Source organism: Cognatundibacterium rivi (assembly GCF_018139565.1).
Classification (GTDB): domain Bacteria; phylum Pseudomonadota; class Gammaproteobacteria; order Burkholderiales; family Burkholderiaceae_D; genus Undibacterium; species Undibacterium rivi.
In genome coordinates this window covers 345,900-576,585 of sequence record NZ_JAGSPK010000003.1, presented here as the reverse complement: position 1 = coordinate 576,585, position 230,686 = coordinate 345,900, and the positions used below count along the sequence as shown (strand labels likewise).

Annotated in this window: 208 protein-coding genes (2 of these 208 only partly in view); 113 read left to right on the top strand and 95 right to left on the bottom strand. The window is 50.7% G+C overall.

The annotated features are described in order from the left end of the window. A protein-coding gene (locus KDM87_RS17740; RefSeq protein WP_230407713.1) for an Hpt domain-containing protein crosses the window boundary here: on the top strand, positions 1-92 show its 3' end. The gene continues 6,235 nt to the left of window position 1, outside the view; 92 of the gene's 6,327 nt are visible here — the last part of the coding sequence; its start codon lies beyond the left edge, outside the window; it ends in the stop codon at positions 90-92. Between the two features lie 156 nt (positions 93-248). Here KDM87_RS17740 and KDM87_RS11205 read toward each other — a convergent pair whose 3' ends face one another. Continuing rightward, complete coding sequence (locus tag KDM87_RS11205) at positions 249-1,736, bottom strand: cryptochrome/photolyase family protein (protein ID WP_212679139.1); 1,488 nt, start codon at positions 1,734-1,736, stop codon at positions 249-251. An 85-nt stretch (positions 1,737-1,821) separates the two neighbouring features. Between KDM87_RS11205 and KDM87_RS11200 the strand changes: the two genes are divergently transcribed. The 6 genes from KDM87_RS11200 to KDM87_RS11175 all read left to right on the top strand — a co-directional run bounded on the left by KDM87_RS11200 (position 1,822) and on the right by KDM87_RS11175 (position 6,667). After that, positions 1,822-2,502, top strand: coding sequence for a YqgE/AlgH family protein (locus KDM87_RS11200; protein WP_212679137.1), 681 nt, complete (start codon positions 1,822-1,824; stop codon positions 2,500-2,502). Beyond that, positions 2,502-2,909, top strand: coding sequence for a Holliday junction resolvase RuvX (ruvX, locus tag KDM87_RS11195; RefSeq protein WP_230407712.1), 408 nt, complete (start codon positions 2,502-2,504; stop codon positions 2,907-2,909). Before KDM87_RS11200 ends, ruvX begins: the two co-directional genes overlap by 1 nt. Next, the gene (pyrR, locus tag KDM87_RS11190; protein WP_212679136.1) at positions 2,906-3,418 is read left to right on the top strand and encodes a bifunctional pyr operon transcriptional regulator/uracil phosphoribosyltransferase PyrR; all 513 of its coding nucleotides are present in this window, start codon (positions 2,906-2,908) and stop codon (positions 3,416-3,418) included. The genes ruvX and pyrR overlap by 4 nt, the downstream gene beginning before the upstream one ends. Beyond that, positions 3,411-4,385, top strand: a complete 975-nt coding sequence (locus tag KDM87_RS11185) for an aspartate carbamoyltransferase catalytic subunit (protein WP_186897167.1) — start codon at positions 3,411-3,413, stop codon at positions 4,383-4,385. Before pyrR ends, KDM87_RS11185 begins: the two co-directional genes overlap by 8 nt. Positions 4,386-4,467: 82 nt before the next feature. Beyond that, positions 4,468-5,751, top strand: coding sequence for a dihydroorotase (locus KDM87_RS11180; protein WP_212679134.1), 1,284 nt, complete (start codon positions 4,468-4,470; stop codon positions 5,749-5,751). Between the two features lie 181 nt (positions 5,752-5,932). Next, positions 5,933-6,667, top strand: coding sequence for a lysophospholipid acyltransferase family protein (locus tag KDM87_RS11175; protein WP_212679132.1), 735 nt, complete (start codon positions 5,933-5,935; stop codon positions 6,665-6,667). A gap of 154 nt (positions 6,668-6,821) precedes the next feature. Here KDM87_RS11175 and KDM87_RS11170 read toward each other — a convergent pair whose 3' ends face one another. The 8 genes from KDM87_RS11170 to KDM87_RS11135 form a co-directional block, all read right to left on the bottom strand. Next, on the bottom strand, positions 6,822-8,888 hold the full coding sequence (locus tag KDM87_RS11170) for a TonB-dependent receptor (RefSeq protein WP_212679130.1): 2,067 nt from the start codon (positions 8,886-8,888) through the stop codon (positions 6,822-6,824). A 32-nt stretch (positions 8,889-8,920) separates the two neighbouring features. Next, positions 8,921-9,262, bottom strand: a complete 342-nt coding sequence (locus KDM87_RS11165; RefSeq protein ID WP_212679128.1) for a ferric iron reductase — start codon at positions 9,260-9,262, stop codon at positions 8,921-8,923. A gap of 864 nt (positions 9,263-10,126) precedes the next feature. After that, positions 10,127-10,774 (bottom strand): hypothetical protein, encoded by a 648-nt coding sequence (locus KDM87_RS11160; RefSeq protein ID WP_212679127.1) that lies wholly within the window; start codon positions 10,772-10,774, stop codon positions 10,127-10,129. A 57-nt stretch (positions 10,775-10,831) separates the two neighbouring features. Next, a complete protein-coding gene (locus tag KDM87_RS11155; protein ID WP_212679125.1) occupies positions 10,832-13,651 on the bottom strand; it encodes a DUF1631 family protein in 2,820 nt (939 codons plus the stop codon). Between the two features lie 232 nt (positions 13,652-13,883). After that, positions 13,884-14,711 carry a symmetrical bis(5'-nucleosyl)-tetraphosphatase gene (locus tag KDM87_RS11150; RefSeq protein ID WP_212679124.1) on the bottom strand — a complete coding sequence of 276 codons (828 nt, stop codon included), beginning with the start codon at positions 14,709-14,711 and terminating at the stop codon, positions 13,884-13,886. Between the two features lie 11 nt (positions 14,712-14,722). Further along, positions 14,723-15,829, bottom strand: coding sequence for a ferrochelatase (gene hemH, locus KDM87_RS11145; RefSeq protein ID WP_212679123.1), 1,107 nt, complete (start codon positions 15,827-15,829; stop codon positions 14,723-14,725). Positions 15,830-15,842: 13 nt separating this feature from the next. Then, entirely contained in the window at positions 15,843-17,489 is a 1,647-nt protein-coding gene (gene recN, locus KDM87_RS11140; protein WP_212679122.1) for a DNA repair protein RecN, read from the bottom strand. A 153-nt stretch (positions 17,490-17,642) separates the two neighbouring features. Further along, on the bottom strand, positions 17,643-18,536 hold the full coding sequence (locus KDM87_RS11135) for an NAD kinase (protein WP_212679121.1): 894 nt from the start codon (positions 18,534-18,536) through the stop codon (positions 17,643-17,645). Between the two features lie 74 nt (positions 18,537-18,610). Between KDM87_RS11135 and KDM87_RS11130 the strand changes: the two genes are divergently transcribed. The 3 genes from KDM87_RS11130 to KDM87_RS11120 are packed head-to-tail and all read left to right on the top strand — an operon-like array spanning position 18,611 to position 20,779. Next, the gene (locus tag KDM87_RS11130) at positions 18,611-19,297 is read left to right on the top strand and encodes an HAD family hydrolase (RefSeq protein WP_212679120.1); all 687 of its coding nucleotides are present in this window, start codon (positions 18,611-18,613) and stop codon (positions 19,295-19,297) included. Between the two features lie 44 nt (positions 19,298-19,341). Then, positions 19,342-20,361, top strand: coding sequence for a heat-inducible transcriptional repressor HrcA (gene hrcA, locus KDM87_RS11125; RefSeq protein ID WP_212679119.1), 1,020 nt, complete (start codon positions 19,342-19,344; stop codon positions 20,359-20,361). A gap of 34 nt (positions 20,362-20,395) precedes the next feature. Next, a complete protein-coding gene (locus tag KDM87_RS11120) occupies positions 20,396-20,779 on the top strand; it encodes a response regulator (protein ID WP_212679118.1) in 384 nt (127 codons plus the stop codon). A gap of 77 nt (positions 20,780-20,856) precedes the next feature. Here KDM87_RS11120 and fur read toward each other — a convergent pair whose 3' ends face one another. Next, positions 20,857-21,285: a ferric iron uptake transcriptional regulator gene (fur, locus tag KDM87_RS11115; RefSeq protein WP_212679117.1), complete on the bottom strand. Its 429-nt coding sequence runs from the start codon at positions 21,283-21,285 to the stop codon at positions 20,857-20,859. Positions 21,286-21,415: 130 nt separating this feature from the next. On the opposite strand from fur, the gene KDM87_RS11110 reads away from it, so the two are divergent. The 16 genes from KDM87_RS11110 to KDM87_RS11035 all read left to right on the top strand — a co-directional run bounded on the left by KDM87_RS11110 (position 21,416) and on the right by KDM87_RS11035 (position 38,106). Beyond that, positions 21,416-21,901, top strand: coding sequence for an outer membrane protein assembly factor BamE (locus KDM87_RS11110; protein ID WP_212679116.1), 486 nt, complete (start codon positions 21,416-21,418; stop codon positions 21,899-21,901). Positions 21,902-21,912: 11 nt separating this feature from the next. Next, positions 21,913-22,725 (top strand): 4-hydroxy-tetrahydrodipicolinate reductase, encoded by an 813-nt coding sequence (dapB, locus tag KDM87_RS11105; RefSeq protein WP_212679115.1) that lies wholly within the window; start codon positions 21,913-21,915, stop codon positions 22,723-22,725. Between the two features lie 7 nt (positions 22,726-22,732). After that, positions 22,733-23,425 carry a MotA/TolQ/ExbB proton channel family protein gene (locus tag KDM87_RS11100; RefSeq protein WP_408058731.1) on the top strand — a complete coding sequence of 231 codons (693 nt, stop codon included), beginning with the start codon at positions 22,733-22,735 and terminating at the stop codon, positions 23,423-23,425. A 2-nt stretch (positions 23,426-23,427) separates the two neighbouring features. Then, positions 23,428-23,874 carry an ExbD/TolR family protein gene (locus tag KDM87_RS11095; RefSeq protein ID WP_212679113.1) on the top strand — a complete coding sequence of 149 codons (447 nt, stop codon included), beginning with the start codon at positions 23,428-23,430 and terminating at the stop codon, positions 23,872-23,874. Between the two features lie 86 nt (positions 23,875-23,960). Next, on the top strand, positions 23,961-26,588 hold the full coding sequence (gene leuS, locus KDM87_RS11090) for a leucine--tRNA ligase (RefSeq protein WP_212679112.1): 2,628 nt from the start codon (positions 23,961-23,963) through the stop codon (positions 26,586-26,588). Positions 26,589-26,611: 23 nt separating this feature from the next. After that, positions 26,612-27,121 carry an LPS-assembly lipoprotein LptE gene (locus KDM87_RS11085; protein ID WP_212679111.1) on the top strand — a complete coding sequence of 170 codons (510 nt, stop codon included), beginning with the start codon at positions 26,612-26,614 and terminating at the stop codon, positions 27,119-27,121. Further along, the gene (gene holA / locus KDM87_RS11080) at positions 27,122-28,141 is read left to right on the top strand and encodes a DNA polymerase III subunit delta (RefSeq protein WP_212679110.1); all 1,020 of its coding nucleotides are present in this window, start codon (positions 27,122-27,124) and stop codon (positions 28,139-28,141) included. It abuts the gene before it with no gap. Between the two features lie 147 nt (positions 28,142-28,288). Continuing rightward, positions 28,289-29,557, top strand: coding sequence for a glutamate-5-semialdehyde dehydrogenase (locus KDM87_RS11075; RefSeq protein ID WP_212679109.1), 1,269 nt, complete (start codon positions 28,289-28,291; stop codon positions 29,555-29,557). Between the two features lie 37 nt (positions 29,558-29,594). Further along, complete coding sequence (locus KDM87_RS11070) at positions 29,595-30,017, top strand: CopD family protein (protein ID WP_212679108.1); 423 nt, start codon at positions 29,595-29,597, stop codon at positions 30,015-30,017. A 114-nt stretch (positions 30,018-30,131) separates the two neighbouring features. Further along, complete coding sequence (locus tag KDM87_RS11065) at positions 30,132-31,334, top strand: THUMP domain-containing class I SAM-dependent RNA methyltransferase (protein ID WP_230407711.1); 1,203 nt, start codon at positions 30,132-30,134, stop codon at positions 31,332-31,334. A 242-nt stretch (positions 31,335-31,576) separates the two neighbouring features. Continuing rightward, positions 31,577-33,058, top strand: coding sequence for an NAD-dependent succinate-semialdehyde dehydrogenase (locus KDM87_RS11060; RefSeq protein WP_212679107.1), 1,482 nt, complete (start codon positions 31,577-31,579; stop codon positions 33,056-33,058). A 103-nt stretch (positions 33,059-33,161) separates the two neighbouring features. After that, on the top strand, positions 33,162-34,397 hold the full coding sequence (locus KDM87_RS11055) for a multidrug effflux MFS transporter (protein ID WP_212679106.1): 1,236 nt from the start codon (positions 33,162-33,164) through the stop codon (positions 34,395-34,397). Between the two features lie 347 nt (positions 34,398-34,744). Then, positions 34,745-35,746: a porin gene (locus KDM87_RS11050; RefSeq protein ID WP_212679105.1), complete on the top strand. Its 1,002-nt coding sequence runs from the start codon at positions 34,745-34,747 to the stop codon at positions 35,744-35,746. Positions 35,747-35,978: 232 nt separating this feature from the next. Then, positions 35,979-36,341 carry a hypothetical protein gene (locus KDM87_RS11045; RefSeq protein ID WP_230407710.1) on the top strand — a complete coding sequence of 121 codons (363 nt, stop codon included), beginning with the start codon at positions 35,979-35,981 and terminating at the stop codon, positions 36,339-36,341. A gap of 29 nt (positions 36,342-36,370) precedes the next feature. Continuing rightward, on the top strand, positions 36,371-37,336 hold the full coding sequence (locus KDM87_RS11040) for a homoserine kinase (protein WP_212679103.1): 966 nt from the start codon (positions 36,371-36,373) through the stop codon (positions 37,334-37,336). Further along, entirely contained in the window at positions 37,333-38,106 is a 774-nt protein-coding gene (locus tag KDM87_RS11035; RefSeq protein WP_212679102.1) for a BPSS1780 family membrane protein, read from the top strand. Before KDM87_RS11040 ends, KDM87_RS11035 begins: the two co-directional genes overlap by 4 nt. On the opposite strand, the gene KDM87_RS11030 is transcribed toward KDM87_RS11035, so the two are convergent. Beyond that, the gene (locus tag KDM87_RS11030) at positions 38,097-38,552 is read right to left on the bottom strand and encodes an OsmC family protein (protein WP_212679101.1); all 456 of its coding nucleotides are present in this window, start codon (positions 38,550-38,552) and stop codon (positions 38,097-38,099) included. The genes KDM87_RS11035 and KDM87_RS11030 overlap by 10 nt on opposite strands. Before the next feature lie 290 nt (positions 38,553-38,842). On the opposite strand from KDM87_RS11030, the gene rplM reads away from it, so the two are divergent. The 11 genes from rplM (at position 38,843) to KDM87_RS10975 (ending at position 47,489) form a co-directional block, all read left to right on the top strand. Beyond that, the gene (gene rplM / locus KDM87_RS11025) at positions 38,843-39,271 is read left to right on the top strand and encodes a 50S ribosomal protein L13 (RefSeq protein ID WP_186882875.1); all 429 of its coding nucleotides are present in this window, start codon (positions 38,843-38,845) and stop codon (positions 39,269-39,271) included. Positions 39,272-39,280: 9 nt separating this feature from the next. After that, positions 39,281-39,673 (top strand): 30S ribosomal protein S9, encoded by a 393-nt coding sequence (rpsI, locus tag KDM87_RS11020; RefSeq protein ID WP_162039944.1) that lies wholly within the window; start codon positions 39,281-39,283, stop codon positions 39,671-39,673. A gap of 150 nt (positions 39,674-39,823) precedes the next feature. Next, positions 39,824-40,861 (top strand): N-acetyl-gamma-glutamyl-phosphate reductase, encoded by a 1,038-nt coding sequence (gene argC, locus KDM87_RS11015; protein ID WP_212679100.1) that lies wholly within the window; start codon positions 39,824-39,826, stop codon positions 40,859-40,861. Positions 40,862-40,868: 7 nt separating this feature from the next. Beyond that, positions 40,869-41,594 (top strand): DUF6776 family protein, encoded by a 726-nt coding sequence (locus tag KDM87_RS11010; RefSeq protein ID WP_212679099.1) that lies wholly within the window; start codon positions 40,869-40,871, stop codon positions 41,592-41,594. A gap of 78 nt (positions 41,595-41,672) precedes the next feature. Continuing rightward, the gene (locus tag KDM87_RS11005; RefSeq protein WP_186882878.1) at positions 41,673-42,065 is read left to right on the top strand and encodes a bactofilin family protein; all 393 of its coding nucleotides are present in this window, start codon (positions 41,673-41,675) and stop codon (positions 42,063-42,065) included. A gap of 50 nt (positions 42,066-42,115) precedes the next feature. After that, positions 42,116-42,466 (top strand): iron-sulfur cluster insertion protein ErpA, encoded by a 351-nt coding sequence (erpA, locus tag KDM87_RS11000; RefSeq protein ID WP_186882879.1) that lies wholly within the window; start codon positions 42,116-42,118, stop codon positions 42,464-42,466. 139 nt (positions 42,467-42,605) lie between these two features. Continuing rightward, positions 42,606-44,093, top strand: coding sequence for an FAD-linked oxidase C-terminal domain-containing protein (locus KDM87_RS10995; protein WP_212679098.1), 1,488 nt, complete (start codon positions 42,606-42,608; stop codon positions 44,091-44,093). Between the two features lie 31 nt (positions 44,094-44,124). Continuing rightward, on the top strand, positions 44,125-45,189 hold the full coding sequence (gene glcE, locus KDM87_RS10990; protein WP_212679097.1) for a glycolate oxidase subunit GlcE: 1,065 nt from the start codon (positions 44,125-44,127) through the stop codon (positions 45,187-45,189). Between the two features lie 6 nt (positions 45,190-45,195). Continuing rightward, a complete protein-coding gene (gene glcF, locus KDM87_RS10985; protein WP_212679096.1) occupies positions 45,196-46,425 on the top strand; it encodes a glycolate oxidase subunit GlcF in 1,230 nt (409 codons plus the stop codon). Positions 46,426-46,434: 9 nt separating this feature from the next. Further along, the gene (locus KDM87_RS10980; protein WP_212679095.1) at positions 46,435-46,767 is read left to right on the top strand and encodes a CidA/LrgA family protein; all 333 of its coding nucleotides are present in this window, start codon (positions 46,435-46,437) and stop codon (positions 46,765-46,767) included. Then, positions 46,764-47,489: an LrgB family protein gene (locus KDM87_RS10975; protein WP_212679094.1), complete on the top strand. Its 726-nt coding sequence runs from the start codon at positions 46,764-46,766 to the stop codon at positions 47,487-47,489. The genes KDM87_RS10980 and KDM87_RS10975 overlap by 4 nt, the downstream gene beginning before the upstream one ends. 36 nt (positions 47,490-47,525) lie before the next feature. Here the strand turns inward: KDM87_RS10975 and KDM87_RS10970 are convergent, their stop codons facing one another. Genes KDM87_RS10970 through KDM87_RS10960 form a run of 3 tightly spaced genes read right to left on the bottom strand, consistent with a single transcriptional unit; the run spans position 47,526 to position 50,218 of the window. Beyond that, positions 47,526-48,011, bottom strand: a complete 486-nt coding sequence (locus KDM87_RS10970; RefSeq protein WP_212679093.1) for a glutathione peroxidase — start codon at positions 48,009-48,011, stop codon at positions 47,526-47,528. Positions 48,012-48,013: 2 nt separating this feature from the next. Beyond that, on the bottom strand, positions 48,014-49,150 hold the full coding sequence (locus KDM87_RS10965) for a PilT/PilU family type 4a pilus ATPase (RefSeq protein ID WP_186882886.1): 1,137 nt from the start codon (positions 49,148-49,150) through the stop codon (positions 48,014-48,016). A gap of 24 nt (positions 49,151-49,174) precedes the next feature. Beyond that, complete coding sequence (locus KDM87_RS10960) at positions 49,175-50,218, bottom strand: type IV pilus twitching motility protein PilT (RefSeq protein WP_186882887.1); 1,044 nt, start codon at positions 50,216-50,218, stop codon at positions 49,175-49,177. Between the two features lie 143 nt (positions 50,219-50,361). Here KDM87_RS10960 and KDM87_RS10955 point away from each other — a divergent pair, with 143 nt between their 5' ends. Together KDM87_RS10955 and proC are read left to right on the top strand one after the other, a co-directional pair. Further along, positions 50,362-51,066 carry a YggS family pyridoxal phosphate-dependent enzyme gene (locus KDM87_RS10955; RefSeq protein WP_212679092.1) on the top strand — a complete coding sequence of 235 codons (705 nt, stop codon included), beginning with the start codon at positions 50,362-50,364 and terminating at the stop codon, positions 51,064-51,066. Beyond that, positions 51,056-51,883 (top strand): pyrroline-5-carboxylate reductase, encoded by an 828-nt coding sequence (gene proC, locus KDM87_RS10950; RefSeq protein WP_212679091.1) that lies wholly within the window; start codon positions 51,056-51,058, stop codon positions 51,881-51,883. Before KDM87_RS10955 ends, proC begins: the two co-directional genes overlap by 11 nt. A 6-nt stretch (positions 51,884-51,889) precedes the next feature. Here the strand turns inward: proC and KDM87_RS10945 are convergent, their stop codons facing one another. The 4 genes from KDM87_RS10945 to ubiA all read right to left on the bottom strand — a co-directional run bounded on the left by KDM87_RS10945 (position 51,890) and on the right by ubiA (position 53,921). Next, a complete protein-coding gene (locus KDM87_RS10945; protein WP_212679090.1) occupies positions 51,890-52,201 on the bottom strand; it encodes a YqjK family protein in 312 nt (103 codons plus the stop codon). A gap of 8 nt (positions 52,202-52,209) precedes the next feature. Further along, a complete protein-coding gene (locus KDM87_RS10940; RefSeq protein ID WP_212679089.1) occupies positions 52,210-52,593 on the bottom strand; it encodes a phage holin family protein in 384 nt (127 codons plus the stop codon). Between the two features lie 3 nt (positions 52,594-52,596). Continuing rightward, a complete protein-coding gene (locus KDM87_RS10935) occupies positions 52,597-52,908 on the bottom strand; it encodes an ElaB/YgaM/YqjD family protein (protein WP_186882892.1) in 312 nt (103 codons plus the stop codon). Positions 52,909-53,054: 146 nt separating this feature from the next. Beyond that, complete coding sequence (gene ubiA, locus KDM87_RS10930) at positions 53,055-53,921, bottom strand: 4-hydroxybenzoate octaprenyltransferase (RefSeq protein ID WP_212679088.1); 867 nt, start codon at positions 53,919-53,921, stop codon at positions 53,055-53,057. A gap of 514 nt (positions 53,922-54,435) precedes the next feature. On the opposite strand from ubiA, the gene KDM87_RS10925 reads away from it, so the two are divergent. After that, complete coding sequence (locus KDM87_RS10925; protein ID WP_230407709.1) at positions 54,436-55,221, top strand: helix-turn-helix domain-containing protein; 786 nt, start codon at positions 54,436-54,438, stop codon at positions 55,219-55,221. A 52-nt stretch (positions 55,222-55,273) separates the two neighbouring features. Here the strand turns inward: KDM87_RS10925 and KDM87_RS10920 are convergent, their stop codons facing one another. The 4 genes from KDM87_RS10920 to recG all read right to left on the bottom strand — a co-directional run bounded on the left by KDM87_RS10920 (position 55,274) and on the right by recG (position 60,136). Next, positions 55,274-56,218, bottom strand: a complete 945-nt coding sequence (locus KDM87_RS10920) for a hydrogen peroxide-inducible genes activator (protein WP_212679087.1) — start codon at positions 56,216-56,218, stop codon at positions 55,274-55,276. 224 nt (positions 56,219-56,442) lie between these two features. Next, a complete protein-coding gene (locus KDM87_RS10915; protein ID WP_212679086.1) occupies positions 56,443-57,357 on the bottom strand; it encodes an SDR family oxidoreductase in 915 nt (304 codons plus the stop codon). 114 nt (positions 57,358-57,471) lie between these two features. Further along, the gene (locus KDM87_RS10910) at positions 57,472-57,966 is read right to left on the bottom strand and encodes a GNAT family N-acetyltransferase (RefSeq protein ID WP_212679085.1); all 495 of its coding nucleotides are present in this window, start codon (positions 57,964-57,966) and stop codon (positions 57,472-57,474) included. A 4-nt stretch (positions 57,967-57,970) separates the two neighbouring features. Further along, entirely contained in the window at positions 57,971-60,136 is a 2,166-nt protein-coding gene (recG, locus tag KDM87_RS10905; protein ID WP_408058730.1) for an ATP-dependent DNA helicase RecG, read from the bottom strand. Positions 60,137-60,216: 80 nt separating this feature from the next. Here recG and queA point away from each other — a divergent pair, with 80 nt between their 5' ends. From queA to KDM87_RS10870, 7 genes are all read left to right on the top strand, one after another. Further along, complete coding sequence (queA, locus tag KDM87_RS10900; RefSeq protein ID WP_212679083.1) at positions 60,217-61,260, top strand: tRNA preQ1(34) S-adenosylmethionine ribosyltransferase-isomerase QueA; 1,044 nt, start codon at positions 60,217-60,219, stop codon at positions 61,258-61,260. A gap of 72 nt (positions 61,261-61,332) precedes the next feature. Then, positions 61,333-62,466 (top strand): tRNA guanosine(34) transglycosylase Tgt, encoded by a 1,134-nt coding sequence (gene tgt / locus KDM87_RS10895; protein WP_212679082.1) that lies wholly within the window; start codon positions 61,333-61,335, stop codon positions 62,464-62,466. Positions 62,467-62,638: 172 nt separating this feature from the next. Beyond that, positions 62,639-62,962: a preprotein translocase subunit YajC gene (gene yajC / locus KDM87_RS10890; RefSeq protein WP_200178929.1), complete on the top strand. Its 324-nt coding sequence runs from the start codon at positions 62,639-62,641 to the stop codon at positions 62,960-62,962. Positions 62,963-63,039: 77 nt separating this feature from the next. After that, positions 63,040-64,917 (top strand): protein translocase subunit SecD, encoded by a 1,878-nt coding sequence (gene secD, locus KDM87_RS10885; protein ID WP_212679081.1) that lies wholly within the window; start codon positions 63,040-63,042, stop codon positions 64,915-64,917. Between the two features lie 33 nt (positions 64,918-64,950). Then, entirely contained in the window at positions 64,951-65,889 is a 939-nt protein-coding gene (secF, locus tag KDM87_RS10880; RefSeq protein WP_212679080.1) for a protein translocase subunit SecF, read from the top strand. 302 nt (positions 65,890-66,191) lie between these two features. Then, the gene (locus KDM87_RS10875) at positions 66,192-67,469 is read left to right on the top strand and encodes an efflux RND transporter periplasmic adaptor subunit (RefSeq protein ID WP_212679079.1); all 1,278 of its coding nucleotides are present in this window, start codon (positions 66,192-66,194) and stop codon (positions 67,467-67,469) included. After that, positions 67,466-70,552 carry an efflux RND transporter permease subunit gene (locus tag KDM87_RS10870; RefSeq protein ID WP_212679078.1) on the top strand — a complete coding sequence of 1,029 codons (3,087 nt, stop codon included), beginning with the start codon at positions 67,466-67,468 and terminating at the stop codon, positions 70,550-70,552. Before KDM87_RS10875 ends, KDM87_RS10870 begins: the two co-directional genes overlap by 4 nt. A gap of 100 nt (positions 70,553-70,652) precedes the next feature. Here the strand turns inward: KDM87_RS10870 and KDM87_RS10865 are convergent, their stop codons facing one another. From KDM87_RS10865 to purB, 5 genes are all read right to left on the bottom strand, one after another. Further along, positions 70,653-71,084 carry a MarR family winged helix-turn-helix transcriptional regulator gene (locus tag KDM87_RS10865; RefSeq protein WP_212679077.1) on the bottom strand — a complete coding sequence of 144 codons (432 nt, stop codon included), beginning with the start codon at positions 71,082-71,084 and terminating at the stop codon, positions 70,653-70,655. A gap of 104 nt (positions 71,085-71,188) precedes the next feature. Continuing rightward, positions 71,189-71,758 carry a YceI family protein gene (locus KDM87_RS10860; protein WP_186882906.1) on the bottom strand — a complete coding sequence of 190 codons (570 nt, stop codon included), beginning with the start codon at positions 71,756-71,758 and terminating at the stop codon, positions 71,189-71,191. Positions 71,759-71,835: 77 nt separating this feature from the next. After that, positions 71,836-72,402 carry a YceI family protein gene (locus KDM87_RS10855; protein WP_212679076.1) on the bottom strand — a complete coding sequence of 189 codons (567 nt, stop codon included), beginning with the start codon at positions 72,400-72,402 and terminating at the stop codon, positions 71,836-71,838. A 20-nt stretch (positions 72,403-72,422) separates the two neighbouring features. After that, positions 72,423-72,959: a cytochrome b gene (locus tag KDM87_RS10850; protein ID WP_212679075.1), complete on the bottom strand. Its 537-nt coding sequence runs from the start codon at positions 72,957-72,959 to the stop codon at positions 72,423-72,425. Positions 72,960-73,205: 246 nt separating this feature from the next. Then, positions 73,206-74,573: an adenylosuccinate lyase gene (purB, locus tag KDM87_RS10845; RefSeq protein WP_212679074.1), complete on the bottom strand. Its 1,368-nt coding sequence runs from the start codon at positions 74,571-74,573 to the stop codon at positions 73,206-73,208. 266 nt (positions 74,574-74,839) lie between these two features. Here purB and KDM87_RS10840 point away from each other — a divergent pair, with 266 nt between their 5' ends. After that, positions 74,840-75,448, top strand: coding sequence for a glutathione S-transferase N-terminal domain-containing protein (locus tag KDM87_RS10840; RefSeq protein WP_212679073.1), 609 nt, complete (start codon positions 74,840-74,842; stop codon positions 75,446-75,448). Between the two features lie 53 nt (positions 75,449-75,501). Here KDM87_RS10840 and bfr read toward each other — a convergent pair whose 3' ends face one another. The 6 genes from bfr to asd all read right to left on the bottom strand — a co-directional run bounded on the left by bfr (position 75,502) and on the right by asd (position 78,655). Beyond that, complete coding sequence (gene bfr / locus KDM87_RS10835) at positions 75,502-75,978, bottom strand: bacterioferritin (RefSeq protein ID WP_186897165.1); 477 nt, start codon at positions 75,976-75,978, stop codon at positions 75,502-75,504. A gap of 93 nt (positions 75,979-76,071) precedes the next feature. Then, positions 76,072-76,758: an energy transducer TonB gene (locus KDM87_RS10830; protein ID WP_212679072.1), complete on the bottom strand. Its 687-nt coding sequence runs from the start codon at positions 76,756-76,758 to the stop codon at positions 76,072-76,074. Continuing rightward, complete coding sequence (locus KDM87_RS10825) at positions 76,755-76,994, bottom strand: (2Fe-2S)-binding protein (RefSeq protein WP_186882911.1); 240 nt, start codon at positions 76,992-76,994, stop codon at positions 76,755-76,757. Before KDM87_RS10825 ends, KDM87_RS10830 begins: the two co-directional genes overlap by 4 nt. Before the next feature lie 42 nt (positions 76,995-77,036). Continuing rightward, entirely contained in the window at positions 77,037-77,351 is a 315-nt protein-coding gene (locus tag KDM87_RS10820; protein WP_329604922.1) for a hypothetical protein, read from the bottom strand. Positions 77,352-77,428: 77 nt separating this feature from the next. Further along, positions 77,429-77,629, bottom strand: a complete 201-nt coding sequence (gene hemP / locus KDM87_RS10815) for a hemin uptake protein HemP (protein WP_230407708.1) — start codon at positions 77,627-77,629, stop codon at positions 77,429-77,431. Between the two features lie 174 nt (positions 77,630-77,803). Further along, positions 77,804-78,655, bottom strand: coding sequence for an archaetidylserine decarboxylase (asd, locus tag KDM87_RS10810; RefSeq protein WP_212679071.1), 852 nt, complete (start codon positions 78,653-78,655; stop codon positions 77,804-77,806). Positions 78,656-79,046: 391 nt separating this feature from the next. Between asd and ahpC the strand changes: the two genes are divergently transcribed. Both ahpC and ahpF read left to right on the top strand, forming a co-directional pair. Continuing rightward, positions 79,047-79,610, top strand: coding sequence for an alkyl hydroperoxide reductase subunit C (gene ahpC / locus KDM87_RS10805; RefSeq protein WP_186882913.1), 564 nt, complete (start codon positions 79,047-79,049; stop codon positions 79,608-79,610). A 77-nt stretch (positions 79,611-79,687) separates the two neighbouring features. Beyond that, the gene (gene ahpF, locus KDM87_RS10800; RefSeq protein WP_212679070.1) at positions 79,688-81,235 is read left to right on the top strand and encodes an alkyl hydroperoxide reductase subunit F; all 1,548 of its coding nucleotides are present in this window, start codon (positions 79,688-79,690) and stop codon (positions 81,233-81,235) included. A gap of 92 nt (positions 81,236-81,327) precedes the next feature. On the opposite strand, the gene KDM87_RS10795 is transcribed toward ahpF, so the two are convergent. From KDM87_RS10795 to KDM87_RS10785, 3 genes are all read right to left on the bottom strand, one after another. Next, positions 81,328-82,269, bottom strand: coding sequence for a MurR/RpiR family transcriptional regulator (locus tag KDM87_RS10795; protein WP_186882915.1), 942 nt, complete (start codon positions 82,267-82,269; stop codon positions 81,328-81,330). Between the two features lie 191 nt (positions 82,270-82,460). Continuing rightward, positions 82,461-83,564 carry a tRNA 2-thiouridine(34) synthase MnmA gene (gene mnmA, locus KDM87_RS10790; protein WP_212679069.1) on the bottom strand — a complete coding sequence of 368 codons (1,104 nt, stop codon included), beginning with the start codon at positions 83,562-83,564 and terminating at the stop codon, positions 82,461-82,463. Further along, the gene (locus KDM87_RS10785; RefSeq protein ID WP_212679068.1) at positions 83,561-84,031 is read right to left on the bottom strand and encodes an NUDIX hydrolase; all 471 of its coding nucleotides are present in this window, start codon (positions 84,029-84,031) and stop codon (positions 83,561-83,563) included. The genes mnmA and KDM87_RS10785 overlap by 4 nt, the downstream gene beginning before the upstream one ends. A gap of 484 nt (positions 84,032-84,515) precedes the next feature. On the opposite strand from KDM87_RS10785, the gene KDM87_RS10780 reads away from it, so the two are divergent. The 4 genes from KDM87_RS10780 to KDM87_RS10765 all read left to right on the top strand — a co-directional run bounded on the left by KDM87_RS10780 (position 84,516) and on the right by KDM87_RS10765 (position 87,929). Further along, positions 84,516-85,631, top strand: a complete 1,116-nt coding sequence (locus tag KDM87_RS10780) for a Re/Si-specific NAD(P)(+) transhydrogenase subunit alpha (protein WP_212679067.1) — start codon at positions 84,516-84,518, stop codon at positions 85,629-85,631. 47 nt (positions 85,632-85,678) lie between these two features. Beyond that, positions 85,679-86,041, top strand: a complete 363-nt coding sequence (gene panD / locus KDM87_RS10775; RefSeq protein WP_186882919.1) for an aspartate 1-decarboxylase — start codon at positions 85,679-85,681, stop codon at positions 86,039-86,041. Between the two features lie 116 nt (positions 86,042-86,157). Further along, positions 86,158-86,484, top strand: a complete 327-nt coding sequence (locus tag KDM87_RS10770) for an NAD(P) transhydrogenase subunit alpha part 2 (RefSeq protein WP_212679066.1) — start codon at positions 86,158-86,160, stop codon at positions 86,482-86,484. Continuing rightward, positions 86,484-87,929, top strand: coding sequence for an NAD(P)(+) transhydrogenase (Re/Si-specific) subunit beta (locus KDM87_RS10765; RefSeq protein ID WP_212679065.1), 1,446 nt, complete (start codon positions 86,484-86,486; stop codon positions 87,927-87,929). Before KDM87_RS10770 ends, KDM87_RS10765 begins: the two co-directional genes overlap by 1 nt. 104 nt (positions 87,930-88,033) lie before the next feature. Here the strand turns inward: KDM87_RS10765 and rocF are convergent, their stop codons facing one another. Next, positions 88,034-88,945 (bottom strand): arginase, encoded by a 912-nt coding sequence (gene rocF, locus KDM87_RS10760; RefSeq protein ID WP_212679064.1) that lies wholly within the window; start codon positions 88,943-88,945, stop codon positions 88,034-88,036. A gap of 35 nt (positions 88,946-88,980) precedes the next feature. Beyond that, the gene (locus KDM87_RS10755) at positions 88,981-90,072 is read right to left on the bottom strand and encodes an ornithine cyclodeaminase (protein WP_212679063.1); all 1,092 of its coding nucleotides are present in this window, start codon (positions 90,070-90,072) and stop codon (positions 88,981-88,983) included. Between the two features lie 298 nt (positions 90,073-90,370). Here KDM87_RS10755 and KDM87_RS10750 point away from each other — a divergent pair, with 298 nt between their 5' ends. Further along, positions 90,371-90,826 (top strand): Lrp/AsnC family transcriptional regulator, encoded by a 456-nt coding sequence (locus tag KDM87_RS10750; protein ID WP_212679062.1) that lies wholly within the window; start codon positions 90,371-90,373, stop codon positions 90,824-90,826. 192 nt (positions 90,827-91,018) lie between these two features. On the opposite strand, the gene KDM87_RS10745 is transcribed toward KDM87_RS10750, so the two are convergent. From KDM87_RS10745 to KDM87_RS10725, 5 genes are all read right to left on the bottom strand, one after another. Next, on the bottom strand, positions 91,019-91,231 hold the full coding sequence (locus KDM87_RS10745) for a hypothetical protein (RefSeq protein ID WP_186882930.1): 213 nt from the start codon (positions 91,229-91,231) through the stop codon (positions 91,019-91,021). A 119-nt stretch (positions 91,232-91,350) separates the two neighbouring features. Next, positions 91,351-92,541 (bottom strand): FAD-dependent monooxygenase, encoded by a 1,191-nt coding sequence (locus tag KDM87_RS10740; RefSeq protein ID WP_212679061.1) that lies wholly within the window; start codon positions 92,539-92,541, stop codon positions 91,351-91,353. Between the two features lie 3 nt (positions 92,542-92,544). Continuing rightward, positions 92,545-93,897, bottom strand: coding sequence for an aminopeptidase P N-terminal domain-containing protein (locus KDM87_RS10735; RefSeq protein ID WP_212679060.1), 1,353 nt, complete (start codon positions 93,895-93,897; stop codon positions 92,545-92,547). 5 nt (positions 93,898-93,902) lie between these two features. Next, entirely contained in the window at positions 93,903-94,616 is a 714-nt protein-coding gene (gene murU, locus KDM87_RS10730) for an N-acetylmuramate alpha-1-phosphate uridylyltransferase MurU (protein ID WP_212679059.1), read from the bottom strand. A gap of 10 nt (positions 94,617-94,626) precedes the next feature. After that, positions 94,627-95,694: an aminoglycoside phosphotransferase family protein gene (locus tag KDM87_RS10725; RefSeq protein WP_212679058.1), complete on the bottom strand. Its 1,068-nt coding sequence runs from the start codon at positions 95,692-95,694 to the stop codon at positions 94,627-94,629. A gap of 98 nt (positions 95,695-95,792) precedes the next feature. On the opposite strand from KDM87_RS10725, the gene KDM87_RS10720 reads away from it, so the two are divergent. From KDM87_RS10720 to pgi, 5 genes are all read left to right on the top strand, one after another. Continuing rightward, positions 95,793-98,081 carry an LPS-assembly protein LptD gene (locus tag KDM87_RS10720; protein ID WP_230407707.1) on the top strand — a complete coding sequence of 763 codons (2,289 nt, stop codon included), beginning with the start codon at positions 95,793-95,795 and terminating at the stop codon, positions 98,079-98,081. 179 nt (positions 98,082-98,260) lie between these two features. Next, positions 98,261-99,592: a peptidylprolyl isomerase gene (locus KDM87_RS10715; RefSeq protein WP_230407706.1), complete on the top strand. Its 1,332-nt coding sequence runs from the start codon at positions 98,261-98,263 to the stop codon at positions 99,590-99,592. Further along, positions 99,592-100,635: a 4-hydroxythreonine-4-phosphate dehydrogenase PdxA gene (pdxA, locus tag KDM87_RS10710; RefSeq protein WP_212679056.1), complete on the top strand. Its 1,044-nt coding sequence runs from the start codon at positions 99,592-99,594 to the stop codon at positions 100,633-100,635. Before KDM87_RS10715 ends, pdxA begins: the two co-directional genes overlap by 1 nt. Continuing rightward, a complete protein-coding gene (rsmA, locus tag KDM87_RS10705) occupies positions 100,632-101,408 on the top strand; it encodes a 16S rRNA (adenine(1518)-N(6)/adenine(1519)-N(6))-dimethyltransferase RsmA (RefSeq protein ID WP_212679055.1) in 777 nt (258 codons plus the stop codon). Before pdxA ends, rsmA begins: the two co-directional genes overlap by 4 nt. A 56-nt stretch (positions 101,409-101,464) precedes the next feature. After that, on the top strand, positions 101,465-103,111 hold the full coding sequence (gene pgi, locus KDM87_RS10700; protein WP_212679054.1) for a glucose-6-phosphate isomerase: 1,647 nt from the start codon (positions 101,465-101,467) through the stop codon (positions 103,109-103,111). Positions 103,112-103,565: 454 nt separating this feature from the next. Here the strand turns inward: pgi and gloA are convergent, their stop codons facing one another. The 6 genes from gloA to glyQ form a co-directional block, all read right to left on the bottom strand. Further along, positions 103,566-103,964 carry a lactoylglutathione lyase gene (gloA, locus tag KDM87_RS10695; RefSeq protein WP_212679053.1) on the bottom strand — a complete coding sequence of 133 codons (399 nt, stop codon included), beginning with the start codon at positions 103,962-103,964 and terminating at the stop codon, positions 103,566-103,568. A 102-nt stretch (positions 103,965-104,066) separates the two neighbouring features. After that, on the bottom strand, positions 104,067-104,987 hold the full coding sequence (locus KDM87_RS10690) for a M48 family metallopeptidase (protein WP_212679052.1): 921 nt from the start codon (positions 104,985-104,987) through the stop codon (positions 104,067-104,069). Positions 104,988-105,187: 200 nt separating this feature from the next. After that, positions 105,188-105,934 (bottom strand): lysophospholipid acyltransferase family protein, encoded by a 747-nt coding sequence (locus tag KDM87_RS10685; RefSeq protein WP_212679051.1) that lies wholly within the window; start codon positions 105,932-105,934, stop codon positions 105,188-105,190. Positions 105,935-105,966: 32 nt separating this feature from the next. Next, positions 105,967-106,542 carry a D-glycero-beta-D-manno-heptose 1,7-bisphosphate 7-phosphatase gene (gene gmhB, locus KDM87_RS10680; RefSeq protein ID WP_212679050.1) on the bottom strand — a complete coding sequence of 192 codons (576 nt, stop codon included), beginning with the start codon at positions 106,540-106,542 and terminating at the stop codon, positions 105,967-105,969. Positions 106,543-106,565: 23 nt separating this feature from the next. After that, complete coding sequence (gene glyS, locus KDM87_RS10675; protein WP_212679049.1) at positions 106,566-108,650, bottom strand: glycine--tRNA ligase subunit beta; 2,085 nt, start codon at positions 108,648-108,650, stop codon at positions 106,566-106,568. A gap of 70 nt (positions 108,651-108,720) precedes the next feature. Continuing rightward, positions 108,721-109,653: a glycine--tRNA ligase subunit alpha gene (gene glyQ / locus KDM87_RS10670; protein ID WP_186882943.1), complete on the bottom strand. Its 933-nt coding sequence runs from the start codon at positions 109,651-109,653 to the stop codon at positions 108,721-108,723. Positions 109,654-109,901: 248 nt separating this feature from the next. Here glyQ and KDM87_RS10665 point away from each other — a divergent pair, with 248 nt between their 5' ends. From KDM87_RS10665 to KDM87_RS10650, 4 genes are all read left to right on the top strand, one after another. Further along, a complete protein-coding gene (locus KDM87_RS10665; protein ID WP_212679048.1) occupies positions 109,902-112,436 on the top strand; it encodes a bifunctional diguanylate cyclase/phosphodiesterase in 2,535 nt (844 codons plus the stop codon). A 3-nt stretch (positions 112,437-112,439) separates the two neighbouring features. Further along, positions 112,440-112,709 (top strand): hypothetical protein, encoded by a 270-nt coding sequence (locus KDM87_RS10660; protein WP_212679047.1) that lies wholly within the window; start codon positions 112,440-112,442, stop codon positions 112,707-112,709. A 54-nt stretch (positions 112,710-112,763) separates the two neighbouring features. Continuing rightward, the gene (locus tag KDM87_RS10655; RefSeq protein ID WP_230407705.1) at positions 112,764-113,414 is read left to right on the top strand and encodes a 3'-5' exonuclease; all 651 of its coding nucleotides are present in this window, start codon (positions 112,764-112,766) and stop codon (positions 113,412-113,414) included. Between the two features lie 192 nt (positions 113,415-113,606). Beyond that, positions 113,607-113,813, top strand: a complete 207-nt coding sequence (locus tag KDM87_RS10650; RefSeq protein ID WP_212679046.1) for a hypothetical protein — start codon at positions 113,607-113,609, stop codon at positions 113,811-113,813. A 122-nt stretch (positions 113,814-113,935) separates the two neighbouring features. Here KDM87_RS10650 and KDM87_RS10645 read toward each other — a convergent pair whose 3' ends face one another. From KDM87_RS10645 to KDM87_RS10635, 3 genes are all read right to left on the bottom strand, one after another. Then, the gene (locus KDM87_RS10645; RefSeq protein WP_230407704.1) at positions 113,936-114,424 is read right to left on the bottom strand and encodes a DUF805 domain-containing protein; all 489 of its coding nucleotides are present in this window, start codon (positions 114,422-114,424) and stop codon (positions 113,936-113,938) included. Positions 114,425-114,527: 103 nt separating this feature from the next. Then, the gene (locus KDM87_RS10640) at positions 114,528-114,842 is read right to left on the bottom strand and encodes a TM2 domain-containing protein (protein WP_212679045.1); all 315 of its coding nucleotides are present in this window, start codon (positions 114,840-114,842) and stop codon (positions 114,528-114,530) included. Positions 114,843-115,302: 460 nt separating this feature from the next. Then, positions 115,303-115,848 (bottom strand): GNAT family N-acetyltransferase, encoded by a 546-nt coding sequence (locus KDM87_RS10635; protein WP_212679044.1) that lies wholly within the window; start codon positions 115,846-115,848, stop codon positions 115,303-115,305. Between the two features lie 260 nt (positions 115,849-116,108). Here KDM87_RS10635 and KDM87_RS10630 point away from each other — a divergent pair, with 260 nt between their 5' ends. Together KDM87_RS10630 and KDM87_RS10625 are read left to right on the top strand one after the other, a co-directional pair. Then, positions 116,109-117,542, top strand: a complete 1,434-nt coding sequence (locus KDM87_RS10630) for an L-cystine transporter (RefSeq protein WP_212679043.1) — start codon at positions 116,109-116,111, stop codon at positions 117,540-117,542. 175 nt (positions 117,543-117,717) lie between these two features. Next, on the top strand, positions 117,718-118,908 hold the full coding sequence (locus tag KDM87_RS10625) for a serine hydrolase domain-containing protein (protein WP_212679042.1): 1,191 nt from the start codon (positions 117,718-117,720) through the stop codon (positions 118,906-118,908). A gap of 145 nt (positions 118,909-119,053) precedes the next feature. On the opposite strand, the gene KDM87_RS10620 is transcribed toward KDM87_RS10625, so the two are convergent. Next, complete coding sequence (locus KDM87_RS10620; RefSeq protein WP_212679041.1) at positions 119,054-120,085, bottom strand: Leu/Phe/Val dehydrogenase; 1,032 nt, start codon at positions 120,083-120,085, stop codon at positions 119,054-119,056. Positions 120,086-120,379: 294 nt separating this feature from the next. Further along, positions 120,380-121,030 (bottom strand): dienelactone hydrolase family protein, encoded by a 651-nt coding sequence (locus tag KDM87_RS10615; protein WP_212679040.1) that lies wholly within the window; start codon positions 121,028-121,030, stop codon positions 120,380-120,382. Between the two features lie 447 nt (positions 121,031-121,477). Here KDM87_RS10615 and KDM87_RS10610 point away from each other — a divergent pair, with 447 nt between their 5' ends. From KDM87_RS10610 to KDM87_RS10600, 3 genes are all read left to right on the top strand, one after another. Further along, positions 121,478-122,671, top strand: a complete 1,194-nt coding sequence (locus tag KDM87_RS10610; protein WP_212679039.1) for an efflux RND transporter periplasmic adaptor subunit — start codon at positions 121,478-121,480, stop codon at positions 122,669-122,671. Positions 122,672-122,674: 3 nt separating this feature from the next. Continuing rightward, positions 122,675-125,863 (top strand): efflux RND transporter permease subunit, encoded by a 3,189-nt coding sequence (locus KDM87_RS10605; RefSeq protein WP_212679038.1) that lies wholly within the window; start codon positions 122,675-122,677, stop codon positions 125,861-125,863. A gap of 179 nt (positions 125,864-126,042) precedes the next feature. Beyond that, the gene (locus tag KDM87_RS10600; protein WP_230407702.1) at positions 126,043-127,599 is read left to right on the top strand and encodes a POT-type proton-dependent oligopeptide transporter; all 1,557 of its coding nucleotides are present in this window, start codon (positions 126,043-126,045) and stop codon (positions 127,597-127,599) included. A gap of 76 nt (positions 127,600-127,675) precedes the next feature. On the opposite strand, the gene KDM87_RS10595 is transcribed toward KDM87_RS10600, so the two are convergent. Next, on the bottom strand, positions 127,676-129,349 hold the full coding sequence (locus KDM87_RS10595) for an alkaline phosphatase family protein (protein WP_212679037.1): 1,674 nt from the start codon (positions 129,347-129,349) through the stop codon (positions 127,676-127,678). A gap of 359 nt (positions 129,350-129,708) precedes the next feature. Between KDM87_RS10595 and KDM87_RS10590 the strand changes: the two genes are divergently transcribed. After that, entirely contained in the window at positions 129,709-130,086 is a 378-nt protein-coding gene (locus tag KDM87_RS10590; protein ID WP_212679036.1) for a TraR/DksA family transcriptional regulator, read from the top strand. 118 nt (positions 130,087-130,204) lie between these two features. On the opposite strand, the gene KDM87_RS10585 is transcribed toward KDM87_RS10590, so the two are convergent. The 5 genes from KDM87_RS10585 to KDM87_RS10565 form a co-directional block, all read right to left on the bottom strand. Further along, entirely contained in the window at positions 130,205-131,356 is a 1,152-nt protein-coding gene (locus tag KDM87_RS10585) for a DUF3667 domain-containing protein (protein WP_212679035.1), read from the bottom strand. Positions 131,357-131,544: 188 nt separating this feature from the next. Further along, the gene (locus tag KDM87_RS10580; RefSeq protein WP_212679034.1) at positions 131,545-134,373 is read right to left on the bottom strand and encodes an ATP-binding protein; all 2,829 of its coding nucleotides are present in this window, start codon (positions 134,371-134,373) and stop codon (positions 131,545-131,547) included. Between the two features lie 5 nt (positions 134,374-134,378). Beyond that, positions 134,379-135,128 (bottom strand): hypothetical protein, encoded by a 750-nt coding sequence (locus KDM87_RS10575; protein ID WP_212679033.1) that lies wholly within the window; start codon positions 135,126-135,128, stop codon positions 134,379-134,381. Further along, entirely contained in the window at positions 135,125-136,492 is a 1,368-nt protein-coding gene (locus KDM87_RS10570) for a hypothetical protein (protein WP_230407701.1), read from the bottom strand. The genes KDM87_RS10575 and KDM87_RS10570 overlap by 4 nt, the downstream gene beginning before the upstream one ends. Before the next feature lie 376 nt (positions 136,493-136,868). Further along, positions 136,869-137,210 carry a hypothetical protein gene (locus KDM87_RS10565; protein WP_186882959.1) on the bottom strand — a complete coding sequence of 114 codons (342 nt, stop codon included), beginning with the start codon at positions 137,208-137,210 and terminating at the stop codon, positions 136,869-136,871. Positions 137,211-137,531: 321 nt separating this feature from the next. Between KDM87_RS10565 and msrA the strand changes: the two genes are divergently transcribed. The 3 genes from msrA to KDM87_RS10550 all read left to right on the top strand — a co-directional run bounded on the left by msrA (position 137,532) and on the right by KDM87_RS10550 (position 139,837). Beyond that, positions 137,532-138,071 carry a peptide-methionine (S)-S-oxide reductase MsrA gene (msrA, locus tag KDM87_RS10560; protein ID WP_212679032.1) on the top strand — a complete coding sequence of 180 codons (540 nt, stop codon included), beginning with the start codon at positions 137,532-137,534 and terminating at the stop codon, positions 138,069-138,071. Between the two features lie 133 nt (positions 138,072-138,204). After that, positions 138,205-138,768 (top strand): lysozyme, encoded by a 564-nt coding sequence (locus tag KDM87_RS10555; protein ID WP_230407700.1) that lies wholly within the window; start codon positions 138,205-138,207, stop codon positions 138,766-138,768. Between the two features lie 10 nt (positions 138,769-138,778). Further along, positions 138,779-139,837: a hypothetical protein gene (locus KDM87_RS10550; RefSeq protein ID WP_212679031.1), complete on the top strand. Its 1,059-nt coding sequence runs from the start codon at positions 138,779-138,781 to the stop codon at positions 139,835-139,837. Positions 139,838-139,876: 39 nt separating this feature from the next. Here the strand turns inward: KDM87_RS10550 and KDM87_RS10545 are convergent, their stop codons facing one another. The 4 genes from KDM87_RS10545 to KDM87_RS10530 all read right to left on the bottom strand — a co-directional run bounded on the left by KDM87_RS10545 (position 139,877) and on the right by KDM87_RS10530 (position 143,005). Beyond that, the gene (locus KDM87_RS10545) at positions 139,877-140,356 is read right to left on the bottom strand and encodes a hypothetical protein (RefSeq protein WP_212679030.1); all 480 of its coding nucleotides are present in this window, start codon (positions 140,354-140,356) and stop codon (positions 139,877-139,879) included. A 60-nt stretch (positions 140,357-140,416) separates the two neighbouring features. Further along, positions 140,417-141,568, bottom strand: coding sequence for an MGDG synthase family glycosyltransferase (locus KDM87_RS10540; RefSeq protein WP_212679029.1), 1,152 nt, complete (start codon positions 141,566-141,568; stop codon positions 140,417-140,419). Positions 141,569-141,760: 192 nt separating this feature from the next. Next, complete coding sequence (pdxH, locus tag KDM87_RS10535) at positions 141,761-142,396, bottom strand: pyridoxamine 5'-phosphate oxidase (protein WP_212679028.1); 636 nt, start codon at positions 142,394-142,396, stop codon at positions 141,761-141,763. Between the two features lie 75 nt (positions 142,397-142,471). Further along, on the bottom strand, positions 142,472-143,005 hold the full coding sequence (locus tag KDM87_RS10530; protein WP_212679027.1) for a hemerythrin domain-containing protein: 534 nt from the start codon (positions 143,003-143,005) through the stop codon (positions 142,472-142,474). 115 nt (positions 143,006-143,120) lie between these two features. Between KDM87_RS10530 and tcdA the strand changes: the two genes are divergently transcribed. Together tcdA and KDM87_RS10520 are read left to right on the top strand one after the other, a co-directional pair. Further along, positions 143,121-143,936, top strand: coding sequence for a tRNA cyclic N6-threonylcarbamoyladenosine(37) synthase TcdA (gene tcdA, locus KDM87_RS10525; protein WP_212679026.1), 816 nt, complete (start codon positions 143,121-143,123; stop codon positions 143,934-143,936). Between the two features lie 182 nt (positions 143,937-144,118). After that, positions 144,119-144,628 carry a chemotaxis protein CheW gene (locus KDM87_RS10520; protein WP_408058729.1) on the top strand — a complete coding sequence of 170 codons (510 nt, stop codon included), beginning with the start codon at positions 144,119-144,121 and terminating at the stop codon, positions 144,626-144,628. Positions 144,629-144,739: 111 nt separating this feature from the next. Here KDM87_RS10520 and KDM87_RS10515 read toward each other — a convergent pair whose 3' ends face one another. The 6 genes from KDM87_RS10515 to KDM87_RS10490 form a co-directional block, all read right to left on the bottom strand. Then, a complete protein-coding gene (locus KDM87_RS10515) occupies positions 144,740-145,492 on the bottom strand; it encodes an energy transducer TonB (protein WP_212679024.1) in 753 nt (250 codons plus the stop codon). Between the two features lie 424 nt (positions 145,493-145,916). Further along, positions 145,917-146,957, bottom strand: a complete 1,041-nt coding sequence (locus KDM87_RS10510; protein ID WP_212679023.1) for a GMP reductase — start codon at positions 146,955-146,957, stop codon at positions 145,917-145,919. Between the two features lie 278 nt (positions 146,958-147,235). Continuing rightward, positions 147,236-148,162, bottom strand: a complete 927-nt coding sequence (locus tag KDM87_RS10505; protein ID WP_212679022.1) for a metallophosphoesterase family protein — start codon at positions 148,160-148,162, stop codon at positions 147,236-147,238. A 173-nt stretch (positions 148,163-148,335) separates the two neighbouring features. Further along, on the bottom strand, positions 148,336-150,540 hold the full coding sequence (locus KDM87_RS10500; RefSeq protein ID WP_212679021.1) for a TonB-dependent receptor: 2,205 nt from the start codon (positions 150,538-150,540) through the stop codon (positions 148,336-148,338). Positions 150,541-150,952: 412 nt separating this feature from the next. Then, entirely contained in the window at positions 150,953-152,671 is a 1,719-nt protein-coding gene (locus KDM87_RS10495; RefSeq protein ID WP_230407699.1) for an alkaline phosphatase family protein, read from the bottom strand. A 294-nt stretch (positions 152,672-152,965) separates the two neighbouring features. Continuing rightward, on the bottom strand, positions 152,966-155,680 hold the full coding sequence (locus tag KDM87_RS10490) for a heavy metal translocating P-type ATPase (RefSeq protein ID WP_212679020.1): 2,715 nt from the start codon (positions 155,678-155,680) through the stop codon (positions 152,966-152,968). A 75-nt stretch (positions 155,681-155,755) separates the two neighbouring features. On the opposite strand from KDM87_RS10490, the gene KDM87_RS10485 reads away from it, so the two are divergent. From KDM87_RS10485 to KDM87_RS10450, 8 genes are all read left to right on the top strand, one after another. After that, positions 155,756-156,184: a MerR family transcriptional regulator gene (locus KDM87_RS10485; protein WP_212679019.1), complete on the top strand. Its 429-nt coding sequence runs from the start codon at positions 155,756-155,758 to the stop codon at positions 156,182-156,184. A 168-nt stretch (positions 156,185-156,352) separates the two neighbouring features. Next, a complete protein-coding gene (locus KDM87_RS10480) occupies positions 156,353-156,850 on the top strand; it encodes a hypothetical protein (protein ID WP_212679018.1) in 498 nt (165 codons plus the stop codon). Positions 156,851-156,922: 72 nt separating this feature from the next. Then, complete coding sequence (locus KDM87_RS10475) at positions 156,923-158,194, top strand: efflux RND transporter periplasmic adaptor subunit (protein ID WP_230407698.1); 1,272 nt, start codon at positions 156,923-156,925, stop codon at positions 158,192-158,194. Positions 158,195-158,203: 9 nt separating this feature from the next. Then, positions 158,204-158,914, top strand: coding sequence for an ABC transporter ATP-binding protein (locus KDM87_RS10470; RefSeq protein ID WP_212679017.1), 711 nt, complete (start codon positions 158,204-158,206; stop codon positions 158,912-158,914). Between the two features lie 12 nt (positions 158,915-158,926). Next, positions 158,927-160,240, top strand: a complete 1,314-nt coding sequence (locus tag KDM87_RS10465) for an ABC transporter permease (protein ID WP_212679016.1) — start codon at positions 158,927-158,929, stop codon at positions 160,238-160,240. A 6-nt stretch (positions 160,241-160,246) separates the two neighbouring features. Beyond that, on the top strand, positions 160,247-161,494 hold the full coding sequence (locus KDM87_RS10460; protein ID WP_212679015.1) for an ABC transporter permease: 1,248 nt from the start codon (positions 160,247-160,249) through the stop codon (positions 161,492-161,494). A 151-nt stretch (positions 161,495-161,645) separates the two neighbouring features. Beyond that, a complete protein-coding gene (locus KDM87_RS10455; RefSeq protein ID WP_212679014.1) occupies positions 161,646-162,992 on the top strand; it encodes a sigma-54-dependent transcriptional regulator in 1,347 nt (448 codons plus the stop codon). Between the two features lie 2 nt (positions 162,993-162,994). Next, positions 162,995-164,407: a sensor histidine kinase gene (locus tag KDM87_RS10450; RefSeq protein WP_329604921.1), complete on the top strand. Its 1,413-nt coding sequence runs from the start codon at positions 162,995-162,997 to the stop codon at positions 164,405-164,407. Positions 164,408-164,582: 175 nt separating this feature from the next. On the opposite strand, the gene KDM87_RS10445 is transcribed toward KDM87_RS10450, so the two are convergent. Both KDM87_RS10445 and KDM87_RS10440 read right to left on the bottom strand, forming a co-directional pair. Next, a complete protein-coding gene (locus KDM87_RS10445; RefSeq protein ID WP_212679013.1) occupies positions 164,583-165,677 on the bottom strand; it encodes an alkene reductase in 1,095 nt (364 codons plus the stop codon). A gap of 85 nt (positions 165,678-165,762) precedes the next feature. Further along, a complete protein-coding gene (locus tag KDM87_RS10440; protein WP_212679012.1) occupies positions 165,763-166,374 on the bottom strand; it encodes a TetR/AcrR family transcriptional regulator in 612 nt (203 codons plus the stop codon). A gap of 200 nt (positions 166,375-166,574) precedes the next feature. Between KDM87_RS10440 and KDM87_RS10435 the strand changes: the two genes are divergently transcribed. Together KDM87_RS10435 and KDM87_RS10430 are read left to right on the top strand one after the other, a co-directional pair. Then, positions 166,575-168,860, top strand: a complete 2,286-nt coding sequence (locus KDM87_RS10435) for a putative bifunctional diguanylate cyclase/phosphodiesterase (protein ID WP_212679011.1) — start codon at positions 166,575-166,577, stop codon at positions 168,858-168,860. Between the two features lie 144 nt (positions 168,861-169,004). Continuing rightward, positions 169,005-169,328: a hypothetical protein gene (locus KDM87_RS10430; RefSeq protein WP_212679010.1), complete on the top strand. Its 324-nt coding sequence runs from the start codon at positions 169,005-169,007 to the stop codon at positions 169,326-169,328. Here KDM87_RS10430 and KDM87_RS10425 read toward each other — a convergent pair. Continuing rightward, positions 169,307-171,619, bottom strand: a complete 2,313-nt coding sequence (locus KDM87_RS10425) for a heavy metal translocating P-type ATPase (protein ID WP_212679009.1) — start codon at positions 171,617-171,619, stop codon at positions 169,307-169,309. The two genes, KDM87_RS10430 and KDM87_RS10425, sit on opposite strands and share 22 nt — an antisense overlap. Before the next feature lie 312 nt (positions 171,620-171,931). Here KDM87_RS10425 and cadR point away from each other — a divergent pair, with 312 nt between their 5' ends. After that, positions 171,932-172,363 (top strand): Cd(II)/Pb(II)-responsive transcriptional regulator, encoded by a 432-nt coding sequence (cadR, locus tag KDM87_RS10420; protein WP_212679008.1) that lies wholly within the window; start codon positions 171,932-171,934, stop codon positions 172,361-172,363. A 20-nt stretch (positions 172,364-172,383) separates the two neighbouring features. Here cadR and KDM87_RS10415 read toward each other — a convergent pair whose 3' ends face one another. Beyond that, on the bottom strand, positions 172,384-173,067 hold the full coding sequence (locus tag KDM87_RS10415) for a MarC family protein (RefSeq protein ID WP_230407697.1): 684 nt from the start codon (positions 173,065-173,067) through the stop codon (positions 172,384-172,386). 123 nt (positions 173,068-173,190) lie between these two features. Between KDM87_RS10415 and KDM87_RS10410 the strand changes: the two genes are divergently transcribed. The 7 genes from KDM87_RS10410 (at position 173,191) to KDM87_RS10380 (ending at position 181,722) form a co-directional block, all read left to right on the top strand. After that, a complete protein-coding gene (locus KDM87_RS10410) occupies positions 173,191-173,790 on the top strand; it encodes a GNAT family N-acetyltransferase (RefSeq protein ID WP_212679007.1) in 600 nt (199 codons plus the stop codon). A 78-nt stretch (positions 173,791-173,868) separates the two neighbouring features. Then, the gene (locus KDM87_RS10405) at positions 173,869-175,515 is read left to right on the top strand and encodes a M28 family peptidase (RefSeq protein ID WP_212679006.1); all 1,647 of its coding nucleotides are present in this window, start codon (positions 173,869-173,871) and stop codon (positions 175,513-175,515) included. Between the two features lie 195 nt (positions 175,516-175,710). Beyond that, positions 175,711-177,201 (top strand): efflux transporter outer membrane subunit, encoded by a 1,491-nt coding sequence (locus KDM87_RS10400; protein WP_212679005.1) that lies wholly within the window; start codon positions 175,711-175,713, stop codon positions 177,199-177,201. A 12-nt stretch (positions 177,202-177,213) separates the two neighbouring features. Beyond that, positions 177,214-178,527 carry an efflux RND transporter periplasmic adaptor subunit gene (locus tag KDM87_RS10395; protein ID WP_408058719.1) on the top strand — a complete coding sequence of 438 codons (1,314 nt, stop codon included), beginning with the start codon at positions 177,214-177,216 and terminating at the stop codon, positions 178,525-178,527. Positions 178,528-178,574: 47 nt separating this feature from the next. Further along, positions 178,575-179,390, top strand: coding sequence for an ABC transporter ATP-binding protein (locus KDM87_RS10390; RefSeq protein WP_212679261.1), 816 nt, complete (start codon positions 178,575-178,577; stop codon positions 179,388-179,390). Beyond that, complete coding sequence (locus KDM87_RS10385) at positions 179,381-180,592, top strand: ABC transporter permease (RefSeq protein WP_212679004.1); 1,212 nt, start codon at positions 179,381-179,383, stop codon at positions 180,590-180,592. The genes KDM87_RS10390 and KDM87_RS10385 overlap by 10 nt, the downstream gene beginning before the upstream one ends. A 392-nt stretch (positions 180,593-180,984) precedes the next feature. Next, the gene (locus KDM87_RS10380) at positions 180,985-181,722 is read left to right on the top strand and encodes a hypothetical protein (protein WP_212679003.1); all 738 of its coding nucleotides are present in this window, start codon (positions 180,985-180,987) and stop codon (positions 181,720-181,722) included. A 105-nt stretch (positions 181,723-181,827) separates the two neighbouring features. Here the strand turns inward: KDM87_RS10380 and KDM87_RS10375 are convergent, their stop codons facing one another. Next, the gene (locus KDM87_RS10375) at positions 181,828-184,041 is read right to left on the bottom strand and encodes a TonB-dependent receptor plug domain-containing protein (protein ID WP_212679002.1); all 2,214 of its coding nucleotides are present in this window, start codon (positions 184,039-184,041) and stop codon (positions 181,828-181,830) included. Positions 184,042-184,328: 287 nt separating this feature from the next. Beyond that, the gene (locus KDM87_RS10370; RefSeq protein WP_212679001.1) at positions 184,329-184,703 is read right to left on the bottom strand and encodes a DUF2946 family protein; all 375 of its coding nucleotides are present in this window, start codon (positions 184,701-184,703) and stop codon (positions 184,329-184,331) included. A 317-nt stretch (positions 184,704-185,020) separates the two neighbouring features. Here KDM87_RS10370 and KDM87_RS10365 point away from each other — a divergent pair, with 317 nt between their 5' ends. The 3 genes from KDM87_RS10365 (at position 185,021) to KDM87_RS10355 (ending at position 187,988) form a co-directional block, all read left to right on the top strand. After that, positions 185,021-186,487 (top strand): APC family permease, encoded by a 1,467-nt coding sequence (locus tag KDM87_RS10365; RefSeq protein ID WP_230407696.1) that lies wholly within the window; start codon positions 185,021-185,023, stop codon positions 186,485-186,487. A 53-nt stretch (positions 186,488-186,540) separates the two neighbouring features. Continuing rightward, the gene (locus KDM87_RS10360) at positions 186,541-187,014 is read left to right on the top strand and encodes a CreA family protein (protein ID WP_212678999.1); all 474 of its coding nucleotides are present in this window, start codon (positions 186,541-186,543) and stop codon (positions 187,012-187,014) included. Positions 187,015-187,124: 110 nt separating this feature from the next. Next, the gene (locus tag KDM87_RS10355; protein WP_212678998.1) at positions 187,125-187,988 is read left to right on the top strand and encodes an HDOD domain-containing protein; all 864 of its coding nucleotides are present in this window, start codon (positions 187,125-187,127) and stop codon (positions 187,986-187,988) included. Between the two features lie 30 nt (positions 187,989-188,018). Here KDM87_RS10355 and KDM87_RS10350 read toward each other — a convergent pair whose 3' ends face one another. The 4 genes from KDM87_RS10350 to KDM87_RS10335 all read right to left on the bottom strand — a co-directional run bounded on the left by KDM87_RS10350 (position 188,019) and on the right by KDM87_RS10335 (position 190,691). Further along, positions 188,019-188,210: a hypothetical protein gene (locus KDM87_RS10350; RefSeq protein WP_186883000.1), complete on the bottom strand. Its 192-nt coding sequence runs from the start codon at positions 188,208-188,210 to the stop codon at positions 188,019-188,021. Positions 188,211-188,457: 247 nt separating this feature from the next. Next, the gene (locus KDM87_RS10345) at positions 188,458-188,952 is read right to left on the bottom strand and encodes a M15 family metallopeptidase (protein ID WP_212678997.1); all 495 of its coding nucleotides are present in this window, start codon (positions 188,950-188,952) and stop codon (positions 188,458-188,460) included. Next, the gene (locus KDM87_RS10340) at positions 188,953-189,741 is read right to left on the bottom strand and encodes an N-acetylmuramoyl-L-alanine amidase (protein WP_212678996.1); all 789 of its coding nucleotides are present in this window, start codon (positions 189,739-189,741) and stop codon (positions 188,953-188,955) included. Next, on the bottom strand, positions 189,738-190,691 hold the full coding sequence (locus KDM87_RS10335; protein ID WP_212678995.1) for an N-acetylglucosamine kinase: 954 nt from the start codon (positions 190,689-190,691) through the stop codon (positions 189,738-189,740). Before KDM87_RS10335 ends, KDM87_RS10340 begins: the two co-directional genes overlap by 4 nt. Positions 190,692-190,973: 282 nt before the next feature. Between KDM87_RS10335 and KDM87_RS10330 the strand changes: the two genes are divergently transcribed. The 5 genes from KDM87_RS10330 to KDM87_RS10310 all read left to right on the top strand — a co-directional run bounded on the left by KDM87_RS10330 (position 190,974) and on the right by KDM87_RS10310 (position 197,404). Next, complete coding sequence (locus tag KDM87_RS10330; protein WP_212678994.1) at positions 190,974-192,269, top strand: AmpG family muropeptide MFS transporter; 1,296 nt, start codon at positions 190,974-190,976, stop codon at positions 192,267-192,269. Between the two features lie 169 nt (positions 192,270-192,438). Then, a complete protein-coding gene (locus KDM87_RS10325; RefSeq protein ID WP_212678993.1) occupies positions 192,439-193,425 on the top strand; it encodes a M14 family metallopeptidase in 987 nt (328 codons plus the stop codon). Then, positions 193,422-195,230, top strand: a complete 1,809-nt coding sequence (locus KDM87_RS10320; protein ID WP_212678992.1) for an ABC transporter substrate-binding protein — start codon at positions 193,422-193,424, stop codon at positions 195,228-195,230. The genes KDM87_RS10325 and KDM87_RS10320 overlap by 4 nt, the downstream gene beginning before the upstream one ends. A 159-nt stretch (positions 195,231-195,389) precedes the next feature. Further along, positions 195,390-195,989: a M15 family metallopeptidase gene (locus tag KDM87_RS10315; protein WP_212678991.1), complete on the top strand. Its 600-nt coding sequence runs from the start codon at positions 195,390-195,392 to the stop codon at positions 195,987-195,989. A 2-nt stretch (positions 195,990-195,991) separates the two neighbouring features. Further along, on the top strand, positions 195,992-197,404 hold the full coding sequence (locus KDM87_RS10310) for a serine hydrolase domain-containing protein (protein ID WP_230407695.1): 1,413 nt from the start codon (positions 195,992-195,994) through the stop codon (positions 197,402-197,404). A 1-nt stretch (position 197,405) separates the two neighbouring features. Here KDM87_RS10310 and KDM87_RS10305 read toward each other — a convergent pair whose 3' ends face one another. Together KDM87_RS10305 and murQ are read right to left on the bottom strand one after the other, a co-directional pair. Next, entirely contained in the window at positions 197,406-198,314 is a 909-nt protein-coding gene (locus KDM87_RS10305) for a LysR family transcriptional regulator (RefSeq protein ID WP_212678990.1), read from the bottom strand. A 76-nt stretch (positions 198,315-198,390) separates the two neighbouring features. Further along, positions 198,391-199,278: an N-acetylmuramic acid 6-phosphate etherase gene (gene murQ, locus KDM87_RS10300; RefSeq protein ID WP_212678989.1), complete on the bottom strand. Its 888-nt coding sequence runs from the start codon at positions 199,276-199,278 to the stop codon at positions 198,391-198,393. A gap of 246 nt (positions 199,279-199,524) precedes the next feature. On the opposite strand from murQ, the gene KDM87_RS10295 reads away from it, so the two are divergent. From KDM87_RS10295 to arsA, 6 genes are all read left to right on the top strand, one after another. After that, positions 199,525-200,103, top strand: coding sequence for a L,D-transpeptidase (locus KDM87_RS10295; protein ID WP_212678988.1), 579 nt, complete (start codon positions 199,525-199,527; stop codon positions 200,101-200,103). A 366-nt stretch (positions 200,104-200,469) separates the two neighbouring features. Further along, the gene (locus KDM87_RS10290; protein ID WP_212678987.1) at positions 200,470-200,832 is read left to right on the top strand and encodes an ArsR/SmtB family transcription factor; all 363 of its coding nucleotides are present in this window, start codon (positions 200,470-200,472) and stop codon (positions 200,830-200,832) included. 78 nt (positions 200,833-200,910) lie between these two features. After that, positions 200,911-201,411, top strand: coding sequence for an arsenate reductase ArsC (locus KDM87_RS10285; protein WP_212678986.1), 501 nt, complete (start codon positions 200,911-200,913; stop codon positions 201,409-201,411). A 59-nt stretch (positions 201,412-201,470) separates the two neighbouring features. Then, the gene (locus KDM87_RS10280; protein WP_212678985.1) at positions 201,471-202,751 is read left to right on the top strand and encodes an arsenic transporter; all 1,281 of its coding nucleotides are present in this window, start codon (positions 201,471-201,473) and stop codon (positions 202,749-202,751) included. Between the two features lie 103 nt (positions 202,752-202,854). Then, positions 202,855-203,538 (top strand): arsenical resistance protein ArsH, encoded by a 684-nt coding sequence (gene arsH / locus KDM87_RS10275; RefSeq protein ID WP_212679259.1) that lies wholly within the window; start codon positions 202,855-202,857, stop codon positions 203,536-203,538. Between the two features lie 59 nt (positions 203,539-203,597). Next, positions 203,598-205,376, top strand: coding sequence for an arsenical pump-driving ATPase (gene arsA / locus KDM87_RS10270; protein WP_212678984.1), 1,779 nt, complete (start codon positions 203,598-203,600; stop codon positions 205,374-205,376). Between the two features lie 150 nt (positions 205,377-205,526). Here the strand turns inward: arsA and KDM87_RS10265 are convergent, their stop codons facing one another. The 4 genes from KDM87_RS10265 to KDM87_RS10250 form a co-directional block, all read right to left on the bottom strand. Beyond that, on the bottom strand, positions 205,527-209,138 hold the full coding sequence (locus tag KDM87_RS10265) for a glycosyltransferase (RefSeq protein ID WP_230407694.1): 3,612 nt from the start codon (positions 209,136-209,138) through the stop codon (positions 205,527-205,529). 344 nt (positions 209,139-209,482) lie between these two features. Then, positions 209,483-212,323 (bottom strand): TonB-dependent receptor domain-containing protein, encoded by a 2,841-nt coding sequence (locus KDM87_RS10260; RefSeq protein WP_212678982.1) that lies wholly within the window; start codon positions 212,321-212,323, stop codon positions 209,483-209,485. A gap of 389 nt (positions 212,324-212,712) precedes the next feature. Next, positions 212,713-214,320 (bottom strand): glycoside hydrolase family 10-like protein, encoded by a 1,608-nt coding sequence (locus KDM87_RS10255; protein WP_212678981.1) that lies wholly within the window; start codon positions 214,318-214,320, stop codon positions 212,713-212,715. Between the two features lie 282 nt (positions 214,321-214,602). After that, positions 214,603-214,992, bottom strand: a complete 390-nt coding sequence (locus KDM87_RS10250; protein ID WP_212678980.1) for a hypothetical protein — start codon at positions 214,990-214,992, stop codon at positions 214,603-214,605. A 299-nt stretch (positions 214,993-215,291) separates the two neighbouring features. Here KDM87_RS10250 and KDM87_RS10245 point away from each other — a divergent pair, with 299 nt between their 5' ends. Both KDM87_RS10245 and KDM87_RS10240 read left to right on the top strand, forming a co-directional pair. After that, complete coding sequence (locus KDM87_RS10245) at positions 215,292-216,131, top strand: phytanoyl-CoA dioxygenase family protein (RefSeq protein ID WP_230407693.1); 840 nt, start codon at positions 215,292-215,294, stop codon at positions 216,129-216,131. Positions 216,132-216,198: 67 nt separating this feature from the next. Beyond that, positions 216,199-217,017, top strand: coding sequence for an acyl-CoA thioesterase (locus KDM87_RS10240; protein ID WP_212678979.1), 819 nt, complete (start codon positions 216,199-216,201; stop codon positions 217,015-217,017). Between the two features lie 94 nt (positions 217,018-217,111). Here KDM87_RS10240 and dacB read toward each other — a convergent pair whose 3' ends face one another. Continuing rightward, positions 217,112-218,557, bottom strand: coding sequence for a D-alanyl-D-alanine carboxypeptidase/D-alanyl-D-alanine endopeptidase (gene dacB, locus KDM87_RS10235; RefSeq protein WP_212678978.1), 1,446 nt, complete (start codon positions 218,555-218,557; stop codon positions 217,112-217,114). Between the two features lie 197 nt (positions 218,558-218,754). Here dacB and KDM87_RS10230 point away from each other — a divergent pair, with 197 nt between their 5' ends. After that, positions 218,755-220,728, top strand: a complete 1,974-nt coding sequence (locus KDM87_RS10230) for a peptidase U32 family protein (RefSeq protein ID WP_212678977.1) — start codon at positions 218,755-218,757, stop codon at positions 220,726-220,728. Between the two features lie 77 nt (positions 220,729-220,805). Here the strand turns inward: KDM87_RS10230 and KDM87_RS10225 are convergent, their stop codons facing one another. From KDM87_RS10225 to KDM87_RS10210, 4 genes are all read right to left on the bottom strand, one after another. After that, positions 220,806-222,134 (bottom strand): ferredoxin reductase family protein, encoded by a 1,329-nt coding sequence (locus KDM87_RS10225; RefSeq protein ID WP_212678976.1) that lies wholly within the window; start codon positions 222,132-222,134, stop codon positions 220,806-220,808. 15 nt (positions 222,135-222,149) lie between these two features. Continuing rightward, entirely contained in the window at positions 222,150-222,461 is a 312-nt protein-coding gene (locus KDM87_RS10220) for a hypothetical protein (RefSeq protein WP_212678975.1), read from the bottom strand. 295 nt (positions 222,462-222,756) lie between these two features. Further along, positions 222,757-223,290, bottom strand: a complete 534-nt coding sequence (locus KDM87_RS10215) for a cytochrome b (protein WP_212678974.1) — start codon at positions 223,288-223,290, stop codon at positions 222,757-222,759. A gap of 163 nt (positions 223,291-223,453) precedes the next feature. Then, positions 223,454-224,257 carry a YdcF family protein gene (locus tag KDM87_RS10210; RefSeq protein ID WP_212678973.1) on the bottom strand — a complete coding sequence of 268 codons (804 nt, stop codon included), beginning with the start codon at positions 224,255-224,257 and terminating at the stop codon, positions 223,454-223,456. 286 nt (positions 224,258-224,543) lie between these two features. On the opposite strand from KDM87_RS10210, the gene KDM87_RS10205 reads away from it, so the two are divergent. Then, the gene (locus KDM87_RS10205) at positions 224,544-225,650 is read left to right on the top strand and encodes an Acg family FMN-binding oxidoreductase (RefSeq protein ID WP_212678972.1); all 1,107 of its coding nucleotides are present in this window, start codon (positions 224,544-224,546) and stop codon (positions 225,648-225,650) included. 134 nt (positions 225,651-225,784) lie between these two features. Here the strand turns inward: KDM87_RS10205 and KDM87_RS10200 are convergent, their stop codons facing one another. The 4 genes from KDM87_RS10200 to KDM87_RS10185 all read right to left on the bottom strand — a co-directional run bounded on the left by KDM87_RS10200 (position 225,785) and on the right by KDM87_RS10185 (position 229,182). After that, positions 225,785-226,456 carry a purine nucleoside phosphorylase YfiH/LACC1 family protein gene (locus KDM87_RS10200; RefSeq protein WP_212678971.1) on the bottom strand — a complete coding sequence of 224 codons (672 nt, stop codon included), beginning with the start codon at positions 226,454-226,456 and terminating at the stop codon, positions 225,785-225,787. A gap of 206 nt (positions 226,457-226,662) precedes the next feature. Continuing rightward, complete coding sequence (locus tag KDM87_RS10195) at positions 226,663-227,436, bottom strand: LytR/AlgR family response regulator transcription factor (RefSeq protein WP_212678970.1); 774 nt, start codon at positions 227,434-227,436, stop codon at positions 226,663-226,665. Between the two features lie 61 nt (positions 227,437-227,497). Next, positions 227,498-228,454, bottom strand: a complete 957-nt coding sequence (locus tag KDM87_RS10190; protein WP_212678969.1) for a sensor histidine kinase — start codon at positions 228,452-228,454, stop codon at positions 227,498-227,500. 155 nt (positions 228,455-228,609) lie between these two features. Next, positions 228,610-229,182 (bottom strand): transcriptional regulator, encoded by a 573-nt coding sequence (locus tag KDM87_RS10185; protein ID WP_212678968.1) that lies wholly within the window; start codon positions 229,180-229,182, stop codon positions 228,610-228,612. A 249-nt stretch (positions 229,183-229,431) separates the two neighbouring features. On the opposite strand from KDM87_RS10185, the gene KDM87_RS10180 reads away from it, so the two are divergent. Together KDM87_RS10180 and KDM87_RS10175 are read left to right on the top strand one after the other, a co-directional pair. Next, entirely contained in the window at positions 229,432-230,106 is a 675-nt protein-coding gene (locus KDM87_RS10180) for an ANTAR domain-containing response regulator (protein ID WP_212678967.1), read from the top strand. Between the two features lie 435 nt (positions 230,107-230,541). After that, a protein-coding gene (locus KDM87_RS10175; RefSeq protein ID WP_212678966.1) for a CmpA/NrtA family ABC transporter substrate-binding protein crosses the window boundary here: on the top strand, positions 230,542-230,686 show its 5' end (the start). 1,139 nt of this gene lie beyond the right edge of the window; only the first 145 of its 1,284 coding nucleotides appear in the window; it begins with the start codon at positions 230,542-230,544; its stop codon lies beyond the right edge, outside the window.

Here is a 230,686-nt window from a genome sequence, read left to right as displayed (position 1 = left end):
TGAATGAATATTTCGGTAAGCCTTACCGTGAAGACGATTTACTTGAAGCGATTGTCGGTTTTGTTGGTAAAGAGCAGGCAGTTGTAGTGTAAGTAATTCCTGATTTGGAAAATAAAAAAAGCAGAGATTCGTCTCTGCTTTTTTATGTTAATTGCGTGCTGTTTTAGGCTCGATGTTGAGTTGACTATGGGTGCGTGCTACACCGTCCTCATCAATATTATCAAATGCCTGTTGCTGCTTGATGCACTTTAATCCGCAGATAGCGTCCCTGGCTTTTTGACTACGGCATAACGCTCCAGGGTTTTCTTTCGCGCGACGTCATGTTCGACGATGGGATAAGGATAATCTTTTCCCAGACTGACGCCCGCTTGTTGTAATAGCAGGGGCGCCGCTTTCCATGGTGCGTGTATTGTGCGCTTATCCAGTTTGGCTAGTTGCGGTAAATAGCGCGCAATGAATTTGCCATCGGCATCAAATTTTTCGGATTGTGTTATCGGATTAAAAATTCTGAAATATGGTTGCGCGTCGCAGCCGGATGACGAGGCCCATTGCCAGCCGCCGTTGTTGGCCGATAAATCAAAGTCATTCAGTTTTTCGGCAAAATAAGCTTCACCGCGCCGCCAGTCTATGCCCAGATCCTTAATCAGAAAGCAGGCGGTCACCATGCGCAAGCGGTTATGCATGTAACCAGTCTGATTCAATTGCCGCATCGCTGCATCAACCAGCGGATAGCCGGTGTTACCTTCGCACCAGGCGGCAAAATGCGCATCTGCCTGAGTGCCTGTTTCCCATTGAATCGCATCATAGTCCGGCTTGAATGCACGTTCGGTCACATGCGGATGGTGGTGCAGAATCATAAAATAGAAATCGCGCCAAATCAGTTCGGCCAGCCAGATTTCTGCACCGTGATTACTGCTGGTTCTGATTTGTTGCATTGCTTCGCGTACCAGATGCCGCACAGATACCGTGCCGAAACGCAGATGCACTGACAAATATGACGGCCCTTTGAGCGCCGGGAAATCGCGGGCAACATCATAATGTTTCATCCGCGCCAGAAAGTCCTGGATCAGCTGTGTACCGCCGGACATGCCTGTTCGTATAGGAAGTGCCTGAGTCTGGTCGTCGCTGAAGCCCATCTCTGATAAAGCCGGTATGCCGGCCAAATCGATACGACAAAAATGTGCAGCATATTTTTCTACCAGATAGGATTTTGCGTAAAAATCACTACCTTCCGCATAGAATTTTTTCAGCCATGCGTTCTTGTAGGGTGTGAAGACGGAAAAGGGCGTACCGGCTAGCGATAAAACTTCGTTTTTCTCAAAAATCACCTGGTCTTTATAGCTTAAAAATTCGCACTGTTGCTTACCGAGTGCGGTTTTCACCGCGGCATCGCGTTGCAATGCCGCTGGCTCATAGTCGTGATTAGTGAAGACCGCGTTGACTTGCAGTTGTTCTGCAACGCGTGGAATTTCGGTGGCAGGATCGCCGTGTATTACCAACAGGCTACCGCCAAGTTTGCCGATTTCCTGTTGCAGCTCAATGATGCTGTCGTGAATGAAACGCACGCGCCTGTCATTGGCTGGCAGATGTTTTAAGATGGTCTGATCAAAAATAAAAACACAGATGACTTCTTTGCTATGGCGTAAAGCCTGATATAACGCGGCATGATCAAAGCAGCGTAAATCACGCCGGAACCAGACCAGAGTGCGCTGAAAAGAAACAGATTTTTCTTGCATAAGTATCAGAATAGGAAAGTCGGAATCATGGTGCGGAACCTTAGCACACATCGAAAATACACGTTAAAAATGCTAAAATGGCGGTATGGCGAAGCAAACAAAATCCCCACATTCTGAACTGCCCGACGGTGTTCCCGCTCCGGCTGGCTCCATTTCTGACATTGTTGCAACAGCAGGCGGTGATGCCGCTCCTGCATTTGATTTAAATTTAACAAATCATTTCCTGATTGCAATGCCTTCTATGCATGACCCCGTGTTTGGCGGCAGCGTGGTGTATCTGTGTGAACATAATCCGCGTGGCGCGATGGGCATGGTGATTAATCGCCCGACCGATATGACCGTGGCTGAATTATTTGACCGTATCGATCTGCGCCTGGAAGTGATCCCTGATTCGCATCCTATGGGTAAGCATCTGGTGATGTTTGGCGGCCCGGTGCAGGACGATCGTGGCTTTGTGCTGCATTCTCCGGTCGGCGAATATACCTCGTCTCTGAAAGTAACTGATGATATTGCTTTCACGACCTCGCGCGATGTGCTCGAAGCGATTGCCGCTGGTGACGGCCCTGAACGTACTGTGATGAGTGTCGGTTATGCCGGTTGGGGCGCGGGGCAACTTGAAAAAGAAATTCTCGCCAATGGCTGGCTGACTGTTGCCGCCGATCCGCAGATTATTTTTTCGCTGCCGGTCGAAGAGCGTTTTAATGCGGCCATCAAATTACTCGGTATTGATCCGATTATGCTTTCATCCGAAGCGGGGCACGCCTGATGACTATGCTCGAAGCCAAGGCTGATGGTACGGTGCTTGCCTTTGATTTCGGATTGAAACGTATTGGTGTGGCGGTCGGCAATACCTTCTTGCGTCAGGCTGAGCCACTCAACATCATTCATGCACCGACCAACGATGGCAAATTTGCCGAAGTCGCTGCGCTGATCAGCAATTGGCAGCCAGTGTTATGCGTAGTCGGATTACCGCTGCATCCGGATGGCGAGTCGCATGAAATGACGCAGCGTTGCCGCCGCTTTGCGAATCAGCTGCAAGGCCGCTTCAAGCTCCCGACGAAACTGGTTGATGAACGTTATTCCTCCGCCGTTCTGAACGGCAAGCGCGGTGCACATATTGATGACGATGCCGCAGCCCTGATTCTGCAACAATATTTTGACGAGAACCCATGAGCAATGTTTCCTCCACACTGAATGCGGAAGCGCTGTATCAGCAGCTTCTGAAGCAGATCAAACCACAAGCCGTGGCAAATGATAATCTGGCGATCATCGGTATTTACTCTGGCGGTGCCTGGATTGCCGAACGCCTGGTGAATGATCTCGGCCTGAAAAATAAGCCTGGTCTGATTGATGTGTCATTTTATCGCGATGACTATGCGGCGAAAGGTCTGCATGCTGATGTCAAGCCGACACATATTCCATTCGAAGTCGATGGCGCACACATCATACTGGTGGACGACGTGCTGTACACAGGACGAACGACGCGCGCAGCCATCAACGAGTTGTTCGACTACGGCAGACCTGCCCGTGTGATGCTGGCGGCGCTGGTGGATCGCGGTGGGCGTGAATTACCGATTGCTGCCGATTTTGTTGTGCATGTTGCCTCATTTGAACCCGCTGTCTCTGTGAATCTGCAACGCGCAGACGATGGCACACTTAGTTTTTCTATCGATCATGCATAATCCTCAGCTCAATAAACACGGTGAACTTCAGCATCTGCTGACGATAGACGGTCTGCCTAAATCCATCGTCAATCATATTCTCGACACCGCCTCGTCATTTGTCAGCGTCAGCGACCGCGAAGTCAAAAAAGTGCCGCTGATGCGCGGTAAAAGTGTGTTTAATCTGTTCTTTGAAAACTCCACCCGCACCCGCACTACATTTGAGATCGCCTCGAAACGTCTGTCGGCCGACGTGATCAACCTCAATATTGCGGCATCGAGTACCAGCAAAGGTGAATCCTTGCTCGACACCATCGACAATCTGGCGGCAATGCACGCCGATATGTTTGTGGTTCGTCACGCGACTTCCGGCGCCCCTTTTTTGATTGCCAAACATCTCAATGATACGAAACAGCATCATGTGCATGTAGTCAATGCGGGTGATGGTCGCCACGCACATCCGACCCAGGGTCTGCTCGACATGTACACCATCCGCCACTATAAGAAAGATTTTACGAATCTTACCGTGGCTATCGTCGGCGACGTCTTGCACAGCCGCGTTGCACGTTCTGACATCCATGCGCTGACGACGCTGGGCGTGCCGGAAGTGCGCGTGATCGGTCCGCGCACTTTGCTGCCGGGCGGCCTGGAACAGATGGGTGTGCGCGTTTTCACCGATATGAACGAAGGCCTGAAAGGCGTGGACGTCATCATCATGTTGCGCCTGCAAAATGAACGTATGAGTGGTGCCTTGCTGCCTTCTGCTCAGGAATATTTCAAGAGCTACGGCTTAACGCCGGAACGGCTGGCGCTGGCGCATCCTGATGCGATCGTCATGCATCCGGGTCCAATGAACCGTGGCGTAGAAATTGATTCTGCTGTCGCGGACGGCCCGCAGGCCGTGATTTTGTCGCAGGTCACATTCGGTATTGCCGTGCGCATGGCAGTGATGAGCATTGTCGCCGGCAACAGCGGCAGTGACGCCTGATATCTGTGAGATTGAGCCCGGCGCAGGCCCGGCGATAACTGATCGTGCGTTATCCGTTACGTGAGACGTACAGGGAAGCAACATGAAAATTCAAATTAAAAATGGCCGCGTGATTGATCCGGCGAGCGGCATTGATGCGGTACAGGATGTGTTTATCGCTGCCGGAAAAATTCTTGCTGTCGGTGCGGCGCCGGCAGATTTTGTCGCCAACAAAGTCGTGGATGCCAGCGGTCTGGTTGTGGCTCCGGGGCTGGTCGATTTAAGTGCCCGTTTGCGCGAACCCGGCTTTGAATACAAAGCCACACTGGAATCGGAATTGCAGGCCGCCATGCGCGGTGGCGTAACGAGTCTGGTGTGTCCACCGGATACGGATCCGGTACTGGATGAATCTGGTCTGGTCGAAATGCTGCGGCAACGTGCGCGCACACAAAATAAAGCCCATGTTTATCCACTCGGCGCGCTGACGGTGGGACTGAAAGGCGAGTCTCTGACAGAAATGTCCGCACTGACAGAGGCCGGTTGTATCGGTTTTTCGCAAGCCGAAGTAACGATTGCTGATACCAATACTTTGCAACGTGCTTTGCAATACGCGAGCACGTTTGGCTACACGGTCTGGTTACGTCCGCAAGATGCTTATATAGGCAAAGGTGGTGTTGCGCACAGCGGCTCGCTGGCATCACGGCTGGGCTTATCCGGCGTGCCAGTGATGGCAGAAACAATCGCCTTGCATACCTTGTTTGAGCTGATGCGGGCGACGGGGGCGAAAGTGCATCTGTGCCGGATTTCCTCCGCTGCCGGTCTGGATCTGGTGCGTCAGGCGAAAGCCGAAGGCTTGTCGCTGACTTGCGATGTCGGCGCCCATCATGTGCATCTGACCGATAACGATATCGGCTACTTTGATTCGAATGCACGCATGACACCACCATTGCGCAGCCAGCGCGACCGTGATGCGATTAAAACGGCATTGAGCGATGGCACCATTGATGCGATCTGCTCGGATCACACACCAGTCGATGATGATGAAAAACTGTTGCCGTTTGCTGAAGCGTCTCCGGGCGCAACCGGGCTGGAGTTGTTATTGTCGCTTGCGCTGAAATGGGCAGAAGACAGCCGTGGCGCCGTGACTTTGTCGCAAGCGTTGACGAAAATCAGTAACGGTGCGGCACAGGTGGCAGGTATCGCTGCAGGCAAACTGGCTGTAGGTAGTGCGGCCGATCTGTGTGTATTTGATCCTGCTGCACACTGGAAAGTGGAAGCCGCTGCGTTGGCGAGTCAGGGCAAGCATACGCCGTTTCTTGGCTACGAATTGCCGGGCGTCGTTAAGCTGACGATGGTGGATGGGCATATTGCCTTTGACAATCTGTAATCTGCATTCAACACCGTCACCTGCATCGCCTGCTATCGCCGGGTGATGCGGTGACTGCTGGCAATAACCGCTATATACAAAGCGAACAGGGCGTATGAATGCCATCTGCGACGCCTCTTGGCTTTGTACCGAAGAACAAAAATTTTAATGAATGCTCCGTTGGAGTATCTGGCGAGTCCGTATGATTTTCTGGCATTTTTTCCGCATTTTCCTCCATCTGCTTGCAGGCTTGCTGACCAGTGCCTTGCTCTTTCCCATCGTGGGGGCTGTCCGGAGAGAAGCGCTGGTGCAGCGCTGGTCGCGCCAACTGATGGCGATCTGCACAGTGGATGTGGTGTTTAAGGATGCCAGCCAGGGACACTTCGCAGAACGAGCGCTGATCGTCTCGAATCACGTGTCCTGGCTCGATATTTTTGTTATTAACACGGTGCATCCATGTCATTTCGTTGCGAAAGCGGATATCCGTTCCTGGCCCGTACTGGGCTGGCTATGCGAAAAAGCAGGAACCATATTTTTAGCGCGTGGTAAACAGCGTGAAGTGCGGCGGATTTACGAAGGGCTGGTACACCAGATTCATGATGGCAAACGTATCGCTTTTTTCCCTGAGGGCACTACCGCAGCGCAGGGCACGGTGTTGCCATTTCATGCCAATTTATTTGAAGCGGCGATAGAAGCCAAAGTACCGGTGCAGCCTTTTGTGCTGCGGTATGTCGATGCACAAGGAAAATTTCATGCGGCGGCAGATTTCATTGGCGACATGACGTTTGCCGAAAGCATGAGCACTATCCTCAAAGCGCCGCGCATGACTGCCGAAGTGATACGCTTACCGGCGATTGCGACCGAAGGTGCGCATCGTCGTGACATCGCTTTGCAGGCGCGTGAACTGGTGATGCGTGAATTAGGTTTGTCGCAATAGCTGCCTGCTCCATCGGGTGCTGAATAATGAACGACGAAAGACTATTCACATCACTAAAAATAAAATGCCCAATAAAATTTATTGGGCATGATCGCAACGCTTTTGATGAGTAGTGTATTTCAGAACAGATCCGTCAGATACGCAAGCCGGCTGACTACAATCGTGTGTTCAATACTAAGCGGATGTTGAAAGGTGCGCCGGGTTGTAGCTGCACATTGTTTTGTGCAGATTCTATATAGCGAGTATTGTTGACATTATTGAGTTTTAAGCTGATGTCATATTTCGGTTGCAAGTAACTTAATGCTAAATCGAGACGGGCATAACCGGGGAGTCGCACAGCGTTGTCGGTCAGTGCGAATTGCTCGCTATGTGCAAGAAGACCTGCACCCAATGTCCAATTTCTGGCGAGTCGTTGATTAACCCACAGGCTGGCATTGTGTGCCGGGGTCATTTCAGCGCGATTACCTACACGTACGTCGTTCGATGCGATGATTTTTGCATCGTTATAGGTGTAGCTGGCATTAAATTGTGTTCCGCTAAAAAGTTCCCCCTTAAGTTCGACTTCTAAGCCTTGATTTCGCTGACGACCAACTTGCAACTGACGCAAGCCTGTAAGGTCGGTCGGGTCTGCCGTTAATTGATTGCTTTGTTCAATTCTGAATATCGCGATGCTGCTGTATAAGCGCTTATCCAGCCATTCCTGTTTTAAACCTATTTCTTGTAAGTCAGTTTTTAATGGATCCACTTGTGTGAGTGGTGTACTGCCGGTGTATAGCAAATCTCCACCAGCTGGTTGATATGCACGGCTGAGGGTAAGGTAAGCGGACTGCTCTGGGGTAATTTTATATGTCAGTCCCAAACGTGGAGAGAATAAATGATCACTGCGTTCGCTGATGGCGTTATTGAGTAAACGATTAGTTTGCTTTTGCTTGAAATGATCAAAGCGTCCACCTAGCAGCATATTCCAATCATTTGTCAGCATGATTTGATCTTGCACGTAGATTGCCGTTGTGTCGGCATTAAAGTCATTGTTCAGTGCAACCGGTAAAGTCTTGAAATCTGGAGCAGTAAGTAATTGTTGAGGCTGATAAAGATCGACCGGTAAAGCAATGCCGGTTTGTCTGACCAATGAATCACGTTTTTGTTGAGACAATTCCACACCCGCCAGCAGCACATGATTTGCGACGCTGTAAGTTAATTCGGTTTGATTGATCAGGTTTTTTTGTTTTATCGGGAAGTAAGTAATCTGACGTGAAACGGTGTTGTTGGGGTTGACACGTCGGCTGCGTGTATTCGCACCGATCAGATCGGTTTGACTGTATTGCGTGTTATTGACGAGCTGGAGCTGTGGGGTGAATGTGTGTTCCAAACGCGCTTTCACGAGATCACTATCGGTGCTGGTAAAGTCAAATTTTTCCCCATAAAAACGACTTGCATCGACGTTCACGGCTCGCCCATTTAAGGATGGAATGCCGCGATCTGGTATATGGTCTTCGCGCTGTATTTCAGCTTGCAACAACAGGCTGGTTTTCGGTGAGAAGCTCCATGACAGCGATGGTGCCAGCAGCGTACGGCGATGCTCAACCACATCCCGATAGCTATCGCCGGAGTCGTAGGCGGCAATCAAACGCGCGTTGACTTCCGTATTTAAGGAGCCACCGACATCGACACTGACTCTTCGTTGTTTGTTGGAGCCTAAAGCTAAAGAGATTTCCTGGTCTTGTTTTGCTTGTGGTTTTTTTGTAATACGGTTAATCAGGCCGCCGGCGGCACCACGACCATACAAGGCCGCGGTAGCACCTTTAATGACTTCTAAGCGATCTGTCGTGGCAATATCTCGAAAATACAGGCTGTCGTCGCGCATGCCATCTAACAGTGTTTCGCGTGGGGAATAGAACCCGCGAATGTAGAATTCATCCCGCCGTCCTTCTCCTTGTCCAGCGACGATGCCGGGTGTAAATTCCAATGCTTCTTTACTGCTATTGGCGACGCGATCCCGTAAATCTTCTGAGCTCACAACAGAGATTGATTGCGCTGTTTCGAGTATGCTGGATGGCGTTTTGCTGGCACCGCTCACAGCGGTGGTACCGGGTTGAGATGTAGCCTTCACTTCAATTTGAGGTAGTTCGTTTGTGTTCTTTGTTTGTGCTTGAACAGAGTAACTGCAAAGAGGATAAAACAGGGTGCTGATGATGAGTGAGATGGGTCTTACAGATGTCATTTGTGTTTCCTTATAGTAGTAAAACTGCCGATTTAAAATTGAGTATTTGTTCCATTGACCACGCCCAAAGGATGGTATAAAGGGAGGTAGGCGGCTTTGCGGTCGGCCTGTTTTAAAAAACGGGTCAATAAATTTCCTTTGACCGGCAAAGGCTCGCCCGACAGCAAGCCTTGTATCCGACGCGTAGCTTTGGCATCAGGAAATTGCGCAAGATAACTTTGCAGGGTATTGCGGAGGCAAGCCCATAGATCGAGATAGAGTGCGTGATTGCCGTTGGCGAGGATGGCAATCACTTCGCAAATATTGTTCACCAGCATGCAATAAGCGATGCGTGTCCAACCAGCTTCGTCGCTACAACAAATTTCTTTGAGCATCGTTTCACATGCCCGCGTAAAGTGCCTTCGAACCAAAATGCAGAAATGAATTGACGCAATCTGCGCCCGGCCGCTTCTGAATAGTGAGACGGAGAGTGATCTTCCGGGTGAGAGATATTGCGGATCATAGATGGGGCTTCAAAAATAAATCGGTTGAGATTTTTAGCTTGACGTTGAGCATAGCTTCGACGAATACCGGACTGTGATTTGTTTCATCTGTATGTGTCCGGAATGTCTTTTACTTAAGCCCCAAGTTGGCGGGCTGTCATCGGCATGAAAATGCGACTGGTTTAATTATAAATAATAATGATTATCATTTGCAATAAATAAATGAGTCACTTATTCTTAATACGAAAGTAATTTATTTGCATCATGAGGTAGTTGCATCGCTGTCAAACAGCGCGTAATACTTTGCAGATCAGGGATATGTATCCAAATTTTCACTCCGGTGTGTCACGCATCCGTGTTTGAGTAGTAGGTATCCGGAGTGTTGTATATGGACATCATTGACAAAGTTTGCAGGCACCATTGAGTACAAAGGCCTTCCAGCTCCGCCATCGGTCTCGATCTGGCGCTCCCGGCCAACAGTGCGCAAGCATCTCAATAATGTGACTGAGCTCAAGGATGGACGAGAGCAGCCTGCCTCTCGCAAACCTGTCCAGATTGAAGGGCAAGCACGATTTGGCTGAACGATGGGAAGAAACTTATCCGATAACGCCGTCGTTCGGCACATCGATGATGGAAGTGGCTCGGTTATCCCATTCCGTATGAGGTTTTCATAACCTGGAAATACTCGCCGGGAGTATGTTTCGGCAAACAGCAGTTATTGCAAGAGTGATGACGCACTCTTCTATTGCAGCAGCATCAGCGACATTTGCCCGACATCGCTGCCTGTGCCCAGAATGGTGCTGCGAGTAATCCAATAAAGGCGACGCCACTGATTTTTGCCGGACGATGTTTTAAGGCATCGTCATCCGTGCATCCCGGAATCGTCGCCTGCTTTAAATCTTTCTGCAAACGTTCATATTTACTCAGTGCCGCATTTTCCAGGGGATTGCCACTGGCTTCGGCACCTTGCTGTAATTCACTCTTGCTTGCCTGATAGGCTCTGGCGATACTTTGCGAGCTGATATCGAGCGGCACTGAATCGGTTGCCGTGTTACCGCTGGCAGAGACAGGCACATTGACGTTTTCAGGAGTGTCGGCCACGCTTGTCGATACGGTAGTCGAGGCTGATTTGTTGTGTGCTTTACGCATAGCACCGGAAGTTGGTACCGAAGCCGCAGTAGCCGCAGACTTATCTGGCACAGTATCGACAGTCGGGCGGATATTCAGTTGAAATTGCAACAGCATGGCCGGACGGGAGATCGCATCCAGCGTATTGATCCTGCTGATTGGCTGCGACAGCGACAATATCAATAGCAGTGTGACTCCCGCCGCCAGCAGTGCAGAACACAGTCGCATGCTTGTGCGCTGTGCATTCCATTTATCGTGGCGGTAGATCACGGTCATGACAGGCGATGGTCTGGTTGGCGGTATCGCCTCTGACAACCGATGTCGTTACAAAGTTCAAGCGAATGCAGGATGGTCAATCGCATCTGCCGAAGTCAGCAGGGCTTGCACCGCGCGTTCAAACAGCGGCTCATTTTCGAGAAAACGTACACGACCGTGAGCAATCATGCGGCGGAACATGCGCACACTGACGAGCGAAGGTTTTTCGTTGCCTGCCAGCGTCAGCACCAGATTATGATGTGATGGATCAACCCAGTTCAGTGTTGCGATACTGGGTTTGATTCCCAGTTTCACTTCCAGGCTGATACCGCTGCGCAGGCGCTCTTGTATGACTTCTTGCGTAAATTCCACAGTGTCGACGGGCTTTTCACCAATGTCACTGTCTGTCGCTAACTCGCTATCAAAAAACTCATCCAGCATCTGCACCTGAATGTCGAGGTCGCGTATTGCTTTGTCCAGTCTTTGCTGGGTTTCCGGCGCACGCAACTGTTCATGCAAGGCTTCCTGCGAGGCTTCGTTGTGATAGATGAAGTCGGCAAAATGCTCATGAATTGCCGGTAAGCTTAATGAGCGTGTCTGCGGGTTAAGCGGCGGCTGCACGGTGCGTAAAGCATTTGTATGGGCATCCACCAGCCAGTCGAGTAAATGTTTCTGCTTAGCGTTATTCCACTGAATCGCAGTCAGTGCTTCGCGCAAAGTATTCAGTATGATGGGCAGCAAAGCGAACAGTTGAGTGCGGTCTTCTTCATTCAGTTTGGCGACGATACTCCACAGCAGGTCGGGAATCAGCAGACGATAACGGATACCGCGTTTGGCATCTTCACGTTCGGCATATTCGATCGCATGTACCCAGGTATTTTCTAAAAAATCACGCAGATAGGGATCAATCTGCAGTTTTTGCAAGACCTCGCGTAACTGCGCCGAGATATGCACCAGTCGCAAAGTGCGGTTCTCTGCGGTCTCAATGGCTTCTACCGTATGTGCAATCGTTTGCTCACTCGAGCGCAATTCACGAGCGATAAACGCATCAAACTCATCCAGCATGCGGATGAATAATTGCGAGCTTTCGCTGTCATCTTCCAGCAAGGTTTCGACGATGCGGCAAATTTCCTGTGTGATGTGCGCACCTGTCGGATCGATCTGTTTCAGCCCCAGTGAAATGGAGCCGACACGATTGATCAGCATGCGTGCCGGATGCCCTTTCTGGGTCAGTAAAGTCTGATCGCGGAGGGCGATTTTCAGCACCAGAAATTGCAATCGCCCCAGCTGCGCACGTATTTCTGCCGGTACTTGCGGATCGCTCAAAATAAATTCAAACAGCATTGCGACGACATCAATCGTCATCTGCTCATCGACATTGTCTGTCATGTCATTGAGCGTGGTTCTTTGCTCCAGTATCAGGTTGCGGATGCCGCCCAGATGATTGAACATCTGTTCGCCGGTAATGATGTTATTTTTTTGTAGCTCATGCACCGACTGTACGATGCCTGTACTGCTATCTGAGTGATTGCTGTCAGCGATGCTGTAAGCGTGATCAGAATGCTTGCGATGGTCGCTATTTGCCGTTGGTGTGGCGCTGGTTTGTGCAGATCCGTATGCTGTGTGTGGCAGGTGGTGAGCGCTGTTCAGCGTTTGGCCTGGGGCATGCCCTTCCGCATTGCCAGTTGCTACGCCATTGCTGGCGCTATTGGGGATACGATTCGTGGCGTCGTCGTTCGTGCGGTTTATTTCTCCGTGCCCACCAAATAACTGTCGTAAGGTCGAGCCGACGGATTGATTTTTTTCCAGCCATTGAAATGCGCTGGCGCGTGTCTGACCTGGATCTGCGATCGGCGCGGCGTATCCTTCCAATCCCGGATATGGCGCAACGACGGTCGGCTGTGACGTAAAAGCAGAGGCGGCTTGTTGCACCAGCTGCTGTGTGAATTGCTGTGTTGCAGAACCGATTTTACTGGTGCTTATTCCAGCCGCGATATCTCTCACGCTATTGAATAATTGTTCAACTTTACTGACTGTTGTCGTCGCCGGAGTCGCTTGCAACTGTTGCGCTGGATATGCTGGCGACGGAGGTCCTTCGTTGCCTGAGAATGAGTGTTGATGCATCGCACCCGGTATTACACCTTCATTATGCATTTCCGCGCAGGGCATGCTGTCGTTGACCTGCGGAGATGTGTCCGGTGCGGCGGCAACTGTCGCCGCTGTCGCAGCTGCTGTAGTTGTAGTAGCGGGCGGTGTTTTCTTGATTTTTAATTGTAGTTCTGCTGCCACTCCTTTGGCAGCGAAGTAATTATTCACTGCATCATAAATTTTACCAATATGCGGCGTCAGATCTTCTGCAATCTGTGCGATAACGGCCGCAGAAATATCGTCGTCCAGTTCAAATTTTTCTATGCCGCTGGCAATGCTGCGGGTGATTAAATATGGGCGGAACGGGTTCTCTCGTTCGCTGATTTTTTCCTGACTGAACAATAGTGCGATACGTATATTCAAATCGCGTATCTGCTCTTCTGCTTCGGCACGGAAACGTGCCGTAATTTCATTGAGCAGCAGTTCGTTTTCCAGCGCATGCGAATCGACCAGTGACAAACTGTCGCTTTGCATTTTCAAGACAGATGTCGGGCGAAACGTATTGTAGGTGGTCTGGAAGCTCCGGTTCAGCAAGCCATCCATCGCGTCGCTCATGGCATCCAGCATTTGCCTGCCTTGCCGCAGGCGCATGCTGGCATGCAGATAATCTCTTTGTTCCGTTGAGCTGCGGGCGGCCTCAGCTTTTTTAAATAAGGCTTCCAGTGTGTGTGGTGTTGCGGCTTCTACACTGTTCAGAAAAGTCCGGTGAAACTCTGTTCGGGTAGCGGGCAGAAATTCATTCGGATCCATATATTTTTCCCAGATTTGGCACGCAGGCACATGTTTAAAAACGTAATAAATGTAACAAATTTGTTATCTGGAAGTATAGATCAGAAGATTGCTAAATTATTATTTGAATGTAATGTTTTAAACATTGTTCACAACTGTTTTGCGTCGTCACGATCATGAATACAACAACGGCAAGTGGGCTGAGCGCGCACTTGCCGTTAGATTGTTTCTAGCGGGAAAAATATTGCTTATTTCAGCCCGGTTTTTGCTGTTGTGGACAGTCTATCTGTACCAGCGTTCTGTCATGCAGCGCAACTGCAGTCAGTTTGCCGCCCCAGACGCAGCCAGTATCAAGGCTGATCAGATTGTGACGTAATACCAGTCCTAAAGTGGACCAGTGACCGAATACCACCGTGCTATTCTCGGACGCGCGTGGCAGATCGAACCAGGGCGCATATCCTTGCGGTGCGGCGCCGATGCCGTCTTTGCTGGCAAAATCCATCTGTCCATCGATACTGCAAAAACGCATCCGTGTCAGGGCATTGACGATGCAGCGCAAGCGATCTGCACCTTGTAAACTGTCATCCCAATACGCAGGTGTATTGCCATACATTTGCCGTAAAAAATCCAGCCAGTCCGGACTGCGCAGCACGGTTTCGACTTCTCCCGCGAGCGCCATCGTTTTTTCGGCTGACCACGACGGAAAAAGTCCGGCATGAATCAGTAAGTGCTGCTGCTCTGTGATTGCCATTGGCCGTTGGCGCAACCACTCCAGTAATTCAGCGCAATCCGGCGCATCCAATATGTCTGTAAGCGTATCGCTGCGATGTGCGGGACGGATGCCATGAGCAACCGCCAACAGGTGCAGATCGTGATTCCCAAGCACACTCTCTGCTCGCCCGGCCTGCTGCAAAGCACGGACGCGACGCAAGGTTTGCAAGGATTTCGGCCCGCGATTCACCAGATCACCGGCAAACAGATAGCGGGCGGACGGTGACTGTTGTTCTATGCGCTGCAGCAGTTCACCCAACTGGTCGTCGCAACCTTGAATGTCGCCGATAAAATATGTTGCTGTCGTCATGTCTCTGGCGTTTATTGATTCGCACCCATACGTTTGGCTTCGGCGCGGCTGAGTAGTGCCTGTTGCTTCTGTTCTTCGCGCATGCTGACAGTCAGCATGGTCGGCCAGCCGATCAGATGTTGTTCCGCAATTTCCGCCAGAGCGCGTAACCACGATGGCGATTCGTTCAGACAAGGAATGTAATTAAATTCCTTACCACCGGCCTGCAGAAAGTCAGACCGTACTTCCATCGCAATTTCTTCTAAGGTTTCCAGGCAGTCGGCGATGAAACCGGGGCAGATCACATCAATGCGCCGCACCCCGTCTTTGGCGAGCTGCGTTACCGTCGGTGCGGTGTAAGGTTGCAGCCATTCGGCCTTGCCTAGACGTGACTGAAATGTCACGATGTACTGATCTTTCGATAAACCGAGCTTTTCAGCAAGCAGACGTGCGGTTTTGTAGCATTCACAATGATAGACGTCACCGCGTAACAGAAATGCTTTTGGTAGGCCGTGAAAACTCATGACCAGTTTTTCTGGTCTGCCGTTCGTTTGCCAGCTCGCCAGTACCGATAGCCGCAGCGCTTCTATGTAAGCCTCGTGGTCATGATAATTTTTAACCAGACGCAGTTCAGGAATATTTCTGACCTGTTGATAATGGCTGAACACCGCATCGAAATTCGATCCGGTCGTTGTCGCCGAATATTGCGGATAAGCCGACAAAATTAATAAACGGTCATAACCATCTGCTTTCAGCTTTTGCAGTACATCGGGGATGGATGGAGTGCCATAGCGCATCGCATAAGTGACGTGTACCTCATGACCACGCTCGCCAAGATAGCCCTTCAACAGCACAGCCTGTTTTTCCGTATGTACTTTCAACGGCGAGCCGTCATTCGTCCAGATGGAGGCATATTTTTTTGCTGACTGACCGGAACGGAAAGGCAGGATAATCCCATGCAGGATCAGCCACCAGATTGCACGGGGCACTTCAACGATACGTCTGTCCCACAAGAACTGTTTCAGGTAGCGACGCACTGCCGGTCTGGTCGGTGCATCCGGTGTACCGAGATTAATCAGTACGACTGCCGTTTTTCCGATTTTTCCGTGGGAGTAATCAGGTTCTTTCAGAAAGCGCATGGTATTTATTTTTTTAAGAGGCCAGTAATTCTCTGGCGTGTTTACGAGTGGTTGCGGTGATTTCTATGCCACCCAGCATACGGGCGATTTCTTCGACACGCTGTTTGTTATCGAGCATGTCGATATGAGAAATGGTTTTGCCGTTGTGATTTGTTTTGCTGACCTGAAAATGCTGATTTGCCTGACTTGCGACTTGCGGCAAATGGGTGACGCACAATACCTGACGATCTTGCCCCAGTCGTTTCAGTAAGCGTCCGACGACCTCGGCAACACCGCCGCCGATGCCGCTGTCGACTTCGTCGAAAATCAAGGTTGGTGTTGCTGTTGCACCAGAAGTGATGACAGAAATAGCTAAGGAGATGCGCGCCAGCTCGCCGCCGGACGCTACTTTTGCCAACGGACGGGCTTGCACTCCGGCATGACCGGCGACTAAAAATTCAATCTGCTCGAGTCCGTACGCAGCAGGTTCACATGCATTCAGACTGACGGCAAAACTGCCGCCGGCCATGCTTAATTCCTGCATCGCCGCCGTCACTGCAACGCTGAGTGTTTTTGCGGTTTTTTCGCGCGCCTTGCTTAGTTGTTGCGCGGCCTGCAGATAATGCTGATACGCTTTTTCTTCCTGCAAGCGGAGTGCATCCATATCGCTGGCGTCGGACAACTGTTTTAATTGCTCAGATAAAGTTGCAAATTCCTGATGCAGATATTCCGGCGCAACGTGGAAGCGACGCGCAGTTGTATGGATGGTTTCGACGCGTTGTTCAACTTCACGTAGGCGCGCCGGATCGAGCTCGGTCCGATTCAGATAATCGTTCAGCGCATACGTGGTTTCCTGCAAATTGATGCAGGCAGATTCCAGTGCTTCGGTGACGGGTTTCAGCGCGGCATCGTAATCCAGCAGCTTGAGTAATTTCTGTTGTACAGCAGTCAGTTGCGACAGCACTGGATGTTCTGAATCCGAAATCAGGGCAGCGGCCTCTTGCGCACCATCGAGCAGGCTTGCCGCATGCGCGAGGCGGCTATGTTCCTGACTGATGTTTTCCCATTCGCCTGCTTTGATTTGCAATTTGTCTAGTTCACCCACCTGCCATTCGAGGCGCTCGCGTTCTTGCAAAACATTCTTGGCGTTGGTCTCGAATTCTTCGCGCTGCCGGCTCAGATTGCGCCACGCTTTATAACGTGTTGCGACCTCTGCGGCGTTCTCTTGCAAACCGCCTTGCATGTCCAGCAGCGTGCGTTGTGCTTCCGCTTTGAGTAAAGACTGATGCGCGTGTTGCCCGTGGATGTCGACCAGCAGATCACCCAGTTCACGTAATTGCGTTGCGGTGGCGGTGATGCCGTTGATCCAGGCTTTCGAGCGCCCAGCGTTATCGATCGTTCGGCGCAGAATCAACTGTTGCTCAGGATCGCTGAATTCATTTTCCAGTAACCATTGCTGAACATTATCCGAGACCGAAAACTCAGCAGAGATATCTGCTTTGGCGGCAGATTCGCGCACCATGCTGGCATCGCCACGGCCACCGAGTGCCAGTGTCAGTGCATCGATCAGTATCGATTTGCCTGCGCCGGTTTCACCCGTCAGGACACTGAATCCGGATGAAAATTCCAGTTCAAGAACATCAACAATGACAAAATCACGAATGGCAAGCGTGCGCAGCATAGGAGCAGGAGTAGTTAAAAATGAAAAAACGAAATGAAAAAAGGAAAAAAATTCAGACTGGATTAGTAAAGCTATTTTAGCAATAAGTAACTCTGTGAGCAGCGGCTATGAGCAGCATCTCGTATACCCCGGTTCAGCGGGAGCCGTTTGCCATTAATTCAGTGCACCTTCTACGGTAGGGTATTCGTTCCAGTGTAGTTTTTCCCGCAGCGTATGGTAATAATTCCAGTCCTGAGGATGCAGAAAAGTGACCGTGTGGTTGGAACGTTTGACGACGATACGATCCTGTCGCAGCAGGCTGGCAAAGGTTTGCATGTCAAAATTGACGCTGATATCGCGTCCGGCAACGATTTCGATCACGATTTCACTGCTTTCCGGCAGGACGATGGGGCGATTCGACAAAGCATGCGGCGCAATCGGCACCATGACAATACCATTCAGGCTGGGGTGCAGCAGCGGTCCACCTGCTGATAGAGAGTAGGCAGTAGAGCCAGTCGGGGTGGACACGATCAATCCGTCCGAGCGCTGGTTGTACATAAAATGAGAATCGACTTCGACACTGAGCTCGACCATGCCGGAACCAGTCCCGCGTGACACCACAATGTCGTTAAAGGCCAGGCCGCTGAAGATCTGATGTCCCTCACGAACAACGATCGCCTGCAGCAGGCTGCGCCGTTCAGAGACGTATTTGCCTTCCAGCATCTCAGCAATCACCGGAATCATGCGGTCTAGCGGTATATCTGTAATGAAACCAAGCCGCCCCTGATTAATGCCGATCAGCGGGATATGGTATTGCGCCAGTTGCCGGGCGATACCGAGCATCGTGCCGTCGCCGCCGACCACAATTGCAGCGTTTGCATGTTTGCCTATGTCCGCGACCGACATAGCCTGAAACCCCGGTAATTCTATGTATTGCGCCGTTTCAGCTTCGACCACAACCGTATTGCCCGCACGGTCAAGAAAGCTGGCGAGTTCACTCATTGATTCTGCTATACCGGGAGCATTAAATTTACCAACAAGTGCAATCGTTTTTGAAGGGGCAGTCATAAAAAAAGAGTGGTGACGTGATTCGTCAGATTAGACCATAATTAGCGTAGAAATGAATCAACTGACTGCTATTTATGACAATTAAAGCTGTATTACTGGATTTAGACGATACCTTGTGGCCGGTTGCGCCAGTGATTCAACATGCGGAAGCGAGCTTGTATCAGTGGATGCAGGAACATGTACCTGCGGTCGCCGCGAACTACTCGGTAGAATCGATGCGGCAAAGGCGCAATAAACTGGTGCCGACGGATCCTCGTTTTGAATACGACCTGTGGGCGTTGCGACATACTCTGCTTAGCCAGATATTCGCAGAACATGATGTACCTGTCACAAAGGCCGATCAGGCCATGGCGGTATTTGCCGACGCCCGCAATCAGGTCAGTTTGTATGATGATGTCGTACCGGCGCTGGAGATGTTGTCGCAGCGGGTTTTGTTGGGGTCAGTTTCAAATGGCTTCGCTGATCTGCGTGAAATTGGTCTTGCGTCCCATTTTCGGACTTCGATTGCTGCCCGCGATTTTGGCTGCGCCAAACCTGATCCGCGCATATTTCTCACGGCTTGCGAAGCCTTGGGCGTTGCGCCTCATGAAACTTTGTATGTTGGCGATGATCTGTTGCTGGACGTGCAAGGCGCTCAACAGGCCGGATTGCGCGGGGCATGGATGAATAGGCATCGTCTGGAGATCAAAGATGATCGTCATCGACATATTCAGCCTGACGCGGAATTTAAAAATTTACATGATTTGACAAAATGGTTATGAAGTTTTCTATGTTCATGTTTGCTTGACTCGCATAAAATGAACAGATGCTACTAGATACTCGCGCTCAAACTCTGTTAAAAGCCCTCGTAGAACGCTACATCGCCGACGGTCAGCCTGTAGGTTCGCGTGCTCTCTCAAAAATTTCTGGTCTTGATCTGTCACCGGCAACGATCCGTAATGTGATGGCTGATCTGGAGGAGATGGGTTTGGTCGCCAGCCCGCATACGTCGGCTGGCCGCGTTCCCACCCCCAAAGGTTATCGCGTATTTGTTGATAAATTACTGACGGTGCAGGAAATCAGTGAACTGGCTCTGGAATCCCGGCTGCAAACTGGCTTGGTATCTCAGCCGCCGCAAAAAATCATTGCCAACGCCGCCCAGATATTATCTTCGTTGTCGCAGTTTGCCGGTGTTGTCATGACGCCGAAAACCGAATCCATTTTTCAGCAGGTCGAGTTTTTGAGGCTGTCGGAAAAACGCATTTTGCTGGTGGTGGTGGCACCGACCGGAGAAGTGCATAACCGCTTGCTTCTGACGGATATTGATTACACGCCAGCGCAGTTGTCGCAGGCAGCCAACTATCTGAATCAGAATTTCAGTGGACATGCTTTTGAAGATGCTCGTCTCGGTATCAACAGCGAATTACGGCAGTTGCAAACAGATATGACCAGCCTGATGCAAGCCGCTGTCGAAGCGGGCAGCGATGCCTTGTCTGAGCAAAGTGATGAAATGGTTATTTCAGGAAAAACCAATTTGCTGAATGTGCAGGATTTATCGTCCAACATGACATCACTGCGTAAGCTGTTCGACATGTTCGAGCAAAAGAGCAGTCTGATGCAGTTGCTGGACGTATCGTGTAAAGCGACAGGCGTGCAGATTTTTATCGGTGGGGAGTCGCAGTTGTTGCCTATGGATGAGATGAGCGTCGTCACTGCGCCGTATGAGGTCAATGGTAAGATCGTTGGCACCCTGGGTGTGATCGGTCCGACGCGAATGGCGTATGAAAGAGTGATTCCTATCGTCGACATTACGGCAAAATTACTCTCCAATGCCTTGAGTCAGTAAGATAAAGGCAAAAAGACGTGCAAAGAGACATGCGATGTTAAATAAAAATATTTCCATATTACTCATCGACGACAACGACATTACCCGCGAGGTGTTACGTGTCGTATTGCGCAACGAGGGATACACGGTTGCAGGAGAGGCGACGGATGGCGGCTCCGGGCTGGATCTGGCGCTCAAACTGAGGCCAGATGTAATCATGCTGGATGTGGTGATGCCCAAAGTCAGCGGTCTTGATGTGCTGCCGAAAATCAAGGATATGCTGCCTGATACCAGAATATTGCTGGTGACCGGGAGTCACGATAAGGAAATTCTGTCCGAAGCGGTGAAATCAGGCATACATGGCATTATTCTGAAACCATTTAATGCGCAGAAAATTATTGATACCGTCGCCGGTGTCGCTGCAAAAATAAAGAAATAATCCCAAAAAATAATCCACAACGCCCAAGCATCCTGTTGCAAGCGCTTCTATGCTCATTGGCATGAGCAAGTAGATGCTTAATTTTTGTGTTCGCAATTCTCTTTCGTGCAGCTGCCGTAGATCGCCAGTGAATGCTCTGCGATTTTAAAGCCACGCTCCAGAGCGATGGTATGCTGACGCTGCTCAATTTCCGCATCAAAAAACTCTTCAACGCGACCGCAATCAAGGCAGACCAGATGATCATGGTGTGAGCCTTCGTTTAATTCAAAAATGGCTTTGCCAGTTTCAAAATGATTCCGGTGCAGCAGGCCAGCCTGTTCAAATTGTGTCAGGACACGGTAGACAGTTGCCAGGCCGACATCCATATTTTCAGTCAACAGTATTTTATAGACGTCTTCCGCAGTCAGATGTCTAACCTTGCTGCTTTGAAAAATTTCGAGGATTTTCAGGCGTGGCAAGGTCGCTTTAAGTCCGCTGGCTTTCAGATTTGGAGTGCTGTTTGTCATGTTTTCGGTCAAAAGAGTGCTATCTGCTTTATGATATCGGGTTTTAGGGCATGTTGCTCAATTACTGAGGGTACCTATGCGATTGTTGTTTTCAAAATCTGTTCAAGGTAAAGCCATCCGGCTTGCAGGCATGACATTATTACTGGGCGTATCTGCTTGCGCATCGAAACCGCCAGTGGCGGACAAAACGGTGTCAGCGACGGCCGGTACGCAAATATACGCGCCGACAGGGGTGAGTAAGTTCCTTGGCTATATTTCGCCGTATCGTATTACTGTTCAGCAAGGTAACTTCGTTTCTCAGGAAATGATGGCGCAGATCAAAGAGGGCATGACGCGCGAGCAAGTCCGTTTCGTGCTTGGCACCGCTTTGCTGACCGATATGTTTCACGAAGATCGTTGGGATTATCCTTTCCGCCTGACTAAGCCGAATGGTGAGCAGGTCGTCAGTCAGGTCACTATTCATTTTAAAAACAATACGGTTTCTAAATTTGAAGGCGGTAGCCTGCCGACGGAAAAAGAATATCTGGCAAGGATTACCGAGTCGGCACTGGGCTTAGATAAAGTTGAGTCGCTGAATGATCTCGATGGCACGCCAAAGAAAAAAGATAAAAAATAAAGAAAGCTAGTATGACTGCATTAAAAGTAGCAGTGGCGGGCGCTTCCGGCCGCATGGGAAAGATGCTGATTGAAGCGATCAGCAACGCAGACGACATGGTACTGGCTGGCGCACTGGATGTGGCCGGTTCTACAGCGATCGGTACCGACGCCGGTGCATTTCTCGGAAAACCTGCCGGTGTGTTGATTGAATCCGATCTGGCCAAGGCTTTGGCGGACGCGGACTTTCTGATCGATTTCACACGTCCTGAAGGAACGTTGAAGCATCTCGACTATTGCGCTGCGCATGGCATCAAAATGATTATCGGCACGACCGGTTTTGATGATGCGGGTAAAGCAGCCATTGCGGCGGCAGGCCAACAGACCGCGATTGTCTTTGCACCGAACATGAGTGTTGGTGTCAATGTGACGCTCAAGCTGCTTGAAATGGCAGCCAAGAGTTTCGCCGAAGGCTACGACATCGAAATTATTGAAGCGCATCACCGACATAAAGTCGATGCGCCTTCCGGTACCGCGCTCAAAATGGGCGAGGTGATTGCCGATGCGCTCGGTCACGATCTGAAAGAGGTCGGCGTTTTTGCGCGCGAAGGCGTAACCGGTGAACGCGATCCGTCTTCGATAGGTTTCGCCACCATCCGTGGCGGCGATATTGTCGGTGATCACACTGTGCTGTTTGCTGGTATCGGCGAGCGCGTTGAGATTTCGCATAAATCTTCCAGTCGCGTCACCTATGCGCATGGCAGTTTGCGGGCAGCGCGTTTCCTGAACGACAAGGCAACTGGCCTGTTCGATATGTACGACGTGCTTGGGCTGAATAACCACTAACTCATCCATCGCAATGAACGCCGCAATTGCACATTACTGGGAGCAGGCAGATCAGTTCGGGCATGCCATTGCCTATCTTTTACTGCTGATGTCATTGTTGAGCTGGGCGCTGATTTTTGCCAAAGCCTGGTCATTTTGGCGGGTGCGTCAGGCAGCACCGTTCTTGCAGAAATTCTGGCTGGCTCCGAGCATGGACGATGCGCAGGCACTGTTACAACAACGCGATAAAGAGCAGGTATATCTGTTGCTGGCGGTAGCGGCGATGTCGGCAATGGATGCTGCTCAGCGTGCTTCCACCCTGAGTGCTGACAGTAGTCTGAATGATGCGCTGACGCGCGCTTTGCGCCAACAGCTGCAACTGACCACTAGCCGTCTCGAAAATGGTCTGACGGTGCTGGCCTCCGTTGGTTCTACCGCGCCGTTTGTTGGTTTGCTCGGTACGGTATGGGGGATTTATCACGCGCTGACGGCGATATCGTCCGCAGGCACGATACAGATAGATCAGCTTGCCGGGCCGGTCGGCGAAGCGCTCATTATGACGGCTTTTGGTCTGATTGTCGCCATTCCTGCGGTGCTGGCATACAATGTTTTCAACCGTTTTAACCGCATTACATTTGCAGAGCTGGATGGCTTTGCGCATGATCTGCATGCACATTGCAGTCGCAATAGCGATCCGCAACATTCTGACAAACAGGTGTGAACATGGCGTTTGGTTCGTTTAATGACAAAGCCGGACGATCACAGATGCACAACATGGCAGACATCAATGTCACTCCTATGGTGGATGTGATGCTGGTGTTGCTGGTGATTTTCATCATCGCCGCACCATTGATGACGCCAGCAATCAAACTGGATTTGCCACAAGCTGCCGCGAAGCCTGGTCAGCAACAGCCAGAATCTCTGCAAATTGCGATTGATGCCGCTGGCATCATTTATTTGCAGGGCGTTGCGACCGATCTGGCGGCGTTGGAGCCACGCTTCCGGCAGGCAGCTTTACAACAGCCGCAACCCGATCTGCAATTACGCGCCGACAAATCCACCCGTTACGACGTGCTTGCGCAATTGATGGCGGCGGCGCAGGCGCAGGGGCTGAACAAAATTGCGTTTGTGATGCAACCGGTAACGGAAGCTGACACCGCCAAACCCTGATGCTCGCAAGCATTGCTCAATATCCCCCCTGAACCAGTTATAATCTAAGGTTCTGAGTCATTTCCGCATCTACTTCTGGTCACGCCATGCAAGAAAAATACACGCCCTCCGACGTCGAGCAATCGGCGCAATCCCATTGGAAAAAAATCGACGCCTATAAGGCAGTAGAAAACAATCCACGTTTCCCTAAAGGTAAATATTACGCCTGCTCTATGCTGCCTTACCCTTCCGGTAAGCTGCACATGGGTCATGTGCGTAATTACACCATCAACGATATGCTGGCGCGCCAGCTGCGTATGAAGGGTTACAACGTGTTGATGCCTATGGGCTGGGATGCGTTTGGTTTGCCCGCCGAAAATGCGGCGATTGCGTATAAAAAATCACCCGCAGAATGGACTTACGCGAATATCGAAGACATGAAGTCGCAGATGGAGCCGCTGGGCCTGGCGTTCGACTGGTCGCGTGAAGTGGCGACCTGCGATCCGGATTACTACCGCTGGAACCAGTGGCTGTTTCTGAAGATGCTGGAAAAAGGCATTGCTTACAAAAAAACGCAGGTCGTGAACTGGGACCCGATTGATCAGACCGTGCTGGCGAATGAGCAGGTGATTGATGGTCGCGGCTGGCGCTCTGGCGCTTTGGTGGAAAAGCGTGAAATTCCCGGCTACTACTTCGGCATCACTCAATACGCAGAGGAATTGCTGAGCAGTATCGATACGCTCGATGGCTGGCCAGAACAAGTACGCACCATGCAGCGCAACTGGATAGGCAAGAGTGAAGGCGTGCGTTTTGCGTTCAACCATGAAATCAAAGATGAGACTGGCGCCCTGGTGCAAGACGGCAGAATGTACGTCTTCACGACTCGTCCTGACACCATTATGGGCGTGACGTTTTGCGCCGTGGCGGCGGAACATCCGCTGGCGACTGTCGCTGCAAAAAATAACGCGAAACTGGCAGCATTCATCGAAGAATGCAAAGCCGGTGGTACGACTGAAGCCGAAATGGCGACCAAGGAAAAAGAAGGTCTGCCAACGGGCTTATTCGTCACGCATCCACTGACTGGTGAGCAGGTCGAAGTCTGGGTCGGTAATTATGTGCTGATGACTTACGGTGACGGCGCTGTGATGGGCGTACCAGCACATGACGAACGCGATTTTGCTTTTGCCAAAAAATACGCTATTGCGATCAAACAAGTGGTGGCTGTTGAAGGTGAAAGCTTTACCACTGAAACATGGGCTGACTGGTATGGCGACAAACAGAAATGTGTGACCGTTAATTCCGGCAAATACGATGGTCTGAGTTATAAGGCAGCGGTGGACGCTGTCGCCACTGATCTCGCTGCCAAAGGCGTCGGCGAGAAAAAAACCACCTGGCGTCTGCGCGACTGGGGTATTTCGCGTCAGCGTTACTGGGGCACGCCGATTCCTATCATTCACTGCGAATGCTGTGGTGATGTGCCTGTGCCTTACGAAGATTTGCCGGTGGTATTGCCAACCGAATGTATCCCTGACGGTTCCGGCAATCCATTAAAGACGCATGCAGAATTCTTGAACGTGCCTTGCCCTAAATGCGGTAAGCCAGCGCAGCGTGAAACCGACACCATGGATACTTTCGTCGATTCCAGCTGGTATTTCATGCGCTATACCTGCCCGGATGCGACGACGATGGTCGATGAACGCAACGACTACTGGATGGCGATGGATCAGTACATCGGCGGTGTTGAACATGCGGTATTGCATTTGCTGTATGCCCGTTTCTGGACCAAAGCGATGCGCGATATGGGTCTGGTCAAGATTGATGAACCATTCAAAAATCTGTTCACGCAAGGCATGTTGCTGAATGAATCGTTCTATCGTGAAGATGCCAGCGGCAAGAAGACCTGGTTCTATCCGAATGAAATCGAAGTCCAGCACGACGATAAAGGCCGTCCGGTATCGGCGAGTCTGAAGTCTGACGGTCAGCCAGTGCAAATGGGCGGCATAGAAAAAATGTCGAAGTCCAAAAACAACGTGGTCGAGCCGAAAGACATCATCACGCAGTTCGGTGCAGATACGGCGCGTCTGTTCACGATGTTTGCGGGTCCGCCAGATCAAAGTGCCGCCTGGAGCAGCAGCGGTGTTGAAGGTGCCTCGCGTTACCTGCGCCGCTTGTGGGCATCGGCATTGAAATTGTCTGAAACGATTGCGGCTGGCGCTGCTGCACCAGCCAGTTATGCCGCAGATGTCAAAGTATTGCGCCGTGAAGTGCATCTGACACTGAAGCAAATCGATGCCGATTACGATCGTCTGCAATACAACACCGTGGTATCCGGTGCGATGAAATTGCTCAACACGATAGAGTCTTTCAAATCGGATGCCGAAGGCTCGGCAGCCGCATTGCGTGAAGCGTTCAGCGTACTGCTGCGCGGCCTGTATCCGGTCTGCCCACACATCACGCATGCGTTGTGGCAGGAACTCGGTTTTGCTGCCGAACTCGGCGAGCTGATCGATGCACCATGGCCGCAAGTCGATGAAGCTGCACTGGTGCAGGATGAAATCGAACTGATGGTGCAGGTGAACGGCAAACTGCGCGGCAGCATCAAGGTTAGTAAAGATGCAGATAAAGCCACGATAGAAGCGACCGCGCTGGCTAGTGAAAGCGTGCAGCGTTTCATCGAAGGTGCGCCGAAGAAGATCATTGTTGTACCGGGTAAACTGGTCAATATCGTCGCTTAATTTTTGTTAGAGGAGTCCTCCGCATGCGTTCTGTTTTTTCACGTCAACTGACATGGCTGCTCGCTGTTGCCATGCTGGTGAGTTTGTCCGCATGCGGTTTTACCTTGCGCGGACCGGTCAGTTTTCCATTTAAAAGTATTTACATCGGTCTGTCTGATGCATCACCGCTGGGTGGCGAATTAAAGCGTCAGATACGCGCGAACGGGCAGACGCTGATCACTGCTGAAGCGAAAGATGCGGAAGTGATACTGGATGTGTTGAGCGAAACCCGCGAAAAGCAGATTCTGTCCTTGAATAGTCAGGGCCGGGTACGTGAATACAATCTGCTGTATAACTTCCGTTTCCGCCTGCGTGATGCGGTTGGTAAAGAATATCTGGAGCCAGTGACGGTGCAACTGAAACGCACGATCACGTTTAATGAAGCGCAGGTGTTGGCGAAAGAATCCGAAGAAGCCTTGCTGTACCGCGATATGCAAAGCGATCTGGTGCAGCAGATTATGCGCCGCCTGTCGGTCGTGAAGATGGATCAATAAATGCAATTGCGCTTTGATGCCCTCGATGGCCATCTGGCGAAAACGCTGGCGCCACTGTATGTGATTACCAGCGATGAGCATTTACTCGCGCTCGAAGCCGCGGACAAAGTCCGTCGTGCGGCCAAAGCGCAGGGCTTTTATGAGCGTGAAATTTTAACGGTCGAGCGTAGTTTTAAATGGGGTGCGCTGCTGGCAGCGAATCAGTCGCAGTCGCTGTTTGGTGATAAAAAGCTGATCGATCTGCGTATTCCTACGGGCAAGCCCGGCAAGGATGGCGGACAAGCGCTGCAGGATTATGTCGCGCATTTATCGCCGGATAATCTGACGCTGATTACTCTGCCTAAGCTCGATTGGGCAACGCAAAAAGCGGCCTGGGTCAGCAGTCTGCAACAAGCTGCGGTGTATATCGATATTCCACTGGTGGAGCGCAATCATTTGCCGAACTGGATCAGCCAGCGTCTCGCCTTGCAACAACAAAGCGCGGATCGGCAAAGTCTGGATTTCATCGCTGATCGCGTCGAAGGCAATCTACTTGCTGCGCATCAGGAAATACAAAAACTCGCTTTGCTGCATCCGGTAGGCAAGCTCAGCTTTGAACAAATTCATGACGCGGTGCTGAATGTTGCCCGTTACGATGTCTTTAAACTCAATGAAGCGATGCTCGCCGGTGATGTCGCCCGCTTATCGCGGATGTTGAATGGACTCAAAGGCGAGGGCGAAGCATTGCCGCTGGTGTTGTGGGCGATGGCGGAAGAAATCCGCACTTTGCTGAAACTGAAATCCGGCATGCAACAAGGGCGGCCATTATCCGCCCTGCTGAAAGAGTACAGAATTTGGGGACCCAGAGAAAAACTCATGGACCCGGCATTACGCAGAGTCAGTTTGCAGACCTTGCAAACAGCGCTGCAAGAAGCCTCGCAAGTCGATAAGATGGTCAAAGGTTTACGTGCCAAAGCATTTGCCGGTGACGCCTGGGATGCGCTGCTGCAGTTGGGATTAAAAGTCGCAAGCGCAGCCTGAACTGCCGCCGCCATGCCGCAGCAATGCCTCCGGAAATGCCAATAACCCCTGAAATTGGGGGAGTATCCTTAAAAAAACACCTAATGTCCTTGTAAATAAAGGGCTTTAAAAAATACTGGGGGGAGTATATAAAGCTCCCAAAATGACATGATGGACATCAAACACTACATGAACGACCTTGGCGCCCGCGCCCGCGCGGCATCGCGGGCGATGGCGAAGGCCGATACGGCGGCGAAAAACCGCGCCTTGAGTCTGATTGCTGCCGCGATCCGGCGCGACGCCGCCGCATTGCGCGCCGCGAATGAACTCGATCTCGCTGCTGCCAAAGCATCAGGCATGGAAGCCGCGATGTTAGATCGCCTCACGTTGTCAGATAAAGCGATTGCGACGATGGCGGAAGGCTTAGAGCAGATCGTCAGCCTGGCTGATCCTATCGGTGAAATATCCAATATGAAGTATCGTCCGACCGGCATTCAGGTCGGCCAGATGCGTGTGCCGCTCGGTGTGATCGGCATCATTTACGAAGCACGCCCGAATGTCACCGTCGATGCCGCAGGCCTGTGCATCAAGAGTGGCAATGCGACGATACTGCGCGGCGGCTCGGAAGCGATTCACTGCAATCAGGCATTGGCAAAACTGGTCAAAGAAGGTCTGGCTGGCGCTGGCTTGCCCGCTGATGCGGTGCAGATCGTGGAAACGACAGACCGCGCAGCGGTCGGTGAACTGATCACCATGCCGCAGTATGTTGACGTAATCGTACCGCGTGGCGGCAAAGGTCTGATCGCGCGACTGATGCAGGAAGCGACCGTGCCGATGATCAAGCATCTCGACGGTATCTGCCATGTGTATATCGACGATAAAGCCGATCTGCAAAAAGCGCTGGACGTTGCATTCAACGCCAAATGCCATCGTTACGGCACTTGCAACACCATGGAAACTTTACTGGTCGCCGAAGGAATTGCAGCGCGGGTATTGCCGCCGCTGGCAAAACTGTATGAGGCCAAACAAGTCGAATTACGTTGCGACTCCGCAGCAGCGGTGATTCTGGCTGATTATCCTTATCTTGCGCAAGCCACCGAAGAAGACTGGAGCACAGAATATCTGGCACCGGTGCTGGCGGTCAAAGTGGTGGCGGATATCGATGCGGCGATGGCGCACATCAATGATTATTCGTCCAAGCATACCGAAGCGATCATCACCGAAGATTACAGCCGTGCACTGCGTTTCCTGCGCGAGGTGGATTCGGCTTCGGTGATGGTGAATGCTTCCACCCGTTTTGCCGATGGCTTTGAATACGGTCTTGGTGCAGAAATCGGTATTTCGAATGACAAATTGCATGCGCGTGGCCCGGTCGGACTGGAAGGTTTAACTTCGTTAAAATACGTCGTGTTTGGTCACGGCGAAGTTCGCCAATAAGTTCTTGTATGCCACTTTGAAATGTTGAAAGTCAATTATGCTCTGGATTAAAGCGCTACACATTCTGTTTGTCACCTCCTGGTTTGCCGGTTTGTTTTACCTGCCGCGCATACTGGTGAATCTGGCGATGGAAACCGATACCACCAGCACCGGACGTTTGTTGCTGATGGCACGCAAACTGTATCGCTTTTCCACGATGCTGATGGTGCCAGCGGTATTGCTGGGCGGGTATTTGTGGCTGGGTTACGGCATCGGTAAAGGCCCCGGTAATGGCTGGATGCATGCAAAATTATTGTGTGTGATTCTGTTGATCGGTTATCACCATGCCTGCGGCAGTTTGCTGAAAAAATTTGAGAAAGGTCAGAATAAGCGCAGCCACGTCTGGTACCGCTGGTTTAACGAAGTACCGGTGATTTTGTTGCTGATCGTCGTGATATTAGTTGTCGTCAAGCCTTTCTGATTGGCGACAAAAACAGTGCACGTTGCTGAAGTAAAACAGTAGCTTGTAAGTGTAGTGAGGGGTGAGGATTGCTCACCCTGTATTTTTTGAATTACAACGGATAAAAGGTTCCCCATGACACGTCATTCCTATTTTTGTCCATGTCCGCGCGGCATGGAAATCGCTCTCGCTGAAGAGTTGAACGAAATCGCTGCAATGGATAAAACCATGGCGGTCCACAATCAAGTGCCGGGCGGCGTCCATTGTTCCGGCAGTCTGCAAGACGGCTGGCGCATCAATCTGCATTCCCGTATCGCTTCGCGTGTGCTGATGCGCATGGCGCATGCGAGCTACTCGAATGAAAATGATATTTACGATCTGGTGTTAGCGCAGGCGTGGGAAGACTGGTTCGGTTATCACCACACGATACGCGTCGATGTCACGGCAGTGAAGTCACCAGTCAAAAGTCTGGAATTTGTCACGCTGAAAATCAAAGATGCGATTTGCGATCGTTTCCGCGATCAGTTTACCCAGCGTCCTTCGGTCGATACGAAGACGCCGGACATGCGTATCGTCGGTTTTCTCGATGCGCACAATTTCACGATTTATCTCGATACTTCCGGCGAACCTTTATTCAAGCGCGGCTGGCGCATGGAAACGGGTGACGCACCTTTGCGCGAAAATCTGGCGGCAGGTTTGTTGCGCACTGCGGGCTGGAAACCGGGCGTGCCTTTGTTTGATCCTATGTGCGGTTCCGGCACGATACTGATTGAGGCGGCACAAATTCTGGCAGGGATTCCGCCGGGATTAAAACGCGAATTCGGTTTTGAAAAATTTCATCAGTTTGATGCGGATGCGTGGGCTGCTATTAAAGCCGCCGCGAAACCAAAACCTTTGCCCGCTGAACCAACGATTTTCGGCAGCGATATTTCCGGCGATATGGTGGTCATGACGCGCAATAATCTGAATAAAGCAGGTATCCGTTTTGAAGTGCCGCTGAAACAGATTGAAGCGCAGGAAATCAAGGCCCCGACGACGCAGCCAGGCATATTGCTGACTAATCCGCCGTATGGCGAACGTATCGGCGTGCGCGGTGACAGCTCGCTGGAAACCGATGATCTGGCAAAAGAGTTTTTCAGCGCCTTCAGCACCACGTTGAAGCAACGCTTTGCCGGTTGGAGCGTCTTTTTGTTTACTGCCGATCTGACGGTACCGAAGATGCTGCGTTTAAAAGAATCGCGCAAAACGCCTTTCTTTAATGGTGCGCTGGAATGCCGCTTATTCCGCTTTGATATGGTTGCCGGTTTCAACCGTCGCGAGGAAGCCAAACCAAAATAACAAAGATGAAATCAAAATAATTCATCTGAATAAAACAGCCGGGTCAAGCAGACCTGGCTGTTTTGCTTTAGGCTTGCCTTTTTATTGCGGACTTACGGCAATTTTGTTGCGACAAGGGATGCCAACTGAGGCTGACATATTTATATGATCAGTAGTGGTCACTGCCGAGTGCGGTGTTGCGTAAGTCCGGTATTTGCTATTCATTCATTCATTAATCAGTCAAACATGATGGAGACGGAGCGATGTCATCAGAACAAACTGCAAAATTATTAGGATTAAAAGACGCATCGTTACTGCGTGACGCGGCGTATATCAATGGCGCATGGGTGCCGGCGCAGACGAAGTTTGATGTGGTGAATCCATCAACTCAAGCTGTGTTGGCGACAGTACCTAATTTAGCCGAACCAGATGCGCATGCCGCCATTGCTGCCGCGCAAGCTGCTTTTCCTCTGTGGGCGGCGAAAACAGGAAAAGAGCGCGCCAATATCATGCGTCGCTGGTTTGATCTGATTATCAGCCATGCCGATGATCTGGCCGCGATTATGACTGCGGAGCAGGGCAAACCACTTGCCGAGGCAAAGGGCGAAGTCATCTACGGTGCCAGTTTCGTTGAATGGTTTGCCGAAGAAGCGAAGCGTGTCGCTGGCGATGTGATGGCCTCAACCTGGAGCGATAAGCGCATGGTGGTGCTGCGTCAGCCGATTGGTGTGTGCGCTGCAATTACGCCCTGGAATTTTCCGATTGCGATGATTACCCGCAAGGTTGCTCCGGCGGTTGCTGCGGGCTGTTCGATTGTAATTAAGCCCGCTGAACAGACGCCTTTGTCGGCACTGGCGATTGCCGAGCTGGCACACCGCGCAGGTATTCCTGCCGGGATCATAAATATTATTACTGCCGATGCGGAGCAGTCTGTCGCTGTCGGTAAAGTTTTATGCGATAGCTCTGTCGTCCGGCATTTGTCGTTTACTGGTTCGACGCCGGTTGGCCGCATTCTGATGCGTCAGTCCGCGCCAACGGTGAAGAAGCTGGCGCTGGAGCTGGGCGGTCACGCACCGTTTATCGTTTTCGAGGATGCTGATATTGATGCTGCAGTCGAAGGCGCCTTGTTGTCGAAATTCCGCAATTCAGGTCAGACCTGCGTTTGTACCAACCGCTTTTATGCGCACGCATCGGTCTACGATGAATTCGTCAGTAAATTAGCTGCCGGGGCACAAAAAATCAGAGTTGGTGACGGTTTCGATGCCGGTGTGAATCAAGGCCCGATGATCGACGCGCAAGCGGTGGCGAAAGTAGAAGAACATGTGGCCGACGCGATGGCACAGGGCGCCCGCCTGCTTGCGGGTGGTAAGCCGCACAGCGCTGGGGAATTATTCTATGAACCAACAGTGTTGGCGGATGTCACAGCTTCCATGCTGGTAATGAATGAGGAAACCTTCGGGCCAGTTGCAGCTGTTGTGAAATTCACATCGGAAGAAGAAGTTATTGCAGCTGCAAATAATACCGATTTTGGGTTGGCGTCATATTTCTATTCGCGCGATATCGGCCGTGTCTGGCGTGTCGCCGAAAAGCTGGAATATGGCATGGTGGGTATTAATACAGGCTTAATTTCCAATGAGGTTGCACCGTTCGGTGGCGTCAAGCAATCCGGACTCGGACGTGAAGGTTCTAAGTACGGTATGGATGAATATCTGGAAATGAAATACCTCTGTATGGGGGGGATTTAATCCTGCTGTGTCTCGCATTAGCAACAAAAAGGCGAAATATTTCGCCTTTTTTCTTTTTTTTTGTAACAGCTTTTATTTATTTTTTTGAATGATAGGGTAACAAATGCACTCCCGCCAACAGCTCAGCAACGCCGGACTTGCCACTTTATTAGCGGCATTGGCGATGTTGGGACCCTTTTCTATTGATACTTATTTACCGGCGTTCCCTAATATACAGAGCAGCCTGGCGGCAACTTCACTGGAGGTTCAGCAGACGCTGACCGCTTACATGTTGTCGTTTGCGTTTATGACCTTGTGGCATGGCGCACTGTCTGATGCGTTCGGGCGGCGTAATGTCATTCTGGCTGCCTTAGCGATTTTTGCTGTCGCCAGCTTTGGTTGTGCGTCGGTACACAGCATTCATTACCTGTGGGGGTTTCGCATTCTGCAAGGCGTCTCGGCAGGTGCCGGAATGGTGGTTGGGCGGGCAATGATCCGCGATCTTTATGCCGGTGCTCCGGCGGAACGCTTGTTGTCGATGGTGACAATGATCTTCTCGATCGCCCCTGCAATTGCACCGATACTTGGCGGCTGGATCGTGGGTTTTATGAGCTGGCGGGCAATTTTTTTATTGCTTTTTTTGTACACAATTTTACTGTGGCTGGCCTGCTTTAAATTTTTGCCTGAATCTTTACCGAAAGAAAAGAGGCAGGAATTCAGTATGGAATTTCTCTGGCTTAGTTACCGAAAAGTATTTAAGTCTCCCTTATTCCATCTAAAAGCCGGTACCGTTGCCTTTAATTTTGCCGGGATGTTTCTCTATGTTTCTGCTGCACCAGTGTTTATTACACAACATCTGAAGCTGGCTGCGGATCAGTTCGGCTGGCAATTTATTCCCTCTGTTGCCGGCATTTTTTTAGGTGCTCTTGCCGCTAACAGGCTGGCGGGCAAACTCTCGGTATGGAAGCAGGTGAGTATCGGTTTCTGCTTCCTTATTGGCGCGTCCGTATTCAACGTGACATTTCATTTTTTCTCCGCGCCAGTCCTGCTCTGGTCCGTCACTCCGTTGTTTTTTTACACGTTTGGCATGTCACTGGTTGCACCTGGCGCGACCTTGCTGGTTCTGGACTTGTTTCCTACAATCAGAGGTATCGTTGCGTCGTGCCAGTCGGCAACGTTGACTTTACTGGGGGCTGTGATTGCCGGTGTTGTTGCTCCTGCGTTAGATCATTCGGCTCTCTCGTTAGCCCTTGGTCAGCTGGTTTGCGCATTGATTGCGGCAGCGCTCTGGTACAGCGGTCGTGCCTATTGGCGGTCGAAAACAGCGCAAAAACAAAATGCATGGGAAACCGTCGGATAAATATGTTTTTTTCTACCTATTGAAAAATACGGGATATCCCTTATCTGACTGGTGCTGTGCAGCAAAGGTAAAAAATGCCTATAATGCGAGCCTGGATATCGCTAGCTTTGTTAAATACCTGATTAAATTTTTCAAAATTAGCAATGTCTTTATATTGCAACGCTCTGTAAGTCCTTGTTTATTAAGTAGTCTGATTTCATCAAAATGTCATTTTTCGCAGGTATCGTGACATTTGTCATTGGATCAATAACTGGTTCAAGGCTGTAAATTGACCTGCAATTCAGTTTTTTGCCGCGTTTTGTTTGTGGTGCAGCAAAAATTTAACATTCATTTTTGGATACTAGACAATGAAAAAATCATTCCTCGCACTCGCTCTGATGAGTGCATTCTCCGGTGCAGCTTTCGCGCAATCTTCCGTAACGATCTACGGTATCGTTGACATGGGCGTGGTTCGTGATGACAACGGCGCTGGCGCAAGAACAGCTTTGGATAGTGGTGTTCAAAACGGTTCACGTCTGGGTTTCAAAGGCGTTGAAGATCTGGGTAGCGGTCTGAAAGCAAACTTCGTTTTGGAAATGGGTTTGAAAACTGATACTGGCGCGTCTGATCAAAACGGTCTGGCTTTCGGTCGTCAAGCTTATGTTGGTTTGTCCGGTGATTTCGGTTCTGTGAACCTGGGTCGTCAAAAATCCGTAACTTATGACATCGGCGATAACGTTGATCCATTCCACATCGGTCTGGCAGGTGACATCGGTCGTTTGTTCAAAACATCGACACGTACTGACAATGCAATCACTTACTCTACAAACAACCTGAGTGGTTTTGTAGGTTCCGTGCAATATGGCTTCGGCGAAGCAGCAGGCAATAATTCAGCAAATCGTAAAGTTGGTGTTTCCGGTGTTTACTCTGAAGGCCCAGTCTACGCAGCAATCGCTTATGAAAAACTGAACGACGCAGCTGGTAATGATGCAAATGCTGGTAAGAAAACATTCGTTGGTGGCACTTATGACTTCACGGTTGTAAAAGCTCACGCTGCATACGAAACTATCAAAGGCGGCACTAACGATGAACGCGTTTGGATGATCGGTGCGACAGTACCGTTTGGCCCAGGTGCATTCCTTGCTGACTTCACACAAGTAAAAAACAAAGCAGTTTCTAACGCAGACGGCAAACAATTCGCTATCGGTTACACATACGACTTGTCCAAGCGTACAGATGTCTACACATCGTTCGCACGCACAACTAACGACAGCAATGCTTCATACAACTTAGCAAATGCTGGTATGTTGAAAGCAGTGAACGGCTCTACAGACAAAATGTTCAGCGTAGGTATTCGTCACAAGTTCTAATTGAATTCGGGTTTATACCCGAATTAATTTAGAAAATTCAAAAAGGAGTCGTCGTCAGACGACTCCTTTTTTTTATCAGAGCGGGAGCCGTAGATTCTCTGTCAGTGAGAGCACTGCTTTGTTACAATGTCTGCCAGTTCAAGCCAATTGGATATTAACCATGAAAAAAATGTCGAAAATCCTGCCAGGAGTTCTTTCTGGCCTCTTCTTGTTGAGTTTTGCAGGAGCAGTATTGGCTCAGACGCAAAAGCCTGACCAGGCGCCGCCTAAGTTGGATAAATTGGAAGAGAGTGCGGCAGATCCTGCATTATCCGTTGGTAAGCCAGAACCAAAAAATAAGATCACTGAGAAGCGTAATAATGCTGGCAAAGTCATGGAAGTTCAGGTGAAGTCGGGCAAAAGTAATTACACGTTAAAAGCGGATCCTGAAGTCGGTAATGCTCCCAAAGGTACCGTTCAGGGAAATGCAAATCGTGCACCGCAGTGGACTATTCTCGAATTCGGTGGCAAAAAAGAAAGCAAAGAAGTCGAGCAGCCTCCTGTATTGCCACCAGCTCCAGCGCAGGCGGTACCAGCCAGTGCTGCAGGTAAGTAAGTTTTTTATTCTATTTTTGCGATATCACAATGGCAGTTTTTACCTCAGTCACACTCGATGACCTCAGTTCCTGGATAAAACAATTCCCGTTGGGGAAAGCGCTGTCAATTAAAGGGATTGCATCTGGAATTGAAAATAGTAATTTTTTTATTACGACAGAGACTGGTGAGTATGTTCTGACGATTTTTGAAAATCTGACTTTCGAACAATTACCGTTTTACCTGAAGTTAATGCGCCATCTTGCAGACAGGGGGGTATTGGTGCCTGCGCCTGTTGCCAATATCGCTGGTGAGCTGGTGACAGCTTTACACGGAAAACCAGCCTCTATTGTCAGTAAGTTGGACGGGGCATCACAAATGCATCCTGAGCCAGTGCATTGTGCCGCAGTCGGTGCGATGCTTGCGCTAATGCATCTTGCTGGAAAAGACTTCCCCTTATATCAGGAAAATCTCCGTTCTTTGAACTGGTGGCATGAAACGACGCCGAAAGTTCTTCCTTTCCTTTCCGACGAGCTGCGACATCTGTTGTGTGCAGAGGTGCATTATCAGGATGCCTTTGACAGCACGCCAATCTATCGTGCTTTGCCAAGAGGACCCGTCCATGCGGATTTGTTCCGTAATAACGTCATGTTTGACGGCGAAAAGCTGACAGGTTTTTTTGATTTTTATTTTGCCGGCTGTGATGCCTGGATTTTCGATGTCGCCGTGACAGTGAATGATTGGTGCATCGACACGGCAACAGGTGAGCTGGATGTTGCGCGGGTAAGGGCTTTGTTGAATGCTTATAATTTGGTGCGGCCGTTTACTACGGAGGAATCGGTTGCATGGAAGCCAATGTTGCGGGCAGCTGCTCTGCGCTTCTGGTTGTCCCGGTTATATGACTACTATCAACCAAGAGATGCAGAAATGCTGACGCCACATGACCCTGCACACTTTGAACGGATTTTACGTTTGCGCGAATCTCTGCCTGTCCCCCCTTTAACAAGTGATTTATGAATTCAGTACCAGCTTCAACGGGGTGGTTATGGGTTAAACGAGGGTTTTCCCTGTTTCGCCAGCAACCTGCAGAAATGTTGACACTCTTTTTTGCGTATATGTTTTTTAACATGGGAATTAGCCTCGTGCCATTTATTGGCCGCTTTTTGCCTCTGGTGTTAATTCCCGTGTTTGCCATGAGCTTTATGCAGGCTTGCCGTCTGATTGAGGGCGGTGTGCGGGTGAAGCCAACGGTATTGCTGGTGGGTTTTCGTTCTGAGTTCTTTTTACGTTTATTCGCTTTGGGTTGCCTGTACCTGCTGGCCATTTCCGGGGCAGCATTGATATCGCAACTTTTTGACGATGGCGCCTTATTCGAGTTTATTTCCAGTGAAAAACCGGTTGATCCCAAAGATTTACCTCAAGGGCGTCTGTTTTTCGGAATGCTGATGGCGGTACTCGCTTTTTTGCCAGCGTTGATGGCTTTCTGGTTCGCGGGGCCGTTAATTATGTGGCACGGGATGTCTGTGCCAAAAGCGCTGTTTTACAGTTTTTTTTCGGTCAAACGTGCCGCCAAGGCGTTTTTAATTTATGCGCTTTCCTGGTTCCTCATTTCAGGATTATTGCCAGCCATTTTTGTTGAGATCTTAGCGCTGGTCACAGGCAACACCGGTTTTGTCGTGTTGCTGATGATGCCTGTTCTGGCTTTATTTACGACGATCAGGTACTGCTCGTTTTACCCGACATATCAGGATATTTTTGAGCAATCGGAAGAGTCCGTTCATCCCTGAGTATCGTGCTCAGAGGGTATTTCAGCGTCCTCAATGATTTCATAGCTGTGCGTCATCTGAGCCGTTTTCTCAAGCATGATAGACGCCGAGCAGTATTTTTCATGTGAAAGTTTGATTGCGCGTTCGACCAGATTGGCTTTCAACTGACGTCCACGAACGGTGAAGTGAAAGTTGATTTTGGTAAAAACTTTAGGTTCTGTTTCAGACCTCTCCGCGCTGAGCTTTACATCGCAGCCACGTATATCTTGTTTACTCTTACGTAAAATTAATACGACATCGTAGGCCGTGCATCCGCCCGTACCCAATAAAACCATTTCCATCGGGCGTGGCGCCAGATTGTGACCACCACCTTCTGGTGCGCCGTCCATTAAAACCGCATGGCCTGAGCCAGTTTCTGCCAAAAAAGACATGCCAGATAAGCCTGTCCAGCGTACAGTAGCTTCCATTTATTCCTCACTGATTGTTTGAAGTATGTTGACAGCGATTTTACTGTATCTGCCGGAGAGATATTTTTGCGTTGAGGATATCGTTATTTATTTGGAAATGTATTTTCAGCGCAATTCAGGAAGTCTTCGGAAAATTTGCTTAAAATTTAAACAGTTCTTGCACTAACTCCTTGAAAACCCTATAATTTCCGATTCTCAATTTGCCCGACTGAGAATTTAACAAGGGAGAGTCTGTCGGATCATAGGCAGAACCACCAAAAAAGGGCGTATTTAACTTTTTAGGATTCAACATGAAAACCTTTTCCGCTAAGGGCCATGAGGTTCAGCGCGACTGGTTCGTGATTGACGCGACAGATAAAGTACTCGGACGTGTTGCCAGCGAAGTGGCACTCCGTTTACGCGGCAAACATAAACCAGAATTTACTCCACACGTAGACACAGGCGATTTTATCGTTGTTGTTAATGCAGGCAAACTGCGCGTGACCGGCACTAAAGCTCTGAACAAAACATACTACCGTCACACTGGTTATCCAGGCGGTATCTATGAAACAAATTTCACGAAAATGCAACAGCGTTTTCCAGGTCGTGCACTCGAGAAAGCAGTTAAAGGCATGTTGCCTAAAGGCCCACTCGGCTATGCAATGATCAAGAAGCTGAAAGTTTATGCAGATGCAACACATCCGCACGCAGCTCAGCAACCACAAGTACTCGACATCTAAGGATTAGCCATGATCGGTAATTACAACTACGGAACTGGCCGTCGCAAGAGCGCAGTTGCTCGCGTATTCCTGAAATCCGGCAGCGGCAAGATCGTTGTCAACGGCAAACCAGCGAACGAGTACTTCTCTCGTGAAACTGGCCTGATGGTCATTCGTCAACCTCTGGAACTGACTAATAATCTCGAAACATTCGATATTATGGTTAACGTTCACGGCGGCGGCGAATCCGGCCAATCCGGTGCAGTTCGTCACGGTATCACTCGTGCCCTGATCGACTACGATGCAACTTTGAAATCTGAATTGTCCAAAGCTGGTTTCGTTACTCGTGATGCTCGCGAAGTTGAACGTAAAAAAGTGGGTCTGCGCAAAGCACGTCGCGCAAAACAATTCTCCAAGCGTTAATTTTTTATCGCTGGCAGGAATTGCTACAAAAAGCCGCCCTTGGGCGGCTTTTTGCTTTTGTGTGCTGAGTTGCGGATGAGTTCCGTGAAGTGCGTTTTGAGATGACTGACTGCTGTTAAAATAGCGGAAAATTTCTTGCAAGGAACGTCAATGATTAAAGTTGGAATAGTAGGTGGTACGGGTTACACAGGGGTAGAGTTATTACGTTTGCTGGCAATGCATCCAGCAGTGGAACTGACCGCAATTACGTCGCGTAAAGAGGACGGCTTACCTGTGGCAGACATGTATCCATCACTACGTGGGCGTGTTAACCTGACATTTTCTTCGCCTGATAAGGCGAAGCTGACAGAGTGCGATGTCGTTTTTTTTGCGACACCTCACGGTGTGGCGATGGCGCAAGCGCAGGAATTGTTGGCGGCTGGTGTCAAGGTGATTGACCTTGCCGCAGATTTCCGGATGAAAGATGTTGCTCAGTTCGAGAAATGGTATGGCATTCCACACACGTGCCCTGATGTGCTGACCGAAGCCGTTTATGGTTTGCCTGAGCTGAATCGTGATGCGATCAAAACCGCACGGGTTATTGGCAATCCGGGTTGTTATCCGACGACCATGCAATTGGGTTTCTATCCGTTATTGAAAGCCGGAATTGTCGATGCAACGGATTTGATTGCTGATTGCAAATCCGGAGTGTCAGGTGCCGGACGTAAGGCTGAAATCGGTATTCTGTTTTCCGAGGCGAGCGATACATTTAAGGCTTACGGCGTTTCAGGCCATCGCCATACGCCGGAGACAATAGAACAATTACAGCGTATGACTGCACAAAAAGTGGGATTGTTATTTACTCCTCACCTGGTGCCGATGATACGCGGTATGCACTCGACTTTGTATGCCCGCCTGAACACCGATATCAGTAACGACGAATTGCAGGCGTTGTTTGAAAATGCCTACAAAGATGAGCCATTCGTTGACGTCATGCCATTTGGCTCTCATCCGGAAACACGTTCTACCCGCGCTTCTAATATGCTGCGTCTGGCGTTGCACCGGCCGAATAATGGCAAAACCGTGATCGTTCTCGTAGTGCAGGATAACCTTGTAAAAGGTGCATCCGGGCAGGCTGTGCAGTGTATGAACTTGATGTTTGGTCTGGATGAAGTAGCTGGATTACAGCATATCCCGGTTTTGCCGTAACTCATACATGGCAAAGAAACGACTCTGGCAACGACGCCATCTGGCGTCGAAAATGACCATTACGCATCAACAGCCGTGGCCGCTCCGGCTGGCCATGCTGGTATTGGTGATCGCATTGACGTCTGCTGTCGCATGGTGGACCTATGATCTTGGAAAGAGCTTTGCATTCGGAACAAAGTTTAATCTGAATCAGATGCAGTCACTTGAAACGCAGGTAAAAGAGCTGACAGCTGAGCGCGATAAGTTGTTACTGGAAGCAAACACGATAGAAAGTAAGCAGAACATTGATCGTTCCATGCAGAAAGAGCTGACGGATCAGATCAAAGCGCTGACTGCAGAAAATCAAAAGCTGAAAGATGATCTGGCTTTTTTTGAAGGCGTGATGCCGTCAACGACAGGGAATGATGGGATTACCGTTCAGAATCTGAAGATAGAAATGCTCGCACCTGGCCAATTGCGTTATCGTGCTCTGGTGATGCAAGGTGTAAAAAATGGCAGAGATTTTAATGGTGAATTGCAATTTTTATTAGGTTTGGTACAGGCAGGTAAACCTGCTACGATGTATTTCCCTGATCCCAAATCGGGCGAAGCTGGTAAATTAAAATTATCGTTCAGACATTACCAGCGACTGGAGGGAGTCATTACCCTTCCAGATGGTGCGGTCGCCAAAAATGTCCAGGTAAAAGTGTTAGACCGGGGCCAAGTCCGCGCTCAACAAGCGGTTAATTTATAAACCAGCATCAATTAATTCTGAGTTGGAAGATAAAGCTCATGAATATTGTTGATCTATGCCCTGAAAAGGAATTCTTTCATGTTCAGTCGTAAAACAAAAAGCACCATCGATAGCCTTATCGGATCCACTACAAGAATTGAAGGTGATCTGCATTTCAAAGGTGGCTTGCGCATTGATGGACACATTCGTGGCAACGTTATTGCTGATACTGAGTCGTTGAGCATGCTGGTCATTTCAGAGCAGGCCGTTATTGATGGTGAAGTAAGGGCGGCACACATCGTCGTGAATGGTGTGATTAACGGGCCAGTGTTTTCAACAGAATTGTTAGAGTTGCAGCCTAAGGCAAAAATTTCTGGCGACGTTCACTACAAAACGCTGGAGATGCTTAGCGGTGCCCTGGTATCTGGCAAACTCACGCATGATCTTGCGCAAGAGCCTGCAACTCTGAAACTTGCAGCGTCCAATGCATAGTTCCGGAGTCGGGACTATAATGAGAACATCTTAGATCCAAGGAGCAAAAAATGAATGCTGTAGCCGAAATGCCAACACCAATCAATTTCACAGAAAGCGCAGCTGCAAAAGTTGCTCAGTTGATTGAAGAAGAGGGTAATCCTGATTTGAAATTACGCGTTTTTGTACAAGGCGGCGGATGTTCAGGTTTTCAATACGGTTTTACGTTCGATGAAATCACGAATGAAGACGACACCACCATGACAAAAAATGGTGTGCAGTTGTTGATTGACTCTATGAGCTATCAATATCTGGTGGGTGCTGAAATCGATTATAAAGACGATCTGGAAGGTGCGCAGTTTGTGATTAAAAATCCGAATGCCTCCACCACTTGTGGTTGCGGATCTTCATTCTCCGTGTAAGCACTCTGAATGCTAAAAAAGGACGCTGTGGCGTCCTTTTTTTATGTCCTGAAAAAAATTCAGTCAGTAAAGTTTAAAGTATTCATCCCAGATACATCAAAGCTGATTACACTGGCAAAAAAACAGATGGGGTAAGGCGATGGAGCAAAACAGTTCAAATGATTTGTATGGGGGGCGGCAGCAGGAAGTCGTGAAAGCGCTGCGGCAGGCATTACCCGGGCATTGCATCCTGCATCATGAAGAGGATGTCCGTCCATACGAGTGTGATGGTTTGGCGGCCTACCGTCAGTTGCCCATGATCGTTTGTCTGCCGGAAAGTGAATCGCAGATTATCGCGGTGATGGAAGTTTGCCGCCGTTTGAACGTTCCCATCGTACCCCGTGGTGCTGGAACCGGCTTATCTGGCGGTGCGATGCCGATCGCCGATGGTGTCGTGTTATCCACCGCTAAATTCAATAAAATTCTGAAAGTAGATGCTTACTCGCGAACGGCAGTGGTTCAGCCGGGTGTGCGTAATCTGGCAATCTCGGAAGCGGTATCACCTTTAGGTTTGTATTATGCGCCGGATCCTTCGTCGCAGATTGCCTGCACGATAGGCGGTAACGTCGCAGAAAACTCTGGCGGTGTTCACTGTTTGAAGTATGGTCTGACCGTACACAATGTGCTGCGCGCGCGCGTAGTCACCATTGACGGTGACGTTGTTGAGCTGGGTAGTGAAGCGCTGGATGCACCGGGTTTAGATTTGCTTGCAGTGTTTATCGGCTCCGAAGGAATGCTCGGCATCGTCACCGAAGTAACCGTCAAACTGGTACCGAAACCGCAGGTTGCGCGCGTCATTATGGCTTCATTTGATGACGTGGTGAAAGGCGGAAATGCGGTTGCAAACGTGATTGCTGCAGGCATTATTCCGGCAGGTCTGGAGATGATGGATAAAACCTCATCACGTATGGTCGAGCCCTTTGTTAAAGCCGGTTACGACATTGATGCAGAAGCGATTTTACTGTGTGAGTCTGACGGTACGACGGAAGAAGTCGAAGAAGAAATCGCTCGCATGTCTGCCGTGCTGGAACAAGCTGGTGCGACGGCAATCGCGGTTTCTCAGAGTGAGGCGGAACGTTTGCGTTTTTGGTCTGGTCGTAAAAATGCGTTTCCCGCAGCGGGACGTATATCGCCGGATTATTACTGTATGGATGGAACGATTCCCCGGAAGCGCTTATCGGAAGTATTAATAGGCATCACCCATATGGAAGAAAAATATGGTTTGCGCTGCGCCAACGTGTTTCATGCCGGCGACGGTAACTTACACCCGCTGATCATGTTTGATGCGAATAAGGAAGGCGAGTTTCTGCGGGCCGAGGCATTCGGTGCAGAGATACTGGAATTATGCGTCACCGTCGGTGGCACGATTACTGGTGAGCATGGCGTTGGTATTGAAAAAATTAATTCCATGTGCGTGCAATTTTCACGTGAAGAGCTGGATGCTTTTTTTGCGGTGAAGCGTGCATTTGATCCCCATAGTTTGCTGAATCCGGATAAGGCGATACCAAGCTTGCATCGCTGCGCAGAATATGGACGTATGCATGTGAAACAGGGAAATCTGAAGTTTCCTGATTTGCCTCGTTTCTAAAAAAATAAAAACCATATAAATGGACACCGTGATGAATAACTTGATAGAAGGCTTCCGGGAACGGATATTGAATGCCTCACAGAACCACCTTCCACTACAAATCGAAGGCGGCGGCAGCAAGCGTTGGTATGGTCAGGCAGCGCAAGGTGGCGTGCTTGATACCCGGGCGTATTCCGGTATTCTGGCGTATGAGCCGACCGAACTGGTATTGACTGCACGCTGCGGTACACCGCTCGCTGAGATCGAGGCACTACTGGCAGAAAATAATCAGATGCTGGCATTCGAACCTCCCAAATTCAGTGCAATGGCGACCATAGGAGGCATGCTTGCCGCCGGTTTGTCGGGGCCGCGTCGCCCGTATGTCGGCGCTGCACGTGATTTTATTCTTGGTGCGACATTGATGGATGGTCGCGGACAAGTGCTGGAGTTCGGTGGTCAGGTTATGAAGAATGTTGCTGGCTATGACGTCTCGCGTTTGCTGACAGGCTCGATGGGAACCTTAGGTCTGGTGTTGAATATTTCCGTTAAAGTGTTGCCACGCCCGTTTGCAGAAACGACATTAGTATTTGCTTTATCCGAAGCCGATGCGATTCAGAAGATGAATGAGTGGGCCGGACAGGCATTGCCGTTGTCCGGTAGCTGTTGGCACGTAGGGCGGCTGATGTTACGACTCTCTGGCGCTGAGGCCGCTGTGCGCGCCGCAAAGCAACGATTGGGAGGAGAGGAGATGCAGGATGCCGCTTCTGCCTGGAACGATTTGCGTGAACAGACGCATGATTTCTTTTCACAGGATGAGGCACATGGTTTGTGGCGTTTATCCGTTCCATCTACCACTGCGCCTTTAACTCTGACCGGTAAGTCGCTGATAGAGTGGGGCGGCGCGCAGCGCTGGTTGTTCAGCGATGAAAGCCCTGCTGCTATTCGTGCTGCCGCACAAGCGGCTGGCGGTCATGCCACCTTATTCCGTGGCGGCGACAAGAGTATTGGCGTCTTTACGCCCTTATCCGCTCCGCTGGCAAAGATACATCAGCGTCTGAAAGTCGCTTTCGATCCCTCAGGTATTTTTAACCCTGGCCGCCTGTACAAGGATTTTTAATTCGCTATGCAAACTAATCTCGCAGACTTTATTAAGAATACCCGTGAGGGTAAAGAGGCCGATGACATATTGCGCAAATGTGTGCATTGCGGTTTTTGTACAGCGACATGTCCTACCTATCAATTGCTGGGTGATGAACTCGATGGTCCGCGTGGCCGTATTTATCTGATCAAGCAGGTACTTGAAGGCAAAGTCGCCACTGAAAAAACGCAGCAACATCTTGACCGTTGCCTGACTTGCCGTAATTGTGAATCGACCTGTCCGTCAGGCGTTCAGTACGGACGCTTGCTGGATATTGGCCGTAAGGTCGTAGAAGAGCAAGTGCCGCGGACGCTGAAGCAGAGGTTCATCCGGAGTACGCTGAAAACGCTGTTGCCTACGCCTTGGATATTCAAACCGGCAATGAGCCTTGGCCAATCCGTGCGGCCATTATTACCTAAAGCATTGCAGAATAAGGTGCCGGTAAAACAAGTTGCCGGATTGTGGCCGCAGCAACAGCACACCCGGAAAATGTTATTGCTGGATGGTTGTGTGCAACCATCGATGTCTCCGAATATTAATTATGCGACCGCCCGGGTACTGGACACTTTAGGTATCGAGCTGATCAGTGCTCCGAAAGCAGGCTGCTGTGGCGCGATTCGTCATCACCTGAATGAACAGGACGCGGCACTGAATGATATGCGCAATAACATTGATGCATGGTGGCCATATGTAGAGTCTGGTGCCGAAGCCATCCTGATGACCGCATCCGGCTGTGGCGTGACCGTCAAAGAATATGGACATCTGCTTGCGCATGATGAGGCGTATGCAGCAAAGGCGCAGCGTATCTCTGCTCTGACGCGCGACCTGAGTGAAGTGTTGCCTGCATTTGAGACCGAGCTGGTTGGCAGATTACAAGGCAAACTCAGGCAACGTATCGTCTGGCATCCGCCTTGTACTTTGCAGCATGGACAGCAAATCCGTGGCAAAGTCGAAGGCTTACTGAAAGCACTGGGAATTGATGTGCAGATGTGTGCCGACAGCCATTTGTGTTGTGGTTCTGCCGGAACCTATTCTGTTTTGCAACCGGCGTTGTCTTATCAGTTGCGGGATAAAAAATTACACAATCTGCTGGCGACAAAACCAGACATGATTTTATCGGCGAACATCGGTTGCCTGACGCATTTGCAATCAGGAACAGACACGCCGGTCAAACACTGGGTCGAATTAATTGATCATGCGTTAACCAATGCCTGAGTCAAGATCATGATCCGGACGTTTTTAATACTCCTGATTTTTCAGTGTCTGGGCGAAGGCTTTGTCTTTATGACGAAAATGCCCGTCCCAGGGCCCGTTATCGGGATGTTGTTACTATTTGTTTTTTTGTTGCTGAAAAAAGAGGCTGCACCGAAACTGATACCCGGCGTGCAGGAGTTGCTCAGGCATTTATCCTTGCTGTTTATTCCGGCCGGTGTTGGCATCATGGTGCACGGAAAAACTGTTCTGGATGAATGGATACCGTTGGTCATCGCACTGGTGCTGAGCACCGCGATTTCGATTGTTGTGACAGCCTTGTGTGTGAAGTGGATGTCGCGATGAACGCAAGATTAGCAGACGTATGGGTTTATCTGGCAGCATCGCCTCTGCTGGGGCTGACGGCAACTCTGCTTGCCTATCAACTTGCCTATGCGATCTATGTCCGATGTAAATTCAGCCCGCTTGCAAATCCGGTCGCGATCTCAGTCGCAATGCTGGTGCTGGTATTAATTGGAACCGGTACGTCGTATCAGACTTATTTTTCAGGTGCGCAATTCGTCCATTTCTTACTGGGACCGGCAACAGTGGCTTTGGCCGTGCCGCTGTATCAGCAGATGAATAAGCTGCGCTCACAGTGGAGGGCATTTCTGCTTGCTGCTGTGTTAGGAAGTGCGTCTGCGATTGGCACCGCGATGTTACTTGCGCAGTGGTTCGGTGCGTCACATGTGACGGTATTGTCGCTCGCGTCAAAATCGGTCACGATGGCGATTGCGATGGGGATTACGGAAAAAGTCGGCGGCTTGCCGTCGTTGACTGCCGCATTGGTCATGCTGACCGGCATACTCGGCGCGATGATGGCGACGGGTATCCTGAATTTTCTGCATATCAAAGATGACAGCGTACGCGGCTTTGCATTAGGCGTGAGTGCACATGGTATAGGAACAGCCAGAGCTTTTCAGTTAAGCGAAGAAATGGGCGCGTTTGCAGGTCTGGCAATGGGGTTGTCGGGGTTGCTGACGGCAATATTTTTGCCGCTGGCATTGCAATGGTTGGGAATAATATGATCTGCCCCAACCATACAATGCAACTTAAAACAGAACTTATTTCCCAGCGATGAGATTTTCCACATCCTGAATAATATCCGCTGGTGCTATTTGTGGCGCATAGCGTTTAAACACCGAGCCGTCTTGTTTAATCAGAAATTTAGTGAAATTCCACTTAATCGCCTGTATGCCCAAAAGACCTGGAGCTTCGGATTTCAGGTGCTGAAACAGCGGATGTGCATTTTTGCCGTTGACATCAATTTTCTCAAACAGAGGAAAAGTGACGCCATAATTTTTTTCGCAGAAACTGCCGATTTCATCCGCCGTTCCCGGCTCCTGATGGCCGAACTGATTGCATGGAAATCCAAGTACCACCACGCCCTTGTCTTTAAACTGCTGGTAGACCGCTTCCAGCCCTTTGTATTGGGGCGTAAAACCGCATTTGCTTGCGGTGTTGACGATCAACACCACTTTTCCCAGATACTGTTTCAGGTCAACTGCTTGGCCCTGCAAATTAGTGACGATGTAATCAAGTGCGCTCATAGTTAAACGATGCCTAAATGGTGAGTACCAGCGCTAAGGTCACGCTCTTTTGACTCTTTACCCTGCAACATGATTGCGAGACGTAATTCATTCACAGAATCCGCGTTACGCAGTGCATCTTCATAGGTAATTTTGCCAGCTTCATGCAAATCAAATAAATCCTGGTCAAACGTACGCATGCCGAGTTCACGTGATTTCTTCATGATTTCTTTGATCTCATGGACCTGACCTTTGAAGATCAGATCTGAAATCAGTGGAGAGTTCAGCATAATTTCAACTGCGGCAACACGGCCTTTACGTCCTTTTAATGGTATCAGTCGTTGCGAAATGACAGCTTTCAGGTTTAATGATAAATCCATCAATAATTGCGCCCGACGCTCTTCCGGGAAGAAGTTGATGATACGGTCCAGTGCCTGATTTGAACTGTTTGCATGCAAAGTTGCGAGGCATAAATGGCCGGTCTCTGCAAACGCAATCGCAAAGTCCATGGTTTCACGATCACGGATCTCACCAATCTGAATGACATCAGGTGCCTGACGCAACGAGTTTTTCAACGCGGCTCCCCAGTCTTCGGTATCGATGCCGACCTCGCGTTGCGTCACGATGCAATTCGCATGTGGATGCACATATTCGATAGGGTCTTCAATGGTAATGATATGACCGTAACTGGATTGATTGCGGTGCCCCACCATCGCTGCCAGCGTGGTTGACTTACCTGATCCTGTTGCGCCGACCATGATCACCAGACCACGCTTGGTCATCACAACCTCTTTGAGGTTTTCCGGTAAACCCAGGTCTTCTAATTTAGGAATGGCTGTGGTGATTGTCCGCAATACCAGACCGACACGGCCTTGCTGCATAAAGGCGGAGACGCGGAAGCGTCCCATACCGGCAGGATTGATCGCGAAGTTACACTCTTTAGTTGATTCGAACTCAGCTGCCTGCTTATCGTTCATGATCGCGCGTGCCAGATCAACCGTATGTGCCGGTGTCAGTGGCTGGTTCGATACTGGCGTGACTCTGCCGTCGATTTTAAACGCTGGTGGGAAGTCTGCGGTGATGAATAAGTCTGAACCATTTTTGCTCAGCATCAGTCTGAGCAGGTCATGCATGAATTTGGTTGCCTGATCGCGTTCCATGTTTGTCTCTTTCTATCTGATCAATTAACCTGGGAAATTTTCCGGAATTTTCGCTGCTGCGCGTGCTGTGCCTACCGAAATCACGTTGCGCTTCACCAGATCTGTCAGGTTCTGATCCAAAGTCTGCATACCCATGTTGTTACCGGTCTGTATTGCGGAATACATCTGAGCAATTTTTGCTTCGCGGATCAGATTACGAATCGCGGGCGTACCGATCATAATTTCATGGGCAGCAACACGTCCCGAGCCATCTTTAACTTTCAGCAGCGTTTGCGAAATCACAGCCTGCAAGGACTCTGACAGCATCGATCTGACCATTTCTTTTTCTTCAGCGGGGAAAACGTCGACAATACGATCTATCGTTTTAGCGGCTGAGGATGTATGCAAGGTGCCGAAAACCAAGTGACCTGTTTCGGCGGCAGTCAATGCCAGACGAATCGTTTCAAGATCACGCAACTCACCAACCAGAATCGCATCAGGATCTTCACGCAAAGCTGAACGCAAAGCGTTATTAAACGACATGGTATGCGGGCCGACTTCACGTTGGTTGATCAGGCATTTTTTTGATTCATGCACAAACTCGATAGGATCTTCGACAGTCAGAATGTGTCCGTACTCATTCTCATTCAGGTGATTTACCATCCCGGCCAGCGTGGTTGATTTTCCTGAACCGGTCGGTCCGGTAACGAGAACCAGACCGCGAGGTTTTAAGGCAAGATCAGCAAAAATACGCGGCGCATTCAATTGTTCCAGCGTTAAAATTTTTGATGGAATCGTACGCATAACGGCAGCCGGGCCACGTTCCTGATTAAACGCATTCACACGGAAACGTGCCAGTCCCGGAATCGCAAAAGAGAAGTCACACTCCAGAGTTTCTTCGTAAATTTTGCGCTGCGAATCATTCATGATGTCGTAGATCAACTCATGTACATCTTTATGCTCGAGTGGTGGCAAATTAATTCGACGTACGTCGCCGTGTACCCGTATCATTGGTGGCAGGCCTGATGATAAGTGAAGATCGGAGGCGTTATTCTTGACGGAGAACGCAAGCAGTTCAGAAATGTCCATTTATAATTCCGGTAATTGGTGTACGTCTTTGATGACAATTGCGATAACGCGTCGATAACGCGGCGTCAAAGCCTAGTGCATTTTGCTCTAATAAAGAAGAGCAAGCAAAAAATTGATGAAGTTCCCTACAAAATTTTCTGATTATGTCCTTAATTTCTGACAACTTGCAAGCCGTACTTGATGACATCTGGGCAACCGAGCAGAGGTTTGATCGCCCGTCGAAGTCGGTCAGACTGTTAGCTGTTTCTAAAACTTTCGGTGCAGAAGCGATTCTGGAGGCTGCGCAGCATGGGCAAACTGCGTTTGGCGAGAATTACCTTCAGGAAGCGTTAGAAAAAATCACCTTGATGCAGAGCAATGCGCCTGAGCTACATCTTGAATGGCATTTCATCGGGCCAATACAGAGTAACAAAACAAAGCCGATTGCCGAGCATTTCGACTGGGTACATTCGGTAGACAGAGAAAAGATCGCAGTTCGCTTGTCGGAGCAACGGCCAGCAACCATGGCCGATTTAAATATCTGCCTGCAAGTGAACATCAGTGGCGAAGAGAGTAAAAGTGGTGTTTCTCCGGAAGATGTGGTAGCGCTGGCGTTAAAAATCTCCGCATTACCCCGTATCCGTTTGCGGGGATTGATGGCGGTGCCCGAACCAACCTCGGACGTCGCACAGCAGCGTCTGGCATTCCGTCATTTAAGAGAGTTAAGCGAAAAAATAGTGGCACAGGGAATTTCCTTGGATACCTTATCGATGGGGATGAGTAGCGACTTGCATGCTGCCATTGCCGAGGGCAGCACGATGGTCAGGATAGGAACAGCAATTTTTGGGAGTAGAAATTATGCAAAATAAATTAAAGATCGCTTTTATCGGCGGCGGTAATATGGCATCCGCACTGATTGGCGGTTTGCTGCCGGATTTTACGGAGCCAGAATATATTCATGTTATCGATGTAAATCAAACGTCTTTAAACCGGCTGGAAACTGAATTCGGTGTGACCACTGCGTTAAGTATTGATGAGCGTTTGCAGGCCATGGATGTGATTGTTCTGGCTGTTAAACCGCAGCAATTGCGCGATGTTATCGGCGCATTAGCGCCATTCATTCAACACCAGTTATTGCTGACAATTGCCGCAGGTATCCGCACAACGGATATTTCCCGCTGGCTGAATTCATATCCGACGATTGTCCGTGCAATGCCGAACACGCCTGCATTGATTGGCAAAGGCATTACTGGTTTATATGCGATGCCGGGCGTCAGCGAGCAACAGAAGAAAGTCGCAGATGACATTCTGCGTTCGGTTGGGCTGACTTCATGGTTAGACGAAGAATACCTGATTGATGCTGTGACTGCGGTTTCCGGCAGTGGCCCTGCTTATGTTTTTTACTTCATTGAAGCGATGCAGGAGGCCGCGGTGGCACTCGGTCTGAGTGCAGAACAGGGAACGCAATTCGCCATCGAAACTTTTGAGGGCGCAGCACAACTGGCGATGCATTCGAATGAATCCGTTGCAGTATTGCGGGAGCGGGTGACCTCGAAAGGGGGGACAACCTATGCCGCTTTAAGCAGCATGGAAAACAGTGAAGTGAAACAAGCGATCATCCGCGCCGTTCATGCAGCTGCTGCCAGAGGTGCAGAGCTGGGCGATGAATTTGGTCAGCAGGAATAAACTAAACTACTGATTTCCAGCTTGTCTGAGTAATGGCGCAAGTTTGCGCCATGTTTGCCAGGCCCGTAACGAGGTCGTTATGACGGACAGGGCGCGGGCAGGCTTCACTACATAAACTGCCGCTGCCAGCACTACGCCTAATATTGGTTTTTTTCTGACTGCGACTACAACTTTCGCCGCGCAATTCAGACTGAATTCAGCAAACTCGATTGATTGCTGAAGCTCTTGCGTTTGAATAGACAATAGCTGTCGTTGCGCATGCACTTTTAACAGTAATGCTTCACGGCGGAAAGCAAGTTTTTCTTTGTAAGCCGACATTATTTTCCTCAGTTCGGAGTGGAGTGAGGAAAATTATCGCGCAGTGCCTGCCCATCTTTTTCTAACTCTGACAAGGTCAGTGAGAGCAGTCTTGGCTTTGCTTGTAACTGTTGGTGTATCCACCAGGTAATGCCCGCAGCCGCAACTGCAAACACGGCAATCAGACCTGAAATTAACTCAATTCTGTGGGTGTCCCAAAATACGGCAATCAACAGAACCACAATCAGGACAACGGCGCAGCAGGCACAAAACAGCGCCGTCAATGACCATAGAAGAATAGAGGAAAAGCGGCTCAGCTCTTCCTCTATTTCGACCGCAACCAGTTCCAGACGTGTATGGACGATGCCTGAAAAGGTCGCGATGAGTTTCCCCACAGAGTCGAGAATAGCCATGAGTTACTTACTACGTCCGATCAGCAAACCGAGCAGCAAGCCAACGCCTGCGGCGATACCGGCAGATTGCCACGGATTTTCTTTAACATAGACATCGGTTGCTTTCGCCGCATCTTTGGTTCTGGTGATGACCAGATCTTCAACACGTTGCACTTCCGCCTTCGCATTTTTCAGCGTCTGTTCAAAACGCGCTTTTGCCGATTTGAAACCTTCACCAGTCTGCTGCTCTGTATTTTTCAACATTTCTTCGGCATCGCGTATGACCTGATTCAGATCGTGCATCAATTGATCTTTGTGCTGTTCTATTGAGCTCATCGTATTTCCTTTAAAAGTGTTGATAAGAGTACCTGTTGATAGTCTAGGTAGTACAACATAACTGCTTTTGCGACAGATCAAACAGAGTGGCACTTATTTGCTGCGCTGACTTATAGCGCTGGTGTTCATTACTTTGATCGTCGCATTTAATGTAATACATAGTCAACAGCAACACCAGCAAAGATTGCCGCACCGAGCCAGTTATTGTGCCTGAACGCGGCGAAGCAGCGCATCCGGTCACGGTCTTTGATCAGGTTGTAATGATAGATCGCGCAGGCGGCAGCGACGGCGATGCCTGCGAAAAACCAGTTACGCAGACCATAGGAGTAACCGATCAATGTGATCATCGCGAGGCTAACGACATAGCAGAGCATAATCGCCTTCACATCAAACTGACCGAAGGTAATCGCGGAGGTTTTGATCCCGATTTTAAGATCATCGTCCCTGTCCACCATCGCATATTCGGTATCATACGCAACAGTCCAAAAAACATTCGCGACCAGCAGCATCCATGCCGTCCATGGGACGGTGTTTTGTACCGCGGCAAACGCCATCGGAATGCCGAATCCATAAGCGATACCGAGATAGGCTTGCGGAATGCCGAAGAAGCGCTTGAAATACGGATAGGTCGCGGCAATCACCACCGCAAGAACGGATAATTGTTTCGTCAGCGCATTGAGCGGAAGAATGAGTGAAAAGGCGATCAGCGACAATGCCAACGCAATCAGCAGGGCTTCTTTGCCGGATACTTTGCCGCTGGTCAGAGGACGATCTGCAGTACGTTTGACATGCTTGTCAAATTCTCTGTCGGCGTAGTCATTGACTGCGCATCCCGCAGAGCGCATCAACGCTGTACCAAGGCAAAAAATCACCACCAGTTTCCCGTCAGGCACACCATTGCTCGCCAGCCACAGTGCGATCAATGTTGGCCACAACAGTAAGACGATGCCGATAGGTTTATCGAGCCGTACCAGTTTTAAATACCATTGCAATCGCGAGAGTAAAGCGTTCATGTCTTAAAGCGGAGTGATTTTAGCCCCGCCATTATAAGTGCGATTTGCGCTTGTATTTGCGCTCGTGCCAGAGCGTTTCTGGGCTTGAGCTGCGCACTGCAAATGTCTCAGGTGAGCAATGAAGGTTGGCGTCTGCTGGCAGGGTCACGTCGCCAGTCAGTATCCGAGCGGTAATTCACCGGACATTCCGCTTCTGTGGGCGCAGTGCAAGCGGGCTTGAATGGCTTTTCGCTTGTTCTTCCTATCACATAGCCTGAGGCAAAAACGGCCAGGGTAACGCAGATACAAGCAAAATATCGGATGATTGATTTCATTTCTTACTTTCAATGTCAGATGAGAAGTGGCCCTGATGGAATTGGATGTCTGGAGTGGAGTTCAGGGACGACGATAAGTGAAAAGAGTTTCTCAATACTGTGAACTTCGTACTATTAAAATGTTCAAAGAATAAATTTTCAAGATGCTTGGTATTGAAAGACGATACTATTCGCGAACTGCTTATTCGATGGAGGCGCAATTGAGTTCACCTGAATTATTGCTGAATGTGTTACGGACAGAGCTGCGTGCTGCTGGTGTGACGTATAAAATTCTTGCCGAACGTATCGGCATGAGTGAGTCCAGCGTTAAGCGCATGTTTGGACAAAAGGATATGAGTCTGTCGCGTCTGGCGCAGATATGTAAGGCGTCAGGTATCGCGATGGAGGATGTCTTGCGGCAAGCGGCGGACGTTGCGCCACATTCGGATAATCTGACGCTGGCGCAGGAAAAATCCCTGATTGCCGAACCCAAATTATTGTTAGTGGCAATCTGTTGTCTTGGCCATTGGACCTTAGAGCAGATTGTGGACACCTACGAAATCAGTCAGGCAGAAACAATATTGCATCTGGTCGCACTGGATAAGCTGGAATTGATCGAATTGCGCCCAAATAACCGTTACCGGCTGAACGTCTCACCGGCATTTCACTGGCTGCCGGATGGTCCGGTTCAGCAGTTTTTTCGCGACTATGTCGTAAGCGATTATTTCAATGGCCGCTTTGATCATGTGGGCGAAACCTTGCTCTGTGTGCCGGCTCGGGTTTCCAGTCGTAGTGCGCAGGAAGTCGTACAAAAAATTCAGCAATTGGTGGCAGAGTTGGCGCGTCTGCATCAGGAAGACCGGAAACTGCGACCAGAAGAAATCGATGGATTTACTTTGCTCGTCGGTTTCCGTTCATGGGAATTTTCTGCGTTTACCGCTTTACGTCGACCTGAGTCTAAGCCAGCGATGACCAGCATTACTCATCAGATTGCAACGAAGAAGTAGTTTTTCCGATGTTGCAGACAGACGCGCTTAGCAGTCTGACGCCATCGTCTGGTTATTGCGCTGCGGGCGGTAAATCCAGCATGGTCACGCCGGGTAAATCGCAGGCCAGCACTGCCTGATGAATGGCTTCGATGGCCGCCTGGCGGGTAAAACTTTTGCGCCAGGCAATCACGACACGGCGATCTGGCACGGGGGCAGCGAATGGCACGTAGCGCAGCATGCCATCCTTGGCATTCATATCCGGCACTGAGGCGACCGGCAGCACTGTCAGGCCTATACCTGAGGCCACCATGTGGCGTATGGTTTCGAGCGATGAACCTTCAAAGGTACGGGCGATGCCATCGCCAGTCGTTGAGAATCTTGCCATTTCAGGGCAAACCTCTAACACCTGATCGCGGAAGCAATGACCGTTTCCGAGCAACAGCATGGTTTCCGATTTCAACTCTTCTGCGGAGACTTCCTTGCGCTCAGCCCAAGCATGATCACTTGGCATCGCGACGACAAAAGGCTCGTCATACAAGGCTTGCGTCATCAGACCCTGATCCGGCAACGGTAAGGCCATGATGGCAGCATCCAGTTCGCCCTGACGCAGCAATTCCATCAGTTTGACCGTGAAATTTTCCTGTAATACCAGCGGCATTTGCGGCACTTGTCTGATCATGGTTTTGACCAGCGTTGGCAACAGGTAAGGGCCGATGGTGTAGATCACGCCGAGACGGAAAGGGCCTGCCAGCGGGTCTTTGTTTTGCTTGGCGATTTCTTTGATGGCGGCGGTCTGTTCCAGCACACGCTCTGCCTGCGCTACGATCTGCGCGCCCAGCGGCGTTGTTGAAACTTCTGTGCCACCACGTTCAAATATCGTGACTCCCAGTTCGTCTTCCAGTTTTTTGATCGCAACCGATAGCGTCGGCTGGGCAACAAAACAAGCTTCTGCTGCATGGCCGAAATGTTTCTCGCGCGCGACTGCGACGATGTATTTTAATTCTGTGAGTGTCATGAGCTTAGTTTGGCACAGAGTCTTGCTGGCGTCAGCAATCTGATTTATTTATTTTCGGGAGAATGTGCAAGGATAAATATATGGCGGGGAGTATATTTGAATATCCTTGTATCTATTGGGGGATAGATATGAAAATTCGCCATACTCCCCTGGAGTATATCTTTCATCCAGTGTCACGATGGTGCCCTGGATGAAGATGAATTTCTGATTTAACGCTGTTACATTTATTTTTTCTGCACGTGGCTCATTGCTTTGGTCAGTTCCAGATGCCCTTGTGCGGCACCACTTTCTGGAACGATTTCACCGTCGCGCTGGCGAACTTCTGCCAGCCGCGCTGCCAGTTGTTCCGGGGCATCGCCTTCGCGTCCGACCCAGATGCCTTGTGTCATGGTGATATTGGCGGCCTCAAAACTGCCGGCACCGGCGCATAGTATGGTTCTGGATGGTGCGTTTTCCGCCGCGAGCACCAACATTGCCGGAACCACATCTGCCGGTTTTAATGCCTCTAAAAACTCCGCCGGGAACAGGCTTTCCGTCATACGGGTGGCGGCTGTCGGTGCCAGGCTGTTGACATGGATATTGTATTTCGCGCCTTCCAGTGCCAGCGTTTGCATCAGGCCGACCAATGCCATTTTGGCAGCGCCGTAATTTGATTGACCAAAGTTTCCATATAATCCGGAGGAAGACGTGGTCATAACGATGCGACCGTATTTTTGTTCGGTCATGACAGGCCACACCGCTTTACAGCAATGAACCGCGCCCATCAGATGCACATCCATCACGAGCCGGAAATCATCCAGCTCCATTTTGGCAAAACTTTTATCGCGTAAAATCCCTGCGTTGTTGACCAGAATATCAATGCGGCCCCATTGTTTGAGGGTGTCTTCCACCATTGCCTGCACCGCGGCAAAATCGGTAACGGACGCACCGTTCGCAATGGCTTCACCGCCCGCTGCACGGATTTCCTCGACGACTGCTAAAGCTGCAGCGGATGAGCCACCTGAGCCATCGCGTGCGCCACCCAGATCGTTGACAACCACTTTGGCGCCACGCGCAGCCAATGCCAGCGCGTGTTCGCGCCCCAAACCCCCACCTGCACCAGTCACGATTGCGACACGGCCTTTGAAATCTATTGTCATTTTTTCTCCTGTTGTAATTTGAAGTCGTTGGCAGACTCAGCCCTGACATGTCGAGTGTATGCTATTTCTTCCGACATGTAGCCGCAGGCAGTTCCGTTTTTTAGAGCGCGGCAACTAAACAGGTTGTGCGCCAATTTTCTTTTGCATGATGATCGCCCCACCAAATTCCGGGTTCAGTTCATACGGCGCGAAACCTTCTGCGCGATAGAGATTTTGTGCACGTGTGTTCCCTTCCAGCACTTCCAGAGTCATCTTGCAATAACCAAGTTGTTCGGACAGGGTCGTCAGGTGCTGCATCATTTTATTGCCTATGCCCTGACCACGAAAATCAGGGTGCACGGCAAAGTCGTGAATGTTTAGCAGAGACTTGCAGGCAAAGGTGGAGAAACCTTCGATACAAATTGCAAAACCAGCAGCCTGATCATTCACATAAGCGAGAATGGCCCGCACGGTATTGCGTTTGTTGAGTTCGCTAATGAGATTGGTCTGCGCATAATCAGACAGGGCTTCACCGCCACCCATAGGGTCTAGCGCATACATATTAAGCATGTTGATCAGGTCTTGTGCATGTTGCGGCTTATTGAAGTCGACATTAACGATGTTCAGCATAGATTCACACTCTCAGAAATTCTTCTTTGTTGCCCAGCCAGCGCTCTAAGTGCGCGGCGACGGTGACGGGGTCATTTTTTAATAAATCAGCCGCCAGATTTCTGGCTTTTTCAACCAGCCATTGATCTGTCTCCAGGTTCGCAAAGCGTAGCATGGCTTCGCCGGATTGGCGGGCACCGAGAAATTCGCCGGGGCCGCGTAACTCCAGATCTTTACGGGCGATCTCAAAGCCATCATTGCTTTCGCGCATGGTCGCCAGCCTTTGTTTGGCGGCGCCCCCCAACGGCCCCTGATACAGCAACAGGCAGACACTGGCGGCCGCGCCACGACCGACGCGACCACGCAGCTGGTGGAGTTGTGAGAGTCCGAAGCGCTCAGCGTGTTCAATCACCATCAGGCTCGCATTCGGGACATCGACCCCGACTTCAATCACGGTAGTCGCCACCAGCACTTGAGTGCGGTTGTGAATAAAATCATCCATGACAGCCTGCTTTTCCGCCGGCTTGAGTCGACCGTGTACCAGTCCGACCTGCACTCCCGGCAATGCAGCCGCCAGCATCAGATGAGTGTCAGTTGCAGTTTGCAGTTGCAGGGTTTCGGATTCTTCGATTAAGGGGCAAACCCAGTACACCTGTTTGCCTTCCTGCGCTGCTGCATACACCCGAGCGATTACTTCATCGCGGCGGTTCTGATCTATCACGCGGGTAACGATAGGCGTGCGTCCCGGTGGCAATTCATCAATCACGGATACTTCCAGATCGGCGAAATAGGTCATCGCCAGTGTGCGCGGGATCGGTGTTGCTGACATCATCAACTGATGCGGAATTTTCCCTGCTTCGGCCTTATTTGCCAGATTCAGACGTTGGCTGACGCCAAAGCGATGCTGTTCATCGACGATCACTAATCCCAGCTTTTTGAACTGCACGGTATCTTGTATCAGTGCGTGCGTGCCGATGACCAGCTGCGCCTCACCGGAGGCAATCAGTGCATTGGCCGCTTCTTTTTCTTTTTTCTTCAGACTGCCGGTCAGCCACGCCGTTTTTACACCCAGCGGTTCCAGCCACGCAGCGATTTTTCTGAAATGCTGTTCTGCCAGAATTTCGGTCGGCGCCATCAGCGCAGCCTGAAAGCCATTGTCGATCGCTTGTGTTGCCGCCAGCGCAGCGACGATGGTTTTACCGCTGCCGACATCCCCTTGCAGCAGACGTTGCATGGGAAAGGTTTCGCGTAAATCGGCACGGATTTCTGCCAGCACTTTTTCTTGTGCGCCTGTCAGTGAAAAGGGCAGATTCAATAAAAACGCATTACTGAGTTCGCCGGTGACCGGCAGCGCGTTTGCGCCTTTGCTGCGGCGTGTGATCTGTGCCCGTTTTAACGAGAGTTGCTGTGCCAGCAGCTCATCAAATTTCATGCGTTCCCACGCCGGATGTTCGTGCTCCATCAGGCTGTACTGATCGATATCCGGCGGCGGATTGTGCAGCGTGCGTACGCTGACCTCGAAACCTTGTAAATCTAAGGCGGCTAAACGTGCTGGCGACAAGGTGTCACGCCAGTTGACTCTGGTCATGGCGTTCGCAATGGCCTTGCGTAGCAGCGCTTGTGGCACACCTTCTCCGGAATGGTAAACCGGGGTCAGAGCGGTTGGTAATGGCGCCCCTTCATTCACGATTTTGTAGCCGGGGTGCACCATTTCCGCACCAAAAAAACCATGCCGCAATTCGCCACGTGCCCTGACGCGCACGCCCATTGCTAATTGTTTGAGCTGGCTGCCGTAAAAATTCAGAAAGCGTAAAACGACTTGCCCGCTATCGTCGCTGATGGTGACAACCAGTTGGCGGCGCGGGCGATATTGCACATCCGATGCGGTCACGACGCCTTCCACCTGCACGGTGCTGCCACCGCGCAAGGCCGCATCATGCATGGGGATAATGGCGGTCTCATCCTCATAGCGCATAGGCAGATGCAGGACGAAATCCATGTCTTTGCGCAAGCCTAGCCGGGCGAGTTTTTCACTGGCTTTGCTGGCGCTGCCTGACGCTTTGGACGACGTTTTTTTTCCTGACTGGCGGGCTGCTTTGATTGGTGATGCGTGCGTCTCTGTGCTTGCGCTTGGGTCTTCAGCTGCCATGGGTGTAAAATGGTGGGTTTTGCTGTTGGCTCGGTTGTGCAGGAAATTCCTGTTGCGGCTTATTTTACTGAGTTTTTATACAGTATGCAGCATTTTGTTCTCTCTCTTTTCGTTTCCCGTGCATGAAATATTCTTTGAGTGATTTTGATTTTGATCTGCCCGATGCTTTAATCGCGCAAATGCCGCTGCCGGACAGAACTGCTTCGCGCTTATTGCATGTCGATGGTGAGCAACTGGTGGACCGCCATTTTTCTGATGTGATCGATCAGTTGGCCGCCGGGGATTTACTGGTGTTCAATGATACCCGCGTGCTCAAGGCGCGTTTTTTTGGCGTCAAAGAAACTGGCGGCAAAGTGCAATTGCTGGTTGAGCGCGTGTTATCGAATACGGATGAAAACCGCAGCGTGCTGGTGCAGATGCGCGCGTCCAAATCGCCGCTGCCGGGCAGTAAAATCCGGCTGGCAGAGGCGTTCGATGTGGTCGTGGGTGAACGTCAGGGCGAATTTTTCACTTTGTTTTTCCCGGACGATATTTTTACTTTGCTCGAAACTTACGGTCGCCTGCCTTTACCGCCGTATATTGAACATGATGCTGATGATTTTGATGAGCAGCGCTATCAGACTGTGTATAACCGTGTGCCCGGTGCTGTCGCTGCACCAACGGCGGGGCTGCATTTTGATCAGGCCTTGTTAGAGCGCTGTCAGCAAAAAGGCATAGAGCTGGCGTATGTGACTCTGCACGTCGGCGCAGGCACATTTCAGCCGGTGCGGGTTGAAGATCTGAACGAGCATGTGATGCACAGCGAGTGGTACACCGTACCGCAAGAGACGGTCAATGCTGTGCGCAAGACAAAAGCGGCGGGGGGCAAAGTCATTGCAGTCGGCACTACCAGTATGCGTGCGCTGGAATCAGCATCGCAAAGTGGTCAGCTCGAAGCAGGCAGTGACGATACGCAATTGTTCATTACGCCGGGTTATGTATTTAAAACCGTTGACCGTTTAATCACGAATTTCCATTTGCCAAAATCGACGCTGATGATGCTGGTATCGGCGTTTGCCGGTTACGATAGAATCAAATCCGCTTATGCCCATGCGATTGCGCAGCGTTATCGTTTCTTTAGTTATGGTGACGCGATGTTGCTGACCAACACCTCCGGGAAGGCCTGATTCGGGCTGGACACATAAAAGACGTAGAACGACTCATTACCGTGTGCTCCGCGGAGCGTACAAGGAAGAATCATGCTTGAATTTACTCTGATTAAAAAAGATAAAACGACTGCTGCCCGCCGGGGGCGTGTGAAGGTGAATCACGGCGAAATCGAAACGCCGATTTTCATGCCAGTCGGCACTTACGGTTCGGTGAAAGCGATGTCACCGCTGGAACTCAAAGAAATCGACGCACAGATTATTCTTGGCAATACTTTCCATCTGTGGCTGCGTCCGGGCTTGAGCGTACTGAACAAATTCGGTGGTTTGCATGACTTCATGGGATGGGATAAACCTATCCTGACTGATTCCGGCGGTTTTCAGGTGTTTTCACTCGGAGCGATGCGCAAGATCACAGAAGAGGGCGTGAAATTTTCTTCTCCTATCAGTGGTGAGCGCCTGTTCTTGTCCCCAGAAATTTCCATGCAGATTCAGCGCGCACTGAATTCCGATATCGTGATGCAGTTCGACGAATGTACGCCTTACGAAATTGACGGCAGACCAGCGACGACTGAAGAAGCCGGTAAATCGATGCGCATGTCTTTGCGCTGGGCCAAGCGTTCGATAGACGAATTCAGGCAAGGTGAAAATCCGAATGCTTTGTTTGGCATCGTTCAGGGCGGTATGTTTGAAAACTTGCGCGACGAATCTCTGGCTGGCCTGAATGAATTGGGTTTTGACGGGATTGCGATAGGTGGTTTGTCGGTCGGTGAACCGAAAGAAGACATGATGCGCATTCTGGCGCACACCGGCCCGAAACTGCCGGAAAACAAACCGCATTATCTGATGGGCGTCGGCACACCGGAAGATCTGGTGGCAGGTGTGGCGAACGGTATCGACATGTTTGACTGTGTGATGCCCACCCGGAATGCGCGCAATGGCTGGATATTCACCCGCTTCGGCGATGTGAAAATCAAAAACGCCCGTTACAAGGAAGACAAAGAACCTCTGGACGCAACCTGTGAATGTTATACCTGCAAAAATTTCTCGCGTGCTTACTTGCATCATCTGCATCGCACGGGCGAGATTCTGGGCGCACGTCTGAATACGATACACAACCTGCATTACTACCTCGATCTGATGAAAAATATCCGTCAGGCGCTCGATGACGAACGTTTCCCAGAGTTTGTACAGCAGTTTCATGCTGACCGCGCACGCGGCATCTAGTCGGCTCTTAGTCTGCTTCTTAGTCTGTATCTGGCTTTTTTCGCTAGTTCTGAGCAAGAGCAGTGCTAGAATGTGGCGCTTTACTGCTTGAAAAGTAGTTTATCGTCACTATTTATCATTATCTCGCTCAACACTGGCTGGATAATATTTATACAATTAACGGAGTCTGAACGTGTTTATTTCTAACGCTTATGCGCAATCTGCGGGTGCTGGTGCTGATGGTGGCCTGATGAGTTTCCTGCCTCTGGTATTAATGTTTGTGGTTTTGTATTTCCTGATGATACGACCACAAATGAAGCGCCAGAAAGAACAAAAAGCAATGATGGAAGCGCTGGCGAAGAATGATGAAGTAGTGACTTCCGGCGGCCTGCTCGGCAAAGTGACCAAAGTTAATGAGAGCTATGTGACGATAGAAGTCGCCGAAGGCACAGAGATCGTTGTGCAAAAAGTAGCTGTCACTATGTTGTTGCCTAAAGGCACCATCAAAGCGATTTAATCAGTAAATACCGGCAACGCAGTCCGATCGATATCCGGGCTGCGTTGTGCTTTTCAGCTTCCATTTCTATTTTTATTATGAATCGCTACCCACTCTGGAAGTATCTGTTGATTGTGATTGCGCTGGTATTCGGTGTGCTGTACACCGCGCCAAATTTTTTTGGTGAGTCGCCGGCGGTACAGATCAGCAGTGCGAAATCGACCGTCAAAATTGACGAAAGCATGAAGGCGCGTGTCGAAAAAGCCTTGCAGCAATCCGGCCTGAAAGATAACGGCGTTTTCTATGACTTTAACGGCATGCAAGGATCTGTGCGCGCACGCTTCGCTGATACGGATACGCAATTTAAAGCGAAAGACATACTCGAAAAAACACTGAATCCTGACGCAACAGATCCGACTTACACGGTGGCTTTCAATCTGTTGCCGAATACACCGAAGTGGCTGCAAAGTCTGAATGCGCTGCCGATGTACCTCGGTCTGGATTTGCGCGGTGGTGTGCATTTCCTGATGCAGGTCGATACCAAGGCGGTCTTGACCAAGCGCGTGCAGGGGCTGCAATCGAGCGTACGTTCTGCATTGCGTGAAAAAGATATCCGTCATGCTGGCATCAGCCGCGATGGCGATAATATCTCGGTGAAGTTCCGTGATGCTGAAACCCGTTCCGCAGCGAAGGCCGTATTAGCATCGCAAATGACGGACGTGCATCTGACTGACGTTGTCAGTGCAGACAATACCGAATTCAACGTCACTATCAGCCTGAAGCCAGAAGCGTTACAAGCCGTAGTGACCGAAGGCGTGAAACAAAACATTACCGCTTTGTCCAAGCGTGTGAATGAGCTGGGTGTTGCTGAGCCGATTATTCAACAACAAGGCCCGGATCGCATCGTTGTACAGTTGCCTGGTGTGCAGGACGTGGCGCGGGCGAAAGAAATTATCGGACGTACAGCAACGTTGGAAGTGCGTCTCGCTGATGAGTCTGTTATTGGCGTTGTCGATGACAACACTCCAGTTCCATTTGGCTCTGAATTTTTCAAGGTTGGACGCGGTGCTCCGGCGATTTTGTATAAAGATCCCGTAATTACTGGTGACTACATTGCCGGCGCCTCAGCTAGCTTTGACGAACATCAGCAGCCTGCCGTAAGTATTGACCTGAATGGCGATGGTGGTCGCAAGATGCGTGAAGCGACTCGCAATAAGATCGGCAAGAAGATGGCGATTGTGCTGTTTGAAAAAGGCAAGGGTGAAATATTGACCGTTGCAACAATTCAAGACGAATTGGGTTCGCGTTTCCGTATTACCGGTATGGGTACCGCTACCGCCTCTGCCGATCTGGCCTTGTTGCTGCGCGCCGGTTCTCTGGCCGCACCGATGGAAATTATCGAAGAACGTACGATAGGCCCGCAACTTGGTGTGGAAAACATTAAGCAGGGTCGCAATTCAACCTTATACGGTTTTGCTGCGATCTCTATCTTTATGGTCATCTACTACATGTTGTTCGGTTTCTTTAGCGTGCTGGCGTTGTCCGTGAATCTGTTGTTGCTGGTCGCTTTGTTGTCCTTGCTGCAAGCGACACTGACTTTGCCTGGTATCGCCGCGATTGCGCTGGCACTGGGTATGGCGATTGACTCGAACGTGCTGATTAATGAACGTATCCGCGAAGAGTTACGTGCTGGCAGATCACCGCAAAAGGCGATTGAAGAAGGCTTTGGCCACGCCTGGGCAACGATTCTGGATTCCAACGTGACGACGCTGATCGTCGGTCTGGCCTTGTTGATCTTCGGTTCAGGTGCGATCCGTGGTTTTGCGGTGGTTCACTGCCTCGGTATTCTGACCTCGATTTTCTCGTCAGTCTTTGTGTCGCGTGGCGTGGTGAATCTCTGGTACGGTCGTCAGAAGAAACTGACTTCGCTTTCTATCGGTCAGATCTGGAAGCCAACCGATGATGCAGCCAAATAACCGATTGCCCAGATAAGAATTCAGGAATTCATTATGGAATTATTCCGCATTAAAAAAGACATTCCTTTCATGCGCCATGCGCTGATTTTCAATGTCATCTCTGCACTGACTTTTGTCGCCGCCGTATTTTTCCTGCTGCACAAAGGCTTGCATTTCTCTGTCGAATTTACCGGCGGTACGGTGATGGAAGTCACCTATCCAAAAGCTGCCGACGTTGACAGCATACGTCGTACCGTTGAAAGCCTCGGTTATGTTGATGCGCCGGTGCAGACCTTTGGTAAGGCACAGGATGTCGTGATCCGTTTGCCATTGGCGAAAGGCGTGACAGCAGCAGATCAGGCTGAGAAGGTCATGAAAGCACTGCAGGCGAAAGACCCTGAAGTGAAACAGCAGCGTGTCGAACAAGTCGGTGCGCAAGTTGGTGACGAACTGGCACATGATGGTTTGATGGCGTTGTTATTCGTGGTGCTGGGGGTGGTTGCTTATCTGGCGATACGCTTTGAATGGAAATTTGCGGTCGCGGCAATTCTTGCTAACTTGCATGACGTGGTGATTATTCTCGGCTTCTTTGCGTTCTTTCAGTGGGAATTCAACCTCTCCGTGCTGGCGGCGGTATTGGCGGTACTGGGTTACTCGGTGAATGAATCCGTGATTATTTTTGATCGTATCCGCGAGAATTTCCGTACTCAGCGCAAAATGTCAGTGACAGAAGTGATCAATCATGCGATCACCAGCACGATCTCGCGTACCATCATTACTCATGGATGTACGCAAATGATGGTGTTGTCGATGTTACTGATTGGTGGCCCGACTCTGCATTATTTTGCCGTGGCGCTGACGATTGGTATCTGCTTCGGTATTTATTCTTCTGTCTTCGTTGCTGCTGCCATCGCGATGTGGTTGGGTGTCAAACGTGAAGATCTGGTGAAACCGGTCAAGGAAAAAGACGATACCGACGGCGCCGTTGTTTAAAAAACGCTTATATTCGTCGTTATGATGTAACGATAGGTATCTAAAATCAAAGCCAGCACTCGAGCTGGCTTTTTTTTTGTTAGGATTTGCCGCAGGCAGGTATTTTGTAAAAAGCACTTTGCGTTGTTGTCGCTCAGATCTGTTTGCCATGCAGGAAAATGGCGTTGCAAGATAATCAGCAGAACCCTGTTATTGCGATTAAATTGAATGATCTGACGTCAGCTCAGCCTATTTTTAAATAATTACGTAGAACTTTCTTGTGGCGCATCAGTCTTACTGCGTCTGCAAAGGATAAAAATAACATGAGCCAATTGAAAAATTTTACTATCGTCGCGGTGATTGCCGCACTTGCGGGCGGCACCTATTATTTTGTCGCGCCATCTCAAATAAATAAAGCCGATCCTTTAGCTGCGGGTAAAACTAGCGGAGCCAAAAGCGATGCGCAGAGTCGTCCAGTGAGCGTGTCTACCATCGTTGCCCAAAAACGGGATTACCCAGTGCGTATCGCGGCGAATGGTGTGGTGTCCGCATTGAATACGGTGGATATCCGGCCGCAGGTCACCAGTACCGTGGCGAAGGTGCATATCAAAGAAGGTCAGTTTGTGCGCGCCGGCGATGTGCTTTTCACACTCGACAGCCGCACGGATGAAGTCAATCTGGCCAAAGCACAGGCCCAGCTGGATAAAGATCTGGCGACGTTGGCTGACAATCAGCGGCAACTGGCGCGTAGTAAAGAATTGCTGGCGAAAAAATTTATAGCCCAGAGTGCGCTCGATTCCAGTCAGACGCTGGTGGATGCGCAGCAGGCCGTCGTTGCTTCGGATAAAGCCGCTGTTGCTGCTGCTCGCGTCGCACTGAGCTATAACCGTATTGTTTCTCCATCGGCCGGACGCACCGGTATCATCAGCGTTTTCCCGGGTTCCTTAGTTCAGCCGAGCGCAACAGCGACAGCAATGGTGACGATTACGCAGATGAATCCGATTGCAGTGACCTTCCCGCTGCCGCAACGTAATTTGCCTGATGCACTACAAAGTATGCAAGGTCAGGATAGTTACGTGACGGCGAGTTTGCCGGATGGTGTCAGCAAATTTAAAGGCAAGTTGCAGTTCGTCGATAACGTTGTGGATGCTGCTTCCGGTACTGTCAAAGTGAAAGCCGTGTTTGATAACAAGGAAATGAAACTGTGGCCGGGTGCGTATGTGAATCTGGAAATGAGTGTGCAGACGCTGAAAGACGCAGTGGTTGTACCGCAAGATGCAGTCGTTGTCGGTGCGCGTGGCAAGTCTGTATATGTGGTGAATGCAGAATCTAAGGCTGAGTTGAAGCCTGTCGTTGTGACGCAAAGTTTTGGTACCGATGCAGTGGTGACAGGAATTGATGCTGGCGCAAAAGTGGTGCTGGAAGGAAAGCAGAATTTACGTCCTGGTGCGCTGGTGAAAGAGCGCGGCGCTGACGCAAAAGAAGGTGATAAGTCGGGCAAAGGTGACAAATCAGGTGCGCCAGCAAACACAGCGAATGCAGCCAAAGCATCTGACAAGCCTGCTGCAGCGTCATCGGCATCCGCAGCGAGCGCATCATGAATTTATCTGAGTTGTTCATCCGCCGTCCGGTGATGACGGTGTTGCTGAATCTGTCGATTGTGATCGCAGGTATTCTGGCCTACCGCTACATTCCGATTGCGGCTTTACCGAGCTATGACACACCGGTCATCAGTGTGAATGCAAATCTTCCCGGTGCCAGCCCCGAAACGATGGCAACTTCAGTTGCGCTGCCGCTCGAAAAGCAATTCGCCACGATCCCCGGTTTATCGATTATCAGTTCCAGCAATACGATAGGAAATACTTCCCTGACGCTGGAATTCGACCAGAATCGTAATATCGACGCAGCAGCAGTCGATGTGCAGGCGGCTTTGTTGCGAGCGCAACGTTCCTTGCCTGTCGATATGACGTCACCACCTTCGTATCGTAAGGTTAATCCTGCTGATGCGCCGGTATTGTTCATTGCCCTGACGTCGCCCTCGCTGAGTCTGGCCGAGTTGACCAGTTATGCTGAACATTTGATTTCACCGAGTTTGTCGACGCTGGAAGGCGTCGCGCAAGTGAATATTTTCGGTATCAAACGCTATGCTGTACGCATACGTGTCATGCCGGATGCCTTATCCGCACGTAATCTGACGCTGGATGAGCTTGCCAGCAGTATTAAAACATCAAATGCCAATACACCAGTCGGTACGCTGGATGGTGATAAGCAGACGTTGACACTGCAAGCCAATAAACAATTGCAGAGCGCGGCAGAATTTGCCAATCTGGTGGTCAGCAATAAAGGTGGGCAAGTGGTTCGCCTGCGCGATGTCGCGGTCGTTGAAGATAGTTACGAGCAGGTGAAAACTTCCGCTAATTTCAACGGCGAAAGTTCCATCACTTTAGCGATTCAGCGTCAGTCAGATGCGAATACGGTAAAGGTGGTGGATTCGATTAAATCCGCCTTACCGGGTTTTCAGGCGCAATTGCCAGCCTCAGTCAAACTGAATCTGGTCAATGATCGCTCAATTTCTATCCGCGACGCCTTGCACGACGTGAATCTGACGTTATTGCTGACGATATTTTTAGTGGTCATCGTTATTTTCCTGTTCCTGCGCCGCATGGTCGCCACCATCATTCCGACTTTGTCGCTGCCGGTTTCGCTGGTTGGCGCGATCAGTCTGTTATGGGGTTTTGGCTATACGCTGGATAACGTGTCTTTGCTCGGCCTGACTTTAGCGGTGGGTCTGGTCGTCGATGATGCGATCGTGATGCTGGAAAACATCATGCGCCACGTTGAAAACGGTGAGGAGCCGTTCAAGGCGGCATTAAAAGGCTCACGCGAAGTCGGTTTTACGATTATTTCTATCTCGACTTCGCTGGTGGCGGTTTTTATTCCGATTTTTTTCATGCCGGGCGTGATCGGTCAGTTGTTCCATGAGTTTGCGGTCATCGTCAGTCTGGCGATTCTGGCGTCTGCCTTCGTTTCTCTGACACTGGTGCCGATGCTGGCGAGTCGTTTCCTGAAAAGTGAACATGAACTGAAAGCACCGTCGCCACTGGTCGCTGCGATGCTCAATACGTTTGAGCGCGGCTTTAATGCGTCGTTGCGTGTCTATACAAGCGGACTTGATCTGGCGTTGCGACACCGGAAGTTTGTGCTGTTGATTGCGCTGGCGACTTTCGCGGCAACGGCGTATCTGTTTAATGTGATTCCTAAAGGCTTTTTCCCACAAGAGGATATCGGCCAGATCAACGTTTCCACCGAAGCTGCGGAAGACACATCGTTCCCGGCAATGGTGGCATTGCAGGATCAGGTCGCCAAAATTATCCGCGATGACCCCAGCGTACTGACTGCAACCTCGTTTAACGGCGGCAGCGGCTCGCAGAATACGGGTCGTATGTTCATCAACCTCAAACCACGCGATCAGCGCAAACCCATGAAAGAAGTGGTCGATGGTTTGCGTAAAAAGCTGGCGGCAGTTCCCGGCATTAATGTCTTCCTGCGGCCTACGCAAAACTTGCAGCTCGGTGGTCGTCCAAGTAAAAGTCAGTACCAGTATATTTTGCAAAGTGTCGAGGCGGGTGAACTGAATAGCTGGGCAAATAAACTACAGGAAAAACTGCGTGCCGATCCTGGCTTTAAAGATGTGACCACGGATTCGCAATTGAAAGGCTTGCAGGCATCACTTGAGATCGATCGTGATCGTGCGAACACGCTGGGTGTCGGCATGGACAGCATACGCTCAGCTTTGTACAGCGCTTTTGGTGAGCGTCAGGTCTCGACGATGTATACGAATGTTGATAGCTATCAGATCATCATGGAAGTTGCGCCGGATGCCAAAAAAGATGAAAGCGCGATCAACGGTATTTATGTCCGCAGCAATACCGGAACACTGGTGCCATTGTCGAGCGTGGCAACCGTCAAACGTACTGTTGGGCCGACTTCGATTAATCACGTTGGTCAGTTACAGGCGGTGACGGTCTCGTTTAATCTGGCGCCGGATACTGCATTGGGTGAGGCAACCAACCGTATAGAAAAATACCGGGAAGAGATTAAATTGCCGACCTCCATCATCACCAGCTATGGCGGCGATGCGGCAGTGTTTAAAAATTCGCAATCCGGACAAGTTGTGCTGATCGTTGCCGCGCTGCTGGTGATTTATGTTTTGCTCGGCGTACTGTATGAAAGCTTCATCCATCCGATTACGATTCTCGCTGGTTTGCCATCGGCTGCGGTGGGTGCTTTGCTGACACTGAAATGGTTCGGCGAAGACCTGACGCTGATTGCAACCATCGGTATTTTGCTGCTGATCGGTATCGTGAAAAAGAATGCGATCATGATGATCGACTTCGCGCTGGATGCGCAAAGGCATCAGAACATGACGCCGGCAGAAGCGATACGGGAAGCCTGTATTCAGCGTTTTCGTCCGATTATGATGACGACGCTGGCAGCGCTGGTCGGTGCTTTACCGATCGCGCTGGGCTTGGGTGCCGGTGCCGAACTGCGTCAGCCGCTGGGGCTTGCGGTGGTCGGTGGTTTGATTTTTTCACAGGCGATTACGCTGTTCATTACACCTGTGATTTATCTTGCGCTGGATCGCTTCAGTGGTAAGGGACCGATCGTCGGAGATCATCTGTAAAACCAGAAAATACATATACTCCCCCATCATTTTAATAAAAAAGGCCTAATGTCTACAGAAACATTAGGCCTTTTTATATACTGGGGGGAGTATATATTTATTATTTTTCGGCGCTGAAATGATGTCTGAGCTTACCCAGCGCATCTTCCAGTGCCTGATAATCGGCTTCTGAGTAATCGGCAAAATGCTTCTCGCCTTCTGCGACCACATGCGGGAAAACTTCATCAAAGGCGGCTTCCCCTAGTGGCGTCAGTTTCACAAAAAACTGGCGTCGGTCGTTGTTGCCTCGTTCGCGGGAAATCAGTTTTTTCTGTTCCAGCCGGTCGAGTACGCCGGTCAGCGTGCCTTTGGTAATCAGGGTTTTTTCACCGAGTTCTTTGCATGTCATGCCCTGCGTATTTCCCAGTGTGGCGATGATGTCAAACTGGGAGTGCGTCAACCCGAATTGCCGGACTTTGGCCGTCGATATTTGCTCAAATAATTGCATGCATTCGGCCAGCATACGTATGCTGCGGAGAAATCGTTTACCCATATTTCACACTCAATTCAACACTCAAAATAGAAGGCCGATCATAGGATCGGCCTGGTCATTCAGCTGCTCAGCATCATGTAAAACATGGTGCCGGATTCATCCGCTTAGTCAGCTTTGATGGCTTCAACCTGAATAGCCAGCTTAACTTCTGGTGCGAAGCCATAAGCCATGCCGTAGTTCAGACCGAAGTCTGTACGTTTGAATTCAGCAGAGGCGTCAGCGCCGCATGCTTCTTTCTTGAACATAGGATGCTGGATACATTTGAATTTATTGATTTTCAATGTCAGTGGTTTAGTCACGCCCAGCAAAGTGAAGTTACCTTCAACTGCTACTGGTGTGTCGCCTTCAAATTTGATCGAAGTGCCTTTGTAAGTGGCAGTCGGGAATTGAGCAACGTTGAAAATGTCTTTTGATTTTGCGTGTTCGTTCATTTTTTCATGACCGAAATCGATAGAGGATGCATCGATAGTGATATCGACAGTCCCTGTTTTTGCCGCACGATCAAGAACAACTTTACCGCTAGTTTTATTGAACTTACCACGCCATACGGAAATGCCCATGTGATCCGCTTCAAAACTTGGGTAAGTGTGGTTTGGTTCGATGTTGTATGTTTGTGCGAATGCTGGTGCAGCGCTGATAGCCAAAGCGGCGATGATTAATTTGCTGAATTTCATAATTGCTCCTGATTAAATGGTCAAAGTGTGAGACTGTTGATTTTCTGATGTGATAGCTTACAAACTGCGTTGCTGGTTTACTGCGTGGTGACTACATGAAACTTGATGACAACTTCGTCAGCGATCATGCCGGTATCTTTCCACTCACCTTCGCCGATGTTAAAGGCCAGACGTTTGATCGGCAGGCTACCGTCAAAAATCTGATTTTTACCATCTTGCTTGACGTTGAGTGGAAAACTGACGTTGCTGCTTTTTCCTTTGATGGTGAGCGTGCCGTTAACGTCGAGCTTGCCCGGTCCGCTGGCTTTCATTGTGGTGGCAACGAAGCTGGCTTTCGGAAATTGTGCGGCGTTAAACCATTCTTTTTTCAAGACTTCTTTATTGTATTCAGGATCGCCCAGATCAAAGCTGGCGAGTTCAATTTCTACATTCGCTTTCGATGTTTCTGGCTTTGCCGCGTTGTAATCGATATTCGCGCTGAATTTTTTAAATTTCGCATCGACCGGCACATTCATTTGTTTAAAGACGATAGCAACATTGCTCTTGGCATTGTCTAGCTTTGCCATGGCTGCCAGCGCAGGAATGGCAACTGCCAGTGTGATCGCGGAAACGACGAGTTTATTGGATAATTTTGCGAGTTTCATAAGATACTTTCTGTAAGAAATTATTTGCCTGGCATCATGCGACGCAGCAGACCGTCTTTATCAATGAATTGATGTTTGAGTGCGGCAGCGATATGCATGAGCACTAAAGCCGCCATGCCGTAAGTCAGTATTTCATGCAACTCTTTCAGGCTGTGTTTGATTTCCGGATTAGGCGCGATGACACTCGGTAATTCAAACAAGCCCAGATAAACGACAGGATAGCCTGCAGCACAAGTGTAAAAATAGCCCGACAATGGCACTGCAAACATTAATACATACAACAGCAGATGCGTATAGCTGGCGGCTTTTTGCTGCCACACGCTCATGTGTGCCGGATAGTCTGGCGCTTGACTTAGCAAGCGGTTCAGCAAGCGCACCGCAACTAAGGCCAATACCGTGACACCTATCCATTTATGGTAAGAGTAGTATTGCAATTTGGTCGGACTGATTTTCATATCCGTCATCACCCAGCCCAATGAAAAAGCAGCAATGATCAGCAAAGCGATCAGCCAGTGCAATGCCACTGAAACTGCGGAGTAACGCTCGTTGTTTGCCATCGGGAATTCCTTTTAAAATTGAAAATTAGTTCGCATTAGGACTAATATAGCAAAAAAAACGAAAGTGTGCAGAGTCGCCTCAAAAACAGGATAGCGCAATATTTGAATTCTTACCTGTTATGAAGCGATACAGAAATCGCTAATGCAAATTCCGGTGGGCATATTGATGCGCCGAGAAAAGAAAAAACTGGCGTATCAGCTTTGCACTGATACGCCAGTTTTTGTCGGAATGCAGAAACTAATTGCTTAGATGGCTTTTGCTAATTTTGCTGCGATACCGATATAGTTCGCCGGTGTCATCGCCAGCAGCAAGTCTTTAGCATCCTGAGGAATAGCCAGTGTCAGCACGAATTCACGTAGCGCTTCTTTAGAAATTCCTTTGCCGCGTGTCAGTTCTTTGAGCTGTTCGTATGGGTTTTCTATGCCATAACGGCGCATCACGGTTTGCACAGGTTCTGCCAGAACTTCCCATGTCGCATCGAGATCGGCTGCCAGGCGTTCAGGATTGGTTTCGAGCTTATTCAGACCGCGCAGGCAGCTGTCGTAGGCCAGCAAGGTGTAACCAAAGGCCACGCCGATATTGCGCAGCACAGTGGAGTCAGTCAGATCACGCTGCCAGCGGGACACCGGCAATTTTTCTGACAGATGGCGCAGCAGCGCATTTGCCAGACCAAGATTACCTTCCGAATTTTCAAAATCGATAGGGTTCACTTTGTGCGGCATCGTAGATGAACCAATTTCACCGGCTTTGGTTTTTTGTTTGAAATAACCGACAGAAATGTAACCCCAGATATCGCGGTTCAGATCCAGCAAAATGGTATTGGCACGCGCGAAAGCGTCAAACATTTCAGCCATGTAATCATGCGGTTCAATTTGAATCGTGTACGGGTTGTAAGTCAGACCCAGACGTTGTTCGATCACGTTTTTAGAAAAATTTTCCCAGTCATAGGCAGGGTACGCAGATAAGTGCGCGTTGTAGTTGCCGACTGCGCCATTCATTTTTCCGAGAATTTCAACTTGTTCAATACGTTTGATTGCACGCTGCAAACGAGCCACGACATTCGCTATTTCTTTGCCGAGTGTGGTCGGGCTGGCAGGTTGTCCATGTGTGCGCGATAACATCGGCACATCTGCATTTGTGTGCGCCAGTTCTGTCAGGCGCGCAATCACTTTTTGCAGTGACGGCACCATGACACCGTCACGTGCGGTTTTCAGCATCATGCCGTGCGATGTGTTGTTGATGTCTTCGGACGTGCAGGCAAAATGTATGAATTCACTTGCCGCAACCAGTTCTGCCGATCCTGCTACTTTTTCTTTCAGCCAGTATTCGACTGCTTTCACGTCGTGATTTGTGACGGCTTCAATGTCTTTGATGCGTTGCGCGTCGGTTTCTGAAAATTCAGCGACCAGCTTGTTGAGTAAGGACTTGGCATCGACAGAGAAAGGTTTAATTTCATCGAAGCCTGCTTCTGCTAAAGCCTGCAGCCATGAGACTTCAACTTTGACACGGTGATGCATAAAGCCAGCTTCGGACAGGGTCGTGCGCAGGGCATCAACTTTAGTGGCATAGCGGCCATCAAGAGGGGAGAGGGCTGAGAGCGAAGAGAGGGACATGATGGAAATATATTTGGAGGTCAATAGAAAATGCTTACGCAAAAAACAACGATTTTACAAATTATGTGAAATTTCCGGTGGGTAATGAAACCTGAGATAAATTGCAGACTATCGAAGATTTTTGCACTGAATACGAGATTTTACCATTGTGAGGTAGCTTGCAACCGGGTATCGCTTCCTTGTATCAAGCCAGATCGCTTGTCGGTGCAGGTGGAAATAATGTGCTTAACCGTTATAATCCCGACTTAATTAACCTTGCAAAAACTATGAAACTCATTGGCTCCAACACCAGTCCTTACGTAAGAAAAGTCCGCGTTGTGATGGCGGAAAAAAAATTGGATTACGCCTTTTTACTAGAAAATGTGTGGGCCGAAGATACGACGATTCAGGAGTCTAATCCGTTAGGCAAAGTTCCCTGTCTGTTAATGGAAGATGGCGGTGCGATGTTTGACTCACGCGTCATTGTTGAATATCTGGATACCTTGACGCCGGTTGGTCGCTTGATTCCCTCACTCGGGCGTGAGCGGGCTGAAGTGAAATGTTGGGAAGCTTTGGCGGATGGCGTTCTGGATGCCGCAATTCTGGTGCGCCTAGAGAAAACATTGCGTCCACAAGAACAACAAAGTGAAGACTGGATCCATCGTCAGATGGGGAAAGTGAATGTTGGTTTAAAAGCGATTTCTCTGGGCTTGGGCGACATGCCTTTTTGTTCTGGCAGTCGTTTAACTTTAGCGGACATCAGCGTTGCCTGTCTGCTGGGCTGGCTCAGTTTCCGTTTCCCGGAAATTTCATGGCGCGATGATTATCCTAACCTCGCGAAATTGTTTGATAAATTATCGGAACGCCAGTCTTTTAAAGACACGGTGCCGCAGTAATCTTAAAACGAAAGACAAAAAAAGGATGATGTGGTGAGCATCATCCTTTTTGTTTATTCTTCGCTGCTGAGTTGCGACTGCAGGTAATTCTGAACGCCAATTTTTTCAATTAATTCTATTTGCGTTTCCAGCCAGTCTATATGTTCTTCCGTGTCTTCCAGGATCATTTGAAATAAGTCACGAGAAACATAATCAGCACAACTTTCTGATACTGCGATACCTTCTTTCACGGTCTTTTGCGCAGCTTGCTCAAGCTTCAGATCGCACGCCAGCATCTCTGGTGTATCTTCGCCTATCATCAGCTTATGCAGCGCCTGCAGATTCGGTAAGCCGCCAAGCATGAGTATGCGATCGATCAGCTTATCGGCATGTTTCATTTCGCCAATCGACTCTTCGTATTCTTTCTTCGCAATTTTTTCCAGTCCCCAGTGTTTGTACATGCGCGCATGTAAAAAATACTGGTTAATCGCGCTTAATTCATTGGTCAGTTGTGCATTGAGCAGCTTGATGACTTTCGCATCGCCTTTCATCATGAATCCTTTCGACAGTGGTGAAGAGTGAAGTGCTCCTATCATAGCAACTTACTGCGCAATCGAAATAAAAAAATTGATTGTGAAATCTGGTTATACGTCCAGAGAAAAATTAATGGTCGCAGTGGCAATCATCGCCAGTGCTTTTCCATCTTCGAGGTAGGGCTTGAAGATGGCTTGCATTAATGCATGACGCGCTGCTTCGTCCAGGCGTTGGAAGCCGGATGATTTCTGAATATCGACTTTTTCAGCATATCCTTTTTCATTGACCAATACGCGTAAGGTTACTTTGCCTTCTTCACCCATGCGTCTGGATACGCGCGGATACTCTGCTTTTGGGGCTCGTATATATTCAACCGCACTGACAGTCTTGATGGCAGTTGGGGAAGGTGTTCCGCTAGGTGTCTGTGTCGCGACCTCCGCTTTTGCGCTGACAACCGGGGCTTCAGTTGCCGCTGCAACGATCGCTTGTTCATTCGGGACGTTATTCGGAGTGACGATAGGCGTTTTAGGTGGCGTTATTTCTGTCGAGACCGGAGTGAGCGTTTTTTTGCTCTGAACAATTTGCGGTTTGGTTTGTTCCGGTACAGGCGTTTCCGGCTGTATCAGGGTCATGACCACTTCGCGCGGCAGCAATTGAGTCACTTTAGAAATCAGGCCATGTTGTAGCGCGTAGGCCAGACCCAGATGCGCAAGGACGATGGCCGAAAATGACAAAATGCGTGAGCGGCTCAGTGTTTTTTCTTCATTGCCATACGTCGGGTAGAAGTGTGTATTCATGCTGGTATCTCGTTATTCTGAAAGCCCAGTTTATGTAAAAATAACTGCACTTCATGTTCTCTCGATTCTTTCTTGGCGATGCACTCGCGCAGCACCTGTCGCGCGCAGCCCGCACATTTGCCGCAGCAAGTACCTACGTTCAGATGGGCACGTAAATCAGACATGGTACTCATACCGGTATCGACCGCGTGATGAATCTTTTTTTCAGAGACATTGTTGCAAACACAAACAATCATAGCTCCCTCGCTCTTTTCTTTACTTTAATAACTACACGCTTTTCACATCAGCCAGGAAAAGCGTTTTGGCTTTCTTGGCTGACATAAATTGCGATCAACTAATATCGCCCATTGTTCCGATAATTGCTGGCAGGTTGCCCGTAACACTGGTGCTAATTCAGGTAATTCAGACAAGGCCTGCAGATGTTTTTCAATCACGGATGCCAACTTGACGCAGGCAGCCTCGCCTTCTGCGTTGACTGAGTTCACGGTGTAATGCGACATCAGATGCAGGACTGCGGAAACCAATATTTCCGGCGTCGACGCTTTTGATGGTGGTGTTGATAACTCAGAATGCATTTCATAGTGAATCGACATAGTGTTTTCCTCAGTGAGAAACCGGATCGGATTGGCTGAACCCTGATTGGCTGGCTACCTGTGAAATCAGTGACGGCTTAGGCTGTCAGAATCAATTTATTTAACTGTGTGATCCGCAGGCGATAAATGCGTCCTTCGTGATCAATTTCGAGTTCTCGGGAAGACTGCATCAGCTCCCTGCTGCTTAAGCGAGGTACCGCTTTGCGTGCGACAGGCTGAAGTTGCGCCTTTGCCGACGTGTCTGAGACGAACATCTGTTGCGTATTAAATTCAGCCATTTTGCTTTCCTATAAATCTAAGTGAGAACAATTCTTATTTAGATTATTATGCAAATAAATGAGATTGGCAAGAATTTTTTAGTATGCAGATGTCTCTGAATGTAATTGCTTGCGTTCGCGCAATAAAAAAGCCTGCAATCGAATTGCAGGCTTAGTCTGGTGAGTGAGGGGGGATCAGCCTTGCGGACGATTTCCCATGGATTCTCCCATGCGCACGGGCTTTGCTGCAGTCCATGAGGAATTAAATGCCAGCGTGTTATGAGGGAAAAGTAATACCACCGTTGAGCCCAGCATGAAGCGCCCCATTTCTTCCCCTTTTTTGAGGACGATGTTGTCTTTGCTGTAGTCCCATTCGACGATATTTTTATTGCGTGGTGGATTCACAATGCCGTGCCAGACGGTGGCCATGCTACCGACAATCGTCGCTCCGACGAGGGTTAATACAAATGGTCCCGCAGCAGAGTCAAAAAAACAGACTACGCGCTCATTTCGCGCAAATAAGCCTGGAACGCCGCGGGCAGTTGTTGGATTAACGGAGAATAAATCACCCGGCACATAAATCATGCGGGTCAGCTTTCCGTCGCAAGGCATGTGTATGCGGTGATAGTCGCGCGGGCTCAGATAGATGGTCGCGAAACTTCCATCGTGAAACTGAGCGGCAGCCTTGCTATCGCCACCGAGCAATGCCGTTGCTGAATAATCATGCCCTTTTGCCTGAAAAATCTGTCCTTTGGCGATTGGCCCGAATTGACTGATTGCACCATCGACAGGACAAACCAAATCGCTGGCAGCCAATGGTCTGATGCCGCTCTTCAGTGGACGCGTAAAGAATTCGTTAAAGCTGGTGTAACTGGCGGTATCCGGATTGGCAGCCTCACTCATGTCGACCTGATATTTGTCCACAAACCACTCGATCAGGTGGGTGGTCAGCTTACCTGCTTTGGCATTCGCAATTTTTCCGGCAAATACGGTCAGAGCCCGTTTAGGTAAAAGGTATTGAGGAAGAACGGCAAGTCGGTCTGACACGATAGAGATTCCTTGTGATGAGGTGGTCGGGAATTATAACGTTGCACAATAAGAAATCGAATGCTTTGTCGATTCAAGGTAACAATTATTATTTCGCCAGCACGACGTTGATCATCGTCCCTTATCGCGCTATGTTGTTGAGTGTGGTGCTGATGTATGGGAGGCGGATCTGTCTTTGGGTAGATGCTGATGCGATCAGAATAAATCGTTTTGATTGTATGGCCTGCTTATATCGTGCATGACATATCGATTTAAGAATAGTGAGGTATACTATCGATGATAGCTAAAATTAATGAGTTCAATAAAATTAATTAGCTATTTAAATGTGAAAAAACGTTTTATCATTTGAACTCATCACTTAACACCTGTTTTAACAACAAAGGAAATTACCATGTCACTGATCAATACTACTGTAAAGCCATTTAAAACTACCGCTTACCACAATGGCAAATTTGTTCCGGTTTCCAGCGAAGATCTGGCTGGCAAATGGTCTGTTTTTGTATTTTATCCAGCAGACTTCACTTTTGTTTGCCCAACTGAGTTAGGCGATCTGGCTGATCATTACGAAGAATTCAAAAAACTGGGCGTTGAAATCTACAGCGTTTCTACAGATACACATTTCACCCACAAAGCTTGGCACGACACTTCTGACACTATCGGCAAAATCACTTACCCAATGCTGGGTGACCCAACATTGGCGATTTCCCGTAACTTTGAAGTGCTGATCGAAGAAGAAGGTCTGGCATTGCGCGGTACATTCGTCGTGAACCCAGCCGGCGAAATCAAAGTCATGGAAGTGCACGACAACGGTATTGGCCGTGACGCGAAAGAATTGCTGCGTAAAGTTCAGGCTGCACAATACGTTGCAAATCACCCAGGTGAAGTTTGCCCTGCGAAATGGACACCAGGCGCAGAAACACTGACTCCATCCCTGGATCTGGTTGGCAAGATCTAAGCAGTATTTAGCATTTCGCATCTTCCCGGTGATTTATTCCGGGAAGATGAATTCAACGGTATCAGAAAGAAGGCATCATGTTAGACACGACTCTCAAAACGCAATTAAAAGCCTACCTCGAAAAACTGACGCGCCCAATTCAGTTGCTGGCCTCGCTTGATGACAGCGAGAAGGCAAAAGAAATGCAAGTCTTGCTGCGTGAAATTGCTGAGTTGTCTGACAAAATCAGCCTGTCTGAAAATACTGATGATCACGAGCGCAAGCCCTCATTTGCGATTACCTCGCCGGGGCATGACATCAATTTGCGTTTCGCCGGTATTCCGATGGGACACGAGTTCACATCTCTGGTGCTTGCTTTACTGCAGGCTGGTGGTCACCCACCTAAAGTTGACGCAGATGTGATTGAGCAGATCAAAAACCTTGATGGTGACTTTCACTTCGAAACCTACATTTCTCTGACTTGCCAGAATTGTCCGGAAGTTGTGCAGTCGCTGAATCTGATGGCGGTATTGAATCCTCGAGTGCAATCGGTCACGATCGATGGCGCTTTATTTCAGACTGAAGTTGAACAACGCCAGATTATGGCGGTGCCGACGGTCTACCTGAACGGTGAAGTTTTTGGTCAGGGACGTATGTCCATTGAAGAAATTCTGGCGAAACTCGATACCGGGTCAGTGCAACGCGCTGCTGAAAAACTGGATGCCAAAGCACCTTATGACGTACTGATCGTCGGTGGTGGTCCTGCGGGTGCGGCAGCGGCGATCTATGCGGCTCGCAAAGGAATCCGTACTGGTGTCGTTGCGGAACGGTTTGGTGGTCAGGTTCTCGACACGATGTCGATTGAGAATTTTATTTCGGTTACCGAGACTGAAGGACCAAAGTTTGCGGCAGCACTGGAACAGCACGTGAAGACTTACGATGTCGACATTATGAATTTGCAGCGGGCTGAAAAGCTCACGCAAAAAGACGGCGTCAATGAAATTCAGTTGGCCAGTGGTGCAACGCTGAAAGCCAAAGCGGTGATTTTAGCGACCGGTGCACGTTGGCGTGAAATTAACGTTCCGGGCGAACGTGAATACCGTAATCATGGCGTTGCTTACTGCCCGCATTGCGATGGTCCTTTATTTAAAGGAAAACGTGTCGCTGTCATCGGTGGCGGAAATTCCGGAGTTGAAGCGGCGATTGACCTGGCAGGCATCGTCAGTCACGTTACCTTGCTGGAATTTGGCGCAGAGCTACGTGCCGATGAAGTATTGCAGCGTAAATTGCGTAGTCTGGCCAATGTAACGGTGATTACTCAGGCGCAAACCACAGAAGTACATGGTGATGGAACGAAGGTGAATGCGCTGAGCTACAAAGATCTTGTCAGTGGTGAGTTAAAGAATGTTGAGCTCGAAGGTATTTTTGTTCAGATTGGTCTGGTACCAAATACTGAATGGCTAAAAGGCAGCCTGACATTATCCCGTCATGGCGAAATTGAAATCGATGCGCGTGGACAAACTTCTCTGGCTGGCGTTTTTGCCGCGGGCGATGTGACCACGGTACCATACAAGCAAATTGTGATTGCTGTGGGCGAAGGCGCTAAGGCTTCACTGGCTGCATTTGACTACATTATCCGATCCTGATTTTTTGCTGTATTTCCATCTGTAAAAAAACCTCAAAGCAAAATCTACTTTGAGGTTTTTTTTATGATGTCTCCAAAAGACAGAAACCTTATTTAGGCTGGCCGGTCGGCGTCGATCACGGTCAGATCTGGCGACGATTTACGCACGCCAGTATTTGACTCTTGGTATAGCCAAGGCATCACAAACTTAGTCATTTCTGATGCGGCATGTACCGGTGCTTTTGCCTGATGTGCGACGGCGCTGCAAATCGCTTCTATCAGACAAAGCGCGGCACCTTCAGAGTTTGGTGAAAAATGGCGTCGGGTCTGCGCATACAGAGTGATATTTGCCAGTGCAGCCAGCGGTGAGCTGGGCGCATCAGTGAGTGCCAGTACTGGTACTTTTTTCTCATTCAGTTGCCGCAAAATGGTCACAGCATCTTCTGCGTAACGTGGAAAAGAAATGCCGATCACCAGATCACGCGAAGTGTATTTGAATAATTGTCGCGCTACCGTAGAAGGGCCACCGGTGCCAATCGTCGATTGCACGGTATTGCAAAATGGATCAAGACTGTGTGCCATCAGCCCCGCCAGAAAGGCGCTGGCACCGTAACCAATGATGTAAATGCGTTCGGCATTTAAAATCATTTTGACTGCCTGATTACACAATGCCGGATCGAGACCGCGACGAGTGGCTTCCAGATTGGCCAGATCTTCGTTGAGAGAACCTGCAATAATTTCGGTGCTGGTTGCCGGGCGTTGGACTTCGCTACGCAGGTTGTCAATCGGGGCGAGCATCGCCTCAAAGCCGCATACAAGTTCAGCACGGAATTGTGGATATCCGTCAAACCCCAGTGCACGCGCAAACCGGTTGGCTGTTGCAACGGAAATGCCAACCGCATTCGCAAGCTCGTCGATTGACATCGTTGCCGACCGGAAGACATTCGACAGTACATAATCCGCAGCTTTTTTATGTGCTTTAGACAGGCTCATATAGACCTTGCCTATCCGCGCATTGACGGTGCCGCCCAGGACTTGCGTATCAGGATGATTCATGATTTGCTGGCGTTTCCAGTGTGAGAAAAATGTAAATGTAATTTCATTAAATTGAATTGTAAAGCGACAAAACGTATCAAATAATTGTGATTATTCAATTTAATGAGGAATATCTTAAATAAAATTTAGATTAATCCTGCCGGAACCTGCCATTTATTGTTTTTCATCGCAAATTTTAAGTTCAGTAAAATTCATTTTTCTGCGCTTGCAGAATGAATAATGCCTCCGCCGAGACAGATATCACCATCATACAAAACGGCAGATTGCCCCGGCGTAACTGCCCATTGTGCCTGATCGAAATGTAGGTGGAATTGCTCAGTATCTCCGGAAAAATTGCAACTGACGTCGGGTTGGCGATAGCGTGTTTTTGCTGATAACTGGCCGACTTCAGGAGCGCGGCCTGCGACCCAGCTTACCTGTGTTGCATCGAGTGCAGAAGACAGCAGCCAGGGATGATCGTGACCTTGTACTGCATACAGCGTATTTTCTGCCACATCTTTTCTTGCGACATACCACGCATCGCTGCTGCCATCGGCGTTCTGATGAGACTTAATGCCGCCTATGCCTATGCCTTTGCGTTGTCCTAGGGTATAAAAACTCAAACCGACGTGTTGTCCTATGGTTTCACCTTCAGGAGTTTTAATCGCTCCTGGTTTATAAGACAGATAACGGTTCAGAAATTCACGGAAAGGACGTTCGCCGATAAAGCAAATCCCGGTCGAGTCTTTCTTTTTCGCATTGGGTAATTGCAATTGCTCGGCAATTTTCCGGACTTCAGTTTTATGAATTTCACCTAAAGGAAATAAAGTATTGGCGAGCTGTTTTTGATTTAATCTGTGCAAAAAATAGCTTTGATCTTTGCTGGCGTCCAGCGCTTTTAATAACTGAAATTCGCCATTGACCTCGCGCACACGTGCATAGTGGCCAGTTGCGATGTAGTCGGCTCCCAATTTCATTGCATGGTCCAGAAATGCTTTAAATTTGATTTCAGCGTTACACAGCACATCCGGATTAGGCGTGCGTCCAGCCTGATATTCGCGTAAAAATTCGGCAAAGACACGGTCTTTATATTCACTCGCAAAATTGACTGCTTCTATATCGACGCCAACGACATCGGCGACGCTGACCGCGTCTATCCAGTCTTCGCGGGTGGAGCAATATTCTGAGTCATCGTCATCTTCCCAGTTTTTCATAAAGAGGCCGATGACTTCATAACCTTGTTCTTTTAATAGCCATGCGGATACAGACGAATCAACGCCACCAGACATACCTATCACTACTCGTTTTTTGCTCATAAGACGCTCGGGTGTGTAAACAAGAGGGATAGCGGAGCACGTTTCCCTCGTAAATAATCATCGATACATTGCAAAACCAGCGGGCTGCGATGGATATGTTCTGCATTCAGTATTTCGTTGTAACTCATCCACATGGATCGCAGAATGCCGGTATCCAGGGCTCGATCATGTTGCTGACCGACGTCTCCCGTGAATGCAAAACGTAAATAAGTGACGTCTTCTCCGGTTTTAGGAGAGATGTAGCGTGACAGATAAGTGCCGATCAGCGCTGTGGGTGTGAAGTCGTGCGCTGTTTCTTCCAGCGTTTCCCGTATCACCGCTTGTTCAAGTGATTCGTTCGGGTCCAGGTGGCCGGCAGGCTGGTTAATGCGAATGCCTTCGTTTGTTTCTTCTTCCACCATTAAAAAGCGTTTGTTACGTTCAATGATGGCGGCGACTGTGACGGATGGTTTCCAGATAGTTGACATAGCTTTTCTCAATAAGTCCGACATTTTACTTTGCCACGGGCGTTTGTGTCGTCTGTCGATATACTTGCTGGTTGTCCGACGCATCTTTAGCGGACTATTTTTTATGATCCGCAGCTCTTACGGGATAAAACAGGGGAAATTGGCGGCGTTTGTCTTGCATAACATATTTGTGGTGAAAGGGAAAATAGTAGAAAGCCACAAAAACGAACGGTTGTTCTAAAAAACATTTTGCGTGTAATATCGTTGCCTATTATTAAATGTAAGAATCTGGTAAGCATTGTTGATTTTTGCATCAGATACTTGCGGCTGTGTTGCTGCTGTTGTCAGATTGAATCCGGTACCTGTCATCACAGGATTCTACTGGTCGGATCAGATCGGTATGTATGTTCTGAACGGACCGAAGCGAGATACGGCAAGCATGTAATCGCTTACATGTTTGCGATAAGCATAAAAGATTTTATTTACTTAGTCAGGGAGCAAATCTATGAAAATCGGCATCCCCGCCGAGACTCGGCCCGGAGAGACGCGTGTTGCGGCAACTCCGGAAACCATTAAGAAGTACGTAGCTGCAAAACATCAGGTGATTGTGCAGTCTGGTGCTGGCGTGGCCTCGAGTATCACTGATGAAGCTTATCAAGCAGCAGGAGCTCAAATTGGTTCTGCTGCCGACGCATTTGGCGCTGAACTGGTGCTGAAAGTGCGTGCCCCCAATGCTGACGAACGGACTTTGATCAAGTCCGGTACAACGTTAGTGGGCATGCTGAATCCTTTCGATACTGAAAATATTGCAGTGATGGCCGCACACGGTCTGAATGCATTCGCTCTGGAAGCTGCACCGCGCATTACCCGTGCGCAGTCACTCGACGTGCTGTCTTCTCAGGCAAACATTGCTGGTTATAAAGCAGTGATGTTGGCCGCAAATACTTATCAGCGCTTTATGCCTATGCTGATGACCGCCGCTGGAACAGTGAAAGCGGCGCGCGTTTTAATCATGGGCGTCGGTGTCGCTGGTTTGCAGGCAATTGCAACGGCGAAGCGTCTGGGCGCCGTCATTGAGGCATCCGACGTCAGACCGCCCGTTAAAGAGCAGGTCGAATCGCTCGGTGCAAAATTCATTGATGTACCGTACGAGACAGATGAAGAGCGGGAAATTGCCAAGGGTGTTGGTGGTTATGCGCGCCCTATGCCTGCAGCGTGGATGGCGCGTCAGGCGGCATTGGTTCATGAACGAGCCAAGCAGGCAGACATCATCATTACGACCGCGCTGATCCCGGGACGGAAAGCACCGGTGTTGATTTCGGAAGAAACTGTCAAAGCGATGAAACCAGGATCGGTCATCGTCGACATGGCGGTGGAGCAGGGCGGCAATTGTCCTTTGTCTGAATTGAACAAAACGGTCACTAAATATGGTGTGCACATTATCGGCGAACCTAATCTGGCGACTCTGGTTGCGGCAGATGCGTCGGCCTTGTATGCACGCAACGTGTTGGATTTTCTGAAGTTAATTATCGACAAAGATGCCGGATTGGCGATTAATCGTGAAGATGAAATCGTTGCAGCAACTCTGGTTTGTGCGGGCGATGAGGTATTGAAGAAATAAAATAGATTTTAAGTTTTTTGTAACAAGCAATAGAAAGTAGAAATACCATGCAAAGAAATATGCTCCGCGCCAAAATTCATCGCGCATCTGTGACCCAGTGCGATCTCCACTACGAAGGTTCATGTGGAATTGATGAAGATCTGCTCGACGCCGCGAATATCATCGAGAACGAACAGATTGAGCTGTATAACGTCAACAATGGTGAGCGCTTTTCCACCTATGCCATCAAAGGTAAACGTGGAAGTGGCGAAATCTCCCTGAACGGCGCTGCAGCCCGCAAGGTGCAACTAGGTGATTTGATGATTATCTGCACATACGCGCCGATGACAGAAGAGGAAGCGCGTCATCACAAACCGAATGTGGTATTTGTGAACGCAAAAAACCAGATCACCAGTTTGAAAGAGTATTGAGGCAATATTGGCGAGGCAGCATCGGGACTGAATCTTTAAAATTTTCAGACGGATTGCTCCTCGCGACAGTATCGTCTGCTTTTGCATGTCTTAATCCATACTACAGAGAGGACATCATGGAAGTAAGTCATACCCTAACCAACCTCATCATTTTTGTACTGGCAATTTATGTCGGTTATCACGTGGTGTGGACGGTTACTCCCGCATTGCACACGCCATTAATGGCCGTGACTAATGCGATTTCTGCCATCATCATTGTTGGTGCCATGCTGGCCGCAGGACTGACCGAAGGTTTGCTGGCACAGGTGATGGGAACCGTTGCGGTGGCGCTGGCTGCTGTGAACGTGTTCGGCGGATTTCTGGTCACCCAGAGAATGTTGGAAATGTTTAAGAAAAAAGAGCCGAAAATAACGCAGAATAACGCTGGCAAGGAGAGCAAATAATGAGCATGAATCTGGTCACGATGCTCTATCTGATTGCATCTGTTTGTTTTATTCAAGCGTTAAAAGGTTTGTCGCATCCATCGACGGCTCGACGTGGCAACGCTTTCGGCATGATGGGAATGGCCGTCGCTGTTGCGACGACTATCGCCTTGATCGTTAAGCTGAAAACCGAAGCAGCAGGCGGCGGCTTAGGCTATGGTTTGGTCGCACTGGGAGTGATTGTCGGTGGCGGCATTGGTGCAACATTGGCTAAACGGGTCGAAATGACCAAGATGCCGGAACTTGTTGCCGCCATGCATTCACTGATTGGTTTAGCTGCAGTATGTATTGCTGTGGCTGTCGTTGCCGAACCATGGATTTTCAATATCACGACGCGCGAAGTTGCGATTCCTTTCGGTAATCGTCTTGAATTATTTATCGGGACGTTTGTTGGTGCGATCACCTTCTCAGGCTCAGTGATTGCGTTTGGCAAATTGTCGGGTAAATATAAGTTTCGCTTGTTTCAGGGCGCACCTGTCAGTTTTACAGGGCAACACTTTCTGAATTTGATCCTGGCGATCACGATGGTCGGGCTTGGTCTGATCTTCTGTTTTGCTCCTGGTACAGAACCGGCGTGGATACCGTTTGTGTTGATGGCGCTGATCGCCTTTGTATTGGGCGTGCTGATCATCATTCCTATCGGTGGTGCAGACATGCCGGTCGTGGTTTCCATGCTGAATAGCTATTCAGGCTGGGCTGCTGCTGGTATTGGTTTTTCTCTCAATAACTCGATGCTGATTATCGCCGGTTCATTAGTTGGATCGTCAGGTGCGATTCTTTCTTACATCATGTGTAAGGCTATGAACCGCTCGTTCTTTAATGTGATTCTTGGCGGTTTTGGTGGGGCTCCAGCGGAGGCCGCTGCTGGCGGGCAGGCACAGCGAAATGTGAAGTCAGGTTCTGCCGATGACGTTGCATTTTTGCTCGGTAATGCGGAAACAGTCATTATCGTTCCTGGCTACGGCCTTGCCGTGGCACGCGCGCAGCATGCTTTGAAAGAGCTGACAGAGAAACTGACGCACAAAGGTATTACGGTGAAATATGCGATTCATCCGGTCGCTGGCCGTATGCCTGGACACATGAATGTCTTGTTGGCAGAAGCGGAAGTACCGTACGATCAGGTATTTGAGATGGAAGATATCAATAGCGAATTTGGTCAGGCAGACGTTGTGCTGGTACTCGGTGCTAACGACGTCGTCAATCCTGCAGCAAAAGATCCGAAATCACCGATTGCTGGGATGCCGATTCTTGAGGCCTACAAAGCAAAAACCATCATCGTGAATAAGCGTTCGATGGCGTCCGGCTATGCAGGTCTGGATAACGAATTGTTCTATATGGATAAGACCATGATGGTATTCGGTGACGCTAAAAAGGTCATCGAAGATATGGTGAAGGCCGTAGAGTAGGCGCAGCAGTTGATGAATGAAAAATCCCCGCTAAATAGCGGGGATTTTTATTTTGACGTTGATGCCTTCGGATGAGCGATCACAGAGGGACGAAATTAAGTCCCTTACATTCTCACCAATGTAGACTTACCAAACAAACTCTCGATCAGATCGACTGCGAGAATTGCGGTCTGGTTGCGAATGTCCAGTGCCGGATTTAATTCCACCAGATCCAGTGAAGCCAACAAACCGGTATCGGCAATCATTTCCATACACAGTTGTGCTTCACGGTATGTCGGGCCTCCCAATACCGCAGTGCCAACACCGGGAGCGATGCCTGGGTCGAGACAATCCATATCAAAACTAACATGTAGATGCGTGTCAGCATCGAGGTCGGCCAGCGCTGAGCTCATCACATTGCGCATGCCATATTCGTCAATGTAGCGCATGTCGAATACCTGCATTCCCATGTCATGAATAAACTTTTTTTCACCGGCATCAACACTACGAATGCCGATCAGGCGGATATCTGCGGGATGTATTGCGGGAGTATGTCCGGCATAACTGATAAGCTCCTGTGGACCATGTCCCATCAGGCACGCAACGGGCATTCCATGAATGTTACCGGTCGGGCTGATTGTTGATAAGTTACTGTCTGCATGCGCATCAAACCACAATACACGCAGCTTCTTTCCTATGCGGCGGCAATGTGCCGCAACCGCGCTGATCGAGCCGATGGCGAGGCAATGATCGCCACCCAGCATCATTGGAAGATGACCTTGTATCAACGCCTGATTCACCGCATCGTAGACTGCCTGATTCCAGTCGATTGCTTCTTTCAGGTGGCGTAAGCCATTGACTGGTTGTTGCCACGGATTCGCTGGGCCGTGTAGATTGCCGTGATCAATAACATGAAACTGGCGGGCGGCAAGCGCTTCGTTGAGCCCTGCAACTCTCAGTGCGTCCGGCCCCATGCCAGCACCTCTGACGCTCGCACCAACATCCGTTGGCGCGCCGATTAAAGAAATAGTCTTCATTCTTTTTAAATTATGTGGGTGAGATGGGCGCAAGTTTAAGCCGGAGTGGGTATTTCAGGAAGACTATCGTATTCTTTTTCACTGCTGCGCAGGTTGGTATTGCAATCTTCTGTACTGCTTACACCCAGGCCGAACAGATCTTTAGGATTGCGCATCACAGGCAGCAGATCAAGTTCGGTCGAAGATTGCGGCATCACATATTGCTCCAGATAACGCATTGCAGAGAAATCTTCCAGCGCAAAACCGACAGAATCAAAGATCGTGATATTTTCCACGCTTTGGCGATAGGCTTTGCCTGAGCGCAGGATAGTCCACAATTCAGTCACCTGGAAGTCTGCCGGCATTTGCTGCAATTCCCCTTCAATGCGTGATTGCGGTTCGTATTCGACAACGACGTTGGCCCGTCGCAGAATCTCTGCATGCAGTTCCGTTTTTCCTGGACAGTCGCCACCGACGGCGTTGATATGCACACCCGCTTCTATCATGTCCGGCGTCAGAATTGTCGCATTGGTTTTATCTGCCGTGACCGTCGTGATCACATCTGCACCTTTGACTGCAGCAGCGACAGAGTCGGCGCGAATGACGCGTATTTCAGGATAAGCGCGTAAATTACGCATCAGCTTATCGCTGGCCTTCTGATCAATATCGTAAATTCGTAATTCCTTAATTCCCAACATCGTATAGAACGCAATGGCCTGAAATTCACTCTGCGCACCATTGCCTATCAATGCCATGCTGCGACAGTTTTTACGTGCCAGATATTTAGCAGCCATTGCCGAGGTGGCTGCGGTACGTATTGCCGTTGTTAGTGTTAACTCTGATAACAGACGTGGATAACCTGTGGTGACGTCGGCCAACACACCAAATGCAGTGACTGTCAGTAAGCCCGTTTCCGTGTTTTTGGGATGACCATTCACGTACTTAAATGAATAGTTGCTGCCGTCAGAAATCGGCATCAGTTCTATGACGCCGACATCCGAATGATGTGCAACCCTTGCCGATTTATCGAAGCGTTCCCAGCGCAGATAGTCTTCCTCGATCATTGCCGCCATGCGGGTAATGGCTCTCTCCAGTCCGACTTCACGCAGATGTCGTTGCATGTCTTGTGTACCAATGAATGCGACCATGATGTTCTCCTTAATAGATTTGGTGAGCAGAAACATCGTCACTGAGGTGATTTGCTGGCGCGCAGTTACTCCAGAAGCTGCTGCGAAATTTTCTGAATTTCGCAAAAGCCTCACGCATCTGTGTGCGTTGTTGAATGACGTGTTCTATGGAAGATTGTAGTCAGTCACGCCAATAATTAGATTGCTAAATTTAATGATTTATTTATTAAAAAAGAAATTTAATTTCATTTATTTATAATTAGTATGTTTAAATTTCTAAAATAAGATTTTTAATAAAATATACCGATAAGAGGTTGAGATGGATAATTATGACCGCAGCATTTTGCGTTGCTTGCAAGAAGATGGGCGTATGAGTAATTTGCATCTGGCTGAGCAGATACATTTGTCGGCGCCGCAAACCTTACGCCGGGTCAGAACGCTGGAAGAAAAGAAAGTGATACGCGGCTACGTTGCACAAGTTACACCTGAGGCCGTTGGTCTCGGCGTCATGGCGTTTGTAAACCTGTCGCTGGATCGCGAGCAGTTTCGTAATGTAAGGGAGGTTGAGCGACAACTGATGGCATTTCCCGACATCATTGAATGTCACACTATTTCAGGCGACTTCGATTACATCCTGAAGGTTGTCGCCAAAGACCTCAAAAGTTTGTCGCAGTTTTTGACGGATACGCTGATGCAGGTATCTGGTGTAGCTTCTCTGCGTTCGATGATTTGTATGGAGGAAATTAAACCGGTCAGCGGTTTACCGATAGATTAATTATCATGATGTATGATTTTCTCTGCAAAACCTTGTCAGACCTTATCCGCATTGCCTCGTGGTAGTCGCTGCGGCTTTGCTGACAAAATCCGTCATGCGTATACCGCCAGAAATACGCTGTGATGTTAAGCCTGTATTAATTCTGTTACGCGGAAGGACAATACGCCCTTCCGGATGAGATACCGATCTGGATCAGCGTGCGAACGAAAAACGCAGTGCAAATTTTCTGAAATGGCGATAGCTGGCACCCAGTTTTTGCAGAGAATCGAGCGATTCAGAAAGGGATTCGCCGTCTTTTGCAAAGCTGACGCGGAAATCTTCGTAGGCGGCTTCCAGTACAGTGGCGAGCTGGTGGTTGTATAAACGGCTGTAATTCAGTGCGCGTCTTTTTGTGCGTAATTTCATGGTGTTTCCTTCATGTTGGTAATACAGGGGCGGATTATAGCTTGTTTAAAAAATGCACTGCCTTAAAATCCGGCAAGGCAATCCATGCGAATATCAGAGATGATCAGCACGAATTCACCTTATTCGCGCCAGCCGTACATCATTTGCTCTGCCAGTACATCGCGCGCGGGTTTGAACATATCGACGACACTCAGACCCAAACCCAGTAGTGATTGTGTCAATGAGCCATCTGGCGTACTGGCAAAAATGCGGGCCAGCGTATCGGTCAGGCGAATGGTGATGTTGCGATCGGCTTGCCTTTGCCGGATGAATTGTTCCAATGCGGCCGCTGGATGATCTAGTTGATGTGCATGGCGGCTCAGGCAACGTGCCAGCACGAACGTATCCCGTAATCCCAGGTTCAAGCCCTGCCCAGCTACCGGATGCAAAGTCTGGGCTGCGTTGCCTATGCTGACGGTGCGGGCTGTTGCGTGTGCCTGTGCATTCAGGCCGAGTGGGTAAGATACCCGTTCTGATACCTGTTGCAGTTGCCCGATGCGATTGCCGAATGCCTGTTGTAAGGCTTGTTTAAAGTGCAGATCATCGGCGGCAGATAATTGTTCGGCCACAGCCGGACGCACACACCAGACCAGCGCATAACCATCTTCTTGCGGTAATAAGGCGAGCGGCCCTTGTTCGGTAAAGCGCTCAAACGCCCGGTGCAGCACGGGCTGATCGCTGGTGACATGGGCGATAATCGCGATTTGCTGATAATCGTGGCGGTGCGTGCGTGCAGACTGATCGGAAAACGTACCGCCTTCCGCTTGCACAACGACATTCGCGCTCATGCTGCTGTTTTCGCCAGTGACAGGATGTTGCAGATTCAGGCGTACATGGTCATCTGCCTCGTCCAGACCGCGAACCAGTAACGGGCGGAAAATCCGGATACCGGTGCGTGCGATTTCCGTTTGCATCGGTGCGATGATGTCGCCGTAACGTGCAACATAGCCTAAGGCTGGCACCGCATAATCATTGGCTTTGATCAGACTGCGGCCGAAATGTCCGCGTCGCGAGACATGAATCTCATTGATCTGCGTTGCTTTGACAGGCCAACTGCCTGCCATCGCTAAAATTTGCTGACTGCCGGCGGATAGTGCGATAGTGCGTGCATCCTGTTCTGCTTCAGCGCTTGTTTTACCATCAAATAAGGCGATCCTGTCCGCTGCTATACCCTGTTTATGCAACAGTAAAGCGAGTGCCTGCCCAGCAGGGCCAGCACCGCAAATGGCGATGTCGACATCATTGATAATGGCTGGAGTCGTTGATTTCATAATCTATTTGGATCGCATTTCTGCTTCAATTTCTTTCACCGTTTTTGGTGTATCCCGGCTCAGGTTGCGATGTCCGTCAGCGGTAATCAGGATGTCGTCTTCGATGCGAATGCCGATATTCCAGAATTTCTCCGGCACATCGGGTGCTGGCTGCACGTAGATGCCAGGCTCTATCGTGATCACCATCCCGGCCTGCAACTGACGATAAGGTTTTTCATCGCCGCTATATTCATTTTCTCTGTAATTGCCGACGTCATGCACATCCAGACCCAGCCAGTGTCCCGTGCCATGCATATAAAAACGCCGGTAAGCCTGACTTGCTAATGCGTCGTCAAGATTGCTGACACTATTTTTATTCAACAAACCGGTATCCAGCATCCCCTGCGTTAACACGCGCAAGGCGGCGTGATGCCCATCCATATACCGGCTGCCCGGCTGCGCGCAGTCCAGTGCCGCTTGCTGAGCTGCCAACACGATGTTATACAAGGTCTTTTGTGCAGGACTGAAGCGGCCATTGGCTGGAAATGTGCGCGTGATATCGGAAGCGTAACTGTTGAATTCGCAGCCCGCATCGATCAGGATCAAATCTCCGTCTTTAATCTGCGCCCGGTTGCTCTGATAATGAAGGATGCAAGCATTGGCTCCGGCAGCAACGATAGAGCCATAAGCAGGTGCTTGCGCACCCTGACGCAGAAACTCATGCAGTAATTCGGCTTCGAGTTCATATTCAAACTGACCCGGACGGGCGCTGCGCATTGCTCGCGTATGTGCAGCAGCAGAGATGCTGGCGGCGCGCTGCATCAGTGTGATTTCTGTCTCGTCTTTGATCAGTCGCATTTCATCCAGCAAGACCCTTACATCCAGTGTTCGTGCCGGAGCCTGAATCCCTGTGCGGCTTCTGGCACGTATTGCCTGCAGCCATTGGTGTACCTGCGTGTCCAGATGCGGTTCTGCGGCCGTGCTGTAAAACAAGGTGTGCGCATCGGCCAGAAAATCCGGCATTGCAGTGTCGATATTGTCGATGGCATCAGCGAGATCAAAACTGAATGCAGTTTTAGCTGCTTCCGGCCCGAAACGGAAACCATCCCAGATTTCACGTTCGGGATTTTTCTCACGGCAAAACAATATCGATTTTTCTTCATTTGCATTGGCAACTAACACCAATACTGCTTCAGGCTCATCAAAACCGGACAGATAATAAAAATAACTGTCGTGCCGGAATGGAAACGGATTATCGTTGTTACGCAGATATTCCTGTGCGGTTGGAATGATGGCGACACCGCCGCCATGCGCTCGCATTAACGCCATCAAACGCTGGCGGCGGAGCTGGAAATGGGCATGACTGTGTTTTTGCATTGCTTTCAACGCTTGAATGTCAACGGCGCATTGAGTGCCTGTAACTGATCCGGAGTCCCCAGATTATGCCATTCGCCACGATACAATTCGCCACCGACGCGACCCGCATCGATGTATTCACGCAGCAGCGGGCCGAGCTTGGCGTAATCGCCAGGGCGTATGCTGGCAAACATTTCCGGACGATACACGCCGACATTGGCAAAGGTATGTCTAGGTGTGCCTTCGTTCGAGAGACCCATCAGCGTCATGGCAAAGTCGCCACCGGGATGAAAGGACGGATTTTTCACCATATACAGCCAGGCGATATCGCGCTGATCGGCAGGGTGCGGATTACCCCATGGATCATTGTCTTCCAGCGTGTTCAGGCATTCTTTAAAATCAAAATGCGGAATGTAAATATCGGCAGATACAACTACAAACGGATCTTCGCCGATCAGAGGCAGCGCTTTGGCGATACCACCTGCAGTTTCAAGCGCACTGACTTCTGCCGAATACTGAATCTGCGCACCGAATTGAGAGCCATCACCCAGTGCATCTTCTATCATGTGACCCAGATGCGCATGATTAATAATGATCTCGGTGATGCCTGCTTTCGCCAGATTCAGCAGATGCCAGACGATCAGCGGTCTGCCACGCACCTTCAGTAAAGGTTTCGGACAATCATCGGTCAATGGGCGCATGCGTTCACCGCGCCCCGCTGCGAGTAACATGGCTTTCATGATGGTTGCCTCAGAATGTATAGCCAACTTGTGGCGCGGTATTTTCTAATTCATCGAGCAAGCGCAACAGCGGCACCAGTTCTTTGTAACGGTGTGAGGTCTTGCGTATATATTCCATGACGGTTGGAATGTCTGCGAGATAGGTGTCTTTGCCATCGCGGTGCGACAAACGGCTGAAAATGCCGAGAATTTTCAGATGACGTTGTAAGCCCATCCATTCAAAGTCGCGGTAGAAATTGTCGATGTCGGTAGGAACTGGTAAGCCGGCACGTTTGGCTTTTTCCCAATAGCGTATGGCCCAGTCGAGCACCATTTCTTCATCCCATTGTACATACGCATCACGTAACAAAGACACCAGATCGTAGGTAAGGGGACCATATACTGCATCCTGAAAATCAACGATGCCGGGGTTACCTTTGTCCATCCAGAGCAGATTGCGTGAGTGAAAATCGCGGTGCACGAAGACTTGTGGTTGTGCCATTGCGCTGGTGATCAGATGTTCAAAGACCTTGTCCAGCGTTTTGGTTTGCGTTTCTGTAAGGGTGACGCCCAGATGTTTGCCGATATACCACTCTGTGAAAATATTCAGTTCACGCAACAAAAATGCGCGGTCGTATTCAGGCAAAACGTCGGGCTGACTCTGGGTTTGCAGCAAAATCAGGCTGTCAATCGCTTCCAGATACAGTTTGTGAGCGGTGTCATTATTCAGTACATGCGCATAGGTATGCTGTCCCATATCGCTGACCAGCAAAAAGCCCTGAGTCAGATCTTGCGCAAAAATTTCCGGTACCGATAAATTCATTTGCCGGAACAGATCGGCCACCTTGATATAGGCGGCTGAATTTTCCGTGGCGGGTGGGGCATCAACCGCGATCAGGCTGTTGCCACTTTTTGTATCAATCCGGTAGAACTGGCGAAAACTGGCGTCGGCTGATGCTGGACGCATGGTTTCTAGCAGTAATTCCTGAGCCGGAAGAGTTGTCAACCATTCACGCAGAGCTAGGCGGCGTTCTTCTTTTTTTTCCGGCAAAGAGGGATTTTGTGTCGGTGTTTGCGTCGGTGTAACGGTGGATGACATGGGTAAAATAATAAGAGAGTTAGTTTGTCTGCACTGTTCAGCTGGTTTTCTCAGCATTTCACCTATAATAGGCGACTGATTTCTGGCGGATTGTCTGAATGATACCGACCAGCATGCTTGCAAAACGCTTACTGACCTCTGAATACATGCGCAGGAAACCCGTATTATCTCACTCACCGCTGATGTTTCCTACTATCCCCGCGATTGTCGTGTCGGTGCTTGTCCCGGCCTTCTTCGCGCAGGCGCAGGCGCAGACAACAGCCTCTCGGACTTTTGAGGAAGATCTGGTACTACGCCAGAAAAGTAATCAAACCAAAGCCGACGATAAAAACGCCCCGACAACCGTGCAGTCAGAACGTCTATGGGGAAGACCAGAGCGATTTATCCACTTTGAAAATGATGTTGAAGTGGTAAAAGGTGCGACGACCATGAATGCAGATAAGGCCACTTATCGCTTTCTTGAAGATGAGGTCGATGCCGAAGGGAAGGTCAGTTTGCAGCGCAACGGTGATTGTTACAAAGGGGATAGCGCTCGCATCCAGCTTGATTCAAGCTCAGGTAATGTGATCAACCCCGTGTACAAACTGTTGCGTAACAATGCGCAGGGCAAGGCAGAAAAAATCGATTTTATTGATGAAGAGCGTTCTGTTATTCATCAGGGTACTTACAGCTCATGCGACGGTCTCGATCCGGATTGGTATTTGCGTGCTGAAACACTGGATCTCGATACCGGTCTTGATAAAGGGATCGCCAGTAAATCCGTACTGTACTTTTTGGGAACGCCGATTCTGGCAACGCCTTCGCTGACATTTCCGTTATCAGGCGCGCGGCATTCCGGTTTCCTGCCGCCGGTTTTTGGCGCATCATCCAAAGGTGGAGCTGAATTCGCCTTACCCTACTATTTCAATATTGCGCCGAATCGTGATCTGACTTTATATCCTAAGGTGATTTCACGTCGCGGCTTGCAACTTGGTGCTGAAGGGCGCTATCTGGGTGAAACCTACCGTGGTGAAACCAGTCTTGAGGGGCTCAATAATGACCGCGTCACGAATACCAATCGCTATGCCCTGACGTCGGTTCATCAGCAACAACTGCTGCCAGAGCTGGCGCTGAACTGGAATCTGAATTACGCGTCAGACGATAATTATCCGTCGGATTTTTCAAATTCGATTACCAAGACTTCGCAGCGTTTATTATTACGTGACATCAATTTCACGTATACCGGATCGTTCTGGAATCTGAATTTACGTGCTAGTAACTATCAGGTGTTGCAGGATTATGCGGCACCGATTGATCGGCCGTATGATCGTTTGCCACAACTGCAATTTCATGCCGAACAGCATGATGTAAAAGGATTTGACTGGTCTGCAGATGCAATGCTGACGCGCTTCTGGCATCCGACGCAAGTACGTGGTGACAGGCTGGTTCTGAATCCTCAGGTCTCTTTCCCTATGGTTGAGCCTGGCTATTTTGTGGTGCCGAAAGTATCTTTGCATGCGACCACTTATCAGTTGTCCAATATCGTTCCCGGCCAGGACCCGAATTTCCACCGTGTCGTTCCGACTTTTTCTGTTGATAGTGGCCTGGTGTTTGAACGGCAATCCAGTTTGTTGGGAAAAGAAGTCACACAAACGCTGGAACCACGCTTGTTCTACGTACGTACGCCGTATCGCGAACAGTCAAATTTTCCTAATTTTGACAGCGGTGTGGCCGATTTCAATTTTGCCCAGATTTTCAGTGAAAATCGTTTTACCGGTCAGGATCGTATTGGTGACGCCAATCAGATTACGGCCGCATTGGTCTCACGCTATATTGAAATGGATGGCGAAGAAAGACTGAAACTCGCGTTGGGACAGCGCTTTTATTTCAATACACAACGCGTCACACTGGATAACGTGAACAGCCCGAGTCGTTCAGACTTATTGTTGGCAGCATCTGGAAAAGTCTCACCGACTTTGTCGGCAGACGCCGCTTTGCAGTTGAATCAGAGTACCCACCAATCGGTGCAGGCAAGTTATGGCATACGCTGGCAACCTGAAGTAAAAAAAATCCTGAATCTGTCTTACCGCTTGCAAAGAGATACGCTAAAACAGCTCGATATTTCGGGGCAATGGCCGATTGCGAATCGCTGGTATGCCGTCGGTCGCAGCAATTATTCTCTGATGGACAAGCGCGTTGTTGATGGTCTGGTCGGTTTCGAATACAAGGCCGATTGCTGGTCTTTACGCTTCCTCGCACAGCGTTTTGCGGTGAACAGTACCAACAATAATTCAGGTTTTTCCATTCAGCTTGAACTGAACGGTTTAGCGCGATTGGGTATCGGTAATAACCCGATCGAGGCGTTAAAAAGGAATATCTCCGGTTATCAACCGATTAGTGAGCGTTAATTGACGTTCGTTTAGACGAGAAAAAAGTCATTGACGATTTTCTCTGCGGCAATGTCAGGATGTGGTTGTTTGTGAAATGAGAGCGAACGTGTATATTGCAACTTTTGCGCTCTCAGAACACGCTGCTCTGACGCCTTGCTTAACCAGCTTTTTAGAACATTATGCGACATTTATTGCACATGAAACAACGCACTTTTATTTCTGTTTTGGCCGTTTCCGCAAGTTTGCTGACAAGTCAGTTCAGTCTGGCACAACAGGCATCAGCCCCTGCTAAACCGCAAGCCATTAACAGCATTGCCGTGGTCGTGAATGATGAAGTGATCACTCAGCAAGAGGTTAATGAGCGCATCGTGTCTGTTGAGCGTCGGCTCAAAGCGCAAGGAACGGCATTGCCTGACCGCGCCGAATTAAAGAAACAATTAATTGAACGCCTGATTGTTGACCGTGCCCAGTTACAGCTGGCCAAAGAAAATGGCATGCGGGTTGACGATGTGATGCTGGATCGCACATTACAGCGTATGGCTGAGCAGAATAAAATGAATCTGCAGGAGTTCCGCAATCAGATCGAACGTGAAGGCACTTCATTTGCGCGTTTCCGCGAAGAAATCCGCGACGACATCATGATGCAACGTATTCGCGAACGTGAAGTGGATAGCAAAATTCTGATTACTGAGTCTGAGATTGATAATTTCCTGGCAGCAGAAGCCAGTGCCAAAGTCGGCAAACAAGAAATCAACTTACTGCATATTCTGGTTCGTATTCCTGAAAATGCTACTGCCGAGCAAATTGCACTGCGCCGTAATCGTGCTGAAGAAGTCGTGCAGAAATTGCGTTCGGGCGGTGATTTTGCCAAGCTGGCTGTGACTTATTCCGACAGCGCTGAAGCCTTGAAAGGCGGCGATATCGGTTGGCGTGAACAAGACCGTATTCCACAATTGTTTATTGACGCGATCAACAAAATCAAGGTTGGCGAATTCTCTGAAATCGTCCGTAGCCCAAATGGCTTTCATATTTTAAAACTGGTCGGGAAGCGCGCGGCCAGCGAGGCACAGCCTGCTGTTGCGGCGGTTCAGCAGACCCGCGTTCGCCATATCCTGATCAAAGCAAATCAGATCGTGACTGAAGCGGAAGCGCGTCAGAAATTACTGGATCTGAAAAAACAGATAGAAAATAAAACAGCAACATTTGAAGAATTGGCTAAAACCAATTCTGCTGATGGCAGTGCGTCCAAAGGCGGTGATCTGGGCTGGATTTACCCGGGCGACACCGTGAAGGAATTTGAAGATGCGATGAATAAACTCGCCATCAATGACGTCAGTGATCCTGTACAGTCGCCGTTCGGCTTCCATCTGATTCAGGTACTGGAACGCAAAACCGAAGATCAATCTAAAGACCGCCAGCGTATGACGGCGCGTCAGGCTTTGCGCGAACGTAAATCGGATGAAGCGCTGCAGGATTGGTTGCGCGAATTGCGTGATCGTACCTATGTTGAATACCGGGAAGATCAATAATGCCTGAAGCAAGATTGCCGGTCATAGCCCTGACGGTAGGAGAACCGGCAGGAATTGGTCCGGAAATCTCGTTGCGTGCGGCCTGGTCTTTACGGCACGAAGTCCGGCCGGTACTGATCGGGGACGCTGCTTATCTGGCGATGCTGGCAAATGAGATTGATCCGGCCATTCGCCTGATGGCAGTCTCGATCGAAGCAGTCAGAAATTACGGTTTGTCTGCCATTCCCGCAGACCGCATGAGCGTCATTGATTGCCCGCTGAGTGCGCATGTCGTTGCCGGCCAGCTGGATCCGCGTAATGGCCGCGCGGTATTGCATACATTGGATATTGCTATCGAAACGGTGGAGCAAGGTTGGTGTGATGCCGTCGTTACTGCTCCTTTGCAGAAAAGCACGATCAACGATGCCGGTGTGAAATTTAGCGGCCATACAGAATATTTCGCAGAAAAAACGCATATCCCGCAAGTAGTGATGATGCTCGCCTGCGAAGCCAGCGCTCATCTGCCACAAGCTTTACGCGTTGCGCTGGCAACCACGCATTTACCATTAAAAGACGTTCCGCAGGCAATACAGCCAGAGCATTTATTGCGCACGATACAGATCATTGATTCCGATTTACGTGGCAAGTTCGGTCTGTCGCAGCCTCGAATTCTTGTTGCTGGTTTGAATCCTCATGCCGGTGAAAACGGTTATCTCGGCACTGAAGAGATCAGCGTCATCACACCCGTGATTCAGCAGGCGCAAAACATGGGCATCAATGTCAGCGGCCCTTATCCGGCTGATACTTTGTTTCAGCAAAAATATCTGGCGGATGCGGATTGCGTGCTGGCGATGTATCACGATCAGGGCCTTGCGGTTCTCAAGCATGCGAGTTTCGGGCTGGGCGTCAATATTACTCTGGGTCTGCCGCTGATCCGTACCTCCGTCGATCACGGCACGGCGCTTGACCTCGCTGCAAAAGGCGTGGGACATGCCGATATCGGCAGCATGCAGGTCGCAATACGCACTGCTGCTGTTATGGCAAAAAACAAAACATCATCATGAAACATATTCCACGTAAACGTTTCGGTCAGAATTTTCTGACCGATCAATTGGTATTGAGCCAGATTATCCGCTCTATCAATCCGCAGGCTGGTGATACGATGGTTGAGATCGGCCCTGGTCTCGCCGCGATGACGCGCTTACTGCTCGAAGGTGTAACGCAAATGCATGTCGTCGAGCTGGATCGCGATCTGGTCGTTCGCCTCAAGAAAAGTTTTTCTGCCGAAAAACTGATCGTGCATGAAGGTGATGCATTGAAATTTGATTTCTCCTCCATCCCTGTACCTGAGGGAAAGAAATTGCGGGTCGTCGGTAACTTGCCGTACAACATTTCCAGCCCCTTGTTGTTCCGTCTCGCTGAAATTGCACCGCTGGTGCAGGATCAGCATTTTATGTTGCAAAAAGAAGTGGTTGAGCGCATGGTCGCAACGCCGGGCAGCAAAGCGTACGGACGCTTGTCGGTCATGCTGCAATGGCGTTATCACATGGATTTATTATTCATCGTACCTCCAGAGGCTTTTGATCCACCGCCGAAAGTGGATTCGGCGATTGTGCGCATGATTCCGAAAGCTGAAATGCTGGCGTGCGAGCAAAAAAATCTTGAAGCGGTTGTAACAAAAGCGTTTTCGCAGCGACGTAAAGTAGTGCGGAATTGCGTCGCCGGGATGTTTACCGAGCAACAGTTAATTGACGCCGGTATCGATCCGCAAGCGCGGCCTGAGACAATCGCGCTTGAACAATATGTCAATCTGGCTCGCCTTCTGCCTGCTGCATAATTTCTGCTTAACTGCGGATTAATTTTTCACTTTCAGTTCACATTGGTTTTGACGCTATGAATATTACGCTGACGCCGGAATGGTTATCCCTGTTAGAACATCAGAAGCGCCTCGAGAAAACGCATTTACGTGATCTGTTTGCACAGGACAGCCAGCGATTTCAACGTTTCTCATCAGAACTGGAAGGCTTGCTGGTCGATTATTCCAAGCAACGTCTGGATCAGCCTGCGCTCGACAGCCTGATGGCATTGGCACGTTTAGCCGATGTTGAAGGCTGGCGTGATCGTATGTTTTCCGGCGAAAAAATTAACATCAGTGAAGACCGTGCTGTGTTGCACACCGCCTTGCGCCACATGGATTACAAGGCGTTTCCAGCTGTCGATAATGACGTGATGCCGCAGGTGCGTGCGGTGCGCAAGCAGATGCGCGACATTGTTGAACGTGTGCGCAGCGGTTTATGGCGTGGCTTTAAAGGCGATGCGATACAGAATATTGTGAACATCGGTATCGGTGGTTCCGATCTGGGCCCCAAGCTGGCAACCCGCGCGCTGTCTGCTTTGCAACATCCGCATCTGAAATTTTATTACGTCTCGAATCTCGACAGTGCGCATCTGGCACCTTTGCTCGAAGAGCTCGATCCGCGCACAACGCTGTTTGTGGTGGCATCCAAAACGTTTACGACACAAGAAACCAGCATTAATGCGCATACAGCGCGTACCTGGCTGATGGCGGCTGCAATGGAGGAGTGGGCGATTGCCAAGCATTTTATTGCGGTCACTTCCAGCCCGGCCAAAGCGCATGAGTTCGGTATCCCCGATAGCAATATCCTTGAAATCTGGGATTGGGTCGGCGGTCGTTATTCTTTGTGGTCCGCCGTGGGATTGTCGGTGGCGCTGGCGATAGGCATGAGTGGTTTTGAGCGGCTCTTGATGGGCGCGGAGGCGATGGATACTCATTTCAGAACGACGCCGCTGGAACAAAATCTGCCTGTCCTGATGGCACTGATTTCGATCTGGAATACGAATTTTCTCGGCGCGGAAACCACAGCGATACTGCCGTACAACGAGTCTATGCGCCATCTGCCGGCATTTTTGCAGCAATTGGAAATGGAGTCGAATGGCAAAGCGGTTGATCGTGATGGTCAGGCTTTGACTTGTCATGCCAACCCCATCGTCTGGGGCGAGATTGGCGTGAACGGGCAACATGCTTTCTTTCAGTTATTGCATCAGGGCGGCTGGTTGATTCCTTGTGATTTTGTGGTAGCGGCTTCCAGTGATTTTCCTTTACCCGGCCATCAGGCACCATTGCTGGCGAATTGTCTGGCACAAAGCGCTGCACTGGCGTTTGGTAAAACAGAGGCACAAGCACGTGAAGAGTTAACGCAAGCGGGGTTGAGTGAGGCGCAGATTGCGAAACTTCTGCCGCACAAAGTGTTTGCGGGTAATCAGCCTTCCACCACGATACTGATGCCCGGTCTTGATCCTTTCCAGCTTGGGATGCTGCTGGCGCTGTATGAGCATAAAGTTTTTGTGCAAGGCGTAATCTGGAGCATTAATTCATTCGACCAATGGGGTGTCGAATTAGGTAAGCAACTGGCGAATCGCTTGTTGCCGGCTATTTTGGGCGATCAGACGAATGATGCTCAGTTGGATACATCAACCAGTGGCCTGATTGCGTATTTCCGCCGTTACGGACACGTCTGATTGTTTGCGGGCTTTATTGGCATTAGCTGACATGCGCCGTTACCGGATTGGCTCCGTATCTGATGCAAGACTATCGTCTTACCGCTCACAAATCACATTCAGGCATTAAAGGTTAAATAATGAAAAATACTTAATCAATGAATAATTGATTTAGGGGAACATCATTGACCTTGCAGGCCTTTAGTTGCTATAAAGAAAGACTTTCTTTTGTCTGAGTTTCGCACATGTGGACGGCCATTTTTACCGGTTTATTACTGCTGTTTATTCTGAGTATGCTGTTCCTTGCAAAAGCAATTAATCAGATGGTGAGTCGTCCGGATGAAAGGGAAAAGGAGCCGGAGCAGAGGTAGCGGAACGAAGTTTGACTTTGGACTCGCATGAAAAAAGCGCAGAATTTCTGCGCTTTTTTATTTGAGCTGGCTCGTACAGCGATAGGAGCTTATTGCAGTGAACCTTACAGGCTAACCTCAGACATCCGCTGGATGAATTCAATTTTATAGCCGTCAGGATCCTGTACAAATGCAATCACTGTGCTGCCACCTTTCACCGGGCCAGCCTCACGTGTCACATTGCCGCCGCGTGCTTTAACGGCTTCGCAGGCCGCATACGCGTCAGCGACAGCAATCGCGATGTGTCCATACGCGGTGCCCATATCGTATTGCTCAACGCCGTAGTTGTAAGTCAGTTCCAGTTCGGCATGCTCAGGGTTGCTGCCGTAGCCTAAAAATGCCAGCGTGTATTTGTATTCTGGATTATCCGACTGGCGGAGTAATTTCATGCCAAGAACTTCGGTATAAAAATCAATCGATCGTTGTAAGTTACCGACGCGTAACATGGTGTGCAGAATGCGCATGCGTTTTCCTTTATATACTGGGGGGAGTAAATCAAATTTATTCAAAAACTCTGAGTATTAATGCTGATAACAGGGGGAATATTCAGGATACTCCCCCATTTTTCAAAATTCAGGCAGATCAGCGCTGGCGTGTTGGCGCAACTGATGGCGGGCAATTTCAAAGTCAGGGAAGACCGATTGTACCGTTGCCCAGAAGCGCGGACTATGGTTCATTTCGCGCAAATGCGCGAGCTCATGTGCGACCACATAATCAATAATCTGCGGTGAAAAATGGATCAGTCGCCAGTTCAGTCTTATCTTGCCTTGCGACGTGCATGATCCCCAGCGTGTCGTTGCGGACGACAATGACATGCTGTGATAACGCACATTTAATTTCTCGGCGAAGATGGGTAAGCGCTGATTAAATTCTCGTCTGGCTTCCTGCTGCAGCCATGCCTGTACGCGGTCTTTCAATTGCTGCTCGCTGGCCGCATGAGGCAGGCTGATCATCAGTTCATTGGCATCGTGCCGGAAATGTGTACCACTGGTGGAGCCAGGTGTGATGCGTAAGGTAATTTCATTGCCCAGATAGGGCAGACGGGCACCATCACACCATTGCATCAGCGGACGCAGACGACGTGCCGTCAGTTCGCGCCGTTCCGCCAGTTTGCGCAAGATCCACGCCTGCTTTTCATGGATGGCTTTTTCAATATCGGCAAGCGTCACCCAGCGTGGCGCGGTAATGCGCAGGCCGTCTTCGTTGATCAGGAAGCCTATGCTGCGTCGCTTCGATCTTTGCAGCTGATATGTCAGCCAAGTTCCTTGTAACTGTACGCGTCGCAGATCACCTGTTCGCCGCTCTGTATCGGTCTCTGGCGATGCTAACTGCGGCGGTGCCTGTAAGGTCGCAGGTGGTTGCACCGCCCGGTTGCCCGGTTGTGGTGGCGGTGTACGCAGGCGTTCCGACACCAGGAAATCACTGAATAAATCCAGTTGCAAGGCGCGTTGTATTGCTTTACCTAAAGATGGGAGCGGGGATTTCATTTCAACCGAGACACACTGAGTACACTGAGCTTGTTTTGCACGCTTTTATCCGCAACAACAAAAAAGAGATGAGCCAGTGCGCAATGTATACCAAGTAGAAAAATTCCGCAGAAGTCGCCAGAAGTGGCGGTCGGTGGTTAGTAGCTTTGCCGTTGATGCAGCGCCTGCCGGTGTATTCTGACGGCAGGCGTGGGCGGTGTTTATTGCTGTTCGTTTTTGTACACGTCAGGCGAAATCACGCGCATTTCTGCTTCTATCCAGGTTTCGACTTTCTGCATCAGTTCTGCAGCTGTGCAGCCATCCGGTGAGATCGGTTTCCCCACCGATACTGTGATCAGGCCGGGTTTTTTGATAAACGAATTTTTCGGCCAGCACTCACCTGAGTTCAACGCAATCGGTACGACTGGCGTGTTGGTTTCTACCGACAGACGGGCACCACCACCTTTGTAGGAGCCTTTTTTCCCGACCGGAATACGAGTGCCTTCTGGGAACATAATGATCCACTGACCATCTGCCAGACGTTTCTTGCCCGTGCTGACGACCTGAGCAAATGCATCTTTCCCTTTTTTTCTGTCGATAGGAATCATGCGCAACATAGAAATTGCCCAGCCAAAAAACGGGATGTACGTAATCTCTTTTTTGAACACAAAGACCAGTGGTCTCGGTGTTGCCATCAGCAGGAAAATTGTTTCCCATGCCGACTGGTGTTTAGACAAAATAATCGCTGGCGCATCAGGGAAATTCTCATAACCTTTGAATTCGTAGCGGATGCCGCAAACGACTCTGGCAGCCCACACCACAAAGACATTCCAGCGCGCTGTAATGTAGTAACGCTGGTTATACGGCAGAAACGCGAACAGCATGCTGATGGGCGACCAGATCACCGTGATGGCAATCATCAGCAACATGAAAATAAAAGAGCGGATAAAAAGAAGTGCGCGATACATGAGATTTCCGTTGATGACGACCGACAGCAGAGTCAGATCGCAATATTAATGTCAGTTTTGTTATCAGCCTGATTTGCCGCAAGCAAATGATCAACCATGCTTGCAAGGTCAGGATGAATTTGTGTACCAGGTGGCAGCCCGCCTTTTTCCTGTGTTTTACGACCTTTACCGGTCAACACCAGATGGGGAATGCAGCCGACCACAAAGCCAGATTGCAGGTCGCGCAAGGAGTCGCCGATGCTATGCACGCCTTTCAGATTCACTTCATAGCGGCGGGAGATTTCGTGCAACATTCCTGGTTTAGGTTTGCGGCAATCGCAATTTTCATCTGCCATATGCGGGCAGAAAAAGACTGCATCAATCGTCGCACCGACTTGTTGTGCGGCTGCATGCATCTTCTGGTGAATCGCATTGAGCGTAGCCATATCAAACAACTTACGCCCGATCCCCGACTGATTGGTTGCCACCACCACGCGATAACCCGCCTGATTCAGGCGGGCAATCGCTTGCAGCGAACCGGGAATAGGCACCCATTCATCCGGCGACTTGATGAAGGCATCGGAATCATGATTGATGACACCATCACGGTCGAGAATAATGAGTTTCATCGGCAAATCCTTAGATGTCATTCTTAAGCAGCGAGTTTTGAAATATCGGCAACCTGATTCAACATCCCGTGCAGGCTCGATAACAGCGCTAAACGGTTATCCCGCAATGCCGGGTCTTCCGCATTCACCATCACATCGTTAAAGAAACTGTCGACTTCAGCACGTAAGGCCGCCAGCGTTTTCAGCGCGGCAGTAAAGTCGCCTTTGGCAAAGGCCGCGTCAACTTGTGGTTTTACATCAGCCATTGCTTTCGCCAGCGCTTGCTCAGCCGCTTCTTGTAATAATGCTGCATTCACTGCGCCCGGACTGCCTTCTGCTTTTTTCAGGATATTGGTGATACGTTTATTTGCCGCAGCCAGCGAGACTGATTCCGGCAAAGCTGCGAATGCCTGAACTGCCTGCAAACGTTCGACAATGTTGTCCAGCGTATCTGGATTTTGCGCGACGACCGCTTCAACTTCATTTTGCGCAAAGCCACGTTCACGTAATTGACCGCGCAAACGGTCAAACAGGAAATTCAATACATCTGCGCTCGGATCTTTGAACTGGCTGTTGCCCGCAAATAAAGCAACTGCATCTGCCAGCAACGCAGACAAAGACAATGGCAAGCGTTTCTCAACCAGCATGCGCAAAATGCCGAGCGCATGACGACGCAGCGCAAACGGGTCACGGTCGCCGGTTGGTTGCAGACCGATGCCCCAGATGCCGACTAAAGTTTCCAGTTTATCGGCCAGTGCAACGGCGGTGCCAGTCGCGCCCGCCGGCAATGCATCGCCCGAAAAACGCGGTTGATAGTGTTCGGAAGCTGCAGCAGCCACGTCGGCATGTTCGCCATCGTGCAGGGCATAATAAGTGCCCATAATGCCTTGCAGTTCAGGGAATTCGCCGACCATGTCGGTCAGCAGATCGGTCTTGGCCAGCAGGGCTGCACGTTCGGCTAGCGCCACGTCGCTGTGCAGCGTGGCTGCGATTTTTCCGGCCAGTGTTTTGACGCGCTCTGTACGTTCGGCTTGCGAACCCAGTTTATTGTGATACACCACATTCGCCAGCAAAGGCAGGCGTGATGCCAGCGTTTTTTTCTTATCTTGTTCAAAGAAAAACTTAGCATCCGATAAGCGTGGGCGCACCACGCGCTCATTACCCTGAATAATGTGTTCCGGTGTTGCTGTTTCCAAATTCGAGACGATCAGAAAGCGTGAGCGCAGCTTGCCGTTGGCGTCCGTTAGCGCAAAATATTTCTGATTGGTTTGCATCGTCAGAATCAGACATTCCTGCGGAACTGCCAGAAATTCCTGTTCGAAATGGCATTCATACACGACCGGCCATTCGACCAGCGCGGTCACTTCATCCAGTAGTGATTCTGGCATCAGCACCAGATCGGCGCCTGCTTTTGCCAACAGTGCGGTACGGATTTGTTCTTTACGTTCGCTGACGCTGGCAATCACTTTGCCTTCGGTCTTCAGGGCAGCAGCGTAATCGTCGGCGTGGCTGATACTGACTTCGCCAGCGGACAGGAAACGATGGCCTTTGGTGATGCGATCACTGCTCAGACCAAGCAAAGATAATGGGATGATGTTCGCGCCGTGCAGGGCGATGATTTTATGTACCGGGCGCACAAAATGCACAGTATCACCATCAGGACGCTGATAACTCATCACTTTAGGAATCGGCAATTTACTGATGGATTCTTCCATGGCAGTTTGCAATGCCGGTGCCAGTGCAGAACCGGCTGCGGTGTAGGTATAGAAAAAGCTTTCAGCTTTACCGTCGGCAGCGCGTTCGAGATCGCTGATCTGTAAATCGGCGAAACCCATCGCTGCGAGTTTCTTTGCCAGTGGCGCGGTCGGTTGACCTGCTGCATCCATGGCGACAGACACCGGCAACACTTTTTCGCGGATTTGTTTATCCGGCGATGTAGCACGCACACGCGTGATACTGACGGCCAGACGACGCGGTGAAGCATAGCTGGTGGCGACGGAATCTGCTTCTAAGAAATCACGTGATTTCAAGCCATTGACGATGCCAGCAGCAAACGCTTCGCCAAGTTTTGCGAGCGCTTTTGGTGGCAGTTCTTCTGTAAATAATTCAACTAACAGTGTTTGGTTCATGTTTATCTTTCCTGCATACCGGTCAGCAACCGGCATCCGAAATTATGTAAGGCGTCTGCGCGTTCAGGTTTCAGGCGACAACAGGTTTATGCTTATCGTCGGCGGCGCACATAGGGAAGCCGAGCGCTTCGCGCGATGCGTAATAGGCGGCAGCAACTGCACGCGATAAATTACGGATGCGGCCAATATATGCGGCACGCTCTGTCACCGAAATCGCCCCGCGTGCATCCAGCAGATTGAATGTGTGTGCGGCTTTCAGAATCATTTCGTAAGCAGGCAAAGCCAGTGATTTCTCTGTCACTTCGAGCAGGCGCTTGGCTTCTGCTTCGTAGTTGGTGAACAGTGAAAACAGAAAATCGGTATTCGAATATTCAAAGTTGAAAGTCGATTGTTCCACTTCGTTCTGATGGAAGACATCGCCGTAAGACAGGCGCACGGTTTTGCCGTTTTCTTCACGCTCAGTCCAGACCAGATCGTAGACATTTTCCACGCCCTGCAGATACATCGCCAGACGTTCGATACCGTAAGTGATTTCGCCGAGGATAGGTTTGCAATCGATACCGCCGACTTGCTGGAAGTAGGTGAACTGCGTGACTTCCATACCGTTGAGCCAGACTTCCCAGCCCAGACCCCAGGCACCCAGCGTCGGGTTTTCCCAATCGTCTTCAACAAAGCGGATATCGTTTTGCTGCAAATCCAGCCCGAGTGCTTTGAGCGAGCCAAGATACAAATCGAGGATGTTTTCCGGTGCCGGTTTCAATACCACCTGATACTGATAATAGTGCTGCAGACGATTCGGATTTTCGCCATAGCGGCCATCTTTCGGGCGGCGTGATGGCTGGACGTAAGCAGCGCGCCAGGGTTCCGGGCCGATGGCACGTAAAAATGTGCCGGTGTGCGACGTTCCTGCACCGACTTCCATATCGTAAGGTTGCAACAAGGCGCAGCCTTGTTTGTCCCAGTAATCTTGTAATGTCAGGATGATTTGTTGAAATGTGAGCATCGTGCTGTCTGCCTTTATCGCAGCCGGGGCGGCGCGAGGAATAATGTTTGCTAAACCTTCGATTTTAACCTAGAAATGCGGGTAGTAATGTCATCCGCTCAGACTAGGCGACACATTGCCGCAACGTGAAACGCCGTCGCGCTCACTTTTCGTTCTTCACATCAACGTTTATATTGCGTTAATGTTTTTAACAAGGTATAAAAATCTTCTCGCAGATTTCACGACGATTGAGGGGAGTGATGTAGCTGATGGACATAACAGGTCGCACAAATTCTTTGGACGAAGAGTCGCAAAGGTTGGAAAACTGGTATCTGCTGCTGGGAGAGCTGACGGATTGTCTTTGGTATCCGGACGATTTACCCGGATTACTGGAAGGATTTTGCAAGATACTGGTGCTGCGAGCTGGCTATTCACATACTGAAATCTTTTTTGAAAACAGCGGTGAAAAATCTCGTTTTGAAGCGACTTCGGCGCGCGCACCGGATTTTTTGTTTAGCCCCTCTGACCACGAACACGATGGCATCGATGGCATTCATGCGCTGACGCTGGATTTTAATGTCGCACCACAGATGCACCTGACATTATCTGTCAGAGCACCATTCGAAATTAATGAAGCAGCGGAACCCCGAAAAGTATTGACGCGTTTTGCGGAAGAGCTGGTCAGTGCTGTCCGCGCGCTGCTGACCACGCAAGATCATCATGATCTGCAAAATAATCTGGAGTTACTGGCGCTGTCTGTGCACCAAAGCCCGTATGCGATACTGATCACAAACGCTGGCGGTGAGCTTGAATACTGCAATCCAGCCTATACCCGTATCGCAGGCTTCAGCCTCAACGAAGTCAGGAAAACCCATGTACTGTGGAACAACGGCGCTGCCACTGACGCCGCGCATAGAGACGCGTTTCTGGCGTTGAAGCATGGTGAACACTGGCATGGCGATGTGCAGAGTCGGCATCTAAATGGTCATCTGTACTGGGAGCGGCAGGTCGTCAGTCCTTTGTGCAATGACGCAGGACAGGTCACACATCTGGTGGCCGTGCGTCAGGATATTTCTGATCGGCATTTTCAATTGCAGGAAGTCGAACAGGCTTTGTTGTTGAGGGAACAGGCACTGGTATCGAGCAGCAATGGCATCATGATCACCCGCAGTGACGAGGCCGATCACTCTATCGTGTATGTGAATCCGGCATTTGAACGGATCACCGGTTATCACGCCGATGAAGTGATCGGGCGCGAAGGGCGTTTTCTGGTCCGCGATGATCTGGCGCAGCCGGATCTGGAAGAAATCCGTTCTGCCTTGCGCGAGCGGCGCGAGGGGCGCGCTTTGCTGAGAAATTATCGCAAAGACGGCTCGCAATTCTGGAATGAGTTACGAATTTCCCCGGTCAAAGATGCTGCCGGTGCGGTGACAACCCACTTTGTCAGCGTGATCAATGATGTCAGTGAACGGGTCAATTATCAGAAAGAACTCGAATATCAGGCCACGCATGACAGCCTGACCGGGCTGGCGAACCGCAATCTTTTGAATGACCGCATTTCTCAGGCAATCGCCTGGGCGAAACGTCAGAATCTGCATGTGGGTTTGTTGCTGCTGGATCTTGATCATTTCAAACTGATCAATGATGCATCCGGTCATGGTGCCGGCGATGAAATGCTGAAACAAGTCGCACAGCGGCTGAATATGTGTGTGCGTGACACCGATACGGTTGCCCGTCTGGGGGGCGATGAATTCGTGATCGTGTTGACCGATTTGCCCGAGAGCGATGACGTGGAAGCGATTTCAGAAAAAATCATGCAGTCCTTTTCCCGGCCTATGCACATCAATGGCAGCGAAATTTTTGTCACCGCCAGTATTGGCGTATCGGTGTATCCGCGTGATGGCGATCATGGCGAAATTCTGTTGCGTTATGCGGATATAGCGATGTACCGCGTCAAAGAACATGGGCGCAACAGCGTGCGTCAGTTTATTCCCGAAATGGGCGTCACCGCAATCAGTCGCCTGAATATGGAAAGCGCGATGCGACGCGGTCTGGAACGTGCTGAATTCGCCTTGCATTACCAGCCGAAAATTGATCTGAAAAGCGGGCACGTCGTTGGCGCGGAAGCCTTGGTGCGCTGGTATCACCCGCAGATCGGACTGATTCACCCCATAGAATTTATTCCGCTGGCGGAAGAAACCGGGCTCATTTTGCCGCTCGGCGAATGGGTGTTGAATGAAGCCTGTCGCCAGCAGGTTGCCTGGGTCAATAAAGGGCTGGGCGCTTTCAAAATTGCGGTGAATATGTCTTCACGCCAGTTCCGCCAGGATGATCTTGCCGAGCGCGTTGCCAATATTATTCAACGCAGTGGCGTTGATCCTCACGCCGTGACACTGGAATTAACCGAGAGCATGGTGATGCAGGATGTTGGTAGTACCCTGATGACCTTGCGTTCACTGAAAAATCTGGGCTTATCGATTTCACTCGATGATTTCGGCACGGGCTATTCCAGTTTGTCTTATCTGCGGCGTTTCCCGATTGATGAGCTGAAAATCGATAAATCATTTATCAATGATATTCATGTGAATCCGGATGATGCTGCGATTGCCGGTGCGATCATCGCCATGGGATTGAGTCTGGGTCTGAATGTTGTCGCGGAAGGTGTTGAAAAAAATGAGCAGGCAAGCTTGCTCAAAGAGATGCGCTGTACTCAGGTGCAGGGCTATTATTTTTCCAAGCCAGTGGATGCGACCGCTTTTGAAGGCTTCGTACTGAAAAATCAGGCTAGGCGTGTCGGGGAGTAAGTCATGAGCAAAGCGGCGACCAATCAACTGGTGTGGCACGTCGGCGCCGTCAATGCCCTGGCCGATATCTTGGTCGATGCCGAGATACAGAAGTCGCAGGCCGTCGGCGAGCTGACGATTTATCATTTTCAGCATAATGGCAGCGAAAAAATGGCGGTGACTTTGCCTGATGGCCAGTCTCTGATGATTTCACTCGCTGCGCGCGCCAGTCACCCATCGCGCCGCCGCCGGGATGCGAGTGAGGAATCGATAGTCATCGTTGGTACGTCATGATGTCGGTACTGGGTTAGACTGGCAGCCATCCGCTCATTCACCACACTATTCATAATGTCAGAACAGGAAACAACCCTGCCGCTTTACCCGGGGATCGCTGAAGCCAATATCCATATCGTTGACGATACCGCTACCGCTGCGTTTGCGCATCTGCATCTGTCGCAGGCCAGCATACTTGGCTTTGATACTGAAACCAAACCTGTCTTTCAAAAAGGCCAGCGACATCATGGCCCGCATCTGATACAGCTGGCGACCGAAACCAAGGCATTTCTTTTTCCTGTCGTGCAGACCGTGAATATTGATGTCGTCAAAGAGATCCTGGAAGCGCAGCATATTCTGAAAGTCGGCTTCGGCTTGAGTGATGATCTGCGGCATTTGAAAAGCAAACTCGATATCACGACGACGAATGTGCTTGATCTGGCTAAAGCCCTGCGTGAAAACCGGCATCAGGATATTGGGGCCAAAGCGGCGGTGGCAAAATTTTTCGGCATGCAGTTATCGAAATCAAAAAAGACCTCGACATCTAACTGGGCGCAGCAACCGTTGACGGACAAGCAGATTGCCTACGCGGCGAATGACGCGCATGTCGCCTTGCTGGTATATCAGCGCTGGCTGACCTTGCAACCAGCAAGCCGAACAGCGATAACACCGGCAACCACGTCGGCAACCACGTCAACTTCGCCAACGACTCCAGCATCGGTGTAAGCGCGCTAGCGCGCGAGATTTTTTAGGGAAAATAGCATACTCCCCCCTTATTTTATAAAAAAACCGCTATTGTCAGCATAAACAAAGGGCGATTTAGAATACTGGGGGGAGTATTATTAAGGCACGCAGAGCCTTCTCAGGCAGGCGTGACCGCGATATCGCTTTCGTCTTAGTCTTGTTACCATCTTGCACATGATGTCTGAAACGAATAAACCGATACAGCAAAACTGCCGCTTATGCGTGCATTACTACATTACGCATGATGTGAATTTCATGTACGGATGCCGCATGTTCGGCATCAAAAGTCAGCGTCAGCCTTTAATGGAAATTGTTGAAGCATCAGGCAAACCTTGTGAAGGATTTGAATTGAAACAACGCTCGCCAGCGTCTGGTTCGTAAAATTTCCTGGCGATAAAAAACACCGGAAAAGACAAAAAGCGACATCGTTGGTGATGTCGCTTTTTATTTGCATAGACGATCAGGTCGCCACCTGATGATCTGTTCTGATGATGCCGGTCGGCTTATTTGACCGGAGCGCCGTAACGGTTTTCTGTTTTTTGACCTTCGCTCGCGAGGAACACCAGCAGCACGATGATACCGGCGACAGGAACGAGTGCGATCAGCATCCACCAGCCACTGCGGTTGGTATCATGCAGACGGCGCATGGTAACGGCAAGGCCGGGAATGAATGTTCCCAGCGCGTACAGGCCGCCGAGAAACCCCATTCCTGATGAAATATTTGAACTGCCCGTGATGCCGTCGACCAGACCTAAACCTATACTGATCAGGATGTTAAACAGGAAAAAGAACCAGTATTCTTTGCGACGTGCACGGCCACTGAAGCCGGCATAATTTCTGAGTACGGCGACATACCAGTCGAACGCCTGAACTTCGTCGCCAGCAACGTTCGCCGCTGATGCCGACACTGTTTGCTGCGCACCACAATGCGGGCAGGTTGCAGCAGTTTCGTGAATTTCCTTACCGCAGCCGCGGCAAAATACCATGCTCATAGTTTTCCTTTTCAGATAGTGTTTTCAGCACGTTGACAGATCACAAGCCTGAGCAGCATCGTGCATAAGTCGCAGTCTCGCTGGGTTTGTCGTTGCTGTGATGTCAGGTCCAGAGGTTGATCGTATTGCCGTCTTTATCGGTGAAACTGCCGACGACGATCATGATGAAATCGATCAGCGCCCAGATACCCAGACCACCAAACGTCAGCAACTGCAAAATACCGGTGCCGATTTTCCCGACATAAAAACGGTGTATGCCAAAGACGCCTAAGAAAAAACACAGCAATGCGGCAGGCAAAATCCGCTTGTCCGAATTACTTGCTTCTTTTGGCGTTCCCTGTGGAGCGCCACAATGAGGGCAGGTCACAGCGGTTTCATGAATTTCCTTACCGCAGCCGCGGCAAAACACCATACTCATTTTTTCTCCTTGATTTGTAGTGCGACGAAAACGGCGTGCCAATGATGTGGCGTGCGATACCGATGAATCCCTGAAAAGGAAGACGCTGTTCAACGTGAATTTTGACTGCTTGTTGATCTGCGGACAATCTAATCATAAAAGCAATTCTAAGAGAGAAGTTGTTTGAATGAAATGAAAAAATTCAAATAAGACAGAACTTACGCAACATTGTCTGCGCAATGCATCAACGCAAACGCGTCGCAAAGGCAGCGCAACACGAAATAACGAGGATTCCTCCGCTTGGCGCGAGGTTTGCTGGCGTTATTGCGAAACAAACCGAACGAACTAAGCGCATAACCGTGTTGTAAAAATGAATGCGCGTTGCTGACGGCAGACAAATGAAAAAAGCGACACCGTTAGTGATGTCGCTTCAGGGAAATCTTCAGACCTTGCTGAGGTTTATGAGCGAATGTTGGCGGGCTTAGTTTGTCTGATGCAGCGTGGCGCTGTTCGCTTGCCATACTGCGCGCGGCATATCGTAGACGGCGACTTGCATGTCGTACCAGGATTCAGTCGCTTTAAACTGCATACCGAGTTTTTTCATGACATGGGCGGACGCATGATTATCCGGATGGCAGACCGCACATAATAAGGGCGCGTTCAGTGTGTCAAAAGCAAAGCCAGCCATTGCTCTGGCGGCTTCCGACGCATAGCCGTTGCCCCAGCGGTCACGGCGCAGACGCCAGCCGGTCTCCAGCGGATTCGCCGGGTCGCGCCCCAGATGCTGAATACAACCAGCGCCGACTAACTGACCGCTGTCTTTTTCAAAAAACGACCACCAGGAAAATCCGTATTCTTTCCAACGCGCTTTAACACGATCGATCATCGCTTGCGTGTCGGCAGGTGTATCCGGCTTTCCTGTGATGTAACGCATCACTTCGGTATCGCTGTTCATCGCGAACAGTCCGTCAAAATGACTGTCGTCCATCGGGATCAATTGCAGGCGTGGGGTAAGCAAGATCGTCATTATCGGCATCCTTCTCAGGCGTCAGGGTGAAATTATGGTGGCTGTTGTCGCAGCAAAACGCTCAGTGTATTTGTACCGGACCGCTTTCGCAATGCGCTTTGATACGTGCGCTTTCATTGTGACATCGCCACCCTGCAATGACTTTATCGATGCCAAGTATAATCACAGAAATCACAGATTTTTATCGGAAAATCTTCACATGCTGAGTGGCTTATCCGTCACTGCATTTCACTTCATCTCATTTAGACAGAGGCAAGTTCATGATCGGTCCGATCGCTTCGTATTCCACTATTTTTGTTTTGATTAATCTGGCCATCGCTGTGGCGATAGGCGGATTGATGTACCGGCAGCAGCGCAAGGAAGCAACGTTTACCGTGCGTGTGCTGACCGGCCTGGTACTGGGCGTATTACTCGGTGCCGCGATGCATCTGTTGTATAGCGGTGATGCCAGTACAGCAGCGATTATTACCACGACCAATTCTTATCTCGATATCGTTGGCACTGGTTACGTCAAGCTGTTGCAGATGATCGTGATGCCGCTGATTATGGTGTCGATCGTCGGTGCGATTCTGAAACTGAATGGCGCCAGTGAACTTGGGAAAATCAGCGCACTGACCATCGGTACCTTGCTGGCAACGACAGCGGTTGCAGCGGGTATCGGCATTATGATGGCCAAATTCTTTGGCCTGACTGCCGTTGGCTTGAGTTCAACCGCGGCCGAAGTCGCGCGCGGCGAGTATCTGCAAGGTACGCTGGCGAGTGCAAAAACGATCAGTCTGCCAAGTTTGCTCCTGAGTTTTATCCCGACGAATCCGTTTCTGGATATCACCGGCGCCCGTAAAACATCGACGATTGCGGTCGTGGTTTTTTCGATTTTCATCGGTCTTTCCGCGACCGGTATCGCCGCAGCCAAACCCTTACTGTTTGCTTCATTTACCCAGTTTGTCGACGTTGCCCACGCTATCGTCATGCGCATGGTTTCCTTGGTATTGCGTCTGACGCCGTATGGTATTTTTGCTTTAATAGCGATGGTTGTGGCGGAATCGAGTTATGCCGATATTCTGAAGTTGATTAACTTTGTCGTCGCGTCGTACAGCGCACTGTTACTGATGTTTGGTGTGCATTTATGTCTGATTGCCGGTGCGGGTCTGAATCCTCTGAAGTTCTCTAAGAAGATATTCCCGGTACTGGCGTTCGCATTCACTTCGCGCACCAGCATGGGCACCATTCCTATGAATGTGCAAACCCAGACCCAGCGCCTGGGAACACCGGAAGGCATAGCGAATTTCGCTGCCTCGTTCGGCGCAACGATAGGTCAGAACGGCTGTGCCGGAATTTATCCAGCGATGCTGGCGATCATGATCGCGCCAACGGTGGGCATAGATCCATTTACCTTCAGTTTCATTGCGCAGCTCATTGCGATCGTCACGATAGGCTCGATCGGCGTGGCTGGTGTTGGCGGCGGCGCGACCTTTGCTGCTCTGATCGTTCTTTCTACGATGAATTTACCAGTCGCATTAGCGGGACTGTTGATTTCCGTCGAACCCTTAATTGATATGGGGCGTACGGCATTGAATGTCAGCGGTGCGATGACGGCGGGGACGATCACCAGCCGGGTACTGGGTGAAACGGATATGAACGTGTTTAACAGCGACGCAGAATTGACGACGGGCGAGGCTGAACAGCGAGTGTAATCACTCCTGTAATTGAGCAGACCTGGTAAGCCGCCTGAATCCCGTTTCAGGCGGCTTTATCATTTTTAGCTCCCGACAGAGGTAGTGAAATACTGGTGTGCCGATATTGCTTATTTTTCAAGTCCGTAGTTGAATGAATGCTGCTTGTTCTTTCCATAAAAAATAAGGTGATCGCATGCGGATAAAAAAGCTGCTGTTTATTGTTAGCGGAGTCGTTTTATTTTCCAGTGAATCTTCATTTGCTTCTGCGCAAGGGAGCGCTCAGGCTGTATTAACAGCATCGGCAGTTGTAACGATGCAGGACCAAACAGCGTTATTAAGTCCGGCGGAAAAACAATTAGCGAATAATGTCCGCGCACTTCTTCAGGAAAAATGTCAGCAGAATCAGTTTTCCGGTGCGATCTTAATCGCGAAAGGAGAGCGCCTCATCGCCGATGGCGTCTGCGGACAGGCGAATAAGCGCTACCACTATGCGAATACGATAGATACAAAATTTAATATCGCGTCGATAGGAAAGATGCTGACTGCCGTCGCGATTGCGCAATTGGCGGACGCAGGAAAACTCAGTTACGACGATAAGTTGAGTCAATACGTGGATGCGGGCTGGTATCCCAAAAATGTACTGGATAAGGTCACGATACGGCAGTTGTTGTCACATCGCGCTGGCTTTGGAGACATGCTGTCGCAGCAGATCATTCAGTCGTCTTACATCAGATTGCTGTTTTTGCGGGAGCTCGCCGATTACAAACCTTTACTGCAAGGCGACACGCTGAAAGCTGAACCGGGCAGCCGGTTTTCCTATAGCAATACCGGGTATTTTTTATTAGGTCTGGTGATCCAGAAGGCGTCAGGAGAAAATTTTTTCAGCTATATCCGTGAGCATATCTATCAACCGGCAGGGATGCTGAACTCTGACAGTTATTTCCGGGATGAGCCTGTCGATAACATGGCGACTGGCTATTTTTCTACGCCGGAAGCGCCGGATTTTTCAAAAGAGAATAATTTTTATATTCCTTTGCGGGGGCTGCCATTTGGCGCAGGTTACTCGACTGTTCACGATTTATGGCGCTTCACGACCGCATTGCAGAGCGGGAAGCTAATTAAAAAAGCGACGCTGCAATTACATCTGACGGATAACAGCCAGGGGCAAAACGTGGGCGGCAGACCGTACGGTTTAGGCTTTCAGATATGGAATAGCCCAGCCGGAAAAGTGGCGGGACATTCCGGCAGCCTGCGTGGCGTGTCCGGTGATGTTGCAATGTACCTCGACAGTGGATACACAATGATCGTGCTGTCGAACTATGATTCCGCCGGATCTTTACCTGCGCAACTGGAAGGTTTGCTGCCTAAGGTAGCGGAAAAATGAGCTTGTATCTGCATATCATGTCAGGTGCTTTTTTGGGGGGCTGCCCACTGATAATGCGGTTGTGAAGCGCACATAAAAAAGCCGCCTGAAAATTCAGGCGGCTCGCTCAAGATAGCATCCGCAAATCAGGCGGTCGCCAGTAAGTTTATTTTTTAAACTTTGCTTCCGCAATGCGATCAGCTACCACGCTGGTTGGCAAGCCTTCTGCATCGGCGCGGCTGAATACTTCCGTCAGCGTGTCGCCGATACGACGTACATGCGCTTCCATGCCATCTTCCGGTGTATTCAGATATTCGTAGCAGACTTTGATAATGCCGCCGGCATTGATGACGAAATCCGGCGCGTACAAAATGCCCTTCTGGCGACAGGCTTCACCGATATCAGCAGTAGCTAACTGATTGTTGGCGGCACCTGCAACGATCTTTGCTTTCAGGCGGGATAATGTATCCGGATTCAATGTTGCACCCAGAGCGCAAGGCGCATAAATGTCGGCCTGCACATCATAGATCGCATCAATACCAACGACTTCTGCACCCAGCTCGTCTTGCGCGCGTTGTAATGCCGCCTGATCGATATCAGCCACGATCAGTTTTGCACCTGCTGCATGCAGACGACGGGCGTAGTCGTAACCGACATGCCCCAAACCTTGCAGTGCGACGGTCAGACCGTCAAAGCTGTCGCGTTTGAGCTGATGTCTGATGGCCGCCTGCGCACCAACGAAGCAGCCAAGTGCGGTAAATGGTGACGGATCGCCACGGTCGCCGAGACCGGCAACGTATTTTGTTTTGCTGGCGACATTTGCCATATCTGCCGGGCTGGTGCCGACGTCTTCTGCCGTGACATAGCGGCCGCCGAGACGCTCCAGTGCTTCGCCCAGGGCTTCAAACAAAGCCGGAGTTTTATCTGTTTTCGGGTTACCGATGATGACGCTTTTACCGCCGCCGATAGGCAGGCCGGCAACGGCGTTTTTATAAGTCATGCCGCGTGAGAGGCGCAGTACGTCGCGTACCGCTTCTGCTTCTGTGGCGTAATTCCACATACGGCAGCCACCCATTGCAGGGCCAAGATGCGTATTGTGAACGGCGATAATAGCTTTCAGGCCGGATTTTTCTTCTGAGGCAAAGACAACCTGTTCGTGGTTGTCGAAGTTGATTTCGTTAAATACAAAAGCGGTCATGCTTATGGCTCCGCGCGGCGTAAGACTGTGAACCTGATAGGGCAACAGTGGTTGGCCGCAAAAAGTGAATGAAAAAGGACAAAACGGGTACAACAAATACTGGATAAAAAAAAGCTTCTGATTGCTGGTTGGTGCAATCAAAAGCGCAGGGCGGTGATTGTGTCACGCGGAGGGAAGTATAAGGGACGCCAGACATTTACTCAAATCCGCGGCTGTTCTGCTACTGGCGGGAAATCAATGCGGTACAAACCGGTATCCACGATGTCCGGCGCAGATTTGAATATGCTGTTCATTTCATGCGGCGGCTTTATCTGACGCCGGATGCAGCAGGTCGAATAATTCGGCGGTATAACGGGTTTGCGATTTAACGCAGCAACCGCGGGAATATGCATTCATGAAACCATGCCGGGTTGCTTTGGCGAGTTCTGCAGTATGACCGCGCTGGCGCAGATCGTTGACCAGTTCTGCCGGATTAAAAGCGGCTTCCTGTTCCGCAAAGATTAGTCGTACCGGGCAAGCAGGGCGTACCTCACGATGGTCGCGTATCCGTGAACCATAAAACAGCACCATGTTCTGCAATGAACGCACGAATTCGTGCTGACTGCTGATCCATAGGGCACTGGCACCGGCGCTGAATCCTATCGCATGGGTCAGCCCGGTTTGCTGTTGCAGGATAGCATCGAGCTTTTCTGTATAGCGGGCGACACCACCTTCCGCAATGAATGCCTGGTATGCGTCTTGCTCAGAGCGGAACTGGCGTTCAGTATCCTGAAACGGGCTGATGATGAGGGCGTTGACTGCGAGCTGACGTACCAGACTCTGTACCGCAGGGGTAATTCCAAAGACATCGGTGGCGATCAGTATGGTCGCCGCGGAGTTGGCTGATGCAGCAGTGACGGGGGCAGCAGGGGATGCAGTTTGAGCAGATTTGACAGAGGCTGGCACAACAAATACGGAAAAGCAAAGGAGGCCGGAGCCTACCGGACTTGCGGGGGAAAAGCAAGCCGTACAAAGGCTTGTGCCTGTCTTATTTCGTACACGCAATGCCCGATTGACAAGAGCTTTGCGACTCATGGATACTGCCAGCTTCATTCCCTCACTGCACATTGAATTGAGTGCAAGTGTGATTCGCGGGATGCTGAAAAACTGACTGACAATCTTGAGTATGACCGGGAATTTTGCCGGGCCGTTGCGTTGATGCTGATAGCTGTTGCTTGCGTTTGCATCTGGTCGCTGTCATTGACCCCGGTTGTGCCTCGCGTTCGCTGTTTTCAGGTCTGGTCAGCGTCATGTGTTGCAATGTTCCGCATGACAGGTTCGGTCGTTGAACCTTTTTTCTTTATTTTCAGTCCAAGCTGCCTTCTTAAAATTAGAGTATTCCGGAGATTCCTTATGTTGCGACCTAGTCTGATTGTATTAAGTATTGCACTTGCCTTCACCGGCTGTAGCAAGTTCAAAAAAAGTGACGACCAGACGAAGGCCAGCGCCTCTGCGACTGCCGATAAAGCTTTGATGGTGACCAATGAGGATTTATCCACCGTACAGAGTAATGCACTCTCTTCTGGCCCAGTGATCACCGGCTCTATCCAGCCAGAGCGAAAAGCTGATCTGCGTTCAGAAATTTCCTCAGTTGTTTTGCAAGTGCTGAAAGAGAATGGCGAAACCGTGAAGCGTGGCGATACGCTGGTGCGGCTGGACGACACTTCGATCAAAGACAGCCTGCATTCCGCACAGGAAGCGGAGCGCGCTGCGGTGCAGACGTTTGATCAGGCCGAGCGCCAATTGCAGCGACTGAAAACGTTGCGAGCTTCCGGCATGGCATCGACGCAACAATTAGAAGATGCTGAAATCCGTCGCAACAACACGCAAAGCGATCTGGTTGCCGCAAAGGCGCGCACAGTGCAGGCGCGTCAGCAATTACAACGCACAGAAGTCCGCGCACCGTTTGACGGCGTGGTCAGTGAACGTAAAGTGTCCGCTGGTGATACGGCACAAATCGGTAAGGAGTTGGTGAAAGTCATTGATCCGACCAGCATGCGTTTTGAGGGATTGGTCTCGGCTGACAAAGTCACCAGCGTCAAGATAGGGCAGGCAGTCTCTTTCCGCATCAATGGCTACGGCAATCAGGAATTCAGAGGGAAAGTAAAGCGCGTCGATTTAGCGGCGAATGCAACGACGCGTCAGGTAGAAGTGCTGGTGACATTAGGCGAGGGCACACAGCCACGCGTATCCGGTTTGTTTGCCGAAGGCATGATAGAAGCGTCTTCCACAGAAACACTGATGATCCCCGGTTCGGCGCTGGTGCGCGATGGCGATAAGGCTTACGCATGGCGCGTCAAGGACGGTGTTCTGAATAAAGTCAGCGTCAGCATCGGTGAACGTGATCCGCGCCGTGGCGATTTTGTGGTGCGCAGCGGCCTGCTGAATGGCGATAAGGTGGTCAGTAATCCGTTATCCACGTTGAAAGACGGGCAAAAAGTGCAGATGGTCGCTTCTGTTCCTAAAAATACGCCCGTTGTAGTAACGCCAGCGACAGCACCGGCAGCGGCATCCGCAGCTTCAGCTTCTGCGGCTGCGGGGAAATAAACCATGTTTTTATCCGACTTCAGTATCAAACGCCCGATAGCGATGATCGTCATCATCATCGCATTGATGGCGCTGGGCTTGCTCGCCCTGAAAAAACTCAAAGTGAATCAGATTCCGGATGTCGATCAGCCCTTGCTGGTGGTCAGCGTGCCGTATCCCGGTGCCTCGCCGGAAACCGTGGAAAGGGAAGTGATCAACCGCATAGAAAAATCTTTGCAGAGCATTACCGGCGTCGACAAGCTGACCTCAACTGCTTACGAAGGCAGTGCGAGTATCGTCATTTTCTTTAACTTCAACAAAAACATGGTGGAAGCCTCGGATGAGGTGAGAAATGCGATTGCCGGTGTGCGCTACAAGTTGCCGGTGGAAATGCGCGAACCGGTGCTGCAAAGGATAGACCCGTCGGCGCAACCGATCATGCAGATTGCGTTATCGTCCAGCACACTGACGCATGCCGAGATTTCACGGAAAGCCGAAGATGAAATTTCAGATAAATTCCGGGGTATTGATGGCGTCGCTACAGTCAGTGTCAATGGCTCGCTGAAACGTGAGTTGAGTGTCTTGCTGCATGCGCAAAAGCTGCGTGAATACAATGTGTCGGTGGCGGAAGTCGTTAGCGCCTTAAAAAGCCAGAACACGACTGCACCAGTGGGTAAAGTCAAAGGTGAACTCAACGAACAAAGCATACGTCTGATCGGCAGGATAGAGTCGCCAGAGGATTTTAAAGCGATCGTCATTAAGCGCCGTGGCAGTGAAATTATCCGTCTGGCACAGGTGGCTGATATCGCCGATGGCTTTGCTGAGATCAGCGGTTTCAGCGTTCGTAACGGTAATCCTAACGTCGGTATTTCAGTGACCCGTTCACGCGATGCGAGTACCGTATCGGTCGCAAACCGTGTCCGTAGCATGGTCGAGGAAATTAACAAGACACTGCCAGCCGGCACCAAAATGGAAGTCACGCAGGATGGTGGTAAGGATGCTGAAAGTAGTCTGAATAACGTCATCGAATCATTAATTTTCGGTGCGGTACTGACGATTTTCGTCGTGTATGTTTTCCTTAATTCCTGGCGATCAACGCTGATTACCGCGCTGAGTCTGCCGACCTCGGTCGTAGCGGCATTTATTGCGATCTGGTTATCCGGCTTTACCCTCAACTTCATGACCTTGCTGGGGTTGTCGCTGGCGATCGGTGTGCTGATTGACGATGCGATAGTGGTGCGTGAAAACATCGTGCGGCATATGGAAATGGGCGTGGACAGACGCACTGCGGCCAGTAACGGGACGAAAGAAATTGGGCTGGCGGTGGCGGCGACGACGTTTTCTATTATCGCTGTGTTTATTCCTGTCGCTTTTATGCCCGGCGTTTCCGGCGAGTGGTTTCGGCCATTTGCGCTGACCGTCGCGTCTTCCGTGCTGGTCAGTCTGTTTATTTCCTTTACGCTCGATCCTATGTTGTCCGCATACTGGGGTGATCCACCGGGACATCATGAATTGCCGAAAAAAGGTATCAGTCTGGTTCTGGCAAAGTTCAATCAATGGTTCGATCATCAGTCAGACCGTTACGGTAATGTGATTGCATGGGCACTGCATCATCGTGTCTGGATGGCGGTGATTGCCGGTGTCTCATTCTTTGTGGCGATCGTTTTACATGCGACACTGGGCGGCTCCAGCTTTTTGCCAGCTGCCGATAACGGTATGCTGATTGTGAACGTGCGCACGCCGTCGAGTTCCAGTCTGGAATACTCGCGTCTGAAGGTCGAAAAATCAGCAGAACTCGCGCGCACGATCAAAGAAACTAAAGCAACTAACAGTACAGTCAATCTGAGTGGTGGCCGCGTCTATGTTGATATTGGCAAAAGCACGGAACGCAAACGCTCTGCGGCAGAGATTGCCGTTGAATTGCGCAAACTCGTCGGTAACATCATCGGTGCTGAATATGTGGTGCAGGATGATCTGAACAACGGCGGCGGTAAACCGGTGCAGATACAGTTCTCCGGCCCGGATGCGCGTAAGCTGTTGGCGATCGCCAATGAATTCATGGACAAGCTCAGAAAAGTGGAAGGTGCAGTCGATGTCGGCTTATCTGAGCAAGATCCGAAAGATGAATTACAGATAGAAATGGATCGCGGACTGGCGAATACCCTCGGTATTTCTGTGAACGATGCCGCGCAAGCATTGCGGGTTGCGTTTGCCGGTGTGGAAGTCGGTGATTGGGTTGATCCTACCGGCGAAACACGCGACGTGTCTGTGCGTTTGCAGCCGGGTGATCGCGTCAATCTGGAAAACATCGAACGCTTGCCGATCTCTGTCACCGGCAGCGATAAGATGGTACCGCTGGAACAAATTGCGAAAATCACGATGGGCAAAGGGCCATCGCAGATTCAGCATTACGATGGCAAACGCATGATTGCGGTGTCCGCCAACGTACAGGGGCGTTCTGCCGGTGAAGTGACTTCCGATGCGCTGAAAATCGCCAAAGCGATGAGTTTTCCTACTGGTTATGCACTCGAACTCGGCGGTGCAGCCCGTTCGCAGAAAGAGTTGTTCAGTGAGATGGGAATTGCGCTGGTGATGGGGATTGGTCTCATGTATCTGATTCTCGTCATGCAGTTTGGCTCATTCACAGCACCGATTGCGGTGATGCTGTCTTTACCGCTGAGTCTGATCGGTGTGGTGGTGGCGCTGTTGCTGACCAAAGGTACACTCAATCTGATGAGTTTCATCGGTATTATCATGCTGATGGGACTGGTGGCGAAGAATGCGATTCTGCTGCTGGACTGTGCGCGTGAACGTGAGCGTGAAGGTTTTGAGCGCGAAGAGGCGTTGATGTATGCGGGGCGCAAGCGTCTGCGGCCGATTCTGATGACGACATTTGCCTTGATTGCAGGCATGTTGCCGGTCGCAATTGGTCTGGGTGAAGGCGGTGAGTTTTACCGTCCGTTGGCGATTGCGATTATCGGCGGCACGATCACTTCGACTTTGCTGACCTTGCTGGTGGTGCCGACTTTCTATGACAGTATAGAAATCAGCAGCGACCGCATGGTGGCGAAATTCCACCGTCGCGATGAACGCTGGAACACGGCAGTCGCATTTGTGCTGACCTTGCTCGAGGCAATATTCACCGTGACGTTTATCCGCTTTATTTTCCGTCTGCCATTCCGGATCTGGCGCAAAATAAAAGGCAGAAAATAAAACGGAAAATCAATCTGCTTGCTGACGCTTCTGAAGCTTGACGTGATACCGGCAAATCCGGATACTTCGCCCACAAATTCTGGGCGAAAATACAGCAGGATAAAGATGTTTTTTACAGACGGCCTTTACCAAGGGCCGTTTTCTTATTGTTCAACACAACAATGAAACTGGAGAGGTCGATGACGCAAAACACCGGGCACGCTGAACAAGCGAAAATGCCGCCACAAATTCCCTACATTATCGCGAATGAAGGCTGTGAACGTTTCAGCTTTTATGGCATGCGCAACATCCTGACCTCGTTTCTGATTACCAGCCTGTTATTGTCGATGCCGGAAAACATGCGCGCAGGCATGGCAAAGGAAGTCTTTCATACCTTCGTCATCGGCGTCTATTTTTTCCCTTTGCTGGGTGGCTGGCTCGCGGATCGTTACTTCGGTAAATACAATACCGTGTTCTGGCTCAGCCTCGTGTATTGCGCCGGGCATGCCTGCCTGGCGATCTTCGAGGATAACCGCAATGGTTTTTATACCGGGTTGTTTCTGATCGCGCTGGGTTCCGGTGGGATTAAACCGCTGGTGACCTCGTTTGTCGGCGATCAGTTTGATCAGACCAATCGCAAGCTGGCGCAAAAAGTATTCGATGGTTTTTACTGGATCATCAATTTCGGTTCCTTCTTCGCTTCGCTGCTGATGCCGCTGTTCCTCAAGCAACTGGGTGCCAGCGTTGCTTTCGGTATTCCCGGTGCGCTGATGTTTATCGCGACCATGATTTTCTGGTCTGGCCGCAAAAAATATGTGCATGTACCGCCGGTCTCAAAAGACCCGCATTCTTTCCTGAATGTCGTGCGTACTGCGCTGACGACTAAGGTTGCAGGCCAATCGAATAGCGGCACGCTGATGGCATGGCTGGGAGCCTTGCTGGCAGTTGGCTCGCTGTTCCTAATTCCGGCCATCGGCATCGTTGCCGCATTGTGTCTGGTGCTGGTGTTAATGCTGGGATTCGGTGGCATGGGCGCATGGATGCAGCTGGATCGCGCGCGTGGCGCGCATCCTGATGAGGCAGTCGATGGTGTGCGTTCTGTATTGCGCATTCTGGTGGTGTTTGCACTGGTGACGCCGTTCTGGTCTTTGTTTGATCAGAAAGCCTCAACCTGGGTATTGCAGGCCGATCTGATGACGAAACCGTCGTGGTTCCAGTCCTCACAGATGCAGGCATTAAACCCTATGCTGGTGATGTTGCTGATTCCATTCAATAACCTGATTCTGTACCCTATGCTCAAGCGCATGGGCGTTGAGCTGACTGCCTTGCGCCGTATGGGGCTGGGAATTGCGTTTTCCGGCCTGGCATGGATCGTCGTCGGCTTTATGCAATTGGCGATTGATGGCGGCAATTCGATTGATATCACATGGCAAATTTTGCCGTATGCTTTGCTGACTTTTGGCGAAGTGCTGGTATCCGCGACAGGTCTGGAATTCGCTTATAGTCAGGCACCGCTGGCAATGAAAGGCGTGATCATGAGTTTCTGGAATCTGTCCGTGACGATAGGTAACTTATGGGTCTTGCTTGCGAACTCCAGTGTGAAAAGCACGGCAGTGACTGAGCAGATCAAAACGACAGGCATCAGTGTGGCCGCTTTCCAGATGTTCTTCTTCGCCGGTTTTGCCTTACTCGCAGCCTTATTGTTTGCGCTGTACGCGAAGAACTACAAAATGCTGAACAACTATCGCAAAGCCTGAAGCAACAAGTCAGGCCATTGAAAACAAAAAAGCCGCATGATTTTTCATGCGGCTTTTTTTAATTACAGTAATCAGATCACTGCAGTGCTTCTGTCAGCACACGTCCTTCGGCAGCTGATGGCGGACGCACACGCAACAGATGCGCGAGTGTCGGTGCAATATCCATGACCTCGGCATACTGACCGTAAGCGCCTGCTTTAATCCACGGTTTGCCCATGATCATCAGCGGTACATTCGTGTCATACGAGTAGGGTGAACCATGCGAAGTCCCTTGCTTACCGCTGCTGAAATACCAGAAAGGTTTGATCACCACCATGATGTCTCCGGATACCTGACGGTTCCACGCGCGTTGCATTAGGGTTCCGATGCGGGTGGCCGGCAGATTGCCGTTTTCCAGTTGAGTACGGGTGAACGCATTCGCCACGCCAGGGTAATTCAACAGGAAACGTGCAGCCGTATTTTCTACTTCTTCCCGTTTCAGATTCTTTTGCTCTATCAGTGCGTAATCCAGAATCACATTCGGCGGCGACCATTTTCTGACCAGATTTTCCTGCCCGAATTTTTCTGCCAGATGCTTACTCAATGCTGCTGACATTTGCTTACCATCGAGACGCTGGGCATCACGTTTGATGGATTGTGAGAATTCCGGCACGTTCGGAAAACCATGATCGGCAGTCAGTACGACCATGGTGTTATCAAGACCAACACGTTTATCCAGATAGCTGAAAAAATTCGCCAGCAGACGATCGAGTCGCTGCAAATGATCGTGCGACATGCGGCTTTCCGGACCAAAACTATGGTTCACATAATCATGGCTGGATAAGCTGACGCCCAGCACATCAGGTACACCGGCAGGATTACGGCCCAGATTTTCACCTTCTACCGCGGCACGGGCAAAGTCCAGCGTCATTTCATCGAGATACGGACCGGTGTACAGCTTGCCGTAATATTCCGCATCCGGTTTGCCGGATTTGCTTTCATATTTAAATGGAAAACGGTTTTTTTCGTCTGCAATCAGATCATCGCTGGCGTCGCCTGCATAAGATGCATCGGCAAGTAAGGGACGCCATTCTTTGCCATAGAATCTGTCCTGTGGCTTGCTGGCATGGTATTGCTGCACCCACTGCGGGTGGCTTTGCATATAGTAGGTGCTGCTGGCGAAATTGCCGGATTTGCCCATATACATATACGCCGTCCCCGCTTTGCCTGCGAGCAGAATCGCGCCGCGATCCTTACCTGATACCGTGATTACTTTCGCCCGGTTACCGGTTGCATAGCGTAATTCGTCGCCGACTGTGCTGGCGCGTAAATTAGCAGGCGAGGTTCCGGCGCCGGGTTTGGTTTCATCGCCGATATAGTTGTGCGCATTGTCTTGCGTGCAGTACATCGATTCCAGTGTTTTCGTATCGGTCCAGTCATTCGAGATAATGCCGTGCTGGTAAGGATACGCGCCAGTCAGTACGGCAGCGTGACCAACCGCAGTGACTGTCACGCCATGCGCCTGATGGGCATTACTGAACCATGCTCCCTGATCCAGCAAACGGCGGAATCCGCCTTGTCCGAACTGATCACGATAACGCGTGACTTGCTCTTGCGGCAAACCATCGACCACCAGCACCACGACCAGTTTTGGTTGCGCAGGTTTTTCTGCTGCAATCGCCGGAAACGTTGCCAGGCTGCTGGCGGCAACAAGACAAGTAAGTAAAAACAGCCTGCGCACAGGGCGCAGACAAAGCAGGGAGGGCTTCATCGGTTTCATGTTCTGATGTTCAATGGAGGTTAATAAAACAGCCCGCCACAGGAGGCCGACTGCTTGCGAGAGGAATAAAAGCGTACAACAGAATTATTTCACGACGATGATGCTCGTGGGGAGCTATTTATGCTTTCATATGCATGAGGCTTCACATCTGCTGTGACCTAAAGCCCCGCGTTGCCATCGCAAGCAGACGTGTGGTAACGTAGACCGGAATATTCGCCATGCAGGTCAGATATTGAAATTCTTGTTTTAAGAAGAGATTGACGACATCCGGATTGTGTTTAATCAAGACTGATTTACTTTGAGCAGAGTAATCTGAATACTTGGCAGGTCATTGATTTAAGGGAGAAAACATGAGTCTCAACAGTGCACAACAAAACAGCTTAAAAGAGAAACTGGATGGCTTAAAGCAAAGCATACAAGAGGAATTGCGGCAACATAATCCTGAAAGTTTGCAGATACAATCCGGTGAGGGCGATCGTCTCACGAATGATGCGCTGAATGCCGATGAGATGGCGCAATATCTGCATCATCATGCGGAGTGGCAGGCTTTGCAGCGGGCGCAGGCCAGACTCAATGAAAACGTCGCCGATATTTGCAGTGAATGTGGCAGCGCCATTCCTTTTGCGCGTTTAGAGGCAGAGCCGACAGCCGAACGTTGCATCGATTGTCAGAGCAAACTCGAAGCCAACGACCATCGTCTGCATTTGCATCCACATTCCAGCATGTAAATTACCAGACTGCCGTAAAAAAAGCCCCGCAATATATTTTAGCGGGGCTTTTTCTTTTAAGAAAATACTGATGCCGAAGTGTACTGTCCGCGCTTTCAGGGATCAGAAGACAAGTATTTTAAACACTGATCGACAGTACAACAATCGCATAAAAAGTTAGCGCGCATGTTGCAATAAACAGTAATGCAAACGTGCGCCAGAGCGCGCCTTTGACACTCAGCTGATACGCTTGTTTTAGCTGCGTATACATGTGTACCGGCGGCACAAATGCGAACAGCATCGCTGCAGTTATGCTGAAGCCGAACCTGTTCAGCAGGGCAATACACATCAGCAATAGGCTCATGAAACATAATGAGTAGAGCGAAAAAACAGCATGGTCAAACATGACGTACTGACGTCGGAATATAAACAGCAACCACAAAAATGGCAGCGACATTGGCATCAGCAGAAAAGCAAATTTCGACGCATTACTTTTCATTTTGTAGAGAATCAGTTCAGGATTTTTAACAGCGCTTCTGATTTTCTGTTCCAATCTTGGTATGGTCGAAGTGATTTTTCTATTGTCAAACTGCTGGTCGATTTTTTTGATCAGTACGCCGGCATCAACAATCTCATTATCCGTTGCCGCGTTATCAGTCTCGGTAGCGATTGCCGCAGGCTGAGCAGCCGCTGCAGGATTATTCTTCTGATTTTTTTCATTATCCGTTTTTTGTGACGTGCGCGCGGTTTCACTCAGTTCTTTATCTATTCCTGACGGAACACTGCTGTCATCGACCTGCTGTATTTTTTCTTTACTACCGCCAATAGCGTTAGCGTTATTGTTGTTGATGCTGACCTTATTTTTCGTTGCAGAGGATAGCTTGTCTTCAGGGTGATTCGCTGTCATTGAAAAGACGAAAAACATCAGAAAAATCAAAAACAGAAATAATGCCAGCGGCGACACATAGCGAGTTCGTTGTCCCTGAATATAATTGCGGGTTAGTTGCCCGGGCTTAAAAATCAGTGCCGGAATAGTGCGCCATGCCTTTGTTTCAAAGTGCAGAAATCCATGCAGAAACTCTTCGGTCATATGTAGCAGAGAGCGGTGAATGTGCGCCGACTGCCCGCAGGCATGACAATAAGGGCCGGTCAGAAGTGTGCCGCAATTGGCGCAATTACCACCATGTTCATGTGCATGGGCGGTATGAGAACTGTTCGCCGTCTTAGCTGCTTCGTTGACAATCAATGCCTCGCTGACGACGTCCGTCGCGATATCCGTTACCATGCTCATGCCGCACCTCTCCTTTTGCAATGTAACGACGGTGGGGGCTGTTACCCCTTCAGTAGTCATACACTGCCAGATGTTTCAAAAAAAACATTGTACGGGTTTTATGAGCGATACCCCAGTGCAACTGCGGGCTGCACCAGATATTTTTTCAGACTGTCGGTAATTCCTCACGGAACTACTCTTACCACAGGTCAGGCGCGGTGTTCCTTGCTTTTTTCCACCTTGCGTTGCAAGACAAAAATTGGTTGCGCCCATTCTGTGTCTTTTTTCTTTTTACTGGTGATCAGCGTCAGTTCTGATGGGTCATAGACGTCGGTGTTATGCGTCAATGGCGTGGTCATCAGATACTGTGCATCGGTATTTTTCAGGAATTCGCCGACCAGCTGAATATTGCGTATATCCAGATGGGCAAACGGTTCATCGATGAAAACGAAGCCGCCGGAACCGTCTTCGGATTTCAGCAGACCGATCAGCAGAATCAGCGATTTCATTACCTGCTGGCCACCGGAGGCTTCGCCGTCGTTCATACCGATAGGGCCTTTGCCATCGAATTTGAAACGCACATGCAAACCGGCCTGCGCCAGCTGAATATCATCATTTTCGAGTTTCACCGGATCAGTATGCACTTCAATACCGGCCAGCTCGCCGAGCTGACGGATATTTTTGCTGTACGCCTTGATGGTGTAACGCAGTCTGTCCATGTAGGCGGCGCGGGCATTGATGGTGGCCTCGATTGCCCGGTTATTCTGATAACGGCGTTCATCGGTTTCTGCCTGGCGGCCTTGCAGCAAGGCGTTCAGACGGGTGTACTGATCCACCACAGTGGAGTCGGTTTCCCAGTCATCGCGCGCCAGATTATTGCTCAGACTGCGGAGTCGCAATTCGATCTGATGGACGTTTTCGTGCTCTGCCACCAGTTCACGCCGGTGTGACGCGCGCTTCCAGTTGGGCGGCAGCGTATGCCAGGTATCGCGCATGCTGCGCAGGGTTTCGTATTGCGCGGCGCGTTCTTCAGCGTGACGTTTTTCTGACACACGCAATTGCGCTTCGGCATCGGCGATGGCGGCCTTGGCCTGTTCCCACTTCAGATGCGCGACAGAGCGTTGTTCGGTTGCTGCTTTCAGCAGCGGTGCGATTTCACCTAAGCGGCTGCCGACTTCGATGCGTTGCTGTTTCAGCGGTTGCGTATTGCGCAGGGCTTCTTCAAATTCGGCATGACGCGCACTGAGTTCTTTTGCCGCATCGACACCTGCCAGACGCGCTTTGTAGGCGCTGATTTCACCGGCAAGTTTGCTGATGTTCATGGTCAGCACGTCTTCCTGCGATTGCAGGCGCGGTAGCGATTTCAGTAATGCTTCCAGACGCTGAGTACGACCGGCATTGCCGAAACGGTAGCGCGATACTTCGACAAACAACGAGCGTCCGCCACGACGTTCAAAATGATAGGCGTCGGGCGTGATCCATTCTTGCGAACGCGGCAGTTTCATGCCCGCTTCAATCGAGCCGACAGTCGATACGCGTTGTAATTGTTCGATCAGCCAGGCAGGTGCCTGCGCAGTGAAATTCACGACGGACAGCAGGCTCTGGTCTTTAACGACAGGCGCACTGATGCGCTCAGGCACGATGAAGTGGCTGTATTTCTGCTTCTCACCAATGCGGTAGGCCGCTGCGGCATCGCTGGCCTTGTCGAGCAAAATCACTGAGGTATAGCCACGCAGCATGCCTTCGACTGCGCCTTGCCATTGCGGGTCGGTGACTTCGACAATATCCGGCAGCATGCAATGCGCAATCCCTGCATCGTTCAGGGCGCGGCGCATCTGGCGCACGTTTTCCGGGTCGGGCAGGGCGGATTTGCCTTGCAGCGCGGCGATCGTATCCATCTCGCTGGCGATGCGCTGGCTGAGCGCATCGCGCTCCGCTTTCTGACGTGAGAGTTCGGCTTCTTTTTTCTCTAAATCATCGGCGACGTTGGCGACATCGGCGTCGGCTTCGGCGGCCAGTTTTTGCAGACGGCTTTTTTGTTCGAGCAGACTTTCCTGCGGTTTCAGCTTGGCATTGATTTGCTGCAGTTTTTCACGCAACGCCGATTCTTCCGCTTCCAGTGCGGTTTCCACTTGCTTGGCTTCCGACACTTCATGCGCCTGTTGCGCCAGATGCTGACGACGCCCGGATAAAGCTTCATCCTGCGTTTTCAATAAGCGCTTGCTGTTTCGCAGCGACTGGCTGGTGGCTGCGGCTTTGACCAGGTCTTCATGGTATTGCAGTGTCGGCAGAATTTCTTCCTGCAGATCACGTTTTTCTTTTTGCAGACTTTCATACTGATGGTAATTCGCGACCTTCAGGCGCAAGCCTTCCAGATTCGCCTTTGCGCCTTCGAGTTCAGTTTCAAAACGCTGCAATTCAACTTCAGTATCATGCTGATGACGTTTCGCATCATCGTAAGCATCCAGCACTTCTTTGTCGCCAAAGACCTGGAACACCAGATCGAGTAACTGACGTGGAGCATATTCGCACAGCTTGTCAGTTTCGCCCTGTTCGAGCGCCAGCACTTTACCCATCGCATTCGACAACCCCGCGTGGGACAAGCGTTTGCGGTAGCTTTCCACACCCAGCCAATCATGCGCTTCGATCACTTCCTCGATCTCGACTTTACCGCCGCGCATCAGATACTGACGTTTCCAGTCGCCACCGTTTTTTTCTATTTTGCAGAACAGGGTGACTTCATCTTCATACAGCCCGGACATGCGGAAAGGGCGATTCGAAATCTGCGGACCCACCGCACTGTTATCGACCACTGCGCGTATCCAAGCGGTTTGCTGGCCGGAATGGCGGGCGTAGTGTTTGTAAGAACGTCCCATAGAACATTCGAGCCCGAACAAGGTGCGCAAGGCATCTAGCAAGGTAGTTTTACCGGAACCGTTTTGTCCGGCAATCGTAATGATCTTGGCGTCGAGGGGAATATTTTTGATGCGCTGCCAGTAATCCCAGTGCACCAGTTCCAGCGATTTAATATGAAACATAAGTTTTATTCTTTTCCGGTGTTGAGGGGCGCGTCTGCATCAGTATCCGTATCGCGGTTGTCGTCACTTGCCAGCGTTTCCACGGCGTCCGTTTCTTCGTTGGCTGGAGTCAAAATCGCAGGCGTGCGCACCGCAGGAATCTGGAAAATATCCGACAATGCACCATTGATGATGCGGTCCTTCAGTGTGTCGGTATCCATCAGCAGATCGAGCAGCGGGCCTTCCAGAATCAGATCGCCTTTGCGTTCGATAAAGCCAACGCGCGCAAGTTGGCCAAGGTTCATATCCATGCGCGTTTTTTTACCGAGCTTATCGCCGAAATCGGCCAGCAATGCGCGGTATGAAATGCCGATCGAGGTATCTTCGGCGCGTGGCAAAGGTTTCTCTTTGCCGAACATATCGTTCTGATCTTCTTCCGCCAGCTGATGCGCTTCCTGGCGTTCGCGTTTCGGCAAAATAATCAGTGACCACAACACCACCAGCAGCGCCACGCCATCGCGGGCGAGGCCGAAATTATTGTTCTGCCAGGTTTCCTTAGTGCCGAATACTTTTGATTCGCTGTCGCGCGTTAATGCCAGCGTGACGTAATCGGCATACACGTTATCAACGAATTTCATGCCGCAGGCTTTGAGTCTGGCATCAAGTTCGGTACGGAAATTTTCATCTGACAAAGCGCGTTTGACCAGCTTATCTTCACGGCGCAGGGTTTGATGCGCGAGCAGGCGCGCAATCAGAATTTGTGCATCTTCGGTCATGGTGTTTCTCTGTTTTTGCCAATGCCAGTACCAGTGTTGTTGATACTGGAGATGGTGTGAATAGTGGCAGCAGGTGCAGCGCTGATGCTGGCAACGGAAAGTGCCGCAATATGGGCATCCTGCACCTTTTGCATTTTGTCTTTGGATTGAAAAACCAGCGGCAAGCGCGCCAGATTGGCCGTTGCACCTTGTAACGCCGATTCATTGACGTCGCCCAGCAAAGGCAGCATCGACGCGCGGTACGAGGCAATTGCAAAACTCGCCGGCAGTAAAAGATCCTGTAATGCGATCGGCTTTTCGGTCGGGTCTGATTTGCTCAGCAGCGCCAGCCAGTGATCGAGTTCGTGCAGCGCATCGCTGTCATCATTGGCAATCGAGACAGCATTTTCACCGGTCGGTAATGCGCCTGCGACCGCCGATACACGATGGCTCAGCAATTCGCTTTCGGCCACGTCTATCATTTCAGATGGCGTGATAAACAGCGGCGTGACCGGGTTCGCCAGTGCATCGTCCGCCAGTGCGGCAAGGTCTTCTTTTTGCAGCAGCCAGGTTTTGATATCGGTCGTTGATAAGCCCGATTGACCGAGATGCACACGTTGCCGTTCGATCTGATTCAGCGCGCGCGAAAACATGCCCTGCATATTCAGCAGCGCACTCTGCGCGCGGCCGATGGCCTGTGCAGCGCGATGGGTGGCCGCATCCGCCCGCTCATCGTGGGTGATCGCGTGAATGATTTGCGAACCTTTTTCCACCCAGTCACAGGCGGTATGCCATTTCTGCTGCGCTGCGCGTAACTGGAATTCAGAGCCGGATGCAATCGCATCGGAAAATTCTTCAGTCAGCTCGATCAGGCGGCCCAGCAGATGGTGCAATTGCTCGACCGAGACACCGCCGACCGCTTGCGCACCGGCGACCTGCGTCAGCATGTAGCTCATCTCGGCCTGATCGTTATTTTCTTCCGTGTGTAGCAGCGATTCTATGGCGGCCAGCACATTGCGCGCGGTCGGCGTGATGCGATACACCGACTGACTCGCATCCCACACCAGCAGGCCGGTTGAGCGCAGGCGCGACAACACGGTTTCGAGCGCATCCGGCTCCAGATAACCGAGTTTGGCATTGATATCGGCGCGGCTCAGCGATGGCGTTTCGACATCCGCCGTTAGCTCGCGCAAGACCAGCAGACGCAACAAGACGCCGTTGAAGCCACCATGAAACAGCGCCGTGAATGCCTGCAATACAGGCTGGGCACGCTTTAAGGGGAAAACGGCGGAAACGTCGTCGGGAGAAATACCAGTTTTGAAATACGTCTGCAGAGCGAGGTCTTCCTCAGTCTGGACGTGAGCGTCGTCACTAAAATTTTGCATACGGCATTTTACCCGCTTGCAAGGGGCTTGAGTATTGTCTGAAAGCTATTTTAGGGCAGGGAAATGAGGCGTTTACTGATGCTCTTCACGCCATCTGACGCCAGTGGCAGAACCCAGAATCTGGCTGAAATGGCCGCAAAATCGTTCCCGGAGGCAAAATAATACTGGGGGGAGTATATTTTAAAGCCCTTTGTTTATGTAGAGATCTATGCATTATTGGCACATACTCCCCTGTTTTTGTATTTTTATAGGAAAAATGGCAGCGAAATGAGGCGTTTTCTCGTGCGCTAAACTCGTCAAACCTGTTTGCCGCTGGCGGCTGATGCTGTGCTGACTTGCTGTTGCTTGTTGCTGCGAAGTCGAGGTTTGTCCTCGCTTATTCCAGCCGTTTTTTATCGTATTTGTGTTCGACGATGCGCTGATGTACGAATTCGCGCTCATCCGGCGTCGCGTGCAGCAGACGCGTAACGGCAGAGCGCGGCACCCGGTAATAGCGGCGACGGTTCTGGCGTGATTCAAGCGTGCGCCAGCCGCGTAAAGTCAGCCATTCCCATTGCTCATAATCGATAGGCAAAAACAGCTGCATCTTCAGCCTGTCGAGCGTGATGGTGCTGCCAAATGCCGGTTTCGCGCCGGGCGGCGGCAGCAAGCGCTGGCGGCGGACATGGAACACGGTGCGTAGCTGATCCCTGAGTTTGCTGATGGCCTGATAAAGCATGGTAAGCACTCCTGCCAGAAAATATTGATCGCAAATTTTAAGCGCAAGAGGGACGAACAACGTGTAATGAATTGTAATTTTAATTACATAAAGCTGATGTCATATCGTCCACTCCCTGAGATATATACGCCAGGGCTGACTGCGACAGCTTCGGTTTTTCTTATGGTGTGTCTGTGGTGCTGGGGCAAGCCTGTCAAGCTGTTCGTGCTTGTATATACTCACACAAGGACACAAATGTAGCGATGGTCAGAAATTTGACAGTCTGCGAAAGAGACTGCTTTCGTTCTGCCCCTCTTTGTTTAACGTAATCAGGAATAGGCTATGACGAATCCCGGCACAGAGATTGCCACCTTGGGTGGCGGTTGTTTTTGGTGCACTGAAGCTGTATTTCAGCAAATTCGCGGCGTGCTGAAAGTGGAATCCGGCTATACCGGCGGCAGCGTGCATCAGCCCAGTTATGAGCAGATCTGCACCGGTCGGACTGGTCATGCAGAAGTGGTGCGCTTGACGTTTGACCCGGCTCTTGTTTCTTATCGTGAATTACTGGAAGTGTTTTTTACGATACACGATCCGACCACGCTGAATCGTCAGGGTAACGACGTCGGAACGCAGTATCGTTCCGCTATCTTTTATCACGACGAACAACAGAAAAAAACAGCACAGGAAGTGGTCGCGGCGATGGCTGCGGTATGGGATGCGCCTATCGTGACGGAAATTACGATGGCGCCGATGTTTTATATCGCCGAAGACTACCATCAGAATTATTATCGCCAGCATCCTGAACAAGGCTATTGTGCATTCGTGGTGGCGCCTAAAGTGGCAAAAGCGCGTCAGGTTTTCGCTAAAAAATTAATTGATTAACATATTTATTTGATACTATTCTTCCGGAACCTGCTCTGCTTCGTCTTGACTTCAACTCCGTTACACTTTGTCTGGAGAGAACGGTATCAAGGTGCAGGGCGCTGCATCGATGTACGCTCTTCCGGAGGTTGCAATGGCACTGCGCGATGTGAATCAGGCGACAGTAGACCTGATCAAACAATACGAAGGGATACCGGACGGTAATCCTGCAACAGACAATATCGATCCTTATCTTGATCCCGTCGGTATCTGGACTATAGGGTGGGGACATGCGATCACCTATCAGGGGCGCTTCCTGAAGGGGGCTGCGGATAAGGCGCAGGTGCAAAGCCTGTATCCAGGAGGCATTACGCTCGCTCAGGCCGAGGCTTTGTTGCATACGGATCTGATGAATGCCGGGCGCGATGTGTCTTCAGTGGTGCTGGTGTCGCTGAATGACAATGAATTCGGTGCGTTGACCAGTTTTACCTTCAATCTTGGCATCGGTAACTTGCGCAGTTCAACGTTGCTGAAGATGCTCAATGCGAATAACCGTGCCGGTGCTGCAGATCAGTTCGGCCGCTGGGTCATGGCGGATGGCAAACCCTTACCGGGATTGGTCAAACGTCGAGCGGCTGAACGGGATTTATTTTTGACGCCGGTGGTGTCGCCAGCCGACCCGCTTGTACCACTTTCATCACCTGTACAAGCAGCCTGAGGAGAAAACGATGAATGCGCTGTCTTTTCTGTCTTCTACGTTGCAACGATGTTTTGTTGCTGCCCTTTTTTTCTGTGGTCTGCCAGCAAGCGCTGCTGACGCTGTGCGTTCGACCGATATTGTTGCGGTTGAACTCAATCATCGTTTCGTGATTTCCACTCCAGGTATTTGTGAGCAGTTGAGCAGTGATCAGTATGCCGTGGTGGAATTACGCATACAGGGGCAACTGACCCCGCTGAAACCGATGGATTGCAATCCGGCTGCCACCGGATATGGTTTGCAATTTTTTATGCCGCAGCTCGATGGCAGCGATCTCGGCACCATGCGCGAGCTGCTGGTCGGCTCGCCGTGGAAAGATGCGAAACATGGCTTTCGCCGCGATCTTCCTTACAGCCTCAGCGTGACTACGGCTGCGGGTGGCGTAGCGCTGGCAAATGGGATATTGCGTCTGCAGATATTACGTCCTTCGTATCTGCTGCTGGGATTCGGCTTTATTCTGGGTGTCGGCTTTGCATTGTTGCGCCTCGGGCGTGATTCGGGTTTGCTGCGCGATGTCACCGATCTTGCTGTCCGTTGCCGCAGTTTCAGTTTGTCAAGAGTGCAGATGGCATGGTGGTTTTTTATCGTTTTTGCTTCTTACATGTGGCTGTGGCTGGTCGGGGAAGGCATTCCGACCCTATCAAGTCAGGCGCTGGGCTTACTTGGCATCGGTAGTGCAACATATTTCGCTGCCGCCAGTGTGGATGCAACTAAGCCTCCTGCTAACAGCGAAAGTCAGGGATTCTGGAGCGATATTCTGAGCGATGCGCAGGGGTTGGCTTTGTACCGTTTTCAGATGCTGGTGTTTAATCTGTTGTTTGGCGTCCTGTTTATTTTGTATGTTGTACAGCATGTCAGCATGCCTGAATTTGACGGCAATATTCTGACCTTAATGGGGATGAGCGCCGGCACTTATGCGGGTTTTAAAATTCCCGAAAAAACGCAGAATGCTGCGGTTGCCATAACGCCAGCAGCATCGGCGGATGACGTTAGCGAAGATCCTAAAAAAGCCTACAGTGCAGGTGCCTGAGACAAAAAGACGCAGTACCGCTGATGCAGGTTTTTTGCCTCAGCGGACTTTTTCTTTTTTGTAGGAATAGCAAAGCAGCAGGATGGCGACCACACCGCCTATCCAGTAATCTATGGGCGTTCCCCATAGCCAGTGGCGATGCCAGGGAACCAGCACGGGGTTAAAACTGCTGATGCCATACGCGGGATTCATCACGAACCACAGGCAATCTTCGGTGATCCAGAAAATGATAATGCATGCGGCTATGCGCGCTTGTATTTTCCAGTTCCATTGCGACATCCAGATGATGGGGAAATGGAAAAAGATGGCGATAAACGGAAATACCCATGCGTGATAGCCGGTCATGGCGCGACCACCCCAGAACAAATCAAGCAACCAGTGGTTTTTTATGCGCCAGGTTGGCAGACTACCGCCCCAGCCATTTGCACCTTCTATCTGAATTTCCACCTGCGCAAAAAAAACAGCCAGCACAAAGACCCATAACAGGGTTAAAAATAAGTTTTTGAAAGATGAATTCATACGCTAGAAGTGAGTGTGAATGACGTGCTGATCTTTGAGTTTTTGATTGTTTGCTCAGCGTTAGTTTGTTGTATGTATTGTGTTTTCCTCTTGTCGTCCGAATACTTGCGTCAGGACATCGGCTGCAGCATGTGGCTTGCCTAAGGCGAGCGCTTTGCGACGCATCTCATGTAATTTTTCGGGTTGGCTGAGCAGTAAATTCAGGCGGTAGGCAAGGCTGATATGGTCGTGGGCTTTCAGCGCCACACCTTGTTCGAGTAAGAAATCGGCATTCCTTTCTTCCTGCCCGGGAATCGGCGAAGTCACGATCATCGCCACGCCGCTGGCAAGGCATTCCGAGGTCGTCAGGCCGCCGGGTTTGGTAATGACCAGATCCGCACAAGCCATCAGACGTTCAACCTTGTTGCTGAATCCGAGTGGCAGCAGCTTGCCCGGATAATGCTTTGCCAGCGCCTGCATTTTATGCAGCATCTGCTTGTTACTACCCGCCAGTGTGATTAGTTGAAAAGGCGTCTCTGAGCGCAATAAGTGCGCAGCCAGTTTGTCGAGATCGCCGACACCGGCACCTCCACCCATCAGCAACACCGTTGGTTTGTGGGGATCTAAGCCATACTCTGCGGCACAGGTGCGGCGATCATGCCGTTGCGTGAATCCTGGCATCACAGGAATCCCGGTGACATGGATTTTTTGCGCAGGAATGCCATTCTGGCGCATGCGTTCAGCGACTTCGGCATTCGCCGCAAAATAACCGGCCATATTGTCGTGCACCCACATACGGTGTAAGTCGAAATCGGTGACTTGTACCCACACTGGGCAGCTCAGTTCCGATTTACGGATCAGATGCGACAGCATTTCTGCTGGCAGGAAATGTGTGCAGATAATTGCATCGGGCTGAAATCCGGTCAGCATTTTCTTCAGCGGGCGGGCATTCAGTCTTTCCACGCCACGGCGCAGTTTTTCGAGGAAGCCATTGGCCTGCGCGCCATTGCTTGCATGGTAAAGATAGCCCCATAGCAGCGGAGCGCGGTTGACGAGTTTGATATAAAAATCAGTATAGATCTTGCGAAATCCGGCGGTAACAAAATCCATCACATCCAGATGGCGTATTTCCGCTTCTGCGTCGCCGGCTAAGGCACAGGCGAGCAGCGCTTCCGCGGCCCGTTTATGCCCGCTCCCCGCAGAAACGCTGAGCAACAAGATTTTTTTTCGCATGAATTTGAATTGATCAGAAACGATCATTCAGCATAACAGTGCAGTGTGATGACTTGATGACGTGATCTGAGGCGGTAGTTCTCGTCCTTTTGAATGCAGGTGCGGGGCAAAGAAAATCCCCCGGCCAGGCAATAGCGACGGGGGATTTGTGTGCGCTATATAAGACGGCGCAGCAGAGAGCGAGGGATCTGATTATGGCTGCAAGCGGCCGATACTCCATCTGCCATCGGCATTACGGGTGTAGACGATACGATCATGCAGACGGGAACTGCGACCTTGCCAGAATTCGATTTTTTCCGGCACCAGACGGTAACCACCCCAATGTTCCGGGCGCGGTGGCTGGTCGCCAAAGGTACCGACTACGCTGGCTAACTGCTGTTCCAGCAGATCGCGATTAGCAATCGTCTGGCTCTGGGCTGATGCATTGGCGCTCTGACGGCTACCTAATGGGCGGCTATAAAAATACGTATCGTTTTCTTCGGAAGACACTTTTTCTATGCGGCCTTCAATGCGAACCTGACGTTCCAGAGCAGACCAAAAAAATAACAAGGCCGCGTAGGGATTGGTTGCCAGATCTTTACCTTTCGCGCTGTCGTAATTGGTAAACCAGCAAAAACCACGTTGATCAAATTCCTTGATCAGTACGATGCGGGATGTTGGTCGTCCGTCATCTGTGACAGTCGATAAGCTCATGGCGTTTGCTTCGGCAGCATCCGCTTTTAATGCCTGATCAAACCAGATACCAAATTGTTCAATCGGGTCAGCGGTAACGTCTGATTCGGTCAGGCTGGCTTGTTGATAATCCTTGCGGAGATGGGCGATAGACATACGGTTCCTTTAAAAACAAAATGGGGTTGCCTGTATTGCGGCTGACGTTATGACGGCACAGCCCGGGTTCTGGCGCTAGGCGCTGATGCCCCGGCGCGCCTGCATCGCCGCACCTAACTTCTGCATTTGCGCCGCGCTGAACAAACGCAGCGCCATCGGTGCGATCTGGCCTTCTTCAATTTGCATATGTTTGGCATACAGTGCTGCAAAATCTTCAACTTCTGCAGCCGATAAATCAGTACCTGTGCCATCTTCAATTGCCTGTAACTGCGCGCCCAGCACTTTCCATTGCGCTGCCATTTGCTGATGCTGCTGCAATATGTCTGTCAGTAATAAGGCTAACAGGCTCGCATCCTCACCGGTAGCGGTCGCTTGCAACTCTGGCAGTAAATCAATTTCTTCATCTTCATGATGCAGAGGCGCTGCTTTATTGAAGTATCGTAAAACAGCTTTTGCTGCTTGCTGTGCGTTTTCATCAATGCCAACATCATTCAGATGCACTACCAGTTTATCCATCGTTGCAAGTTGCTTGCGGATACGGTCGTGGCAATGTTTAAGAACGGCGAGTGGCTGATCAAAGCCCGGCGCACTGTCAAATAAGTTGTTCATGCAGACTCCTTCTGGAGATGTTGATCATTATTATGCAATACCCATTGTAGACCTGCTTGCGACACATCAACCGTGGTCTTGTAAAATGGCGCCTGAATTTAAATTTCTTCTTATTATGCAACAAGATTCTGACATTGATTTTGATCGTCGTTTTGGCGGTATCGCACGACTGTATGGCAGTAATGCCCTGACACGTTTTACGCATGCGCACGTTTGTGTCATCGGCGTCGGCGGTGTCGGTTCATGGGTTGTGGAAGCGCTTGCCCGCAGTGCTATCGGGCGTATCACGATGATTGATCTCGATAACGTTGCCGAATCCAATGTTAATCGCCAGATACAGGCAACCAGTGACACTCTGGGAAAAGCCAAAGTGACCGCCTTAGCGGAGCGGATAGCCCTTATCAATCCTTTTTGCAAGGTGACCGAGGTTGAAGATTTTGTGACGCCGGATAACCTTGATGCAATGTTAGGGCAGCATGGCTTTGACTATGTGATTGATGCAATTGACAACGTTAAGGCAAAAACAGCATTGATCGCTTATTGTCGTCAGCACGCGATTCCTTTGATCACGATAGGCGCAGCTGGCGGACAAACTGATCCCGGCAAGATAGAAATCCGTGATTTATCACGCACGGAGCAGGAACCCTTGCTGGCGCTGGTGCGCAAGCGCTTACGGCAGAATCACGGTTTTCCGCGTGGGTCAAAAAGCAAATTCGGTATTGATGCGGTGTTTTCTATGGAAGCATTGAAGATGCCGGAAACAGCCGAGGCCTGCGAGCTGGATGCTGGCGACAAGGACAGCGCCGATGACAGTACTGGTATAACCGGCTTAAACTGCGCCGGTTTTGGCTCTTCGGTCGTGGTCACGGCATCGTTCGGTTTAATGGCGGCAGCGCATGTTCTGCGTCAATTAGCGCAGCTTGAAAAATAAGTTAAAAGCCGTTTGAGCAGGCATAAATCAAGTAAAATTAGTGCCTTGCGGAAATATTTTAACGAGAGTGGTGTGCGGCGATACATCGCGTCGTCTTCAACTCATTTGAATTTAATCTCATCAGAACGCAGGAATATAAACACCTTTGCGTCTTTTGCTTTAAATTTTTTTTAAGGAACAGAATAATGAGCGTTGCTGAACTTAGCGCAACAAAAGCAGATGCTGACGATCGCCAGGCGATCCAGAAAGATCAGGAATTTCTGGCTTTTCGCCTCGGCTCCGAGGAATACGGCATTCCGATTTTGCTGACTCAGGAAATTCGTAATTTTGAAGCACTGACGCGGATTGCAAATGCGCCGGAATATCTGAAAGGCGTGATGAATTTACGTGGCGTCATTGTCCCGGTGATAGACATGCGTTTGCGTTTCGCTACCGGAGAGGCGACGTTTGACGCTTCCACCGTGGTGATCGTGCTCAATATTGACGGGCATGTCATAGGAATGATCGTTGACAGTGTGTCTGACGTTGTGACCTTGCCAGCTTCAGCAATCAAGCCGCCGCCAGATATGGGAACGACGTTTTCCTCAGATTATCTGGTTGGTCTGGGTGATATTGATGACCGTATGATTATTTTGCTGGATATCGAAAAACTGATGTCTGGTCCTGAACTGGGTCTGGTTAGCAACCAGTAATCAGTCCTCATCATCCAACATAGAAAAGCCCTGATCAGCGTGAAGCGATCAGGGCTTTTTTATTTCTGCGAAGAATTGTTAATCAGAGCGGTGGATTTGCCGTGCAGAAGATTAGTCTATTTTGAAATTGAACTCGGTGACCGTTGTCTGCGCTCTCGATATCGGCGCATATTTCCATTGCATCACAGTAGCAATCACTTCTTTATCAAAATGCCTTGGCGGGCGTGCTTTCAAGATCTCCACCTGTGACACTTTGCCATCCGGTTCAACATGAATTTTGGCGCTGACCACACCTTCAGTCACCCCGGCACGTGCCGCACTTGCGGGGTATTTAGGCTGAACACTGTTCAGCAGTTTTAATACGATGCGCTCTGGCTCTGCTGCTTTTGCAACAACCGGCGCCGGGGCTGCGGCAACAACCGGGGCTGCTTCTACCGGTTTCGTCACGACAGGTGCCGGCGTGGGAGCCGGAGTCGAAGCTGCAGCCAGAACTTCCCGTGCAACAGGTGTAGGTTTCGCTGGCGGTGCTTTACTTTCCTGAGCGCGTTTTGCTTCCAACGCCTGCTTCTCTTTTTCTTTTTCCTTGGCTTCTTTCAGCAGTTTTTCTTCCTGCGCGATTTGTGCAGCGGTTTTATTCGAAGCCTGATCCATCCATTTTGTTACGTCTGCGACATGCCCGTGATTGACGGGATTTTTGACCAGACCTGTCGGCATTTCACCTGAGGCGGCGGATGCGGCTGTTTCCTTGGGGGGCTCTTCTGGCGGCGGTGTTTTGGAACACGCCGTAATCAAGACACCGGTACAAAGTATGGCGAACGCAGACGCGCGGCGTTTATGCGCTGGTTGTTGAACTACCTTATTCATATTTCTCCCTATACAAATCGGTTGCTGCATCAATATCTTTTAGTGTTTTGTGCCGATATCACCCGGTTTTTTATATTTTTCGCAAAAGAAAATTCAGTTCAATTGGAAGTTAATTGTATAAAAGATATATTCCTATCCTGACATGGAATAATTTCTATAGCAATATTTTTGTGATGACTTCTTTCAATGCCGTTATTGTTTTGAAAAAAATCACAGCAGGAATTGTGCCAGCGGGCATCTTTTAAAAATCAGGCTGTTCTCAGACTTGAAAAAGATCTTTGCTGCTACCCGTCACCAGTGGATACCGGTGTTATGCACTTGATTAGTGCTGAACGGTTGCTGTTGTGCGCTATAAATCAGCGTGGATGACGCTTCTCTTGCCTTGCAGTGTTGCACCGCAAGACAAGAGAAGCCGAGGCAGGTATCAGGATTTACCGAATACTTCGTTGAGTTGCTGAGTGACACGGATAAACGTCGTGCGTTTAGTCAGCTCTTTGAGTTTATGTGCGCCGACATAGGTGCAGGCAGAGCGTACGCCGCCAAGAATATCCTGCAGGCTGGCTTCCACCGGACCACGGTAAGGAATCAATACTTCTTTTCCTTCCGATGCACGATATTTCGCAACGCCGCCCGCATACTTATCCATCGCAGCGCGGCTGCTCATGCCATAGAACCGTTTATATTGCTGGCCGTCCCGCTCGACCAGATCACCACTGCATTCATCGTGGCCGGCCAGCATACCGCCCAGCATGATGAAATCGGCACCGCCGCCGAACGCTTTTGCCAGATCACCGGGAACAACGCAGCCGCCATCGGCACAAATTTGCCCGCCAAGACCATGCGCCGCATCGGCACATTCGATAATTGCTGATAGTTGCGGATAACCAACACCTGTCATTTTGCGGGTGGTGCAGACGGAGCCTGGGCCTATACCCACTTTGACAATATCAGCGCCAGCGAGGATTAATTCTTCGGTGATATCACCTGTCACCACATTCCCGGCCATGATGGTCAGATGAGGATAAGTGGCGCGCACCTTTTTAACGAAATTAATAAAACCTTCGGTATAACCATTCGCCACATCGATACAGACGTATTCAATCGCATTTTTAGCACGTGCCATAACAGCCGAAAACTTTTCAAAGTCAGCTTGTGTAATTCCCATCGAATAAAACGCGGTCGACTTTCTTTCCAGCGACGAGAAATAACTGACCAGTGTGTCTTCGTCGTAGTGCTTGTGCAGGGCGACGGATAATTGATGGCCTTCCAGAGCCCGCGCCATTTCTATGGTGCCGGTGGAATCCATGTTGGCAGCGATAATCGGAATACCGTTGTAGGTTTTGCCGGAATGGTGGAAGACGAATTCCCGGTTTAAATCAACCTGGGCGCGGGATGTGAGGGTAGAGCGCTTGGGACGGATCAACACGTCTTTAAAATCAAGTCTCAGTGTTTCTTCAATATGCATGACGACTCCGTAATGCGTCTGGCGGACGCGGGAATGGGACAACCGGGGCGATGAATCAGATTAAACGCACCAAGTCGATGAGCCGTAGTTAAGTATAGTCCTAAAAAAATGCCGGTCCGGAATTGATTTTGAAATGAGGAATATCACCGCTGACGTATACGCAGGATCGCGACAGAACGGTAATCATGAAATCCGTTTGCAAGACTGAATAAAAATGCGGCCTGGCAGGCAGAATGCCTCGCTAAGCCGCATCATAATTGGGACTCAGTGTGAAAATCTTAGTGGCAGCTTCCTTGACCTTTATCGCTGAAACTATTTCCCTGAATTGGTAGAAATTCCCACTCATAGGATTTTTCCTGCAGCGTCAGTTTCAACACGCCATGCGTATTGTTGTCGCGCACTTCTGTTGCCATTTTCGGCAAAAACATCGGTGTCAGTTTGGCGCCACCGGTACCGACGACGAAACTGCGGATGCCATTTTTATCGTCCCTCTCGCCATTGCCATCAAGCGGGGAAAAGCGTTCGTAGTCATGATCGTGAGACGTCAGTACGATGTCTGCTTTGGCCGCCGTCAGAATTTTCCAGATGCTGTGCATATGCGGGTTATTGCCGTGTCCGCCCGAGCTGTAGGCCGGGTGATGCCAGAACGCCAGTGTGCACATCTGCTTGCTGCGACTGAGTTCTTCTTTCAGCCAAGTCACCTGCTTCTCCATTTGTGCAGGATCAAGATTACTGTTGAGCGAGAGGATGTGCCACGCACCTGCTTGCTTCGCATAATAGCCGCGCCGCTCTGGCCCGGCGATCTCACCGAAATAATTGTAATAGCCCAGCGCTTTCGGCATACCGTATTCATGATTGCCCGGCGATGGCAGCGTACGCTCTTTAAAGCGTCCCCAGGTCGGGTCATAACAGTCGCTGAACTCTTCCGGTTTCCCGATAGGATAAGTATTGTCGCCAAGCGTGATCACGATGGCACTACTGTCTTTTTCCAGCGCGCTGGCGATCATATCTGAGGTGCGCGCGGCGACTGATTCCGCAGCAGGTTTTTTCCGGCAATCGGCAATATCACCGGCGGCATAAACGGTGATTGCTGTGGGAGCAGAATTTTTTTGATTTCCTTTTTTTGTCGCCGGACTATGGTGAGCAGGCTGAGCGAGTGCAGATGAAATCAGAAGTGGCAACAACAGAGAGAAGCGCAAACGCATAAATATATCCGGACAACAAAAGGCAGTAACAGAGGCGCGTATTTTACCTGTTCGCCAGCTTGTGCTGCGCGCGTTGTTTGTCGCATAGATAAACGCCCCGTAGCCGGTGTAGCAGATACGGAGCGTTGAATAAAGCTATCCGCTGAGAGCGGATAGCTGGGTTAATGCGTCAATCAGAACTTGCCGCTGACAGTCACGAATAACTGACGCGGTGCGCCGGACAACAAGGTCTGTGCAGTGCCGGTCGGATCAAAGGTCTGGAAACCATTTGAACCTATGGTGCTGAAGTACTGTTTGTTCAGCAGATTTTCAACGTTCAGCTGGATCGAGAAATCTTTAATGCCGCCCAGATTTTTCTGTTTATAACCAGTTGACAGATTCATGACCCAGTAAGCAGGCACACTGGCGTCGTTGCTGTAGGTGTAGAAACGCTTGTCTGTATATTTTCCACCGACGCGGCTAAACCATTGTGGTGTTTCATAAGACAGTTCAGTTTTGAACATCAGCTTCGGTGAATCAACCACTTGTTTTCCCGCGATATCGACCAGCGTTTTGCCGTCCATATAGTTGGATTTATATTGCGCATCGTTATACGTCAGAGAGTTGAACAGAGACCAGTCTTTTGCCAGCGTCCACATTGCCGCCGCCTCGATACCTTTAGCTTCTACCTTACCAACGTTGACGAATGTGCTTGGACAACCAACAATGCCCGCGCAAGTCGCGACTGCCATCAGGCGGTCATCGAAACGTGTGAAATAGGCGGCGATGGAACCCACCAGACTATCAGTTTTGAAGCGATAACCAGCATCGATAGTTTTCGATGTTTCTGGTTTGATCGTGCTGGCGCTCAGATTAAATGCAGTCTGTGTCTGGGAAAACGGACCACTGACGCCCGGTTGATAGGCACGCATATTTTCCGATAAGCTCAGGAACAGTTCATCCGATTTCGTCAGTGCGTAGTTCAGACCCAGTTGCGGCAGAAAGTTTTTAGAGGCGGTCAGATCACCGGCAGCACGGGTACCGACCACGTTGACGGCATTGATTTTGACGTTCGGAGATTTGAAGCCAACATTCAATTTCAGCTTATCCGCCATCAGGGAAATCGTATCCTGTGCGTAAAACTGAGTGGTGGTGGTTGTAAAATTTTGTTTGAAGCCGGTTGAGGTTGGATTGCTCAGGAATTCATTGGTATCCTGGCCGCCAGTGGCATTATAGAAATTACGTGTCAGTGTGTGCAGGCTGCTCTCAGCCCAGAAGCCACCATTGAATGTGTGCTGGTCAAGTTCTGCTGTCAGGTCGGCAATCACACCGTTGCGGCTGATCGAATATTCTGTGGTGCGGATGGAAATCGGTAAGCCATTTGTCGATGGTGTATAAGGCGTGTACCAGTGTCCCTGACCTTCATTGCTGTGATGGTAAGCGGTTGTTTTCAGATAGACGTCGTCACCAAAACGGTTGTCCAGTGTGGCACCGAGCAGGCTGTCTTTACGCAGGCCGCTGCCTTGATAGTAGGCGTCATCCAGACTGTTAACTTTGCCGGTATACACACCTTTGGCAGCATTCACGGCGCGCTGCCAGTCCGGTGCATAGTTATCCCAGTCGTAGCCTAGACGGTTTGCCATTTCTATCGACAAATCCTGATAGTCGACTTCTTTACGGTCTGAGTAATTAAAGAAGGCCGTCAGCTTGCTGTTACCCAGTTTTTGCACCAGTTTGGAGTTAAAAATATCCTGATCCTGTGCGCCTGCACCTTTCCATTTTTCTGCACGTTGACGCGTCACGCTCAGATAGGCCTTCGTGCCGGAAGACAGCAAACCGGTATCAACGCGTGCGAAGGTGCGATAGGTTTTGTCGCTGCCTATAGTTTGTGAACCTGTGATGCCGAATTCATCTGTCGGTACAGATGAGAAGAATTGTACCGTGCCGCCCAAGTTACTGGTCGACGCCGTACCCACTGCGCCCGCACCTTGAGACAAGGTCACGCGACCAATGTTTTCAGATGAAATGGCACGGCTGATATGCAGGCCGTTGTTGTTGCCGTAGCTCATGTCGCCCAGTGGCACATTGTCCAGCGTGAAGCCCATTTGACTCTGATTGAAACCGCGTGCGCTGAAACGTGTAGACCATTCATAGGCACCGAAAGGATCCGCTGATTGGAAGCTGACGCCAGGCAGTTTCTCCAAAACTTTCAGTGGGCTGCTGCCAGGTAAAGCCAGCGCCAGGTCTTTTTTAGAAACGTCTTGTACCTGACGTGTGTTGCCTTGTCCGAAGATAACGACGTTGACAACGTCTGCAGGCGCTTCTTCCGCGAATGCGGGAGCAGCAAAAGCCTGCAGCAAAATCAGATACAGCGGGGAACGACGAAGTTTGGGTGCCATGATTGGGTTCCTGAGTCGATGATGAATAAGAATGCGAAGATGTTGTGTGCCTTCAGGCGGTTCTGCAGAGGAGTATCAGTTAATCTGATACTTATCTGAAGAAGCGCGGAAGCAATGTGCTTTTAATGCGTTGAAAAGCAGAAGTTTCCGGACGTCAACGCGGCAAAGTGTAGTCAGCCAATATGACAGGAAAGTGAATTTAAACAGGAAGAAATACTCGCTACATTTCAGCAACAACATCATCAATCAGGTCATCACGAGGACATAATTACGACGTGTCATCCAGCCTTGAACACAATATCTAAGGCCAATTTTTTTACAGATACATCATTTGAAAGACAATAAAAAAGCAGGTAAACAGCAACCGCTGCGTACCTCCTTTTTATACGGATGATGAACGTTGTGACTGTGTTTACGGCCTCTGTTTAAAATCAAACATACCCATCAGATCGCCCAGTGCAGGGCGGTTCAGCGGTACATACGGATTCTTCTTATCGGTCACAGGATTTGGCAGATTGTCGCGGCTGCGCTTGGATAATGGTGCCAGTTTCCAGTTGCGCTGGATGAATTTCAGTATCGATGCGTGATCGTAATAAGTATGATCGACATGCCCTTTTTTTGCATAAGGTGACACCGCAACCAGCGGGATGCGTGTGCCGTCGCCGAAGAAATCTATCAATTGCACATAGCCAGAATCGTAATAGCCACCGCCTTCATCGAAGGTGATCAGGATCGCAGTTTTTTTCCACAGTTCCGGATTCGCTTTGACACGGGCGATCACGTCGGCTGCCAGCTCGTCAAAACTGGATTCCGAGGCATAGCCAGGATGACCGGACAGGCTGTCGTAAGGCGCAATATAGGAAACAGCAGGGAAGGATTTCTCTTCTTTTTTCACATCGACATAAAACTGATGCATATCCTGTAATTTGTCTTTATCCGGCCCGGTCATGGTTGAGGTGAAGAACGACGGCGTATCGCACATGGCGCAATACTCTTTGTCTACATTCTTTCCGTCGTTGCGACCACCGCTATACCATTTCCAGGAAACTCCGGCAGCAGTCAACGCATCGCCGATATGAGGAATGGTTTGTGGCGGCAGCAAAAATTTATCCGCGCCCAAGGCCAGTGGTTCACCCAATGGCGAGTAGGCCGGGTCCATATTGTTGACCATGTAGTAGGTGTCTGGCGCGCAATTACCCTGATTGAAGGCAGGATACGGCAGCTTTTTCAGAAAGGCATGAATGCCAGCCGCACCGGGTTGCGACAGATCGGCGCACTGAATATATGTGCCACCACGGTAGCCGTCTTCGGTGTACCAGTTATTGGTATTCGGCTGTGGATCAGGATTCTCTATCATCTTTGCAGGAGGTACCGCTGGCTTACCCTGATCGGTGTAGAAGGTCACGTCACCTGTTGCCAGCGCCAGATAGTTAACGGTGGTGCCACCCATGATAGGTTGGTGATAGTTGTCGGCAATCGCATAGTTGTCGGCCAGTTTTTTGAAAGTCGGTGCATCGCCGGTGGACATATTGTAAAAGCCCATCGCAATGCCACCCTGATACGTGCGGCCAGGGGCGAAAGGAATCGGGGCGTTGCTTGGGCCAACTCCTGTCATTTCAGCAACCCAGACAAACAGGTCATTATTGCCGCCGTTAATCTGTTGCCACATCTGGAAAAAGCGATGTACCGGATCGCCGGTATGTGCCCCGTAGCTGACGTGCTTGGTAATCTGATAGGGCCCATTTGGCAGGTCTGCCGGAAAGCGTGCATCCGGCACATCATGACGCTGACCAAAGGCACCGGCAGCATACGGTTGGGGCAGGCTGGCATAAGGAGCTTTTACCGTTGGCGTCGGAGTATAGGCAGTGATATTTTCTGCTGTTTTCTGCGCTGCCAGATGGTAATTTGGTCCTGGCGAACCATCAGCTTTGACGATACCTTTCGACCACAGGTTCGAGATGGTCTGCTTCTTTTTTGGCTGATACACGCCGTACAGATTGTCAAACGTCCGGTTTTCACCCACCAATACAATCACATGCTCAATCGGTGTGGTGGTGGCAGTTTGGGCATAGCTGCTGTGGGCGTACAAAGCGCTGAGTAAAAGTACCGATAGGGGAGATTTTTTCATCATGGGTAAGCAAGGGTTGAGTGAAGTATTCGACGCATCGTAGCGATCGCCCGGCTGGTTAATGGATGTCGTTGGCAGGTTTTTTTGCTACGGTCAGAAACGATAACGGTACTGACAGATATCCAGGGTGGGTGAGTGTCGGAGAGCGATGCTAGCAGCGGCAGATGACGTTGATGTGACAAGGACTGACGTCCTGATGAAGCTTGCTGACCCTGCTGCAAATAGCAAAACAGGAAGTGCATTGCGCACTTCCTGTTCCTGATGGATGATGCCTGAATGGCAGTAATTACTGTGAATTTAAAGGCGGGTATAACGCAGCCGCAGGGCGTTGCTGATGACAGAGACTGAACTGAGGCTCATTGCTGCGCTGGCAATCATCGGGCTTAACAGGATGCCAAACCAGGGGAACAGCACACCGGCTGCCACTGGTACGCCGATGAAGTTATAGGCAAACGCAAAAAACAGATTCTGACGAATATTGCGCATGACATTCCGGCTCAGCGTGCGGGCCTTCGCAATGCCGCGCAGATCACCTTTGACCAGTACCACATGCGCGCTGTGCATAGCGACATCGGTGCCGGTACCCATAGCAATGCCGACATTCGCCTGTGCCAGTGCTGGCGCATCGTTGATGCCGTCACCGGCCATCGCGACCATGCATCCCTGTTGCTGTAACTGCTGAATGAAATGGAATTTGTCTTCTGGCAGCACATCTGCATGTACCTCGTTTAATCCCAGCTGTGTTGCCACTGCCTGCGCTGTCTGCGCATTGTCGCCAGTCAGAACAATCACACGGATTCCTTGTTGCTGCAACTGTTGCACGGCCTGCAGGCTGCTGGCTTTGATGCTGTCGGCAACGCTGATCAGTGCTGCGGCTTTCGCGTTGACCGCCATCACCATGACCGTGTGACCACGCTGCTGCAATTCATTGATGCGTGAGCTGAATGCTTGCAAGCTGATATGGTTTTCTTCCAGCAGCGCTGGTTTGCCGAGCAAGATCTGCTGCCCTTTGCACGTTGCCTGCACACCTTTGCCGCTGATGGCTTTGAAGTCGCTGATGCTGGCTGCGGGGATATTTTTTTTGCGGATAAAATCCACCACTGCCTGCGCCAGGGGATGTTCACTTTGCTGTTCTGTCGCCAGTGCGATTGCTAATAATTCCTCTTCATTCGCATCATCTGCCACGATGAATTCCTGCAGCGTTGGTTTGCCTTCAGTGAGGGTACCGGTTTTATCAATGACCAGCGTATCGATTTTTTCCAGGCGTTCAAGTGCTTCGGCATCTTTGATCAGTATGCCTTCCACTGCACCACGTCCGATACCGACGGTCACTGAAATCGGCGTTGCCAGACCCAGTGCGCAAGGGCAGGCAATGATCAGCACGGACACCGCGGCCATCAGGCCATTTGCGAGTGCCGGTGCAGGACCAAATACCGCCCACAATATAAATGCGAGTATTGCCGCCGCGATCACGGCAGGCACAAACCAGCCAGCCACTTTATCAGCGAGTTTTTGTATTGGCGCACGGGAACGACCGGCCTGATTCACCATATCGATGATCTTGGCGATCAGGGTATCTCTGCCGATTTTTTCCGCCCGCAGGCTGAAGCTGCCTTGTTGATTGATGGTGCCGGCGCTGAGTTGATCTCCGGCCTGTTTACCAACCGGAATCGGTTCGCCGGTAATCATCGATTCATCAACATGCGAATGCCCATCGACCAGTTGCCCGTCAACCGGGATGTGGGCACCGGGTTTGACGCGCAGCAGATCGCCGACCTGAACTTTGTCGAGTGGAATTTCAGTTTCGCTACCATCGGTGGCGATGCGTATCGCCGTCGCAGGAGTCAGTGCCAGCAAAGATTTGATTGCCTGATTTGTCTGTGAGCGCGCGCGCAACTCCAGCACCTGTCCCAGAATAACAAGACAGATAATGACGGCGGCGGCTTCAAAATACAGTGGCGCCATGCCATCCATCTTGAATGCCTCTGGCAAGGCCTGCGGAAACAGTAGCGCAAACAGGCTGAACAGATACGCCGCTGCCGTGCCTACCCCGATCAGGCTGAACATATTCAGATTGCCGCTTTTAAACGAGGCGATTGCCCGTTCAAAAAATGGCCTTCCCAGCCACACGACAACTGGTGTTGCCAAGGCAAACTGCAACCAGTCGAAGACACGCATTCCCAATAAATCATGGAAAGAAATGCCGGGCAGCATGTCGCCCATAGTCAGCAGCAGCAAGGGCAGGCTGAGAGCAATGCTGATCTTCAAGCGCCGAATCATATCGAGAAGTTCGCTGTTATCTTCCTCGATAATGGCTTCTTTTGGCTCCAGCGCCATACCGCAAATAGGGCAGATACCTGGGCCGATTTGCTCAATTTCGGGGTCCATAGGACACATGTAAATCGCATCTTTGGCGACCGGCTTTGCTGCTGGCGCCAGCTCAGGATTCAAATATATTGCCGGGTTTTTGCTGAACTTCTGTTTGCATGAGTCGCAGCAGAAATAGTAGGTCTGACCGCCATGCACAAACTGATGCTGGCTGTTTTCATTCACCGTCATGCCGCAGACCGGATCTTTATGCGCACCTTGCGGATCGTGTTGCATGCTTTGCGGTGCGGCATGGCTACCACCGCAACAGGAACTGCCAGCCGTCGTTTTAACGCGGCTGACTTCACGTACCACCGGGTCTGACGCCGCAGCAGTGGCAGTAGTCGCAGTAGTTGGGGGCGCGGATGCTGAAGCAGCGGCAGATGCGGCAGGAACGCTGCCCATACCGATAATGCGTTTGGCTTTGACATAATTTTCGGGTGCGGCCGTGAATTTGCTCACGCATGACAGGCTGCAGAAATAATAGGCGACACCCTGAAAGCGCGCCGTTTTTTCAGTATTTTTTGCCACCTGCATGCCACACACCGGATCGGTATATTTTTTTTCTTCCAGCGCTGGTGCTGACGCAGGTGTTGATGCAGATTGTCCGCAGCAATTGCCGCTATGTTGATGCTTGTCGGTCATGACTATTCTCCTTAATCGACTATCCGCTGTATCATAGACTCCGTACCTGAGAACAGAGTCAAGGACTTTTTATTTATGTCTGCTTCAGATCAATACACCATAGGACAACTCGCCAAAGCCGCAGGGGTCGGAGTTGAAACTATACGCTACTACCAGCGCCGGGGTTTGCTGGCAGTCCCCGATGTAGGCTCAGGATTTCGCACCTATCCTGGGGCGGATGCTGAGCGTATCCGCTTCATCAAACGAGCGCAGGAACTGGGATTTTCACTGGAGGAAATTTCGCATTTGCTGATGCTGGAAGACAGTAACGATAAACCTGCGATACGGGATATTGCCAGTGAGCGGCTCGATCAGGTGCGTGCCAAGCTGGCGGACTTAAAAAAAATGGAAACCATGCTGGCACAACTGATTGATGCCTGCGCGTCGGCGCCGCAGCAAGCACAATGCCCGATTATCAAGGCTCTGGGTCATTCTAGCCATTGCCATAAAACATCAGGCACATAAACAGCCTGAACGTCCGCGAGGTGTCCGGTCACTTTGTTTTATTGTCCGGACTATCATTTTTATTAAGGGTCATTGAGTTAAATCTGAATAAAATCAAAGACTTAAATTTTTCTATTTTGTGGCACGCTTTCTGCAATACCTCTGGAAACACAGAGGAGGAAGGTGATCATGAAAGACGCAGCGAAAACAAATGTCAGGCCGCAACGCTGGCTCTGGTTGTGCCGGAGATCGGCAGAGTTGTTGTGTGCGATCGCTTTGTTATTGTTGTCGCTGGTATTGCTGAGCCCCGATCAGCGAGAGAGTATTCGCCGCATTGAATTTAAAGAGATCACCAGTCTGCATGCCGCAGACGTTTGCCGTGGTTGCGGTGTGCAAGCAGAACTGTCGCTTGAACACTTTCAATTTCAAATTCAGTTTCAAATTCGCATACAGCCGTGGGCCGGGCTGACCTTGGATTACCGCACCAGCGGGCTCTGGTCATTCGGTCTGCTCGATTGGGTAAAGTCACTGTCCGCGCTGCTGCTGCCGGACAAGCAATGGACAGTCGCCGGACACTTCCCGGACACTCAGTATGTTTCCGCTTCATGCAGGCACTTGCCGCTACTACAAACGGCCGATAACAGCCACCCGACAGACCGTGAAATCTTCAGCAAGACGATGAGCTGATTCCTCGCCGAGGAGATGCGCGTCATTTCCTTGTTATTCACATTCGTTTTACTCTTCAAAAATATACCGACTATGTCTATACGCGACACATCACAACAAGACATGCCAATTGCTGCCTTACCGTTCTGGCGGCAGTCCAGATGGCTCTGGCGCATTCTTGCCGCGCTATTGCTGATCATTGCCGCTGTCTATGCATTATCGCTGTGGATGGGGAGCAGCCGTTCTGTGTCTATGTCCAGACTGAGCATGGCGACGGTGAGTAAAGGAACGCTGGTGCGGGATGCGGCAGTGAATGGCAGGCTGGTGGCCGCCAACAGCCCGAGCCTGTATTCCAGTACCGCCAGCACCGTCAGTTTTTTAGTGAAAGCCGGAGATAAAGTAAAAAAGGGCGATGTCGTTGCTGAGCTGGATTCACCTGATCTGGTGTCAGAGCTCAAGCGTGAACAAGCCTTGCTTGAGCAACTGGAAGCAGAGATTGCCAGACAAAAAATTCTGGCGCGTAAGCAAAAAATGCTGGCAGTCCGCGATGCCGAGCAAGCTGAAATTGAACGGGTCTCAGCCGAACGTGCTTATCAGCGCATAGAAAAAGCCGGCGTCAGCGGCGTGGTACAGAAGAATGAATTTTTACGTGTTCAGGATGCCTTGAAAAGCGCCGAGATACGCGCCCGTCATGCTTTGCAGGCCAGCTCACTCGAAAGCGAAGATGTTGATCTGGGGTTGAAGTCGAAGTTGGCGCAATTGCAGCAACAACGTCTGCTCAAAGATAATTTGCAAAGACGGGTAGATGAATTACGCCTGCGTGCCCCGGTCGATGGCGTCGTTGGCACGTTGGCAGTGGCGAACCGTACAGTGGTTGCGCCGAATACGGCATTAATGACGCTGGTCGATCTGTCGCAACTGGAAGTCGAGCTGGAAATTCCCGAAAGTTATGTTGCGGAGCTGGGATTGGGGATGGCTGTTGATCTGGAGATTAATGGCGTCAAAGCACGCGGGATTTTATCGGCGATGTCGCCTGAAGTCGTCAGAAATCAAGTGCTGGCGCGGGTGCGCTTTGATGGCAAGGTGCCCGCCGGATTACGGCAGAGTCAGCGTGTCTCTGCGCGTATGCTGATCGAAGAAAAGCCGGATGTTTTGCTGGTGCAGCGCGGCCCCTTTGTTGAAAGCGATGGCGGACATGTTGCCTACCTTCTGCGCGATGGCATCGCTGTGCGCACGCCTATCGTTCTGGGTGCCACAAGTTTACATGCGGTTGAAATTAAAAGTGGTTTAAAAGCCGGAGACAAAATCATCATTTCCGGAACGGAGCTGTTTGAAAAAAACGAACGGATCACCATCAATCAATAGGAGTTTGTGATGTTAAGAATGCAGAAATTAAATAAAGTCTATCGCACACATTTAATCGAAACCCATGCCTTGCGCGGCTTTGAAATTCACGTCAGAGAAGGTGAATTCGTTACGGTGACCGGTCCTTCTGGTTCAGGTAAAACCACATTTCTGAATATCGCCGGTTTGCTTGAAGAACTGACTGACGGTGATTATTTTCTGGATGGTGTGAATGTCAAAGGACTGGACGACAACGCCCGCACGCGTTTGCGCAATGAAAAGCTGGGTTTTATTTTTCAGGGATTTAATCTGATTCCGGATCTGAATCTGTTTGATAACGTTGACGTTCCCCTGCGTTATCGCGGTCTGCCTGCGAAAGAGCGCAAGGAGCGGATTGAAGATGCGCTGGCGCAGGTTGGTCTGGCGGCACGCATGAAACATTATCCTGCTGAGCTATCTGGCGGACAACAACAGCGGGTTGCGATTGCACGTGCGCTGGCAGGTTCCCCCAAGGTGTTGCTGGCGGATGAGCCGACCGGGAATCTTGATACCCAGATGGCGCGCAGCGTGATGGAGTTGCTGGAAGAAATCAATGCACGTGGCACGACGATTTTAATGGTGACGCATGATCCTGAGCTGGCGATCCGCGCACAGCGCAATGTGCACATCATCGATGGACAAGTGTCGGATCTGGTGCGTCAGACGCCATCGCTGGCGACGACGACAGCTCATTACGCCTGAACGGGAGCGCTTATGTTTTCTTACTATTCATGGCTGGGTTTTCGCAGCCTGCGCAGAAATCTCTGGCTGACGGGACTGATGATATTGATTTTATCGGTCGGCGTGGCCGCCAGTGTTTCCACACTGACGATACTGCATATGATGTCCGCAGATCCTATACCTGAAAAGAGTACAAAACTTTTTATTCCTATTCTTGATAATGGCCCCGCCAATGACTTTAAGCCAGGTGACCGCTATATCGACGAGCAGATGAGTTACCGCGATGTGCATGCCTTACTCAATAGCGCGATAGGAAAGTACCGTACCGGCTTGTATGGCATTTCTGCACTGATAGAAATGCCGCGTAAAGACCTGGGAGTGATCGAGGTGGAGGGCATGGCTGCGTCACGCGACTTTTTCCCTATGATGCAGGTGCCGATGTTGTATGGCGAGCGCTGGTCTGTCGCAGATGAAAAAAACGGGGCCGATGTAGTTGTCCTGAGCCGCAAAACTTCGGAAAAAATGTTTGGCACAGAAAATCCGGTCGGCCGCATGGCAACGATGTGGGGACGCAGTTATCTGATCGCCGGAGTGATGGATACCTGGCGCCCGTTGCCGCGATTTTATCGCTTCAATGGACGTGGCAGTGCATTCATGAGCGAAGAGAGTTTCATCGTTCCATTTGAAAGCGCGATACGCAATCAGACACCGCATTCCGGCGGAATGAGCTGCACTGAGCGAAGCGGCCCTGGCTGGCAGGCGCTGCTTGATTCCGAGTGTACCTGGCTGACTTTCTGGATCGAGATGAACAGCGCTTCAGAACGTGGGCAGTTAGCCTCTTTTCTGGATGCGTACGTGAGCGAGCAGCAAAAAATGGGACGTTTCCCAAGGCACGCTCCTAATCTTTTGTTTGATGTACATGGCTGGTTGCAGGAACTGAAGATCGTCGGAAATGACGAAAAAATGTCGATCTGGCTGGCGTTAGGATTTTTGATGCTTTGTATGGTGAACACGATAGGTTTGCTGTTGGCAAAGTTTTCCGGGCGGGCAGCAGAGATCGGTGTGCGTCGTGCACTTGGGGCTTCGCGTCGGCAGATCTTTTTTCAAGCCTTGGTCGAAACCGGCGTTGTCGGTATGGTCGGTGCATTCAGCGCCATCTTGCTGTCGGTATTGTTTCTGAAGCTGATCAGTTTGCAGGCGGGGTATCTGAAAGCGGTTGCCCGCATGGATTGGGAAATGCTGTTGCTGACCGTTGTCATGTCGGTTGTCGCAGCATTGTTGGCCGGTTTATTGCCAACCTGGCGCGCCTGCCAGATTACACCTGCTATACAGTTGAAATCACAGTGAGGATATATGACACAGCTATTTCCTTTTAAGCCAGTGTTACTGGCGATGTTGAAAAATAAAACCGGGCCTTTGCTGGTGGCTTTGCAAATTGCCCTGAGTCTGGCGATATTGTCGAACGCCGTCTATCTGGTGAATCAGCGGCTCAGCAGCTCGGAGCGTTCCAGCGGCATAGGACACGAGGAACAGGTGTTCAGCCTGTTTGTAAAAAATCAGAAATCCGGCGGGCATGAAGAGCAACTTGCCGCACAAAAGAGAGAAGAGCAGGTGATGAAATCTGTGCCGGGTCTGGTGAGTCTGGCGCGGGTAAATTCGATACCGATGTCACAGTCAGGCTGGAACCGAAGTATTGCTGCAGATCGCAAACAAATATCACCAAGTGGCAACGCTGCGATTTATATTTCTGCCGGTTCGTTGGTGAAGGTCTGGGAGCTGCAATTACTTGAGGGGCGCGATTTTATGCCAGAGGAGTTTCTGGAGATCGACCAGAGTACGGCACGGAATAGCCCTGATGTAGCGATCATTAGTAAAGCCATGGCGCGTGCTTTGTTTCCCGATGCCAGCAATTATGCCGGACGCGAGTTTTACTTTGGTACCGGAGATGGTGCGGAGTCGGTACGTATTGTCGGTGTCGTCGACACTTTGCAGACCGCTGGCGCGCAGGACAGTGTGCGTGGCGAGATGTCAGTAATGCAGCCAGCACGGATGACGAATGATGCTTATTCCGGATACACCCTGCGTGCCGCCGCTGGTAAGCGCGAGCAGGTGATGCAGGACGTGGAAAAAGCCTTGCGTGCGGCTTCTCCTGAGCCTTTAAATATCCGGATGCAGGCGCAGACAAGCATACGGGAAGATCGCTACCGCAACGACAAAGGTTTGTCCTGGATGTTGCTGACGGTGTGCGGATTGCTGATCATGATCACGGCCAGCGGCATTGTCGGCATGTGCAGTCTGTGGGTGACACAACGGACCAAGCAAGTGGGTATACGCCGCGCTTTAGGGGCGACACGGCTGCATATACTGATGCATTTTCTGACTGAAAATCTGCTGATCTCGACGTCAGGAATTGTGCTGGGATGCGTGCTCGCGCTGGGCTTGAATCAATTGCTCGTGACGCAGTTTGATATGCGCAAATTGCCGCTGATTTACTTGCTGTGGTCGCCATTGTTATTCTGTTTGCTGGGTATGGTGGCCGCGCTGGCACCGGCATGGCGGGCGGCCAGAATTGCTCCGGCAACTGCGACCCGCAGCGTCTGATGAAATGGTTTGCCGCAGGGTGTCTGTTTATCTGATAATGCAGGCACCCAGTCTCTGGCCAATACTGACGATGCTTTTGCACCTGATCGCCAACAGCCTTGAATTGATTGGCTTACAGCCCTGTGAACCAGAATGAAAAATTAATACGGACATGCCTAAAGTCTTAATCATTGACGATAATCCCGCTGTTGCACTGGCACTCGAGGTACTGTTGTCGCTGCATGATATTGAGAGTGTGACCGCGACCACACCGGAGATGGGGCTGACCTTGTTATCGCAGCAGGCGATTGATCTGGTGATACAGGATATGAATTTCAGTGCAGATACCACTTCTGGTGAAGAGGGCATGGAATTATTTCGTCAGATTCGCCAGCGTTGCCCCGATATGCCGGTGATTTTGCTGACCGCATGGACACATCTGGATGCCGCCGTCGGTTTGATTAAAGCCGGGGCGGCAGATTACATAGGAAAGCCCTGGAATGACCAGCGTCTGCTGACCGTGGTGCGTAACCTGATTGAATTGGGGCAGGCCAACCGCGCCTTGCAACGTCGCCTGCAACGCGAACGCCAGCGTAAGCAAGCGCTGGAAACACAATTCAATCTGTGTGGACTGGTGTGGCAGGATAGTGCGACTGAAAAAGTGCTGGAAATTGCATGCCAGGTTGCGCGCTCAGATGCCTCAGTGCTGATCACCGGGCCGAATGGAGCGGGTAAAGAACGTATTGCAGAAATTGTACAAAAAAATTCCAGCGTAAAAGAGGGGCCTTTCGTCGTCCTCAATTGCGGTGCGATTCCCGCCGATCTGATCGAGGCTGAATTGTTCGGCGCCGAAGCTGGCGCTTATACCGGCGCCGGAAAATCGCGCGAAGGTAAATTTGAAGCGGCCGATGGCGGTACCTTATTTTTGGATGAAATCGGCAATCTGCCATTGGCAGGGCAGGTGAAGCTGTTACGTGTGCTGGAAACCGGGCGTTTTCAGCGACTCGGATCAAACCGCGAAAAACAGGTGAAGGTGCGCATCATCAGCGCGACCAATGCCGATCTCCCAGCCATGATACGGGCCGGGCAGTTCCGCGAAGATTTGTATTACCGGCTGAATGTCATACAACTGAATCTGCCAGCGCTGGCAGAACGTCCGGAAGATATTTTGCCGCTGGCGCAGGCGTTTCTCAACGATGATAAACAGCTTGATGCAAATGCAAAAGCCGCATTGCTGGCGCATACCTGGCCAGGTAATGTCCGCGAATTGAAAAACCTGATGCACCGGGCACAGTTACTTGCGCGCGGTGAGCAGATCGGTATCGGCGATCTTGGTCTGCCTGCGGCACCGGTAATGCGTCTGAGCAGCGATGCGGAGCCGGATAAAGCGGCAGTCGAATTAGCCTTACTGAGGGCGCATGGTGTTATCGCACAGGCCGCATCGGCATTGGGTCTGAGCCGTCAGTCACTGTACCGGCGGATGGACAGGTTTGGCATTGCCAGACCGGGGCAGGAGTAATCGTGCCGGCAAGCAGGCGCATTTCTTTGCTATGGCGATTCTGCCTGCTGGCAGGGGCGCTTACCTCGGGCAGCGTGCTCGGCAGTGTGTGGCTGATGCGTTTGCCGGACGCTTATCGCGCGTGGGCGTTGGTGGCATTCGCGTTGATGATGGTACTGCTGAGTGCATGGCTGATGTATCGCCAGCTGGCGCCGATGCTGGCCTTATTCCGTGCTGTGAACGGCACCGTTATTGGTTATCAGGATGGTGATTATTCTTTCAGTTTGCACTGGCCATACAAGGATGAGCTGGCCGAACTGGCCGAGGTGCACAATGCGCTCGGCAATACCTTACGGGAACAGCGACTGAATCTGGTACAGCGCGAGCTGTTGCTCGATACCATGGTGCAAAACACACCGGTGGCAATGTTGCTGGTCGCCGATAATAAAACCATCGTGTTCGCGAATCTCGCTGCCCGCCAGCTGTTACATCACGGTCGTCAACTCGAAGGTTTCCGCCTGCAAGATATCTTGCAAGGCCTGTCGCCGGCGGTAAAGGAAGCGATAGAAAAAGGGGGCGATGGTTTGTTTACGGTTGCTGCGCGCAGCAGACGGCAAGCTGCTTCTGCTGCTAATGCTGTTGACGCCATTGCTACTGAAGCGACAACGGCGAGCGAGCCTGACGATGATGACGGCGACGAGGTGTATCATCTGGCGCGGCGCAGTTTCAGCCTGAACGGGAAATTGCATACCTTATTTTTACTGCGGCATCTGACGACAGAATTGCGTCGGCAGGAAGTGCAAACCTGGAAGAAGGTGATACGCGTGATCAGCCATGAATTGAATAATTCACTGGCACCGCTGACGTCGCTGGCGCATTCCGGTCAGGAATTACTCAGACGCGGAGATGCGACACGTTTGCCACAGATTCTGGAAACAATCGCAGACCGTAGTCGTCATCTGGAAAGTTTTATCCACGGTTACGCACGGTTTGCCAAATTACCTGCTCCCCTCTGCACCACAGTAAGCTGGCATGATTTGCTGTCCGCTTTACAAGCACAGATACCTTTTCAACTCGCGGTGGCGGAACATGATGCGGTGTTGCAGAAAGAGGCGCGGATGGATCGCGCGCAAATGGAACAGGCCTTACTCAATTTACTCAAAAATGCCCATGAATCCGGTGCCAGTGAGGATGGCATCAGCTTGCAAGTACGCGCAATTCATGATGGCTGGCGTCTGGACGTAACCGATAATGGTAGCGGGATGAGCGATACCGTAATGGCAAATGCGCTGGTACCGTTTTATTCGACAAAACGACACGGTACCGGACTTGGGCTGGCGCTGACCAGAGAAATTATCGAAGCGCATGGCGGGCGTATTTTGCTGAGCAACCGCCAGGAAGGCGGCTTGCAAGTGACACTGATCTTACCCGCGTAAAGGGCGCGATCGGCAACGGACGCATCTGATATCAAAAGCAGAGAAAAAAGACGGAAAAAAGGCAGACCGGAGTCTGCCTTTTTTTGATGAAGCACCGGAAACTTCAGATATTTCAGATGCTTCAGATACTTTTTCAGTCACCACCTGATTACGATGGCAAATGGGTTGCGCAAAATTACAGCGTTGGGTAATCGGTATAACCTTTTTCTTCGCCACCGTAGAATGTGCTGCGGTCTGGTGTGTTCAACTCTGCGCCAGCAGCAAAGCGTTCAACCAGATCCGGGTTAGCGATATAAGGACGGCCAAATGCCACAGCATCAGCCAGACCGCTGTTGATCAGCGCCTCTGCTTCAGCGGCACTGTAGCCACCACAGCAAATCAACGTTCCCGGGAAAGCCGCACGCAATTCTTCGCGGAAGCTTGGTGTCAGTTCGGCACCGCCAGCCCAGTCTGGTTCTGCAATATGCAGATAGGCGATACCGCGGGCAGTAAATGCTTTGGCTAAATACAGTGCCATTGCTTCCGCTTCGGTGTCGGCAATGCCATGCGCCACAAAATTCGGTGAAATACGTACACCGACACGATCTGCCCCCATTTCAGCGATTGCAGCATCGACTGCTTCCAGTGTCAGGCGAGCGCGATTTTCAAGGCTGCCGCCGTAGGCATCGGTGCGCAGATTGCTATTGGTGGACATGAACTGCTGCAACAGATAGCCATTCGCCGCATGTACCTCGACCAGATCAAAGCCCGCGCGTTTAGCGCGTATGCTTGCCTGACGATACTGATCAACGATGCCGGGAATTTCTTCGGTGGTCAATGCGCGTGGTTCCGCTGTCGGTACATTCGCAGGAGTGCCATCTGGCTGAACAACGAAACACTGGCTGTTAGCCGCTTGCAATGCGGATGCTGATACCGGTGCTGCGCCGTTTTCCTGCAGCAGGTTATGTGAGATGCGGCCAACGTGCCACAGTTGCAGAGATATCTTGCCTGCTTTCGCATGAACTGCATCAACGACATTTTTCCAGCCTGCCTCTTGTGCATCGGTATAAATTCCTGGTGTCCATGCATAGCCCTGACCCTGACGGGAGATCTGGCTGGCTTCCGTCACGATTAGTCCGGCAGTGGCGCGCTGCGCATAGTATTCCACGTTCAGTGCACGCGGCACGTCACCGGGTTGACCAGCACGTGAACGTGTCAGCGGCGCCATGACGACGCGATTTTTCAGTAAGGCGCTACCTGCCTGCACGGGGGAGAGCAATTTTTCCAGCATACGATTTCCTTTTAAGATTAGACCGGTCGTCTAGTTGTTGCTTCAAAAAAATGGGCAAATGCCCATATTAATAATAGTGTTTGCATTACCTTGTTGCCGGTAATAGCAGTTCAGTTTGTTTCAATGCTTGTGTCAGCGGTTGTCGCTCGTGATGCACTTTCGCCAGTAATGAAGCACCCACCCACATGCTGTATAAGGACGTGGCAGATTCTTCTGCGTTGAGTGCCGCAGAGACACTGCCTTCTGCCTGCGCCAGCCGTATCGTTTCCGCAATTTGTGTGCAAATGCCACGCATACCGACCGACAGCACGGCACGCATAGGCTCTGACAAATCAGAAACCTCGGCCGCCAGCTTGACTGCCAGGCAAAATTTGTGACATTCGCCATTGTCTGTGGTTTCTTGCCAACCAGCGAAATACATCAGCAAGCGCTCACGTGCTGAAAGACTCTGATCAGCGAACTGCGATGTCAGTCGTTGCTGATAGTCGGCAAAATAACGTTCCAGCATGGCGACGCCAAAACCTTCTTTCGATTGAAAATAATGATAGAACGAGCCTTTCGGTACGGCTGCCGCTGCCAGAATTTCACTCAATCCCAAAGCGCTGAAACCCCGGCCCAGTATCAATTGCTCGCCAGTCGCCAGAATGCGCTCGCGGGTATCTTGATAGGTATGTGGACGTTCGTCATATTTTTGCATGGAATGGATTCTAATAGACCAGTCGTCTAATGTCAAATAACTGAAAAGCGCAAGGTGATAGCAAGGGAAATGTGTTTCTTTTATGAAATAATTGTAACAGTTGCTGTTGAGTAAGTTTGGATTATGAGAAAATCACTGTTTGCGTTTGAAAATTTATTTTCATTTTTCTTGATCCATCCTTCCTTTCCAGATTGTTGACGATGATGTTTCGCTGGCTGTTCCCGAACGAGAATGCTCTCACGCCCGCCGAAAACGCCGCCTGGAAACTGAGCGCATTACGCATCATCCTGGTTTCTGGCTTTTTGTTCGAAATCTGGATCGCCGTACACATCTCCGCGTCCGCTTTCGCCAGCGGCAACTACAAAGTCATATGGGCGGTCGGCCTGTTGTACGTGATCAAGTCCGTTGCAATTTATTATTCCACCCGTTCCGTCAGAGCCAGTGCAGGTTTGCTGATTCTGAATATTTACGGCGTCACCCTGGCGGTTGCCACGCTGATTCCAGATCATCAGATCACCGCGCTTGGATATATTCTGGTTTATGCCGCGCCTCTGATCGCCAGATTATTTCTGGGACTGAGGCTGGCGCTGTGGCTGATGTTTTTAAATATTTTCCCGTTTTTATTTCTGATTTCCCGGACGAATCAATACGGCTGGCACGATCTGCAGGTTTCTCTGCCCAGTGTGCAGACGGATGTGCATGCATTAATTTTTCTGTTTTTCAATTTTTGCCTTCCGCTTGCCGTGTTCCGGGTGTTGCACGAGCTTGATTCAACACTGACCCAGTTCACCCGCACCAGCAAGGCGCTGAAGTTAAGTCATGCGCAATATCAGGAAATTTTCGAAAATGCAGGAACCGCACTGATACTGACAGATGCTGCGGGACAAATACTGCAAGCGAACAATCAGGCAAATACCTTGCTTGGCCGACACTCGCATGGCGAGCAATCCCGCGATTTGTTCAGTTGGTTGTTGATGGAGAACAGTGTTCGCCTGCAAGACAAATACGATCAGGAAACCGATGAACTGCGCCTGTCCGCGTACCAGACCCGCGACGGGAAAATGGTCGTGATGAACAATATTTCGCAGACGTCAACCGGCGAGTTTATTGTTGCGCTGAGCGATGTTTCGTCTTTTTACGCGATGCACAATGCGCTGCAACTCAGTATTGAGCGTGAGGATTACCTGAGTAGTCATGATTTGCTGACCAATCTTCCTAACCGGGACATGCTGCGCCAGCATCTGACTTCTGTGCTGGCGAATCAGGACGGGACGCATGTGACGGCACTGGTCTCGTTCAGGCTTAACAGCATACGTCACGCCAACCAGCAATTTGGTGCACCTGCCGGCGATACCTTATTGCGGCGCTTCGCGGATGAGTTAGGCAATGTTCTGCCGGAAAACAGTTTTTGCACACGGTTACGGAGCATCGTATTTTCATTCGTGCTTGAACGCTTCCAGACGCCGGGTGAAGTGGTGCTGTTCGTTGAGAATATCCGCGAAAAAATGCCGAAGGAAATCGAGATCAACGGCGAAATGCTGCAGGTGCAGTTCTCTGCCGGAATTGCTCTGCTGCGCAACGGCGAAAGCGAGCCGGACGACCTGATCCGCCGCAGTGAAATGGCGCTCGATGCCGCCCGAAAATCGAGTGACCAGAGCACCAGCTTGTTTGATGACGCTGAAGCTCAGGAAATCCGGCGGAATATTGAAATTGAAGTCGGCATTATCAGCGGTCTCAAACACCATGAATTTCATCTGATGTATCAACCCAAGATCTGTCATCAAGGCAAGCTCGCAGGTGTTGAGGCGCTGTTACGCTGGGATTCAGCGAGTCTGGGCAGAGTCTCACCGGCAGAATTTATTCCGGTGGCCGAACGTTCCGGTCTGATACATCACATCAGCGATTTTGTGCTCGACGCGGTGTGCGCACAAATCCGCGTATGGCTTGATACACATGGTGAGAGTCCGGTGGTCGCGCTGAACTTGTCCGTGATTGATCTGGCACGTACCGATCTGATTGAACTGATAGAAGAGCGTTGCCAGCACTACCGGATTGAAACCTGCTATCTGGAATTGGAAATTACAGAAACGGGTCTGATCGCAAACGAGGCCATATCGATTCAGCATCTGAATGCACTTAAAAAGCGTGGCTTCAGTATCGCGATTGATGATTTCGGCACGGGTTATTCTTCATTGTCCAAGCTCAGTCATTTCCCTGCACATACGGTCAAAATTGACCGCTCGTTTGTTGCCCAGATCGGCTACAACGCCAAGAGTGAAATGATCATCAAAGCGATCATTTCACTGGCAGAAATTTTGTCCTGCAAAACAGTCGCAGAAGGGGTAGAAAACGAAGATCAGGAAAGCTTCCTGAAACAGGTTGGTTGCGATTTCTTTCAGGGATATTATTTCTACCATCCGCTGAACCGGCGCGACATGGGCGATTTACTGCTCAGTAACCTACCGTTATTGAAGCAGGCAAGTTAGTCATCACTCATCATGTGTATGCCGTATCGTCAACGGTTTTTACGGCAAACTGTCGTGCGGGGCGGACTGACTGAGGGAAAAGCGTAGCCGCGCTATCCGGCTTCAGATAGAATCAGATGAAGACTACCCTGATGGAGACTGCATATGTATCTGGATCACCCAAAAATTTCTGCAACGAACAGCGAAACCGAACCAGACCGGATCGAGCGTCTGAGCCGTGTCTACGGCTATGCGATGGGGCTGGCGGACATCGATCGTAATACTGCCTGCATTACCAAGCTCGCAAAAATCCATGACCATAAAGGAACCCTGATGGTGATCTGGCACGAAACGCCAACACCGACAGAGAAAAATTACTTTATGCGTGCCTGGCAAAGTCGCATCGGTGACGAATCCGATCAGGTCGAGCACGCATTGATACTCAATGAGCCAGTCGGCGAGACAACTCAGACATCTTTACCTGCATAACGGGACAGCCGCACACCATTCAGCACCACCAGCAGGCTGGTGCCGGTGTCGGCAAAGACCGCCATCCATAAACTCGCATGTCCGCTCAGCGCGAGCGCAAAAAATATCAGTTTGACTGCCAGTGCAAAGGCTATGTTTTGCCACAGAACCTGACTGGTTTTGTGCGAAATACGGATGAATTCAGGCAATTTGCGTAAATCATTCTGCATTAAAGCGACGTCTGCAGTTTCCAGTGCGGTGTCGCTGCCAGCAGCCATCGCAAATCCTATATGCGCCGTGGCAATGGCCGGTGCGTCGTTAATGCCATCGCCGGTCATCCCTGTCACGCCTTGACTACGCAGCGTTCTGATCACATTGAGTTTATCTTCCGGCAGCAACTGGCTGCGCACATCGCTGATCCCGGTTTGTGCCGCAATTGCCTGCGCGGTCGCGGCATTGTCACCGGTCAGCATCAGAGTGGTAACGCCAAGCGCGTGTAACTCTGCGATTGCGGCCTGACTGCTGGCCCTGATTTGATCTGAGATGGCAATCAATCCGAGTAACTGTTGCTGACGGCACAGAAAAATCACGGTGTTTCCCTGTTGTTCGAGCGCCTGCACTTGCGCATCCAGATTTTGCCAGCCAATGCCAGGTGCGATGATGCTCAGTGCCTCAAGCATCGCGCGGTTGCCGAGGTAGCAGCGCTGGCCGTCGATTTCGCCGCTGACACCGCGCCCACGCTGCACTTCGTATAACTGGGCATTCGTGACCTCAGATAATGTTTCTTTGCAGGCAGTGGTGAGCGCGATTGCCAGCGGATGGCTGGAGCCCGCATCCAGACTGGCTGCAAGGCGCAAAATTTCTTTCTCATCCAGATCGCTGAGGCTGCGTATCAGATTCACGCCGGGCTTGCCTTCGGTCAGCGTACCGGTCTTATCGAAAGCCAGTGTCTTCAACAGTTTTCCTTGTTCCAGAAACAGCCCGCCTTTGACTACGATACCGTGGCGCGCCGCCAGTGCCAGGCCGCTGACGACGGTGACGGGAGTGGAGATCACCAGCGCACAAGGGCAGGCAATCACCAGCAGCACCAGCGCCCGGTACAGGCTTTCATGCCAGTCTTGTTGCAGTAACAGTGGCGGCAGGATCGCTGTCAGCAAGGCCAGCACAAACACCACTGGTGTATAGACGGCAGCAAAGCGGTCAACGAAACTTTGCGTCGGTGCGCGCTGGCTTTGCGCTTCCTGCACCGAATGGGCAATGCGAGCCAGCATGCTCGCATTCGCCGGAGCGGAGACGCGTATCTGCAAGGTGCCGGATTGATTCAGCGTGCCTGCATAAACGACGTCGCCTTGCTGTTTGTCGACTGGCATGCTTTCACCGGTGATGGCCGCCTGATTGACGCTGGACTGCCCGGATTCAATGATGCCGTCGAGCGCGATCCGGTCGCCCGGACGGCACTGCACCAGCGCACCGACGGCGATATCACGGGTACTGACTGCCCGCCAGCTCCCATCGGCCTGCTGCACCTGCGCCGTTTCCGGCGCTTGTTCCAGTAAACCGCTGATGGCATTGCGGGCATGAATCAGGCTGGCTGCCTCTATCATTTCAGCGACGGCAAACAGAAAAATCACCATCGCTGCTTCCGGCCACTGACCTATGGCGATCGCACCGGCAACCGCCGCCGTCATCAGTAGATGAATATTGAGGGTGAAATGGCGCAGCGCGATCCAGCCTTTTTTCAGGGTAGGGATGCCGCAGATCAGTATCGCAAACAGCGCCAGTGCGCCGATGATTACCGAGTCTTCTTTGCCGCTGATCCACGCGATGACTTCGGCGCTGAAAGCCGCGATACCGCCCAGCGCCATTTTCCAATACTGGCTACGTGATGGCTTTTCGCTTAATGCCAGATGTGATTGCCCGGCATCCAGCTGCGTGCCGGACATGCCGACGGCGTGCAGTTTGCTGTGAATATCATCGATATTTTGCTGGCGGTGATGGACAGTCAGAATCCGGTTCAGTAAATCAAAATCCAGTCGCAACACATCCGGCAAATCTGATAGCGAACGACGGATCAGCGCTTCTTCGGTCGGGCAATCCATTTGTGCGATATGCAAGCGCAGGCGTTGCGCATCCTCCGGCAGATTTGGCTGCGGTTCTGGTGCTGTCATCGATACTTCAGCTGCACATTGCTGATGCCCGTGTCCGCAGGTACTTTGCTTGCCTTCATGAGCGTGCGCGTGTGCATGCGGCGCTGGTTCAGCGGGTTTTTCCGGCGTGTGGTCGTGACCACAACAAGCAATTTTATCTGCCATATGACATCCTGATATTGACGTTGATGATGAGTGTAGACTCTGGAGTGGCTACGGGGTCAAGGAATTTTTTTGAGGATATACTGACGCATTGATTCCGGTCGCGCTATCGTGTCGGAAATGTGACGCCGAAGGCTGGTATCCGGCGTCAGAAAAAATGCCAATACAGGCAAATATTCATATACTCCCCCCTGTTTTTAATAAAATCGCCTTATTCTCAGCATAAACAAAGGGGCTTTTTATATACCCGGGGGAGTATTAATTGGGCATAAATACCTCTTCAGCAACCCATCATCATTCAGCGTGAGTGAAAAAATGCGTATCAGTGAACTGGCGAAAGCGACGGGCGTGGATCTGGAAACGATCCGGTATTACGAAAAACAAGGCTTGTTACCGGCACCGGAGCGAGAGGAAAACGGCTACCGCAGCTATACCGGCGAGCATCTGGAACGGCTGTCGTTTATCCGTCATTGCCGGGCGCTGGATATTCCGTTGGCCGATGTGCGCAGGCTGGTCGCCTTTATCGCCAGTCCGGCCGAAGATTGTGGCGATATTAATCTGCTCATTGATCAGCAGATTGCACGCGTTAAAGCCCGCTTAAAAAGCATGCGGGCGCTGGAGAAACAACTCAGTCAGTTACGTGCGCGTTGTGATGAACGGCATCATGGAAAAGAGTGCGGTATCTTGCACGAGCTGGTGGCTGCAGCGCATGGCGAAGCGTGTGCCTGCCATGCGGAGAGTCCGTGAAATAAATGTTGCCTGAAGAATCAGCGCAGGCGGATATCTGCAATCAGGTCAGAGACACCGGCCCAGCCGATTTCTATGCCGATACAAACCAGAATAAAAGCGGACAAGCGCATCAGTACCGTGGCACCGATATCGCCGAGGAAGCGCTCCATATTCCGTGCAAAGCGGTAGCACAGATAGACCACGACGGTTGTCAGTAACACGCCCATCGCGGAAGCGATACTGGTCAGCAGCCAGTCGATAGGTTTGTGCGGCATTTGCGTACCGAGTGTGACGGAGGCGGCAATCGTGCCGGGGCCAACGGTTAATGGAAAGCTGAACGGATAAAAACTGCGGCGGCGTAATTCTTCACGGTCCCACTGCCCGCCGTGCGAGGCGGCAACTGAATTCAGCAATTTATCCTGGCTCTGGTCATTCAGTAATTTCCAGCCCGCCATGCCGACCACGATACCGCCGGCAACGCGCACGATAGGCAGCGAAATACCGAAAAAATCGAGCACATAAGAACCGATAAAAATCGCTCCCATCAGCAGGAAAAAACAGTTGATCGCAATGCGTTTCGCCAGCCGGTTAGCGATTTCCGGTTCTATCGGCCCTGTCATCGACAGAAAGATAGGCGCAATCGCAATCGGATTTAAAATTGGCAATAAAGTGATAGGCACCACCAGCAACGCCTTGAAGAAGACGATCATCGCCATACTCATAAAAACTCCTGAAAAAATAGAGTGCCCGATTATGCAACAGAATATCTAGGAAATATCCGGTTTCTGGTTTTAAATGAAGCAACTTTGTTGCCGTATGTTAAATGTGCATTAATAATTTTAATTATGTCAGAAAAATCCCCGTTCCCTTTGATTCAGACACCGCAGTTTTTGCTGAGGAAAATTGTGGCCGATGATTTGTGCACCATTTTTCGCGGCATGTCTGATCCGCGTGTCACCGAGTATTACGGTATCAGTTATGAAACGCTGGAATTAACGCAGGCCCAACTCGATTGGTTTGAATTGATTTATGAAACCGGCACCGGAATCTGGTGGGGTATCTGCCATCGCGATGAACCGCAGCATCTGATCGGCACCTGTGGCATTAACGAATGGGAACAGGATGATCATTGTGCCGAAGCCGGATTCTGGATTTTTCCTGAATACTGGGGAAAAGGCGTGATGCATGAATGTCTGTCGGCCATGCTCGATTATTGTTTTACGAAACTCAGCCTGCATCGCATGCAATCAATGGTGGAGCCCGACAATCCTGCAAGCTGGAAATTGATCGAAAAACTTGGCTTTCAACTCGAAGGCATTTTGCGTGAATGCGAACGCAAGGGCGATCGCTATGTCGATCTGCGATGCTATTCTTTACTTGCGCGCGAATGGCGGAACAGAACGCAGCCGTCAGCGACCATCATGCATTTGCCCACTTCCACTTAGTGGTACGAAATATGCTCTGTGACATGGTGTTTGACACACAGCAATGCACCCGACTCTTTACTTCTTCACTATTCTGATATGACTAATTTTTCTTACGCTGTAACGCTGGGCCTGCTCGGACTCACTACCATCAACGCGACTGCGCAGACAGCAACACCTGCCCGGATGATCAGCGAACCCGTGCTGCGCTCACATCTTTCTTTTCTTGCCGACGATCTGCTGGAGGGGCGTGGCACCGGGCAGCGCGGCGGCGATCTGGCGGTTCGTTATCTCGAAACCCAGGCCGCCATTATTGGCTTGCAGCCGCTGAAGTCGGCAGCCGTTACCGGTTACCGGCAGTCGGTACGGATTATCGGCAGCCAGACGCTGCCAGAGAGTCGCATCAGTTTTCAGATAAACGACCGGACGATAACGCCAACGCTGGGCAGCGAGATTGTGTTTGGTTCTTCCGGTGGTAAAGAAAAAGTTGCGCTGGATACGCCTGTAGTTTTTGTTGGCTATGGTATCCGCGCACCGGAAGAACAATGGGATGATTTTAAAGGTGTCGATGTCAAAGGCAAGCTGCTGATCATGATGGTGAATGATCCCCGTCCTACGAAAGAAGAGCCGCAGCGCTTTGCGGGTGAAGCGCTGACGTATTACGGTCGCTGGACATACAAGTTTGAAGAAGCGATGCGTCAGGGCGCAGCAGGCGTGCTGCTGATTCACACCACGCCATCCGCCAGTTATGGATGGAATGTGCCGCAAACCAGTTTCAGCCACGAACGCTTCAGTTTGCCGGGAATGGGAAATGCAGTCGAAGGCTGGTTGCAGGAAGAAAATGCCCGCACTTTGTTTGCGGCCGCCGGGTTGGATCTTGATCGTTTGCGCGCGAGTGCCGAACAGCGTGATTTTAAACCTGTCGATTTGCATATCAAGGCGCAGGTGAACATACAGAATCAGGTCCGGCAGGTTGAGCAGTTTAATGTGCTGGGGATGGTACCCGGAACCGATCCGAAGCTGGCGACAGAAGCGGTGATTTATTCGGCGCACTGGGATCATCTTGGTATGGAGAAAACGGCTGACGGCAAAACACATATCTGGAATGGTGCGGTGGATAACGCTTCCGGCAGCGCGGCCTTACTGGCGATGGCGCAGGCAGCAGTCAGGCAGCCGACGAAACGTACGCAGATTTTTTTATGGCCTTGTGCAGAAGAACAATATTTACTCGGTAGCCAGAGTTACGTCAGTAATCCACCCTGGCCGCTGGCAAAAACGGCTGCTGATCTGAATCTCGACAGCATGAATTTTGTCGCCGCCACACACGATATCGGCGTGGCTGGCAGTGAGCGCAGCAGCTTGTACGACAGTGCCACCAAAGTAGCTGCACAAATGCATTTGCAACTGGCGCCTGCGGTGCCTGATCTGGGCGGGGCTTACTTCCGTGCAGATCATTTTAATTTTGCCCGCGCAGGCGTGCCTGCATTCAACGTCGGTTCGGCGGTGTTTTCCGGTGATGGGCACTTTCACTTTGCGAAGCAGCCAGAGCAGACGCTGAAAGAGCAGATGAAGAGCTTCAAAGCGGATTACCACACCGAACGCGATACTTATCATGCACAATGGGATTTAAGTGGCATGGTGCAGCAGGCGCAGTTCACGCTGAACCTCGGATATGAGATTGCGAATGCGAAAACGATGCCGGTGTGGAAAAAAGGTGAGGCCTTTGCGAACGTGAAGCGCCAGTGATCGTTGGCGGTGTCGTTTGCGTGACTGATGCGCGGCTGGTGGTGACATCTGAATCAGGATATTTGTCTGAGCGCAAGCAATAATCCGTCACAAAGCGATACACACGTATCGCTTTATTAATACCGGCGTCGCGCTACAATTTGTGCTGAAATGACTATCAGGTTTGATGGCTGAATGAAACACAAAAAAAATGTTATGACGCGCAAAATTTGCCTGCTGTTTCTGCTGCCTTTGGCTGCGTGCGTTTCTTCCGGTGTACCGCCAACGACAAGCGAGATCGCAGGCCTCACGCTTCCTGCTGCCTGGTCCGGCGGTATGCGGGTCGGCAGTGCAACAGATGCGCTGCCATCGGCGACTGTGCCACAGACGGATCTTGCGGTATGGTGGCAGCGCTTTCAGGACCCGCAGTTAAATCAGCTGATCACACAATCACTACTAGCCAACACCAGTGTTCAGAGTGCGCAGGCGGCTTTACGGCAGGCGCGTGCGTTGCGTGATGTCAGTGCGGCGGCTTTAACTCCCAAAATCAATGCCTCGGCGTCGGGACAGCGCAGTAAAGCGGGCGACATTGCGCCTGCAAATTCATTCTCGACAGGATTTGATGCCAGCTGGGAGCCAGATATTTTTGGTGCCAACCATCAGGCACTGGCGGCCAGTGAAGCAACTGCCCGCGCCAGTGCCGCCAGTCTGGGCGATGTGCAGATATCCGTTGCTGCTGAAGTCGCGCTGAACTACATACAATTGCGCACGACGCAGGTTCGTCTGGCAATTGCACGCGCGAATGTCGCGAGTCAGGCCGAGACTTTGCAAATAACGAATTGGCGTGTACAGGCTGGTTTGTTGACCTCTCTGGAGGCTGAGCAGGGACGCGCTGCCAGTGAGCAGGCGCAGGCTCAGATTCCTTTACTGGAAACCACGGAAGCACAGAATTTACATAGTCTGGAAGTGTTGTGCGGGCAGACACCGGAATCGCTGCGTCAGCAATTGCAGAGCCGGGCTGCGGACACTGGCAGCATGCTGAATGTATCCGGCATTCCGCAGGCAGATGACAATCTGGCACTGAGCCTGCCTGCCGAGACCTTACGCCAACGCCCCGATATCCGTGCGGCTGAACATCAGATCAATGCCGCACTGGCGCGGGTGCGGCAGGCCGACGTCGCGAATTATCCAAGCTTTAATCTGAGCGGCTCGCTCGGTCTGCGCGCGCTGACAGTCGGTGCGCTTGGCGGTAGTGGCACTTTGCTCAGCAGCGTATTGGCCAGCGTCTCGCTGCCAGTATTGGATGGTGGCGCAAACCGGGCGCAATTACAGGCGCAACAAGCCGCACTTGAGCAGGCGCAGCTTGCATATAAAGCTGCTGTGCTGACGGCCTTGCAAGATGTGGAAAATGCGTTGGTCGCGTTGAAAAACGACAGGGCGCGTTTGCAAGGTTTGCGCAATGCTGCCGATGCTGCCAGTAACGCCGCTTTGCTAGCTCGTCAGCGTTTCGCCAGTGGTCTTGTCGATTTTCAGACCATTCTTGAAACACAGCGCACTTTGTATAGCGCGCAGGATGCCGTGGCGAGCACCAGTAACGATCTGGCCGCAGATTATGTGCGCCTGTATAAAGCGCTGGGCGGCGGCTGGCAGGCCGATCAGGATGACTCCGCCGGAATGCCTGGTGCCCTTAACCAGCGCGATAACTAGACTAAAAAAATCATGATGACACCTGCTGTAATGAAGACGAAAAACGGAGCGGAAGCGCTCAATTTACTTGACGACCCGCATGCCCGCGTCTGGTGGCGTCGGCCTGCATTTTGGCTGATCGTTGTGCTGATGACTGTGCTGCTGACCGCCTGGTTTTTCTGGAGTAAAAATCAGGCGAATCAGGCCGCGCCCGTGTTTGTCACCACGCCGCTGGCACGTGGCAACCTGACTTTATCCGTGATGGCGAACGGCACTCTGCAACCGACGCGCTCGGTCAGCATAGGCAGTGAATTATCCGGTACAGTCAGCCGTGTGCTGGTCGATGTCAATGACAAAGTCAAAAAAGGGCAGGTGCTGGTGGAGCTTGATACTGCCAAGTTAAACGACCAGATCGTTCGTTCACGGGCAGCGCTGGATGCGGCCAGAGCCGCTTTGGCACAGGCTAATGCGACGGTTAAAGAGTCGCAGGCGAATTATGAACGCTTGCAGGAAGTAGCGCGTTTATCGGGCGGCAAAGTCCCATCGAAAGCCGAACTCGATACTGCCGCTGCGACGCTAGACAGAGCGAAAGCCACGGTCCTCAGTGCAGATGCGAATGTGCTCAGCGCGAAGGCAAGCTTATCGACCGATGAAACCAACTTAGCGCGCGCCTCTATCCGCTCGCCTATCGACGGCGTGATACTGACCCGTTCGGTTGATCCCGGGAATGCTGTGGCTGCGTCGTTGCAGGCCGTTACCTTATTTACGATTGCAGAAGATTTGACGCATTTGCGTTTGCAGGTGAACGTTGATGAGGCCGATGTCGGTGCCGTGCAACTGGGGCAAAAATCCAGTTTCACCGTCAGCGCCTACGCAAATCGCCAGTATCCGGCCACGATTACCCGCGTCGCTTATGGCTCTACGATTACAGACAATGTGGTGACGTACATCACCTATCTGGACGTGGACAACAGTGATCTCAGTCTGCGTCCGGGAATGACGGCGTCGGCAACGATCACTGCGAAGGAAAGAAACGACGTGCTGATCGTACCGAATACGGCTTTGCGTTTCACACCATCGCACGGCGGCACAGCTGCGGCACCGGGTAAGAGCGGTCTGATGACAAGTCTGATGCCGCGTCCGCCAGGTCAGGCTGCGCGGAAGTCGGCCACAGAATCGGCGAACGGCAAAAAAGTACAGCAGATCTGGATATTACGTGATAGTGCGCCGGTGGCGATTGCGGTGACGCGCGGCATCAGCGACGGCAAAATGACCGAAGTCAGCGCGCCGGAATTGCAGGCAGGAATGCCAGTGATTACTGAACAACGTCAGATTGCTGCAAAGTGAGTTTTGAAATGAGTTCTGAAATGAATTCGGATCGCGCCGCGACGACGATGGCCGTACCAGTATCAGCATCAGTGACTGAGGATAAGATCGCTGACGACGATGCGCTGCCCTTGATACGCTTGCGTGGCGTCACGAAACAATATGGCAGCGGACAAGCGGCATTAATGGCGCTTAAAGGCGTCGATATTGATATTCATGCCGGTGAATTCGTCGCGATTATGGGCCCCAGCGGATCGGGTAAATCGACGGCGATGAATATCATTGGTTGTCTCGATACGCCGTCCGGTGGTGAGTATTTATTTCAGGGTATGCATGTTGAAGCCTTGACGCGCGATCAGCGTGCCCGCTTACGGCGGCGTTATCTCGGTTTTGTGTTTCAGGGATTTAATTTGCTGGCGCGTACCTCAGCGCAGGAAAATGTGGAATTGCCGCTGCTGTATCGCGGCGAAAGTCCTGCGAACCGCCACCGGCTGGCAGCGAAGGCCCTCGCATCAGTTGGACTGGCAGGCTGGGAACACCATACACCAGCCGAATTGTCAGGTGGTCAGCAGCAAAGGGTTGCTATTGCGCGCGCGATTGTGACTGAGCCGGCGGTGTTGCTGGCGGATGAGCCGACCGGCAATCTCGATTCTCAGCGCAGCCGTGAAATCATGGAATTGCTGTCGCGCCTGAATCAGGAACATGGCATCACCATCATGATGGTCACACATGAACCGGATATGGCTTTATATGCCAAGCGCATTGTCCGCTTTGTTGATGGCCTGCTTGATACGGATACCATCAATCCGCATCCGGTTGCGATATCTCCGGCAGATATTCCAGCAGATACTGCGGCAGCCGCAGGAGGTGCAACATGTTCCTGAATACGATATTGCTGGCGCTGCGTTCGATACGCCGTAATCTGCTGCGTTCATTTTTGACGATTCTCGGTATTGTGATCGGTGTCAGCGCAGTGATTACCATGGTGACTTTAGGTAATGGTGCGACCGCTGCGGTGCAGGCGCAGATCTCCAGCCTCGGGACGAATTTATTGCAGATTCGTCCCGGCCAGCGTATGAGCTTTGGCGGTGGTGGCGGTGCCGGTACTGCTTCGTTTAAAGAAGCCGATGCCGAGGCAATCGCTTCGCAAATCGGTGGCGTGCAAGCCGTGGCACCCGAAGGGCGAGCCAGCGCTGTTGTCGTCGCGAATGGACGTAACTGGTCGAGCAGCGTGACTGGCAGTACCAATGCGTGGTTACGCACGAATAACTGGACGCTGGCGGCGGGTCGTCAGTTTGAAGAAGGCGAATTGCAGGCCGGTTCTGCCGTGTGCATTATCGGTGAAACAGTCCGGCGGGAATTGTTCGACACGCGCAATGCGGTTGGAGAGCATTTGCGCGTCAAGCAGTTTTCCTGCGAAGTGGTCGGTGTGCTGGCCTCGAAAGGGCAGGCTGCAATGGGCAACGATCAGGATGATGTGGTGCTGATTCCTTTGCATACTTTGCAGCGCCGTGTGACTGGCAACCGCCGCGTTGCGACTTTGCTGGTTTCGATGAAAGATAATGCCGATAGCGAAACCCTGAAAGCCAGTCTGACACAATTGCTGCGCGAGCGACGTAAACTGGCCGATACCGATGAAGATAACTTCAACGTGCTCGATACCAAGCAGCTGGCAGAAACCATGTCAGGCACGACCAAGGTCATGACAACCTTGCTTGGCGCAGTTGCTGCGGTGAGTTTGCTGGTCGGCGGCATCGGCATCATGAATATCATGCTGGTCAGCGTCACAGAACGCACCCGTGAGATAGGCTTGCGACTGGCGATCGGTGCGCTGGAGCGCGAAGTGCTATTGCAGTTTTTGATTGAAGCGACTGTCTTATCGACGCTCGGCGGTGTGATCGGTATCGTGCTGGCAGCGGGGGCATCGATCTTGCTCGCGCAGATCATGCAGGTGCCTTATATGTTCAATACGTCGATTAACCTGATGTCGTTTTTCTTTTCAGCGGGCATCGGCATGTTGTTCGGTTATTTCCCGGCGCGTCGTGCCGCCCAGCTTGATCCGATTGAAGCTTTGCGACACGAGTAAACTCACAATAAGCGTGGTGATGGATGATGGTCTGTCACCACGATTATTGATGATGCCGATGATCTTTTTCTTCCAGCCTGTTGATCTTCTTTCCTCCAGGCCTTACCCCCTTATTCTATAAGCCCTGCAAGTGAAAATTGCGCCAGAAGGCGCATCAATACTGAGAGATCGGCTTTTAGTTATTGACTCAATAGGTCTGTCTGAGGTATCCCGGCGCTCGTGCCTGTCTGCACCCTTGTAATTTCTACCATGTGATCGCACTACATCAATTGATGAAACAATGCGATAAATTCTGTGCAATTCGAGACTTTAAATTTTGATATTTTTTTGTAAACTAGATAAGGTATCAGCAGAGAATCAACCGTCATTTCATTCAGCAGGAGAGGTATCTCATGAATATTCAAGGCATCAGCGGCGCGAGTGCATGGTTTGATGTGGCGAAGAAGACGGGGACTTTTTCGACGACCGCGCCGGCTCAAACAAGCACCCCGGCGCGCAGCAGTGATACTGCCAGTATTTCTGGTGCAGCACGCGACAGACTGATGCGAGAAATAGCATCGCAGAGTGCCAGATCCGCTCCGGCAACAGCAGCGCCATTCTCCACATCAAGCCCTGCGCTTGCCAGTTTCGATACCGACAAGGGCAGCGTGGAGCTGAATATCGACGATTATTTTTCAGCCAGCCCGCAAAAGCCGATTGCTGAATTGCCGCCCTTGCTCATGCCTTCACAGCGAAATATTGATGCGTTGAGTACGCACGTTTCGAATGTGTTTCCCAAATTTTTGTCTGACCATGGGATATCGTCAGCGCCTGCAAGTATCTCGTATGACAGCATGGGGCAGGCTGTCTTTCCGGCAGATTACCCTTACACAGATCAATTAAAAAAAGCACTTGATGAGACGCCATCGATGGCACGAAAACTCATGGCCGTGGTTGGCATGACGGATGCAAAAAATGCGCTGGATGAAGGTGTGAAATTTCAGCGCGAGTACACTGATGCTCAAAGTCCGAACGCGTTGGGTGCAGTGATCGCAAAATACGGCAGCCTGCTTTCAGGGCAGTCTTCTGCATCTCCGGTTTCTTTGCTTTTTTCTGAGGATGGGCACATGAGAAACACCAGCAATGTGTAAGCTGCTTTCTATCTGTTTTTTGAACTGTGCTGCCCGCTGAGATAAGCCGGGCAGCATGGTGTTAAGGCGTAAGCCCGAAGGCCGCCTTTGATAGGCGTTATTGCATCAGAACTTCAGCGTGACACCTGCATACACCGAGCGTCCACTACCCGGTACCTGCGTATCATGCGCAACGCCTGCTCCCATCGTTGCTCCTTGTCCCAGATAGGCGCCGCCCAGCGGCAAGTTGTAGAAGCGGTTTAACAGGTTGTCGATACCCACATCAAAACGAGCCTGTTTCCAGGTGTAGCTACTGCGTAGATTCAGCAAGGTGTAGCCAGCGGTGCGCAGTTCTTTGCGTATGTCAGAAAGATCGGTTTTCGCATCGACCATCTGCACTTCCAGCGTATTGTCCCAATGATCCTTTTTCTGTGTCAGCGACAGCCGTGCGTTGAGCGGCATGATGTTATACAAGCCGCTGTCGGTCACGGTGTTTTTGGCATGCACATAATTCAGTAATCCACTGAGTGAAACACTGCCAATCTCACTGGTGCTCATCAGTTGTTTGCGTGCGGAAATGTCAAGGCCATACAGCTTCGCTTTCTGATTGCTGAGGCTCAGATTTTGAAAACCGTCTTTGCGTGTGCCGCAGGTTTTACCAACAGCAGCGCAACTGCTGGCATCAATGTAGTCGTGCACTTGTGTGTAGTACGGCGATACTTTTACTTCCCAGTCGGATAGCGCCGCATCATGCCAGTTCAGCGTCGCGCTCAAAGTATGCGCAACTTCAGGCTTTAACTGGAGATTGCCGACATAGCCATTGCCATCGCCAAACCAGTTGTTCATGTTCATGACCATGGTGTTGTTGCTGGCCCAGGTGTAGCGCTCATACAGATTCGGTGAGCGTGATTTCATCGCGTAGCCGCCATCCATACTGAATGTGGCCGTCGGTGTGTAGCTGGCGGTGGCAGTGAGGTCGATGTTGTTATCTTTGCGCTGACGGTCAGCGGCATTGAATGCGCCGGGGACAGAACTTGGCAGCGCCGGATTGCCATACATGCTGCTATAGCCAGCGACATTGCCGCTGTTCATTTTCACGCTGTCGTAGCGCAAGCCCAGTTGCGTTACCCATTGCGCAGTCCAGTTGGCATCCCATTCAGCAAACACGCCGAGACGATCACGCTGACCATCGGCGATATTCACAAAGGTATTCGGCGCCATCATCATGCCGGTGCCAGAAGCGATCCACCAATCATTCATGCGATAACGCTGATATTCCGTGCCGACGCTGAGCTTGTCGCGTTCGGATAACATCAGATTTGCCTTGATCAGCGCACCGGTATTTTTACCTTCGGTATCCATAGGCATGCCGGGCGCATTGCCGTACCAGAACTGTTTATCGTCACCGAAATTCATGCGATGACGTGTGTGTTCGTTGTACAGGCGTGTTTCCAGCGTGCCCCAGTCATACTGACCCTTGTAGCGCAGATTGACTTGTTCGCTGTTATTGCCCGTCATATCCATGCGCTGATTCGGGAAACCCTGATACGGGATATTCTGCGTGCCGATACGCAGTTCCAGCAGTTGGCCTGCATTGCGCATCGCGACAGACAAGGATTGATTTTCAGATTTGTAGCGTGATGAGCCAACCACGTCACCAGCGATCCAGGCTTTGTCGGATGCTGCTAATTTTGCTGCTTTGAAATCGTTGGCCGCATGGTAGTTACCGCTTTCGGCAATCGCGCCGGTGTAATTCAGGCTCCATATTTCGGTCGCATACGTCGCTGCAAAATTGCCGCCTTTGGCATTGCCATTGCTGCGATAAAAGCTACCGGCCTGACCTTTGAGCAGTGTGCCCTGGCCTGCTGCTGCGAATTCCGGCTCGGGTGAGTTCACCTTAATGGTACCGCCTATGCTGTCGCCGCCAGTGCTGACGGGGGCGATACCGGTTAATACCTGAATACTGCCGACCTGCGTCGGATCGATATAGGACAACGGTGGATTCATATGATTTGCACATGCTGAGATCAGATTCATGCCATCCACCTGTATCCGCAAGCGGTCATCAGCGAGACCGTGGATCGCTGGCAGACTTGAGACGCCTCCAGCTGAATACAGGCTGACACCGGGAACGTCACGCAACAACGTTGCGACATCGCTGGTCGCAGCGAGCGCTGACTTCTGTGTGACTCCATCAATATTCGGTGCCGGAATTTTTTCGGCATGAATGACGACTTCAGATGGTTTTTTTACCGGTAATTCCTGCGCCTGAGCTGCCGAGTAAGGAAGCAGAGCTGCGATCGACGTCGCCAGAATATGTTGTTTGAATTGAGTTTGCATGAAATAGGGTCTCTCTTATGTAGTGCGTTGCCGCAGCCGTGAACAAGACTACGGCGGCCATGCTCAGGAAATGATGCGGTTCCGGCGATGGTCGGTGATCGTATGGTGCGCAGAAAGTTGCAGCACCAGGGCTTAAAGGGATATCCGGTCAGTGATCGCGAGTTAGCGCGCACGTAATTGAATGCAATTACCTGCAATTAAGCGTAATCAACATATTCAATCGCCACGTGCACGTAGCCACATGTCGATCAGACGCGTACAGGAGAAAACAGAACCGGACAGAGACTTCAGATTACCGGAGGACCCCGCGCGGGAAGGGGGGCGGAGACGGTTGCCGCAAGCCGCGCAGCCGGAATCGACTGCGTGGTATACGACAACGCATGCGGAGGTTCGCAAACACTATTCGACGCAACAGCAGGAGGGAGTGTCGTCGCAACACATAAAGGGCAATCGAGTAAATGCGTCTGCGCGCTGCTTTTGCCCTGGTCTGCATCTGAGGTGTTGCCGACCAGTTTATATCCGGTGCTGGTACAGATCAGGTTCATCGCATCTGGTTTCATCAGCGGCGACGCAACAGCGACGCCAAGCGTCAGTACATACATCAGTAATACTGTGCGCACCAGATGGTGAAATGTCAGCAGGGAAATTCTTAGCATAGGCATAAGTTTGGAATGCTAACATCTCCAGTGTTTTTTGCCATGATGTATCACAAACTCTGCAAATTACGGTAGTTGACGTTGTGCGGAAGGGATTTGCCGCTATCATTGCGTTTTTCGTGTAATCGTCATGAAATAAACGGAATTGCGTTGCTCAGTGTAGCCGGATGTGATGTGCGTACAGTTTTTGCTTATAGACATTGTCCGTATCTGACCAACGAGTTCTGCGTTCAGCTGCACTTTTACACGCCGTGCCAGATTTAAGTATCTGGTCTTTGCTATTTCATCAGATGCGCAGCAGCTTCTGAAAACAAGGAATGATCTTGAGCTTTATATCATTAGCCCGCCAATTAACCCGCACCAAACCGATTGATGCACATGAAGTGATCATTGAGGAGCAGCATCAGCATAGTCTGCACCGCTCGCTGGGATTGTTTTCGCTGACGATGATCGGCGTCGGTGCGACGATAGGAACCGGTATTTTTTTCACTATGGTCGAAGCGGTACCTAAAGCCGGGCCTTCGGTTATTTTGTCGTTTCTGATTGCGGCGCTGACTGCCGGGCTGACGGCGCTTTGCTATTCTGAATTATCGGCACGGATTCCGGCTTCCGGTTCTTCGTATTCATTCGCATATGCCACCGTCGGTGAATTCGCGGCGTTTGTTGTTGCCGCCTGTCTGTTACTGGAATATGGACTGGCGGCGAGTGCGACAGCGATAGGCTGGTCAGCTTATCTGAATAATTTTCTGCACAATGCGCTGGGCTGGCAGATTCCCGAGATGTTACGTACGCCGATGATCGTTGCCGGTGCAAATGGCGTTGAAATTCATCCAGGGCAATTCAATCTGCCGCCGGTGGTTCTGGTGATCATCTGTTGTTTCCTGCTGTTGCGCGGTGCGAAAGAGTCGGCGACAGTGAATGCGATTATGGTCATGATCAAACTGGCGATACTGGTGTTTTTTGCTGTCATTGCCTTTTCTGGTTTTCATGCTGAACATTTCACGCCGTTTTTTAATACCGACAATAGCAAAGGGCTGGCGGGCATGGCGGGCGTCACTGCCGCTGCGGGCACGGTTTTTTTCTCTTTTATCGGACTCGATACGGTGGCGACTGCCGGTGCGGAAGTCAACAATCCCAAGCGCAATGTACCGCTGGGAATCATGGCTGCGCTGATTGTTGTCACCGTGTTTTATATGTTGGTGGCGATTGCCGCCGTCGGTGCTCAACCTGCGCATATGTTTGAAGGGCAAGAGGCGGGTCTGGCGGTGATTTTGCAGAATGTGACAGGCAAGGCATGGCCAGCTTTGGTGCTTTCCGCAGGGGCGGTGATTTCTGTATTCAGTGTCACATTGGTGACGATTTATGGACAAAGCCGGATTTTGTATGCGATCAGTAAAGATGGTCTGATTCCTGCTTCATTTCAGAAAGTGCATCAACGTACACGCGCTCCGGTGATTAACACCGTGCTGGTTTGTCTGCTGGTCGGTTTCGTTGCAGGCCTGGTCGATGCGACATTTTTGTGGGACATGGTCAGCATGGGAACGCTGGTCGCTTTCATCGTCGTTTCGGCATCGATTCCTGTGATACGTAAAAAAGGAATCGGGCATGGCGTGCAGGGTTTCCGTGTGCCGTTTGGTCCGTATCTGATCCCGGCGCTGAGTATTTTTGCGTGTTTGTATATTCTGAAAGATCTGTCGGGAACGACGTTTAAAGTATTTTTTATCTGGATGTTTATTGCGATCAGTATTTATTTCGCATACAGCAAGCGTCACTCGGCTTTGAATAAATAATGTCTGGCAGCAGATGCCGGATATGAATGAAAAATGAATGAAAGGTGAACAACATGAAACTTCAGATTCTGGCATGTGCAGCACTAACTTTATGTTCAACAACCGTCTTTGCTGAACATATCGGTAGCGTGGATACGGCTTTTAAACTGATCGGCCCCGATCATAAAGTGGTGGTGGAAGCCTATGATGATCCTAAAGTTGCAGGCGTGACTTGTTACGTATCCCGTGCCAAGACTGGCGGCATTTCTGGTGGCTTGGGATTGGCGGAAGATAAAGCAGAAGCGTCGATCGCCTGTCGCCAGGTCGGACCGGTTAGTTTTCCGGCACCGCTGAAGCAACAGGAAGAAGTGTTCAACCAGAGTTTATCTATTCTTTTCAAAAAGTTACGCATCGTCCGTATGGTCGATCAGAAAAGAAATGCCCTCGTTTACCTGACCTATTCGGATAAGCTGATTGATGGTTCGCCGCAGAATGGTGTTACAGCGGTTCCGGTAGACAGAAACACCCTGATTCCCGTAAAAAAATAAGGTGAATCAGCGCCAGTCTGAACCTGAAAACACATGCCATACAATTCTTTCTGCGCGGTAATATGCGTTAAAATGGGCGCTGCACAATATTATTCAATTGCTGTTTTGATATGACTCCTCCAAGCACTGCAAACGTCGCCAGCGATCAATCTGTTGACGCTCTGATCAAGACCATACGCATACCACCACGTCCCAGCATGCTCTTGGATCTGCAGACGGAGTTAGCCAGCAAAGAGCCTGATCCGGGACGGCTGGCCGCCATCATTTCGAACGATGTGTCCTTGTCGGCATCTTTACTCAAAGTCACCAATTCGTCTTTTTTTGGTTTGCGCCTGAAGGCGACTTCCGTTGCGCATGCCGTGAAGCTATTGGGCATACAGCAATGCGGTTTACTGATGACGGGAATTATTGCGCGTCAGGCAGTGCAGACAGAAAAAATTCCGCTCGCTAAATTCTGGGATTTCTCATCTAAACGGGCGCAGGCAATGGCACATCTGGCGAGCCGTATGCGCATTTGCTCAGCAGATATTGCACATACATTCGGCTTGTTTTGTGACATAGGTATTCCATTGTTGCTGGAACGTTTTCCGGATTATCAGGAAACGCTGGTATTAGCCGGTAATGACGTCAACGAAAAATTCACGGCAATAGAGCAGAAGCGACACAGCACCAGTCATACGTCGATTGGTGCTTTAATGGCGCGGACCTGGGGATTACCCGAAGAGGTGTCGAACGCGATATTGTTGCACCACGATTATCTCGTGCTGACGGATTCTGCCACCAATGACCGTGTGCGGGCTTTAGTGGCGCTGGCGCTGGTGTCGGAATACGGCATATACCGTTACCACGGTCAGGAAAACTGGGCAGAGTGGGATAAAGGCGGGCAATTAGCCTGCGATTTTCTTGGCCTGGCGAACGACGAAGTGGAAGATCGCTTTGAAGAGTTGCACGACTTATTCAATAGCGTACATTAAAACAGCGTACATTCATTTCGCGGCGATTGTTCAGCGCCCACCCAGCAAACGTGCTGGCAACATGACAATCGCACGCAGTAATTCGAAAACGCCATCAACGGCAATCCCGAGTATTCTGAATGGCAGTAACAGCAGCCAGAATAGGGGATACAGCAACAGCGCCATGATTGCCAGCGGCCAGCACAATACAAATAAAATGATCCAAATCAGCAGGGTCAGCATGATGCTCAGGCCAGTAACTGATGAATCAGATTGCTCAGCATAACCAGAGCGATTGCGGCGATGACGACGCCATCCATATTTGCGGTGAGTTTCATACCATGTCCTTTCCATATCGAGTGAGTGAAGTCACTTTAGTGGGTGCGATAAGGGAAGGCGAACCGTTTGCGACAAAGCGTCATTTGGCGGGAACAGAGTGTTTTTATCCGCGACGAACATCCCTGTTTTCTCAGCTTCAGGTCTGACGTGTTCAGCGTTGGAAACACCAGTGCCATGGTTCGTATTGGTATCCGCTGTGATTTTCTGGCGGGTAAGACATTTCAAAACCAAATGCGTGTGCATGTTGTTGCAACCACCGAAATGCTGCCGTGGTGTCAAACGAGATTTCCAACTCAGGATCTTCCGGCGTGGCGATGTCAATAGCCCGTCCAGTGTGATGTTCGCTATATCCCGGCGGCGCACAGACTTGCAAGATGTCATGAATTTTCTGCCCTGCCGCAAGTTTGGTCTGGATGATTTCAACCTGACGCGTGATGCTGCGAAAGGCTGAAATCATCAGCAGGGCAATACCGTCAGCGGCAGCGGCATTTTTCATCGCTTGCCAGGCCTGATTGGTGGCGGGTGTCAGCAGATATTCGCGCCCATCCTCTCCCACCTCGGCAAGCACCAGAGCAGTCGCTTCAGATACCGCAACGAAGCCGCGCCGCTCCAGTATTTCCGCGTTTATCCCCAGTGCATCCAGCATTTATCGAGTCTTCGTGTTCGCCGTCAGAACATCCAGCATGGCGGCAGTCTGAGCGTCAGGCATGCCATCAAATTTTTCGGGGCGATATTTCGTTTGAAACGCGATCAGCACATTTTTTGTCGCTTCATCCAGTACCCCGGTTTGCGGTGTGTTGTAGCCATGCTGCGCCAGTTTTTTCTGATACCAGCTGACGTCCGGTAACTGCTCTTCATAGATAGGCAAGCGTTGGGCAACCTGGGTTGCGTCTGGCCACGGAATCAGACCCGCGTCAGCCAGTTGTTTCCACGGAAACAGTGGACCCGGATCAGACTTGCGTTGCGGCGCAATATCGGAATGACCAAGTATGTATTCAGGACGTATCTGATGGCGGGCAACGATATCTTTCACCAGCGCAATGACGCGGTCTATCTGTGCCTGCGGGAAAGGGAAATAGGTGCGGCCTTCCGGCGTATCGCGGAAGCCCAGATTCACAATTTCGATGCCGATAGAGCTGGCGTTCAGGCGGCTGTAGCCTTTCCAGTCGCTGAGTCCGGCGTGATACGACATTTTACTTTCGTCAACGAGTTGCCAGACTTTGACCGGGGTCTGATCGCCGACCAGATAGTGACTGCTGACGCCTTGCTGGCTCAACACCTTGAGCGAGGTCGGCTCATCAATCGCGGTGTAATGCAGGATCAGGAATTGCACGCGGTTTTCCTGGCTTTTCGCCGAGATGCTGGAGTCGATCCGTGATGTAGCGCAGCCGGTGAGGAAGGCGGCGAGAAATCCGAGTAAGAGTAATTTTTTCATGAGAGTAATGTAAGTTGTCTGGCAGCGAGCCGGGCTGCCGAAAAATGTGCCTGGCAAATACTGGTACGTAAGCTGATGTCTGAAGGTAAATGAGTACGACAAGATGCTGCAATGAATGGATGGAGTTCAAGTACCCGCCCGCTGAGAACCACAGGCTTGTTGCCGAAACGCTTGCACATCGCCATTCCCAGTCGTGCCAGTTCTTGCCCGGCTCTTTTTAAAATATCGGCTGCGACTTCATCCGTATTCGCGCAGGCGGCAACCGCCAACGCCAGTTTACCGATGTCACCGCGGCTGTGGTGATACATGAAATCTTTGGATTTGTCCCAATCGCCACCGCCGATTGCTTTGAATATTTCTTTTGCGAGCAGCGATTCACGTGATGTTCCCGGGCATTCATCTTCTGCGCGCCAGATATGGCGCACTGCTTCGCGGGCGATCCAGAAACCGCTGCCGCCATCGTCCAATAAATAGCCGCGGCCACCTGCACGATGAAATTGCCCGGCCTCGTCGATATAAGCGGCGATAGAACCTGTACCTGCATAGACCAGATAGCCGGTTCCTGGTTTAAAACTATCCAGATACGCAATTTCGATGTCGGTACCGAGGCGAATACATGGTTCCGGCATGTGCAGAATACCGGTCAGCATCTCCAGAATGACGGCACGCATATCATCGCTGAAACCGGTAATGCCGACTCTGACTGTCTGTAAGTTACCGTGGCTGCGTGCCGCCGCAGCGAGGTCGGAAAAAACTTGCGCGAATTCCTGTTTGCCCTGCTGCGTCTTGAGTTGCAGAGCCGTCAATCCCGCCGCGGTGCCGCTGGCGATGATGTCTTCATTGGCCGTTGCCAGCGCCCAGCGTGTCTGTGTTCCGCCCGTATCTATGCCCAAAGCCAGCGCTGATGCGTTGTCTCTGATGCCGGGAAAAACAAAATCTGCTGGGTTCATATTGTGATGATCTGTTCTCTAATATTGTTGGATATTGTCCGATTAAGCGCTGTGGCGTTGCCTGCCCTCTCATTTTTTACGAAACATCAGCGTTTTTTAACTGCCATACTCAATCCGTGTTTGCTTCGTTTATCATAGGTCGCTTTTGCGACACGCAGAAAATGAAAATATCAAGCCAACGTATAACTTTACTCTATGAGCAAAGCGTAAAAATTCAATCGTCTTCCGGTAATTTTGCTGGGAAGATGTAATTGCAGTAGTTCACCAAGAAAAACTCACACGATGACAACAGACGTCACAACTGCCAACGATACTGAACAAACACCTGCGACCGGCGCCTGGCGCTGGATACCCTCATTGTATTTCAGTCAGGGCATTCCCTATGTGGTTGTGATGACCTTGTCCGTCATTATGTACAAGAACATGGGTATTTCCAATGCCGATATCGCGCTGTACACCAGCTGGTTATATCTGCCATTTGTGATCAAGCCCTTATGGTCGCCGTTTGTGGATATGTTCAAGACCAAGCGTTTCTGGGTGATTACGCTGGAACTGGTCATTGGTGCTTTATTCGGACTGGTCGCATTCACGATACCGATGAGCAGTTTTTTTCAGATGACCTTACTGGTGTTCTGGCTGTTGGCATTTGGTGCTGCCACGCATGACATCAGCAGCGACGGCTTTTATATGCTGGCGCTGGAACAGCATCAGCAAGCGGCATTCGTCGGTGTGCGCAGTATGTTTTTCCGTTTTTCCATGCTGACGGGACAGGGCGCGCTGGTCTATCTTGCCGGAACGCTGCGAGATCTGACCGGCAATGTCGCCTTTGGCTGGATGGTCGTTTTCGGCGTGCTGGCGGCGATGTTTGTGAGTCTGTCGCTGTATCACAAATGGGCTTTGCCCAGACCGGGCAGCGATCACGCGCAGGGTGATCCGAATCAGGTGGTCGCGACCTTTTTTACCATCTTCGGTAAATTCATTAAGAAAAAAAATATTCTGCTGACGATCGCTTTCCTGTTGCTATATCGCTTCGGCGAGGCGCAATTAGTCAAAATGGCGCCGCCGTTTTTGCTCGATAGTCTGGATAAGGGCGGGCTGGGTTTATCGACGCAGGCGGTTGGTATTGTTTACGGTACCGGCGGCATGATCGCGCTGACGCTGGGCGGCCTCGCCGGTGGTGCGCTGATTTCAATTTATGGCCTGAAGCGTTGTCTGTGGCCGATGGCGCTGGCAATCAACGTGCCGCATATCGTGTATGTCTATCTGGCATTCGTACAGCCACAAAATATTTATCTGGTCGGTGCCGCCGTGGCGATAGAGCAAATGGGCTATGGCTTCGGTTTCACCGCTTATGTGCTGTATATGATCATGATTGCCGATGGGGAACACAAGACGGCGCATTATGCGATCTGTACCGGCTTCATGGCGATGAGCATGATGCTGCCCGGTATGTTTAGTGGCTGGCTGCAGGCAACGCTGGGATACGCGAATTTCTTTGTCTGGATTTGTCTTGCCGCGATCCCGACCTTTATTGTGACCGCTCTGATTAAGGTTGATCCCGAGTTTGGTAAGAAGTAAATGGTAAGAAGTAAATGGTAAGAAGTAAAACTGAGGGACTGACGCAAAACCGCCCCGGCGGCGTTATGTCTCCTTGCCGGGGCAATTTTTCGTTAGTCCTATAAGTAAGTATAAGTAAGAAGTAATAAACAAAAATACGGCGTCGTTTTAGTCTGGAATGAGTATAAGTATGAGTTCGCAACATTTGTTTTTTAACAGTCAGCACTATCAGTCAACGCTTCCCGGGCCGCGTATCATCATTACCGGTGCGGTGCATGGCAACGAGATTTGTGGCACGAAGGCGATACGGCGCGTGATTGCTGAAATCGACGCTGGCATCATTCAGATCGTGTCCGGTTGTGTGACTTTCGTACCGGTCACAAATCCGCTGGCTTATCAGCGCGGCGAAAGACAGGGCGACCGCAATCTGAACCGTCGCTTGTTGCCAACGGCAACGCCAGTGGAGTTTGAGGATCACATTGCCAACTGGTTGTGCCCTTTACTGGCGGAGCACGATGTCTTACTCGACCTGCATTCTTTCCGTGGTGAAGGCGAGGCTTTCGTTCTGGTCGGGCCGGAAAATAACAATGGCGATATCGAACCTTTCCGGCATGCAGAAGCCGAGCTTGCGATGGCGCGGCGTCTGGGTGTGCATCGCATGGTGGATGGCTGGCTGAGCACGTATGCGCGCGGTGTCGCCCGCCGTCAGCAAAGACTGGGACCGGATGCTGATGCCAAAATGCTGGCGAACGCGAATACCCAGTTCGGTGTCGGTACTACCGAATATATGCGCTCTGTTGGCGGATATGCCGTCACGCTGGAATGTGGGCAACACCTTGATCCGCAGGCACCGGAAGTCGCTTACCGCGCGATTATCAATACGCTGACGCACCTTGGCATCATCAAAGCTGATCATCCCATTGCGACCCAAGCAATGGAAACCCTGCGTATTTACGATGTGATCGATAAGCTCCACGACGACGATCATTTCGTCCGCGAATGGCGCAGTTTTGATGAAGTGAAAAAAGGCGATCTGATCGGTCTCCGTCATGATGGCGGCGAGGTCAGGGCGGAAATGGATGGCCGTATGATTTTCCCCGATGCTGGGGCGCATTGTGGCGAGGAGTGGTTTTATATCACCCGTTACAGCGACAGAATTCAGAAAGAAAACGCATGAAGCAAGTAATGCTCTGGCTGCGCACGCTGTGCGCTTTTGTGGCTTTGTTGCTGTGCTCATTGAATATACACGCGGCGCCAGCGGTATCGGGAAAAACGCTGAATGTTTTACTGACGACGCCTGAAAGTGCTCTCGATCCGGCCGTGGCTTCCGATATCGCAACGCTCAGCATTAATGAGAATATTTTTGAACCTATGCTGCGCTACGATTATCTGGCGCGTCCGGTCAGATTGAAACCGAATACCCTGAAGGCGATGCCGGAAATCAGCGATGGCGGCAAGACATATACACTGCATTTGCAAGCGGGCATCCATTTCACCCCCGACCCCGCATTCAAAGGAAAAGTACGCGAATTAACTGCTGACGATTATGTGTACAGCATACGGCGCCTATATGATCCAGCGCTGAAATCACCGTGGCTATTCATGTTTGAAGGTAAGTTGCTGGGCGACGAAAAACTGCGCAATCTGCAAGCCGCACCTGGATGGAAATTCGATAGCAATGCCGCCATTCCCGGCCTGCAGGCATTGGATCGCTATACCTTACGCATACGACTGAATGCGCCCGATAACAACTTTTTGTTTATTCTGGCGACGACGGCGACCTCTGCCGTTGCCAGAGAAGTGATAGCGAGCTACGGCAATCAGGCGGGCAATCATCCGGTTGGTACCGGGCCGTTTATGCTGGGTGAGTGGCAGCGCAGTTTTCGTTTGGTACTGAATGCGAATCTTGCTTATCGCAAGGTGGTGTTTGATGGCGAGGCTGGGAAAGACGCTGTCTCACAGCAGATCGCGGCAGAATTGAAAGGGCGGACTATTCCCCTGGTGTCGCGCGTCACGATTGCGATCGTCGAAGAGCAGCAGGCGCGCGTTCTGGGTTTCCTGAACCGGGAATTTGATACGCTGGAACAGGTGCCGCCACCATTGGCCGATATGGTCATGAAAGACGGCAAACTGAAGCCTGATCTGCAACAGCAAGGTGTGCAACTGTCTTTATTCTCTCCGTTGCAGACCTACTATGTCTGGATGAATATGGAAGACCCTGTCATCGGTGGATATAGTCAGGAAAAAATTGCGTTAAGACGCGCAATTGCGATGAGTTATAACCGTCGTGAGGATATCAGTCTGATGGAAAAAGGTCTGGCGATTCCGGCGCAGTCACCGTTGCCGCCGAACGTACTTGGCTACGATGCCAGCTTCAATAGTCCAGTGCCTTACGATCCTGCGCTGGCGAATGCTTTGCTTGATCGCTTTTCGTATCAGCGCGGTGCCGACGGCTATCGTCGCCTACCGGACGGGCAGCCTTTGCAGCTTGTGATGCATAGTCAGGCCAATACCACCGGGCGTCTGCGCGATGAAGTCTGGCGTAAAACGATGGATGCCATCGGCATACGCATCAGTTTTAAAACCGATAAACATTCAGAAATCTTGCGAGCTTCCCGTCTGGGGCAGGTGCAGATGACGGAGGCAAACTGGGTCGCTGATTTTCCTGATGGTGAGAATTTCTATCAATTGCTATACGGTGCAAATGTCGGTCGCGCAAATTATGCGCGATTTAATTTGCCCGCGTTTAATCAGTTGTATGAAAAATCGCTGACGATGACAGACACGCCGGAACGGCGCGCGTTATACCGTCAAATGGCCTTGCTGATGCATGCTTATAACCCGTGGATACCGCGGGTGCATCCTTTATCCGCTGACATACGACAGCCGTGGGTATTGCATTATCAGCGACATCCGGTCGATTTCACGAACTGGCGCTATCTTGATATCGCGCCGGATGCAAAGCAAAACGCGAAGCGATAAATACAGGCGTATGCGTCACTATTAAGGACGCGCATCAAATAATGAGTTACGGTTATACGTGACAAGTAAAGTTTCATTGGAAGACAGCGAAAGCAAACTCTATTCTGACAAGCTGAAATGAGTTCTGGTTGTTGTCTGATTTATCTGGAGAAGTCGTACATGCGTTGTGAATTGATTGCTGATCATCCTGACTTCCGTCGCCTTACCGCGATAGAGGGCATTACAGTTGATCTGCGCTATGTCGGTGCTGATAATTTTGTCGGACGCGACTTATATGGCGATCTCGATTGCGCATGGTTGCACAGGGAAGCCGCAACAGCGCTGGAGCAGGCGGTACACTATCTCGCGGAGCAGCATCCGGGCTATCGGATTATTGTGCTGGACGCCTTGCGTCCGCACCGGGTACAGGAGATGTTGTGGGCGCATCTTGATGGCACACCTTTACAGATGTATGTGGCTGATCCTGCGCGCGGTTCTATTCATTCATTTGGCATGGCGGTGGATGTGACTATCCTTGATCCGCAAGGCAAAGAAATCGATATGGGTAGCGGCTTCGATGAGATGGTGGAAAAATCGCATCCGGCGCTGGAGGAAAAAATGCTGGCGGCCGGACACATTACCGCGCAGCAGCGCAGTAATCGAGACATCTTGCGGCAAGCCATGTTTCATGCGGGTTTCAGAGGGATTAACAGCGAATGGTGGCATTTCAATTTCGGTGATCCGGCTGTCGTCCGTCAGACTTATCTGCGGATAGACTGAGCATGTTTGCGCAGCGCGTTTCCTTTGTCACTCTCAGTCTTGCGCTGACGCTGTGTTTCATTGCTGAAGTACCGGCAGCGACCCCGTCCGCACCGCTGAACAAGGCAAAAACGATGCAGCCAGCGACAAAAGTTACATCCATGAAAACGACGACCGATCAGCAATTACAAGCGATTGTCAGTCAGCCGCAACGGCCACTGGCAAGTTTATCCGTGATCGCTATCCGTGACGGCAGTGTCGTTTATGAACAGCAGTTCGGCAAACGATATATTGCTGCTGAGGCTGCCGCCAGCTTGCCGGTGAATGCTGACACTTTATTCCGCGTCGCATCGGTATCCAAGATGGTGACGGCATTGGGGCTGATGCGGCTGGTTGAGCAAGGCAAGCTCACGCTCGATACCGATGTCAGCTGCTATCTTGGTTACACCCTCAGAAATCCTTACTATCCCGATGTCGCGATTACGCTACGCATGTTGCTGAGTCATACCTCGTCCTTGCGCGATGATGGTGGCTATAACTTTCCGCCGCATGTTTCGCTGCAAAGCGTTTTGCAGGCAGCAGATAAATCTGCAACGCCGGCCTTGGTCTGGGCCAGACCGGATGCGAGCAATAAGAATTATGCACCGGGAAGCTACTTCAGTTATGTGAATCTGAACTGGGGTGTGATCGGCTCGGTCATGGAAGCGGTCTCAGGACAACGTTTCGATGTACTGATGCAGGAATTGATTTTACAACCGCTGCATATCAGCGGTAGTTTTCATCCGGAAAATCTGAACCCGGCAGAACTGAATAATCTCGCCACCTTGTACCGCAAACAGAAAAACGATGTCTGGGATACAGCGCTTGCGTGGCAGCCGCAGGTCGATGATTATCATCAGCAAGGCGTGCCGAAGCGGACATATCTGGCGACGTATCAGCCCGGCTGGAATGCCACTTTATTCAGCCCGCAGGGCGGCTTGCGTATCAGCGCGCGCGGTCTCAGCCGGTTGATGCAGATGCTGATGCGCGAGGGCGAGCTGGATGGCGTACGTGTATTGCAGCCAGCCAGTGTGCGGACGTTGTTAACACCGCAGTGGCGTTACGATGCAGCATTGCAGAATGGCGATGATTATCAGGGCATGTTTCAATCATGGGCGCTGGGGTTTCAGGTATTCACTGATATCAGCGCTGCACATCATGGCGATCGTCTGACGCCACCTGTCACGCCCGGTGGAGATGGATTCACCGGCGTTGGTCATCTGGGCTTTGCCTACGGTCTGGAATCAGGTTTTGTGTTCGACCCGCAAACCCGTAACGGCATGATTTATCTGATTGGTGGGACAGGTGCCGATCCGGATAAAAATATCGGTGAGTATTCCAGCCTCAGTTTGTGGCAAGAACAAATCATGACCGCGCTGGCAAAACAGCTTCGCTGAATTATTCCTTGCTGGTTCTGGCGATAAATTCAGCCGCCGCCGCTTGCACGCAATCAACAAACGCCCGGGCAGAGCGCGACAATGGCGTCGATTTTTTGGTGAGTAAATATAGATCCACCGGCACATTCGGTAACAGTGGGCGGCATTGCACTTTATCGTGATTAGCGGTCGCGGCAGTAAACGGATCGATCACAGCGGCACCGGCACTGAACTCCACCAGCGTGCGCGCCAGCACATAGGTCTGCACTTCGGTGTAAGAAGTGAAGCTGATACCGAGTTCTTCGCAGGCGTCCATCACACGACTGACCAGATGATCATCCAGATCCAGCGCGATCAGATTTTTGGGTAAATCAGCGACGTGCAAAGGCGTGTTGTCGAGTTTTTTTGCCCAGCTGCCTATCGGTGCAATCGCCGTCATGCTACCGCGTACTAGCGGTTCCGATGCCAGATTCGGATGGCAGGGGTCATACAAAGACAAAGCAAAATCGACGTCGCCAAGCAGCAGCGCATTCACCATATCGCTGGTATGGTGCGTTGATAAAGTACAGTGTACTTGCGGAAATTTTTTGCGCCAGGCGGCCAGTGCGGCAGGTATGACTGTGATCGATAAGGTTGGTGTCGATGCCAGCCGGACTGCTTCATCCGGATGATTTTTCAGATTATTGGCGAGACGGCGTACCGATTGCAGATCACGGTTTAGCTTATCGACCTCAGAAAACAGTTTATGCGCTTCCGGTGTCGGATGCAGTTTTCCTTTGATGCGCTCAAATAATTTCAGGCCGAGTTGCAATTCACAATGTTGCAAGACCTTGGTTGCGGCGGGCTGGGAAATACTGAGTAATTGTGCGGCACCGCTGATCGTGCCGGCCTGCATAATCGCATGAAAAACTTCTATATGACGCAATCGCATGAGTGTTACCTGTTACCCGTGAATACCTTGAGATTGTAACCGGATAAACGTCTGTTGCCGCAGCATATTCTGCAACTTATCCGATTGCCTGCAGCGCTTTCCGCACATCGCCCTGATAGTGTGCCAGCAGTTTTTCAGCGGTGGCAACGCTGACCTGATTCTGTATCGCCACGATGGCGGTCTTGACGTGGAAATCACATTCTTCCAGCACTTTGCGACAGGTTTGCTCATCTTTACCGGTTGCATGCATGGTCAGGCTGACGGTACGCCGCAGCAGTTTGATATTGGTCGGCTTCACATCCACCATCAGGTTGCCGTAGACCTTGTGCAGCTTCACCATCAGCCCGCTGGAAAAAGTATTCAGCGCAATTTTTTGTGAGGTGCCGGCCTTCAGCCGTGTGCTGCCGGAAATGATTTCACTGCCGGTGTTGAGGGTAATGCCTATGTCTGCACATCGGGTTACCGGCGCATCAGGATTATTGGCGAAGCCCACGGTTAATGCGCCACTGGCACGCGCTGCCTGCAACGCGCCCAGCACATACGGTGTGGCACCCGATGCCGCGATCAGCAACACCACATCATGCTGATTCAGATGCAGTTCGCGAATGTCGATCGCACCTTGTTCGGTGTCATCTTCCGCACCTTCGACGGCGACGAACATCGCCTGTTTGCCACCGGCGATCAGCGAAATCGCACGTTCATCCGGCCATGAAAAAGTCGGTAATAATTCAACGCCATCGAGCACACCGAGCCGACCCGATGTGCCCGCACCGACATACACCAGACGCCCGCCCGCTTCTATGCGTGGCAGCGCCGCATCAATTGCGGCGGCGATCTGTGGTGCAGCAGCGCGCACCGCCTGTACCGCGTTTAACTGATCGTCGATCAATGCGGCGGCCAGATCTGCCGTCGCATAGGTATCCAGCTCGGTATGTAAGACATTCGGTGTTTCGGTGTTCAACATGATCATTTCTCCGCGATGCTACTGAACTTACAGAGGAGTCGCGCCGCTCACAAATGAAAGCTGATCGCGCAGTCATAACCGCAGGTAATGTGTCGCTGGCGAACTGGTATTTGCCAGCGTGGCTGCCTGTGCTTATTCTGCCACTCATGCACTTTGTTTCTTGCGTCATAATCCGGCGCTATAAACTGGCTTTTTAAGCCTGCTCTGTTGAGCAGGCCATGACATAACATCTGACATCTCTGCCACATGAAAAAACGATTGTTCGCCGTCCTGTTTTTGCTGCTGACTGTATTGTTATCCGGCTGCCAGTCTGCGCTGAATCCCGCATTCGTGCCAAAAGATACGCAGCACCGCATTGTCGTGTCTGTGCCGGAACAGAAAATGCGCTTATTCGATAACGGCAACCTCATCGCCACTTATACCATTTCAACTGCGAAGCGGGGTATTGGCGATTTGCCCGATAGTTACATGACACCGGGCGGCAAAATGGAAATTGCCGAGAAATTCGGTGCCGGTATGCCCATCGGCACTGCGTTCAAAGATCGCGTCCCGACTGGCGAAATTGTGGCGATTGATGCACCGGGGCGCGATCCGGTGGTCACCCGCATACTCTGGCTACGCGGCACCGAAGAGCGCAATCAGCATGCGTATCAGCGCTACATCTACATCCACGGCACGCCGCAAGAAAGCCTGCTCGGCAACCCCGCCAGTTACGGTTGCATACGTATGCGCTCTGCCGATATCGTCGAGTTGTTCGATAAGGTCGGCGTCGGTGCGGAAGTCTTTGTCGCTGAAACTGAATTGGATCAGCAGTCGAAAAAATAAGCACAGACGCGGAATATGAATCTGGTTGGAAGTCGGATGCTAAAGAGGCTGAAAACGTCGATATTTATGCCTCTGGGGGCATAAATATACTGGGGGGAGTATTTTTTAAAGCCCTTTATTTATAAGGACATAAAGGCAAAATCGCAGGATACTCCCCGAAAAGTGCTTATTTGCGAGCTATTTTCACGGTATTTTGCGGCGAATATTGGCTAATATTCGCTGATTGGCAGCTATTGACTGCGCTGTCTGTTTTGTGCGCGTATGACACCTGAGAAATCACAGATATCGGTTGCCAGATTCCCGTTTTTATTTCTATAATTCGATAATTGTCGAAATATAGAAATAAGCCTGAACCGGAGTCTGTCCATGGAAAATAAACAAGCAATCAGTGCATTAGCGGCGTTGGCGCAAGAGTCGCGGCTGGCGGTGTTTCGTCTTCTGGTGCGGGTCGGCTCCGAAGGGTTGGCAGCCAGCAAAATCGCGGAAGAGTTGGCGATTCCGGCTTCTTCATTGTCATTCCATCTCAAAGAACTCAGTAATGCCGATCTGATCTCGGCGCGCCAGGATGGGCGTTTTATTATTTACGCCGCCAATTTCAGCACCATGAATGATTTGCTGGCATTTCTGAGTGACAGTTGTTGTAACGGTCAGGCCTGTTTGCCAGCATTACAGACAGGCAGCCTGGCGGGTAGTCACTTGGCGGATCAAGCTCCGTGTAAAGCGTCGTAATCAGTTGCTGTGAACACTGGTTTTCTTTGTAATTCCTTACCCTTCTAATCCCTTACCCACCAATGAATCGAGACAAAAATGACTGAAAAAACTTACAACGTATTGTTCCTTTGCACCGGCAACTCTGCGCGCAGTGTCATGGCAGAAGCCCTGATCACAACGATGGGGCAGGGGCGTTTTAAAGGTTTTTCTGCCGGTAGTTTTCCCGCTGGTACGGTCAATCCGCTGGCGATAGAGCAGATTCAGACGACAGACTATCCGCTGACTGCTTTGCGCAGCAAAAGCTGGGACGAGTTCGCAGCGGCCGATGCGCCAGTGATGGATTTCATCATCACCGTCTGCGATAACGCCGCAGGTGAAGTCTGCCCGGTCTGGCCCGGTCATCCGGTGACGACGCATTGGGGCTTTGAAGATCCGGCCGCAGTGACTGGTAGCGATGAGGCTAAGCGCACGGCATTTCATAAGGTGTTCCGCGAAATTATGTCTTGCGTCAATAGCTTCGTCTCACTGCCTGCGCACATCCTGGAAAAAAATACTATTCATCAGGAACTCAAAGCGATCAGAGAGCAGCTCAACTGATGCGTCCATCTGATGATCTCGCTGTACATCAAATTGATTTCTGAAATGGGGCGCATGTCGTGCTGATTGCTATCCTGATTTTTCTGCTGACACTGGCCTTTGTCATCTGGCAGCCGCGCGGTCTTGGCATAGGCTGGAGTGCCGCTGGTGGTGCGCTGCTGGCCTTGCTCGCAGGTGTGATTCAGTTGTCGGATATTCCGCTGGTGTGGCATATCGTATGGAATGCAACGGCCACATTTATCGCCGTCATCATCATCAGCCTGTTGCTGGATAAAGCCGGTTTCTTTGAATGGGCGGCTTTGCATGTGGCGCGCTGGGGTGGCGGTAGTGGCCGCAAATTATTCGTGTTGCTGCTGTTACTCGGCGCCGTGGTCGCCGCTTTGTTTGCGAATGATGGCGCGGCACTGATACTGACGCCGATCGTGATTGCGATGTTGCTGGAACTACGGTTTTCACCGAAGGCCACACTGGCCTTCGTGATGGCTGCCGGTTTCATTGCCGATACCGGCAGCCTGCCGCTGGTGGTATCGAATCTGGTGAACATCGTCTCGGCTGATTATTTCAAGCTGGGTTTCGCTGCTTATTCATCGGTGATGCTGCCGGTGAATCTGGTGTCGGTGGTGGCGACTATAGCAGTGTTACTGCTATTTTTCCGGCGCGATTTACCCGCTGATTATGACGTGCAACAACTGCGGCAACCTGCGCTGGCGATTCGTGACCGCGCCACATTCAATGCAGGATGGTGGGTGCTGGGTTGGCTGTTGCTCGGTTTTTTCTGGCTTGATGGCATCGGTGTTCCTGTTAGTGTGGTCGCGGCAGCGGGGGCGGTGGTGTTGCTGGCCGTCGCTACGCGCGCCAGTGTGATCAACACACGTGAGGTCGTCAGAAATGCGCCGTGGCAGATCGTGATTTTTTCGCTCGGTATGTATCTGGTGGTGTACGGCTTGCGCAACGCCGGATTGACGAATCAAGTCAGCGCAATACTTAATATTTTTGCAGAACATGGTGTCTGGGGCGCGGCATTGGGCACAGGATTACTCAGCGCATTTTTGTCGTCGGTGATGAACAACATGCCGACCGTGCTGATCGGTGCTTTGTCGATCGATGGTGCGGCCGCCAATAGTGCAGTGCGTGAAGCCATGATTTATGCGAACGTGATCGGCTGCGATCTCGGCCCGAAAATCACGCCTATCGGCAGCCTTGCCACATTGTTGTGGCTACACGTGCTGGCAAACAAAAATATCACGATTTCCTGGGGCTATTATTTCAGGCTCGGTATCGTTCTGACCTTGCCGGTGTTGCTGCTGACACTGGCAGCGCTGGCGCTGCGTTTAAGCTGACAGCGGCGCGATCAACGAAAAGGAGTGAAGCATGACTGACGTGGCAGGAAAATTCGTCGATGATTCAGCCGATAAATCAATCCATGATCTGTCGAACGTAAAGATGGACCACATGGATATTCCTGACACCGCGAAACTTGCACCGGTGGCGGGCTTTGAGCATCCGCCACGGATATTGCTGATGTACGGCTCGCTGCGCGAACGCTCATTCAGCCGCTTGCTGGTCGAGGAAGCGGCGCGCCTGTTGCAGCACATGGGCGCGGAAGTCAGGATTTTTAATCCACATGATTTGCCTATGGTCGGCAGCGTGCCGGAAACGCATCCCAAGGTTGTGGAATTGCGTGAGAGTTGTTTGTGGTCGGAAGGGCAGGTCTGGTGCAGCCCCGAACGGCATGGCGCGATCACGGCAGTGCTGAAAAATCAGATCGACTGGATTCCTCTCGAGCAAGGAGCGATACGTCCCAGCCAGGGACGTACACTGGCAGTGATGCAGGTGTGTGGTGGCTCGCAGTCGTTTAACACCGTCAACACCCTGCGTCTGCTGGGACGCTGGATGCGCATGTTCACGATACCGAATCAGTCGTCGGTGCCGAAAGCCTATGAAGAATTTGACGAGGCCGGATGCATGAAACCATCACCGTATTACGACCGCTTGGTGGATGTGACGGAAGAATTATTTAAGTTCACCTTGCTGTTGCGAGGTCGCAGCGATTATCTGACCAGCCGTTATAGCGAACGCAAACAGGATGCATTGAACGCCGCCAACAAGATCATCGCCAAAGCCTGATTAGTGCTTGACTGATGCGTGGCTGAGCGCCTTACACCGTTTTTATAAAAGGAATGAATATGCTTTTTCTGGACAATACGCCGAAATTTTTATTCTTCACTGGTAAAGGCGGCGTCGGCAAAACCTCGGTCGCCTGCGCCACCGCGGTCTGGCTTGCCGATCAGGGGCGACGCGTGTTGCTGGTCAGTACCGATCCGGCATCGAATGTCGGTCAGGTATTCGGCATCCGTATCGGTAACAGCATCAAAACAGTGGAATCGGTTGCCAATTTGTTTGCACTGGAAATTGATCCGCAAGCGGCGGCACAACTGTACCGCGACCGCATCGTCACACCGGCACGCGGCACCTTGCCCGAGGTGGTGTTGAAAGCGATGGAAGAACAATTATCCGGCGCCTGCACCACCGAGATCGCCGCATTCGATGAATTCACTGGCTTGCTGACCAATCCGCAGATGCTGCGGGATTACGATCACATCATTTTTGATACCGCGCCAACCGGGCACACAATACGCATGTTGCAACTGCCCGGTGCCTGGTCCGGCTTTCTGGAAGAAGGCAAGGGCGATGCCTCATGTCTGGGGCCACTGGCGGGGCTGGGCAAACAGCGTGAAAAATATCATGAAGCGGTGCAGACGCTGGCTGATCCCGCACGTACCCGCATGGTGCTGGTGGCACGCGCCCAGCATTCCAGCCTGAAGGAAGCCGCACGCACACATGATGAGCTGGCAGCCATCGGCTTTCATCAGCAATATCTGATCATCAATGGCGTGTTACCGGAAGCAGAAACACTACACGATGCGCTGGCGCGCGCTGTCTGGAAACGTGAGCAGGCGGCATTGACATCCATGCCCGAGGTATTGCACGGCTTGCCGACGGATCATATTCCGTTGCGGGCATTCAATCTGGTCGGCCTTGATTCTTTGCGTCATTTGCTGACGGTCTTTGCCGCGGTTGATGGTGCTAATGCCGCTGATCCATCCGCAGCGCAAACATTGCCCACCCTGACTGACGCGCCATCGCTGGCGACGCTGGTCGATGGTCTGGCAGGCGGCGGACATGGTCTGATCATGACCATGGGCAAAGGCGGCGTCGGTAAAACCACAGTGGCAGCAGCGATTGCGATCGCCCTCGCGCAACGCGGCTTTCCGGTTCATCTGACGACATCAGACCCTGCAGCACATCTGCTTGAAACACTGGAAGGCAGCCTGCCGGATCTGAGCGTGAGCCGGATTGATCCTGTTGCCGAAACGGCGCGCTATCGTCAGGAAGTGATGGCGAGCAAAGGCAAGCATCTTGATGCAGAGGGCAAGGCTTTGTTGGAAGAAGATTTACGCTCGCCTTGCACCGAAGAGATCGCCGTGTTTCAGGCATTCTCACGCGTCATCCGCGAAGCCGGGAAAAAATTTGTGGTGATGGATACCGCACCGACTGGCCATACCTTATTACTGCTCGATACCACCGGTGCCTATCATCGTGAAATCGAACGGCAGATGGCGCATACCGGCGTTCATTACACGACACCGATGATGCAATTGCAGGACCCGCAACAAACGAAAATCGTGATCGTGACACTGGCAGAAACCACGCCGGTGCTGGAAGCCGCTGGCCTGCAAAATGACTTACGCCGCGCCGGCATTGAGCCGTGGGCATGGGTCATCAACAACAGCCTGGCGATGGCGCAGCCACAATCGCGCTTGTTGCAGCAAAGGGCAAAAAATGAATTGCAACAAATCCACCTGGTCGCAGATCAACACAGCCAGCGCTGGGCGATCATTCCTTTGCAAGCAGAAGAGCCGGTCGGTATCGACAAACTGACGAAGCTGCTGAATGCAAAGTGATGTATTTTTGCCCCTGATAAAAAATCCCCGACGTCGCTGCCGGGGATTTTTTTTGTGATTACAACAGAGATTACTCGAACTTGTTATGTTCATCCATCCCCATTCAGTTCCATTTCAGTATTTAATTCGTATCGGGAAGTAGATGCCCGTTTATTTACACAAAAATTCCAAAAACTGCTTAAATTGAACGTCTTTGTAATTATTGTCAACAAAACGTCTAGCACTTTCTACAAAATCGTCTGCGAGCGCATAATAGTTTTCATCGGATTTTTTTGATTTGACTTTTACATAACTTGGAATTAGAGAATTTAAATTTTTTCGCTTGAGTCCGTCAACCCTATTTGAAAATTTTATCCAGCCTAATTTTGGATCGAAGTTAGTTCCTGAATGCCAAAAACTTCTTAGAAATGTAAGGCAATCTTCTTCCAAAAGTTTAGCAGACAACGACTCTTTAGATTTTACTTGATCTATTAACTTTTCGAGATCGCCCAGTGCGCAACTATTATCGAAAGTTGCGGAGAGTATTGATGAATCTGGAGAGGCTTCGCTTGCACATGAATCGAATGTGCAATACATGAATTTTGCCTCCTTAAATTTTGATTTTGAGAAATTTTTATAATCCAAAAATTTCGAATTTAGGATTGTTGTGTTTGAGAAATCTAAACTCGGGAAGTCGCCATAAACGTTCAGTCCGTCGATAGTTCTATGACTTTCAGTTCCATTCGAGAAAAAATCAAGTATTTTTTCAGAAATTTGTGATCCTGAATAGTTTTTAGAATGAACATATATTTTTAGTAACCCTGAAATTGCCCTACGTGCCGTCTCACTTTTCTTTGGGTCTGAATCTTTGTTTGAGCGTACAACTGAAAGTATTTGGGGTAAAAGTTTTGCTACGTGTCTATCTAATTCTTCTTTTCTTTTAAAAAAGAATTTTTTAACATATTCAATTTCTGGGCTATTACTTCCGTTCGCTTTCGCTAACGCATTTAAAGATTCAGTTGTAAATTTTGAGTTGGTAATTGTATTGATTATATAAAGAGAACGGAAGTACGAGGACAAGAATCCATATTTAAGTTTCAAATGATTCTCGGAGCAAATAAAAAGTGGATTCAGCAATACTTTCTGAAGTATTTCATTTGACCTCGTATCGTAGTACAGATCGAATAAGTGCTTCAATGTACTTTTATCTATTATTTCACCGTTTTCTGAAACAACTTCTGAGACTAATTCGACTAAATTATCTATGCCAATCCCGATACCTTGGCGTCGAATTTCTCTACGAAAAACAGAGTAAATTATATTGTCAGTTACAGAATTGTTGGCAGGGTAATCTTTTTGTTCTACCGCAAGATCAAAATCTTCACAGTTTTTCTCTCTTTCATCTTCTTCCAAAATACTACATACAACATCTAAAAAAAATGGGATAACCCTCCCATCCGAATCTTGGAGTTCCGATTGCGAAAGTAATTTTAAAAGTTTGGCTTTAAGTTGTTCTTTTGCAGTGTTTTCGCGAAATCTTTTTCTCGCATATTTTTCCCAGTCTTTGTCTGAGAAACCGAGGAGCTCATATTGCTCGATATTGAACTCATTTAGATTAATATCGTTCAGTTGGTGATTATCACGTGTTGTTAGAAGGATTTGACTACTATTTAACCCTGAGCTTAGTTCATAGATTGACTCTAAAAAAAGGTGCAAATCAAAACGCTCTTGAAGAACAGACGCCAACTCATCTAGGCCATCAATGATTACCGTTATATTTCCAGATAGGACAGATAATTCAAATGTCTCTCTATCGTATGATTCTTCACTTCTACAGGCTTTTGTGTAGGCATCATATAAATCATAAAGGCTATTGATTTGAATATGATTGTGCCCTACCTCTGAAAAATAAATACGCAGCGTTTCTGCGGTAATTAAAACTACCAATCGTTTTTGTCCAGGGGCGTGATTGATTCCATCTGCGAGCGACAAACATAACCAAGTTTTACCCATTCCACCAGGCGCAACCACAAGATGCGCAGCGCATTTAGGTTTATCTAGTAGTTTTGTTAAAAGGAATGATTTAGATGACTCATCTTGAATTACATTACCGCCCACTTTGTATCGAAGGGATTGATCTATATAGTTCAAGGGGGCAGAAATCGATTTGCTATTCTTGAATGACTCTTCTATGCAAAATTCCCAAATGTAATCTTTAATCGAATATTCGCAGATATTAATATTCGGTGATATTTGCGAAATGAGCTTTTGTATGTAACCGGACTCACCACCATCTTTTCTAAGCACATGTAGGCTACCAATTTTTATATTTTTATTGGCCGTTACTTGAAACAGTCTTTCGATGGTTTGCCCGAGATTAGTATTCGGATGAATATATAAAAAATATTCCTCCCTTAGTGCAAAAAATACTTTCCATAACTCAAATTTTATTTTTGCACCGCGTGAAAAATCACGACCTTCAGTCGCACTTATAACAACTTGGCGTTTTTTGTAGGTCAACGAAAGTAGGTCTTCAAATCGTGAAAAGTCTCCCCCAATTTGATCTGCGTTTTCTCGATTACGAAATGTATTTCCACGTTTTGTCTTTTGTGGCTTTGCTATTTCGATAGTAGCAGAAGGTTCGATCGCCGAGGTTTCACCAGGTAATAACTGCAAGAAGCGGATACCTACATCATTCCACGATATTTTATTTAATTCTTGTGCTAGGTCAGCGGCTTTCTTATGCCATAAATCGTAATTTGTAGATAACTCTAAAAGCGCTTGTCTGATTTCACGTTCATCAGAAATCGGTAAACCACGCATTTTTATTGAAAATACATAACTTTCAAGATTGTTTTGTTTGAGATATTCGTGGAATCCACTTGACTCACTTACCAGAACTGGTATCCCAAGGTTGGCTGCCTCCCAGGCAACGAGACCGAATCCTTCTTTTAATGATGGCATCAAAAGAATATCGTTATCTACTAACTCTTTGAAATATGATTCCCTATCGGCAATATATGAAATCTCGTTTATTGCAACGTTATTAGATAGTCCAAGTCTTGAATAGATCGAGCCGCTCTGTGAATTCGTACCAATGAGGTTGATTGCACCTGCATTGTTCGAGTTATTAGATAGCACGTGATGAGATGCTTTGATTCCAGCAGAAATATTCTTGATCGGATCATTGTCGTCATCAAGTCGACCACATATTGCAATTCTGTAGTCAAATTTCCGATTGGCGAAACATGAGTTGAAGTTTGGTGCTCCGGGAATAAATTCGTAAGTCTCTAGATCTGCCTTTCTAATTCGTTTTGCATTGGTTAACAACCGAGGACCAACAGCAAAAACTATGTCTGCAGTTTTTAATATAGTTTTTTGTACGTTGATTTTTTTTTCGACCGCAGATTTATTTTTGAGGTGATAATAATTTGAATAATCCATATGGTGAAATACAACTGAAAGTCCACCAAAACTATTTTTTGAGAATATCGCAGCTCCACCAGTTATTGCATCATGACCAATCCAAACTAAATTATCTGAGTTATCTGAACTTTTTATATTTAAAAATTCTGTTACTGTGTCGAGGGATTTATTGTATTCGCTGAATTCATAATGGAGTTTTAAGACTTTAATATTTTCAGGTTTTTCATCAGCATCGAAAGTTGAGTCGGAAGATGGAATTAAACAATAGATTTCAGAGGTTTTCGAATATAGTGAATTACATAAATCGTAGTTTATCGAATTGATTCCACCGTTAGTTGCCGACCAACTAGTTGCCAAAAAAACTATTTTCATATATTTTAAAAAGGCGTCAGAGATATAGTTACTGGATGAATGAAATGAAAAAAATCTTACGTTTATATAATTTTAAGATTGATTCAGGCTGTGTTTTAATAGATTTTAATTGTTATTAATTCTAGTTTAATTAATATTTTCTGTCATGAAAATTGTAAACATTCCACCAACCATCACCACATATTTCCAGATTTTTTGCACAGACTTCAGTTAATTATGTTGCAAGTTAATACAGACAATACCATGGAACGCAAAGTGATTCATTTCTGACGCTGAATAAAAAAATCCCCGACATCACTGTCGAGGATTTTTTGTCATTACAAGCGGAATTACTTGAACTTGTAATTCGCCAGCAAGGTGAATGAGCGGCCGCGTGGGTCGGCGACGCGTGGTTCCCATGAGCTGCCGGCGCCAGAGTTGCTGTCGTAAGTGATCGCAAATGGTGGGTCGGTGTTCAGAATGTTTTTGATCCCTGCGGTCAGCGTCATGTTTTTGATGCCGCTGTAAGTCGCACTCAGATTAAAGGTGGAATAGCTTTTCACATCAGGATTGTAATCTGATGGGGAAACCAGTCCATTGAGTACGCCAGGCAAGACCTGATCTTTATAACCAGAGCGGAAAATTTGCGAGAACATGGTTGTCCAGTTGCCTTCTGTGTAAGTCACATAAGCAGTGTGCTTCCAGCGCAGGCCCAAATCGCCGGTGAAGGTGAAACGGCCGACTTCGCTTTCGCCATAAGCTGCATTCGCGGTTGGGCGGGATTTTTTCTCCAGCAGATAAGAGCCATCAATCGCTGCTGTCCATTTGCCATTCCAGATCGTGCCATTCGCATTCGCGCCGACTTCCAGACCACGGGTGATGCTTGAACCCGCATTCACCCAGCGCTGGTCGATCTGCACAATCGCACCGCTGGCGTCACGGATAAACTGAGCGCTGAACAGATTGTAGTTTTGCAGCATGGTGGTTAAATCCAGCGAGGTAATGGTGTTTTCCTTGCGGATTTCCCACAGATCCATATTCGCGCTGAAATTTTTACTCGGTGCCCAGACGACGCCGATAGTCGCTTGTTTCGCTGTTTCCGGCCCCAGATTCGCTTTGCCGCCGGTCAGGGTGTTTGGTGTGATGATGCCGCAGCCTGGTTTCGTGCTGTCTGCTTTCAGGCTAGGGCATGTCGCTGGATCGACCAGATCTTTACCTGCATACGGTGATTCGGTAATGCCGTTAAACAATTGGTTGAACGAAGGTGCGCGGAAGCCGGTGTTATACGAACCACGGAACAACACTTGTTCGACCGGTGTGTAACGGAAAGCGACTTTCGGGTTAAAGGTATTGCCGAAACCGGTGTAGTGATCCTGACGGCCAGCGAGCGTGACTTCCATGTTTTTAAACACAGGTACCAGAAACTCGGCATAGATCGCGCGGATATCTCGGCTGACTTTAGGCAAGGCATTCGCATCATCAAACGGCGCATTCAGAATCGCCGGGCGGGTATTGGCGGCGCGTGCATCGCCGTTAAACGTATATTCTTCTTTACGCAGATCAGTACCAAACGCTGCCATCACTGCACCGGCAGGGAGTTTAAAAATTTCACCGGAGATTGCTGCATCGGCTTGCGTCAAGGTGGTTTTGCCACCATACAGCACCACGCCTTTGGCTGAGGTGCTGGCGATCAAATCGAGCGCTGCCTGTGATTGCTTCTGGCCTGGCAACAGGAAAGGATTAATAATGCCGGTGCCGAGTGCATTCGCCAGCGCGACCGTGTAGTTATAACCGTTGCCCAGTGTTGATTGTGATTCGCTGTAAGCACGTGACAGGCCGACGCGGTAATCCCAGTTACCGATCTGACCATCGGCGCCGATTTGCAGGCGGGCGGCATCGGTGCGGGTGCTGATTTCACGGTTACCGCATTCCATACAACGCCAGCGATAAGCGATAGGCGCGCCGTAGTTGGATTTAATGCTAGGCAAAACGGCAGCGATGGAATTGAATACCATGTCATACGCAGCACCGGTCTTAGGATAGAAAGACGAGACCGGGAAATTGCTGCCTGGCGACACCTGATTCGGCGAGAAGCTTTTCGACACATCGACGCGGGAACCGACCAGTTCAGCGAACACCTGATGTTCACCGACTTTGAATGTGGCACGCGAAACGAAATTATCGTTGGTCACCGGTTGTTGTAAAACAGCGGCGCGACCGGTATCCCAGGCACACGCATATTTGGAAGAAGCGACATCCCAGATTTTGTAATCATAAGCAGCCATACCGTCGATGGAGTTACAACCCGCACCACCCGGCAGATTCAGCACGTTGACCGCATTCATCGCTTGGTTTGTGCCCGGCAGGATAGGGCCGGTATTGCTCTTGTTGCTCATGATGGTGTTGGCCAGCGACGTCGCAAACACGGTCGCAAACGGCGTGCCGCGCGTATCAACCGACAAACCGCGATTTGGCTGGAAGGTATTCACAAACGAACGCTGATCGCCGCGCAAGGCCTGATTCTCACTGTGGGTGCCGGTAATCAGCACGTTGTAGCCATCGGTATCGAGATTACCGAAACCACCGACGATAGAAACGCGGTGAATATCAGCACCGCCTTGTTGTGTCAGATCAGTGAATGCCTGCGCTTCAATGCCGTTGTAATTTTTACGCAGGATGAAGTTAATCACGCCGCCGATTGCATCGGTACCGTAAGTCGCGGATGCGCCGTCTTTCAGAATCTCAACACGTTCAACCGCCGCCATAGGAATCGAATTCAGATCGACTGCGGAGCCTTTCATGCCGTGTGTGGCGATACGGCGGCCATTCAGCAAGACCAGCGTGCTATCGGAACCCTGACCGCGCAAGTTGGCGGAAGTGGCACCGTTATTGCCGCGCTGCGCACCAGAGGTGACGTCGGCATTACTGGCCAGATTATCGGAACCATTGCCATTGATGTTGAGCGTTGAGATCAACTGCTCAGCGGTGACGATGCCTGAGGCTTCGAGCTGTTTGCGGGTAATGATTTCGACGGGCAACGCACCTTCGGCAGCGATACGCTTGATGCTGCTACCGGTAATTTCGATACGTTGCGTGACATCGGCAGGTTTTTCCTGCGCCACCGCAGATGTCGCAGAAACGCCAGTCACACCAATAATGGCGATGCAATGGGCAATGGTTTTCAATTTCACGGGTCTCTCCTCAAATAATTCTGTTCAATGTGCGCTCAGGATGTGGGGCTATCGTCACGGGTTCAGAATGACAAATACCTTTAGCTGCAACATCCGGAAACAAGGCTCTTTTCTTTTTGCACCAATTTGGCTTCATGGTGTCAGGCAAAATCGTTATAACGATATACGCGTTGAGATTCAGACTAGGGTTTTCACTTTGCCGGTGACAAATGAAAAATTCTACGCGGGCAATAACTAAAAGATATAGATCAAAATGCCGCCTTCCGAGCCTGCATGGCGCAGGCTGGATGAGGCGACTTGATGCTGAAAATAAATTTTTTATGTGCGTAAAAAAGCAGCAGGCAGAGCTTCAAAAAAACCACATTCAGCATGGCTTTTTTGTTGCTGTATCAGGGGAATTGCACACTTGCTTGCTGGCTTTCCTGTCCTGAACGACTGATCGCCATCACGGTAATTTGCCGGATTGCACCAGCCTGGGGATCGGCGCTGGTATCGATGCTCAGTTTTGTCGCAGGTTGAACCGAGAACAGCCATTGCTGATCGGTGCGTTTCCAGATCGCCAGCAGTTTCGTATTGGCGACATCGGCGAGCGCGACTTGCAGCGTTTTTCTGTCATCGGATAATTGCAACTGCGGTGCAGTGATATTGCTGCTGTTGAGCCACGGCATTGCCGGAATCAGCGCCTGTGAGGTGTATTTCTCAGCCATCAGGCGCTTGCGTATGTCTTTGCGGTTCTGATTCAGACTGATGACGCTGAAATGAATATGACCGTTACCACCGCGCTCACGCACCGCATCCACCTGATTCAGAATTTCTTCGGCAGGCCAGGATTTATCACTGTGATCAATGCGGCTGGTATATAAGCCCGGCCAGATCTGCCGCCGCTGCACGTTCTGCGCTATCCAGTAGTCATGCAATACCTTGAACGCCTGCGGCGTCTGATTGATAGGCCAATACAACTGCGGGGCCAGATAATCAAACCAGCCTTTTGCCATCCAGAGTTCCACGTCGGCATACAGTTTGTCGTACTGGCTGAAACCAGCGATGCCCGCTGGTAAACGATCAGGGCGGCCGATGCCGAAAGGGCTGATGCCAAATTTCACCCAGCTTTTTTCCTGATGCACGGTGGTGTAAATCGCCTCCACCAGATGATTGACGTTGGCGCGCCGCCAGTCAGCGCGCATCAGATTGCCGCCACTTTGCAAATACCTGATCCAGGCTTTGTCATCCGGGAATTCGACCTCGCTGCCATTCGCGGCTTTGATCGGATACGGATAAAAATAATCATCAATATGAACGCCATCGACATCGTAGCGCCGCACGACATCGCTGATCACACTCAGCGTTTGCTGCATGGCGATGGGTTCTGCCGGATCCATCCATAACTGGTCACCATACTGTTTCACTGCGTCAGGCGCAGTTTTGCTGATGTGGTTTTTTGCGGCGACGGTTTTCGCTTGCGCGGTACGGGCGCGGTAAGGATTGAACCAGGCGTGCAATTCCAGGCCGCGTTCATGCGCCTGTTCTATCCAGAATTGCAGCGGATCGTAATACGGCGACGGCGGGCGGCCTTGTTCGCCGGTCAGAAATTCTGACCAGGGTTCTATGGATGATGGGTAAATCGCATCGGCCGCCGGGCGCACCTGCAGCACGATGGCGTTGAGCTTCATCTGCACCGCGTTGTCGAGAATGGTAATGATCTCGGCTTTTTGTTTATCGCTGCTGAGGTCGCGGCGGCTAGGCCAGTCGATATTGGCGACGGTGGACACCCAGGTGGCGCGGAATTCGCGCGGTGTCGGCGGTGTTTCGCGGCTCAGCGGCAGCGAAGGTGGCGGCGCGTTAGCGATGATGGCTGATGGTGCTGGCGGGGTTTTAACGCTGACAGGCGGCGAGCTACAGGCGCTCAGTACAGCGATGAGCACGCCTGCCAGCAAAGCGCGCACGATGTCCTGATGATTGCTTTTGAAAAAAGAGAATGAGGCTGGAAGCGAGATCATGCGTCGATAACGGCAAAAACGAAAAGAGCTGTGATGCTACTGCATTCGCCCTGCACAAACCAGCGTTTATCCGCTGTATATGCATACTCCCCCCTGTTTTTTGAAAAACCAGTGAAATGTCTTAATAAAATAAAGGGGGTTTTTGCATACCCGGGGGAGTATATAGATGCCGCTGAGATGCCATTGATACGCTACTGAGATGCCACATAGACGTCGCCAGATAATACCGAGATGTGGTTCAGCGCACGCCTGATTCCTGTATGGCAAAGGTAGGCGCTTATTTCAGCGGCACCATTGTTGCGACAGCACCAGTATCAGCACCAGCGAAATCACGGCAGCCGATGCGCTGATAATCAAGCTGGTATGTTCTATCGGCAGACCGCGGCGGCGTTTATCGGCGAAGATCATTAACTCGCCGACGGTTGTCAGGCAGCTGACGGCAGCGATAAAGATCGTCATCAGCATGGCAAACGCCTCTTTGTCGTTGAGTTCGCGACAATGTGTCGAATATAAATGCGCCAGCTTAAAAATTCTGTCATAGCTGACTAATTCAAACAGCAGACCTGCCACGAACAGGGCAATAACCATCAACGGAATAAACCAGGTCAGAAAATACTTATCGCAGACAGCATCGACGACAATATTGATACGGCGCTTGATGAAAGCAATCATGTGAGTCTCGTTGTTGAGCGGGCAGTTTGTTCTGATCGAAATAGGTTTATGCGTTCTTTAATCGTCTTTTTTTATTGATTGATGACGATGCTAACATTTTTCAGTCAGCGCCTAATGTTTCTGTGGTGAAATGATCATGTCTGCGCTATGTTTGTCAGCCTTGCAACAACAGATATGCATGACGATATAGAAGTGTTGCCGTCAGCGGAATAGAAATTCTATTAAGATAGGCGAATGAGCAATGGATGCATACAAAAACTCAAACAAGAAATTCAAACAAGAAATTCAAACAGGAAATCATGATGTTAACGACGGAACAAATCACCCGATTTACGCAAGACGGTTACGTCATCGTGCCGGATTTTAAAACCGCAGCTGAGATCGCTGGCCTGCGTGAACGTGCGGCGCAGATCGTCGATGCGTTCGACCCTGCGCAATCCCGTTCCATCTTCACGACCAAAGAGCAGGAACAACATATCGATCACTATTTCTTAAATTCAGCGAATAACATCAGCTGTTTTTTCGAAGAAGAAGCGTTTGATGCGCAAGGCAATCTGCGTCAGGATAAATCGCTGTCGATTAATAAAATCGGTCATGCGATGCATGATCTTGATCCCGTGTTCAGCGCTTTTTCACGTGGCCCTGCGCTGGCTGAAGTGGCGCGCCAACTCGGTTTGCAGCAGCCGCAAATCTGGCAGTCGATGTATATCTTCAAGCAGCCTGGCATCGGCGGCGAAGTGCGCTGGCATCAGGATGCGACTTATTTTGAAACCGACCCGGTCAGCGTTACGACTTTCTGGTTTGCGCTCGAAGATGCGACGCTGGACAACGGTTGTCTGTGGGCAGAACCGGGTGGACACCGCACGGCTATGCGCGAACGCTTTGTGCGCGAAGGTGATCTGGTGCGCGTAGAAAAACTCGATGCCACACCGTGGCCGGACGATAGCACTGCCGTGCCGCTTGAAGTCAAAGCGGGCAGTCTGGTCTGTTTTCACGGGCTGCTGCCGCATTACAGCGCGCCGAACCGCTCGCCGGTATCGCGTCATGCCTACACCCTGCATGTCACCGATGGCGCAACGCGCTATTCGCCGCAAAACTGGATACAACGTGATGCCAGCTTTCCGGTGCGCGGCTTCTGATCAGTATCCGCAGCGACAATAATTAATCACATTCAACAACGTTCAACAATAATTAAAACGAGAGACTATGACGACAGCAAACACGATGCACCCGTTTGACGAAGCAATACAACTGACGCCGCAGGGCGATCACTACCGTGGCCAGACTTCGGCAAAATACGCGAATATGGTCGGCCCGTTTGGCGGCATCACGGCGGCAACTTTGCTGCGCGCCGTGATGGATCATCCTGAATGTCAGGGCGAGCCGCTGGCGCTGACCGTGAATTTTGCTGCGCCCGTTGCCGACGGCGCATTTGACCTGATTCCCAAGCTGATCCGCACCAACCGTTCAACCCAGCACTGGAGCATAGAGTTAGTGCAGCACGGCCAGATCGCAGCGACAGCCACTGCCTTGTTTGCAACGCGCCGTGAAACCTGGTCGGCAACCGAAGCGCAGTTTCCCGACGTTAGCGATGTCGGTGAAGGCATGGAAATTCCGCCAACCGGGCTGGCATGGGTGAATCGTTACCATATCCGCACGCTGCGCGGCCATCTTGGGCTGACCCCGGCATCGCAGGAAACGAGCAGCGACACCGTGACGCAGCAATGGATACGCGACGAGCCGCCACGCGTGATGGATTTCTGTTCGCTGACGGCGATTGCCGATGCGTTTTTTCCGCGTATTTACATCAAACGCAAACAGGCGGTGCCAGCCGGAACCGTTTCACTGACCGTGTATTTTCATGCGGATGCCGCAACGCTGACCGCACATGGGACGCAGTGTGTGCTGGGATATGCGCGCGCGAATCGTTTTTATAATAATTATTTCGATCAGATCGCTGAATTGTGGACGCCGGACGGCGCATTACTGGCAACCACCACACAGGTCGTGTATTACAAACAGTAATTCTGCGCACGTTAAAAAAGGCAGCACCGCGATTCAAGCTGTGCTGCCTTTTTTGTTGCGGCGGCTCATACAGAGAACCTGTTCCATGCGCGTCTTATGGTCGCCCTGCGGCAACCCAGTTCAGTAATTCATCGAGTGCAGGTTTGGCTTTGCTGGCTTCATCATGGTTAATCATTGCGACAACGATCCATGCCTGATCGTGAATGTCGCGCACATAACCGGCAATCGCCGTGGTGTTTTTCAGGGTGCCGGTTTTGATGCGGGCGCGGAATTCGGCGGCGCTGCCTTTCAGGCGTTTGCGCATGGTGCCATCGAGCGCGGCGACTGGCATGCTGGAACTGAATTCCGGGTTCCATAAACTACGCGCACCGACCGCTAAAATTGCCGCCATCTGATTTGCGCTGATGCGCTCTGTGCGTGATAAGCCTGAGCCATTTTCCAGCACCAGCCCGGCATCACTGATCCCGCGTTTCGCCAGCCAGTTTCTGATACGCGCATCGGCTGCCTGCAAGGTATTGCCGTTGGTTTTGTCAGGCGATTCTGCGCCCAGCGTCAGAAATAAAATCTTCGCCATCGCATTATCGGATTGCTTGTTGACGATACGCAGCGTGTCAGCCAGCGTTTCCGATGCACGTTCATGCAAGAGTGTCGTATTTGACGGCACCAGCCCATCGCGCACCTGACCTTGCCAGCTACCGCCCATTTCCTGCCACAGCGCACGGAACATGTGCGCGATGTACTGATTGCGTTCGATGATATTCAGGTACGTCGTGATTTTGCAGCGCCGTGGAAAGCCGCCGCTGAGCATGATCTCGATCTGGTCTTTACGCTGAAATTCGATGACGGGTGCTTTCCATTCGCTTTCCCATTCGGCGCAGGATTTTTCATTGAAGTGCAGATGATTTGAAAATTTGATCTTGTCGAGCGGTGTCAGCAAACGGGTATCGATTTTTTCGGCGGTCGATTCGATACTGAACGAAGTCAGATTGCTGTGGATCAGTAAGGCATCAGGAATCACGTTGTAATACGCGTCGGGATGTTCATCAAATGGCGGTGCGTCTATGTCGAGGCGCTCCGGCTGAAAATAACTGCGGTCCAGAATCAGATCGCCATTGATTTTGCGTATGCCTTGCGTGCGCAAAGCGCGCAGCATGACACTGAATTTTTCCCAGGTCAGATTCGGGTCGCCGCCACCGCGCAAATACAGATTGCCGTTCAGGGTTTCTTTTTTGAGCGGCTTATCAGCAAGAAATTGTGTCTTCCAGCGAAAGGTCGGGCCCAGCTCTTCGAGTGCAATCAGGGTTGTCAGCAGCTTCATGGTCGATGCCGGACTAAAGCTGGCATCGGCATTTTGCTGTAATACTGGCGTCGCTGTTGCCGGATTCAGCGGTATCACCACCGCACTCATCGCTGCAGACGGAACCGGAGAATGACGGAAAGCGTCTTCTACTTTCAGCGGCAGCACAGTTTGTGCCAGCAGGCTGCCTGAATACAGCGTTGAAGATAATATGCCCAGCAAGCACGACGTCAGTTTCAGCATGGTGATCCTCTTTCTTCGATGCTGCATTGTAGAGGAATGCAGCAGGCAGCAACAGTCTGCGGACGCTCTGTAAGCCATGACAGATTCGCTCTGTCGTATGCCTATTCCTTATCGCTAGCTGCGAAAAAACGCTGTTTCAGGACATAAGCCCTTGATTTCGTTATAATTTCGCCCTTCCTTCGTCACCGGTCACCGCCATGAGCTTGCTCGTTAATCAAACTGAACTGTTATCCCCCGCTAAGAATGTCGATATCGGGTGCGAGGCTATCCTGCATGGCGCGGATGCGGTGTATATCGGCGGCCCGTCGTTTGGTGCGCGTCACAATGCGAGTAATGAACTCAGCGATATCGCCGGGCTGGTGCAATTCGCCCATCGCTACCATGCGCGTATTTTTGTGACCATGAATACGATATTGCATGAATCCGAACTCGAACCGGCACGCAAACAGATTCACCAGTTATACGAAGCCGGTGTCGATGCGCTGATCGTGCAGGACATGGGCATACTCGAACTCGATATTCCGCCGATACAGCTACACGCGAGTACGCAGTGCGATATCCGTGGCGTCGAGAAAGCGAAATTCCTCGGCGATGTCGGTTTCTCGCAATTGGTGCTGGCGCGCGAACTGACGATAGAACAGATCAAGGCGATTAAAGCTGAAGTGAAAACCCCGCTGGAATATTTTGTCCACGGCGCTTTGTGCGTGGCATTTTCCGGCCAGTGTTATATCTCGCATGCGGATAATGGCCGCAGCGCGAATCGTGGCGATTGTTCGCAAGCCTGCCGTTTGCCTTACACCCTGACTGATGGCGAGGGCAGGGTGGTCGCGTACGAAAAACATTTATTGTCGATGAAAGACAATGACCAGAGCCGCAATCTGGAAGCGCTGCTTGATGCCGGCGTGCAATCGTTAAAAATCGAAGGCCGCTACAAAGACATGGGCTACGTCAAAAATATCACGGCGCATTATCGTATGTTGCTCGATGAAATTTTAGAGCGCCGACCAGAATTCACGCGTGCCTCCAGCGGCCATAGTCAGATTGCGTTTACACCGGATGTCGATAAAAATTTCCACCGTGGTCACACCGATTATTTTGCCAACGGGCGCTTAGATAATATCGGTGCGTTTGATTCGCCGAAATACGTCGGTCTGCATCTCGGTTATGTCACGCGCATAGGCACGACCTGGTTTGAGATCGAAGCGAATGAGCCTATGGCGAACGGTGATGGTCTGAACTACATGCACAAACGCGAAGTGATGGGCATACAAGCCAATACCGTCGAGCACATGGGCAAAAATGAGAATGGCGATGTCTGGCGCATTTCTCCGAATGAAAAAGTCAGCGAGCTGACCGGCCTGAAAGTCGGCATGCTGATTAACCGTAATCGCGATCAGCGCTGGGAACAGGCGTTGACCAAAAAATCGGCAGAGCGCCGCGTGCCGGTCTGGCTGACGCTCAACGACGATAGCGACGGACTGACGCTGACTATGCATGATGCCGATGGCGTCACTTCATCAGTACACACAGTGCTGGCGCTGGAGCCAGCGCAGCAGGCTGATAAAGCCGAAGCATCGCTGCGCGACAGTCTCGCCAAGCTGGGTAACACCATGTTTGAAGCGGCGAATGTGGATCTGCGTTTGCGTCAGCCGTGGTTTGTTCCTTCTTCTGTCATCAATGCATTGCGCCGCGATGCGGTGGCAGCGCATGAGGCGGCGCGGGTCGTGGCCTGGCCACGCCAGCCGCGCACACCGGCAGTGGAGCCGCCAGTCACTTATCCTGAAACCACGCTCAGTTATCTGGCGAATGTGTATAACAGCAAGGCGACCGCATTTTATAAAAAGCATGGCGTACAACTGATCGCCGCCGCGTATGAAGCGCATGAAGAAGCGGGCGAGGTATCTCTGATGATCACCAAACATTGCCTGCGTTTTTCATTTAACCTGTGCCCGAAACAGGCGAAAGGTGTGAAGGGCGTGCAAGGGCAGGTGAAGGCCGAGCCGATGACGCTGGTCACCGGTGATGAAAAATACACGCTCAAATTTGATTGCAAACCCTGCGAAATGCACATCATCGGCGTGATGAAAAAACACATACTGCAATCGCCGCCGCCATCGTCGGTGCCTTACAGCCCTATGGTGTTTCACAAGACCCGACCAGCGGCAAACTGATCTGTTTCGCAAATGACGGGCGTTGAACGCTAAAAAAAGGCTGAACATGTTCAGCCTTTTTTTATATCGTCGCGGGATCAGCGCATATCAAATAATTCCTGATGGAAGTCATTGCCAGACAAGCCTTTTGCCAGCATATCCTGACGCAGCGCTTTGCCGAAATTTTTCGGTCCGCAGAACCAGATGCTGGCGGATGACCATGCCGGTACGGCAGCGCAAACCCGATCTGCACTAAGCCTGCCATCGGCATCCGAACGTAAGACATGCAAACGCACGCCAGCCTTGTCGGCACTGGCTTGTACCTTGGCAATGAAGCCTTCATCCGGTGCCGCCGTGCTGTAAAACAAATCGATCTCACGCGCGTCGGCCTGCTCTGCCAGTGACTGCATACGGGCGATGAACGGGGTGATGCCTATGCCACCGGCAATCCAGATCTGGCGCGATTTATTATCGTCAAAGGCGAAACGTCCGTACGGGCCTTCGACTTTGACCAGATCACCGGTTTTCAATGTTGCCGGTAAGCTTGCGGTGTAATCGCCTATGCCTTTGATCAGAAACGTCAGCCTGCCATCGTCATTCCATGCCGAAGAAATGGTGAACGGATGCGGGCCTTCACTCGTGTTAAACGTCAGGAACGCAAACTGGCCGGCGGCATGACCGCTCCAGCGGTCTTTCAGATGAATCACCACTTTCAGCACACGATTATCGGTGTGATACTGAATCTCTTCGATCGCACCGACTGCCTGCCGCTGTGCGCCAACTTTACGGAACAGCGACATCAAAGCAGCGATGGTGCCGCCCGCCATCAAGACTGCCATCAGCGGCGCGATCAGGTGATCCCAGTAGGTGTACTTCATCAGCACCGTCGAATGGAAGACCAGCACCAGATATGCAATCGCCAGCAAGCGATGGGTTTTAAAGAAATAGCGATACGGAAAACGTTTGATCAGCGCCAGAGCTATCAACAGCACCATCGCGTAAAACGCCCACTCACCTATCTCTTCGGCAAAGTGACGCTGGCTTTGAAAAAACTGAAACAAGGGCACGGTCTGCTCGGCCGCCGGTTTGCGTGCAGGCCGCGTCAGCCAGCCCCAGCCGACCATCCATTTCGGCCCCTTCGCCCATAGCCAGTGAATCACGGAAATCACCAGCGCCGTGATGCCCAGCCATTTGTGCAGGCGATACGATTTATCCAGACCGCCCAGCAGATTTTCTGCAATCGCCGGTCGTATCGCCAGCAGCATGCCTATACTCATCACACCGATACCGATAATGCCGGTGTAATTCATGACAGAAGTACGTAAGGCGAAGAAATTATAAGGCTCGCTTAACACCGTATCGGCGAGCAGCCACAAGACGCTCAGCAGTGCGATGAGCAGCAGATATATCCTTTGAATATTTTTCATTGTTGACTTTCAGCATCAGACTTTCAGCCAGCCCTGTTTCATCGAAAAGCCAATGATCATCAGCAGCATTGCGCCGTAATACATGGTTTTCCAGACGAAGCCGGGCTTCTCTTGCGATGCATCGCCGGCGCGGGTTGAAAACTGGAAAATACCCCGATGTTTGTAAGTGCAAATGGCAAACAGGATGAAGGCGGTACCGGTGAGCGCCTGCGGGAGTAACTGCGTTTTCCAGGCAGTAACTAAATCGTAAGCGCCGAGCAGGCCGAAAAAAATCAGCCAGACCCACGCATGTGGTGCGGTGATTTTTTTTGTTTGAGGTGTAGTCATGCAGAGTGCCTTGAATTTTTTTAATACCAGTGGCGACGCCGCTAAAGCGGGCTGAAGGTCGCCGGATTTGTAGGACATTGATGCATGGCGCTAAGTGTTGCGGCATCTCGCCAACGACATCGTCTGCGGCATTGTTGGTGCTGGCAGCAGCGCTTATTGCGGCCAATTGTGCTTCAATATACTACCGGGGAGTATATTTTAAACCCCTTATTCTACGCTAAGAATAAGGTGGAAATCGAAGATACTCCCCTGTTTTTACTCTATGCCGGGCATGTTTCGCTGTTTGTATTCTGCTTCACTTTTTCCACGGCAGCATGCGCAGCATCGTGCCATCTTTGACGATGAAGTGATGCCACAACGCTGCCAGAACGTGGAAGCCCACGACAAAATAAATCGCTTCACCGACCGTTTCATGGAGTTCCTTGATGCTGCTTTTCAGTTCCGGATTCGGTGCGATCAGTTGTGGCAACAGCATGCCGAAGAAACTGACATCGCGTCCGCCCGCCTGATAAAACAGCACGCCGCTCAAAGGCAAACCCAGCATCATCAGATACAGCACCAGATGCACCAGATGTGCACTACCGGTTTGCCAACGTGGGCCCGGTAAAGCGGCTGGTGCTTTGAAGGTGAACCGCAGTGCTAGGCGAACCAGTACAAATAAAAACACCAGTTGCCCTGCCAGCATATGCACCGACTTCAAGGTGTCGCGCAAAGGCTCGCCTTTCGGAATATCTTCCCTGACCTGAATTGCTGCGAGCACGACGGCGATCAGAATGAACATCAGCCAATGTAAGGCTGCCGAGAAAGGGTGATAACGTGAAGTTTGCATATTCTTTGTACCTGGTGAAACACTGCGCAAAACACAGCGGGTTGGGGAAAAGAAATGGAATGAAAGCATAGCGCATGGCATCCAGTCAACCCGGCGTCATGCAGCGGTGATTCATACTAACCGACCCGTCAGCGGTATGACCAGCACAAAGCTATGATCTGCATCAATACATGCGGAGTAAAAAGCCCTTAATGAATGAGAAGTATTCGCGTAGCCAATCGTTATATCGTATATACAGCGGCGTCGCTGCACCGGCCGTCTGCACAGATGACCAACCCAACCGGTGTGCAATCATGCGCGCCCGCAGCACGTGAAAATCACTGCTGACGATGAGTATTCCATCTTGCGGCATCACCGCATTTTTTTCCAGCAAAGGCTGGCTGAATAACAGATTTTCATACGTTGTGGTGCTGCGTTCTTCCTGAATGATACGCTCGGCCGCCAGCCCGTGCGCGCGCAGATAATCGCCCATGATCTGCGCTTCGCTACACGGCAGCGTCCAGTTTTTTCCACCTGTGACCAGCACCTTCGCCGCAGGCAAACGCCGCGCCCATTCCAGTCCTAGATCCAGCCGCGCCGCTAGCGTTGGTGATGCACTGCATTTCAATGAACCCGAGCCCAACACCATGATAGCTTTGACCGCCGCCGTCTTTTTATCGGTCAGCCCGGCGGCATCATTGCTGCGTTGTAAGAAAATGAAAAACAGAACCAGACTCAGCAACCACGCGCCAGCCAGCAACCGCGCCAGCATCCAGACTTTCTGTCGCCATAATTTTTGCGAACGCCAGCGCCCGAATTGCTGCGATTTCCAGCGTAAGACCATCAGACCACAACCGATGCACAGCGGCAGCACCACGCCAAAATTCACCAGCCCGGTGGACATCAGAAAAACCGCATCGACGACGAGCAGCGCGGCGATCAATACAGTGACGATGGAAAACAACTGACGAAGAACACTGGCAGGCATGGCGTATTTAAAAAAGACAACAGCAGAGGTGCAAAACCTTAGCATACTGTGTTGGTAAATTCATTCGGAACATATTGGTGTTAATTTGGTGACCTCGACTGGTCAGTGAAGCATACTTCGGGTGAACGAAAAATAAAAAACGATCTTAGATTTATAAATCTGAATCAATAAAGCTTCCATTTTTTTGATTAGTATTTGTATGTGGTTTGATTTGAATTTATTTCTGTTGCCGTCATCGACGATATTTTTCTGTAACGTCAATATTTGTTTTCATAATAAGGAATTCATGATGATTTCCCGGCGGACATTTACACTTTCGGCGCTGGCTGCGGTTGGTGGGGTGACGACGTTAACATCGTGTTCGTCGGGAGCTGAGGGGCGTTACGATGTTGCGAGTCGCGATCTCTGGCGACACAGTGCGGTGATTCCGAAGGAAAAGGCGGCGCTTTTGCATGAGCTGGTGCGCTATGCGACGCTGGCGCCGTCGAGCCACAATACGCAATGCTGGAAATTTCATATCGGCGACAACGCGATTTCGATACTGCCGGATTTTTCGCGCCGATGTCCAGCGGTTGATCCTGATGATCATCATCTTTTTGTCTCGCTTGGTTGTGCCGCAGAAAATCTGGCGCAGGCTGCGTTGGCGCATGGGCTGATGGCGCACAGCAGTGTTGATGCAGCGGCGGGGAACGCACTGCGCTTATCGCTGGAACCAACGCGTGCGCTGGCATCGCCACTGTTTCAGGCTATTCCTGTGCGTCAGAGTACCCGTGCTGATTACGATGGCAAACCTTTGACGACATACGAACTCGATTTATTGCAGCGCGCTGGTAGTGGCAACGGTGTGCGCCTGATCTTACTGACGCAACGGACAGCGATGGAGAATGTGCTGGAATACGTTGTTCAGGGCAATACCGCGCAGATGCAGGATCGTGCTTTCATTGCAGAGCTGAAGAAGTGGATGCGTTTTAATGCGGACGATGCGATGCAAATGGGCGATGGGCTTTACTCGGCCTTGTCCGGCAATCCATCGTTGCCTTCGTCGCTGGGCAGCGTTTTATTTGATTTGTTTTTCACGCCGAAAAGCGAGAACGATAAATACGCGAAACAGGTGCGCAGTTCAGCGGGGATTGCGGTATTCGTTGCCGATGGCAGCAGCCCTGCCGATTGGCTGGAGGTGGGGCGCTGCTATGAACGCTTTGCGCTGCAATCTGCGGCGCTGGATATACGTAATGCATTTTTAAATCAGCTGGTCGAGGTGTCTGCATTGCGCCCCCAGTTTGCCAATTTTCTAGGTATTGCGCCGCGCAGACCTGATCTGGTGGTACGTTTCGGTCACGGTCCCAGAATGGCATCGTCGATGCGGCGGCCAGTGCAGTCAGTGCTGGTCTGAAAATACGCCGGGCTACACATCTGCAGTCAGCATCCTTTTCATTAGCTGAATATACCCCGGGGAGTATATTTACAGCCCTTTATTTTACGCTGACAATAAGGCGAAAAACGAAGATACTCCCCTGAAAATGGGGATTACGGGAGTATCACCAGACCAGAATGCTGATGCGAATTGCGGTCGCCGCGACGGTAGCTGCGATACAGGAATTTGCCATCGGTGTGGCTGCTGCACAGCGTGCAGGAATGGCCTTTGTCGATCTGCTGTACACCAGCTTTTTGTAATTCGATGACGGCAATCGCATTCAGATCCAGATGCCGGTATGACGGTGTGATGAGTTCGGCCGGATGATCCGCAAACGCATCGACAAATTCCTGAGCGAGCTCTGCGCTGACTTCAAAGCAGCAGGCGTTGATATGCGAACCGATGGCCGCGACCCAGTCTGCCGGATCTTCCCCTTCGGCGCGCAGCCGTTGCCACAATGCGCCAATCACGCCATAACGCAGACCACGCCAACCCGCATGAACTGCCGCAATCGCTTTGCCGTCGCGCCGCGCAAACAGCACCGGCACGCAATCGGCGGTAATGACCGTCACCGGTATACCCGGCTGGCGGGTATAAAAACCGTCGGCGCCGCCGCACATTTGTTGCGCTGTGGTGATCTCGACGATCTCCGTTCCGTGCACCTGAGTTTTCTCCGGCACGCGATGCCAATACGGGCTGAGCGCGCGCGGTACCAGATGCCGCGCCGTACCAAAACCATATTGAATACCGGGAATAGCAGCGAGCAGCGGAGAGGTCAGGGACATGTCAAGGGGAATAAAAAATACGGCGCAATTCAGCGAATTCAGTTCGATACCAGCTCATACCTCAGCAATAACGGATTTGTCGTGGCAAGTCCACGTATTGTACGTTTGTGAGTTTTCTGGGCGGCACTATTTTAATCCAGGTACAGCTGATGCAGGTGATCGACACTCTTTGCGGCTATGCATGCGTAAAAAAGCCTGATTGCGTATCACATCCCCCTGAAACGAAATTGATAACGCTGACTGACCGGAAGACGGGCGCTGTGCTCACGAAGACTGAGCCAAACTGCGTCATTCACATCGCGGTTAACGCTGGCAATACGTTTTACTGCAACGAGGTAGCCGCGATGAATTTGCCAGAATCCAGCTTCTTCCAACATGCTCGCCAATTCTTTCAAAGGGGTGCGTATGTGTGCCTCGATGGTATCTGTCACCACACGCGTATATTTCAATTCGGCACAAAAATAGATCACGTCGCTGAGGTCAATAAAGTGGATAGTATTACCGACCGCTGCTTGTAACCATGCCGGTGGTGCCGTCTTGTGCTGCTGATTTTCCTGAATCTTTTGCATTACGCGACTGATGTCCGGTGGTGGTGTCCTCATACGTTCACGCACTCTGGCAATGGTACGCGCCAGTCGCGCCGGAGTGCTGGGTTTGACGACGTAATCGAGAGCTCCTTCTTCAAAGGCAGCAATCGCATGTTCTTGAAATGCAGTGACGAAGACCACGTGTGTGCGTTGCGCAAACGTTTTTGCAACGTCTAATCCGTTCAGGCCTGGCATACGGATATCCAGAAAGGCAACATCCGGTGCCATTTCTCTTGCCATGCGCAGGGCTTCAAATCCGTCGGCAGCTTCTGCGATGATCTTCGCTTCCGGCCACAATAACGCCAGCGATTCACGCAATTCCGCTCTAAGTAGCGGTTCGTCATCCGCGATCAGTACACGTGGTGCTTTTTCAGAGTTGTCAGAACGGTTCATGATGTAATGTTGCTTGCGGGTATAAAAATGGATATGAGCAAACCAACCGTGATGATGGTGTTCATGTCGTTGATGAGATGAGTGGCACGATCAGTTCCGCCACGGTGCGCTTTTCAGGTGTCATCCGTAATTCAAAACGTGCGTCACCAGCGTACAACGCTTGCAGGCGTTCGCGCAAATTGCGTAAGCCTACACCATGGCCGATCACGTTTTGTTCGAGACCTGCTCCGTTATCACTTACGATCACATGCAGGCAGCCATTTTTTTCCTCTGCCTGCAACAGGATGTCGACCTGTCCCGGCTGGCGTTCGACACCATGCTGTACGGCATTTTCCACCAGTGACATCAGCATCATCGGGGGTAAGGCGATGTCACGCAGTGCCGGCACGTAATTCAGTTGAAAACGCAGACGGTCGCCAAAGCGTATTGCCATCAGTGCCAGATAGTTTTCTGCCAGTTCAAATTCTCTGCCGACGGTGGACATCGGTTGGCGTAAATCGGGAAGCGCGCTTTGCAGATAGGCAATCAGATGATCCAGCATTTGCACCGCCTTATTGGGATCATGGCGAGCCAGATAGCGACTATTTGCCAGCGTGTTGTAAAGAAAATGTGGCTCCACCTGCGCCTGCAAAGCTTTTAGTTCAGCGGCTAAAGCTAATTGTTTTAAATTGGCGATCTGCACTTCACGCGATTGCGTCTGGTTTCTCCACAAAGGCAGGCCGAGTAACAGGCAGGTGAATATCTGGGAGCTGACGAAGGCCTGAACGGAATTCAGTCCATCTAACTCGTTTGTATTTACCCACCAGTCGTAGCCGTGCAGCGCAGCCCATGATGTCAAGCAGGACAGCGATAACAGCCCGAACCATACCAGCAGCCAGTTACGTCCTTTTTTCAACAACCGCATAACGAGCAGCAATATCCACGCTGTTAAACACAAGGGGAATGCCAGTAAGCCGAATAATCCCAGCCAGGCTTGTGCCTGCCATTGTATCTCCAGAAAAATGACAGCCGCCAACATCAGGAGACTCAGAATTAGCTGTGATAATGAAAAACCCATTAGCGCTATTACTGCCGATCCTGCATCGTCAGTAATATGCTGGTCGCGTTTGTCCGACGGGCTGTGCCACAGCAGGCGCTTGCCAGCTGTGGTCAGAAAAGAGAAGGAGTTTAACTTCACAGCGCAGGCTTGGTCGGTAAAGATTTGACTGGTTTCATTTTATCCACTGGGATATCTGACCCTACTATTTCCAGCTGCAAATCATCTAACCAGACCTGACCTTTTCCTTCATCAATGACCCCAAACGCAATGGCTTTGGCATCGGCAGGCACGTCCAGCACCACGCTGCGCAATTGCCAATCGCTTGTACCTTTAATGGGTTTGTCCTGGCTATTATAAAAAGGAGAGTCTTCTCTTGAAGTTGTATCGACCCTCATCCACAAGCCAGCCCAATTATCGACATCTTTTGTTTTTATTCTTGCCTGAAAGCGCACCCGCTTGCCGCGATACTGATCAGCTGCAATCATTTGCATCAGCGTTCCCCAACTGCTCTCATCGCCACTAACGTAGCGGATAAATTTACTGCCTTTGCCAGAGGTGGTCTGGTTGCGGTCGATTCCTATCTGGTAGGATTTCGGCGATGCACCAGCCAGGTCCCAAGGTGGCGGAAGTTTTTCCAATGATTCAGCAGCCAGTGCATATAACGATGTGGCGGCGAGTACTGACAAAATAATATATCCGGGTTTCATTTTTTCTCCTTTTCATGACGACATGTCATGGAGCGACTTTGCCAGAGACAAGTAAAGTCGTGGCTGTCTTGCGACAGGCGCATGATTTTAACGATAAACGCTGTCACTGGAAGATAAACGGACTACGGACAATCCTATATATTTTCCTTTCCCTGATTTTTTATTGCTGTCGTCTCTCCGCGGTCCGCTTCTGGTTCACTTCTTGCATGTCCGCTTTCTGTTTAGTTTTTTTAAAGCATTCCGCTGACCATGCCAGTTTCCAAGTCTGATCCTTTGCCAGAACATAGCAGCCTGAAGATTGTGGTCGTCAATACTGTGAATTTGCAGGATGACGCGCAGCAGCCGGATGCGGATGCACGTGCGGCGCTGGAGGCGCAGCAGGCGCGGTCGCGGGCGCTACGGATAGGCTTGCTGCAGGCGGGCTACAACATTATTGCCTCGATCCCGGGTGATATTTACATGATAGAGCGCATTGCGCAGTTGCAGCCGGACATGATCATCATCGATGCCGAATCCGACGCCCGCGATGTACTGGAACACATGGTCTTTGCAACGCGTGATGCGCCGCGCCCTATTGTCTTGTTCACCGAAGACGGCAATCCTTCGCAACTGGCGGCGGCGATGGAAGCGGGCGTGTCGGCGTATGTGGTGGCGGGTTTGCAGACGGATCGGGTAAAGCCGGTGCTGGATGTGGCGATGGCGCGGTTTCATGCAGATCAGAAGCTGCGTACAGAATTATCCGATACCAAGGCGCGACTGGCGGAGCGTAAAACCATAGAGCGTGCCAAGGGATATCTGATGGAGCGCCATCATTTATCCGAGAACGACGCTTACCAGCGTTTGCGTAAGCAGGCGATGGAAAAAAACATGAAACTGGTTGATCTTGCCCAGCGTTTGCTGGATGCCTCGGATTTATTGGGCTGACGCTTTGCGGGTGTTCTGCTTTGGTGCGTCGCACAACTAAAGTGCGTTGGCATGGGCTTGCCACCTCGTTATTTCGCGGGACGCCACTCTGAGTAATCGCTGGCACAGCAATTGCTCATACAAATTCAAGCGCCAACGATGGCGTCAGTAAAATGCAGTACCAATCAACCGGCGAACAAAACTGCCGGGAATAAAAGGAAATATAGCGTTCACCGCTAACGGCGGCGGTGTCGTTCAGACAAAGGTGTCTTTCCATCTGTTTTTTCAAAGCGGATGGCAGGCACCTTTTTTGTTTTTTGGTAGGGCTGACGCAAAGTTGTCCTGGCAAGGCATGGCGACGAAGACAGTACGAATAGTACGGCGAGGAGCCATAACGCCGCTGGGGCGGTTTTGCGTCAGCTCTGTTGGGATTATTTTTTATTCGCTGGAGTGAACATGACTAAGCCGCAACAACCTCAGAATCAGGAAATCCACCATGATGAAGCAAAGATCAATTTGCCGCGTCGCAGCTTGTTGCAAAGCGCTGGCGTGTTTGCGGGAGCCAGCATGATGGGCTTATCAACCGGCGGTGTCTGGGCTG

Excerpts from the sequence above, each read along its gene's own strand:
- KDM87_RS11205 (WP_212679139.1), bottom strand. The coding sequence starts at position 1,736 with ATGCAAGAAAAATCTGTTTCTTTTCAGCGCACTCTGGTCTGGTTCCGG.
- KDM87_RS11200 (WP_212679137.1), top strand. The coding sequence starts at position 1,822 with ATGGCGAAGCAAACAAAATCCCCACATTCTGAACTGCCCGACGGTGTT.
- ruvX (WP_230407712.1), top strand. The coding sequence starts at position 2,502 with ATGACTATGCTCGAAGCCAAGGCTGATGGTACGGTGCTTGCCTTTGAT.
- pyrR (WP_212679136.1), top strand. The coding sequence starts at position 2,906 with ATGAGCAATGTTTCCTCCACACTGAATGCGGAAGCGCTGTATCAGCAG.
- KDM87_RS11185 (WP_186897167.1), top strand. The coding sequence starts at position 3,411 with ATGCATAATCCTCAGCTCAATAAACACGGTGAACTTCAGCATCTGCTG.
- KDM87_RS11180 (WP_212679134.1), top strand. The coding sequence starts at position 4,468 with ATGAAAATTCAAATTAAAAATGGCCGCGTGATTGATCCGGCGAGCGGC.
- KDM87_RS11175 (WP_212679132.1), top strand. The coding sequence starts at position 5,933 with ATGATTTTCTGGCATTTTTTCCGCATTTTCCTCCATCTGCTTGCAGGC.
- KDM87_RS11170 (WP_212679130.1), bottom strand. The coding sequence starts at position 8,888 with ATGACATCTGTAAGACCCATCTCACTCATCATCAGCACCCTGTTTTAT.
- KDM87_RS11165 (WP_212679128.1), bottom strand. The coding sequence starts at position 9,262 with ATGCTCAAAGAAATTTGTTGTAGCGACGAAGCTGGTTGGACACGCATC.
- KDM87_RS11160 (WP_212679127.1), bottom strand. The coding sequence starts at position 10,774 with ATGACCGTGATCTACCGCCACGATAAATGGAATGCACAGCGCACAAGC.
- KDM87_RS11155 (WP_212679125.1), bottom strand. The coding sequence starts at position 13,651 with ATGGATCCGAATGAATTTCTGCCCGCTACCCGAACAGAGTTTCACCGG.
- KDM87_RS11150 (WP_212679124.1), bottom strand. The coding sequence starts at position 14,711 with ATGACGACAGCAACATATTTTATCGGCGACATTCAAGGTTGCGACGAC.
- hemH (WP_212679123.1), bottom strand. The coding sequence starts at position 15,829 with ATGCGCTTTCTGAAAGAACCTGATTACTCCCACGGAAAAATCGGAAAA.
- recN (WP_212679122.1), bottom strand. The coding sequence starts at position 17,489 with ATGCTGCGCACGCTTGCCATTCGTGATTTTGTCATTGTTGATGTTCTT.
- KDM87_RS11135 (WP_212679121.1), bottom strand. The coding sequence starts at position 18,536 with ATGACTGCCCCTTCAAAAACGATTGCACTTGTTGGTAAATTTAATGCT.
- KDM87_RS11130 (WP_212679120.1), top strand. The coding sequence starts at position 18,611 with ATGACAATTAAAGCTGTATTACTGGATTTAGACGATACCTTGTGGCCG.
- hrcA (WP_212679119.1), top strand. The coding sequence starts at position 19,342 with ATGCTACTAGATACTCGCGCTCAAACTCTGTTAAAAGCCCTCGTAGAA.
- KDM87_RS11120 (WP_212679118.1), top strand. The coding sequence starts at position 20,396 with ATGTTAAATAAAAATATTTCCATATTACTCATCGACGACAACGACATT.
- fur (WP_212679117.1), bottom strand. The coding sequence starts at position 21,285 with ATGACAAACAGCACTCCAAATCTGAAAGCCAGCGGACTTAAAGCGACC.
- KDM87_RS11110 (WP_212679116.1), top strand. The coding sequence starts at position 21,416 with ATGACATTATTACTGGGCGTATCTGCTTGCGCATCGAAACCGCCAGTG.
- dapB (WP_212679115.1), top strand. The coding sequence starts at position 21,913 with ATGACTGCATTAAAAGTAGCAGTGGCGGGCGCTTCCGGCCGCATGGGA.
- KDM87_RS11095 (WP_212679113.1), top strand. The coding sequence starts at position 23,428 with ATGGCGTTTGGTTCGTTTAATGACAAAGCCGGACGATCACAGATGCAC.
- leuS (WP_212679112.1), top strand. The coding sequence starts at position 23,961 with ATGCAAGAAAAATACACGCCCTCCGACGTCGAGCAATCGGCGCAATCC.
- KDM87_RS11085 (WP_212679111.1), top strand. The coding sequence starts at position 26,612 with ATGCGTTCTGTTTTTTCACGTCAACTGACATGGCTGCTCGCTGTTGCC.
- holA (WP_212679110.1), top strand. The coding sequence starts at position 27,122 with ATGCAATTGCGCTTTGATGCCCTCGATGGCCATCTGGCGAAAACGCTG.
- KDM87_RS11075 (WP_212679109.1), top strand. The coding sequence starts at position 28,289 with ATGATGGACATCAAACACTACATGAACGACCTTGGCGCCCGCGCCCGC.
- KDM87_RS11070 (WP_212679108.1), top strand. The coding sequence starts at position 29,595 with ATGCTCTGGATTAAAGCGCTACACATTCTGTTTGTCACCTCCTGGTTT.
- KDM87_RS11065 (WP_230407711.1), top strand. The coding sequence starts at position 30,132 with ATGACACGTCATTCCTATTTTTGTCCATGTCCGCGCGGCATGGAAATC.
- KDM87_RS11060 (WP_212679107.1), top strand. The coding sequence starts at position 31,577 with ATGTCATCAGAACAAACTGCAAAATTATTAGGATTAAAAGACGCATCG.
- KDM87_RS11055 (WP_212679106.1), top strand. The coding sequence starts at position 33,162 with ATGCACTCCCGCCAACAGCTCAGCAACGCCGGACTTGCCACTTTATTA.
- KDM87_RS11050 (WP_212679105.1), top strand. The coding sequence starts at position 34,745 with ATGAAAAAATCATTCCTCGCACTCGCTCTGATGAGTGCATTCTCCGGT.
- KDM87_RS11040 (WP_212679103.1), top strand. The coding sequence starts at position 36,371 with ATGGCAGTTTTTACCTCAGTCACACTCGATGACCTCAGTTCCTGGATA.
- KDM87_RS11035 (WP_212679102.1), top strand. The coding sequence starts at position 37,333 with ATGAATTCAGTACCAGCTTCAACGGGGTGGTTATGGGTTAAACGAGGG.
- KDM87_RS11030 (WP_212679101.1), bottom strand. The coding sequence starts at position 38,552 with ATGGAAGCTACTGTACGCTGGACAGGCTTATCTGGCATGTCTTTTTTG.
- rplM (WP_186882875.1), top strand. The coding sequence starts at position 38,843 with ATGAAAACCTTTTCCGCTAAGGGCCATGAGGTTCAGCGCGACTGGTTC.
- rpsI (WP_162039944.1), top strand. The coding sequence starts at position 39,281 with ATGATCGGTAATTACAACTACGGAACTGGCCGTCGCAAGAGCGCAGTT.
- argC (WP_212679100.1), top strand. The coding sequence starts at position 39,824 with ATGATTAAAGTTGGAATAGTAGGTGGTACGGGTTACACAGGGGTAGAG.
- KDM87_RS11010 (WP_212679099.1), top strand. The coding sequence starts at position 40,869 with ATGGCAAAGAAACGACTCTGGCAACGACGCCATCTGGCGTCGAAAATG.
- KDM87_RS11005 (WP_186882878.1), top strand. The coding sequence starts at position 41,673 with ATGTTCAGTCGTAAAACAAAAAGCACCATCGATAGCCTTATCGGATCC.
- erpA (WP_186882879.1), top strand. The coding sequence starts at position 42,116 with ATGAATGCTGTAGCCGAAATGCCAACACCAATCAATTTCACAGAAAGC.
- KDM87_RS10995 (WP_212679098.1), top strand. The coding sequence starts at position 42,606 with ATGGAGCAAAACAGTTCAAATGATTTGTATGGGGGGCGGCAGCAGGAA.
- glcE (WP_212679097.1), top strand. The coding sequence starts at position 44,125 with ATGAATAACTTGATAGAAGGCTTCCGGGAACGGATATTGAATGCCTCA.
- glcF (WP_212679096.1), top strand. The coding sequence starts at position 45,196 with ATGCAAACTAATCTCGCAGACTTTATTAAGAATACCCGTGAGGGTAAA.
- KDM87_RS10980 (WP_212679095.1), top strand. The coding sequence starts at position 46,435 with ATGATCCGGACGTTTTTAATACTCCTGATTTTTCAGTGTCTGGGCGAA.
- KDM87_RS10975 (WP_212679094.1), top strand. The coding sequence starts at position 46,764 with ATGAACGCAAGATTAGCAGACGTATGGGTTTATCTGGCAGCATCGCCT.
- KDM87_RS10970 (WP_212679093.1), bottom strand. The coding sequence starts at position 48,011 with ATGAGCGCACTTGATTACATCGTCACTAATTTGCAGGGCCAAGCAGTT.
- KDM87_RS10965 (WP_186882886.1), bottom strand. The coding sequence starts at position 49,150 with ATGGAACGCGATCAGGCAACCAAATTCATGCATGACCTGCTCAGACTG.
- KDM87_RS10960 (WP_186882887.1), bottom strand. The coding sequence starts at position 50,218 with ATGGACATTTCTGAACTGCTTGCGTTCTCCGTCAAGAATAACGCCTCC.
- KDM87_RS10955 (WP_212679092.1), top strand. The coding sequence starts at position 50,362 with ATGTCCTTAATTTCTGACAACTTGCAAGCCGTACTTGATGACATCTGG.
- proC (WP_212679091.1), top strand. The coding sequence starts at position 51,056 with ATGCAAAATAAATTAAAGATCGCTTTTATCGGCGGCGGTAATATGGCA.
- KDM87_RS10945 (WP_212679090.1), bottom strand. The coding sequence starts at position 52,201 with ATGTCGGCTTACAAAGAAAAACTTGCTTTCCGCCGTGAAGCATTACTG.
- KDM87_RS10940 (WP_212679089.1), bottom strand. The coding sequence starts at position 52,593 with ATGGCTATTCTCGACTCTGTGGGGAAACTCATCGCGACCTTTTCAGGC.
- KDM87_RS10935 (WP_186882892.1), bottom strand. The coding sequence starts at position 52,908 with ATGAGCTCAATAGAACAGCACAAAGATCAATTGATGCACGATCTGAAT.
- ubiA (WP_212679088.1), bottom strand. The coding sequence starts at position 53,921 with ATGAACGCTTTACTCTCGCGATTGCAATGGTATTTAAAACTGGTACGG.
- KDM87_RS10920 (WP_212679087.1), bottom strand. The coding sequence starts at position 56,218 with ATGACACTCACAGAATTAAAATACATCGTCGCAGTCGCGCGCGAGAAA.
- KDM87_RS10915 (WP_212679086.1), bottom strand. The coding sequence starts at position 57,357 with ATGACAATAGATTTCAAAGGCCGTGTCGCAATCGTGACTGGTGCAGGT.
- KDM87_RS10910 (WP_212679085.1), bottom strand. The coding sequence starts at position 57,966 with ATGCTGAACATCGTTAATGTCGACTTCAATAAGCCGCAACATGCACAA.
- queA (WP_212679083.1), top strand. The coding sequence starts at position 60,217 with ATGAAATATTCTTTGAGTGATTTTGATTTTGATCTGCCCGATGCTTTA.
- tgt (WP_212679082.1), top strand. The coding sequence starts at position 61,333 with ATGCTTGAATTTACTCTGATTAAAAAAGATAAAACGACTGCTGCCCGC.
- secD (WP_212679081.1), top strand. The coding sequence starts at position 63,040 with ATGAATCGCTACCCACTCTGGAAGTATCTGTTGATTGTGATTGCGCTG.
- secF (WP_212679080.1), top strand. The coding sequence starts at position 64,951 with ATGGAATTATTCCGCATTAAAAAAGACATTCCTTTCATGCGCCATGCG.
- KDM87_RS10875 (WP_212679079.1), top strand. The coding sequence starts at position 66,192 with ATGAGCCAATTGAAAAATTTTACTATCGTCGCGGTGATTGCCGCACTT.
- KDM87_RS10870 (WP_212679078.1), top strand. The coding sequence starts at position 67,466 with ATGAATTTATCTGAGTTGTTCATCCGCCGTCCGGTGATGACGGTGTTG.
- KDM87_RS10865 (WP_212679077.1), bottom strand. The coding sequence starts at position 71,084 with ATGGGTAAACGATTTCTCCGCAGCATACGTATGCTGGCCGAATGCATG.
- KDM87_RS10860 (WP_186882906.1), bottom strand. The coding sequence starts at position 71,758 with ATGAAATTCAGCAAATTAATCATCGCCGCTTTGGCTATCAGCGCTGCA.
- KDM87_RS10855 (WP_212679076.1), bottom strand. The coding sequence starts at position 72,402 with ATGAAACTCGCAAAATTATCCAATAAACTCGTCGTTTCCGCGATCACA.
- KDM87_RS10850 (WP_212679075.1), bottom strand. The coding sequence starts at position 72,959 with ATGGCAAACAACGAGCGTTACTCCGCAGTTTCAGTGGCATTGCACTGG.
- purB (WP_212679074.1), bottom strand. The coding sequence starts at position 74,573 with ATGTCCCTCTCTTCGCTCTCAGCCCTCTCCCCTCTTGATGGCCGCTAT.
- KDM87_RS10840 (WP_212679073.1), top strand. The coding sequence starts at position 74,840 with ATGAAACTCATTGGCTCCAACACCAGTCCTTACGTAAGAAAAGTCCGC.
- bfr (WP_186897165.1), bottom strand. The coding sequence starts at position 75,978 with ATGAAAGGCGATGCGAAAGTCATCAAGCTGCTCAATGCACAACTGACC.
- KDM87_RS10830 (WP_212679072.1), bottom strand. The coding sequence starts at position 76,758 with ATGAATACACACTTCTACCCGACGTATGGCAATGAAGAAAAAACACTG.
- KDM87_RS10825 (WP_186882911.1), bottom strand. The coding sequence starts at position 76,994 with ATGATTGTTTGTGTTTGCAACAATGTCTCTGAAAAAAAGATTCATCAC.
- KDM87_RS10820 (WP_329604922.1), bottom strand. The coding sequence starts at position 77,351 with ATGTCGATTCACTATGAAATGCATTCTGAGTTATCAACACCACCATCA.
- hemP (WP_230407708.1), bottom strand. The coding sequence starts at position 77,629 with ATGGCTGAATTTAATACGCAACAGATGTTCGTCTCAGACACGTCGGCA.
- ahpC (WP_186882913.1), top strand. The coding sequence starts at position 79,047 with ATGTCACTGATCAATACTACTGTAAAGCCATTTAAAACTACCGCTTAC.
- ahpF (WP_212679070.1), top strand. The coding sequence starts at position 79,688 with ATGTTAGACACGACTCTCAAAACGCAATTAAAAGCCTACCTCGAAAAA.
- KDM87_RS10795 (WP_186882915.1), bottom strand. The coding sequence starts at position 82,269 with ATGAATCATCCTGATACGCAAGTCCTGGGCGGCACCGTCAATGCGCGG.
- mnmA (WP_212679069.1), bottom strand. The coding sequence starts at position 83,564 with ATGAGCAAAAAACGAGTAGTGATAGGTATGTCTGGTGGCGTTGATTCG.
- KDM87_RS10785 (WP_212679068.1), bottom strand. The coding sequence starts at position 84,031 with ATGTCAACTATCTGGAAACCATCCGTCACAGTCGCCGCCATCATTGAA.
- KDM87_RS10780 (WP_212679067.1), top strand. The coding sequence starts at position 84,516 with ATGAAAATCGGCATCCCCGCCGAGACTCGGCCCGGAGAGACGCGTGTT.
- panD (WP_186882919.1), top strand. The coding sequence starts at position 85,679 with ATGCAAAGAAATATGCTCCGCGCCAAAATTCATCGCGCATCTGTGACC.
- KDM87_RS10770 (WP_212679066.1), top strand. The coding sequence starts at position 86,158 with ATGGAAGTAAGTCATACCCTAACCAACCTCATCATTTTTGTACTGGCA.
- KDM87_RS10765 (WP_212679065.1), top strand. The coding sequence starts at position 86,484 with ATGAGCATGAATCTGGTCACGATGCTCTATCTGATTGCATCTGTTTGT.
- rocF (WP_212679064.1), bottom strand. The coding sequence starts at position 88,945 with ATGAAGACTATTTCTTTAATCGGCGCGCCAACGGATGTTGGTGCGAGC.
- KDM87_RS10755 (WP_212679063.1), bottom strand. The coding sequence starts at position 90,072 with ATGGTCGCATTCATTGGTACACAAGACATGCAACGACATCTGCGTGAA.
- KDM87_RS10750 (WP_212679062.1), top strand. The coding sequence starts at position 90,371 with ATGGATAATTATGACCGCAGCATTTTGCGTTGCTTGCAAGAAGATGGG.
- KDM87_RS10745 (WP_186882930.1), bottom strand. The coding sequence starts at position 91,231 with ATGAAATTACGCACAAAAAGACGCGCACTGAATTACAGCCGTTTATAC.
- KDM87_RS10740 (WP_212679061.1), bottom strand. The coding sequence starts at position 92,541 with ATGAAATCAACGACTCCAGCCATTATCAATGATGTCGACATCGCCATT.
- KDM87_RS10735 (WP_212679060.1), bottom strand. The coding sequence starts at position 93,897 with ATGCAAAAACACAGTCATGCCCATTTCCAGCTCCGCCGCCAGCGTTTG.
- murU (WP_212679059.1), bottom strand. The coding sequence starts at position 94,616 with ATGAAAGCCATGTTACTCGCAGCGGGGCGCGGTGAACGCATGCGCCCA.
- KDM87_RS10725 (WP_212679058.1), bottom strand. The coding sequence starts at position 95,694 with ATGTCATCCACCGTTACACCGACGCAAACACCGACACAAAATCCCTCT.
- KDM87_RS10720 (WP_230407707.1), top strand. The coding sequence starts at position 95,793 with ATGATACCGACCAGCATGCTTGCAAAACGCTTACTGACCTCTGAATAC.
- KDM87_RS10715 (WP_230407706.1), top strand. The coding sequence starts at position 98,261 with ATGAAACAACGCACTTTTATTTCTGTTTTGGCCGTTTCCGCAAGTTTG.
- pdxA (WP_212679056.1), top strand. The coding sequence starts at position 99,592 with ATGCCTGAAGCAAGATTGCCGGTCATAGCCCTGACGGTAGGAGAACCG.
- rsmA (WP_212679055.1), top strand. The coding sequence starts at position 100,632 with ATGAAACATATTCCACGTAAACGTTTCGGTCAGAATTTTCTGACCGAT.
- pgi (WP_212679054.1), top strand. The coding sequence starts at position 101,465 with ATGAATATTACGCTGACGCCGGAATGGTTATCCCTGTTAGAACATCAG.
- gloA (WP_212679053.1), bottom strand. The coding sequence starts at position 103,964 with ATGCGCATTCTGCACACCATGTTACGCGTCGGTAACTTACAACGATCG.
- KDM87_RS10690 (WP_212679052.1), bottom strand. The coding sequence starts at position 104,987 with ATGAAATCCCCGCTCCCATCTTTAGGTAAAGCAATACAACGCGCCTTG.
- KDM87_RS10685 (WP_212679051.1), bottom strand. The coding sequence starts at position 105,934 with ATGTATCGCGCACTTCTTTTTATCCGCTCTTTTATTTTCATGTTGCTG.
- gmhB (WP_212679050.1), bottom strand. The coding sequence starts at position 106,542 with ATGAAACTCATTATTCTCGACCGTGATGGTGTCATCAATCATGATTCC.
- glyS (WP_212679049.1), bottom strand. The coding sequence starts at position 108,650 with ATGAACCAAACACTGTTAGTTGAATTATTTACAGAAGAACTGCCACCA.
- glyQ (WP_186882943.1), bottom strand. The coding sequence starts at position 109,653 with ATGCTCACATTTCAACAAATCATCCTGACATTACAAGATTACTGGGAC.
- KDM87_RS10665 (WP_212679048.1), top strand. The coding sequence starts at position 109,902 with ATGGACATAACAGGTCGCACAAATTCTTTGGACGAAGAGTCGCAAAGG.
- KDM87_RS10660 (WP_212679047.1), top strand. The coding sequence starts at position 112,440 with ATGAGCAAAGCGGCGACCAATCAACTGGTGTGGCACGTCGGCGCCGTC.
- KDM87_RS10655 (WP_230407705.1), top strand. The coding sequence starts at position 112,764 with ATGTCAGAACAGGAAACAACCCTGCCGCTTTACCCGGGGATCGCTGAA.
- KDM87_RS10650 (WP_212679046.1), top strand. The coding sequence starts at position 113,607 with ATGATGTCTGAAACGAATAAACCGATACAGCAAAACTGCCGCTTATGC.
- KDM87_RS10645 (WP_230407704.1), bottom strand. The coding sequence starts at position 114,424 with ATGAGCATGGTATTTTGCCGCGGCTGCGGTAAGGAAATTCACGAAACT.
- KDM87_RS10640 (WP_212679045.1), bottom strand. The coding sequence starts at position 114,842 with ATGAGTATGGTGTTTTGCCGCGGCTGCGGTAAGGAAATTCATGAAACC.
- KDM87_RS10635 (WP_212679044.1), bottom strand. The coding sequence starts at position 115,848 with ATGACGATCTTGCTTACCCCACGCCTGCAATTGATCCCGATGGACGAC.
- KDM87_RS10630 (WP_212679043.1), top strand. The coding sequence starts at position 116,109 with ATGATCGGTCCGATCGCTTCGTATTCCACTATTTTTGTTTTGATTAAT.
- KDM87_RS10625 (WP_212679042.1), top strand. The coding sequence starts at position 117,718 with ATGCGGATAAAAAAGCTGCTGTTTATTGTTAGCGGAGTCGTTTTATTT.
- KDM87_RS10620 (WP_212679041.1), bottom strand. The coding sequence starts at position 120,085 with ATGACCGCTTTTGTATTTAACGAAATCAACTTCGACAACCACGAACAG.
- KDM87_RS10610 (WP_212679039.1), top strand. The coding sequence starts at position 121,478 with ATGTTGCGACCTAGTCTGATTGTATTAAGTATTGCACTTGCCTTCACC.
- KDM87_RS10605 (WP_212679038.1), top strand. The coding sequence starts at position 122,675 with ATGTTTTTATCCGACTTCAGTATCAAACGCCCGATAGCGATGATCGTC.
- KDM87_RS10600 (WP_230407702.1), top strand. The coding sequence starts at position 126,043 with ATGACGCAAAACACCGGGCACGCTGAACAAGCGAAAATGCCGCCACAA.
- KDM87_RS10595 (WP_212679037.1), bottom strand. The coding sequence starts at position 129,349 with ATGAAGCCCTCCCTGCTTTGTCTGCGCCCTGTGCGCAGGCTGTTTTTA.
- KDM87_RS10590 (WP_212679036.1), top strand. The coding sequence starts at position 129,709 with ATGAGTCTCAACAGTGCACAACAAAACAGCTTAAAAGAGAAACTGGAT.
- KDM87_RS10585 (WP_212679035.1), bottom strand. The coding sequence starts at position 131,356 with ATGAGCATGGTAACGGATATCGCGACGGACGTCGTCAGCGAGGCATTG.
- KDM87_RS10580 (WP_212679034.1), bottom strand. The coding sequence starts at position 134,373 with ATGTTTCATATTAAATCGCTGGAACTGGTGCACTGGGATTACTGGCAG.
- KDM87_RS10575 (WP_212679033.1), bottom strand. The coding sequence starts at position 135,128 with ATGACCGAAGATGCACAAATTCTGATTGCGCGCCTGCTCGCGCATCAA.
- KDM87_RS10570 (WP_230407701.1), bottom strand. The coding sequence starts at position 136,492 with ATGCAAAATTTTAGTGACGACGCTCACGTCCAGACTGAGGAAGACCTC.
- KDM87_RS10565 (WP_186882959.1), bottom strand. The coding sequence starts at position 137,210 with ATGCTTTATCAGGCCATCAGCAAACTCAGGGATCAGCTACGCACCGTG.
- msrA (WP_212679032.1), top strand. The coding sequence starts at position 137,532 with ATGACGAATCCCGGCACAGAGATTGCCACCTTGGGTGGCGGTTGTTTT.
- KDM87_RS10555 (WP_230407700.1), top strand. The coding sequence starts at position 138,205 with ATGGCACTGCGCGATGTGAATCAGGCGACAGTAGACCTGATCAAACAA.
- KDM87_RS10550 (WP_212679031.1), top strand. The coding sequence starts at position 138,779 with ATGAATGCGCTGTCTTTTCTGTCTTCTACGTTGCAACGATGTTTTGTT.
- KDM87_RS10545 (WP_212679030.1), bottom strand. The coding sequence starts at position 140,356 with ATGAATTCATCTTTCAAAAACTTATTTTTAACCCTGTTATGGGTCTTT.
- KDM87_RS10540 (WP_212679029.1), bottom strand. The coding sequence starts at position 141,568 with ATGCGAAAAAAAATCTTGTTGCTCAGCGTTTCTGCGGGGAGCGGGCAT.
- pdxH (WP_212679028.1), bottom strand. The coding sequence starts at position 142,396 with ATGTCTATCGCCCATCTCCGCAAGGATTATCAACAAGCCAGCCTGACC.
- KDM87_RS10530 (WP_212679027.1), bottom strand. The coding sequence starts at position 143,005 with ATGAACAACTTATTTGACAGTGCGCCGGGCTTTGATCAGCCACTCGCC.
- tcdA (WP_212679026.1), top strand. The coding sequence starts at position 143,121 with ATGCAACAAGATTCTGACATTGATTTTGATCGTCGTTTTGGCGGTATC.
- KDM87_RS10515 (WP_212679024.1), bottom strand. The coding sequence starts at position 145,492 with ATGAATAAGGTAGTTCAACAACCAGCGCATAAACGCCGCGCGTCTGCG.
- KDM87_RS10510 (WP_212679023.1), bottom strand. The coding sequence starts at position 146,957 with ATGCATATTGAAGAAACACTGAGACTTGATTTTAAAGACGTGTTGATC.
- KDM87_RS10505 (WP_212679022.1), bottom strand. The coding sequence starts at position 148,162 with ATGCGTTTGCGCTTCTCTCTGTTGTTGCCACTTCTGATTTCATCTGCA.
- KDM87_RS10500 (WP_212679021.1), bottom strand. The coding sequence starts at position 150,540 with ATGGCACCCAAACTTCGTCGTTCCCCGCTGTATCTGATTTTGCTGCAG.
- KDM87_RS10495 (WP_230407699.1), bottom strand. The coding sequence starts at position 152,671 with ATGATGAAAAAATCTCCCCTATCGGTACTTTTACTCAGCGCTTTGTAC.
- KDM87_RS10490 (WP_212679020.1), bottom strand. The coding sequence starts at position 155,680 with ATGACCGACAAGCATCAACATAGCGGCAATTGCTGCGGACAATCTGCA.
- KDM87_RS10485 (WP_212679019.1), top strand. The coding sequence starts at position 155,756 with ATGTCTGCTTCAGATCAATACACCATAGGACAACTCGCCAAAGCCGCA.
- KDM87_RS10480 (WP_212679018.1), top strand. The coding sequence starts at position 156,353 with ATGAAAGACGCAGCGAAAACAAATGTCAGGCCGCAACGCTGGCTCTGG.
- KDM87_RS10475 (WP_230407698.1), top strand. The coding sequence starts at position 156,923 with ATGTCTATACGCGACACATCACAACAAGACATGCCAATTGCTGCCTTA.
- KDM87_RS10470 (WP_212679017.1), top strand. The coding sequence starts at position 158,204 with ATGTTAAGAATGCAGAAATTAAATAAAGTCTATCGCACACATTTAATC.
- KDM87_RS10465 (WP_212679016.1), top strand. The coding sequence starts at position 158,927 with ATGTTTTCTTACTATTCATGGCTGGGTTTTCGCAGCCTGCGCAGAAAT.
- KDM87_RS10460 (WP_212679015.1), top strand. The coding sequence starts at position 160,247 with ATGACACAGCTATTTCCTTTTAAGCCAGTGTTACTGGCGATGTTGAAA.
- KDM87_RS10455 (WP_212679014.1), top strand. The coding sequence starts at position 161,646 with ATGCCTAAAGTCTTAATCATTGACGATAATCCCGCTGTTGCACTGGCA.
- KDM87_RS10445 (WP_212679013.1), bottom strand. The coding sequence starts at position 165,677 with ATGCTGGAAAAATTGCTCTCCCCCGTGCAGGCAGGTAGCGCCTTACTG.
- KDM87_RS10440 (WP_212679012.1), bottom strand. The coding sequence starts at position 166,374 with ATGCAAAAATATGACGAACGTCCACATACCTATCAAGATACCCGCGAG.
- KDM87_RS10435 (WP_212679011.1), top strand. The coding sequence starts at position 166,575 with ATGATGTTTCGCTGGCTGTTCCCGAACGAGAATGCTCTCACGCCCGCC.
- KDM87_RS10430 (WP_212679010.1), top strand. The coding sequence starts at position 169,005 with ATGTATCTGGATCACCCAAAAATTTCTGCAACGAACAGCGAAACCGAA.
- KDM87_RS10425 (WP_212679009.1), bottom strand. The coding sequence starts at position 171,619 with ATGGCAGATAAAATTGCTTGTTGTGGTCACGACCACACGCCGGAAAAA.
- cadR (WP_212679008.1), top strand. The coding sequence starts at position 171,932 with ATGCGTATCAGTGAACTGGCGAAAGCGACGGGCGTGGATCTGGAAACG.
- KDM87_RS10415 (WP_230407697.1), bottom strand. The coding sequence starts at position 173,067 with ATGAGTATGGCGATGATCGTCTTCTTCAAGGCGTTGCTGGTGGTGCCT.
- KDM87_RS10410 (WP_212679007.1), top strand. The coding sequence starts at position 173,191 with ATGTCAGAAAAATCCCCGTTCCCTTTGATTCAGACACCGCAGTTTTTG.
- KDM87_RS10405 (WP_212679006.1), top strand. The coding sequence starts at position 173,869 with ATGACTAATTTTTCTTACGCTGTAACGCTGGGCCTGCTCGGACTCACT.
- KDM87_RS10400 (WP_212679005.1), top strand. The coding sequence starts at position 175,711 with ATGACGCGCAAAATTTGCCTGCTGTTTCTGCTGCCTTTGGCTGCGTGC.
- KDM87_RS10395 (WP_408058719.1), top strand. The coding sequence starts at position 177,214 with ATGATGACACCTGCTGTAATGAAGACGAAAAACGGAGCGGAAGCGCTC.
- KDM87_RS10390 (WP_212679261.1), top strand. The coding sequence starts at position 178,575 with ATGGCCGTACCAGTATCAGCATCAGTGACTGAGGATAAGATCGCTGAC.
- KDM87_RS10385 (WP_212679004.1), top strand. The coding sequence starts at position 179,381 with ATGTTCCTGAATACGATATTGCTGGCGCTGCGTTCGATACGCCGTAAT.
- KDM87_RS10380 (WP_212679003.1), top strand. The coding sequence starts at position 180,985 with ATGAATATTCAAGGCATCAGCGGCGCGAGTGCATGGTTTGATGTGGCG.
- KDM87_RS10375 (WP_212679002.1), bottom strand. The coding sequence starts at position 184,041 with ATGCAAACTCAATTCAAACAACATATTCTGGCGACGTCGATCGCAGCT.
- KDM87_RS10370 (WP_212679001.1), bottom strand. The coding sequence starts at position 184,703 with ATGCCTATGCTAAGAATTTCCCTGCTGACATTTCACCATCTGGTGCGC.
- KDM87_RS10360 (WP_212678999.1), top strand. The coding sequence starts at position 186,541 with ATGAAACTTCAGATTCTGGCATGTGCAGCACTAACTTTATGTTCAACA.
- KDM87_RS10355 (WP_212678998.1), top strand. The coding sequence starts at position 187,125 with ATGACTCCTCCAAGCACTGCAAACGTCGCCAGCGATCAATCTGTTGAC.
- KDM87_RS10350 (WP_186883000.1), bottom strand. The coding sequence starts at position 188,210 with ATGCTGACCCTGCTGATTTGGATCATTTTATTTGTATTGTGCTGGCCG.
- KDM87_RS10345 (WP_212678997.1), bottom strand. The coding sequence starts at position 188,952 with ATGCTGGATGCACTGGGGATAAACGCGGAAATACTGGAGCGGCGCGGC.
- KDM87_RS10340 (WP_212678996.1), bottom strand. The coding sequence starts at position 189,741 with ATGAAAAAATTACTCTTACTCGGATTTCTCGCCGCCTTCCTCACCGGC.
- KDM87_RS10335 (WP_212678995.1), bottom strand. The coding sequence starts at position 190,691 with ATGAACCCAGCAGATTTTGTTTTTCCCGGCATCAGAGACAACGCATCA.
- KDM87_RS10330 (WP_212678994.1), top strand. The coding sequence starts at position 190,974 with ATGACAACAGACGTCACAACTGCCAACGATACTGAACAAACACCTGCG.
- KDM87_RS10325 (WP_212678993.1), top strand. The coding sequence starts at position 192,439 with ATGAGTTCGCAACATTTGTTTTTTAACAGTCAGCACTATCAGTCAACG.
- KDM87_RS10320 (WP_212678992.1), top strand. The coding sequence starts at position 193,422 with ATGAAGCAAGTAATGCTCTGGCTGCGCACGCTGTGCGCTTTTGTGGCT.
- KDM87_RS10315 (WP_212678991.1), top strand. The coding sequence starts at position 195,390 with ATGCGTTGTGAATTGATTGCTGATCATCCTGACTTCCGTCGCCTTACC.
- KDM87_RS10310 (WP_230407695.1), top strand. The coding sequence starts at position 195,992 with ATGTTTGCGCAGCGCGTTTCCTTTGTCACTCTCAGTCTTGCGCTGACG.
- KDM87_RS10305 (WP_212678990.1), bottom strand. The coding sequence starts at position 198,314 with ATGCGATTGCGTCATATAGAAGTTTTTCATGCGATTATGCAGGCCGGC.
- murQ (WP_212678989.1), bottom strand. The coding sequence starts at position 199,278 with ATGTTGAACACCGAAACACCGAATGTCTTACATACCGAGCTGGATACC.
- KDM87_RS10295 (WP_212678988.1), top strand. The coding sequence starts at position 199,525 with ATGAAAAAACGATTGTTCGCCGTCCTGTTTTTGCTGCTGACTGTATTG.
- KDM87_RS10290 (WP_212678987.1), top strand. The coding sequence starts at position 200,470 with ATGGAAAATAAACAAGCAATCAGTGCATTAGCGGCGTTGGCGCAAGAG.
- KDM87_RS10285 (WP_212678986.1), top strand. The coding sequence starts at position 200,911 with ATGACTGAAAAAACTTACAACGTATTGTTCCTTTGCACCGGCAACTCT.
- arsH (WP_212679259.1), top strand. The coding sequence starts at position 202,855 with ATGGACCACATGGATATTCCTGACACCGCGAAACTTGCACCGGTGGCG.
- arsA (WP_212678984.1), top strand. The coding sequence starts at position 203,598 with ATGCTTTTTCTGGACAATACGCCGAAATTTTTATTCTTCACTGGTAAA.
- KDM87_RS10255 (WP_212678981.1), bottom strand. The coding sequence starts at position 214,320 with ATGATCTCGCTTCCAGCCTCATTCTCTTTTTTCAAAAGCAATCATCAG.
- KDM87_RS10250 (WP_212678980.1), bottom strand. The coding sequence starts at position 214,992 with ATGATTGCTTTCATCAAGCGCCGTATCAATATTGTCGTCGATGCTGTC.
- KDM87_RS10245 (WP_230407693.1), top strand. The coding sequence starts at position 215,292 with ATGATGTTAACGACGGAACAAATCACCCGATTTACGCAAGACGGTTAC.
- KDM87_RS10240 (WP_212678979.1), top strand. The coding sequence starts at position 216,199 with ATGACGACAGCAAACACGATGCACCCGTTTGACGAAGCAATACAACTG.
- dacB (WP_212678978.1), bottom strand. The coding sequence starts at position 218,557 with ATGCTGAAACTGACGTCGTGCTTGCTGGGCATATTATCTTCAACGCTG.
- KDM87_RS10230 (WP_212678977.1), top strand. The coding sequence starts at position 218,755 with ATGAGCTTGCTCGTTAATCAAACTGAACTGTTATCCCCCGCTAAGAAT.
- KDM87_RS10225 (WP_212678976.1), bottom strand. The coding sequence starts at position 222,134 with ATGAAAAATATTCAAAGGATATATCTGCTGCTCATCGCACTGCTGAGC.
- KDM87_RS10220 (WP_212678975.1), bottom strand. The coding sequence starts at position 222,461 with ATGACTACACCTCAAACAAAAAAAATCACCGCACCACATGCGTGGGTC.
- KDM87_RS10215 (WP_212678974.1), bottom strand. The coding sequence starts at position 223,290 with ATGCAAACTTCACGTTATCACCCTTTCTCGGCAGCCTTACATTGGCTG.
- KDM87_RS10210 (WP_212678973.1), bottom strand. The coding sequence starts at position 224,257 with ATGCCTGCCAGTGTTCTTCGTCAGTTGTTTTCCATCGTCACTGTATTG.
- KDM87_RS10205 (WP_212678972.1), top strand. The coding sequence starts at position 224,544 with ATGATGATTTCCCGGCGGACATTTACACTTTCGGCGCTGGCTGCGGTT.
- KDM87_RS10200 (WP_212678971.1), bottom strand. The coding sequence starts at position 226,456 with ATGTCCCTGACCTCTCCGCTGCTCGCTGCTATTCCCGGTATTCAATAT.
- KDM87_RS10195 (WP_212678970.1), bottom strand. The coding sequence starts at position 227,436 with ATGAACCGTTCTGACAACTCTGAAAAAGCACCACGTGTACTGATCGCG.
- KDM87_RS10190 (WP_212678969.1), bottom strand. The coding sequence starts at position 228,454 with ATGTTGGCGGCTGTCATTTTTCTGGAGATACAATGGCAGGCACAAGCC.
- KDM87_RS10185 (WP_212678968.1), bottom strand. The coding sequence starts at position 229,182 with ATGAAACCCGGATATATTATTTTGTCAGTACTCGCCGCCACATCGTTA.
- KDM87_RS10180 (WP_212678967.1), top strand. The coding sequence starts at position 229,432 with ATGCCAGTTTCCAAGTCTGATCCTTTGCCAGAACATAGCAGCCTGAAG.